The organism is Desulfobacter sp., assembly GCA_028768545.1.
Lineage (GTDB): Bacteria > Desulfobacterota > Desulfobacteria > Desulfobacterales > Desulfobacteraceae > Desulfobacter.
In genome coordinates, this window is the sequence record CP054838.1 from 1890932 (window position 1) to 2121617 (window position 230686).

General features: G+C 47.9%; 209 protein-coding genes, 2 tRNA genes and 9 pseudogenes (2 of these 220 cut by a window edge). 94 read left to right on the forward strand and 126 right to left on the reverse strand.

Going from position 1 to position 230686, the window contains the following annotated elements; translation table 11 throughout:
* The 4 genes from HUN05_09060 to HUN05_09075 form a co-directional block, all read left to right on the forward strand.
* A protein-coding gene (locus HUN05_09060) for a DUF4445 domain-containing protein (GenBank protein ID WDP85266.1) crosses the window boundary here: on the forward strand, positions 1–226 show its end. The gene continues 1859 nt to the left of window position 1, outside the view; only the last 226 of its 2085 coding nucleotides appear in the window; its start codon lies beyond the left edge, outside the window; its stop codon occupies positions 224–226.
* A 70-nt stretch (positions 227–296) separates the two neighbouring features.
* A complete protein-coding gene (locus HUN05_09065; protein ID WDP85267.1) occupies positions 297–1847 on the forward strand; it encodes a universal stress protein in 1551 nt (516 codons plus the stop codon).
* Positions 1848–1887: 40 nt separating this feature from the next.
* Entirely contained in the window at positions 1888–2532 is a 645-nt protein-coding gene (locus HUN05_09070) for a DUF1638 domain-containing protein (GenBank protein WDP85268.1), read from the forward strand.
* Between the two features lie 50 nt (positions 2533–2582).
* Positions 2583–3068: a flavodoxin family protein gene (locus HUN05_09075; GenBank protein WDP85269.1), complete on the forward strand. Its 486-nt coding sequence runs from the start codon at positions 2583–2585 to the stop codon at positions 3066–3068.
* 188 nt (positions 3069–3256) lie between these two features.
* On the opposite strand, the gene HUN05_09080 is transcribed toward HUN05_09075, so the two are convergent.
* From HUN05_09080 to HUN05_09095, 4 genes are all read right to left on the reverse strand, one after another.
* Positions 3257–4081, reverse strand: coding sequence for an alkaline phosphatase family protein (locus HUN05_09080; GenBank protein WDP85270.1), 825 nt, complete (start codon positions 4079–4081; stop codon positions 3257–3259).
* Between the two features lie 35 nt (positions 4082–4116).
* On the reverse strand, positions 4117–4866 hold the full coding sequence (locus HUN05_09085; GenBank protein WDP85271.1) for a sulfite exporter TauE/SafE family protein: 750 nt from the start codon (positions 4864–4866) through the stop codon (positions 4117–4119).
* Positions 4867–4939: 73 nt separating this feature from the next.
* Positions 4940–5314 carry a rhodanese-like domain-containing protein gene (locus HUN05_09090; protein WDP85272.1) on the reverse strand — a complete coding sequence of 125 codons (375 nt, stop codon included), beginning with the start codon at positions 5312–5314 and terminating at the stop codon, positions 4940–4942.
* A 233-nt stretch (positions 5315–5547) separates the two neighbouring features.
* Positions 5548–6072, reverse strand: coding sequence for a Fe-S cluster protein (locus HUN05_09095; GenBank protein WDP85273.1), 525 nt, complete (start codon positions 6070–6072; stop codon positions 5548–5550).
* A gap of 50 nt (positions 6073–6122) precedes the next feature.
* Between HUN05_09095 and HUN05_09100 the strand changes: the two genes are divergently transcribed.
* The 3 genes from HUN05_09100 to HUN05_09110 all read left to right on the forward strand — a co-directional run bounded on the left by HUN05_09100 (position 6123) and on the right by HUN05_09110 (position 7858).
* Entirely contained in the window at positions 6123–6317 is a 195-nt protein-coding gene (locus tag HUN05_09100) for a hypothetical protein (GenBank protein WDP85274.1), read from the forward strand.
* Between the two features lie 141 nt (positions 6318–6458).
* Complete coding sequence (locus HUN05_09105; protein WDP85275.1) at positions 6459–6641, forward strand: hypothetical protein; 183 nt, start codon at positions 6459–6461, stop codon at positions 6639–6641.
* A gap of 56 nt (positions 6642–6697) precedes the next feature.
* Positions 6698–7858: a hypothetical protein gene (locus HUN05_09110; protein ID WDP85276.1), complete on the forward strand. Its 1161-nt coding sequence runs from the start codon at positions 6698–6700 to the stop codon at positions 7856–7858.
* On the opposite strand, the gene HUN05_09115 is transcribed toward HUN05_09110, so the two are convergent.
* The 7 genes from HUN05_09115 to HUN05_09145 all read right to left on the reverse strand — a co-directional run bounded on the left by HUN05_09115 (position 7773) and on the right by HUN05_09145 (position 11093).
* Positions 7773–8339: a cytochrome C biosynthesis protein gene (locus HUN05_09115; GenBank protein ID WDP85277.1), complete on the reverse strand. Its 567-nt coding sequence runs from the start codon at positions 8337–8339 to the stop codon at positions 7773–7775. The genes HUN05_09110 and HUN05_09115 overlap by 86 nt on opposite strands.
* Positions 8340–8357: 18 nt before the next feature.
* Positions 8358–8747 (reverse strand): thioredoxin family protein, encoded by a 390-nt coding sequence (locus tag HUN05_09120; protein WDP85278.1) that lies wholly within the window; start codon positions 8745–8747, stop codon positions 8358–8360.
* A 30-nt stretch (positions 8748–8777) separates the two neighbouring features.
* Positions 8778–9011: a TM0996/MTH895 family glutaredoxin-like protein gene (locus HUN05_09125; GenBank protein ID WDP85279.1), complete on the reverse strand. Its 234-nt coding sequence runs from the start codon at positions 9009–9011 to the stop codon at positions 8778–8780.
* 87 nt (positions 9012–9098) lie between these two features.
* Entirely contained in the window at positions 9099–10109 is a 1011-nt protein-coding gene (locus HUN05_09130) for a permease (protein WDP87994.1), read from the reverse strand.
* A gap of 114 nt (positions 10110–10223) precedes the next feature.
* Entirely contained in the window at positions 10224–10571 is a 348-nt protein-coding gene (locus tag HUN05_09135; protein ID WDP85280.1) for a winged helix-turn-helix transcriptional regulator, read from the reverse strand.
* Positions 10568–10846: a thioredoxin family protein gene (locus HUN05_09140; protein WDP87995.1), complete on the reverse strand. Its 279-nt coding sequence runs from the start codon at positions 10844–10846 to the stop codon at positions 10568–10570. Before HUN05_09140 ends, HUN05_09135 begins: the two co-directional genes overlap by 4 nt.
* Complete coding sequence (locus HUN05_09145; protein WDP83750.1) at positions 10806–11093, reverse strand: hypothetical protein; 288 nt, start codon at positions 11091–11093, stop codon at positions 10806–10808. The genes HUN05_09140 and HUN05_09145 overlap by 41 nt, the downstream gene beginning before the upstream one ends.
* A gap of 128 nt (positions 11094–11221) precedes the next feature.
* Here HUN05_09145 and HUN05_09150 point away from each other — a divergent pair, with 128 nt between their 5' ends.
* From HUN05_09150 to HUN05_09210, 13 genes are all read left to right on the forward strand, one after another.
* Positions 11222–11692, forward strand: a complete 471-nt coding sequence (locus HUN05_09150) for a winged helix-turn-helix transcriptional regulator (protein ID WDP85281.1) — start codon at positions 11222–11224, stop codon at positions 11690–11692.
* A gap of 33 nt (positions 11693–11725) precedes the next feature.
* Positions 11726–12172 (forward strand): arsenate reductase ArsC, encoded by a 447-nt coding sequence (locus tag HUN05_09155; GenBank protein WDP85282.1) that lies wholly within the window; start codon positions 11726–11728, stop codon positions 12170–12172.
* A 44-nt stretch (positions 12173–12216) separates the two neighbouring features.
* The gene (gene arsB, locus HUN05_09160; protein WDP85283.1) at positions 12217–13395 is read left to right on the forward strand and encodes an ACR3 family arsenite efflux transporter; all 1179 of its coding nucleotides are present in this window, start codon (positions 12217–12219) and stop codon (positions 13393–13395) included.
* Positions 13396–13656: 261 nt separating this feature from the next.
* The gene (locus tag HUN05_09165; protein ID WDP85284.1) at positions 13657–13836 is read left to right on the forward strand and encodes a hypothetical protein; all 180 of its coding nucleotides are present in this window, start codon (positions 13657–13659) and stop codon (positions 13834–13836) included.
* A 16-nt stretch (positions 13837–13852) separates the two neighbouring features.
* The gene (locus HUN05_09170; GenBank protein WDP85285.1) at positions 13853–14776 is read left to right on the forward strand and encodes a hypothetical protein; all 924 of its coding nucleotides are present in this window, start codon (positions 13853–13855) and stop codon (positions 14774–14776) included.
* Positions 14777–14778: 2 nt separating this feature from the next.
* Positions 14779–15108, forward strand: coding sequence for a hypothetical protein (locus HUN05_09175; protein WDP85286.1), 330 nt, complete (start codon positions 14779–14781; stop codon positions 15106–15108).
* Between the two features lie 428 nt (positions 15109–15536).
* Complete coding sequence (locus tag HUN05_09180; GenBank protein WDP85287.1) at positions 15537–16151, forward strand: TetR/AcrR family transcriptional regulator; 615 nt, start codon at positions 15537–15539, stop codon at positions 16149–16151.
* Entirely contained in the window at positions 16148–18565 is a 2418-nt protein-coding gene (locus tag HUN05_09185; protein WDP85288.1) for an MMPL family transporter, read from the forward strand. Before HUN05_09180 ends, HUN05_09185 begins: the two co-directional genes overlap by 4 nt.
* Positions 18566–18623: 58 nt before the next feature.
* Positions 18624–19403, forward strand: a complete 780-nt coding sequence (locus HUN05_09190) for an outer membrane lipoprotein-sorting protein (GenBank protein WDP85289.1) — start codon at positions 18624–18626, stop codon at positions 19401–19403.
* A 264-nt stretch (positions 19404–19667) separates the two neighbouring features.
* Positions 19668–20729 (forward strand): hypothetical protein, encoded by a 1062-nt coding sequence (locus HUN05_09195; GenBank protein ID WDP87996.1) that lies wholly within the window; start codon positions 19668–19670, stop codon positions 20727–20729.
* Positions 20730–21262: 533 nt separating this feature from the next.
* Entirely contained in the window at positions 21263–22432 is a 1170-nt protein-coding gene (locus tag HUN05_09200; protein ID WDP87997.1) for an IS4 family transposase, read from the forward strand.
* Positions 22433–22876: 444 nt separating this feature from the next.
* Positions 22877–24796 carry a hypothetical protein gene (locus HUN05_09205; GenBank protein ID WDP85290.1) on the forward strand — a complete coding sequence of 640 codons (1920 nt, stop codon included), beginning with the start codon at positions 22877–22879 and terminating at the stop codon, positions 24794–24796.
* 357 nt (positions 24797–25153) lie between these two features.
* The gene (locus HUN05_09210; protein WDP87998.1) at positions 25154–26029 is read left to right on the forward strand and encodes a methylenetetrahydrofolate reductase; all 876 of its coding nucleotides are present in this window, start codon (positions 25154–25156) and stop codon (positions 26027–26029) included.
* A 147-nt stretch (positions 26030–26176) separates the two neighbouring features.
* Here HUN05_09210 and HUN05_09215 read toward each other — a convergent pair whose 3' ends face one another.
* Entirely contained in the window at positions 26177–27046 is an 870-nt protein-coding gene (locus HUN05_09215) for a LysR family transcriptional regulator (protein WDP85291.1), read from the reverse strand.
* 316 nt (positions 27047–27362) lie between these two features.
* On the opposite strand from HUN05_09215, the gene HUN05_09220 reads away from it, so the two are divergent.
* The 6 genes and pseudogenes from HUN05_09220 (at position 27363) to HUN05_09245 (ending at position 32038) form a co-directional block, all read left to right on the forward strand.
* Entirely contained in the window at positions 27363–28532 is a 1170-nt protein-coding gene (locus HUN05_09220) for an IS4 family transposase (protein ID WDP87999.1), read from the forward strand.
* Between the two features lie 50 nt (positions 28533–28582).
* Positions 28583–28807, forward strand: a complete 225-nt coding sequence (locus tag HUN05_09225; protein WDP85292.1) for an antibiotic biosynthesis monooxygenase — start codon at positions 28583–28585, stop codon at positions 28805–28807.
* A 70-nt stretch (positions 28808–28877) separates the two neighbouring features.
* Positions 28878–29619, forward strand: a pseudogene (locus tag HUN05_09230) (SDR family NAD(P)-dependent oxidoreductase).
* Positions 29620–29640: 21 nt separating this feature from the next.
* Positions 29641–30515: pseudogene (locus HUN05_09235) on the forward strand (B12-binding domain-containing radical SAM protein).
* A 90-nt stretch (positions 30516–30605) separates the two neighbouring features.
* Complete coding sequence (locus HUN05_09240) at positions 30606–31175, forward strand: peroxidase-related enzyme (protein WDP85293.1); 570 nt, start codon at positions 30606–30608, stop codon at positions 31173–31175.
* Positions 31176–31249: 74 nt separating this feature from the next.
* The gene (locus tag HUN05_09245) at positions 31250–32038 is read left to right on the forward strand and encodes a DUF169 domain-containing protein (protein WDP85294.1); all 789 of its coding nucleotides are present in this window, start codon (positions 31250–31252) and stop codon (positions 32036–32038) included.
* Positions 32039–32147: 109 nt separating this feature from the next.
* Here HUN05_09245 and HUN05_09250 read toward each other — a convergent pair whose 3' ends face one another.
* The 3 genes from HUN05_09250 to HUN05_09260 are packed head-to-tail and all read right to left on the reverse strand — an operon-like array spanning position 32148 to position 34452.
* Positions 32148–33440: an OsmC family protein gene (locus HUN05_09250; GenBank protein WDP85295.1), complete on the reverse strand. Its 1293-nt coding sequence runs from the start codon at positions 33438–33440 to the stop codon at positions 32148–32150.
* Between the two features lie 41 nt (positions 33441–33481).
* Positions 33482–33730 (reverse strand): ferredoxin family protein, encoded by a 249-nt coding sequence (locus HUN05_09255; GenBank protein ID WDP85296.1) that lies wholly within the window; start codon positions 33728–33730, stop codon positions 33482–33484.
* Positions 33731–33768: 38 nt separating this feature from the next.
* Positions 33769–34452, reverse strand: a complete 684-nt coding sequence (locus HUN05_09260) for a 4Fe-4S binding protein (protein WDP85297.1) — start codon at positions 34450–34452, stop codon at positions 33769–33771.
* 103 nt (positions 34453–34555) lie between these two features.
* Here HUN05_09260 and HUN05_09265 point away from each other — a divergent pair, with 103 nt between their 5' ends.
* The gene (locus HUN05_09265) at positions 34556–35467 is read left to right on the forward strand and encodes a LysR family transcriptional regulator (protein ID WDP85298.1); all 912 of its coding nucleotides are present in this window, start codon (positions 34556–34558) and stop codon (positions 35465–35467) included.
* Positions 35468–35895: 428 nt separating this feature from the next.
* Positions 35896–36246, forward strand: coding sequence for an alkylphosphonate utilization protein (locus HUN05_09270; protein WDP85299.1), 351 nt, complete (start codon positions 35896–35898; stop codon positions 36244–36246).
* A gap of 59 nt (positions 36247–36305) precedes the next feature.
* On the opposite strand, the gene fdhF (HUN05_09275) is transcribed toward HUN05_09270, so the two are convergent.
* The 18 genes from fdhF (HUN05_09275) to thrS form a co-directional block, all read right to left on the reverse strand.
* Positions 36306–38354, reverse strand: a complete 2049-nt coding sequence (fdhF, locus tag HUN05_09275; protein ID WDP85300.1) for a formate dehydrogenase subunit alpha — start codon at positions 38352–38354, stop codon at positions 36306–36308.
* A 56-nt stretch (positions 38355–38410) separates the two neighbouring features.
* Positions 38411–39238, reverse strand: a complete 828-nt coding sequence (locus HUN05_09280; GenBank protein ID WDP85301.1) for a 4Fe-4S binding protein — start codon at positions 39236–39238, stop codon at positions 38411–38413.
* 1 nt (position 39239) lies between these two features.
* Positions 39240–39632, reverse strand: coding sequence for a hydrogenase iron-sulfur subunit (locus HUN05_09285; protein ID WDP88000.1), 393 nt, complete (start codon positions 39630–39632; stop codon positions 39240–39242).
* A gap of 57 nt (positions 39633–39689) precedes the next feature.
* Positions 39690–42746 (reverse strand): CoB--CoM heterodisulfide reductase iron-sulfur subunit A family protein, encoded by a 3057-nt coding sequence (locus HUN05_09290; GenBank protein WDP85302.1) that lies wholly within the window; start codon positions 42744–42746, stop codon positions 39690–39692.
* A 16-nt stretch (positions 42747–42762) separates the two neighbouring features.
* On the reverse strand, positions 42763–43146 hold the full coding sequence (locus HUN05_09295; GenBank protein ID WDP85303.1) for a response regulator: 384 nt from the start codon (positions 43144–43146) through the stop codon (positions 42763–42765).
* A complete protein-coding gene (locus tag HUN05_09300) occupies positions 43147–44394 on the reverse strand; it encodes a response regulator protein (protein ID WDP85304.1) in 1248 nt (415 codons plus the stop codon).
* A 63-nt stretch (positions 44395–44457) separates the two neighbouring features.
* On the reverse strand, positions 44458–45132 hold the full coding sequence (locus HUN05_09305) for a response regulator (protein ID WDP85305.1): 675 nt from the start codon (positions 45130–45132) through the stop codon (positions 44458–44460).
* 274 nt (positions 45133–45406) lie between these two features.
* Entirely contained in the window at positions 45407–46804 is a 1398-nt protein-coding gene (locus HUN05_09310) for a sigma-54-dependent Fis family transcriptional regulator (protein ID WDP88001.1), read from the reverse strand.
* A gap of 256 nt (positions 46805–47060) precedes the next feature.
* Positions 47061–47801, reverse strand: coding sequence for a ParB N-terminal domain-containing protein (locus tag HUN05_09315; GenBank protein ID WDP85306.1), 741 nt, complete (start codon positions 47799–47801; stop codon positions 47061–47063).
* Positions 47802–47960: 159 nt separating this feature from the next.
* Positions 47961–48701: a cytidylate kinase-like family protein gene (locus tag HUN05_09320; GenBank protein ID WDP85307.1), complete on the reverse strand. Its 741-nt coding sequence runs from the start codon at positions 48699–48701 to the stop codon at positions 47961–47963.
* A 553-nt stretch (positions 48702–49254) separates the two neighbouring features.
* Entirely contained in the window at positions 49255–49860 is a 606-nt protein-coding gene (locus tag HUN05_09325; GenBank protein ID WDP85308.1) for an arylesterase, read from the reverse strand.
* 261 nt (positions 49861–50121) lie between these two features.
* Positions 50122–51333 (reverse strand): IS256 family transposase, encoded by a 1212-nt coding sequence (locus HUN05_09330; GenBank protein WDP85309.1) that lies wholly within the window; start codon positions 51331–51333, stop codon positions 50122–50124.
* Between the two features lie 212 nt (positions 51334–51545).
* Positions 51546–52502, reverse strand: coding sequence for a hypothetical protein (locus HUN05_09335; protein WDP85310.1), 957 nt, complete (start codon positions 52500–52502; stop codon positions 51546–51548).
* A 425-nt stretch (positions 52503–52927) separates the two neighbouring features.
* The gene (locus HUN05_09340; protein WDP85311.1) at positions 52928–53233 is read right to left on the reverse strand and encodes a DUF5320 domain-containing protein; all 306 of its coding nucleotides are present in this window, start codon (positions 53231–53233) and stop codon (positions 52928–52930) included.
* Between the two features lie 29 nt (positions 53234–53262).
* Positions 53263–53595 (reverse strand): DUF134 domain-containing protein, encoded by a 333-nt coding sequence (locus tag HUN05_09345; protein ID WDP85312.1) that lies wholly within the window; start codon positions 53593–53595, stop codon positions 53263–53265.
* A gap of 234 nt (positions 53596–53829) precedes the next feature.
* Positions 53830–54900 (reverse strand): class I SAM-dependent methyltransferase, encoded by a 1071-nt coding sequence (locus tag HUN05_09350; protein WDP85313.1) that lies wholly within the window; start codon positions 54898–54900, stop codon positions 53830–53832.
* Entirely contained in the window at positions 54897–55328 is a 432-nt protein-coding gene (gene vanZ / locus HUN05_09355) for a VanZ family protein (GenBank protein ID WDP85314.1), read from the reverse strand. The genes HUN05_09350 and vanZ overlap by 4 nt, the downstream gene beginning before the upstream one ends.
* Positions 55312–57222: a threonine--tRNA ligase gene (thrS, locus tag HUN05_09360; protein ID WDP85315.1), complete on the reverse strand. Its 1911-nt coding sequence runs from the start codon at positions 57220–57222 to the stop codon at positions 55312–55314. The genes vanZ and thrS overlap by 17 nt, the downstream gene beginning before the upstream one ends.
* 101 nt (positions 57223–57323) lie before the next feature.
* Here thrS and HUN05_09365 point away from each other — a divergent pair, with 101 nt between their 5' ends.
* The 4 genes from HUN05_09365 (at position 57324) to HUN05_09380 (ending at position 60872) form a co-directional block, all read left to right on the forward strand.
* Entirely contained in the window at positions 57324–58454 is a 1131-nt protein-coding gene (locus tag HUN05_09365; GenBank protein WDP85316.1) for a ribonuclease D, read from the forward strand.
* A 32-nt stretch (positions 58455–58486) separates the two neighbouring features.
* Positions 58487–59338, forward strand: a complete 852-nt coding sequence (locus tag HUN05_09370) for a diaminopimelate epimerase (GenBank protein WDP85317.1) — start codon at positions 58487–58489, stop codon at positions 59336–59338.
* A gap of 201 nt (positions 59339–59539) precedes the next feature.
* On the forward strand, positions 59540–60178 hold the full coding sequence (locus HUN05_09375; GenBank protein WDP85318.1) for a hypothetical protein: 639 nt from the start codon (positions 59540–59542) through the stop codon (positions 60176–60178).
* A 175-nt stretch (positions 60179–60353) separates the two neighbouring features.
* Positions 60354–60872, forward strand: coding sequence for a transposase (locus tag HUN05_09380; GenBank protein ID WDP85319.1), 519 nt, complete (start codon positions 60354–60356; stop codon positions 60870–60872).
* A 7-nt stretch (positions 60873–60879) separates the two neighbouring features.
* Here the strand turns inward: HUN05_09380 and HUN05_09385 are convergent, their stop codons facing one another.
* Positions 60880–62091, reverse strand: a complete 1212-nt coding sequence (locus HUN05_09385; protein WDP85320.1) for an IS256 family transposase — start codon at positions 62089–62091, stop codon at positions 60880–60882.
* 72 nt (positions 62092–62163) lie between these two features.
* Here HUN05_09385 and HUN05_09390 point away from each other — a divergent pair.
* Positions 62164–63024, forward strand: a pseudogene (locus HUN05_09390) (IS256 family transposase).
* A gap of 7 nt (positions 63025–63031) precedes the next feature.
* Here the strand turns inward: HUN05_09390 and HUN05_09395 are convergent.
* From HUN05_09395 to HUN05_09405, 3 genes and pseudogenes are all read right to left on the reverse strand, one after another.
* Positions 63032–63931, reverse strand: a pseudogene (locus tag HUN05_09395) (4Fe-4S dicluster domain-containing protein).
* The gene (locus HUN05_09400) at positions 63931–64629 is read right to left on the reverse strand and encodes a hydrogenase iron-sulfur subunit (protein ID WDP85321.1); all 699 of its coding nucleotides are present in this window, start codon (positions 64627–64629) and stop codon (positions 63931–63933) included. Before HUN05_09400 ends, HUN05_09395 begins: the two are co-directional and overlap by 1 nt.
* Positions 64583–65833, reverse strand: coding sequence for a hypothetical protein (locus HUN05_09405; GenBank protein WDP85322.1), 1251 nt, complete (start codon positions 65831–65833; stop codon positions 64583–64585). Before HUN05_09405 ends, HUN05_09400 begins: the two co-directional genes overlap by 47 nt.
* Before the next feature lie 90 nt (positions 65834–65923).
* Between HUN05_09405 and HUN05_09410 the strand changes: the two genes are divergently transcribed.
* Entirely contained in the window at positions 65924–67093 is a 1170-nt protein-coding gene (locus HUN05_09410; GenBank protein ID WDP88002.1) for an IS4 family transposase, read from the forward strand.
* A gap of 200 nt (positions 67094–67293) precedes the next feature.
* A pseudogene (locus HUN05_09415) lies at positions 67294–68508 on the forward strand (ISL3 family transposase).
* Here HUN05_09415 and HUN05_09420 read toward each other — a convergent pair.
* The 3 genes from HUN05_09420 to HUN05_09430 all read right to left on the reverse strand — a co-directional run bounded on the left by HUN05_09420 (position 68456) and on the right by HUN05_09430 (position 71323).
* Positions 68456–69064, reverse strand: coding sequence for an FAD-dependent oxidoreductase (locus HUN05_09420; protein ID WDP85323.1), 609 nt, complete (start codon positions 69062–69064; stop codon positions 68456–68458). The pseudogene HUN05_09415 and the gene HUN05_09420 sit on opposite strands and share 53 nt — an antisense overlap.
* 150 nt (positions 69065–69214) lie before the next feature.
* Complete coding sequence (locus tag HUN05_09425) at positions 69215–70075, reverse strand: rhomboid family intramembrane serine protease (GenBank protein ID WDP85324.1); 861 nt, start codon at positions 70073–70075, stop codon at positions 69215–69217.
* 33 nt (positions 70076–70108) lie between these two features.
* Positions 70109–71323, reverse strand: a complete 1215-nt coding sequence (locus tag HUN05_09430; protein WDP85325.1) for an ISL3 family transposase — start codon at positions 71321–71323, stop codon at positions 70109–70111.
* A 194-nt stretch (positions 71324–71517) separates the two neighbouring features.
* Between HUN05_09430 and HUN05_09435 the strand changes: the two are divergent.
* Positions 71518–72333: pseudogene (locus HUN05_09435) on the forward strand (fumarylacetoacetate hydrolase family protein).
* A gap of 156 nt (positions 72334–72489) precedes the next feature.
* Here HUN05_09435 and HUN05_09440 read toward each other — a convergent pair.
* Positions 72490–72978, reverse strand: a complete 489-nt coding sequence (locus tag HUN05_09440; protein ID WDP85326.1) for a periplasmic heavy metal sensor — start codon at positions 72976–72978, stop codon at positions 72490–72492.
* Between the two features lie 282 nt (positions 72979–73260).
* Here HUN05_09440 and HUN05_09445 point away from each other — a divergent pair, with 282 nt between their 5' ends.
* From HUN05_09445 to HUN05_09480, 8 genes are all read left to right on the forward strand, one after another.
* Complete coding sequence (locus HUN05_09445; protein WDP85327.1) at positions 73261–75048, forward strand: PAS domain-containing protein; 1788 nt, start codon at positions 73261–73263, stop codon at positions 75046–75048.
* On the forward strand, positions 75045–76403 hold the full coding sequence (locus HUN05_09450) for a sigma-54-dependent Fis family transcriptional regulator (GenBank protein ID WDP85328.1): 1359 nt from the start codon (positions 75045–75047) through the stop codon (positions 76401–76403). The genes HUN05_09445 and HUN05_09450 overlap by 4 nt, the downstream gene beginning before the upstream one ends.
* Positions 76400–76582, forward strand: a complete 183-nt coding sequence (locus HUN05_09455; GenBank protein WDP85329.1) for a hypothetical protein — start codon at positions 76400–76402, stop codon at positions 76580–76582. Before HUN05_09450 ends, HUN05_09455 begins: the two co-directional genes overlap by 4 nt.
* 255 nt (positions 76583–76837) lie before the next feature.
* Positions 76838–77827 carry an amino acid ABC transporter substrate-binding protein gene (locus HUN05_09460; protein ID WDP85330.1) on the forward strand — a complete coding sequence of 330 codons (990 nt, stop codon included), beginning with the start codon at positions 76838–76840 and terminating at the stop codon, positions 77825–77827.
* A 128-nt stretch (positions 77828–77955) separates the two neighbouring features.
* Positions 77956–79137, forward strand: a complete 1182-nt coding sequence (locus HUN05_09465; GenBank protein ID WDP85331.1) for an ABC transporter permease subunit — start codon at positions 77956–77958, stop codon at positions 79135–79137.
* Between the two features lie 354 nt (positions 79138–79491).
* Complete coding sequence (locus HUN05_09470) at positions 79492–80565, forward strand: amino acid ABC transporter permease (protein WDP88003.1); 1074 nt, start codon at positions 79492–79494, stop codon at positions 80563–80565.
* Between the two features lie 60 nt (positions 80566–80625).
* Complete coding sequence (locus HUN05_09475; protein ID WDP85332.1) at positions 80626–81375, forward strand: amino acid ABC transporter ATP-binding protein; 750 nt, start codon at positions 80626–80628, stop codon at positions 81373–81375.
* A complete protein-coding gene (locus tag HUN05_09480; GenBank protein ID WDP85333.1) occupies positions 81365–82744 on the forward strand; it encodes an MmgE/PrpD family protein in 1380 nt (459 codons plus the stop codon). The genes HUN05_09475 and HUN05_09480 overlap by 11 nt, the downstream gene beginning before the upstream one ends.
* Before the next feature lie 21 nt (positions 82745–82765).
* On the opposite strand, the gene HUN05_09485 is transcribed toward HUN05_09480, so the two are convergent.
* The 5 genes from HUN05_09485 to HUN05_09505 form a co-directional block, all read right to left on the reverse strand.
* Positions 82766–84082, reverse strand: a complete 1317-nt coding sequence (locus tag HUN05_09485) for a hypothetical protein (GenBank protein ID WDP85334.1) — start codon at positions 84080–84082, stop codon at positions 82766–82768.
* Between the two features lie 426 nt (positions 84083–84508).
* Entirely contained in the window at positions 84509–85678 is a 1170-nt protein-coding gene (locus HUN05_09490) for an IS4 family transposase (protein ID WDP88004.1), read from the reverse strand.
* A 989-nt stretch (positions 85679–86667) separates the two neighbouring features.
* Positions 86668–87879 (reverse strand): IS256 family transposase, encoded by a 1212-nt coding sequence (locus tag HUN05_09495; GenBank protein ID WDP85335.1) that lies wholly within the window; start codon positions 87877–87879, stop codon positions 86668–86670.
* 79 nt (positions 87880–87958) lie between these two features.
* Positions 87959–89119 (reverse strand): hypothetical protein, encoded by a 1161-nt coding sequence (locus tag HUN05_09500; protein WDP85336.1) that lies wholly within the window; start codon positions 89117–89119, stop codon positions 87959–87961.
* A gap of 56 nt (positions 89120–89175) precedes the next feature.
* Positions 89176–89358 carry a hypothetical protein gene (locus HUN05_09505; GenBank protein WDP85337.1) on the reverse strand — a complete coding sequence of 61 codons (183 nt, stop codon included), beginning with the start codon at positions 89356–89358 and terminating at the stop codon, positions 89176–89178.
* A gap of 231 nt (positions 89359–89589) precedes the next feature.
* On the opposite strand from HUN05_09505, the gene HUN05_09510 reads away from it, so the two are divergent.
* The 8 genes from HUN05_09510 to HUN05_09545 all read left to right on the forward strand — a co-directional run bounded on the left by HUN05_09510 (position 89590) and on the right by HUN05_09545 (position 96628).
* Positions 89590–90801 (forward strand): IS256 family transposase, encoded by a 1212-nt coding sequence (locus tag HUN05_09510; protein WDP85338.1) that lies wholly within the window; start codon positions 89590–89592, stop codon positions 90799–90801.
* Positions 90802–91007: 206 nt separating this feature from the next.
* Entirely contained in the window at positions 91008–91841 is an 834-nt protein-coding gene (locus tag HUN05_09515; protein ID WDP88005.1) for an aminotransferase class III-fold pyridoxal phosphate-dependent enzyme, read from the forward strand.
* A gap of 203 nt (positions 91842–92044) precedes the next feature.
* Positions 92045–93163, forward strand: a complete 1119-nt coding sequence (locus tag HUN05_09520) for an ISAs1 family transposase (protein WDP85339.1) — start codon at positions 92045–92047, stop codon at positions 93161–93163.
* 150 nt (positions 93164–93313) lie between these two features.
* On the forward strand, positions 93314–94720 hold the full coding sequence (locus HUN05_09525) for a DEAD/DEAH box helicase (GenBank protein WDP85340.1): 1407 nt from the start codon (positions 93314–93316) through the stop codon (positions 94718–94720).
* A 9-nt stretch (positions 94721–94729) separates the two neighbouring features.
* Positions 94730–95233, forward strand: a complete 504-nt coding sequence (locus HUN05_09530) for a hypothetical protein (protein WDP85341.1) — start codon at positions 94730–94732, stop codon at positions 95231–95233.
* Position 95234: 1 nt separating this feature from the next.
* Positions 95235–95738, forward strand: coding sequence for a DUF1456 family protein (locus HUN05_09535; protein WDP85342.1), 504 nt, complete (start codon positions 95235–95237; stop codon positions 95736–95738).
* A 6-nt stretch (positions 95739–95744) separates the two neighbouring features.
* Positions 95745–96098 (forward strand): TraR/DksA C4-type zinc finger protein, encoded by a 354-nt coding sequence (locus tag HUN05_09540; protein ID WDP85343.1) that lies wholly within the window; start codon positions 95745–95747, stop codon positions 96096–96098.
* Between the two features lie 200 nt (positions 96099–96298).
* A complete protein-coding gene (locus tag HUN05_09545; protein WDP85344.1) occupies positions 96299–96628 on the forward strand; it encodes a TusE/DsrC/DsvC family sulfur relay protein in 330 nt (109 codons plus the stop codon).
* A gap of 573 nt (positions 96629–97201) precedes the next feature.
* Here HUN05_09545 and HUN05_09550 read toward each other — a convergent pair.
* From HUN05_09550 to HUN05_09560, 3 genes are all read right to left on the reverse strand, one after another.
* Entirely contained in the window at positions 97202–98371 is a 1170-nt protein-coding gene (locus HUN05_09550) for an IS4 family transposase (GenBank protein WDP88006.1), read from the reverse strand.
* Between the two features lie 390 nt (positions 98372–98761).
* A complete protein-coding gene (locus HUN05_09555) occupies positions 98762–99079 on the reverse strand; it encodes a hypothetical protein (protein WDP85345.1) in 318 nt (105 codons plus the stop codon).
* Between the two features lie 196 nt (positions 99080–99275).
* Positions 99276–100487: an IS256 family transposase gene (locus HUN05_09560; GenBank protein ID WDP85346.1), complete on the reverse strand. Its 1212-nt coding sequence runs from the start codon at positions 100485–100487 to the stop codon at positions 99276–99278.
* Between the two features lie 463 nt (positions 100488–100950).
* On the opposite strand from HUN05_09560, the gene HUN05_09565 reads away from it, so the two are divergent.
* On the forward strand, positions 100951–101463 hold the full coding sequence (locus tag HUN05_09565) for a hypothetical protein (GenBank protein ID WDP85347.1): 513 nt from the start codon (positions 100951–100953) through the stop codon (positions 101461–101463).
* Between the two features lie 10 nt (positions 101464–101473).
* On the opposite strand, the gene HUN05_09570 is transcribed toward HUN05_09565, so the two are convergent.
* The gene (locus HUN05_09570) at positions 101474–102166 is read right to left on the reverse strand and encodes a DUF2293 domain-containing protein (protein WDP85348.1); all 693 of its coding nucleotides are present in this window, start codon (positions 102164–102166) and stop codon (positions 101474–101476) included.
* Between the two features lie 12 nt (positions 102167–102178).
* Complete coding sequence (gene tyrA / locus HUN05_09575) at positions 102179–103321, reverse strand: bifunctional chorismate mutase/prephenate dehydrogenase (protein WDP85349.1); 1143 nt, start codon at positions 103319–103321, stop codon at positions 102179–102181.
* Positions 103322–103410: 89 nt separating this feature from the next.
* Here tyrA and HUN05_09580 point away from each other — a divergent pair, with 89 nt between their 5' ends.
* Both HUN05_09580 and HUN05_09585 read left to right on the forward strand, forming a co-directional pair.
* Positions 103411–104271, forward strand: coding sequence for a DMT family transporter (locus HUN05_09580; protein ID WDP85350.1), 861 nt, complete (start codon positions 103411–103413; stop codon positions 104269–104271).
* Between the two features lie 160 nt (positions 104272–104431).
* Positions 104432–106819 (forward strand): PAS domain S-box protein, encoded by a 2388-nt coding sequence (locus HUN05_09585; protein WDP85351.1) that lies wholly within the window; start codon positions 104432–104434, stop codon positions 106817–106819.
* Between the two features lie 19 nt (positions 106820–106838).
* Here HUN05_09585 and HUN05_09590 read toward each other — a convergent pair whose 3' ends face one another.
* The 4 genes from HUN05_09590 to HUN05_09605 form a co-directional block, all read right to left on the reverse strand.
* Positions 106839–107735 (reverse strand): MBL fold metallo-hydrolase, encoded by an 897-nt coding sequence (locus tag HUN05_09590; GenBank protein WDP85352.1) that lies wholly within the window; start codon positions 107733–107735, stop codon positions 106839–106841.
* A gap of 3 nt (positions 107736–107738) precedes the next feature.
* Positions 107739–108398: an NAD(P)/FAD-dependent oxidoreductase gene (locus HUN05_09595; GenBank protein WDP85353.1), complete on the reverse strand. Its 660-nt coding sequence runs from the start codon at positions 108396–108398 to the stop codon at positions 107739–107741.
* A 130-nt stretch (positions 108399–108528) separates the two neighbouring features.
* Positions 108529–109080 carry a hypothetical protein gene (locus HUN05_09600; protein ID WDP85354.1) on the reverse strand — a complete coding sequence of 184 codons (552 nt, stop codon included), beginning with the start codon at positions 109078–109080 and terminating at the stop codon, positions 108529–108531.
* Positions 109081–109263: 183 nt separating this feature from the next.
* Positions 109264–110199: a hypothetical protein gene (locus HUN05_09605; GenBank protein ID WDP85355.1), complete on the reverse strand. Its 936-nt coding sequence runs from the start codon at positions 110197–110199 to the stop codon at positions 109264–109266.
* 299 nt (positions 110200–110498) lie between these two features.
* Here HUN05_09605 and HUN05_09610 point away from each other — a divergent pair, with 299 nt between their 5' ends.
* Together HUN05_09610 and HUN05_09615 are read left to right on the forward strand one after the other, a co-directional pair.
* A complete protein-coding gene (locus HUN05_09610) occupies positions 110499–111188 on the forward strand; it encodes an FAD-dependent oxidoreductase (GenBank protein WDP85356.1) in 690 nt (229 codons plus the stop codon).
* Between the two features lie 35 nt (positions 111189–111223).
* The gene (locus HUN05_09615) at positions 111224–112435 is read left to right on the forward strand and encodes an IS256 family transposase (GenBank protein WDP85357.1); all 1212 of its coding nucleotides are present in this window, start codon (positions 111224–111226) and stop codon (positions 112433–112435) included.
* 7 nt (positions 112436–112442) lie between these two features.
* Here HUN05_09615 and HUN05_09620 read toward each other — a convergent pair whose 3' ends face one another.
* Together HUN05_09620 and HUN05_09625 are read right to left on the reverse strand one after the other, a co-directional pair.
* Positions 112443–112970: an extracellular solute-binding protein gene (locus HUN05_09620; protein WDP88007.1), complete on the reverse strand. Its 528-nt coding sequence runs from the start codon at positions 112968–112970 to the stop codon at positions 112443–112445.
* Between the two features lie 77 nt (positions 112971–113047).
* The gene (locus tag HUN05_09625; protein WDP85358.1) at positions 113048–113335 is read right to left on the reverse strand and encodes a hypothetical protein; all 288 of its coding nucleotides are present in this window, start codon (positions 113333–113335) and stop codon (positions 113048–113050) included.
* 153 nt (positions 113336–113488) lie between these two features.
* Between HUN05_09625 and HUN05_09630 the strand changes: the two genes are divergently transcribed.
* Entirely contained in the window at positions 113489–114658 is a 1170-nt protein-coding gene (locus tag HUN05_09630) for an IS4 family transposase (protein ID WDP88008.1), read from the forward strand.
* Positions 114659–115299: 641 nt separating this feature from the next.
* On the opposite strand, the gene HUN05_09635 is transcribed toward HUN05_09630, so the two are convergent.
* The 6 genes from HUN05_09635 to HUN05_09660 form a co-directional block, all read right to left on the reverse strand.
* Positions 115300–115386, reverse strand: a tRNA-Leu gene (locus HUN05_09635).
* Positions 115387–115511: 125 nt separating this feature from the next.
* On the reverse strand, positions 115512–116162 hold the full coding sequence (locus HUN05_09640; GenBank protein WDP85359.1) for a threonylcarbamoyl-AMP synthase: 651 nt from the start codon (positions 116160–116162) through the stop codon (positions 115512–115514).
* 5 nt (positions 116163–116167) lie between these two features.
* Positions 116168–117931 (reverse strand): phosphoribosylamine--glycine ligase, encoded by a 1764-nt coding sequence (purD, locus tag HUN05_09645; protein WDP85360.1) that lies wholly within the window; start codon positions 117929–117931, stop codon positions 116168–116170.
* A complete protein-coding gene (locus tag HUN05_09650) occupies positions 117928–118887 on the reverse strand; it encodes a D-alanine--D-alanine ligase (protein ID WDP85361.1) in 960 nt (319 codons plus the stop codon). Before HUN05_09650 ends, purD begins: the two co-directional genes overlap by 4 nt.
* 33 nt (positions 118888–118920) lie before the next feature.
* Positions 118921–119415 (reverse strand): SHOCT domain-containing protein, encoded by a 495-nt coding sequence (locus HUN05_09655; GenBank protein WDP85362.1) that lies wholly within the window; start codon positions 119413–119415, stop codon positions 118921–118923.
* Complete coding sequence (locus tag HUN05_09660; GenBank protein WDP85363.1) at positions 119412–119783, reverse strand: DUF1992 domain-containing protein; 372 nt, start codon at positions 119781–119783, stop codon at positions 119412–119414. The genes HUN05_09655 and HUN05_09660 overlap by 4 nt, the downstream gene beginning before the upstream one ends.
* Before the next feature lie 203 nt (positions 119784–119986).
* Between HUN05_09660 and HUN05_09665 the strand changes: the two genes are divergently transcribed.
* Together HUN05_09665 and fusA are read left to right on the forward strand one after the other, a co-directional pair.
* A complete protein-coding gene (locus HUN05_09665) occupies positions 119987–120538 on the forward strand; it encodes a GerMN domain-containing protein (GenBank protein ID WDP85364.1) in 552 nt (183 codons plus the stop codon).
* Positions 120539–120549: 11 nt separating this feature from the next.
* Positions 120550–122583, forward strand: a complete 2034-nt coding sequence (gene fusA / locus HUN05_09670; GenBank protein ID WDP85365.1) for an elongation factor G — start codon at positions 120550–120552, stop codon at positions 122581–122583.
* Between the two features lie 335 nt (positions 122584–122918).
* Here the strand turns inward: fusA and HUN05_09675 are convergent, their stop codons facing one another.
* From HUN05_09675 to HUN05_09700, 6 genes are all read right to left on the reverse strand, one after another.
* Positions 122919–124334, reverse strand: a complete 1416-nt coding sequence (locus HUN05_09675) for a M48 family metalloprotease (GenBank protein ID WDP85366.1) — start codon at positions 124332–124334, stop codon at positions 122919–122921.
* 37 nt (positions 124335–124371) lie between these two features.
* A complete protein-coding gene (locus HUN05_09680) occupies positions 124372–124908 on the reverse strand; it encodes a DUF3334 family protein (protein ID WDP85367.1) in 537 nt (178 codons plus the stop codon).
* Positions 124909–125114: 206 nt separating this feature from the next.
* Positions 125115–126044: an ABC transporter permease gene (locus tag HUN05_09685; GenBank protein WDP85368.1), complete on the reverse strand. Its 930-nt coding sequence runs from the start codon at positions 126042–126044 to the stop codon at positions 125115–125117.
* Positions 126038–127129: an ABC transporter permease gene (locus HUN05_09690; GenBank protein ID WDP85369.1), complete on the reverse strand. Its 1092-nt coding sequence runs from the start codon at positions 127127–127129 to the stop codon at positions 126038–126040. Before HUN05_09690 ends, HUN05_09685 begins: the two co-directional genes overlap by 7 nt.
* Positions 127113–128663, reverse strand: a complete 1551-nt coding sequence (locus tag HUN05_09695) for an ABC transporter ATP-binding protein (GenBank protein ID WDP85370.1) — start codon at positions 128661–128663, stop codon at positions 127113–127115. Before HUN05_09695 ends, HUN05_09690 begins: the two co-directional genes overlap by 17 nt.
* Before the next feature lie 213 nt (positions 128664–128876).
* Positions 128877–129983 (reverse strand): BMP family ABC transporter substrate-binding protein, encoded by a 1107-nt coding sequence (locus tag HUN05_09700; GenBank protein ID WDP88009.1) that lies wholly within the window; start codon positions 129981–129983, stop codon positions 128877–128879.
* A gap of 638 nt (positions 129984–130621) precedes the next feature.
* Between HUN05_09700 and HUN05_09705 the strand changes: the two genes are divergently transcribed.
* From HUN05_09705 to HUN05_09715, 3 genes are read left to right on the forward strand one after another with little or no spacing between them, the layout of a single operon-like run.
* Positions 130622–131071: a cyclic nucleotide-binding domain-containing protein gene (locus tag HUN05_09705; GenBank protein ID WDP85371.1), complete on the forward strand. Its 450-nt coding sequence runs from the start codon at positions 130622–130624 to the stop codon at positions 131069–131071.
* Positions 131072–131527, forward strand: a complete 456-nt coding sequence (locus HUN05_09710; protein WDP88010.1) for an OadG family protein — start codon at positions 131072–131074, stop codon at positions 131525–131527.
* A gap of 34 nt (positions 131528–131561) precedes the next feature.
* Positions 131562–132689 (forward strand): sodium ion-translocating decarboxylase subunit beta, encoded by a 1128-nt coding sequence (locus HUN05_09715; protein WDP85372.1) that lies wholly within the window; start codon positions 131562–131564, stop codon positions 132687–132689.
* Between the two features lie 91 nt (positions 132690–132780).
* Here the strand turns inward: HUN05_09715 and HUN05_09720 are convergent, their stop codons facing one another.
* The 7 genes from HUN05_09720 to HUN05_09750 form a co-directional block, all read right to left on the reverse strand.
* On the reverse strand, positions 132781–134100 hold the full coding sequence (locus tag HUN05_09720) for a metallophosphoesterase (protein WDP85373.1): 1320 nt from the start codon (positions 134098–134100) through the stop codon (positions 132781–132783).
* Positions 134101–134588: 488 nt separating this feature from the next.
* Positions 134589–136304, reverse strand: coding sequence for an FAD-dependent oxidoreductase (locus HUN05_09725; GenBank protein WDP85374.1), 1716 nt, complete (start codon positions 136302–136304; stop codon positions 134589–134591).
* An 84-nt stretch (positions 136305–136388) separates the two neighbouring features.
* Entirely contained in the window at positions 136389–136763 is a 375-nt protein-coding gene (locus tag HUN05_09730) for a hypothetical protein (GenBank protein WDP85375.1), read from the reverse strand.
* A gap of 59 nt (positions 136764–136822) precedes the next feature.
* Complete coding sequence (locus tag HUN05_09735) at positions 136823–137773, reverse strand: multidrug resistance efflux transporter family protein (GenBank protein WDP85376.1); 951 nt, start codon at positions 137771–137773, stop codon at positions 136823–136825.
* 24 nt (positions 137774–137797) lie between these two features.
* The gene (locus HUN05_09740) at positions 137798–138784 is read right to left on the reverse strand and encodes a J domain-containing protein (GenBank protein WDP88011.1); all 987 of its coding nucleotides are present in this window, start codon (positions 138782–138784) and stop codon (positions 137798–137800) included.
* A gap of 4 nt (positions 138785–138788) precedes the next feature.
* Positions 138789–139934 (reverse strand): DUF362 domain-containing protein, encoded by a 1146-nt coding sequence (locus HUN05_09745; GenBank protein ID WDP85377.1) that lies wholly within the window; start codon positions 139932–139934, stop codon positions 138789–138791.
* 84 nt (positions 139935–140018) lie between these two features.
* The gene (locus tag HUN05_09750; protein ID WDP85378.1) at positions 140019–141890 is read right to left on the reverse strand and encodes a CBS domain-containing protein; all 1872 of its coding nucleotides are present in this window, start codon (positions 141888–141890) and stop codon (positions 140019–140021) included.
* A 565-nt stretch (positions 141891–142455) separates the two neighbouring features.
* Between HUN05_09750 and HUN05_09755 the strand changes: the two genes are divergently transcribed.
* Positions 142456–144429: a long-chain fatty acid--CoA ligase gene (locus HUN05_09755; protein ID WDP85379.1), complete on the forward strand. Its 1974-nt coding sequence runs from the start codon at positions 142456–142458 to the stop codon at positions 144427–144429.
* A 64-nt stretch (positions 144430–144493) separates the two neighbouring features.
* On the opposite strand, the gene HUN05_09760 is transcribed toward HUN05_09755, so the two are convergent.
* Entirely contained in the window at positions 144494–145051 is a 558-nt protein-coding gene (locus HUN05_09760) for a transposase (protein ID WDP88012.1), read from the reverse strand.
* A 329-nt stretch (positions 145052–145380) separates the two neighbouring features.
* On the opposite strand from HUN05_09760, the gene HUN05_09765 reads away from it, so the two are divergent.
* The 3 genes from HUN05_09765 to HUN05_09775 all read left to right on the forward strand — a co-directional run bounded on the left by HUN05_09765 (position 145381) and on the right by HUN05_09775 (position 149952).
* Positions 145381–147180 (forward strand): sigma 54-interacting transcriptional regulator, encoded by a 1800-nt coding sequence (locus HUN05_09765; protein ID WDP85380.1) that lies wholly within the window; start codon positions 145381–145383, stop codon positions 147178–147180.
* A gap of 213 nt (positions 147181–147393) precedes the next feature.
* Positions 147394–149052: an acyl-CoA synthetase gene (locus HUN05_09770; GenBank protein WDP85381.1), complete on the forward strand. Its 1659-nt coding sequence runs from the start codon at positions 147394–147396 to the stop codon at positions 149050–149052.
* A gap of 210 nt (positions 149053–149262) precedes the next feature.
* Positions 149263–149952: a hypothetical protein gene (locus tag HUN05_09775; protein WDP85382.1), complete on the forward strand. Its 690-nt coding sequence runs from the start codon at positions 149263–149265 to the stop codon at positions 149950–149952.
* A gap of 419 nt (positions 149953–150371) precedes the next feature.
* On the opposite strand, the gene HUN05_09780 is transcribed toward HUN05_09775, so the two are convergent.
* A complete protein-coding gene (locus HUN05_09780; protein ID WDP85383.1) occupies positions 150372–151595 on the reverse strand; it encodes a metallophosphoesterase in 1224 nt (407 codons plus the stop codon).
* A gap of 172 nt (positions 151596–151767) precedes the next feature.
* Here HUN05_09780 and HUN05_09785 point away from each other — a divergent pair, with 172 nt between their 5' ends.
* The 3 genes from HUN05_09785 to HUN05_09795 all read left to right on the forward strand — a co-directional run bounded on the left by HUN05_09785 (position 151768) and on the right by HUN05_09795 (position 154501).
* Positions 151768–152496 carry a hypothetical protein gene (locus HUN05_09785; GenBank protein WDP85384.1) on the forward strand — a complete coding sequence of 243 codons (729 nt, stop codon included), beginning with the start codon at positions 151768–151770 and terminating at the stop codon, positions 152494–152496.
* Positions 152497–152563: 67 nt separating this feature from the next.
* Positions 152564–153247, forward strand: a complete 684-nt coding sequence (locus tag HUN05_09790) for a hypothetical protein (protein WDP85385.1) — start codon at positions 152564–152566, stop codon at positions 153245–153247.
* A 3-nt stretch (positions 153248–153250) separates the two neighbouring features.
* Positions 153251–154501 (forward strand): IMP cyclohydrolase, encoded by a 1251-nt coding sequence (locus HUN05_09795; protein WDP85386.1) that lies wholly within the window; start codon positions 153251–153253, stop codon positions 154499–154501.
* Between the two features lie 188 nt (positions 154502–154689).
* Here the strand turns inward: HUN05_09795 and HUN05_09800 are convergent, their stop codons facing one another.
* Positions 154690–155088, reverse strand: a complete 399-nt coding sequence (locus HUN05_09800) for a hypothetical protein (protein WDP85387.1) — start codon at positions 155086–155088, stop codon at positions 154690–154692.
* 207 nt (positions 155089–155295) lie between these two features.
* Between HUN05_09800 and HUN05_09805 the strand changes: the two genes are divergently transcribed.
* Positions 155296–157527, forward strand: a complete 2232-nt coding sequence (locus tag HUN05_09805; GenBank protein WDP85388.1) for an NADP-dependent isocitrate dehydrogenase — start codon at positions 155296–155298, stop codon at positions 157525–157527.
* A gap of 148 nt (positions 157528–157675) precedes the next feature.
* Here HUN05_09805 and HUN05_09810 read toward each other — a convergent pair whose 3' ends face one another.
* Positions 157676–159658, reverse strand: a complete 1983-nt coding sequence (locus HUN05_09810) for an RNB domain-containing ribonuclease (GenBank protein ID WDP88013.1) — start codon at positions 159656–159658, stop codon at positions 157676–157678.
* A 93-nt stretch (positions 159659–159751) separates the two neighbouring features.
* Between HUN05_09810 and HUN05_09815 the strand changes: the two genes are divergently transcribed.
* Positions 159752–160414 carry a Smr/MutS family protein gene (locus tag HUN05_09815; GenBank protein WDP85389.1) on the forward strand — a complete coding sequence of 221 codons (663 nt, stop codon included), beginning with the start codon at positions 159752–159754 and terminating at the stop codon, positions 160412–160414.
* Here the strand turns inward: HUN05_09815 and mltG are convergent.
* The 10 genes from mltG to HUN05_09865 form a co-directional block, all read right to left on the reverse strand.
* Positions 160404–161402, reverse strand: coding sequence for an endolytic transglycosylase MltG (gene mltG / locus HUN05_09820; GenBank protein WDP88014.1), 999 nt, complete (start codon positions 161400–161402; stop codon positions 160404–160406). The genes HUN05_09815 and mltG overlap by 11 nt on opposite strands.
* A 121-nt stretch (positions 161403–161523) precedes the next feature.
* Positions 161524–163608, reverse strand: coding sequence for an RnfABCDGE type electron transport complex subunit B (locus HUN05_09825; protein WDP85390.1), 2085 nt, complete (start codon positions 163606–163608; stop codon positions 161524–161526).
* Between the two features lie 66 nt (positions 163609–163674).
* A complete protein-coding gene (locus HUN05_09830; protein WDP85391.1) occupies positions 163675–164247 on the reverse strand; it encodes an RnfABCDGE type electron transport complex subunit A in 573 nt (190 codons plus the stop codon).
* A 12-nt stretch (positions 164248–164259) separates the two neighbouring features.
* Complete coding sequence (locus HUN05_09835; GenBank protein WDP85392.1) at positions 164260–164877, reverse strand: electron transport complex subunit E; 618 nt, start codon at positions 164875–164877, stop codon at positions 164260–164262.
* Positions 164878–164894: 17 nt separating this feature from the next.
* On the reverse strand, positions 164895–165479 hold the full coding sequence (locus tag HUN05_09840; GenBank protein WDP85393.1) for an RnfABCDGE type electron transport complex subunit G: 585 nt from the start codon (positions 165477–165479) through the stop codon (positions 164895–164897).
* A complete protein-coding gene (locus HUN05_09845) occupies positions 165472–166437 on the reverse strand; it encodes an RnfABCDGE type electron transport complex subunit D (GenBank protein WDP85394.1) in 966 nt (321 codons plus the stop codon). The genes HUN05_09840 and HUN05_09845 overlap by 8 nt, the downstream gene beginning before the upstream one ends.
* 14 nt (positions 166438–166451) lie before the next feature.
* Complete coding sequence (locus tag HUN05_09850) at positions 166452–167723, reverse strand: 4Fe-4S dicluster domain-containing protein (protein ID WDP85395.1); 1272 nt, start codon at positions 167721–167723, stop codon at positions 166452–166454.
* A 70-nt stretch (positions 167724–167793) separates the two neighbouring features.
* A complete protein-coding gene (locus HUN05_09855) occupies positions 167794–168159 on the reverse strand; it encodes a cytochrome c3 family protein (GenBank protein ID WDP85396.1) in 366 nt (121 codons plus the stop codon).
* Positions 168160–168267: 108 nt separating this feature from the next.
* The gene (locus tag HUN05_09860) at positions 168268–168732 is read right to left on the reverse strand and encodes a SoxR reducing system RseC family protein (GenBank protein WDP85397.1); all 465 of its coding nucleotides are present in this window, start codon (positions 168730–168732) and stop codon (positions 168268–168270) included.
* Positions 168733–168839: 107 nt separating this feature from the next.
* Positions 168840–169103, reverse strand: coding sequence for a hypothetical protein (locus tag HUN05_09865; protein ID WDP85398.1), 264 nt, complete (start codon positions 169101–169103; stop codon positions 168840–168842).
* Positions 169104–169258: 155 nt separating this feature from the next.
* On the opposite strand from HUN05_09865, the gene HUN05_09870 reads away from it, so the two are divergent.
* Together HUN05_09870 and HUN05_09875 are read left to right on the forward strand one after the other, a co-directional pair.
* Positions 169259–169334, forward strand: a tRNA-Asn gene (locus HUN05_09870).
* Between the two features lie 860 nt (positions 169335–170194).
* Positions 170195–171406: an IS256 family transposase gene (locus tag HUN05_09875; GenBank protein WDP85399.1), complete on the forward strand. Its 1212-nt coding sequence runs from the start codon at positions 170195–170197 to the stop codon at positions 171404–171406.
* A 67-nt stretch (positions 171407–171473) separates the two neighbouring features.
* Here HUN05_09875 and HUN05_09880 read toward each other — a convergent pair whose 3' ends face one another.
* Positions 171474–172634: a hypothetical protein gene (locus HUN05_09880; protein WDP85400.1), complete on the reverse strand. Its 1161-nt coding sequence runs from the start codon at positions 172632–172634 to the stop codon at positions 171474–171476.
* A gap of 250 nt (positions 172635–172884) precedes the next feature.
* Between HUN05_09880 and HUN05_09885 the strand changes: the two genes are divergently transcribed.
* Positions 172885–174099 carry an ISL3 family transposase gene (locus HUN05_09885; GenBank protein WDP85401.1) on the forward strand — a complete coding sequence of 405 codons (1215 nt, stop codon included), beginning with the start codon at positions 172885–172887 and terminating at the stop codon, positions 174097–174099.
* Positions 174100–174550: 451 nt separating this feature from the next.
* Here the strand turns inward: HUN05_09885 and HUN05_09890 are convergent, their stop codons facing one another.
* The 4 genes from HUN05_09890 to HUN05_09905 form a co-directional block, all read right to left on the reverse strand.
* Positions 174551–176095, reverse strand: coding sequence for a carboxyl transferase (locus HUN05_09890; GenBank protein ID WDP85402.1), 1545 nt, complete (start codon positions 176093–176095; stop codon positions 174551–174553).
* Between the two features lie 49 nt (positions 176096–176144).
* Entirely contained in the window at positions 176145–176927 is a 783-nt protein-coding gene (locus tag HUN05_09895; protein WDP85403.1) for an AMP-binding protein, read from the reverse strand.
* 129 nt (positions 176928–177056) lie between these two features.
* Positions 177057–178226: an IS4 family transposase gene (locus tag HUN05_09900; GenBank protein WDP88015.1), complete on the reverse strand. Its 1170-nt coding sequence runs from the start codon at positions 178224–178226 to the stop codon at positions 177057–177059.
* 122 nt (positions 178227–178348) lie between these two features.
* Entirely contained in the window at positions 178349–179140 is a 792-nt protein-coding gene (locus HUN05_09905) for an acyl--CoA ligase (GenBank protein WDP85404.1), read from the reverse strand.
* 178 nt (positions 179141–179318) lie between these two features.
* Between HUN05_09905 and HUN05_09910 the strand changes: the two genes are divergently transcribed.
* Positions 179319–179963, forward strand: coding sequence for a TetR/AcrR family transcriptional regulator (locus tag HUN05_09910; protein WDP85405.1), 645 nt, complete (start codon positions 179319–179321; stop codon positions 179961–179963).
* Positions 179964–180077: 114 nt separating this feature from the next.
* Here HUN05_09910 and HUN05_09915 read toward each other — a convergent pair whose 3' ends face one another.
* From HUN05_09915 to HUN05_09935, 5 genes are all read right to left on the reverse strand, one after another.
* Complete coding sequence (locus HUN05_09915; GenBank protein ID WDP85406.1) at positions 180078–181292, reverse strand: ISL3 family transposase; 1215 nt, start codon at positions 181290–181292, stop codon at positions 180078–180080.
* A 117-nt stretch (positions 181293–181409) separates the two neighbouring features.
* Positions 181410–182243 carry a 4Fe-4S binding protein gene (locus HUN05_09920; protein WDP85407.1) on the reverse strand — a complete coding sequence of 278 codons (834 nt, stop codon included), beginning with the start codon at positions 182241–182243 and terminating at the stop codon, positions 181410–181412.
* Positions 182244–182534: 291 nt separating this feature from the next.
* On the reverse strand, positions 182535–182756 hold the full coding sequence (locus HUN05_09925; GenBank protein ID WDP85408.1) for an acetyl-CoA carboxylase biotin carboxyl carrier protein subunit: 222 nt from the start codon (positions 182754–182756) through the stop codon (positions 182535–182537).
* A gap of 232 nt (positions 182757–182988) precedes the next feature.
* Positions 182989–184536, reverse strand: a complete 1548-nt coding sequence (locus tag HUN05_09930; protein ID WDP85409.1) for an acyl--CoA ligase — start codon at positions 184534–184536, stop codon at positions 182989–182991.
* A gap of 52 nt (positions 184537–184588) precedes the next feature.
* Positions 184589–185290: a hypothetical protein gene (locus tag HUN05_09935; protein WDP88016.1), complete on the reverse strand. Its 702-nt coding sequence runs from the start codon at positions 185288–185290 to the stop codon at positions 184589–184591.
* 22 nt (positions 185291–185312) lie between these two features.
* Between HUN05_09935 and HUN05_09940 the strand changes: the two genes are divergently transcribed.
* Positions 185313–185624 carry a hypothetical protein gene (locus tag HUN05_09940; protein ID WDP85410.1) on the forward strand — a complete coding sequence of 104 codons (312 nt, stop codon included), beginning with the start codon at positions 185313–185315 and terminating at the stop codon, positions 185622–185624.
* A gap of 196 nt (positions 185625–185820) precedes the next feature.
* Here HUN05_09940 and HUN05_09945 read toward each other — a convergent pair whose 3' ends face one another.
* Positions 185821–187032: an IS256 family transposase gene (locus HUN05_09945; protein WDP85411.1), complete on the reverse strand. Its 1212-nt coding sequence runs from the start codon at positions 187030–187032 to the stop codon at positions 185821–185823.
* Positions 187033–187104: 72 nt separating this feature from the next.
* On the opposite strand from HUN05_09945, the gene HUN05_09950 reads away from it, so the two are divergent.
* Positions 187105–187512, forward strand: a complete 408-nt coding sequence (locus HUN05_09950; GenBank protein WDP88017.1) for a transposase — start codon at positions 187105–187107, stop codon at positions 187510–187512.
* A 12-nt stretch (positions 187513–187524) separates the two neighbouring features.
* On the opposite strand, the gene HUN05_09955 is transcribed toward HUN05_09950, so the two are convergent.
* The 7 genes from HUN05_09955 to HUN05_09985 all read right to left on the reverse strand — a co-directional run bounded on the left by HUN05_09955 (position 187525) and on the right by HUN05_09985 (position 196243).
* Positions 187525–188349 carry a hypothetical protein gene (locus HUN05_09955; GenBank protein WDP85412.1) on the reverse strand — a complete coding sequence of 275 codons (825 nt, stop codon included), beginning with the start codon at positions 188347–188349 and terminating at the stop codon, positions 187525–187527.
* Between the two features lie 452 nt (positions 188350–188801).
* Positions 188802–189953 (reverse strand): acyl-CoA dehydrogenase family protein, encoded by a 1152-nt coding sequence (locus tag HUN05_09960; GenBank protein ID WDP85413.1) that lies wholly within the window; start codon positions 189951–189953, stop codon positions 188802–188804.
* Between the two features lie 68 nt (positions 189954–190021).
* Positions 190022–191797, reverse strand: coding sequence for a DUF1446 domain-containing protein (locus HUN05_09965; protein WDP85414.1), 1776 nt, complete (start codon positions 191795–191797; stop codon positions 190022–190024).
* A gap of 3 nt (positions 191798–191800) precedes the next feature.
* Positions 191801–192574 carry an enoyl-CoA hydratase/isomerase family protein gene (locus HUN05_09970; protein ID WDP85415.1) on the reverse strand — a complete coding sequence of 258 codons (774 nt, stop codon included), beginning with the start codon at positions 192572–192574 and terminating at the stop codon, positions 191801–191803.
* Positions 192571–193092, reverse strand: coding sequence for a biotin attachment protein (locus HUN05_09975; protein WDP85416.1), 522 nt, complete (start codon positions 193090–193092; stop codon positions 192571–192573). The genes HUN05_09970 and HUN05_09975 overlap by 4 nt, the downstream gene beginning before the upstream one ends.
* A gap of 23 nt (positions 193093–193115) precedes the next feature.
* On the reverse strand, positions 193116–194609 hold the full coding sequence (locus tag HUN05_09980) for an acetyl-CoA carboxylase biotin carboxylase subunit (protein ID WDP85417.1): 1494 nt from the start codon (positions 194607–194609) through the stop codon (positions 193116–193118).
* Positions 194610–194626: 17 nt separating this feature from the next.
* Positions 194627–196243: a methylcrotonoyl-CoA carboxylase gene (locus tag HUN05_09985; GenBank protein WDP85418.1), complete on the reverse strand. Its 1617-nt coding sequence runs from the start codon at positions 196241–196243 to the stop codon at positions 194627–194629.
* A gap of 351 nt (positions 196244–196594) precedes the next feature.
* On the opposite strand from HUN05_09985, the gene HUN05_09990 reads away from it, so the two are divergent.
* A complete protein-coding gene (locus HUN05_09990; protein WDP85419.1) occupies positions 196595–197239 on the forward strand; it encodes a helix-turn-helix transcriptional regulator in 645 nt (214 codons plus the stop codon).
* Positions 197240–197258: 19 nt separating this feature from the next.
* On the opposite strand, the gene HUN05_09995 is transcribed toward HUN05_09990, so the two are convergent.
* The 5 genes and pseudogenes from HUN05_09995 to HUN05_10015 form a co-directional block, all read right to left on the reverse strand.
* The gene (locus tag HUN05_09995; GenBank protein WDP85420.1) at positions 197259–198233 is read right to left on the reverse strand and encodes a nitronate monooxygenase; all 975 of its coding nucleotides are present in this window, start codon (positions 198231–198233) and stop codon (positions 197259–197261) included.
* A 1-nt stretch (position 198234) separates the two neighbouring features.
* The gene (locus tag HUN05_10000) at positions 198235–199140 is read right to left on the reverse strand and encodes an AMP-binding protein (protein ID WDP85421.1); all 906 of its coding nucleotides are present in this window, start codon (positions 199138–199140) and stop codon (positions 198235–198237) included.
* A complete protein-coding gene (locus HUN05_10005) occupies positions 199049–199738 on the reverse strand; it encodes an AMP-binding protein (GenBank protein WDP85422.1) in 690 nt (229 codons plus the stop codon). Before HUN05_10005 ends, HUN05_10000 begins: the two co-directional genes overlap by 92 nt.
* Before the next feature lie 672 nt (positions 199739–200410).
* Positions 200411–201622: an IS256 family transposase gene (locus HUN05_10010; GenBank protein ID WDP85423.1), complete on the reverse strand. Its 1212-nt coding sequence runs from the start codon at positions 201620–201622 to the stop codon at positions 200411–200413.
* Positions 201623–201880: 258 nt separating this feature from the next.
* Positions 201881–202629, reverse strand: a pseudogene (locus HUN05_10015) (hypothetical protein).
* 193 nt (positions 202630–202822) lie between these two features.
* Between HUN05_10015 and ftcD the strand changes: the two are divergent.
* Positions 202823–204446, forward strand: a pseudogene (ftcD, locus tag HUN05_10020) (glutamate formimidoyltransferase).
* A gap of 23 nt (positions 204447–204469) precedes the next feature.
* Here ftcD and HUN05_10025 read toward each other — a convergent pair.
* The 8 genes and pseudogenes from HUN05_10025 to HUN05_10060 form a co-directional block, all read right to left on the reverse strand.
* On the reverse strand, positions 204470–205630 hold the full coding sequence (locus HUN05_10025) for an amidohydrolase family protein (protein WDP85424.1): 1161 nt from the start codon (positions 205628–205630) through the stop codon (positions 204470–204472).
* A gap of 24 nt (positions 205631–205654) precedes the next feature.
* A complete protein-coding gene (locus tag HUN05_10030; protein WDP85425.1) occupies positions 205655–205894 on the reverse strand; it encodes a hypothetical protein in 240 nt (79 codons plus the stop codon).
* 65 nt (positions 205895–205959) lie between these two features.
* Positions 205960–206946, reverse strand: coding sequence for an FAD-dependent oxidoreductase (locus HUN05_10035; GenBank protein ID WDP85426.1), 987 nt, complete (start codon positions 206944–206946; stop codon positions 205960–205962).
* A 30-nt stretch (positions 206947–206976) separates the two neighbouring features.
* Positions 206977–207963 (reverse strand): NADH:flavin oxidoreductase, encoded by a 987-nt coding sequence (locus HUN05_10040; protein WDP85427.1) that lies wholly within the window; start codon positions 207961–207963, stop codon positions 206977–206979.
* Positions 207963–209672, reverse strand: a pseudogene (locus tag HUN05_10045) (long-chain fatty acid--CoA ligase). Before HUN05_10045 ends, HUN05_10040 begins: the two are co-directional and overlap by 1 nt.
* 97 nt (positions 209673–209769) lie before the next feature.
* Positions 209770–210372: a TetR/AcrR family transcriptional regulator gene (locus HUN05_10050; protein ID WDP85428.1), complete on the reverse strand. Its 603-nt coding sequence runs from the start codon at positions 210370–210372 to the stop codon at positions 209770–209772.
* Positions 210373–210555: 183 nt separating this feature from the next.
* Positions 210556–210900, reverse strand: a complete 345-nt coding sequence (locus HUN05_10055; protein ID WDP85429.1) for an antibiotic biosynthesis monooxygenase — start codon at positions 210898–210900, stop codon at positions 210556–210558.
* Positions 210901–211043: 143 nt separating this feature from the next.
* Positions 211044–212213, reverse strand: a complete 1170-nt coding sequence (locus HUN05_10060) for an IS4 family transposase (protein ID WDP88018.1) — start codon at positions 212211–212213, stop codon at positions 211044–211046.
* Between the two features lie 525 nt (positions 212214–212738).
* Between HUN05_10060 and HUN05_10065 the strand changes: the two genes are divergently transcribed.
* On the forward strand, positions 212739–213209 hold the full coding sequence (locus HUN05_10065) for an ATPase P (GenBank protein ID WDP85430.1): 471 nt from the start codon (positions 212739–212741) through the stop codon (positions 213207–213209).
* A 46-nt stretch (positions 213210–213255) separates the two neighbouring features.
* On the opposite strand, the gene HUN05_10070 is transcribed toward HUN05_10065, so the two are convergent.
* The 4 genes from HUN05_10070 to HUN05_10085 all read right to left on the reverse strand — a co-directional run bounded on the left by HUN05_10070 (position 213256) and on the right by HUN05_10085 (position 216827).
* Positions 213256–214035: an RNA methyltransferase gene (locus tag HUN05_10070; protein ID WDP85431.1), complete on the reverse strand. Its 780-nt coding sequence runs from the start codon at positions 214033–214035 to the stop codon at positions 213256–213258.
* A gap of 103 nt (positions 214036–214138) precedes the next feature.
* Complete coding sequence (locus HUN05_10075; GenBank protein WDP85432.1) at positions 214139–214582, reverse strand: D-tyrosyl-tRNA(Tyr) deacylase; 444 nt, start codon at positions 214580–214582, stop codon at positions 214139–214141.
* A gap of 44 nt (positions 214583–214626) precedes the next feature.
* Entirely contained in the window at positions 214627–215475 is an 849-nt protein-coding gene (locus HUN05_10080; GenBank protein ID WDP85433.1) for a histidinol-phosphatase, read from the reverse strand.
* A gap of 56 nt (positions 215476–215531) precedes the next feature.
* A complete protein-coding gene (locus HUN05_10085) occupies positions 215532–216827 on the reverse strand; it encodes a radical SAM domain-containing protein (protein WDP85434.1) in 1296 nt (431 codons plus the stop codon).
* A gap of 363 nt (positions 216828–217190) precedes the next feature.
* Here HUN05_10085 and HUN05_10090 point away from each other — a divergent pair, with 363 nt between their 5' ends.
* Positions 217191–218309, forward strand: a complete 1119-nt coding sequence (locus HUN05_10090; protein WDP85435.1) for a Coenzyme F420 hydrogenase/dehydrogenase, beta subunit C-terminal domain — start codon at positions 217191–217193, stop codon at positions 218307–218309.
* A 127-nt stretch (positions 218310–218436) separates the two neighbouring features.
* On the opposite strand, the gene HUN05_10095 is transcribed toward HUN05_10090, so the two are convergent.
* A complete protein-coding gene (locus HUN05_10095) occupies positions 218437–218640 on the reverse strand; it encodes a cold-shock protein (protein WDP85436.1) in 204 nt (67 codons plus the stop codon).
* A 425-nt stretch (positions 218641–219065) separates the two neighbouring features.
* On the opposite strand from HUN05_10095, the gene HUN05_10100 reads away from it, so the two are divergent.
* The 12 genes from HUN05_10100 to fdhF (HUN05_10155) form a co-directional block, all read left to right on the forward strand.
* Positions 219066–219719 (forward strand): methyltransferase domain-containing protein, encoded by a 654-nt coding sequence (locus tag HUN05_10100; protein WDP85437.1) that lies wholly within the window; start codon positions 219066–219068, stop codon positions 219717–219719.
* Positions 219720–219944: 225 nt separating this feature from the next.
* Positions 219945–221036 (forward strand): DUF3524 domain-containing protein, encoded by a 1092-nt coding sequence (locus HUN05_10105; protein ID WDP85438.1) that lies wholly within the window; start codon positions 219945–219947, stop codon positions 221034–221036.
* Positions 221037–221281: 245 nt separating this feature from the next.
* On the forward strand, positions 221282–222418 hold the full coding sequence (locus tag HUN05_10110; protein ID WDP85439.1) for a (Fe-S)-binding protein: 1137 nt from the start codon (positions 221282–221284) through the stop codon (positions 222416–222418).
* A gap of 41 nt (positions 222419–222459) precedes the next feature.
* Entirely contained in the window at positions 222460–225510 is a 3051-nt protein-coding gene (locus tag HUN05_10115; GenBank protein ID WDP85440.1) for a CoB--CoM heterodisulfide reductase iron-sulfur subunit A family protein, read from the forward strand.
* Between the two features lie 25 nt (positions 225511–225535).
* The gene (locus HUN05_10120; protein ID WDP85441.1) at positions 225536–225733 is read left to right on the forward strand and encodes a hydrogenase iron-sulfur subunit; all 198 of its coding nucleotides are present in this window, start codon (positions 225536–225538) and stop codon (positions 225731–225733) included.
* 3 nt (positions 225734–225736) lie between these two features.
* Positions 225737–225952: a hydrogenase iron-sulfur subunit gene (locus HUN05_10125; GenBank protein ID WDP85442.1), complete on the forward strand. Its 216-nt coding sequence runs from the start codon at positions 225737–225739 to the stop codon at positions 225950–225952.
* A gap of 52 nt (positions 225953–226004) precedes the next feature.
* Positions 226005–226172: an FAD-dependent oxidoreductase gene (locus HUN05_10130; protein WDP85443.1), complete on the forward strand. Its 168-nt coding sequence runs from the start codon at positions 226005–226007 to the stop codon at positions 226170–226172.
* 15 nt (positions 226173–226187) lie between these two features.
* Positions 226188–227528, forward strand: coding sequence for a CoB--CoM heterodisulfide reductase iron-sulfur subunit A family protein (locus tag HUN05_10135; protein WDP85444.1), 1341 nt, complete (start codon positions 226188–226190; stop codon positions 227526–227528).
* Positions 227529–227540: 12 nt separating this feature from the next.
* The gene (locus HUN05_10140; protein ID WDP85445.1) at positions 227541–229229 is read left to right on the forward strand and encodes a CoB--CoM heterodisulfide reductase iron-sulfur subunit A family protein; all 1689 of its coding nucleotides are present in this window, start codon (positions 227541–227543) and stop codon (positions 229227–229229) included.
* 55 nt (positions 229230–229284) lie between these two features.
* The gene (locus tag HUN05_10145; protein WDP85446.1) at positions 229285–229740 is read left to right on the forward strand and encodes a hydrogenase iron-sulfur subunit; all 456 of its coding nucleotides are present in this window, start codon (positions 229285–229287) and stop codon (positions 229738–229740) included.
* A complete protein-coding gene (locus HUN05_10150) occupies positions 229737–230534 on the forward strand; it encodes a 4Fe-4S binding protein (GenBank protein WDP85447.1) in 798 nt (265 codons plus the stop codon). The genes HUN05_10145 and HUN05_10150 overlap by 4 nt, the downstream gene beginning before the upstream one ends.
* Before the next feature lie 73 nt (positions 230535–230607).
* Positions 230608–230686, forward strand: partial view of a formate dehydrogenase subunit alpha gene (gene fdhF / locus HUN05_10155; protein WDP85448.1) — the start only. It continues 1961 nt past the right edge of the window; the window shows 79 of its 2040 coding nt (coding positions 1–79); its start codon is at positions 230608–230610; its stop codon lies beyond the right edge, outside the window.

A 230686-nucleotide genomic window follows, 5' to 3' on the forward strand; every position in this document is an offset into this window, starting at 1 on the left:
GGACAGGGAAAAATTCATTTATATGGGTAACTCTTCCATTGCCGGAGCCTACATGGCGCTGCTTTCCGGCGAACATCGGCGAGAAGCCATCGAGATCTGCAACAAGATGACTTATGTTGATTTTTCAAGCAATTCTAAATTTATGGACAAGTTTACCCGGGCCCAGTTTTTGCCCCATACCGATGCCCATCGTTTTCCCAGCGTTCAAATCCGGCAACCCAATTAACTTAGGAGGCAATATTTCCCAGTGTTCAGCAGCCTGACAAAAAATAACACAAGAGATAATAGGTGGAATAATGATTAAAATACTGACAAAACTGCAACAGAATCTTGTTTATGCCATACCGGTATCCATGCTGATAGGGTTGATCGGCGGCGGATTTCTCTTTGATGCCAAACCATTGAAACAATTTATCATACCGATCACCTTTTTGATGATCTATCCCATGATGACAACATTAAACGTTAAAACCATCTTCAAGGGCAGGGACACCAAACTGCAGGTCACCACCCAATTGATCAACTTTATTTTGATCCCGATCATTGTCTTTGCCTTGGGTAAAATCTTTTTTTCAGGACTGGATCCAAAATATGGGCTCTGGGCTGTTGCCCTGTTTTTGATCGGTGTCCTTCCCGCTTCCGGCATGACCATTTCATGGACCGGATTTGCAAAAGGAAATAAAGAGGCTGCAACAAAAATGCTGATTTTCGGTCTGATCATCGGTTCCATGGCCGCCCCTGTCTACACCAAAGTATTCATGGGCGCAACGGTCGACGTTGATATGGTCCATATGTTCCAGCAAATCTGTATCTTTGTGTTTATCCCTTTAATTGCCGGTTTAACCACCCAGACATATCTTCGCAAAAAACATGGGCAGCAGGCCTGGATGAATGTATATAAACCCAAATTCCCGCCTTTCTCTGCACTGGGGGTTATCATGATCGCTTTTGTTGCCATGTCTTTGAAGGCCAAAAATATCATTGCCAATCCTGCTGATCTGGTGACCATCCTGATACCCTTGACCGTATTTTACCTGATTTCTTACCTTGTATTGTCATTTATTGGGAAAATTATGTTTAAAAGGGAAGATGCCATTGCCATGGTGTATGGGGTGGTGATGCGTGATTTGTCCATAGCGCTTGCCATTGCCATGACCGCATTTGGCAAAGAGGGTTCCACCATCGCCCTTCTCATTGCCATGGCATACGTCATCCAGATTCAGTCTGCTGCCTGGTATGTCAAACTGACCAATAAAATATTCGGACCGCCTGCCAAAACGATTGATTCATCCCAGGCGGATATCTCCCCTGTCCACGTCCAACCGGATGAATCCGGGAAAGAGACCCTGGTGGTTGAAGAAATCAAAAAAATTTTGTTTGCTTCTGATATTTCGAGTACGGCAAAGTTCGCCTCCCGTTATGCATGCGGTATCGGTAATAAATATGATGCCCAGGTCTGGGTCATTCATGTGATTCCGGATGTTCTGGACACGTATTCCAGTGAGGCCGGGTATGATATTTCCGCCCATGTGGATGCAAACCAGAAAAATGAATTTAACAAAGAGGCAATTGAAACCGCCCAGCATCTGGTTCAAAAAAGAATCCGGGAAGAATCCAAAAAAGTGCTGGAACACTTTCCCCACTGTCCGCTTTCCGAAGAACGGGTCATTATCAAGGCCGGTGATCCAGTGGAAAAAATTGTGACTGAGGCTGAAACAGGCGGGTTTGATCTGGTCATCATGGGAACCCATGGTCACAGGGATATTAAAGACCTGTTTGTCGGCAGTACCGCCAGTGGCGTTATCCAGACATCTAAAGTGCCGGTGCTGGTTGCCCGGCCATCATAAACCATATAGACAACTATCCATAGAAAAAGGAAAATTAACCATGAAATCTTTCAGTAATACAGCCATTGTGGCATGCGGAACGATGAGCCCGGAACTCAACCTCCTTAAAGCGGAAGGGTTCCTTGATACCTCGCACCTTTTCTATACAACGCCCGGACTTCACCAGGACATCAAAAAGTTGGAACACCAGTTGACAAAATTCATCGCCAAAGCAAAAGAGAGGGTCAGTGATGTTATTGTCGTGTACGGCGGTAAATACTGCTATGTCAATCCGGACAATCCCACCCGGCTGATGGAGACGATCATTTCTGAGCAGGGGCTTCATGTTAAAAGGGTCAAGGCCACCCATTGCATGGGGATGCTGGCCACCGACGGGGAAATGGAACAGATCAGACAGGAGGTCGCCGGAGGTGAGCCGGTCTGGTTCATGACTCCGGGATGGGTCAAGTACAAAACCGAGGTTTTCAAAGGCTGGGACAAGGGAATCGCCAATGAAAATTTTCCCCGGCATACCGGTGGCGCCGTTGTTCTGGACGGTATTGGATACCTGGACACCTATATGGAAGAAGACCCGGAATCCTTTCTGGACTATTGCGACTGGATGGGTATCCCGATGCAAGCCTATCCCATCACCCTGGACCGGTTCAAAGGCCTTTTGCTCGACGAGCTTCTGCAAATTGAATAACACCATACCATGACCATACTTTTTATTTTTTTTATATATGGAGGCGTAATATGAAATCATTGATCATTTATTCAAGTCAGTCAGGCAATACCCAAAAACTTGCACAGGCAGTTTACGATAATATAAAAGGAGAAAAAAAGATAACGGCCGTTGAACAGGCCTCGCCCAACTGCGAGGGTTATGACCTTGTTGGCGTGGGATTCTGGCTTCAGGCCGGAAAGCCCGATCCCAAAACCTTAAAATTTCTGGACGATTTTAACGGCAGCGGCAAGGTGTTTTTCTTTGCCACCCATGGGGCGGCCCAGGACTCTGACCATGCTAAAAATGCCATGGATCACGCCACTGGATTTCTAAGGGACGACCAGGTTGCCGGCACCTTTTCATGCCAGGGAGAGGTCAATCCCAAGGTGCTTGCAAAGGTGAGGCAAAAGGATACCCCACCGGTATGGATCAATGATGCCGATGATGCTGTTGGCCACCCCGACGATGGGGATATCCAGAAATTGGTTGTCATGGTGAAGGCCATTGGGATGTGACGCTGCCCGCATTCACTATTCAGGCCTGTGCAAAAGCTGCACAGGCCTGATTTTTTTATGACTGCCGGCCCGGCCTTTGAAAGCGGCGGCAGCCTTGCTGCCTTCTTTTGATAATCCTTGGGGGGAATTGGAATAATAGACCGGATCATAGAATAGGTAATGGGCCTAACGGGCGCCTGCCACTGTGCCTATACTCCCAGAATTTTTTTCAGCAAGGATCTAAGATCTGTAACATAAAAAGAAATACCCTGGTAAGGCTCAAGGTCTGCAATATCGGACATCATTACCAAAGGAAGCTTAGCGTCATCCGGGTGGTCACTGCCGTGAATCGTACCGTGCCCGGCATGGTCGCTGATGATGATAATGAGATAACCGGGGTGAGAAATAACCTGTTCAATCAAGGGTCCTAGGCTTTTGTCTATGAAAAATAGTTCTTCCATGTATTCTGGTGACAGCCAGCCGGCTATCGGCCCAACCCGGTCAAGCCCGCTGATATGAAGGAAACAAAATTTTTTTGGGTCAGTGTTTTTAAAAAAAGAATCAGCAAGCTCAACGGTAAAATCCCGATCCAACTGATGGGTATCCACATCCCTGGATACCAGGTAGCCCAGCTTTTGCTTGGCGTAAAAGAAAGCGGTTGTAAATCCCCTGGATTTTGCGTCAGTGAAAATGGTTGGCCCGGTAACGGTCTTTTCCCCCGGCTGCCAGGAGTTATCCATTCTTCCGACCTCTGGCCCTGTGCCTGTGAACATGGCGGCATGGCTTAAAAGGGTCAGGGGAGGAACCGTGCTCTGCCCTTTAAGGGTATACCTCCCTTTTTTCATGAGAGAATAAATATTGGGGGATTGGGTTTGGCTTAAGGCCTCCGGGTGCAGGGCATCAATGGAAACGATGAGTATATAATTCGGCTCTCCCTTATTTTTATTTGTGACAGCAGGGGATTGATCCGGCCTGCACCCCGGACAAGTGATCACAACACAGCAAATCAGCAAGTTGAATAAAAATCGAATCATTTGTCTTGTCTTTCTCCCCATTGAACAAAGGCTGTCTAGGCCATGGTCCATAAAAACTTGATCCCGATAAGTATTAAAACGCAGCATAGCAGCCGCTTAACGCTTTGGGGCGTCATCTTTTTTTGCATGACCCGGGTGCCCATATATCCCCCGGTCCAGGCCGCCAGCCCTGCAAAAACAAGAATTTTAACGGACACCGATCCCATGGCAGCATAGGTTACAAATGCCGAAAACGATGAAAAAGGCACTGAAAATGCTGTGACCATGGCCACTTTCTTTGGGTTGAATCCCTGGATCACCATCAGGGGCGAAATAATGCCGCCCCCGCCAACACCAAGAAGCCCTGAGACAAACCCGGCCAGTACGCCGACACCCAAGGGGCCTGAAACCGGACGGTCTTTTCGGTATTGGTCTGCATATTTTGAACCCTTGAAAAAAATCATCATGGAACCGGAAAAGAATAAAAAACCGATGAAAATTATCAGCAGGGTTTGTGTGGGCAAAAAATGGCCGGCCCAGGCGCCCACGGGTGCCATTACAATGGATGAGGCAATGATGGGAAGGCCCAAGCGTACGTCCAGCTTTTTTTCCCTGAAATTGGACCAGGTGGCCCCGAGCATGCTCACGCAGTTGACAAAGAGCCCTGTGGGCCGGGCCAGGTTAAAGGGAACACCGACCCAGGATAAAGCGGGAATGAGAACAACAGCCGACCCCACACCTCCCAGAGCAAAAAGGAAACTTAAACCGAATGCAAGAAAAACAATAATAAGAATATGAGATTCCATTTTAACTGTCCTTTACCATGGAAAAAATACCGGCAGGCGGTTTCCCCCGTTGCCTGCCGGTATGGATATCAGTTTACATTTTGGCCAGAGGACCGGGCTTGAATGCCAGGGCCATATCCTCGGAAGAGGCCGTCAGTCCCTTTACTTCTTCATATCCGTTGGCCAAAAGATATGTGTAGGCCATGGCCCCCCGGAATACCGAGGAGCAAAAGGTGATGACAAATTTATCCATAGGGACCTCACCCAGCCGGTCCGGCAGTTCATTTAGAGGAATGTTCAGTGCAAAGGGGAAAGAATGATATTTGACCTCCTCGTGGGTTCGGACATCCAGGAAGAGAAAATGATCGTTGCCGAGCACCTTGCGCATCCCTTCGATGCTCATGCCGTGCTCGCCGGACCCGAAAAACTGAAAATCCATTTCCTTAAATACCTGATTCAGATCGTTCATGTCTATTGTCTCCTTTAAGTTATCTATTAGTGATTGTACGTTGATGTAAATGTCTGTGGGCCAGCCAAACAAGGCCGGCCCACTATGCCGGAATAGAAAATAAATTAAAATCGCTTCAATGATTATCCTGATGGTGTGGCGGGTTCATTTTTTTTTAATGTCATTCTATGCTCCCCGGGGTTTTTTGGGGTCTCTATGGTTCATCTTTTCATTTAAAGGCTGGCTTTGTCCTTTTAATAGTCCAGATTGAACTGTTTCATATACCGGGATAATTTATCTCGCTGTGGTGGACTCATCCCAGGGCAATCCTGCCCCCCTTTTGCCCCTTCAGCCACCTTTGTGGCAAAAACCATGCATGTTGGGTCCCCGCAATCTTTGCAGTTGGTTTTGGGCAGTAGCTTTAAAATTTCAATAATACCCGGCTTGGGCATTCCTTGAGTACTGGGCTCGATGTTCTCTTTGTCCTCCCAGGCCGCATTGATTTCATTTTTTAGCCATTCGACAATTTTCCGGGCTTCGATTTCATCTTTTAAGGCATTGACGGCAATTTTATTGCCATGGACGGTAATCAATTTGCCCTGGGCCCGGAAGGTGACTGTCGGCGGGTTTTGCAGGTATTCAAATCCGCCGAGGACGGTGTTAAGGTATGGAAGAACCTTGCTGACATCCTGTTGAAGATGGGCAAAACAATGCACGCCTTTTGCATCGGCCTGGCATTTTGATTTGAATATCTCAAGGCTGTAATTTTTTAAAAGCATCTATCTGTCCTATGGGATCAATAATCGTCATTTAATTCAAAAAAGGGGTGATGATAAAATATCCGCCTAAACAGGCGATGGTTGCTCCGGCAAGTTTTCTGAACCATGTTCCGGCGGAGTTCCATTTGCTGTTTTCCAGCAGTTTTTTCACCGCTGCGGTGGAACTGCCGGCAATGACGATTGGGATACAATGCCCCACAGCAAAAAGGGTGATCAGAATGACGCCCGTGGCGATTTTTTCCTGAACGGTGATGATGGCCAGTATCGGGGCAATAAACCCGAATGGGGCGCATTCCCATTTTCCCGGTTTTAAAAAGGCCTGTCTTTTAGAGCAAAAAGAATGATATCCTCTGTTACGCTAAAATGAACATAAATGGATTGTGCTAATGAAGAAAGCTGAAGATTGTAATACTGTTGATGAAGTCCTTGCATGCCTCAAAGAACTGGAAGAAGATCCAAATCGCTTGGTTCGTAACGCTAACGAATTAGAACAAATGGAGCAGGAAATCCTTGAGTATACAAATCGGATAAGCGCCTTTTTTTTAAAAAAAAGATCCAGGCCTCAGTAGATTCCTCTGAACAGGTCGACCAAGAAAAAGAATTGATGTCCAATTGGCCGGGACGGATGAAAAGCGAAGGGCTTGAGACCGTTTGGATTCAGCTTTGTACAGATAGTTCGGTTGATATTCATGTTCGATACTATCGAAGGTCCTGTGACCGCCGAAAAGGAAAAAGATATAAAGGTGCATACGCTGGCTTAATCCTTCTTGGAATCCATGATCGCTGCTCGCCTGCTTTGGCTTCTATGGTGAGTTCTTGGTCAGCCTTATTAAGTTCTTTTGAAGAAGTCCGTCAAGTGCTTTGTGACCGTGGGATGACGTTGGGTATAAAGGTCATCCGTAAACTGACCTATCGGTACGCAGAGCGGGCTCGAGCCGAACAACAAGCGGGCCGAATCCCATTAAATGATAGAGATTTACTTGAAGGGCGGCGAGTCGTTATCAGCACTGATGGTGGCCGCACTCGGCTCAGAGAGAAGAAAAGGGGACCAAAAACCCAAAAGGATAGAACCCGATTTCGTGGGGCATGGCGAGAACCCAAGCTTTTGATCATTTATGTAGTGGACGCCCATGGAAAACAAGAAAAAAGCTTTTCACCATTTATTGATGGCTGTTTCAATGGACCGGATGGTGTATTCCACTTGTTAAAGGGTTATTTGAACTCCCTTCATATTCAGAACTCAGACAAAATACTGTTTGTTGCAGATGGGGCACATTGGATTTGGAATCGAATCCCCGGACTGCTAAAAGCATTGGGTTTGGCTCCTGAGCGTGTGTATGAACTTCTCGATTTCTACCATGCAGTTGAGCATCTGGGTACAGTAGCAGGCTTAAGGAAGACCTGGTCATCCAAGGAACGCAAACGCTGGGTATCGAAGCAGCGAGGTCTTCTGCTGAAGGGAAAGGCGATTGAGGTGGTACAGGCCGTCCAGAAGCTTTGTAGAGGCAGAAACAGTAAGGCTATCAAGACGGAACGGGATTATTTTGTGCGCAATGAACTGAGGCTTAATTTCTCAACTGTAAAAGCGTTGAACTTACCTATTGGCAGCGGTGCTATTGAAAGTTCGATTCGGAGAGTCGTGAATTTACGTCTTAAAGGTCCATGCATCTTTTGGTATCGGGAGAATGCAGAAAAAATGATTATGCTGCGATCATTTTATAAAGCAGGGCGTTGGAACTGCCTGAAGCAGATGGCAAACATGCACAATCCAGTGCCAGCGGTATAACCGGGAAAATGGGAATGCGCCCCCCGAATGTGCACGACCCGGACAAGACACCATAGGCAAGGCCGAGAACAAAGGCCCCCCATTTTCCCTTGGGATTTAACTTGTACAATACCTCGCCTGACATGGTGCATTTTTCAACGCCGAGCATTCCCAGTGCCACCCAGATCAGGATCATGCCGACCAGGATCTGCCAGTAGCTGCCCACATCCCCCAGCATCCGCCCCAGCAGGGCGCAGGCAATGCCGACCAAAGCAATGGTGATAAAAAGCCCTGTTGTAAATAGAACGGAATAGATGCCTGCCTGTTTGGGCTGCACCATTTTTTCCTGACCGCCCACATATCCGACGATCAAAGGGATGGACGCCAGATGGCAGGGGCTGAACAACACACTGATCACCCCCCACAAAAAGCAGCCTGCGGCAGCAATGGCGGCACCGCCTGTCATCCATTGATTCACCGTTAAAAATATAGAATCCAGCATAAAATTATCCTTATCAATTTACAGGTCGGGTTGATCAACACCCATTTTTGTCATCTGGTTGATAATGGGTTTTTCATCCAAAAAACCGACGTGGCGGTAGACCTCTTCCCCTTTTTTATTGAAAAAAATCTGGGTCGGGATCGTCCAGATCTTAAACCTGGACGCCTGCTCCCGATTTTCCCACACATCGATAAAAATGATGTCGGCCTTTCCGTCATAGGCCTTCTCAAGTTTGACCATAATCGGTGCCATCTTCTTGCAGGGGATACATTTTTTTGCCCCAAGGTCGACCATGGTCACCTTACCTATTTCCGGAATTTTGGAAAAATCCCGGGCAGACGCCATGGGAGCGAGCAGAAAAACCGAAATAGCCGTGAGAAAAATACATTTATTTATATGGTTCAACATGATGCTTTCCTTTGTTTGAAAATGACCTGGTTATTTTTCCAGCCAGGACAATATATCTGCTTTTTTAGGCACTTTTCCCGAACATTTGACCTTACCGTCCACAATGACCGAGGGGGTGCCGAAAACACCGTATGAGGCGATCTGCATCATATCACTGACCTTTTCCACGCTGGCATCCACCCCTGTTTCCTCAACAGCTTCCCGGACCAGTTTTTCAGTCTTGGTGCATTTGGCGCATCCAGGTCCCAATACTTTGATTTCCATGTCTGACTCCTTGTTTCTTTTTTAGTGTACTGCCAAGCCCGGGCTTGACCTATTATCTTATCATTTTGCTTTAATCGGCTGTCCGGATTATAGAAGAATGTTAAACAAATACCCCACAAAAAGAATGCCGCAGGCCACAACACCGACAAATACGGCGATCAATCGGGGTTTAAGCACTTTTCTCAGGATAACCATTTCCGGCAGGGACAGGGCAATTACACTCATCATGAAGGCAAGGACAGAGCCCAGTGCCGCACCTTTGCCCAGAAGCGCCTCAACAACAGGGATAACGCCTGCGGCATTTGAATACATGGGGACACCGATCAGAACAGAGACAGGAACAGACCACCAGGATCCCTTGCCCATGATGGAAGCCATAACGCCTTCAGGAACAAAACCGTGGATACCTGCACCCACAGCAATACCTAAAATAACATAGATCCAGACCCGGCCGATGATCTCTTTTACGGCGTCCCACCCGTAGACAAACCGGTCATTCCAGGTCAGTTTTTCTTCTTCCACCTCAACATCAGCCATATTGGCCTGGATTACCCAGTCTTCGATATGATTTTCAAGCTTGAGCCGGCCAATCACCCACCCGGCTGATATGGCAACAAAAAGACCGGTTCCCATGTAAATGGCGGCAACTTTCCAACCCAGCAGCCCGTATAAAAGCCCCAGGGCAATTTCATTGACCATGGGGGCGGCAATAAGAAAGGAGAAGGTCACGCCCAGAGGAACCCCTGCTGTTACAAAACCGATAAACAAGGGGACTGCAGAGCAGGAGCAAAAGGGGGTTACAATGCCCAGAAGTGCGGCCAGGATATTGCCTGCAAACTCACTTTTGCCGGACAGGAATGCCCGGGTTTTTTCCGGTGTAAAAAAACTTCTGATAATGCCGACGCCAAAAACAACCAGAAAGAGCAGCATCATCACCTTAGGGGTGTCATAAAGAAAAAATTCTATGGAATCACCCAGGTGAGATCCCTGCTGAATTGACAATAGATTATAGGTCAGCCATTGGGATAATCCGGGCAGCTGCCTGTAGATCATCCACCACAGGACAAGGCCTGCTGCCCCCGCGAAAAGGGTCAACATCAACCCTGAATTTGCCTGTTTTTGAATTGCCTTTGTTTGGGCAGTCTTTGAACTCATTTTTAGCCTCTTCTTATGTATGGTCATTTAACGATTTTATGACTTAAAAAATTTCACCTATTCTTTTCCGACAATGTCATTACGATCAATTTGCGGCAAAATTTCATTCAATGTTTTAATTTCAGGTTCATTGTCCAGCCAATGCTTCAGGTTGCCAATCATATTCGCTGCAAAGGGCGAGTCGCTGCCATCAGACAGAGAATAATTGACCCACAATCCATCCTTGAAGCTTCTTACCAGCCCTGCATCCTCAAGGATTTTCAAATGTTTGCTTGTCGTGGATTGGGCAATTCCAAGGGTTTCTTTGATTTCACAGACGCAAAGCGGGCGGTTTTGCAGCATTTTTATCATTTTTACCCGGTTCGAATCGGACAGTGCTTTCATCACTTTTATAAAAATTTTCATGATAATGGGTTCCCTTTTTTTTGTTCATCCAATTGCGCTGCTGCCTCTAATATAAAATCCTCAAGCTTTGACTTTGACGGCACAGATCCCGCAGATTTTATCTTCCGGTTGATCACAAGGGCCGGAGATCCCATCACTCCGTAGCCTGCAATCTCTTTTATGTCTCTGACATGTTCCAGGTTCGCTGTAACCCCCATTTTCTGGATCAAATCCATCAAAGACATTTCAAGTTTGTCACAATTCGCGCACCCGGCTCCCAGCACCTTGATTTCTATCTCTTCCAAAGGCTTTGGGGGTAAGGGCTTTCCCATATGTTTTTTTGTATTCATTGAGAAAGGCTTTTTCGTATTGTTCATATGCCCCGGGGGGGATATAGTTTTTCTTTGACAGCTGCTTGATCATTTCACTGGCAATCTCGTGATCAGTTAGTCTTCCCAGATTTGCCACATTTTTCAGTGTTTTTTCAAAATCGACAATACCGGTCTTGTGTTTACCAATTCTAATCTGTGTTACAGGCGGCATGTTATCTTCCTTTTTAAATCGTTAAAACGGAATATATAGATTTGCAAAGGTGTTGTCAAGCACTATGAAAAAATAATTTCATAGCTCCACCCCCTGTTAACATAGCTAAAATACAAGAATATGAAGGGGTGAGGAATCGTCAGGGTATCAATTTTTATTGTTTCAAAAATAAATATCGGTTATATTTATTAGCCATTTGGCTAATTATAAATTCAATGGGTATTATTTTTATGGAGAAAGCCCTGGCTTTGCTGAAGGCGGTATCAGACAAAAACCGGCTGAGGATATTGAGTGTTCTGTTGGTACACGAGGAATTATGTGCCTGTCAGATCACCGAATTTTTACAGGTTGCAGGGGCAACAGCATCCCGCCTCTTGAGCCAGATGGTCAATTCAGGTGTGCTTCAAAATCGTAAACAGGGAAGATGGGTATATTTCCGGTTAAACCGGGAGGATGCCTTGCTGCCCCCTCTTTTCAAGTGGATTGATCGCAACCTTGAGCACAGCACACAGGTGACACAGGACCTGGAAGCATTGGAAAAAATACAATGTGTTTCTTGTGAGGACTTAAGCCTGAAACAAAGAAATGGCGGTAGTTGAGGCAAATATATAAAAACAAAAAAGAGGCAATCCATGGGCGAAAAACTCAAACTCCTATTTCTTTGCACGGGGAACTCATGCCGAAGTCAGATGGCCGAAGGCTGGACACGGAAATTAAAAGGCGACCGTATTGAGGCGTATTCAGCCGGTGTTGAAACACACGGTCTTAACCCCGATGCCGTAAAGGTGATGGCTGAAGCTGGAGTGGATATCGCAAGCCACAAATCAAAACTGGTAAATGAGTTCAGGGATACTGAGCTGGATGCCGTCATCACAGTATGCGGCCATGCCCATGAAACCTGTCCTTATTTTCCGCCCCGCTGCAAGGTTTACCATGTTGGTTTTGACGATCCGCCCAAAATGGCCCAGGCGCTTGCCGCAAAGGGGGAAAGCAAGGAACGGCAATTGGATTGCTATCGAAAAATCAGAGATGAAATACGGACATTTGTCGAAAAACTGCCTGCAAACATCAGTCAATAAATGATTTAAATCATGGTTGTGTTTAATCAATACAGGAAAATAAAATGAGTATAAACACGAATGAACGCAAAATGACCAGCCTGTTTGAGCGCTATCTGACGGTCTGGGTTGGGTTGTGTATTGTCGGCGGTATTCTTCTGGGCAAAGTTGCTCCCAACCTTGCCAGAACACTGGACGCACTGTCCATCAATGTAAACAATGCTCCGGTTGTGTCCATACCCATTGCGGTCTGCCTGTTTTTCATGATGTATCCCATCATGGTAAAGATTGATTTTTCATCGGTCATCAAAGCCGGTAAAAGCGGGAAACCGGTGTTTTTGACCCTGGTTTTAAACTGGTGTGTCAAACCCTTTACCATGTATGCAATTGCCCTGTTTTTTTTAGGATTTCTTTTGAAATCATTTATAGGGACAGATGCAATGGACCTTGTGAAAATGCCCTTTGGCCTTGATCTGTCCGTTGGGTCCCGGCATGGGGCCGGCCTTGTCGTACTGCAGGACGGTATTAAAATGCTCCAGATTCCCTTGTGGCGAAGCTATTTTGCCGGATGTATTCTTTTGGGGATTGCGCCGTGCACTGCAATGGTTCTTGTATGGGGATATTTGTCAGGGGGCAATGACGGCTTGACCCTGGTCATGGTGGCATTGAATTCTCTTACAATGCTGGTGTTGTATGGTTTGCTCGGCGGCTTCCTGCTTGGCGTGGGCAAACTCCCCATTCCCTGGCAGGCGCTTTTATTGTCTGTGGCCATTTATGTGGCCCTGCCGCTTGTGGCCGGATTTTTATCAAGGAAATGGATCATCCGAGCAAAAGGAGAACCCTGGTTCAAGGAAAAATTTTTAGGGGTCCTGACTCCGGTGACAATCTCTGCCCTTTTATTGACCCTTATTTTATTGTTCAGCTTTAAAGGAGAAGTCATTACGGCAAATCCAATGACCATTCTCTGGATAGCCATTCCCCTTTTCATTCAGACAATATTGATCTTTGCCATTGGGTATGCAGCGGCCAGGGTTTTAAAATTGAAATATGAAGATGCAGCCCCTGCTGCCATGATCGGGGCATCCAATCATTTTGAAGTCGCCATTGCAACTGCCGTTATGCTGTTCGGCCTGTCTTCCGGTGCCGCCCTTGCCACAGTGGTTGGCGTACTGATCGAAGTGCCGGTCATGCTGATGCTGGTCAACTTCTGCAAGAAAACCACCCATTGGTTTGAAAATGAATAAAATGATGCAGAGGGCCGCACAAAGGCCTGGGCGCTTCTCATATCTGAAAAGAAACTGGCGATACGGTTTATCCAATAAAACCAATTAAAGCTGATTCCTTGAAAAAATGTTGGGCGTGGCGTAAAGAGGGACCATTGGCGGAAGCGTTTATATTGGATACAGGCAATTGTGGGAAAGGTGCAGATCCTTGGATACGCCATTTGCAGGGAAAAAAGCAACTCGGATCTGTATAGACTTTGAATTGAAAGCCAGAGGCTGATCATGACATACAATTTTGATCCAGACAAATGGTACGATGATGAACTGTACATTCTTCAATCAAAATTGAAGAACAGGCAGATAAATGATAGCGAATACGATCAGGCAATTGAATCTTTGGACAAAAAATTTGACGAGATGCTGGGCCGCCTGGATGGAACCTACCAGATAGATCAAGGATGAAAGGCAGTGAATCAAAATGGGACCGATTTCTAAAAAAGTCATTGCAGGACTGAAAAAAGCAAAGAACAAAAAAATCATAAATTTTCAAGAATTGAAAGAAGCAAAAACACGGGCTGATAACCTTGAAAAAACAATCATATCAGAAGAGGAACTGTCCAAGCATGATCCGCTCCATGCTGTCTATATTTATGCTCAAAATAAGGTCTCGGTTTTTGTTGAGCAACTATCTGATTTATCGGCTGTTTCAAAATTGAAAACTATATTGGATCGGGCAAATGAGACTTATATGCCTTCCTTTCCACCTCAAAGTCCTGTTACACAATCTTACTTCACATGCTGGGGATTTTTCGATCTTTTTGTGGGTATTAAAAATGAATCCTTTGGAACGATAGTTCTTGATATCCTGAGGATGATAAAAGCAGACCCAGGATTGATCTCAATCATTGAATGCATGCAACATTCCAGAATGGGGGTCTTCATCCACAAAGGACACCTGGATCGATATGTCATTTTAGAAGAGCTGATCACCGGTGAAGAGTATACCGTCGTTGTATCAAGCGGTTACCAGGGGAAAGAAGGTGAAATATGGTATGCCCGGATAATGCATGAGCCTTTTGCGGAGCTGAACTATGGGTACTCTGTTGTTTTCACAACGCCATATATTCTTATCGATTTGGATGGCAAGATTGGATCTTCGGCAAAACGTGAAGACTGGGAAGCCTTTTTTGACCGGAACTTAAAAGTATCACCGGGGAAAGACCGGGTCAAAGCATATGAATCGTTTATGAAAAATGGAAAAAATAAATATTATTGGAACGAATATATCATTGAAGGATATGCGAATTATCAGTCGGATATGATTTTTCTTGCAGGTTTTCCGGACATCCCCTTGAGTATGCCCCTTTCAGCAGAGAGTCAAAAAGAGCGGGGAGAGTTGTGAAAATGATATCCATAAACAGAACGGCAATTACCATCATCCCCAGGCAGCTGTACATTGATTGGGCAAATCGTTTTGAAGATGGCAACAGGTATGACCAAAAACATGCAACAACAATCCTGATACTTGATAAATATGGTGAGTTCGATTATGAAGTCTATCTGAAAAAAATATTCAGGGATGTTTTTGAAGAACAGCTTGAGTCCTGGATGACAGATCCGGGTGACTGGCCACCCAAGAGAACGTATAAGATGTTTAAAGAGTGGTTCGAGGTTATTTGTTCAGATATGACCTGGGACTATGGGGATGGGGATATTGAGCATGATGAGTACTGATGCTGATTCATGAATGCTGAAAGAAAAGTGAATCCTTTAATTTAAAGGCCTTAAAAATTTGGACTTACAGGGAAAGTCTAAAGTGTTCGATCTGTAAAAATTCGGATTTTATCAAGCAAGTAGTCTTCGCCTCAAGACCTCGGTTTCATCAGCCAATTTTCATAAATCAGGCCTCAATAACAAAAGTAGTCAACTTCTCTTCAATAAAGGCTTGGGAGTTCTTATATACCATTAGTGTTGACTTTGGGATTACTCCTTTCCGTTTGAATGTCAACCCCTTAAAAGATTAGTAGTTTAACCACCCGGCAAGTTTCGGCTCCATTCCCTTCAACCCGGAGCTATTATTTTTTTCTTGACAGAATTTGTGATATTAAGTACGGCTTAATTAAACATGTTTAATGAACAAACGCATTTAATGGAATTATATTATGACACGAAGAGATGACTCAAAGGCGGAAACCCGGGAGCTGATCCTAAAAACAGCACGGCTCCTGTTCTGGGAAAAGGGTGTGGAGAAATGCACGATCCGTAAAATTGCAAAGGAGGCGGGCGTCTCTCCGGCTTCTGTTATCGTTCACTTCAAAAACAAGACCGCCCTGCTTGAAGCAACCCTTAACGAGGAAATTGAAACCAACATAGCCAAAACCCTGCCCAATCTGCCCACGGATCAGGATTTATCAGGGATGTTCAGGTATATCGTGTCCAGAATGCTTGCGGTTTATGATAAAAATCGGGATCTTTACCGCATTTTGATACGGGATACCTATTATGAAACTCGCCACGGCAGTTCTTCAATTGCGAGGCTGGATGAGAAATACATTCAATTTATCATGGAAATGATTGAGCGGGAAAAGGGCAAAGGGTATTTCAGGAAAGATCTTGATTCGAATCTTGCGGCCTCGTCCATTCTTTACCTCTATATGGGTGTGCTCAGAAAATTTCTCATCGATCCTGAATTCAGTGTGGCTGATGCCGAATCAACCATTGCCGTAATGTTTCAGCAATTAATCTCAGGGTTTTTATCCCATGGGGAGAAACAATGAAAAACATCAACAACAAATGTGAAACTCTCTTCCGCGGTTTCACGGCGTTTATATATGAAAAGAAGTACCTGGCCCTTACTATCATGCTCGCAGTGACGGTGGCCCTTGCGGGGCAGCTTGACAAAATCACCATTGACACCCGTGACGAAAGCTTCTTTCACGAGGATGATCCGATCCTGGTGGCTTATAATGATTTCAAAGAAAAATTTGGACAGGATGAAATCTTTATCATCGCCATTGAGCCTGACCAGGGGCTAAACAAGGCCTTTTTCAACACCCTGTACCGTCTGCACCATGAGCTCAAGGAAACCGTTCCCTACATTGATGACATCACAAGTCTTGTGAACGCAAGGATTGTCAGGGGAGAAAAGGACACAATTTACGTTGAGGACCTTTTCCAAAGACCCCCACAGACGGAGGATGATGTGGGCAGGATCAAAAAGCTTATCGATCATTTCCCTTTGTATGAGAATTTTCTTGTGTCAGGTGACCGGTCCATGGTCTCCATCATCATCAAGGCCATGGCCATAAAGGGTGCTGCACCCGACACCCTTATGGAAGGGTTTGACCAGGAAGAGGTGCTCCCGGATGCAGACCGCTATTTGGGCAACGCCGAAAGCATGGAGATGACCCGGGCGATCCAGGGTGTTATCGGTAAATATCAGGACCTAGGCCATAAGTTTTATTTTACGGGAACACCGGCTGTGGTCTCGGCACTGCAGACCGGCATTGAAAAAGATCTTGCCGCTATCATGCCCCTTTCCATGCTGCTCATCGTTTTTTTCCTCACTCTTCTTTACAAAAGAGTGTCAGGGGTCATTTTCCCCCTGCTCATTGTCGTGCTCTCTTTATTAGGTACTTTCGGGTTTATGGCAGCTGCTGGTTTCCCCATCACCATGGTCAGCCAGATACTGCCGTCCTTTCTGCTGATTGTCGGCATTGCAGACTCGGTCCACATCCTGACAATTTTCTATAGGAATTACCAAACCTGCCGTGATAAAAAACAGGCCGTCGTTAATGCTGTAGGGCTTGCGGGTATGCCCGTTCTTATGACGAGCATCACAACGGGCTGCGGACTTTTATCCTTTGCCTGGGCCGACGTGGCAACCGTAGCGGAACTGGGGGTTGTCGCCCCTGTCGGGGTATTATTTGCCTTTGTCTATTCCCTCGTTCTTTTGCCGGCCTTTATCGCCATTTTTCCAATCAAACAAAAGAAGGTCTCCGTCAGCAGCAGTAACCTCACGGACGCGGTCTTTATCTGGATCGCCAGAATTACCACCCAGCGTCCCTATGCCGTAACCCTCATTTTCAGCCTTGTCGTGGTGCTTGCCTTCTACAGCGCATTATCCGTCCGGTTTTCCCATAATATTTCCACCATGTTCCCCGGGGATTCAGATATTCGTATCGCCACAGAACGGCTTGATTCGGTGAACGGTGGATCGGTAATGCTGGAGGCATTGGTGAATACCGGCAGGAAAAACGGCCTCCATGATCCTGAGTTTCTTGCCCGTATGGACCAGGCTGTTTCAGCTATCACCAACCTTGAGGTTGCAGGTATTCAGGCCGGGAAGACCTGGGCCCTTCCCGACGTGCTCAAAGAGACAAACAGGGCCCTGAATGAGGATCAAAACAGCGCCTATGCGGTCCCTGAAAACCAGAAGCTCATTGCCCAGGAACTGATCCTTTTTGAGTCCAGCGGCAGTGATGACCTGGAGGATTTCACCGACAGCAACTACCGTGTCGGGCGATTCTCGATAATGGCCCCGTTCTCCGATGCCATCCTGTATGCCGACTACACCAAAAAGCTTACGGAATATCTGACCGGGCAGTTTCCCGACGCCTTGGTGGTGCTGACGGGAAAAATCCAGCTTTTCTCAAGACTCGTCGACAATGCCCTGGGTACCATGGCCAAAAGTTACTGCTTTGCCCTGGTGATCATCACCCTCTTGATGATCGTCATGATCGTCATGATCGTCATGATCGGACATGTCCGGATCTGCCTGATGAGCATGGTGGCCAATGTCGTCCCTCTGATCTGCATCCTCGGGGTGATGGGCGCACGAGGCATCAACATTGATTTGAGCACAATGCTTGTGGGCAGCCTGGTCCTAGGGATCATTGTTGATGATACGATTCATTTTCTCCATCATTTCAAACGGGCCTTTGAGGTTACACAGGATGTGGAACGTGCGGTCCGGGAAACCCTGCTGACCACAGGCCGTGCCCTTTTCATTACAAGCATGGTGCTCTGCGGCGGTTTTTTTATTTATATGGTCGGCTCTCTGGCAAACAATGTCCGGTTCGGGGTAATCAGCGGGACTGCCGTCATCTTTGCCCTGCTGGCCGACTTTTTTTTGGTGCCGGCCCTTCTGAGCATCCTATATCCACGTAAAATTCATGGGGTAATCATATGAAAAAAAAAAGCGGATCAAAGCAGATATTCTCCTTAAAGTACGCCTGGCTGTTTTTGCGATGATTTTGATCATCCTGCCTTCCTATGTCTTCGGCCAACCACATACGGCCCGTAAAATCATGGAGATGGTGGACGAGCGTGATGACGGAGACCGGTCAATTTCAGATATGAAGATGTTGCTCATCGACAGGAACGGCTCCCGGAGGAACCGATCCCTCAGAACTTTCGGCATTGACCAGGGGGACGACCGCTACAGCATTATGTTCTTCCTATCCCCGGGAGATGTACGGGGAACAGGTTTTATGTCCTACGATTACGACAAGGAGGGCAAAGATGATGATCAATGGCTGTTTCTGCCGGCACTCAAAAAGGTAAAGCGGATCGCATTCAGCGACAAAAGCGGCAGTTTCATGGGATCCGACTTCAGCTACGCAGATCTCACCAAGAGATGTCTGGAAGATTACACCTATGCCTTTTACAAAAAAAAGCCGGAAGTGGAGGTTTACGGTAAAAAATGCCGGGTCATTGAAAGCCTTCCCAAAGCCCCTGACGTCATTGACAAAACAGGCTATGTCAAATCCATACTTTTCGTCCGGCAGGACATTCATGTGATTGTGCGGGCCATCCACTACCTGGAGGATAACTCCATAAAATACTATGATATCAAAAGGCTTGCACGGATCGACGGCATCTGGACTGCCCTGGAAATCCATATGACCCGGAAAAAGGGAAAGAAAACCGTTCACCAAACCATTCTCACCCGGGAAAACGTTGCCTATAATAGGGAGTCGGTCAATGCGTCGCTGTTCACGACCCGTTACCTTGAAAAAGGCCTCTAGTGTCCTGACCATAGCCCTTGCCTTTTTCCATGCAACAGCCCTTGCAGAAACCCCAGAGGGTGTTGAAGATCTGTTGACGGGGTTTGAAGAGGGAAAGGTTATGGAAGCACACAGGACGCTATCCCCCAATCCCTATTTTTTTGACCGATTCAGCGGGTATGCAAAGCTGCTCTCCGTTGTGAACACGACACACAATCGACCAAGCGCAGAGGGCAGGGACTTTCAAGCCTTAGGCTTGAAGGCCAGATCGAGGCGGACTTTAGAATGGCTGCCTTCAAGACCTATGTCAGCCTCAAGGGCTTTTATGACTTCTCCTATGGCATCAACGACCGCGGAGACTACAGTGATACTGTTCTGGAAGAATACGAAAAAGAGCTGGAGTTCCAGGAGGCTTATATTCAGGGAAGTCTCACCGACAATATCGATCTGAAGTTCGGCCGGCAGATCGTTGTCTGGGGACGATCCGACAATTTCCGGGTAACGGATGTTTTAAATCCCCTTGATAACAGGGAGCCGGGGCTGGTGGATATCGAAAATCTCCGGCTGCCCGTGTCCATGACAAAGCTGGACCTTTTTTTCGGAGACTGGAATCTGGATTTGATAGCCGTCCACGAACACCGCTATGACAAAAATCCACCGCCCGGCCATTTTTTTAGCCCTTTACCGGGGTCGCTTCCCCATGAGGAAAAGCCTTCCCACAGCCTTGAAAATACGGAGTTCGGTGTCGAACTCAACGGTATTTTCTCAGGTTGGGACCTCTCGTTCTACGGCGCCAGGTTTTTCAATGATCAGGCCAGATTTGCCAAGGGGACGCAACTGAAGCTGATCCATGACAGACTGTCTATGGCCGGCACAAGCCTCAGTGTTGCCAGGGGCAACCTGCTGTATATTGCAGAGCTGGCCCATCTTCGTGGTTTACGCTTCATGAATGATGAGAAGAAGTATAACAGAAGTGATTTTCTCATCGGAATTGAATACAGCGGCTTTACAGATACGACGGTCAGCCTGGATTATGTGACCCGGTATCTGCATGATTATAAGGACATCCTTGATGCTTCCCCTGAGAATCCGTTACGAACAGACAACGCCATTGCCTGCAGGATAACAAGGACGTTCTACCAGGAGATCCTGGAGCTGGAAGCCCTTATTCAGTTAAACGGGGAGCGGGGACAGCGTGGGGCCATGCAGCGGTTCGCAGCTGAATATGATCTTACAGACAACTGGCTCATCAAGGCAGGGGTGCTGTTGTACCAGCCAAGAAACGGTCCGCTGTCAGAAGCAGGCGATATCAATCAGCTCTTTTTTGAACTTCGGCTTGATTTTTGAAAATGCTGAGTGCCCTCTCATAATTCTGATGAATGAGGAATGGTATAATACATTTAATCAGAACTTTGAAGGTAATAAATAAACCTTTGCATTTAAGACATTTTCTGCCCAGAAAAAAAATCTGAGTATTAGTAGAATTTTAAGGAAAAGCCGACCCCACACAATGTCTATACAAGCTCGCCCAAGCCTATCTTAAAGAAGCATTCAATAGCAGAAGCATTGTGGGGGGGAGTCAAATCCTTCACCGAGGACTAAGTCAAAGACGAAATCCCTAATTGCAGGTTTTAAAATCCCAAAACTATTATTAAAAGTCTCCATATTTTTGAATTAAATCCAAACTCTATATATTGTCCTCAGAGAAAATTATATCAGGTCTGCAAAAAATTCAGATAACATATTAAAATCCAGTAGTGTCCGGTTAGGTTGTTGCGTATAAAAAGCATCTAAAATCATTGAAAAAACAGTCTGTTTTGTGTTGACAAATGTGCGTAAAAATTTTTGTGCGCCTTGAAAACTTAACTCAAGGAGCTCAAATGACGCACATCTCAGTCCCTAAAAAACAACTACGGTCCCTGAACTTTGACAATTTCAGGTGCCCTCTGATAAAGTCACTTTCAAAAGCACCGGAATTACAATCTCGAGGAGACCGCCCTTTAAAAATGACATTCGAAGACCAGATAAATGCTTTGGTTTATTTCCATCTTCAGGAGCACAAGTCTGCCCGACATTTAATTCAGGATCTCAAGGAGAATGTTTTTGCTAAAGAAAATATTGCGCCAGACGGTGGTATCAGCCGTAGTAGTTTCTGTGAAGCCATCAATCACAGGGGACTCGAACAACTGCAATTTATCTTTGAGGATCTTTATAAACAGGCTCTTGAGTGTCATCCGGGTGAACACGCCGAGTTAGGAGAGTTGGTTTCCATTGACGGTAGTCTCATAAATGCAGTCCTTTCAATGCACTGGGCGAACTACAGAAAAGGAAGTAAAAAAGCCAAAGTACATTGCGGATTTGACATTAATCACGGAATCCCAAACAAAATCTTTTTGACTGAAGGCAACGGCGCTGAACGCACTTTTGTTCCCAAAATACTTTCCAAGGGGCAAACAGGTGTTATGGATCGTGGATATCAATCCCATAAAGAATTTGACCTGCTTCAGGAGCAAGGCAAACATTTTGTCTGCCGTATAAAAACCAGGACAACAAGAACAATTATTGATAACCACGAGACCCCTTCCGACAGCTACATTTTTTATGATGCACTGGTTAAACTTGGTACTCCGAATCAAAACCAGACGAAAAGGCCTGTTCGGGTTGTTGGCTATAAAATTGCTGGCGTCAAATACTATGTGGCAACTGACAGGCATGATTTAACAGCGGAACAAATAGCAACAATTTATAAACTCCGGTGGACCATTGAGGATTTTTTCAAATGGTGGAAAGAACATCTGAAGGTATATCATCTCATTGCCCGCAGTGAATACGGCCTTATGGTTCAGATTCTTGGCGGCCTTATTACTTACCTGTTACTGGCAATCCATTGCCAAAAACAGTTTAATGAAAAGGTCACGATCAAAAGAGTTCGGCAGCTGCGAACCGCCATTCTAAATGACCTGTTTGGCTGCGAGGAGCAGGGCTCTCATAGTTCAAACAGGGACAATATTGTCAAAGATCAAAAAATTATTGAGCAAGCAAAAACCTAACCGGACATCACTGATTAAAATCTGAATTTTTCAAAGAGCAGATACAAGCGGGATTATAATGTTTTATTTTTATCTCCTGTGCGTGGATGATTTCAAAACCATTTTGATATGATCAACACGATTCCTGTAGACGGTTATCACATGGTCTATGCTCAATTTACCAGTTGCTGCCGTTTTCATGACTTACTTTTTTATAGGAAATTGGAAGGATACGACTACAGTCATCACTTCCTTGGCGGTTATAAGATAGCCTTTCTGGGGTTTTCAATAGCGGATCCATGGGAGAAAATGTATTTCAATGCAAAAATCCCATTGTTTGTTTTGATATCCCTATGTTATTAGAATCTTTGTGATAAAAATTGTATATTGGAATTCTACTATGATATAGAATAAACACTTTATATATGGACAAATTATTTAACAATTAAAAATTGAGGAGAGATCATGGGACTTAAAGAAGAGTTGGAAGAAAAAGCAGAAGAGTGTGATGCACCCGAAGAGTACATTGGCGTTGCCAAAGAGATTGTCGAGGGGCTGGATGACAAGGAATGGGCGGCCGAGCTTCTTGAAGAGGGCGCTGAATGGGCTGAGACCTATGAGGATGCGGTAACCTATGCCACGGCTGCCAAGGAAATCATCGGTGATGATGAGGTGGTTTCCACCTTTCTGGAAAACGGAAAAATGCTCTGCTCCAAACCGGCTGATTTTCTGGCTCTGGGTGCGGCTGCCGGCAAGCTCGGCCTTGAAGATATGGCCAAGGAAATCACCGATGCTGCCATGGGCAAATGCGTAAAGCTGACTGACTTTCTGGAGCTGAGCAATTATCTGGCCACCGAAGCCAATGACGCTGATATGGCCCAAAAGGTTCTGGACAAGGCCTTTGACAAGTGTAAAAAACCTGAAGATTTTGTCTCTTTTGCCAAGTCCATGGTTGAGATGTTCGAGGACAAGGCCAAGGCCAAAGAGGTTTACACCAAGGGGATGGACGCCGCCAAGACCGCTGCGGATTTCAATGCCCTGGCCGCCGGTGCCATCAGCGACCTGGACGACAAAGACCTTGCCCGGGCCATTTTTGAAAAAGCCTTGGGCTCCCTTGAAAAAGGGGACGAACTGCTCAAGTTTGCCCAGATTGTTAAAGAGCAGCTGGATGATAAGGACTTTCTCCTCTCTGTCTACAAAAAAGCAGAAGACCAGTTTTCTGAGTTTTCAGACTATCTGAAACTGGCCAAGGAAGGATACGAAAATACCGAAGACAAGGCCTTTGCCTCAAGTGTATACCAGAAAGCGGCGGCCACCAATCCTGACTGCGGCCAGCTGGTGGCCCTGGCCCTTGCTCTGTCCAAGGATCTTGGGGACACGGACGCTGCCATTCCCGTGCTCAAACAGGCAGAAGGCGCCATTAAAAATAATGATGATTTTATCAAGACGGCAGATGCCATCCTGGAAATTGCCGCCCAGGACAAAGAGTGGGCAGAAGCGGTTGCCTTTCAAAAGGCAAAACGCGAAGAGTTCAAAAAATTGTACAATGACTTCAGCCTCAAAGAATCAGAGTATACCACCTGTTTTCCCATGCGCGGCCTTGCTGCCGAAGTGGTCAAGGAGACAGGAGATACCTATTATGCGGCTAAATTGTACAAACTGGCTGAATCATTTACCCTGCATTTCAGTGATTATATCAAGCTGGCCGCAGCTGTTCACCAGGACCTTGGTGACGAGGCATGGATCAGGGAGATTTATACAAGCCTTGTTGACAAGTGCAAAAGCTTTGGCGACTACAACACCCTGACCTCTGCCATTGCCGATACCCTTAAAGATGATGCATGGGTTAAAGAGATTTATAAAGACCTTGGCAGCAAAGCGGTTGACAATGGCGACCAGGTCAAACTGGCATCGGTTGCAGTTGAAAAATTTGACGACAAAGAATGGGCCAAGACGATCTTGGATGACCTGGAGAAAAAATGCACCAGCCTTTATGACTATACCTTTGCGGCCGGAGCCTTTCTCAATATCTTAGAAGACCGGGATCATGCCCTGAGCCTTTATGAAACCGCTGAAACCCTGTGCGCGGACAAGCAGGAATATGCCCGCCTGGTGGGCATGGTCAGTGCACAGACAACCGATAAGAGCATAATCGCCTATCTTTTGAACCTGGCCCGGAAAAAACTGACCCGGTTCAATGATTTGATTTTCCTGGCTGAAACCTATGCTCTGGCGGCAGGGGATGTGCAGACGGCAACTGCTGTGTATGAAGATGCCGAGAAAAAAGCCATTTCCAACCAGACCCTGTCCCAATTGGCTACCAGCATTTCCAACCGGCTGAATGATGCCAAGTGGACATCCAGGATTCTGGGGAAAATTAACTAGAAAAGACAACCTGACGGCCCTGGTTTTAATTAACCAGAGGCCATCCATGATATCAAAACCAGTTGCTGGGATTTTTCCGGCAGCTGGTTTTGTGTTTTAGGTTGCGATTCAGATGACGTAATTTTGCGACCCGCAATTTTTAAGGTGTCGATTCTGCACTCTTTGAACCCTGTGTTTTTTTTGGGGGCCCTTGGAATAAACCTGGGGTCTGCCTTTAATATATAGCGCTTTGACGATCCGGTTGAAAATTTTGTTTTCGGGTATGTTTTTTGCTCGGTTTTTCTATCCTTAGGTAAAATCATGGAAACCCCATGGCATTTTTAAATGATGGGCTTATGCTTTCAAAGGAGACAGATGATGCGCGTGCCAGCCTTGTACCGGGATAAAAAACCGGTGATTTCGTTTGAGTTCTTTCCGTTCAGAGATTCTAAAACCCAAGAGACATTCAACCGGGTTATTGATGGACTATCCCCCTTGACTCCTGACTATTATTCGGTCACCTTTGGGGCCGGGGGCTCAAACCGTGAGGGCTCCTATGATACGGTAAAGACCCTTATTAAGGACAGGCAATTGCCCACAGTGGCCTATATTGCCGGATACGGGTTAGGCCCTGAGGATATCAGGCAGGTTTTGGACCATTACCAGGACCTTGGGGTTGAAACCATTTTTGTTCTCAGGGGGGACAAACCCAGGGAAGAGGGCTTCACCCCCCATCCGGACAGCTTTGCCAATGCCTCTGATCTGATTGAATTCATTCGGTCCAACTATAGATTTTCCCTGGGATGTGCAGGTTATCCCGAAGGCCATGTTGAGGCCAAGACCCTTGAATCCGATATCCAGTTTTTAAAGCTCAAGCAGGACAAGGGTGCCGAGTATTCAGTGGTCCAGTATTTTTATGACAATGAATTTTATTTTTCCTATGTGGATAAATGCCGTAACGCCGGGATTGAAATTCCCATTATTCCGGGCATCATGCCGGTATATACCTTGAAACTGACAAAAATTTTATCCCGGGTCTGCGGGGCTGCCATTCCCCCGGCGCTTCAAAAAAAGATTGACGGGGTGGATCCGGACAATGCGTCTGCCGTCCTGGACATGGGCATTGAGTATGCCCTGGGTCAATGCCGGGGCCTGCTGGAAAAAGGGGTGCCGGGCCTTCATTTTTACACCATGAACCGGGACCGTTCCACCTGGGAAATTGTTGAGACCTTAAAAAAGGAAAATCTAATTTAATCCAGCCGTCCAAAGATCATAAAAGGATTCAGCTCCAAGGTACTCAGACCCCAAGCGCTATTGTATTGGTGCCAAGCCCCAGGGGATGAATCCTTTTATTACGTTTCCCCCCCCTAACCCAAATTTTCATTTCAGCAAGGTTCCGTATCAAGCCCGCTTTTGATTGCTGATTTCCGCTTCCAGGTAACTGATAAAAACATCTCTGGCGTTGTTTTGTTTATTTTTGTCTGTAAAAACTGCGATGGAGAACATGGGCAGTTCCGGCAGTTCCAGCTTGGAAGGCGCCTTTATCAAGCCTTGCTTTAATGCACCCATCGGTAAAACAGACAACCCCATGCCTGCCTGTACAGCGGTCTGAATGCTTGAAATGGATGTCCCTGTGAAAACTATTTTCCATTTCCGGTTTTCTTGTTCAAGGGTTTGGGTGGCAAGTTTTCTAAAATGGCAGGGAGACGGCAGCACCACAAGAGGCAGGGTGTCATCTATGTCAAATTCCATGCCTTTTCCTATTGTCCAGACTAATGGTTCCTGAACAAGCACCCGGCAGCTGCCCTGGTACATATCCTTTCCGGCAACCACCAGATCCAGATCGCCTTTTTTAAAGGCTGGGATGAGACCTGTGCCCAAATCCATTTGAACTTCAAGATAGATATTGGGATATCGTTTTTTGAACTGGCTGAGGATACCCGGCAATAGTTCGGGCAAAACATAATCTATCAGTCCGACACGGAGAAGGCCGGAGGCTTTGGGGGCGGTTAACTGGCTGACCGCTTCGTCATGGGCTGACAGAATCCGCTGTGCATGGGCCAGCAATGTTTCGCCCACATGGGTCAGGGACAGATTTTTACTTGTCCTGTTGAAAACCTTGGCATCCAAACGTTCTTCGAGCCGGCGGATTTTTGTGCTGACGCCTGCCTGGGTCAGGCCGATATTATTTCCGGCCCGGGTAAAGCTTTTGGTTTCAGCAACCTGCTTAAAACAGCGCAGCATGTTTATGTCCAGATCAATGGGTATCATGGGCGTCATAATAGTTTGTTATGGTTTGTATGACAACTATTAATTTGTATTATTTTTAACCGCTTGTATAATTCAATCCAGTTGGAGATGGCTCTCCAATCTGAATTTGTTAAAAAAATCGGCACCTTAATATCGTGGGAGCAGGTTGGGAAAATGATCACCCAGATTGTCAAATTTAATGTAAAACCCAGTAGTGTCCGGTTAGGTTGTTGCATATAAAAAGCATCTAAAATCATTGAAAAAACAGTCTGTTTTGTGTTGACAAATGTGCGTAAAAATTTTTGTGCGCCTTGAAAATTTAACTCAAGGAGCTCAAATGACGCACATCTCAGTCCCTAAAAAACAACTACGGTCCCTGAACTTTGACAATTTCAGGTGCCCTCTGATAAAGTCACTTTCAAAAGCACCGGAATTACAATCTCGAGGAGACCGCCCTTTAAAAATGACATTCGAAGACCAGATAAATGCTTTGGTTTATTTCCATCTTCAGGAGCACAAGTCTGCCCGACATTTAATTCAGGATCTCAAGGAGAATGTTTTTGCTAAAGAAAATATTGCGCCAGACGGTGGTATCAGCCGTAGTAGTTTCTGTGAAGCCATCAATCACAGGGGACTCGAACAACTGCAATTTATCTTTGAGGATCTTTATAAACAGGCTCTTGAGTGTCATCCGGGTGAACACGCCGAGTTAGGAGAGTTGGTTTCCATTGACGGTAGTCTCATAAATGCAGTCCTTTCAATGCACTGGGCGAACTACAGAAAAGGAAGTAAAAAAGCCAAAGTACATTGCGGATTTGACATTAATCACGGAATCCCAAACAAAATCTTTTTGACTGAAGGCAACGGCGCTGAACGCACTTTTGTTCCCAAAATACTTTCCAAGGGGCAAACAGGTGTTATGGATCGTGGATATCAATCCCATAAAGAATTTGACCTGCTTCAGGAGCAAGGCAAACATTTTGTCTGCCGTATAAAAACCAGGACAACAAGAACAATTATTGATAACCACGAGACCTCTTCCGACAGCTACATTTTTTATGATGCACTGGTTAAACTTGGTACTCCGAATCAAAACCAGACGAAAAGGCCTGTTCGGGTTGTTGGCTATAAAATTGCTGGCGTCAAATACTATGTGGCAACTGACAGGCATGATTTAACAGCGGAACAAATAGCAACAATTTATAAACTCCGGTGGACCATTGAGGATTTTTTCAAATGGTGGAAAGAACATCTGAAGGTATATCATCTCATTGCCCGCAGTGAATACGGCCTTATGGTTCAGATTCTTGGCGGCCTTATCACTTACCTGTTACTGGCAATCCATTGCCAAAAACAGTTTAATGAAAAGGTCACGATCAAAAGAGTTCGGCAGCTGCGAACCGCCATTCTAAATGACCTGTTTGGCTGCGAGGAGCAGGGCTCTCATAGTTCAAACAGGGACAATATTGTCAAAGATCAAAAAATTATTGAGCAAGCAAAAACCTAACCGGACATCACTGTGTAAAACCGGAATATTGCGACGCTTTTAAAAGCGCATTGATCCAAGATAAAAAAAATGCTGAGCAGGAGGCCGGGTATATTCAAATGCTGCTTTTTGCAGATCAAATACAGCCCAATCTTATTTTCTGCTACGAAGTCTGGGAAGACCAGGATGCCCTGGATTACCACCGGGAGCATCCCTATACCGTAAAAATATGTCAACTGGTGGATACGGCCCTTGTATCTCCGGTGGAAATCCTGGCCAGGCCGGCACCCTTTTAAGCGAGGCCTTAGCGGGCAATATGGACCCATGAATTTTGTAACACCAATTGATTGATAGAAGGGGAGAATCATGCAAAAAACCATTATGATCACCGGCGCAACCGACGGCATTGGATTGGAAACCGCCAGAATGCTGGCAAGACAGGGACACAACCTCATAATCCACGGGCGGCAATTTGACAAGTTACCCAGGTGATTTTTCAAACCTCAAGGATGTAAAAGAACTTGGGGCGGCAGTGGCTCAAGACCATACCAGGCTTGATGTATTGATAAATAATGCCGGTGTTTTCAGAGTTCAGAATCCTGCCACCCGGGAGGGGCTTGACCTGAGATTTGCCGTTAATGCCATTGCCCCCTACGTGTTGACCAAAAAGCTGCTGTTCCTGTTCTGTCTATCGGGCCGGATCATCAACCTCTCCTCGGCAGCCCAGGCCCCGGTGGACACGGCAGCCCTGGCAGGCCCTCCACGGCTGCCCGAGGGTGAGGCCTATGCCCAGAGCAAGCTGGCCCTGACCATGTGGTCATGCCATATGGGCCTAACCCTCAAGGAAAAAGGCCCTGCCGTCATTGCGGTGAATCCCGCCTCCTTTTTGGGCAGCAAAATGGTGAAAGAGGCATACGGGATTGACGGCAAAGATCTTGGCATCGGAGCTGACATTCTCTGCCGGGCAGCCCTGTCCCATGAATTTGCCTCAGCCTCTGGGCGTTATTTTGACAATGATTCCAAACGGTTTTCTTCTCCCCACCCCGATGCGCTCAACGATCTAAAATGTAAAACAATCATCCAAACCATTGAGTCGGTGCTGGCATAAAAAAAGACACAGGAGAATAAAATGAACTACCAAGGAAAAATATACCGGCCCTGGATCGAGGCCAACAGTCTGCTCATACAGATCACCCTGGGCTGTACCCATAATAAATGTACATTCTGTGACATGTTCAGGGAAAAAAGATTCGGAATCAGACCGCTTGAAGATATTTTCAAGGATATTGATGAGGCAAGACAGCTTTTTCCTCATGTGGGCGCTATCTTTCTCATTGACGGAAATGTACTGGCCCTAGAGACCGGATTTCTTTTAAAAGTGATTGAAAAGAGCAGGTCCACTTTTGATGAGTGCTCAAAGATTTCCCTCTACGCAGGGTTCAATGATCTTAGACGCAAATCCGTTTCAGAACTTTTTGACCTCAGACAGGCCGGATTGACCATGGCCTATTCCGGGCTGGAATCGGGCCATCCTGAAATCCTTAAACGGGTGAAAAAAGGGCTGACCCCGGAACAGGCCCTGGCCGGGATGGAACATGCAAAAGCTGCCAAAATTGATGTATTGCTCTCCTTTATCTTCGGGCTGGGGGAAAAGAGCATTCCTTTGAGCATATGGTTCAAACCACACGGCTACTCAACCTGATGAAGCCCGAAGAGATTGCCCCCATGGCCCTGGCGGTGCAGTCGGGAACCGAGCTGGCCAAAGAGATTGAGGCCAAAAAATTCATCCAGGCCACCCCCCTGCAGATTCTTGAAGAGGAAAAATATCTTCTTGAAAACCTTAGGGACTTTACCACCTTTTACTGGGGGGACCATGGCAACAATATCGTGTCCTCCAAAGGCAGGCTGCCCGAACTTCAGAAGGACTTTCTTGAAAAAATAGACCAGGCCATTGCCACCCACCCGGCAACCCAACATAAGGTGCTTAAAACATTTGCATGGTAAGTCATGCCGCGGTTGGTGGTTTTGTAAGAGAATATTAAAATCTGCATATCACCCAAGAACAATAATCGTAAATTAAAAGGATTAAATGAGATGAAACAAAACATCAGCCGGTACCCTGTACCTGAATTTGAAGATCTGCCCGAGGACCTCAAGGAAATTTTCCTTGCCGTAAAAGAGAAGATGGGATTTATGCCCAATGTCTTGTTTGCCCTGGCCCACCGGCCGGAGGAACTCCGTGCCTTTCTGGCATACAACGAGGCCCTGATGAACAGGGAAAGCGGGCTGCCCCCTGCCGACAAGGAAATGATCATCATTGCCCATTCCAATTACAATGGGTGCACCTATTGTGTCCAGTCCCATGGTGCGGCCCTTCGCCTTGCCATGAAAAATCCCCGGATCGCCGACCAGGTGTCGGTAAATTATCATGAAGCAGATATCACCCCCCGCCAGAAAGCAAAGATTGATTTTGCAATGAAGATGACAAAGGAGCCCGGAACAATCAATGAAACAGATTTTCAGACCCTTCGGACCCACGGGTTCAGTGACGAAGATATCTGGGATATTGCGGGCATCACAGCCTTTTTTAATATGTCCAACCGGATGATGACCTTTGCTGGGGTCCGCCCGGATGACCAATTTTATATGATGGGCCGCCATTGATCTTTTCATACAAATGCCGGTCCAATCGAGATCATGGGAAAAAAGAATCGTCTTAAATCAGAAAGGAAAACAAAATGACAAACTGGAAAGAACTTAATAAAGACCTGAACGAACTGCTGCAGCTGGACTCCCGGGGTATCGCCGTAAAGAGACTGGAAAAAAAAGAGGGGCTTGGGAATATCCCGGGGATGGAAAGGCCTGAATCTGCATTTACCTTTTGCCAGCTGCCCTACCTTGTCAGAAAACAGGGCAAAACCATCGGTATCACACAGGAGGATGCCAAACCCCTGGCAGATAAAATGCAGTTAAAATACCGCTGTTTGAGAATCCAGGGCCTGGCCCCGGTCGACCAGGAACAGATAGACAGCGAAGCCAAGGGGTTTGCCGGGTTCTGGTTCAATGATTATGAAACGGCAAAACAGGCCGTTGGCAGCTATCCTGTACCATCTCCCATTGAAGCCCTGGCCCTGAGTCCCCTGGATGAGGAACGATTTGAACCGGAATATCTTTTGATTTATGCCAACGGCGGGCAAATGACCCTGCTGATGAACGGACTGCAGTATTATGAATATGAACGGGTGGAATCAAGCTTTTCAGGAGAAGGGTCCTGTACAGACGCTCTGCCCCGGTGCGTGGCCACCGGCAAGCCCTCCCTTTGCCTGCCCTGCCTGGGGGAAAGAAGTTTTGGCCGGGTCAATGACGATGAAATGGTGCTGGCCCTGCCTGCCGACCGGCTGGACCGTACGGTCAAAGGGTTGAAAACCATGAAAGAGACCGGCCTTGCCTATCCTGTGGGCCACCAGGAATCGGGCATGGATGTGACCTCTTTGTTTACCAACTGGTATCCTGTTCAAGATCATTAACCCCCAAGGCGCCTGCTGTATCATAAACAGCAGGCGCTTTCTGGATGATAAAAGCCGCCACAATTTTCAACCCTATACCGACAAAGGGGCCGCCTTGATCTTTTTCAAACTATTTGATGATCCTTCCATTAAGGTAGACATCTGATTTCATCTCTGTCTCATTTTGAATGCCTTCACCCGCAAAACACATTTGAAGGGCTTGTTTTGCATAATGGGTCAATGCCTCTTTTGCTGCGCCACTTTTTACGATAACTCTGGTGGTCACATCATCCAGGTGACCTGCCATGGCGGGGGTCATAAAATGATCCTGCTGGTAGTTAAACTGGTGTTCAACTCTAAAATCATCGATATTGATCCCCTTTTTTTGAAAGTACATTTTATTGGCAGTCAGCTGACTCATCAGACAAAAGGAAGTGCCTATGGTAAAATAGTCCCTTGATGTCGGTGCCTTGTCTATCCCCTCATACCCCCGACTGTCATCGGCATAAAGCGCCCATGTCTGGTAATTTTCAGTCAGGGATTTTGCCCTTATTTTATGCAGGTATGGCCGAGACGCATCCTCTGCCGATTCGGCTATGCAGATTTCAGTAAATATAAATGGGTTGGGGAAATCATGCATATCCAGTGTGAGATCTTTTTCTATTTTTATTGTTTGCAGATCCAGATCCTCTGTTACATTGGTGATGGTGAGACCATTATCCACAGAGATTGGGGATTTTACTTTACCGGGACGAGCTTGCAATCCACCCCAGTCATCGGCATTGATAAGTATCTTCACATCAATTGTTGTTTTATTTGCCAGGCCCTCACCAACCGCCCAGGCCTTCAGTGCTTTTTCTTTTAACGTTTTTATTTTTTCAGGCGATTCACCGCTTTTGATCAGAATATTAGAGATCACCTTATCCGTATACCCGGACCAGTGATCGCTCATCGGATCAGCCCATCTGAAAAAAATTTTTGATTCTACTTTTACATCTTCAACCTTTAAATCCAATAGTTGTATCAACCTTTCAACCTGGGTCAACAAGCTTGAAGAGGCTCCGGCAGCATAATAGGTCAGAGGATTCGGCGCGGTTTGGTGATGTGCTGAACCGCCCTCGTCACTGACAAGTTCCCATGGGCTGAATGAATCTTCGCCAACAGGCTTTACCATCCCTTTTTTAAGAAAAACAGCCTCTTTGCTGACTATGTTTTGGGTGGTGGTTGCAATATTTTCACAAATAGCCCCGTTGACAGGAACGGCTTTTACCGGCGTAAATGTTGTCGGGCGCATATGATTGTCCAGCCGGGTTTCAACCTGATAAACTTTTGGGCGCTGGGATAGATCATCTTGTGCCTGCGCTGCACTCAGTGACATAAGAAGTGCCGCTATGATTGACAATATACTTAATTTTGTTTTCATTTTATGTGTTCCTTGTTCATAATTAATTTATTTTTGATGAATTAAACGAACTGAATCGCTCGTTCATGGCAGTATTTGATGCACAGGCCGCATTCCACACAATTTTCAAAATTCACGGCAAAGGATTTTACTCTTCCTTTGATCTTTGTTTTAAATTTCCCCAATATTTTCAGGGAATCATACTCATCGGTTGTGATTTTTCTAAGTTCAAACACCTGGTTTGGACAGGTATCCAGACACTTTCCATCACCGTCGCACTTGTTCATATTGATCTTAATTGTTCTATTCATCTTTTCTAAGGCGCCTTTAAGACTTTATTATCAGTCGGTTAAATTGTCTTTGACAGTTGAATGGCATCCTGGGGGCAGGCCTGGATACAGCTGCCGCACTCATCACACCGGGAGCCATTGACCGTGTAGGTTTCTTCGCCGGGAACAATGGCTTTGAAGGTACATCTGTCATAACACTCCCCGCATGCAATACATTGATCCGGATCAATATGAGTCCCGGCCGGGTTGACGGTCTCACCGCCAAAGGCGAATCGTTTACGCAGCAGTTTATGATCACGGGTCTCCATCTCGAAATCATAGTCAAACAGCTCTCCTTTTCCTTTAAAGATGCAAAAAAGTTTCATTGCCGGGTAACGGGCAGCCTCTTGCCGAGCATATTCATGGATCTGACTGCCTGCTGTCGCTTTCCTTTTTAATTCGGAGTCTGAAACCTCGCAGGTTTCACCTGTAACCCGTACAAAAAAGCCCGGCGGCCAATATGGCTGCCCATCTTTATTTTGGCCTTCTTTTCTGCCCGATGGATATATGCCGCAGATGGAAATTTGCGGATTGCTTTTAAGCTGGCGATAGAAGGGCTTTACATTCATGGTCAAAAAGTAAATACCCTGATCATCACCGCCGCAGATGCTGATGATCCGACTGTGCATCGTTTTTCCGTCAAGGGTGGTAGCCGATAAACTCCTGGTTTTTGCCAGGGCTGAACAGATTTCTTTTAAGGTCATTTTATTATTCGCCTCTTTTTTAAAAATGAAGGTCTCTGTTGGTTTTAATTTGATTATGCAAATTTTATTGCATCTAAACAACAGATGTGTTCTCATGTTACACATGAAGAAAATCGATTGGTTATCCCTGGATGGAAAAAGTCTGCGTGTATTTATCACCGTAATGGAAGTCGGCACGATCACAGGTGCTGCGGATCGACTCGGCATTACTCAATCTGCTGTCAGCCATACGGTGGAAAAACTACGAAAGATTTTAGGAGACCCCCTTTTTATCCGGGCAGGAAGAACAATTTCCCCGACAGTGTATGCACAACAGATCGTTGAAAAGGTAGAAAAAATTTTAGATCAGCTCCAAGGCCTTGTACAAACTGCCTCATTTTCACCTGCTGAAAGCGAAATAGACCTGGTTATCGCTGCCAATGATTTTCAGAGCAGCCTGCTTATGCCCCTGTTCTATGAGCAGGTCAAAAAAAAACTGAAACGCTTCACGCTCAAGGTGATTTCACCCCATTTGCCCTCGGCCGAACTGCTGCGTGACAAAAAATGCGATTTGGCCATTGTTGGATTCAGTCCCGACGCACCTGACATAATTCAAAGGGCCCTTTTCACCATGAACACGGTCGTTTTTTATGATCCAGCGGTGAGGAAGGCCCCCAAAAATATGAGGGACTACCTAAATTCCAAACATATCGGGCTCTCATTTCTCCAGAATTTTAAGGGCGGGATAGATGATTATTTAATCACCCGGGGGCAACAGCGCCAAGTTGATATTTTTGCCCCCAATTTTTCCAGTGTTGCCACCTATTTAAAGGGAACTGATATGCTTGCGACTCTGCCATCCCTGATGGCACTCACAGAAATGCGTGGTTTTGCCTGTTCTCCTTTGCCTTTTCAATTTTTGTCGGGAAAAATGAATATGATCTGGCATCAATCCTATCAGGAGGATGAACCGCACAAATGGCTGAGAAAGCAGATGGTAAAAGTTGTTAATGCTATTCTTGAAAAAGAATCATAACCCAGGGACAGATTTTTTTTCACAGTGGGGGCGGATGACTGCACTCGAGGAGAGTGGGGTGCACCCATGGGGTATTGAGATTGGGGATTGTCTGAAGTGCAAAAATGATTAAAAAACAGGGTCCCGCCTCCGGGATCTTATAAAAGGTTTGACACTTTGCTAAACAAAACGTAGATTTCTATCCTGAATATTTTACGAATCGATTTTGCTTTAGCTGTATGGCGTCAGGCCGTCAAGCCCTAATGTTTATACTGCAAAAGGCTGCAACGCCGCAGATGAGGTGAAATATTCGGGCGATCCTTATGGATACAATGAATGATGGATACAATGAATGCGTTTTTCATTTGTCCGTATCATGGGTGATACCTGTGTCACTCCATGAAAATAATATTTTAAATTAATTTATACAATGAACCAGGAATTTTGCCATGTCAGACGAACAACATATCTGTCCCAAATGTAATTCACCTTATGCCTATCCCGATGGACTTCTGTGGATATGCCCCGAATGTGCCCATGAGTGGGTACCTGATCAGGCGTCTGATGCACCTGAGCAAGAGGCGTCCCAATTTCTCGATGCCAATGGTACTCCCTTGCAGGATGGAGATACCGTCACCACGATCAAAGACCTCAAGGCCGGGAAGGATACAATGAAGCTGGGTACCAAGGTGAAAAACATCAAACTCCTTGATGACCCTGTAAACGGCCACGATATTTCCTGTAAGATTCCAGGTTTCGGCGGTATGTACCTTAAATGTTCCGTTGTTAAAAAGGCGTAAAACAAGAGACTGAAACAAGGCGGTGTCCTTTAAACCGGACACCGCCTTAAACTTTTCGTCTAGTGAATCAGCCGTTCTAACTTAACGGCCCCGACCTTGAATTCGGGAATTTTGGCCAACGGGTCAAACGCCTTTGAACTGGTCAGGATATTGGTGGGGTTTTCACCAAAATGAATGGGCAAAAACAGGTTTCCGGGTTTCACATCCCGGGTGATCCTGGCCGGCACCTCCATCTGCCCCCGCCGTGAGGTCAGCAGCACAAGATCGTTGACTTTAATCTTGAGGTCTTCGGCATTTTTGGGGTGGATTTCCACATACCCGGTTCTCTGCTCCACGTCCAGATGCTTTGATATCCGTGTCATGGTCCCGGTATGGAAATGGGCAAACATCCGTCCTGTGGTCAGTAAAAAAGGATAGTCTTCACAGGCCAGTTCAGCCGGATCCTTATATTCCACAGCATGGAACTTGCCCTTGCCCCTGGCAAATTGCTCCTTGTGAAGATAAGGGGTGCCGGGATGATCCTCGGCGGGGCAGGGCCATTGCAGACCGTTGATCCCAAGCCGTTCGTAGGTCATTCCCCCATAACTTTTTTCCGTGAGACCGGTCATCTCGTCGAAGATTTCTTCGGCAGACTCATAGGCCATCTCATATCCCATGGCCGTGGAGAGCCGTGAAAAGATTTCCCAGTCCGGCAGGGCGTTGCCCACAGGTTCAACCGCTTTCTGGGTGAGCATGCACCGCCGTTCCGTGTTGGTAAAGGTGCCTTGTCGCTCCCCTAAAGCGGCTGAAGAGAGGACCACGTCAGATACCTGGGCGGTTTCCGAAAGAAAGATATCCTGGGTGACCAGAAAGTCCAGTTTTTTCAAGGCATGGTTGAGGTGGTTCCAGTCCGGGTCACTCAGTTTGGGATTTTCTCCAATCACATACAAGGCCCGTATTTTGCCCGTGTCAATGGCTGATATCATATCGGTGATGGTCATGCCGGGCTTGTCTGAAAGTTCACAATTCCAGGCCTTGGAAAACTTTTTATTGGCCTCAGGATCATTCACAGGCTGGTACCCGGTGAACACGTTGGGCAGTCCGCCCATGTCGCAGGCGCCCTGGACATTGTTCTGGCCCCGTAACGGATTGACGCCCCCGCCTTTTACCCCTACATTTCCGCAGAGCATGGCAAGGTTGCAGCAGGATTTAACATTGTCCACCCCGGTGGTGTGCTGGGTGATACCCATGGCGTAGAGCAGGGCTGCAGGAGAATTCTGGGCGTAAGTCTCAGCCATTTTGATGATATCTTTTTCCGGCACCTGGGTGATTTTAGAGACCCGGGCCGGGGTATAGGCTTCAAGGGTGGCGGCCAGGGCCTCAAAATCCTCGCACCGGGTCTGGATATAGTCTTGGTCATGCCAATTGTTTTTGACAATAACATGCATCATTCCGTTGAGTAGCGCCACATCAGAGCCCAGGCGGTGGTGGACGGTCAGGTCTGCCAGCCGGGCCAGCTGGATATTTCTGGGGTCGGCCACAATGAGCTTGGCCCCGTTTTCCTTTGCCTGGATAATACGGCTGGCAATGAGCGGGTGACAGGCTGTGGTGTTGGAGCCGATCACAAAAATCACCTGGGAATCATGTTCAAACTCGGCAATGGAGTTTGTCATGGCTCCGCTTCCAAAAGCAGCGGCAAGACCTGCCACTGTGGAAGAATGTCACAATCGGGCACAATGATCTATGTTGTTGGTGCCGATGGCGGCCCGGGTGAATTTCTGGGCCAGATAATTTTCTTCATTGGTGATTTTGGCCGAGACCAGCACCCCGATCGCATCCGGGCCGTATGTTTCCTTTACCCTGCCAAGGCCTTGTGCTGCGGTGCTGATCGCCTCTTTCCAGGTGGCTTTTTCAAATTTTCCATCCTCTTTGATCAAAGGGGATTTTAACCGCATATAGCTGTTGATGTATTCATGCAAACTCCATCCCTTGATGCACAATTTGCCCTGGTTTACGGGATGGGATTTCAAGGGCAGGGTGGATTCTATTTTTCTGTCAATGACTTCGAACAAGACCCCGCACCCGGTTCCGCAATATGAACAGACTGATGGTACAAATTTACAGTCCATGGTTATTCTCCTTGTATATAATTGCCTGATCGACAATTTATGTGTTCAACCATTGATTAGGCATCCAATGGTTTGAGCTGGGCTTCAATCTTATCCCCGATGATGCTGAAAGGGGAGTTATCCAAACCGCTTCCCGGCTGGAAGTCAAAAATGTCAGATACAATTTCATTGGCCTCCCGGTAGAGAAGCCGCAAGGGGATATGGGCGGGGCAGGCATCCTCACACAATCCGCAGTCAATACACCGGCCGGCCATATGGGTGGCACGGACCAGATGGAAAATGGGGACTTCAGGAGGAAGCCTCCCCGGTTCGATCAGCCCTTCATGCTCAAGGCTGCACTCTTTGCAAAAACATACCGGACAGATATTTCTGCACCCGTAACATTTGATGCATTTATTAAATTCATACATCCATCTTGAAAACCGGTCCTTGTTTCCCATGGTGTCCAAAATACTCTCTGGTGAGGCGTTATAATCAATTCCATGTTCTTGTTTATATTCACCCGTGGTTTTAGGCGCAAGGTAGGAACAGTCGCCATGGGCTTTGAAAGGGGAGGGACAGCAGTTCACCCCGATGGTTTCAACTTTTTTTGGGTCCAGCTGATTCCAGGTATACAATACGTTCAATGTCCTCTGGTTGCAGTCCCTGGCAATCAGCCCGATCTTAAGATCCGAATCTTTTTTGGCCAGATGAATGGCCACCTTTTCAAGGGGGTATCGGTTCCGGCTGACACACAATCCTTCAAGTTCGTCCAGATTGTCCCGGGTATATCCATGGGGGATTTTATGGCCGCAAAGTTCCCTGTATCCCAGGAAAATATCCACCCGTTCCTGGACAAGCCATTGCCGGGCCTCCTGAATGATTTTTAATTTGGCAGTATCCATTTTATCTCACTTCCTGGGCCATTGCCCTTAAAGGGTTGGGACCCATCTCTCTGATTTTTTCGGTGAACCGGGTCACCACCTCAACATATTTTTGGGCCTCGGCTGATGAGATCCATTCAAGGTGGAGACGTCCTTCAAGTCCCATGAACTTGAGCAGTTCCTGGACAAAGGCCATGCGTTTAATGGTCATATGATTACCTGACAGGTAATGGCAGTCGCCGATATGTCAGCCGCCGACCAGGACACCGTCCGCATTGCTCTGCAGCGCCCTCAGAATATGGTGGGGGGATACGGATGCGGAGCACATCACCCTTACCGGCATGATATTGGCCGGGTATTGGAGGCGTGAGACCCCGGCCAGGTCGGCCGCGCCATAGGCACACCAATTACACATAAAGGCGATGATTTTGGGTTCAAATATGTCTGCTTTCACTGGATAACTCCTTATATTTTAAGCGCTTAATGCGCTTTTAATCTGCACATAGAGCTGTTCATTGTTAAACCCTTCCAGGGTCAGGGCTTCGGAGGGACATGCGGCCGCACAGGCCCCGCATCCCTTGCACAACGCATTGTTGATCTCGACAATGGATTGGTCCTTGTCCATTGTGATGGCCCCGTAGGGACAGACCTTGATGCAGCCCTGGCAGCCCGAACAGAGCTGGGGGTTGACCCTGGATACGATTCCGCCCACAAAGATGGTATCCCGTGCCAGGGTGGTCACGGCTCTTGAGGCTGCGGCCTTGGCCTGGGCAATGCTCTCGTCCATGGGCTTGGGATAGTGGGCCATGCCGCAGAGAAAGAGCCCGTCCGTGGCAAAATCAACGGGCCGCAGTTTTTGGTGGGCCTCTAAAAGCCAGCCGTCAGCGTCGCAGGTGACTTTGAATGCCTGGGCCAGTTCCTGGTTCTCATGGGCCTCAATTCTTGAGGCCAGGCAGAGCAGATCCGCGTCAATACTGAGCCTGCGGTCCAGGACATGGTCGGTGAATTCAACGGTAACGCATTGGTCGCCTGACTCAACAACAGGTTTATGATCGGGCTCGTACTGGAAAAACAAGATGCCCATATCCCTGGCCTGTTTGTAGATCATTTCCCGTTTGCCGTATGTCCTGATATCCCTGTACAGGATGATGACATTGGCATCGGGGTTTTTTTCTTTCACCTGGATGGCCGAATGGATGGAATGGGTGCAGCAGACCTTGGAGCAATAGGGATGGTTTTCATCCCTGGACCCCACGCATTGGATAAACACCACATTGTCCGCCCGGTCAATCCGCGGGTCTTTGTTTTTGAGCAGCCCGTCAAAATCCAGGTGGGTAAACACCCTTTCATCTTTTCCGTAGAGGTACTCCTCAGGCTTGGATTCCCTGGCACCGGTGGCCAGAACCGCCACCCCGTGCGAAATGAGATGGTCTTTTTCATCCGTGGATACACAGGTGTTGAAATTGCCCACAAATCCCTGGACCTCCTTGATTTGAGCTCCCAAAAAAACCGTGATCAGGTCTGAGGCATCTATCTGCTGGATCAATTCTTTGACATGGCCGGCAATATTTTCATTCATATAGGTGGTAAAAAGCTGCCTTGTATTGCCGCCCAGGTATTGGTCCCTTTCCACCAAAGAGACGGCAAATCCCTGGTTGGCCAGGGACAGGGCGCTGGTCATCCCGGCCACCCCGCCGCCCACGACCAGGGCAGACCTTGTCACGGGCAGCTGGGTTTCAAACAGAGGAGACAAAAGAAGGCTTTTTGCCGCTGCCATGCGGACCAGGTCCATGGCCTTTTGGGTGGCCTTTTCAGGGGTCTTGGAATGAACCCAGGAGTCCTGGTTCCGGATATTGGCCATCTCAAGAAGATATCTGTTCAGGCCGGCGTTGATCAAGGTTTCCTGGAACAGGCCTTCATGGGTTTTAGGCGAACAGGCTGCCACAACCACCCGGTTGAGCCCCTGGTCTTGAATCACCTCGGCCATTTTGTCCTGGGTATCCTGGGAGCAGGTAAACAGGTTCTCTTCGGCATAGGTCACCCCGGGAAGCGTTCGGGTATACTCAACCACGGCGGGTACATCAACCACCCCGCCGATATTGGTGCCGCAATTGCATACAAACACCCCTATTTTTGGAAATTCGCCTCCAAGGTCTCTTTCCTTGGGAATGGTTATGGCCCGGGTCAGGGTATGTCTTGCCTGGGAGATCTTTTCCCCTGCTGCTGCCGCGGCAGAGCTGGCCTCCATCACGGACTGGGGAATATCCTTGGGACCGGTGAGCACACCGCAGGCAAAAATTCCCGGAACCGAGGTGGACACGGGATGAAAGTTGTCCGTCTGGATGAAATTATGGGCATCCAGTTCAACACCCATGGTGGCGGCAAGGGCTGCAGAGGCCGCGCTGATCTGAAGACCTGTGGACAGGACAACCATATCAAAGCGTTCATCTTTCATGATCCCTGATCCATTGGCATACCGTAATCGTATGCCGTTTTTGTCCTTTTGGGGTTCCACTGAGTGGACCCTGGACCGGATAAAGCGGACCCCGCCTTTTTTTGCATTTTCCACATACCGGTCAAAATCCTTGCCCTGGGTTCTCATGTCCATGTAGAAGATGGCCCGGTCCAGGGGCGCAGCGCTGTGCTCTCCTGCCATGACCGCTTGTTTTACCGCGTACATGCAGCATACGGATGAGCAATACCCGTTTGAACATCTGTTTTCATCCCTGGACCCCACGCATTGGAGCCAGGCGATTTTTTTGGGGTGGGTCTTATGCTTTTTGTCCGAGGGCAGGCAGAGGTGACCGCCGGTGGGGCCTGTGGCTGACAGCACTCGTTCAAATCCCATGGAGGTTACAATATCCGGATGCTGGGAATAGCTTAAGTAGTCCAGAGAAGAGGGATCAAAGGAATCAAATCCCGTGGACAGGATAATGGACCCCACATGGATGGACAATTCTTTTTGGGTGTCCTGATAATTGATGGCCCCGGACGGGCAGATTTTTTCACACAGCCCGCATTTGTTTTTATTCAAAAACAGGCATTGGGTATCGTCAATGGCGTATTTGAGGGGCACTGCCTGGGAATAGGGCACATAGATGGCCTTTCTTTTGCCCAGGCCCTCATTATACTCGTCATCCACTCGTTTGGGGCATTTTTCAGCACAGAGTCCGCAGGCAATACATTTGTCCGGATCCACATACCGCGGGTGCTGGGTGACTGCAACTTTAAAATTTCCCTGTGACCCTGAAACCCGGGTGATTTGAGCAAGGGTCAAAAGTTCAATATTGACATGCCGGCCGACCTCGACCAGTTTGGGGGAAATAATTCACATGGCACAGTCATTGGTGGGAAAAGTCTTGTCCAGCTGGGCCATTTTTCCGCCAATGGCCGAAGATCGTTCGACCAGGTAAACGTAAAATCCTGAATTGGCCAGGTCCAATGCGGCCTGCATGCCGGAAATACCGCCTCCGACAACCATGGCCGATCCCTGAAGGCCTTCCGGCCTGATATCCTGTAGAGTTTCCATTTGAGTATTCATATCTTTAATTTGTTTGGGTATCTGATTCCTTGAAAGCGTTTCGAACCGCAATGATAATGTCGTCGTCATTAAAGGGTTTTGAAATATAATCGTTGGCCCCAAGCTTCATGGCTTTGACTGCATTTTTAACGGTTGAGTATCCGGTGATCACAACAACATATAATTGGGGCTTGGCTTTTTTGACCTTTTCTAAGATCTCCATCCCGTCTATGTCTTTGAGTTTCATGTCAAGCAAAAGTACATCATAGGGCAGTTCCATAACCGTTTTAAGGCCGTTAACACCCGACAGGGAATGGTCACATGCATATCCCATTTCATCCAAAATCATCTTACAGCCTTTACAGATGACGTTTTCATCATCTATGATCAATACTCTTTTTCGGTTCATTCATCTGCCTTTCGTAATATGTTCACCCTGTTCATTTAAAATGGGAAGTTTTATGGTGATCAAGGTACCGCCGGCCTGCTGGCTCATGATCTCAATATTTCCCTGGTGATTTTTGATAATACCGTAGCTCACGGCCAGTCCAAGCCCCGTTCCTTCGGCCTTGGTGGTATAAAAAGGTTCAAATATTTTTTTAAGTTTATCCTGGGGAATCCCGTATCCGTTATCCTGGATCTTGATGATGGCCATATGGTTTTCCACGTCCATTCCGGACCGGATGCTGATGATCCCTTTTTCGTCCAAGGCCTGGACAGCATTGAGCAGCAGGTTGATGACCACCTGTTCGATCTGGTTGTCGTCCAGTTGAAAGTTGATAAGGTTGGGATCCAGACGCTTTTTGATCTGGATTCGCTTGATTAAAAATTCGTTGTCCATGAGGGCTAAAGACCGTTCGATCACGGTATTGATATTGGCATCCACTTTTTCAGGCTTTTTTTCCCGTGAAAAATCAAGGAGCCCCTGGATGGTTGTTTTACACCTCTGGGTCTCGCTCATAATGATTTCCAGCCCCTCTTTAAAGGGGCCGCCTTCATCGGCTTTTTTATAGAGGTTGGAGCTGTAGAGCAGGATCCCGGTCAGGGGATTGTTGATTTCATGGGCGATCCCGGCAGCCATTCTTCCTAGAGAGGAAAGCCTGTCAATCTTGGTGGCCAGTCGATTATACTTGAGGGTATGAAATTTGATCCGGTCATTATGCTGGATGGCGCATGCCAGCTGTTCGGTCACAGCCTCGATGAAATCCAGTTCTTCCGGGGAAAACTCTTTTTGTTCGCCAAAATAGCCCCGGATACACCCGAACAGGACATTATCAAAAACCAAAGGCACATCCACCATCATCTGGATGCCTTCGTCCCAGGCTTTTTGGGGATATTTAATCCGGGGGGCATTCATGATATCCGTGATAATATGGATATTGGCTTCTCCCTCGGGCCAGGGCATAAAATCTTTGCCCGACATGGGTTCGAGTTCCAGGTATTTTTCATCAATGCCATAGGAGGCCTGGATTTTAAAAATATTGGTTTTCTTATCCAGGATACACAAGACCATCCCTTTGGCATTGAGTCCCCGGGTGGTGCTCGACACAATGAGTTTGAGTACCTCTTTCATGTCGGTTCCGCTCTTTGAATGGACCAGCTTGCTCACTTCTCTGAAAGCACGATAAAATGTTTTAAATTGTGGTAAGTCAGTCATAGTTATCTCTTTGCGTTTAAGAGTTTCAGTCGGATATTTTAGGGTTTCAGCCAGAAAAAAAGGTTACCAGGCTTCCCTTTCCAGGCGTTTGTAAACAAACATCAATTGTTTCTGGGTCAGCTCCCCGATGTTTTCATTGATCCATTTTAAGTCACCTGAGGCAATGGCGGATTTTGCAGGGGAAGAGAGGGCATATTCCGACAGGGCTGCGCTACCCTGTTCCATGAGAGAAAGCCAGAACCCGGGGTCTTCGCTGGTCCTGTTCAGCACCTTTAAGACTTCGCGTTTCTGGATGGACGGATCCTGCGCCATGCCCATGGATGAATCAATTTCCTTCATCCTGTGTTCGGCCAGAGCCTTTCTGATGGAATCCTTGATCTGTTCTTCGGTAAAGGGTTTGGCTATGAAATCATGGGCGCCCAGCTTCATGGCATCAACGGCCAGGGCACTTGTGGCATACCCGGTCATCACGATTACCTGGGTCTCGGGCCGGGTTTCCTTGATCCGCTTTACCACCTGCATGCCATCAATATCGGGCAGCCTCAGATCGGCCATGAGAAGGTCGTAATCATACTGGCCCATGGCGGCCATCGCCCCCCGGCCTGTTCCCTCAAGATCAACCTGATACCCTTGTTCACCCAGTATCATTTTTAATCCCTTGGCCACATTCAGGTCGTCTTCCATCACCAAAATATGGGATTCATCTGTGTTTTTGTTTTTTTCCTTTACGGCAGTCATATCTGCATCCTTTCCTTAGGGTTTGGGTTACAAATCCTAAGTTGCATTTGCCGTGCCGGAATGAGCCAATGAATTTTAAAGTTTTATTTTAGTGTTATTTCAATAAGTTACGCTTTTGGGCGATTGAGAATTACGACCCTGTAGTTTGAAAATTTTAAATTTCGTATAAAAAAATATATGGGAAATGAAAAAAATCAATGGGTTGGGGAGGAAATGCCCAAAAACAGGGGGGTATAAAAAAAAATACGATATATATAAAAATATATGGTTTTAACTATTTTGAATATTTGATCTGGTATTTTTTCATGAGGGTTGAAAAATTTGACCGCTGCATGCCTACATTTTTAGCGGCCCGGGAGATATTCCCGTCGGCATTTGAAAGGGCCTGTTTTAAAAAAGAGACTTCGATTTTTCCAAAATGGTTTTCCAGAAAAGATTTTTTAGCGGCCTTGAGCTCATTTAGGTTTTTGGGTGTTGACAGGTCCGTGAAATCGGTTTGTCTTTTTATTTCCAGGTGTTCGTACAAAAATTTTTGGTTTAACTGGGGCCCGTCAGACATTATCACAAGCCGTTCCACCACATTTTTCAATTGCCTGACATTTCCGGGCCAGTTGAAATTGACAAGGATTTCCAATGCCTGGTCTGAAAATCCCTTGATTTGTTTTCCTGTTTTTCGGCAGAACCGTTTTAAAAAATAATAGGCCAGCCTTGGAATATCATCTTTTCTCTCCCTCAGGGGCGGAATCAAAACAGGAAAGACATTCAACCGGTAAAACAGGTCCTGGCGGAATTTTTTTTTGCCCACCATTTTTTTAAGATCCACATTTGTTGCGGCAATGATCCGGGCATTGGTCTTTTTCATCTGGCTGGATCCCACAGCTTTAAACTCTCCTGTTTCCAGCACCCGGAGCAGTTTACCCTGAATATCCATGTCCAGATTGGAGACCTCGTCCAGAAACAGGGTGCCAGGAGAGGCAATTTCGAAAATCCCGGGGCTGGTTTTGTCTGCCCCGGTATAGGCCCCTTTGACATGGCCGAACAACTCATTTTCCAGCAGGGAGGCGGAAAAGGTGTTGCAGTCCACTGCCAGAAACCGTTCACTGGCCCGTTTGCTCCGGGCGTGGATGGCGTTGGCAAACAACTCCTTGCCCGTGCCGCTCTCTCCGTCCAAAAGCACTGTGGCTTCCATGGGGGCCACCCGTTCTATCTTATGAAAAACATCGACAATCTTTTGGTTTTCTCCGATGATATTATCAAAACTGAATTTATCGTAGAGCTGTTTTTTCAAAGAAAGGTTTTCCTGCACCAGCCGCCTGCTTTCACAGGCCTTGTCAATGGCCTTTAAAATTTCTTTGTCGTCAAAGGGCTTGGTAATATAATCAAAGGCCCCGTTTTTCATGGCATCCACGGCATTCTCCACCGTTCCGTGACCGGTCATGATGATCACATAGGTCCCTGATTTCTCTTTGTTGATTTTTTTTAGGATATCAATGCCGCAGATGTCCGGAAGCCTGATGTCCAAAAGGATAATATCAAAGCAATTGTTCGATATTTTTTCCAGAGCGTCCAGGCCGGATAATGATATGTCAGCCTCATACCCTTCTTCTGAAAGAACCAGCTGGCACCCGTTGCAAATATTGGGTTCATCATCAACAACTAAAATTTTTTCCATATTATTCAGGCTTTCAGAGGTGACATCCAAAATTATTGACCCCTGTCAATGTTTTTGTATCCTTGACCCGTTCCCACCAGATGATCATGCCCTAATCCGGGAGGGGGCGATAGTGTTTATGGCTTTTTTTCAACAGTATAAACCAGGGCAGACAGATCTTCAATATCTGATTGACAGCAGCCTGACCCTTTTTGCAGGTCTTCTCTGCCCTGGTCTGCTCGCCCGTACATCCCATTGAGATTGGGCGAGGTGAACATCAGCTTTCAATAAGTTCGATGATTGATGTCATATCGGCCAGGATTTTTTCTTTGGATACATCTTCATATCCCTCATACTTGATCCGGGTCAGTTCCTTGAGAAACCGGCCCAAAAGCTGGGTGTATTTGGCCGCACCCCCCAAGCCGTCGGTTGCACGACCCTTGATTTCACCACTCTCTCTCCGGAGTTCCTGAATGTCATTAAAGGCCTGATTAATGGACTTTTTACCGGTCTTTACCTGATCCTGGATCTGCTCATCCCCGTGTTCCATTACCTTTCTGGCTTTGTTCACCTTGGCCGGACTGATGCCCAGTTCCTTTGCCCGGTCCTGGTTCAATGCCTTTTGGGTCTTTTGGGGCGCCTCTTGTTTGTCTTCTCCTGAACCGTGGATACTATCTAAAAGGGCCAGGCATTTGAGGATGTTTTCATCGGAGATGTTCCGCCGGTTCCGCTGGATGTGAAAACTGTAGAGCAGGGCATCATCCTCGTTTTCAAATGATTTGAGGACAACCGGAACCTTTTCAAGATCCAGATCCCTTGCCGCGGTAAACCGGGTATGGCCGTCCACCACAATGGATTTTTCCTCCCAGACCACAAGGGGGAATACCGGGTCAAATCCGTTGGCCTCCATATCCTGACGTATGGCGGTCAGGGTCTCCTGTCCAATGGGGAAAAGGGAGTCAAAAGGCTCCCGGGTATTTAATGAACCTGTTTCGACTATCTTGGGGCTTGCATCCATAAGTTTTGTATTTCCTAAATATTGCGACGGTTGCATGGGGTTGTATTCAGGGTGTGGGTTATACCTGAATTCCAATAAATATTCAACGATTTGAATTCCCCTGCCGGCCAATGCCATCCATCCAGGAAACTAAAAAATACCCGGGAGTCAGCCGCCCGATTATTCAGGGTTGAATTTTTGTTCAAACGCACAGGCAATAATTCTGGTGGCTTGGCGTGCGTCCCTGATATGGTCCCGGCTGATGACAAGATCAAAGTCTTTTGGGTCATTGCCCTCTGTATTAAAAACGCTTTTAAAATATTGTTTCTGCTCTTTGTCCAGAACTTTGAGCTGATTTTCAGCCTCAGTGCGGGAAACATTGATAATGCGTGCCAGCCGATCGATCCTGTAGTCTGTACCCGAGACCAGGCTCACGGCCAACACCCTTTTCCGGGGAAGAATCAGGTGGGTGCCCCGGCCCACGAAGATGGTGGGTTCCGTACCGGCCAGGACGGTAACGGTTCTGGCCAGCTGCCTGGCATAATCGCTTTTTAAAAATGTTTTTTCACTGATCAGCATGGAAAATAATTCACTCATTTTCCCTGGATATCGCTCGTCAAAAAAGGCAATGGCCTTTTCAGACAGGTTTTTTTCCTTGGCCATATATTCCAGAATTTCCCGGTCAACCACCCGGTAAGGCAGGGCTTTGGACAGATAATCTGCTATTTTCAGGGCACCGACCCCGATCTGCCTTGAAAAACAGATGCAGGGGAAGATATCTTGATCTTGTTTTACCGGTATGTCAGGGGTTGATCGGTTATCCCACTTTTTGATATTGGCATCTGCCCAGGCCGCCGCACTCAGTCTTTTTTTACCATAGGCGCCGGGTTTATACTTGGTGTTTAATCTGTCATTGGTCATGAGTGGTTTCCTTTTTAATGGGAGATCCTTGGTTTTTTGTCTTTTGTTGACGACAAAGACAAATTAAAAGGAAAATTTAAAGGGAGTTAATTTTTTTTGCCCTTTTATCCTTTTGGCTTATACCCGTAATCATCAATCATCAAGAGCAATAACAATGCCAGGGCAAAGGAGGTCTTTTTTTTAAAAAAAAAACCTGTAAACCCTTTTTATTCAGGGGGAAAAAGGAAAACCGTTGAAAAATCAATTGAGGTTAAAGTTCAGGGGTATGTCCATTTTTCTTTCACCTTGTAAATGATTTTTTACAGCCTTGGCCTGGTTTTTATTTGTGAAAATGAGTTTGGACAAGCCGGGCCAGGCGGGTGAACCTCTGTGGGCCTGAACGGGTGCTTATAGGTCGTGTCCCTATAATTTTTTGCCCGTGGGGTTTTTAACCCCTATCCCGCATATTTCATGACAATTTGTTTCCTTGGGATTATTTTGCCAAGCCATTATAAGTTTTTGTATTTAAAGATATTTTGATCCGGATTTTTTAAATGGTCATGAAATATGCGGCCTATTGGAGATAAGGCCTTAGGGCCTGGTGAAAATGGCGGGCCATGATGGTGTAGCCTTGGCTGTTGGGATGGATGGGGTCACTCATAAGGCCGGGGGTGCCCATGATGCCGTCCAGAACGTTGGGGATTAGAACCGCGCCTGTTCGTTGGGCAAGATCCTGGTAGCCCCGGGCAAAGCCCCGGCCGTAAAAGGGGATGTCTATCCCGCCGAGGATCACCAGTGCTCCGCTCTCCTGGAGGGTGAGGATCAGGGTTTCAAGGTTGTTAAAGGCGGTTGATTTACTGACCCTGTTTTTAAGATCATTCCCTCCCAGGGTGATTATGACGATTTTGGGATCAAGTTCAAGGATTTGATCAATGCGTTCAAGGGCCTGGGCCGTGGTCTCCCCGGGAACTCCCGCGTTGATGATCTCCATCCCTGTTAAAGCAGACAGCTGGGCAGGGTAATCTATGCCCAAAGATGCGCCTGTCCCGTAGGTGAGACTGTCTCCGAAGCAGACAATACTCTCTCCTTTGGGATTCGTGTTTCTGATTTCAGAAGAAGAGGAGAATAAAAATATTAAAAGGACTGTCCCAAGGGCTGCCAAGATTAAAATTTTTTTCATGGTTAAATATTGTGAACATTCACAAGGCATTTGTCAATATGGGGGAGGGGGTGGACTCGGATAAATTATGTATGATTCTTGGGGTCTGGAGGGAATGTTCAGAATTCTGTGTCACGGTTTCGGTTCCCGGATCTGCCTCAGCGCCAGCGGAAGTAAAAGTCAGGTCCGAGAATGGGCCTTCAATCAGCCACGTCGGAGGAGTTGACTTTTGCTGGAGTGGAGTTCCTGGAACCATCTTTTCCATCTGTAAATAAATCCCTATCAAATTCCCAGCTCTTTATCCAGCCGGCCTTCAAAGAAAATTGCCAACTGGGAAATTGTCAGTGACCAATTTTGAATCGGCATTGTCCATTTTTTACTGGCGTTCTGGATCCCCATGTAAAGCAGCTTTAACAGGCTGTCCTGGTTCGGGAATGATCCCTTTGTTTTGGTCAGTTTTCGAAACTGTCGATGCACAGCCTCAATGGTATTTGTGGTGTATATTATCCGTCGAATCTCTTCTGGATATTTAAAGAAATGACTGAGGCGTTCCCAGTTGTTCCGCCAGGATTTTATCACAATCGGGTATTTGTCATTCCATTTATTTTCCAAGATATCCAGTTCTTCTTCGGCCAGATCCTTATTGACCGCTTTATAAACACGTTTTAGATCTGCCATAAATTCCTTTTTATTTTTGGAACCAACGTATTTCAATGAATTTCGGATCTGGTGGACTACGCAGAGTTGAACTTCTGTGTCCGGGAATATGGTCTCAATGGCCTCGGGAAAACCTTTTAGACCATCAACACAGGCAATCAGGATATCTTTTACCCCTCGGTTTGAAAGGTCTGTTAACACCTGCAGCCAGAAGTTCGCACCCTCATTCTCGGATATGTACAGCCCAAGAACCTCTTTACGGCCCTCGATATTCACCCCAAGAATTGTGTAAACGGCTTTGCTGCCGACCTTTCCGTTTTCTCGTACTTTATAATGTATGGCATCAAGCCATACGATTGGGTACACATTTTCCAACGGCCTGGCCTGCCATTCTTTGACGGTATGGATGATTTTATCGGTAATGGTGCTCAGAGTGGCATTTGAAATCTCAAGTCCATAGATTTCCTGTAAATGGGAAGCCATATCATTATAACTCATGCCCAGGCCGTAAAGGGCTATTATCTTTCTTTCAATTTCATCGCTGAGCGTTGTCTGATGTTTTTTGACGATCTGTGGAGAGAAGGTTCCGGCCCTGTCACGCGGGGTTTCCAGCTCAAATTTACCATCCAGGGATTTAATGGTCTTTTTGCTTTTTCCATTACGGCGGTTGGCAGAAACTTCCTGCCCGAGATGGGACTCCAACTCTCCTTCAAGATCAGCTTCAGCAAGATTTTTGATTAATGATGTAAGGACGCCGCCCTTACCTGTGAAGGGTTTACCTTCCTGGATGCCTTTAAGGGCTTTTTGAAAATCAAATTCGGTGTTTTCTTCGGTCATGTCAGTTCTCCTTATTTAGCTGAGTATATCAGCTTTCATTCAACTGACACAGAATTTTGAACGCCCTTGGTCTGGAAATTAGATGCGGGTTGGTGGCCGTTTAGGCCTTTAAAAAAAGGACGGTTTTTCAACCGCCCTTTTTGAGTTTTAGGACTTTGTCATCGTTATGCCCTTTACCCGATTAGAAGTTGATTTGCCATTTGGCGCCAAAATTAGGTGGTGTCTCCTTGTTCTGCTCCCAAATTGTCCTGTTTTTCATCCCGCTTACCAATTTCAGGAACCAGATACACTCCCGGGGCCAGTGTGATCTTGCTCTGGAGATAATAGTGCGCGGCTTCGTCGTCCTGGGATCCGTCCAGTTCTCCTTTGATATAGCCGTAACCTGCTTCAAACTTGAACATATCGTTTAGTTTGTAACCACCCACCAGAACATAACCGATATTATCATTGTCCTGAACACTGCTGCCGGTAATTGTGGGGTCTATGTCCACATTGGTTTTGAATCCATAGGTCCCCAGGTTCTGGCCGGTAAAGGCAGAGGCCTTAAGATAGGCCGGGCCAAAGGAACCTTGGGCACCCACACCCAGAACATAGGCGTCAATATCGTGGGTGTCATCCACCTCATAGGAATTATACCCGCCTAAAATCTTTAAGGACATGTTGTCAAATTTAAAGGTGTAAGAGGCTTCCACTTTAGGGATTGTAACTTCTGTGCTGGTTCCGGTGAGTTTATCCGTTTTAGGTTCAATTGCGGCGATTTTGAAATCCCCAAAAGTCAGCTGGAGCATGGATTTACGGCTGGCCGAAATGGTGTCATACCCTTCGAGGGCAGCGCCGTCGTCAAAAACAGAGGATGAGTATCCCGTGTAAATGGGGGTATAGGTTTGGCCGATCAATAGTTTACCCGGGCCAAAGTTCCCTTCACCCCAGAGCTGCCTGAGGTTGGCGGTACCGTTTTTTGTACCGTATTCAAAACGGGCCTTCAAATCATCGCTGACAGTGACCTTTGCCCCGATTCTGGCATTGGACTGCTGACCCCATACCGTGTTTTTAGTGCTGGTGCCGCTGCCCTTGTCCTCATCAACTGACATTGTTTCAAGCCTTGCGCTGCCGTAGAAATTCCAGCTGCTGGCCTGGGCCGTTGTGACCATGGTCAGTGCTGCTAACACAAGGATTACGCCTTTTACTCATTCATTCATCTTTTTTCTCCTTTGGTTATAAAACGTTTTTCGGCCTTCCACCTTTTATGGAAACGCCGGAGGATTCAGTGGGCATCACATCGTTGTGAATAACCCTCTGGACTCGATGGATATTGGCCTTTTATTGTTTTGATACAATAAGGTTTATGTGTGGGGGGTACATGGATTAAGTTAGACGCGATGAAAATGATTTATACCTGTTCTTATTTTTTGGGGAACGGATATTGTTTTATCAGGATGTGTCTTTTATGAATAGAGGGATACCCGGTAGGAAAATAGATCCCGTGCCGGGCATTTTGGAAGGTTTCTATGAAAGTCTTGGGAAAACCGATATGAACTTTCATTGTTCGTTGTGCGGCAAACCAGAGTGAAAAATCAGATCTGCCACATGGCCGTTATTGGTTTTCAGACATGGCGTTTAACTGGGCTTTAATGGCTTTGAGTTCCTCTTCCAGAGTTTTGGCCCTCGCCTCCAATGAGGTCTCGGCAAACTGAGCCTGGCCCTGACCGAGCCCCGGGCCAAACCCTCTGCCGAGTCCCCGGCCGCAGCCTCTTTTACCCCCTCGACCGCCTTGGAATCCCTGGCCTGCAAATCCGCCTCGGGCAAATCCCTGGCCTGCGCCCTGGTTCTGGCATACGCCCTGGCCCCGTCCGGTCATGGGTCCTTGTCCTTGTGGTCCTCTCTGGTTTAATCCTGGCATGGTATTTCCTCCTTTTTTAGGATGGGTGTTTATTTTCCCCGGCCCCTTCTGCATCTTCCCCGGCCATGGCCCCTGGTTCTGATCTGATAGCTTCCCCCGCTGACCTTGAGGCTGAGTCCTTCTACAATGGCTTTTGCCACCGAGGCTCTTCCCTGTTTGAGTATCCGCCCGACAGTCTGCCGGGAAACACCCATCACTTGGGCGGCGCCACTCTGGTCCATTCCTTGGTAGTCTATGAGGCGGATGGCTTCAAATTCTTCCAGAGAAAGGGTGACTTCTCCGTTGGACCTCTGCTGTTCAGGGCCAAAGGTGTCAACATCCGGTCTTGCCATGATCCGTCTTAATCGTTTGGGTCTGGGCATTGAATCTCCTATTATGATCATTTGACCATAATATAAATATGATAAATCCCGGTGTCAAGAAAATAATGATCAAATGACCAAAATAAAAAGGGAGTTTGCCTGGGATAAAAACAGTCCGGCTTAAATTTTAATCAGAATGCCGGCGGAAAAAGGCCTGGGCCTGATCGTCGGCCAGGCTGCCCAAGCTGGCGGGTCCTGCACAATATCCGGTATGAAAAAAGGGGGGGGCAGGCCTTAAACCCTGCACAGGAAATGGAGGTTAAACGGGTCGTTGGGAATCTCTTCTTGGGTCACCCGGGAGAATCCGGCCCTGGTCAGCAGATCCATGGCCTTTTGCCGGCCCCACATCATGCCAAGCCCCTGGCCCTTGTCGTTAAGTCCTATGGGCATGCAGTGCATCAGGCTGACCGTGTAGAGAAAAGGTGCCATGGGATGGTCTTTATTTTCCTGGATTTCTGACTGGGCCTTGATGTCGATCATGGAAAAGCGTCCCTCCGGCTTGAGCATGTATCGGATTCCGGCCAGGACCTGCAGGGGATGGGACTGGTCATGGACGGCATCAAAGGCGCAGATATAATCAAAATAATGTTCAAGGGATTTGTTTTGATGAACCGTTGCCGCATCCTGGAGGATGAAGCTGGCATTGGAAATGCCAAGGGCGTTGGCAGATTTTTTTGCCTGGTCAATGGCCCTGTCATGGTTGTCAATGCCGACAAATTCAGAGTTTGGAAATGCCTGGGCCATGAGGTTGAGGGCCACGCCCTGGCCGCAGCCAATATCACAGGCCCGTATTCCTGATTCAAGATTTTTGACCAGGCGGCCCTGGTCCACGGAAGGTAAAAAATCCTTGATCAGAACCTGGCCGTGTTTGGCATTGGACAGTTCTGCCATAAAGGATTGAAATCTGGGGTATTTTGAAAATGGCACCCCCTTTCCCACAGCAAAATCTTGTTGAACCTCATCCATGGCAATGGCGGTGAGCAAAGGAATCTCCTGGGTATATACCCCAAGATTGTTGTTGCCGGCCCGCCGGCACAGCAGGTCACCATGGGCTTTGGGCAGAGAAAACAATTGCTCGCCCTGTTTTTTTTCAAGCTCAACAATCTCCCCGCAGACCATGATGGAGAGCCATTCTTTAAGATATCGGCTATGAAGCCCCGAAATTTTGGCAAGTTCATCCAGGGTCAGGGCTTTTTGGGCCCCATCCATGAGATCAAAAATCTTTAAGGCATAGCCCATGCCAAGGGCCAGGTTAAGGGAACCATGGTTGAGGATTTCAACCAGTTTATCTGAAAAAGCTGTCATGACAGATCCGTTTTTAAAGGCCTTGTAAACAGGCCTGCCCCGGCCAGGCTTCCTGTAAAATCTGCTAACCAGTCCCCCACACCTGCAACCCTGCCCGGTACAAAGGCCTGGTGGATCTCGTCAGATAAGCCGAAAAGGGCGCCAAATCCTGCCGCCCAAAGAAAAAGGCTTTTTTTATTTAGCCGTGGCATTTCCGTTTTCAGTGCCCTGGCCGCTAAATAGGCCAGGAGCCCGTAAATCATCAAATGGATGATTTTGTCCTGGTGGTCAAACAAGACCTTTGTTTCAACACTTGGAAAAGAGGACATGAAAAAAATAATAAGGCTCAGGCCCAGGACAGGCAGCCAGTATAAAACCAGCCGCCCGGCAAAAGAGATTTTGGGCCCCCCGAATTTGGGGCATGATCCCGGGTTAGAGGACAATTTCATCTAATTCTCTGTTTCTGATATGGGCGCTGACCGTGGAGAGAAAATCCTCGTGGTCCATGCCCATTTTGACCTTGCCGTCCAGGGTCCTTACAGACAAGACATTCCCCTTTTTTTCCTTGTCCCCGATGGTGATGATCAAGGGGATATAATTGAGCTGGGCTTCCCTGATTTTCTTTTTCAAGGTCTCACTGCGGGCATCCACCTCGCACCGGATTTTGTGGGCCTCAAGCAGGTCTTTTACCTCCTGGGCATATCCTGCCAGATCCTGGTTAATGGGCAGCAGAACCGCCTGTACCGAAGCCAGCCATAGAGGAAATTTACCTGCAAAATGTTCCACTAAAATGCCGAAAAATCGTTCCATGGATCCGTAGATCACCCGGTGAATCATGATGGGCCGGTGTTTTTCATTGTCCTGGCCCTTGTAGCTTAAATCAAAGCGCTCGGGCAGGGCCATGTCCAGCTGGATTGTGCCGCATTGCCAGGTCCTTCCCAGGGCATCCTTGATATGGATATCGATTTTGGGACCGTAAAAGGCCCCGTCTCCCTCATTGATCACATAGTCCTGACCGTACTCTTCCAGGGCGGCTTTAAGTCCGTTGGTGGCCTCTTCCCATTTTTCGTCGCTGCCAATGGATTTTTTAGGCCGGGTGGACAATTCCAGGTGAAAGGTCAAACCGAATCGTTTGTAGATCCGTTCTGCCAGCCGGAGCACCCCTAGTACCTCTTGTCCGATCTGATCCGGGGTCATGAAGATGTGGGCATCATCCTGGTGAAAGGCCCTGACCCTGAACAGGCCTGACAGGGCGCCTGAAAGTTCGTGGCGGTGAACCAGTCCCACTTCTCCTGCCCGTACGGGAAGATCTCTGTAGGAATAGGCCTTGGTCTTGTAGAGAATCATTCCCCCGGGGCAGTTCATGGGTTTGATGGCATATTCTTCATCATCAATCACTGAGGTATACATGTTTTCCCTGTAATTGTCCCAGTGGCCGCTTTGCTCCCAGAGTTTCCGGTTGAGCATGACCGGGGTTTTGGTTTCAACATAACCGTCTTTTTTGTGCTCTTCCCGCCAATAGTCCAAAAGGGTGTTCCACATGTCAATGCCCTTGGCATGGAAAAAGGGCATGCCTGCGGCCTCGTCATGGAAGGAGTATAGATCCAGCCGGGTCCCAAGTTTCCTGTGGTCCCTTTTCTGGGCCTCTTCTATCATGTGCAGGTATTTATTGAGTTTCTTTTTGTCAAAAAAGGAGATGCCGTAAATGCGCTGGAGCTGTTCTCTTTCCTGGTCTGCCCGCCAGTATGCCCCTGAGATCTTCAGCAGTTTCACCCCTTTGATCATTCCGGTGTGGGGGATGTGGGGACCCCGGCACAGATCCACAAATTTACCGTTTTTGTACAGGGAAATCTCCTGGTCAACAAGTTCATTGATTAGCTCAAGCTTAAAGGGATTATCCTTGAACAATTCCAAGGCCTCTTGTTTTGAGACCACGCTCCGTTCAAAGTTTGCCTTGGCCTTGATGATTTTTTTCATCTCCGCTTCAATCTTTCCCAGTTCATCTTCGGAAATAGGGGCCATGTCAATATCATAGTAGAATCCGTCTTCCACCACAGGCCCGATGGTGAGCTTGGCATCGGGATAGAGGTTGAGGACGGCTTCGGCCATGACATGGGCCGAAGAGTGGCGTAAAATATCCAAGCCCTCTTCATCGTTGGCCGTGACAAAGCTGATGGCAGCATCCTTTTCAATGATCTGCCCCAGGTCAAGGAGCTGATCATCAATTTTCATGGCCACGCAGTTTCTTGCAAATCCTTCGGAAATGCTTTTGGCCACATCCAGGCCCGTGAAGGGATTGTCAAAATGTTTTACGGCATTATCCGGAAATGTGATTTGAGTCATTATTTATTTTCCCAATCTTGATTAACCATTGAATTTAGATCTAATTAAATATAAAAATAAGAATTTTAAAAGAAGTGATGTAAACAATCAAGGGAAAACTAGTGGATTATCAGTTTATTACCTCGGATGAGGCGTTAGAATCAATTTGTCGGGACCTGGACCTGGAAAAAATAATTGCCGTGGACCTGGAAGCAGACTCCATGCACAGTTTTACTGAAAAAATTTGTCTGATCCAGATTGCAGCAGGTCCAAGAGCCTTTTTAGTGGACCCTTTTGAGATTTCTGATTTTTCACCCTTTTCCCGGGTTCTTGAAAATCCAAATATTGTCAAGGTCTTTCACGGATCGGATTTTGATGTCCGCAGCCTGGACCGGGAACTGGGCGTTGAAATTAAAAATTTATTTGATACGGAAATTGCCTGCCGCTTTCTCAATGTCAAGGAACGGGGGCTGGGTGCCCTGCTCAAGGATCATTTTAATGTGCATGTGGATAAACGCTTCCAAAAGGTGGACTGGTCCAAAAGGCCTTTAAAAGAGGATATGATTGCCTATTCCGTAGGGGATGTGGCCAACCTGGTTGAACTCCACGACAGGCTCAGATCAAGGCTTGAAGACATGGGAAGACTTGCCTGGGCCCAGGAAGAGTTTGAGGCCCAGGCAAAGGTGTGTTATGAATCCAACCATCAATTGCCCTTGTTCAAACGGTTCAAGGGGGCAGGCAAACTCAACAACAGAACCCTGGCTGTTCTGGAAAATCTGCTTCTGGCCCGCCTGGACATGGCCGGAAAAAAGGATCTGCCTTTGTTTAAAATCATTTCCAGCCAGTCCATCATGACCATGGCCGTTGAACAGCCAAAGGACATCAAAACGATTTTGAACCTCAAGGCCCTGAGCAAAAAGCAGGCATCCATGTACGGGGAGGCCTGTGTTCATGCGATTAAAGAAGGACTTGCCCTTGCCCACAAGGATCTGCCCTCATACCCCAGAACCCCCACGCCCCGAAAAACCCCCAAGGTGATGGAGCGGATCAAGCAGTTGAAAAAAATGCGGGAAAAATATTCTGTTTCCGTGGGCATGGAACCCGGGTTTTTGATCAACAATAATTTAATTACCACCCTGGCCCTGGCCAATCCAGATGAAGAAAAGGATTTGTTTGGGATTGAGGGCATGAGAAAATGGCAGGTTCAGGCCCTGGGAGATGCCATTACCAAGACCCTGAGTCGCTGCCCCTGATGATAAAGATCAATGAAGGAGAGAAAATAGCCATGGAAATTGAGTTTTGGAAAATGGAAGGTCTGGGCAACGACTTTATCATGATGGATGACCGGGATGAGAAGATCATGGGGCAGATATCCTATTCAGATCTGGCCATCCGCCTTTGCGACCGGCATTTCGGCATCGGCGGGGACGGGATTATCCTGGCAAAGCATTCTGATACCCATGATATCCGGTTTGTGATCATCAATTCCGACGGCACCGAACCCCAGATGTGCGGCAACGGCATGCGCTGTTTTGCCAAGTACCTCTATGAAACAGGGATTCTGGTCAAAGAAGAGATCCGGGTTGAGACCCTGGCCGGCACAGTCATACCCAGGGTGAAAATCGATTCTAAAGATCAGGTTGTCTCTGTCCGGGTGGACATGGGAACCCCTGAACTTTCTCCTCTTAAAATTCCCTTTGTCTGTGACAAAAAAAAGGCGGTTGAAGAAAGACTTGAGACCCAAGAGGGGAACGTATCGGTCACCTGCGTGTCCATGGGCAATCCCCATGCCGTGATCTTTGTGGATGATTTAAACCGGATCAATGTTAAAAAACAGGGTATTGCCGTGGAAACCCATGAGCGGTTTCCGGAAAAGACCAATGTTGAATTTATCCAGGTCCTCTCCGACAATGAGCTGGACATGAAGGTTTGGGAGCGGGGGGCCGGCATCACCCTTGCCTGCGGCACCGGGGCCTGCGCCAGCCTTGTCGCGGCCCATCTCACCGGCAGAACCGGGGATCATGCCCTTGTCCACCTGGCCGGAGGGGATCTTGAGATCCATTGGGACAGAAAAACAGGTCATCTTTTTAAGACCGGCCCTGCCTGCCTGGCCTTTGAGGGACGGATCAGGATTTAAGCAGGATTTTTTTGTCTGGGATCCGGTTCGCAAGATGACTCTGATCAGGCCAGAGCCTTCCTGACATTGCAAGTTGTACTTAAGAAGGGGGCAATTCAATCTGATGGAAAAAAGAGATCAAGGCGATGTGTAAAGTGATTTTATAAAGTATCCATCATGGGAAATGACAAGTAAATTATCAACTTCAAAAGGAAAATTATAATGGAATTCACCGGGCGTGAATTGCAAAAATTAAGAACAAGATGCAATAAGCTAGCTGATGGTCCTGATTATCGAGTTGATGATTATGTCTTAAACTTATTAATCACTGTTTTAGATTTTCAAATGAATAGTGATGTTGTTGACGCTGCTATACATTATTTTGAAGATAATCATGGTTTCAAAACACATAAAAAAATGAAACAGATTTTGTCTGGTTTTTCTAACACTAAAAAAGGGAATTTAGCGCTTGCCAATTTTCTTTGGAATAATAGACATTGGACAAGGGCGAAGTTTTTACGAAAATTATTAGCCGCTTTTGAAGAGAGGGGCATAAAAGGACAAAAAAGTTTACAAAGATGGTTTAAAGATGCTGACTTTGAACGTGATGTAAAAGGACAATTCAAAACCAAAGAACACAGTATTGGTCCTGCATTGTTTCATTGGTTAAGGCTTCGTCTTGGTTTTTCCAATACAATTAAAGCTGACGTACACATTATGAACTTTGTTGCGGATGCAATAGGTCGAAAGATATCTCAAAAAGAGGCTTTTGAAGGGTTGTTAAAAGTTGCAGAACAAACCAGGAGAAATGCTGCGCTGCTAGATGCGGCCATTTGGCATTATCAAAAAGAAAACGGTTAACCCGGTATCATCCTCCCCTCAGCAGTGGCCGAAAATAACCTTTAACAGCAAAATCAATGTTGTGGTTTAAAAATTTAAACTTAAAGCGTTTAGGGGCTGTTTTTAAAGAGGGCGTTCAAAATTCTGTGTCAGTTGAATGAAAGCTGATATACTCAGCTAAATAAGGAGAACTGACATGACCGAAGAAAACACCGAATTTGATTTTCAAAAAGCCCTTAAAGGCATCCAGGAAGGTAAACCCTTCACAGGTAAGGGCGGCGTCCTTACATCATTAATCAAAAATCTTGCTGAAGCTGCTCTTGAAGGAGAGTTGGAGTCCCATCTCGGGCAGGAAGTTTCTGCCAACCGCCGTAATGGAAAAAGCAAAAAGACCATTAAATCCCTGGATGGTAAATTTGAGCTAAAAACCCCGCGTGACAGGGCCGGAACCTTCTCTCCACAGACCGTCAAAAAACATCAGACAACGCTCAGCGATGAAATTGAAAGAAAGATAATAGCCCTTTACGGCCTGGGCATGAGTTATAATGATAGGGAATGTTCAGAATTCTGTGTCACGGTTTCGGTTCCCGGATCTGTCTCGGCGCCAGCGGAAGTAAAAGCCAGGTCCGAGAATGGGCCTTCAATCTGCCACGTCGGAGGAGTTGGCTTTTGCTGGAGCGGAGTTCCTGGAACCATCTTTTCCATCTGTAAATAAATCCCTATCAAATTCCCAGCTCTTTATCCAGCCGGCCTTCAAAGAAAATTGCCAACTGGGAAATTGTCAGTGACCAGTTTTGAACCGGCATTGTCCATTTCTTACTGGCGTTCTGGATCCCCATGTAAAGCAGCTTTAACAGGCTGTCCTGGTTAGGAAACGATCCCTTTGTTTTGGTCAGTTTTCGAAACTGTCGATGCACAGCCTCAATGGTATTTGTGGTGTATATTATCCGTCGGATCTCTTCTGGATATTTAAAGAAATGACTGAGGCGCTCCCAGTTGTTCCGCCAGGATTTTATCACAATCGGGTATTTGTCATTCCATTTATTTTCCAAGATATCCAGTTCTTCTTCGGCCAGATCCTTATTGACCGCTTTATAAACACGTTTTAGATCTGCCATAAATTCCTTTTTATTTTTGGAACCAACGTATTTCAATGAATTTCGGATCTGGTGGACTACGCAGAGTTGAACTTCTGTGTCCGGGAATATGGTCTCAATGGCCTCGGGAAAACCTTTTAGACCATCAACACAGGCAATCAGGATATCTTTTACCCCTCGGTTTGAAAGGTCTGTTAACACCTGCAGCCAGAAGTTCGCACCCTCATTCTCGGATATGTACAGCCCAAGAACCTCTTTGCGGCCCTCGATATTCACCCCAAGAATTGTGTAAACGGCTTTGCTGCCGACCTTTCCGTTTTCTCGTACTTTATAATGTATGGCATCAAGCCATACGATTGGGTACACATTTTCCAACGGCCTGGCCTGCCATTCTTTAACGGTATGAATAATTTTATCGGTAATAGCGCTAAGGGTGGCATTTGAAATCTCAAGTCCATAGATTTCCTGTAAATGGGCAGCCATGTCATTATAGCTCATGCCCAGGCCGTAAAGGGCTATTATCTTTCTTTCAATTTCATCGCTGAGCGTTGTTTGGTGTTTTTTGACGATTTGTGGAGAGAAGGTTCCGTTCCGATCACGCGGGGTTTTTAGCTCAAATTTACCATCCAGGGACTTAATGGTCTTTCTGCTTTTTCCATTACGGCGGTTGGCAGAAATTTCCTGTCCGAGATGGGACTCCAACTCTCCTTCAAGAGCAGCTTCCGCAAGATTTTTGATTAATGATGTAAGGACGCCGCCCTTACCTGTGAAGGGTTTACCTTCCTGAATACCTTTAAGAGCTTTTTGAAAATCAAATTCGGTGTTGTCTTCGGTCATGTCAGTTCTCCTTATTTAGCTGAGTATATCAGCTTTGATTCAACTGACACAGAATTTTGAACGCCCTCTAATGATATGGCTTCCCATTTACAGGAAATCTATGGACTTGAGATTTCAAATGCCACTCTGAGCACCATTACCGATAAAATCATCCATACCGTCAAAGAATGGCAGGCCAGGCCGTTGGAAAATGTGTACCCAATCGTATGGCTTGATGCCATACATTATAAAGTACGAGAAAACGGAAAGGTCGGCAGCAAGGCCGTTTACACAATTCTTGGGGTGAATATCGAGGGCCGCAAAGAGGTTCTTGGGCTGTACATATCCGAGAATGAGGGTGCGAACTTCTGGCTGCAGGTGTTAACAGACCTTTCAAACCGAGGGGTAAAAGATATCCTGATTGCCTGTGTTGATGGTCTAAAAGGTTTTCCCGAGGCCATTGAGACCATATTCCCGGACACAGAAGTTCAAGTCTGCGTAGTCCACCAGATCCGAAATTCATTGAAATACGTTGGTTCCAAAAATAAAAAGGAATTTATGGCAGATCTAAAACGTGTTTATAAAGCGGTCAATAAGGATCTGGCCGAAGAAGAACTGGATATCTTGGAAAATAAATGGAATGACAAATACCCGATTGTGATAAAATCCTGGCGGAACAACTGGGAACGCCTCAGTCATTTCTTTAAATATCCAGAAGAGATTCGACGGATAATATACACCACAAATACCATTGAGGCTGTGCATCGACAGTTTCGAAAACTGACCAAAACAAAGGGATCATTCCCGAACCAGGACAGCCTGTTAAAGCTGCTTTACATGGGGATCCAGAACGCCAGTAAAAAATGGACAATGCCGATTCAAAATTGGTCACTGACAATTTCCCAGTTGGCAATTTTCTTTGAAGGCCGGCTGGATAAAGAGCTGGGAATTTGATAGGGATTTATTTACAGATGGAAAAGATGGTTCCAGGAACTCCACTCCAGCAAAAATCAACTCCTCCGACGTGGCTGATTGAAGGCCCATTCTCGGACCTGACTTTTACTTCCGCTGGCGCTGAGGCAGATCCGGGAACCGAAACCGTGACACAGAATTCTGAACATTCCCTGAGCACATGGTACCCATGGCCGCATTCGCTCAGAACCAGGGTTTTTATCCCTAATTTTTCAGCCGGTTCCACCACCATCAAGGCCATGCGGCGGGCAATCTCATCATTGCCAGCAAAATATCCTCAATTGGTTACATCTGTGTGAAAACAGGACATGGTCCAGCTTTCTTTTGTGGCGTAGAACAATTTTGCCATGGCCGTCAAATGGAGCAAATTGATGCCAAGCTCCCTGGGATTGGGCAGGTAAAGAAAGGTGGCCCCTGCTTGATCATAGGGAATCTGGGCTTTTTCATCTTCCATTTCATCTGAAAATTCTTCAGAGACCCATTCAATCGTCTCTATGAATTCCTCCCGGGTCAGGCCGTTGACATCCCCCTTGTCCAGCCTGTTTTGAATGCCCTTTTGAATATCTTCAGGCATGATGCTTTGTGCTGCGGCAAGGCTTCTGGCCTTGCACACCACCACATCCATGTCAATGCCCATGGGGCAGGTTTCAGTGCAGCGGTTACAGACCAGGCAGTCCCAGAGCATCCCGGATTGAATCAATTGCCGGTCAAGGCCCAGACCCGCCATTCGGACCATCTGCCTGGGCATGGGGCCGCCAGGGCCGTCAAACCAGGTGCACCTTGAACTGCAGGCACCGCAGGTCAGGCATTCCGATATATTGCCCCCGATCCTTGGGGGTGAAAAGAGCTGTGCCAGTTCTGAGTTTGTATCGACCTTTAACCGGTTCATCATGGTCTCCTCATCCGTGGGTTTGATTTTTTTGAAAGAATCCGGGCAAAGGTTTGGGGCTCCGTGGCTGAGATGGGCTGCCAGGCCACCTTGTCCTTGGGTATGCCCGGCATGGACAACACAGATTCAACAATTTTGCGGGCAAGATCACTGCCCTGTCCGGACTGGCAGTTGCCCTTGTGGCACCCCATGACCATGACCTTGTCCGCCCCTTTGACCAGGGCTTTGAGAATTAAGTCCTGACTGATCCTGCAGGCACAGGGAATGGGCACAAGGGCGATGTTGCGGGGTAGGGGGCCTGCGGCCAGGACGGCTGAGCGCCTGCAGGCAAAAACAAGGGATTTTCCTTTTGGGGCCGGTGTTGTGAGATCTTCATTGGTCATGCCCGAAGCTGTGATGGCCTGGGCCGGACAATTGGACACGCAGGCCTGGCAGGCAAAACAGGCATGATCCGAGATTCGGGGGGGATGGTCCTGGTTTAGCGCCACAGCCCTGTGGGAGCAGACCCGATAGCAGGTCAGGCATCGGGCATAGGCGGTTTCATCGATAAAGACCCTGTCTTTTGAGGGCCCCAGCGGATTGACAGGGCTGGTTTCCAGGTCTGCCAGTATGGCTTGGATTTCAAAGGCCAGGTCTTCACGATCAATGTCGTCATGGCCGGTGCCTGATATTGGCCTCCTGGAGAAAATTTTCTTCATCCAGGACCAGTTTTAAAAGATCTGCCAGTTCAGGGAAGTCTTGAGAGGCGCAGCGGGTGTCGGGCACCACAAGGGTCTGGGCATAAAGTTCAATTTTAATTCCCGGCAGGGTGGATTCGTTGATAATAAATTTAACGCCCCGGCCCTTGGGCCGTATGTTCAGATCTGTCTGGCGCTTGTAACGGAAAAACCCGATCCCGGCTTTTTTGGCCTGGTCGTAAACCTGCTGGCCTGTGGGGCCGTGGACCCGGATATGGTTCATGAGAATATCCACCTGACAGCCTTGGCTTTGGGCGGTCAATGCCGCAGCAAGCGCCTGTCCTGCCTGGTCTTTTGATTCAGGTCCAAAGTAGTCCAGAAGAATGAGGATTTTGTCAGGGACAGGGAGGGAAGAAGACGGTTCCTTTTTGTTTATCATCCGGATAAAGGTGCCAAGGTCCATGGCCGAGGGAAAATGGGAGGTGTTTGATCTGCTTTCGGCCTGGGCCGCTGCAATGATGGCCCCGCAGGTCAGACGGTTTTTTTTACCCTTAAGATCATAGGAAATAAAAAAATGGCCCAGGCTGCCTTCAATGGAAAAAATCCTGGCCTGGCTCAGGTCCTTTACCCCGGGTGCAGGGCCGGGGCCGTCTGCGAAAAACAAAGCGGGATAGCCATTTTCTTCCAGGGTTTTGGCGATGAGAACTGCCTGGGCGCCCTTGCCCATGACGGCAATATCCATTTTGGGATTTTTTTTAAGGCCCAGGTCTTTGATGATCTTTGCCCCGGCAATTTTCCCCTCCTGAATGGCGGTTGTGATATTTTTGGAGCCCTTGGCACATCCGGCCACATAAATATCCGGGCCCATACCGGCCTGGGGGGTATTGAAAAATCCCCATTTGTTGGGGGTAAGGTCTAAAAGACCGGCAATGTCGGCGGTTTCAGGGGCCGGGATCATGCCCACGGACAAGATTACCATATCAAAACTTTGGGATTGGCATGACCCGGTCTCGGAATTTTCAACGATCATGGTCAGGCCTGAGTCCCTTTCTAAAATTTCACCCGGCACCCCCTGGATGAGGTGAACGTTGCCGGGCAGTCGGGCGGCATTTTTCCGGGCTTCTTTGCCCATGATCTGGAGGTCCATGTAAAACAGGCTGATATCTGCACCGGGAATCAGATGAGCCCAGTAGTGTCCGGTTAGGTTGTTGCATATAAAAAGCATCTAAAATCATTGAAAAAACAGTCTGTTTTGTGTTGACAAATGTGCGTAAAAATTTTTGTGTGCCTTGAAAATTTAACTCAAGGAGCTCAAATGACGCACATCTCAGTCCCTAAAAAACAACTACGGTCCCTGAACTTTGACAATTTCAGGTGCCCTCTGATAAAGTCACTTTCAAAAGCACCGGAATTACAATCTCGAGGAGACCGCCCTTTAAAAATGACATTCGAAGACCAGATAAATGCTTTGGTTTATTTCCATCTTCAGGAGCACAAGTCTGCCCGACATTTAATTCAGGATCTCAAGGAGAATGTTTTTGCTAAAGAAAATATTGCGCCAGACGGTGGTATCAGCCGTAGTAGTTTCTGTGAAGCCATCAATCACAGGGGACTCGAACAACTGCAATTTATCTTTGAGGATCTTTATAAACAGGCTCTTGAGTGTCATCCGGGTGAACACGCCGAGTTAGGAGAGTTGGTTTCCATTGACGGTAGTCTCATAAATGCAGTCCTTTCAATGCACTGGGCGAACTACAGAAAAGGAAGTAAAAAAGCCAAAGTACATTGCGGATTTGACATTAATCACGGAATCCCAAACAAAATCTTTTTGACTGAAGGCAACGGCGCTGAACGCACCTTTGTTCCCAAAATAGTTTCCAAGGGGCAAACAGGTGTTATGGATCGTGGATATCAATCCCATAAAGAATTTGACCTGCTTCAGGAGCAAGGCAAACATTTTGTCTGCCGTATAAAAACCAGGACAACAAGAACAATTATTGATAACCACGAGACCCCTTCCGACAGCTACATTTTTTATGATGCACTGGTTAAACTTGGTACTCCGAATCAAAACCAGACGAAAAGGCCTGTTCGGGTTGTTGGCTATAAAATTGCTGGCGTCAAATACTATGTGGCAACTGACAGGCATGATTTAACAGCGGAACAAATAGCAACAATTTATAAACTCCGGTGGACCATTGAGGATTTTTTCAAATGGTGGAAAGAACATCTGAAGGTATATCATCTCATTGCTCGCAGTGAATACGGCCTTATGGTTCAGATTCTTGGCGGCCTTATCACTTACCTGTTACTGGCAATCCATTGCCAAAAACAGTTTAATGAAAAGGTCACGATCAAAAGAGTTCGGCAGCTGCGAACCGCCATTCTAAATGACCTGTTTGGCTGCGAGGAGCAGGGCTCTCATAGTTCAAACAGGGACAATATTGTCAAAGATCAAAAAATTATTGAGCAAGCAAAAACCTAACCGGACATCACTGAGATGAGCCAGTTTATTTGCCTGGCGCATGGATATTTTGGGTTCATCAGAAAATCGCGTACCTGGACTGAGAAACATCACTGGGAAGGCAATAACACAGTAAGGATTTTTATGCTTGAAATGATGGTGTGAACATGATCATGTTCTAATTTTTTTGTGTTATTTGCACAAAATCGGAGAATGAATTAATGTCCACAAGCTTCATATACCATGCCTTTGGCCTTCGTGACTACTTTTATAAAACAACGCGTTTCATCGGTGGAATAATCACTTTTGAACTCATACCAAAACCGGAGGCGGTAAAATGCCCGGAATGTAATTCCAGGTCCGTCACCAGGAAAGGGATTGTGACAAGAGATCTCAGAACAATACCGGTAGGTTCAAAACCCGTGATTCTCAGGACGGCTATCCAGAGAATTTGGTGTTCGTTCTGTCAATTTGTCCGGCAAATCAAACTATCCTTTGCCCAGGAGGGGAAAAGCTATACCCGGGCTTTTGAACGGTATGTCTTGGAGTTGTCTCAGTTCATGACAATCAAAGATATTGCCATCCATTTAAGGATCAGCTGGGATACGATAAAGCAGATCCAGAAAGAAGACCTGCTGAGGCGTTATCGAAATATCCCCCTTGAGAAAGTCCGGCAGATTGCCATAGATGAAATTTCCATAGGGAAAGGGCATAAATACTTGACCATCGTGATGGATCTGGAATCCGGTAGAATTCTGCACGTGGGAGAAGGAAAAGGTGGTGAAGCTTTGAAATCTTTTTGGACAAAAGTGAAAATATCGAAAGCAAAAATCAAAGCCGTCAGCATCGATATGTCCCCGGCATACTTGAGTGCTGTTATTGAAAATCTTTCTGGTTCAGCAATTGTCTTTGACAGATTTCATGTTGTTAAATTGTTCAATGAGAAACTGTCGGATTTCAGGCGAAAGCTCTACAACCTTCTTGCCAATACCGGGCAACAAAAACTTCTGAAGGGAGTCCGGTGGCTTTTGTTAAAAAATCCCGAAAACCTCAGTGATGACAAGAAGGAGGCCCAACGGTTAGAAGAAGCATTGAAAATAAATCAGCCGCTATTGGTAGTCTACTATATGAAAGAGGAACTCAGGCAAATATGGAATTAAAAGAAAAAAGAAACAGCTGAAAAGATAGTCAGCAATTGGATCAATCTGGCCAATATTTCCAAAATTCCAATGTTGATGAAATTTGCCAAGACCTTGGCTGTGCAAAGGCAAAGAATCCTTTCATACTATGATTACAGGATATCTACAGGTCCTTTAGAAGGGACAAATAACAAGATAAAAACCATGAAACGGAAAGCTTATGGATACAGGGATTCGGAGTTTTTCAGGTTGAAACTTTTGGACCTTCACAATAAAAGGTACGCATTAATCGGATGAACCATATTTTGCAGCAGACCTGGGAGCAATAATCCCGGTTCTCTTGTTTATTTCTGGATCCTACGCATTGGAGAAAGGCAATTTTGGGCGATTTCCCTAGAAGGGTTGTTATTTTTTCTTCTCGAATCAGGGTGTTGAGGCGGGCTGTGGTGACCACATTTTTCTGGGTCTGGGTGTGAAAGGATGAAATACGATCCGGGTCAAAGGGGGAAAATCCTGTGGCGATAAGGGTTTTAACAGGGGTCAGGGTGGTGCCGTTAGAGAGCGTGGCTGTGGTTTTCCTCTTTTTTTGATTGACGGCAACAAGAGCGGTGTTGAGATGCAGGGTGATATTGGGGGTTGTTTTGATTTGGGCTGCCATTTCAGAGGCCAGGCAGGCCCCGCAGTTCTGGCAGGTCTGGGTGGCCAGACAGGCCCAGGAGGCGGCATGACCGCCCAGGTCTTTTTCCTTTTCAACCAGATGGATCCCAAGGTTTTGGTGCTTTAGGGCAAGGGCTGCGGACATGCCGGCAACACCGCCGCCGAGTATCAGAATGTCTGGACAGATCTCTTTCATAGATCTCCTCCATTTGCTGATCGTGGGTTATTGTCTGTTCAGGGCTGATAGGGAGTCGCGTACAAAATTTCTATCATAATATTTAAAGGACGAAAAGAGATTTATAAGGTATTGAAAATAAGGATTTTATCCAGATATAGACAAATTAATCTAAATCCCCTGGCAGACGGCCGCAAAAATAATGATGATTACCAGGGCCAGGCAGATTCTTTCAATCATGGGGCTGGACAGGATATTGAACAAGGGGAAAAACAAGAGGCCAATGACCGTGCCCGATACAAACCCGAAAAAATGGGCAGCCAGATCTGTATTTTCTCCCTGGCTGAACATGGCCATGAGTGTGGCGCCGGCAGCCAGGGGGAAGAGGCCTTTAACGCTTGGCCATTGCCTCTGAGATCTGTTTTTTTTGATGAGCTGCCGGGCGGTGAGCAGTCCTGCCGCTGCCATGACAATGGTGGAGGCCCCGATGGAAAGCCGGGCAGTATCCCCAAAGCCGGCTGAAATCAGGTTCCCGGTGGTGGCTGCCAAGAGAAGCACAAAGGGGCCGGACCCGTACCCGGTCAGCCTGATCAGGGGGCCTGCAAAGATCAAAAGCCCGGCCAGATTTCCCAGAAGGTGTTCAAGGTCGACATGGAGAAAAAGGGCGGTGATGGCCCTGAAGGTTTCTCCCTGACCCAGAAAATAAGAAGAGGCGCCGAATTTGAACACCATAAAATCGTGGATTCCTGCTCTTGTGGTGGCGATGTGGACAAGGGTGATACTTCCCATGATGAAAAAAAGGGTCCGGGAAAAAAAAGAAGGGCTGGGCGGGGGAGGCTCTTTTTTAAACTGGATGGCGTTTTCTCGTTCATACCGGGCCAGGTGGGCCATGGCCTTGGGGTATTGGGATGAGGGCACGTGGATCTGGTATGTTTTGTTTTTTTCAATCCGGGTTTCAATGGACTGGGATGCCAGGATCACCAGGATTAAATCGGCTGTTTTCGGGTCAGTCCCTTGAAAAACACGTTTCATTTTTATCGTTTTTGGTGCATAAATATTTAGGGTTCATCCGATTAATGCGTACCTTTTATTGTGAAGGTCCAAAAGTTTCAACCTGAAAAACTCCGAATCCCTGTATTCATAAGCTTTCCGTTTCATGGTTTTTATCTTGTTATTTGTCCCTTCTAAAGGACCTGTAGATATCCTGTAATCATAGTATGAAAGGATTCTTTGCCTGTGCACAGCCAAGGTCTTGGCAAATTTCATCAACATTGGAATTTTGGAAATATTGGCCAGATTGATCCAATTGCTGACTATCTTTTCAGCTGTTTCTTTTTTCTTTTGATTCCATATTTGCCTGAGTTCCTCTTTCATGTAGTAGACTGCCAATAGCGGCTGATTTATTTTCAATGCTTCTTCTAACCGTTGGGCCTCCTTCTTGTCATCACTGAGGTTTTCGGGATTTTTTAACAAAAGCCACCGGACTCCCTTCAGAAGTTTTTGTTGCCCGGTATTGGCAAGAAGGTTGTAGAGCTTTCGCCTGAAATCCGACAGTTTCTCATTGAACAATTTAACAACATGAAATCTGTCAAAGACAATTGCTGAACCAGAAAGATTTTCAATAACAGCACTCAAGTATGCCGGGGACATATCGATGCTGACGGCTTTGATTTTTGCTTTCGATATTTTCACTTTTGTCCAAAAAGATTTCAAAGCTTCACCACCTTTTCCTTCTCCCACGTGCAGAATTCTACCGGATTCCAGATCCATCACGATGGTCAAGTATTTATGCCCTTTCCCTATGGAAATTTCATCTATGGCAATCTGCCGGACTTTCTCAAGGGGGATATTTCGATAACGCCTCAGCAGGTCTTCTTTCTGGATCTGCTTTATCGTATCCCAGCTGATCCTTAAATGGATGGCAATATCTTTGATTGTCATGAACTGAGACAACTCCAAGACATACCGTTCAAAAGCCCGGGTATAGCTTTTCCCCTCCTGGGCAAAGGATAGTTTGATTTGCCGGACAAATTGACAGAACGGACACCAAATTCTCTGGATAGCCGTCCTGAGAATCACGGGTTTTGAACCTACCGGTATTGTTCTGAGATCTCTTGTCACAATCCCTTTCCTGGTGACGGACCTGGAATTACATTCCGGGCATTTTACCGCCTCCGGTTTTGGTATGAGTTCAAAAGTGATTATTCCACCGATGAAACGCGTTGTTTTATAAAAGTAGTCACGAAGGCCAAAGGCATGGTATATGAAGCTTGTGGACATTAATTCATTCTCCGATTTTGTGCGAATAACACAAAAAAATTAGAACATGATCATGTTCACACCATCATTTCAAGCATAAAAATCCTTACTGTGTTATTGCCTTCCCAGTGATGTTTCTCAGTCCAGGTACGCGATTTTCTGATGAACCATATTTAGAGACTATCCCAAGGATAATAAAAAATAAAGGATACATGATGAAGATTATTCGTTTTCTTGATCCGGATGACAACATTGTCTGGGGAACAGGGTGGGACGGAGAGTCGGCCTCTTTGCTGGAAGGGGATATGTTTCCACGTCCTGTTGACACAGGGGTAAAGTGCATCGTCAAGTAGGTGCTGCCCGTCATATGGCCCTCGGCGGTGATCTGCATCGGCTTGAATTACCGTGCCCATGCCCGGGAGACCGGGCTTGACCTGCCGTCCCATCCGGTGGTGTTCATGAAAAATCCCGGTGCCGTGACCGGACATAAATCACCCATTATCATACCCAAGTGCTGTACTGATCCTCCTGAAGTGGATTTTGAGGCGGAACTCGGGGTGATTATCAAGCACCCGGCCAAAAATGTGACCGCGGAAAAAGCCCTTGACCATGTCATGGGGTACACCTGCGCCAATGATGTCTCTGCCCGGCGATGGCAGAAAAATGCAGGTGCTGGACAATGGGTTAAGGCAAAGAGTTTTGACACTTTTTGTCCCTGCGGGCCTGTGATGGTCACCCCGGATGAGCTTAAAGATCCCCAGACCCTGGACATCCAATGCCGGGTGAATGGAAAGACCATGCAGCAGAGCAATACCAGCGACATGATCTTTTCCGTGGCCCAGATTATTTCCTATCTTTCCCAGTCCTGCACCCTGATGCCCGGCACTTTGATTTTGACGGGCACACCCGAAGGGGTGGGATTTATCCGCAACCCGCCGAGCTATTTAATGCCCAACGACCGGGTTGAAGTGGAGATTGAAGGGATTGGTATCCTGGAAAATAATCTTATTTTAGAAAATACTAGCGAATAGAGTCTTTTTTTAAAAAGGCCCAAGCACCCGGAATCTTTGTCCTGGGTGCTTGGGAAATATTTATTCATTGGGGGGAGTCACCCGGTTAGAATAAAACCTCCCATATCTCTTATATTTTTAATCATATTTTGGAAGATTTTAATTCGACCGTGGGCCTTACTCCTGGACAGGCTGGCCCTGGCCGTTCCCACAGGGCCGATGCCCCTGGCCGCCTTTGCCAAATCCACCCTTGCCGCCTCTGCCGCAGTTTCTAAAGGCGGAAAGATTCAGTTCCGGAGAAATCTTTTTGGCCTTGAGGACAAAGTCAATCTGTTTGTCAGCCAGGGCTTTTTTCATATCCATGATTTCGTCAGAAAGGGTGGTCAGTTTATTTTTGTCAGGGCTGGAGGTTTCCAGAAGCATCCTGACTTGCTGGTGTTTGGCCATCATGGCTGCCCTTGTTTCATAGGTGTCATCAATATACTGCTGGCGCAATTGTTTCAGCTCGGCCTGCTGATCCGCGGTCAGGTTGGATAACATGGCCCGGCCCTGGCCTTTTCCCCTGCACCCATTGTTAAATCCGTTTCCCTGTCCCCAGGCAAAGGCAGAGGCTGCCATAAATCCGACAATTAAAACGGCTGTGAGTGTAATCAATGTTTTTTTCATAATTTAGGTCTCCTTGGGTTTTGTTTGGATCAAAATCGATCTGCCCTGTGTAGAGCAAGGGGTGTGCCAAATTGTCGAAAAAATTATAAGTACTTGAAATTTCAACTTTAAATTTGAAATGTTAATAGGATCAGGATTTGGCTCATTGGGGATGGGTGTGTATTTTATACCCGGATATTTTCCCCATGTGTATACTTTTTACCCGGGTTGGGGTATACTTTTTGACGACAGACCGGGCGTCGTGTGGACCTAAAGGGGCGGTACTGAATTTGCAGAGCAAAAATGATTATGAAATTTTTAAATAAAAAAATATCCATTCCCATGTCTCCTTTGATGATGGCAGGGGTGCTTGGGGTCCTGCTGCCCCTGTTTGTCTTTATGACCCTGGACCGGATGGAAAAGCAGAATGAACATTTCAAGGAACGGTTTATGGTCAAGGGGATTTCCCTGATCCGCACCTTTGAGGCCGGGACAAGGACAGGAATGCTGACCATGGGATGGGGGCTGAAAAGGGTCCAGGCCATGCTGGTGGAAACCGCAAGCCAGCCGGAAATCGCTTATATCATGATCACGGATGCCCATGGCAAAGTTCTTGCCCACAGTGATCCTGAACAAATGGGAACGAGATATGAGACCCTGCCTGATATCCTTGCCCTGGAAAAGCACCAAGTCTTCAGCCGGACCTGCCAAATGGACGGGAAATCTGTTTTTGAAGTCTACAAGCGGTTTGTCCCCTTGAATTCCGGGCGAAGGAGCAAGCATGGACGGCATATGAAAACCAGGGAAATGCATGACATGCAAAGACGTATGGCCCCGGGTCTCGGCCATGATCCTTATTTTTTTGAAACAGGTGAATACTTTATATTTGCCGGCCTGTCCATGGCCAGGGTCGAAGCCCTTCAAAAAAAGATGACACGGTTGATTATCGGCCGGGGTTTCTTCTTTTTTATCCTTGGATGCGCCGGGATCATCGCCTTGTTTGCCTTTCAGGCCTATCAATCTGCCAAAGCCTCGTTAAACCGGGTCCAGGCCTTTTCAGACAATGTGGTCCAGAATATGCCTTCAGGACTGATTACCCTGAACCTGGAGTGTCAGGTCACCTCTGCCAACAGGGCGGCCAGGGATATGCTTGGACAGATCCCTGAGAAAGCCTATCCCCAGATGATTTACCTGGCCCTTGAAATGAACCGGTCCAAGGCTGCTGTCACAAGAGAGGTGGTCCTTGAACATGGATTGCCCGCAAAATTGCGCCTGGACATGACAGCCTCTCCCATTCTGGATCATGATGGACACATTCAAGCCTATATATTGTTGTTCAGGGACATCACCCAGGTTGAACAATTGAAAAAAGAGGTGGAGACCAACCGCCGTCTGGCTGCCATTGGCAAGCTGGCAGGAGGCGTGGCCCACGAGATCAGAAATCCCTTAAGTTCCATCAAGGGATTTGCCACCTATTTTGCCAACCGGTATGAAAATGAACCCGAGGACTTGGACACCGCAAGGATCATGGTTCAAGAGGTGGAACGGATCAACCGGTCCATTACCCAGCTTTTGGAATTTGCCAAACCCATGATCGTGGAGATCAAAGCGGTGGAGGTTGAGTCGTTGATCCGTCATTCGCTTAAACTGGTCTCCCATGATCTTGAGAAAAAAAATATTACCACAAACCTTGAGATTAAAACCTGCTGCAGGGTCATGAAAACCGATCCCGACAGAATAAACCAGGTGCTGCTCAACTTGTACATGAATTCCCTCAATGCCATGGCAGGGCCCGGTATTCTGACCGTGTCGGTGGTGGATGTGGAAAACGGGGTTCAGATCCGGGTGGCAGATACCGGCTGCGGCATTGATCCCAAGGATATGGAAGAGATTTTTGATCCCTATTTTACCACCCGTCCCCAGGGTACAGGGCTTGGACTCTCCATTGTTCACAGGATTGTTGAAAACCTTAAAGGTGAGGTCCGGGTTGAAAGCCAAAAGGGTAAAGGCAGCTGTTTTATCATTGATCTGCCTGTTCTGGATCCGGATTTTGGCGGTGCGCAAGATGATGAAGAAAGGACAAAAATATGAGGGGCAATTCAATTTTGGTTGTGGATGATGATGGGGCTCATGCCCGGATGCTTGCGACCCTGATCCAGGACTGGGGATACAAGATTCATCTGGCCAATGACGGTGATGTGGGCCTGGACATGGTTAAAAAACAATCCTTTCACCTGGTGCTCATGGATATGAAAATGGTGAATATGTCAGGCATGGAGGCCCTGGAGCAGATTCATGCCTTTAATCCTTCCTTGCCCGTGATCATCATGACCGCCTTTTCTTCCGTGGACACGGCTGTAAAGGCATTGAAAATCGGGGCCTATGATTATCTGACAAAACCTTTGGATTTTGACAAGCTCAAGCTGACCATTGAACGGGTGTTTGAACGCCAGGACCTGAAATCCGAAAACAAGGTGTTAAAAGACCGGCTGGAAAAAAAAGGGTTTCAACACAGAATCCTGGGAAAAAGCCCTGCCATGACGGCTCTTTTGGACACCATCCACATGGTGGCACCCACAGACGCCAATGTGCTTGTGACCGGGGCCTCCGGCACGGGAAAAGAGTTGGTTTCCTCGGCCATCCATTACAACAGTCCGCGGAAAAATGCTCCCTATATCCGGATCAATTGCGCAGCCATAACCCAGACTCTGCTCGAGTCTGAACTCTTCGGCCATGAGCGGGGGGCCTTTACAGGGGCGGACAAGAAACGTAAAGGCAAGTTTCTTCTGGCAGACAAGGGCAGCATCCTTTTGGACGAGATCGGGGAAATGAGCCTTGCCATGCAGGCCAAACTGCTCCGGGTGATCCAGGAAAAAGAGATCACCCCTGTGGGATCGGACAAGACCATTGGGGTGGATGTCCGGGTCATTGCCGCCACCAACCGGGATCTTAAGTCCATGGCCGCCAAAAAAGAGTTCAGGGAAGATCTTTACTATCGGTTGAATGTGGTCTGCATAGATATTGTGCCCCTTTGCCGCAGGCCGGAAGATATTCCTGAACTGGCCCTTCATTTTCTGGCGTTGTTCGCCCAAAAAAACAAGCGGGACATCAAAGGGTTTACCCCCAATGCCATGGATACCCTGATCCGGTATCACTGGCCGGGCAATGTCAGGGAATTGATGAATGCCGTGGAGCGGGGAGTGGTCATGGCCAGAACCGATTATTTGAGAAAAAACGATCTTTTTTTTATTTCAGAACAGGCAGTCCAGGATCCGGTACCGGATAGAGGCCTTGAGAATCTCAGCCTGTCAAAGGTCGAGGAAAAAGCGATTTTGTCCACCCTGGCGGCGGCAGAGGGAAATAAAAGTGAAACCGCAAGACGGTTGGGCATTACCCGGAAAACATTGCTCAATAAATTAAAACAATACCAAAAGGACGATCAATGAATCAAACTATTTCCCTGCACCCGGCACTGGTTGCTGCGGTTGTGAAAATTCAAGATTTTATTACCCATACCACGGGGTGCCCGCCCACGCCTGAGGAGTTGGCCCATGCCATGACAAAATATTTTGTGCTCAACGAAATCCTTGGATTTGTTGAAATGTCCAGGGATACTCCCCAATAAAATCCCGGGTTTACAATCTTACCAGGACCTTATCCGTCACGGATAATCCTTTTGGGTTCCGCCAATGATTGGCTGGGGGATTTAGGACTTGACAGCAGCTTGGATACTGTCCTAAACAACAGTGTTATGCCTTGGCAAACTCATGGTGTCGTTGAGGGTTTCCAAGGAAAAAATTTTTGCCCATATGTGGAGAGAATTTTAAACAGAGTATAATTTAAGGAGAACAATGATGTTGAAGAGGAAAATGATAAGTTTTTGCATGGCCTTTTTGCTGCTTGCCGCAGGAGCTGCCTTTGGGTCGACCTTGAGGATGTAAAGAAAAAAGAGTATGTGAATATCGGGGTTTCCGGTAAAGTTGTGGGCTTTTCAGCGCCCAGCGCCACAGGTGTCTGGACCGGTATTGATGTGGATTTCGGTCGCGCCGTGGCCAGCGCCATCTTCAATGATCCCAACAAGGCCAGATTTACCCCGGTGGCATTCAAGGAAGCCTTTACCGCGCTTCAGTCTGGAGAGATTGATATTCTGTCCAGAAACACCACCTGGACATTCCAGCGGGATACCAAGCTGGGTCTTGAGTTTGTGGGAACCATCTTTTACGACGGCCAGGGCTTTCTCGTACCCAAGAAACTGGGGGTGAAAAGTGCTAAAGAACTCGACGGGGCCAGTTTCTGCACCCAGGCCGGCACCACCACCGAGCTGAATTTGACCGATTATTTTGCCAGTCACAAGATGAGTTATAAACCCGTGGTATATGAGAGTGCGGACGAGGCCACCGTGATTTATGATACCGGACGCTGCGACGTATACACCACAGATACTTCAGGGCTTGCCGCCCGGAGAACCACCCTGACCAAACCCGATGATCATATGATCCTTCCTGAAGTCATTTCAAAAGAACCCCTGGGGCCTGCGGTCCGCCAGGGAGACCAGCAGTGGAGCGACATTGTCCGCTGGACCCTCTTTGCCCTGATCAATGCCGAGGAAATGGGCATTACCTCCAAAAATGTTGACCAGATGATGACATCCGATAATCCGGGGGTCCGCCGTTTTCTATGTGTGGATTCCGATTTTGGCCAGCATCTCGGCCTGACCCGGGACTGGGCCTACCGCATCGTCAAGCATGTGGGCAACTATGGTGAATTGTATGACCGGAATGTGGGACCTAAAACTGTTTTGGGCCTTGACCGCGGGGTAAATGCCCTCTGGTCCGACGGTGGTCTGATGTATGCTCCGCCCATCCGCTAAACCCACCCCTTGCATCAGGTGGGATTTTTCGCCTGGTGTAAAATATGCGTTATTGAGATATTCACAGGCCCTTGGTTAAAGGGCCTGTGAATATCTTTTCCAGTTGTTTTAACCAGGAAATAGACGACATGAGATCTTCCAAACCTTTGGCTCGATTGAAAATTCTTTTCAATGACCGACGCTTCCGCTCGTGGTGTATCCAGGCCTTTGTTCTGATCATCCTGGCATGCGGGATCGGATACGGCGTATACAATACCGCCTATAATCTCCAGCGGGCCGGGGTCACCACCGGATTTGAATTCTTAGGATCACGGTCCGGGTTTGACATCAGCCAGACCCTGGTTGAATATTCCGGGAACAGCATTTACAGCCGTGCCTTGCTGGTCGGTATCCTGAATACCCTTCTGGTTTCCGGCCTGGCCATTGTCAGCTCTACGATCCTGGGATTTTCCTTAGGGATTATCCGCCTGTCTCCCAACTGGCTGATGGCCAGGATGGCCGAAGGGTATACGGAGATGATCCGTAATATTCCTTTGCTTCTTCAGATTCTGTTCTGGTACTTGGCCGTGCTTTCTCCTCTGCCCGGTCCCCGCCAGGCCTATGAATGGGGAGATATGTTTTTTTTGTGCAACTGGGGGATGCAGATTCCAAAACTTGCCCAGGGCCAGAACCTGATGCCCTTGGGCATTGCCCTGATTGTTGCGGTCCTTTTTTCCTGGGTATTGATTGCCTGGAACCGGTATAGGCAACGCCAGACCGGGCAGCGGTTTCCTGCCGTGCTCATCAGTCTGGGCCTGATCATCCTGCTTCCCCTTGGGGTTCAAATGGCCACCGGCCGATCCATTCAGTTTGAAATGCCGGTGCTCAGGGGGTTTAACTTTGTGGGGGGCATTACGGTGCTTCCGGAACTCATTGCCCTGTGGCTGGCCCTGACCCTTTATTCGGCCACCTTTATCGGTGAATATGTCCGGTCCGGGATCATGGCGGTGGACTCGGGACAAAAAGAGGCGGCCCATGCCCTGGGCCACCGGGGGTGGACCACCTATTGGCTGATCATCATTCCCCAGGCCATGCGGGCCACAACCCCGCCGTTGATCAGCCAGTATCTGACCCTGGTCAAAAACTCCTCTCTGGCCGTGGTCATCGGGTACCCGGATCTGGTCCATGTCTTTGCCGGAACCGCCCTGAACCAGTCGGGCCAGGCCGTGGAAATCGTCTGCATTACCATGGCGGTCTACCTGATCATCAGCCTGGTGATTTCCCTTTTCATGAACTGGTACAATAAGAAATTTGCCCTCCGGGGTCTTTAGGAGTTCACCATGGGTTTAAATCCCCAAATGCAGAAAAAAACCCTGTTTACAAATATTTCAAAATGGATGCACCAGAATCTGTTTTCCTCGCCGGGCAACACCCTTTTAACCCTGGCGGGCCTATGCTTTTTTGTCTGGGCCATTCCCCCCATTTTTAACTGGGCCATTGTGGATGCAACCTGGCTGGGAGATTCAAGGACCGCCTGTGATGCCAATGCGCAAAGACTGGGTGCCTGCTGGGTATTTATCAAGGTGAGAATGAATCTTTTTATTTACGGATTCTATCCCCAAACCGAGCAATGGCGGATCAATCTGAGTTCTGTTCTCTTTGCCGCGGCTGTGCTGCCCCTGCTCATGCCGGCAACCTTTAAATCCCGGATCAGCCAGGTGATTTTGTTTCTGGCGGCCGGGGCCGGGGTTTTGGCCTGGTGGGGACCTGGTTTTGCCTTATTTGTCCTGGTGTTTTTGTTGGCGCCCCTGGTGTTAGAACGGTTTTCTTTAAGATTTTTGGTGTTCAGATCCGGGATCAAAGCACCTGTTTCCCGGGGGCTGGCCCTGGCCTGTGCAGGGTTATGGGGTGCGGGCGCCTATGGGATCATGATGATGATCAACGCGGGCCAGGCTGCCATGGCCGCAGCATGGGCCGCAGGGCTTGTGGCTTTGCCGATGCTGCTCTTTAAACCGCTTCCTGTCCGGACCTGGCAATATACGCTGATGCTTGTGGTCTATCCGGTCTTTGCCTTTTTCATGTTCACAGGAGAGGTGTTGGGCCTAGCCCACGTGGAAACCCATTTTTGGGGCGGTCTTTACCTCACCCTTGTCATTGCCGTGACAGGCCTTGTGGCCTGCCTGCCCATCGGTATTCTCCTGGCCTTAGGAAGGCAGTCCAAGATGCCGGCCATTAAATTTATCTGTGTGTTTTTCATCGAGATTGTCCGGGGAGTCCCCCTGGTCAGTGTGCTGTTCATGGCCTCGGTCATGTTTCCGCTTTTTCTGCCGCCGGGCGCTCATTTTGATAAGCTGCTCAGGGCTTTGATCGGGGTTTCGTTTTTCTATGCCGTTTATATTGCCGAGGTGATCCGCGGGGGGCTCCAGGCCATTCCCAAGGGGCAGTACGAGGCGGCCCAGGCCCTGGGGTGGGGATACTGGAAAATGATGAGCCTGATCATTATTCCCCAGACCCTGCGTTTGGTGATTCCGGGGCTGGCCAACAATATCCTTTCCCTGTTCAAGGATACCACCCTTGTGGCCGTGATCGGGCTGCTGGATCTTTTGGGGGTGGCCAAGGCTGCCATGGCCGATGCCCAGTGGCTGGGATTTACCAAAGAGGCCTACGTGTTTGCCGGACTGGTGTTCTGGATCCTGTGTTTTTCCATTTCCCGGTACAGCAACCATCTGGAAAAAAAATACCACAGCAGTTACCATTAGGGTGTTGGAAAACAGCCTGTAATCAGATATTCATTCATATATATTGGCGAGAAAAAATCCATGAAAGAAAAACTCATTATCAGTGTTTCCAACCTTAACAAATGGTTTGGGGACTTCGATGTTTTAAAAGATATCGACCTTGTGGTAAAAAAAGGGGAAAAGGTGGTCATCTGCGGGCCCTCCGGCTCAGGGAAAGCCACCTTTATCCGGTGCATCAACCGGCTGGAAGAACACCAGAAGGGACAGATCATCGTGGACGGCATCGAGCTGACCAATGATGTCAAGCACATTGACCAGGTGCGGCGGGAAGTCGGCATGCTCTTCCAGAATTTTAACCTTTTTCCCCATATGACCGTATTGGAAAACCTGACCCTCTCTCCTGTCTGGATACGGAAAATGCCTTTGAAAGAGGCCCGGGAGCTGGCCTTTAATTATCTTGAACGGGTGAAAATCCCTGAGCTGGCCCAAAAATATCCGAACCAGTGTTCCGGCGGTCAGCAGCAGCGGATTGCCATTGCAAGGTGCCTGTGCATGAATTCCAAGGTCATGCTCTTTGACGAGCCCACCTCTGCTTTGGATCCTGAAATGATCAAAGAGGTGCTTGATGTGATGATTGATCTGGCTGAATCCGGTATGACCATGCTCTGTGTAACCCATGAGATGGGGTTTGCCAGGACCGTTGCCAACACGGTTATTTTTATGGACGGGGGTGAAATTGTGGAAAAGGGGAACCCTGAAACCTTTTTCAACCATCTCAAATCCAAACGGACCATTAGTTTTTTAAGCCAGATTATCAGCCATGAGATCTAACCCTTCAGTGTTCGGACTTTCCAGGGATCTTGCCCGGTATGCGGTCTCATTTTCCCTTGACCAGACGCCCTGTGAGGTGATTGATTATGCCCAATACCTGATCCTGGACCTTTTAGGCGCAGCCCTGGCTGGGGTTGCCACTCCCGAGGCCAAAGCCGCTCAAAATGCCGTGCGCATGCTGGCTGGTCAAGGACCCTGCACCCTCTGGGGAACCCCCCACCATACCACAGCCGGGGGCGCTGCCCTGGCCAATGGAATTTGTGCCCATGCCAGGGAATTGGATGATTTCGGGGGGGTGGATCACACCGGCGCCGTGGTGATCCCGGCCCTTGGGGCCCTGGCCCAATTTTTGCTGGGCCTGACAGGCAAGGCGTTTCTTGAATCCATGATTATCGGGTATGAGGTGGGTCGCCGCGTTTTGGATGCCTGCGGGGGATATAGGCCCCACAACCATGAAGACGGGTTTCATTCCACAGGAACCATTGGCAGCTTTGCCGCTGCGGCTGCCGCGGCCCGGGCCATGAACCTGGATGAGGACCAGACGGTCTGGGCCATGGGCCTTGCCGGCAGTTTTACCGGCGGCACCTGGGCCTTTGCCCGGGACGGGGCCATGGGCAAACGCTTCCATGCGGGCTGGGCTGCAGAAACCGGGGTTACCGCAGCCGTTCTCGCCTCCCAGGGGTTTACCGGCCCGGAATTTATATTTGAAGCAGAATGGGGCGGTTTTTTCTCCACCTATGCCAGATCCGCTTCCTGTCCTGAAAAACTGGTTCAAGACCTGGGAACCACCTTTGCCATCATGAGAACTGGCATCAAACCCTATGCTGCCTGCCGGGATATTCATTCCAGCCTTGATGTGGTCCTCAGGGCCCGTGATAAACACAGACTTTTGCCGGAAGATATCCAGGAGATTCTGGTTCGAGCCACCCCTGAAACCTTTCAGATGGTGGGGCAGAACCCTTACCCTGAAACCCGGCCCCAGGCACAGCTGAGCCTTTCTTACAGCCTGGCTGCGGCCATGGTTACAGGCCGCGCCTTTGTTGAAGAATTTGAAGAGGCCATGATTGAAAATTTTGATGTGCAGGAGATGGCCAGGCGGGTGAGGGTGGTGGAAGATAAGGGCCTGCCCTTTGATTCAGAACCCCATATCCGTATCCTTACCCGGGCCGGCCACACCTTTGCCGGTCATGTGGCCCAGGCCTCGGGCAGCCACTTGAATCCTCTGGCCCCGGATAAAATTATTGAAAAATTTGACAGCCTGACCCACCCCCTTTTGCCCGGCCATGCGGGCCGGGCATTGAAGGCGGCTGTATTCTCCATTGACAAGTTGCCAGATGCCGGAAGGCTTTTCAGCCTTCTTGAAATTTAATCTGCCTCAAAAAGAATGGGATCAGGATAAAAATTTTTCCATAAACCGGTAATCTTCAGTGAATTCGCCTTTAAACAAAATCATGGCCCTTTTAAGCTCAGCCGGCAGATCCAGGCGGTTAAAATCCGTGGTATAATCTGCCCGGGCCAGGGCCGGTAAAAAGGGAAACAAGGCACGGGAGAATGTTTCTGAGGCTTCCTTGGGAAATTCACAGGGCAGATTGTCCACGGCCATAATCACGGGGCCAGGGCCCTGGACCCCGTCTGTGACCCTTCCGGTTTCAGGATCATACACATAGACCGGATTGTCCGGCGGTGTTGCCTTGGTGGTGCAGGCAATGGATCCTTCTATGTCACAGGTGATGTCCCCAATGACTTTGAGCCTGGGGGATTTGCCTTTTCCATAGGCCTGTTTAAGATACTGTTTTGTGACCAGTACAGGGTAGGGGGTATCCCAGTAAATGCAATTGACCAGAACGGTGAGGTGGGGCAAAAAGGTTTCAAAGCATCCCGTATACAATTCGGGCCGGGTAAAATAGGTGTTCAGGTCAAAAGACCGGGACGGGTCCAAAGGACAAAACATATCTTGTTCCCGGAAGACAACCTTGTACAATTTGCAAGGGTCAAAGGTCTTGGATGCCGTGAGCTGGGCAAGGTCCCCGGGCAAAACAGTTTCCACAGGAAAGTTGTATAAAATTTCCTGGGCCCCGGCAGAGACATTGCCGTATCCGGCGAACCCCACCACCAGCGGCCCTGTCATACCGGGTATGCCGTTTTGGACAATTTTTTCTCCGATTTGCTTTAAATGGGTTTTACAGGCCCCAAGGTCTTCATACTGGTAGGCAGCCTTGATTTCTCCCAAAGGGGTCTGGGGTATGCCTTCATGGATCATCCGCTGGCCTAAGGCTCTCAGGGTATCCACCATTCCGGCAAGCCCTGCATGGCGGCCGAAAAAAACCAGGCGCCGGCCCTGGTCATCTGCAATGCGCTCATAATCAATGAGCGAACATTTTTTATCCATCAACTGCCGGAGCATATCCATATTATAGGACTGGCCTTTGACGGTATGGGAAAAAAACATATAGGTTGTATTTTTTACCAGCAGGTCCTTGGGGATCTCTTTGACCGCCAGCACCACAGGTGTGGTTTCAAGTTCCCCGGATATTTCGGCCCCGGCCTGTTCAAAGCTCTGATCTGAAAAAATTCGGATGGGCGAGGACTGAACCTTAAATTTGAGGTTTTCTGATTGGGCCAGTTTTTCAAGGTCTGCGGGAACAACAGGCACACGCCGCTCCCATTTGTTTTTATCTTCTTTGCGTATGCCGATTGAATGTGTCATTTTGTACTCCTTGCCGTTGGCTTAAAAAAAATACTGCCTGATCAGGCGCCTTTGTTCTCTTTCATCCCAGGCCCTTTTCAGAAGGTTGAAATTGTCGTTTACACCCCTGCCTTTATTTTTTCAATATTTTTTTATATTATCCCCCAAGGTTGCAAAAAACCGAGCAATTGTGCAGGGGGGATACTGGGACCCGCCATATTAAATTGGCCGGATGATATGCACACCTTTGCCCGAGAGTATTCCCCTTTAATTCAAAATTAAACGTTTAATTTTTCTGGGATGCCCTGGCAAAGAATTTAAATTGATTGCCGCGGTACCGCCCTCAGTCTCAAATAGACCCAGCTTTTTTATACGCCCGGATAATGTTCAATGATTTTTTGGCTTCTTTTTTTTAGAAAGGAAATATAGCAGGCCAGTGATGTCCGGTTAGGTTTTTGCTTGCTCAATAATTTTTTGATCTTTGACAATATTGTCCCTGTTTGAACTATGAGAGCCCTGCTCCTCGCAGCCAAAAAGGTCATTTAGAATGGCGGTTCGCAGCTGCCGAACTCTTTTGATCGTGACCTTTTCATTAAACTGTTTTTGGCAATGGATTGCCAGTAACAGGTAAGTGATAAGGCCGCCAAGAATCTGAACCATAAGGCCGTATTCACTGCGGGCAATGAGATGATATACCTTCAGATGTTCTTTCCACCATTTGAAAAAATCCTCAATGGTCCACCGGAGTTTATAAATTGTTGCTATTTGTTCCGCTGTTAAATCATGCCTGTCAGTTGCCACATAGTATTTGACGCCAGCAATTTTATAGCCAACAACCCGAACAGGCCTTTTCGTCTGGTTTTGATTCGGAGTACCAAGTTTAACCAGTGCATCATAAAAAATGTAGCTGTCGGAAGGGGTCTCGTGGTTATCAATAATTGTTCTTGTTGTCCTGGTTTTTATACGGCAGACAAAATGTTTGCCTTGCTCCTGAAGCAGGTCAAATTCTTTATGGGATTGATATCCACGATCCATAACACCTGTTTGCCCCTTGGAAAGTATTTTGGGAACAAAAGTGCGTTCAGCGCCGTTGCCTTCAGTCAAAAAGATTTTGTTTGGGATTCCGTGATTAATGTCAAATCCGCAATGTACTTTGGCTTTTTTACTTCCTTTTCTGTAGTTCGCCCAGTGCATTGAAAGGACTGCATTTATGAGACTACCGTCAATGGAAACCAACTCTCCTAACTCGGCGTGTTCACCCGGATGACACTCAAGAGCCTGTTTATAAAGATCCTCAAAGATAAATTGCAGTTGTTCGAGTCCCCTGTGATTGATGGCTTCACAGAAACTACTACGGCTGATACCACCGTCTGGCGCAATATTTTCTTTAGCAAAAACATTCTCCTTGAGATCCTGAATTAAATGTCGGGCAGACTTGTGCTCCTGAAGATGGAAATAAACCAAAGCATTTATCTGGTCTTCGAATGTCATTTTTAAAGGGCGGTCTCCTCGAGATTGTAATTCCGGTGCTTTTGAAAGTGACTTTATCAGAGGGCACCTGAAATTGTCAAAGTTCAGGGACCGTAGTTGTTTTTTAGGGACTGAGATGTGCGTCATTTGAGCTCCTTGAGTTAAATTTTCAAGGCGCACAAAAATTTTTACGCACATTTGTCAACACAAAACAGACTGTTTTTTCAATGATTTTAGATGCTTTTTATATGCAACAACCTAACCGGACACTACTGATAGCAGGCATAAAATTGACTGTTGCAATTTTTGACAGAGAGTGCTTAATCTTCAATTGAATTTAAAGGAGTTACGCAAATCGGGATAACATTAAAATTGTCTTGTTATACAGATAGATAATCAATTTTGAATGATACCCAGATCTGCTGATCATCTTGTTAGCTTTCAAAGGAGTTAGTGTGCCGATATTGGGATCCTGTAAGCTATGTGATCAAACTAAAGACCTTCATGTATCCCATGCGGTAGGAGATTCCATATTTAAAAAACTTTTCCAAAAAAATTCTGGTCAAGCAATTGCTATCCCATCGGGGAAAGATCCAATAAAGTATACACAAGACAGCTGGGCCGAGTATCAACTTTGCACAGACTGCGAGCAACTTCTAAATGAAGAATATGAAAAATATTCTCTTGGTATTTTGAGGGGGAAGGGATGTACTGTGTCAACCAATCGTTCAGGAGTGACACTTTCAGGCATAAATCAACATAAATTGATGTTGTATTTTTTATCCATTTACTGGCGAGCTACTAATTCAAGTCATCCATCTTATGAGAAAGTTATAATTCATCAAAGCGACCAAATTTTTCTAAAAAAAGCCATATTAAATAATGAAAGTATTCCTCCATATAGGTTCACCGTGAGGATGCACCGCCTAACTGATCTAACACCTAAAGGAGGATTCTCATTATCCGGGAATGTTCAGAATTCTGTGTCACGGTTTCGGTTCCCGGATCTGCCTCAGCGCCAGCGGAAGTAAAAGTCAGGTCCGAGAATGGGCCTTCAATCAGCCACGTCGGAGGAGTTGACTTTTGCTGGAGTGGAGTTCCTGGAACCATCTTTTCCATCTGTAAATAAATCCCTATCAAATTCCCAGCTCTTTATCCAGCCGGCCTTCAAAGAAAATTGCCAACTGGGAAATTGTCAGTGACCAATTTTGAATCGGCATTGTCCATTTTTTACTGGCGTTCTGGATCCCCATGTAAAGCAGCTTTAACAGGCTGTCCTGGTTCGGGAATGATCCCTTTGTTTTGGTCAGTTTTCGAAACTGTCGATGCACAGCCTCAATGGTATTTGTGGTGTATATTATCCGTCGAATCTCTTCTGGATATTTAAAGAAATGACTGAGGCGTTCCCAGTTGTTCCGCCAGGATTTTATCACAATCGGGTATTTGTCATTCCATTTATTTTCCAAGATATCCAGTTCTTCTTCGGCCAGATCCTTATTGACCGCTTTATAAACACGTTTTAGATCTGCCATAAATTCCTTTTTATTTTTGGAACCAACGTATTTCAATGAATTTCGGATCTGGTGGACTACGCAGAGTTGAACTTCTGTGTCCGGGAATATGGTCTCAATGGCCTCGGGAAAACCTTTTAGACCATCAACACAGGCAATCAGGATATCTTTTACCCCTCGGTTTGAAAGGTCTGTTAACACCTGCAGCCAGAAGTTCGCACCCTCATTCTCGGATATGTACAGCCCAAGAACCTCTTTGCGGCCCTCGATATTCACCCCAAGAATTGTGTAAACGGCTTTGCTGCCGACCTTTCCGTTTTCTCGTACTTTATAATGTATGGCATCAAGCCATACGATTGGGTACACATTTTCCAACGGCCTGGCCTGCCATTCTTTGACGGTATGGATGATTTTATCGGTAATGGTGCTCAGAGTGGCATTTGAAATCTCAAGTCCATAGATTTCCTGTAAATGGGAAGCCATATCATTATAACTCATGCCCAGGCCGTAAAGGGCTATTATCTTTCTTTCAATTTCATCGCTGAGCGTTGTCTGATGTTTTTTGACGATCTGTGGAGAGAAGGTTCCGGCCCTGTCACGCGGGGTTTTTAGCTCAAATTTACCATCCAGGGATTTAATGGTCTTTTTGCTTTTTCCATTACGGCGGTTGGCAGAAACTTCCTGCCCGAGATGGGACTCCAACTCTCCTTCAAGAGCAGCTTCAGCAAGATTTTTGATTAATGATGTAAGGACGCCGCCCTTACCTGTGAAGGGTTTACCTTCCTGGATGCCTTTAAGGGCTTTTTGAAAATCAAATTCGGTGTTTTCTTCGGTCATGTCAGTTCTCCTTATTTAGCTGAGTATATCAGCTTTCATTCAACTGACACAGAATTTTGAACGCCCTCCATTTTCCCGGTTATACCGCTGGCACTGGATTGTGCATGTTTGCCATCTGCTTCAGGCAGTTCCAACGCCCTGCTTTATAAAATGATCGCAGCATAATCATTTTTTCTGCATTCTCCCGATACCAAAAGATGCATGGACCTTTAAGACGTAAATTCACGACTCTCCGAATAGAACTTTCAATAGCACCGCTGCCAATAGGTAAGTTCAACGCTTTTACAGTTGAGAAATTAAGCCTCAGTTCATTGCGCACAAAATAATCCCGTTCCGTCTTAATAGCCTTACTGTTTCTGCCTCTACAAAGTTTCTGGACGGCCTGTACCACCTCAATCGCCTTTCCCTTCAGCAGAAGACCTCGCTGCTTCGATACCCAGCGTTTGCGTTCCTTGGATGACCAGGTCTTCCTTAAGCCTACTACTGTACCCAGATGCTCAACTGCATGGTAGAAATCGAGAAGTTCATACACACGCTCAGGAGCCAAACCCAATGCTTTTAGCAGTCCGGGGATTCGATTCCAAATCCAATGTGCCCCATCTGCAACAAACAGTATTTTGTCTGAGTTCTGAATATGAAGGGAGTTCAAATAACCCTTTAACAAGTGGAATACACCATCCGGTCCATTGAAACAGCCATCAATAAATGGTGAAAAGCTTTTTTCTTGTTTTCCATGGGCGTCCACTACATAAATGATCAAAAGCTTGGGTTCTCGCCATGCCCCACGAAATCGGGTTCTATCCTTTTGGGTTTTTGGTCCCCTTTTCTTCTCTCTGAGCCGAGTGCGGCCACCATCAGTGCTGATAACGACTCGCCGCCCTTCAAGTAAATCTCCATCATTTAATGGGATTCGGCCCGCTTGTTGTTCGGCTCGAGCCCGCTCTGCGTACCGATAGGTCAGTTTACGGATGACCTTTATACCCAACGTCATCCCACGGTCACAAAGCACTTGACGGACTTCTTCAAAAGAACTTAATAAGGCTGACCAAGAACTCACCATAGAAGCCAAAGCAGGCGAGCAGCGATCATGGATTCCAAGAAGGATTAAACCAGCGTATGCACCTTTATATCTTTTTCCTTTTCGGCGGTCACAGGACCTTCGATAGTATCGAACATGAATATCAACCGAACTATCTGTACAAAGCTGAATCCAAACGGTCTCAAGCCCTTCGCTTTTCATCCGTCCCGGCCAATTGGACATCAATTCTTTTTCTTGGTCGACCTGTTCAGAGGAATCTACTGAGGCCTGGATCTTTTTTTTAAAAAAAAGGCGCTTATCCGATTTGTATACTCAAGGATTTCCTGCTCCATCTGTTCTAATTCGTTAGCGTTACGAACCAAGCGATTTGGATCTTCTTCCAGTTCTTTGAGGCATGCAAGGACTTCATCAACAGTATTACAATCTTCAGCTTTCTTCATTAGCACAATCCATTTATGTTCATTTCAGCGTAACAGAGGATATCATTCTTTTTGCTCTAAAAGACAGGCCTTTTTAAAACCGGGAAAATGGGAATGCGCCCGTTAAAAAAGCAAAAAAATACAAAAAGAAGCAGTTGACCTCAGTGATGTCCGGTTAGGTTTTAAGGGCGTTCAAAATTCTGTGTCAGTTGAATGAAAGCTGATATACTCAGCTAAATAAGGAGAACTGACATGACCGAAGAAAACACCGAATTTGATTTTCAAAAAGCCCTTAAAGGCATCCAGGAAGGTAAACCCTTCACAGGTAAGGGCGGCGTCCTTACATCATTAATCAAAAATCTTGCTGAAGCTGCTCTTGAAGGAGAGTTGGAGTCCCATCTCGGGCAGGAAGTTTCTGCCAACCGCCGTAATGGAAAAAGCAAAAAGACCATTAAATCCCTGGATGGTAAATTTGAGCTGGAAACCCCGCGTGACAGGGCCGGAACCTTCTCTCCACAGATCGTCAAAAAACATCAGACAACGCTCAGCGATGAAATTGAAAGAAAGATAATAGCCCTTTACGGCCTGGGCATGAGTTATAATGATATGGCTTCCCATTTACAGGAAATCTATGGACTTGAGATTTCAAATGCCACTCTGAGCACCATTACCGATAAAATCATCTATACCGTCAAAGAATGGCAGGCCAGGCCGTTGGAAAATGTGTACCCAATCATATGGCTTGATGCCATACATTATAAAGTACGAGAAAACGGAAAGGTCGCCAGCAAAGCCGTTTACACAATTCTTGGGGTGAATATCGAGGGCCGCAAAGAGGTTCTTGGGCTGTACATATCCGAGAATGAGGGTGCGAACTTCTGGCTGCAGGTGTTAACAGACCTTTCAAACCGAGGGGTAAAAGATATCCTGATTGCCTGTGTTGATGGTCTAAAAGGTTTTCCCGAGGCCATTGAGACCATATTCCCGGACACAGAAGTTCAACTCTGCGTAGTCCACCAGATCCGAAATTCATTGAAATACGTTGGTTCCAAAAATAAAAAGGAATTTATGGCAGATCTAAAACGTGTTTATAAAGCGGTCAATAAGGATCTGGCCGAAGAAGAACTGGATATCTTGGAAAATAAATGGAATGACAAATACCCGATTGTGATAAAATCCTGGCGGAACAACTGGGAACGCCTCAGTCATTTCTTTAAATATCCAGAAGAGATTCGACGGATAATATACACCACAAATACCATTGAGGCTGTGCATCGACAGTTTCGAAAACTGACCAAAACAAAGGGATCATTCCCGAACCAGGACAGCCTGTTAAAGCTGCTTTACATGGGGATCCAGAACGCCAGTAAAAAATGGACAATGCCGATTCAAAATTGGTCACTGACAATTTCCCAGTTGGCAATTTTTTTTGAAGGCCGGCTGGATAAAGAGCTGGGAATTTGATAGGGATTTATTTACAGATGGAAAAGATGGTTCCAGGAACTTCACTCCAGCAAAAGTCAACTCCTCCGACGTGGCTGATTGAAGGCCCATTCTCGGACCTGACTTTTACTTCCGCTGGCGCTGAGGCAGATCCGGGAACCGAAACCGTGACACAGAATTCTGAACATTCCCATGAATATATCTATAATTGCACGGGCCATGGCCTCATGATTCCCAATATTGTTGATGCACAAGGTGTTTATCAGGTTGATGAAAACGGAAAACAATACATGGATTTAGAATCAGGGGTCTGGTGCACATCCCTCGGGCACAATCATCCTTTGATCAACACGGCCATAAAAAATCAATTGGATGCCATAGTGCATGCCGGGTTTTGCTATTCCAGCAAAATTGTTCAGGAGGCCGCCGCCTTGATCTTATCAATCACAGGGTTTAAAAATGGAAAATCTGTATTCCTATGCTCCGGCAGCGAGGCCATTGAGCTAACAAGGCAGATCGCCAGGCACCTGACCGGGAAAAAAATATCCATGACACTCCATGACTCATATCTTGGGTCCTATAGTTCAGCCACCAACAGAGAACACGGATGGTTTATTTTTAACTGGGAAGACTGCAAATCCTGCCAAAGACAAAACGAGTGTGATACCTCCTGCGCCCTGTTACAGGCTATCCCCAAAGAGATTTCCGAATTTATTTTTGAACCTGGCAGTTCCTCGGGCTTTGTCAGGTTTCCGCCCAAAGCCCTGATACAAAATATTGTCAAAATCGTACAAAAAAATAAGGGCAAAATCATTGCCAATGAAGTCACCACGGGAATCGGACGGACAGGGGAATGGTTCGGGTATAATCATTACGCGATAGAGCCGGATATGGTTGCCATGGGCAAGGGGGTTGGGAATGGATATCCTGTCAGTGTGGCAGCCATGAATGAAAAAACAATAAACGAGCTGGAGAGCACCCCAGGGTCATCGCATGTAACTTTTATTAAGATTCGTCCTTACCCGGCTGGAATAGGTGAGGGGGATTCCGTTAAATCTTAAGCGGTCGTCCTGACCGCTTAAGAAGCGGAAATGATCGGACCTATGCCGTCCTGGCGGGCCGCTCATTTACGCCACTCCACCCCCTTCACCCTATCCCAGTCTGGCTCTCCTGGCTTGCTATAGTATATGAGCATCGAACAAAATTTTCCTAGACATCGCTGCACAGATACGATATATATGGCAATAAACACAAGGAGTTGCCAATGAACGAAAAAAAATCTCTTGAAACTTTTTTTGACAATATTCAGGACCCCAGACACCACAATAAGCTTCATAATTTAATTGATGTCGTCATCATCGCAATTTGTGCGGTAGTTGCTGGCGCAGACACTTATGAGCAAATTGAAAACTTTGGCAAAAAGAGAAAAAGGTGGTTGTCAAAATTTCTAAGCCTTCCCCATGGGATACCCTCCCATGACACCTTTGGCAGAATTTTTGAAAGGATGAACCCGAATGAATTTCAGAGCAGTTTTATGCACTGGGTTCAGTCGGTTGCAAAGATGACCAAAGGTCAAGTCATTGCAATCGACGGCAAAACTCTAAGGCGTTCACACGATACCTCCAATGATAAGAAAGCCATTCATATGATCAGTGCGTGGGCTTCGTCTAATAAAGTGGTTTTAGGGCAATTAAAAACCGAAGAAAAATCAAATGAAATTACGGCCATTCCAAATCTTTTAAAACTTTTAGATATCTCGGGCTGCATTATAACCATTGATGCCATGGGCACTCAAAAGAAAATCGCTGAAACCATAATAAACAAAGGGTGTGACTATGTCCTTGCCCTGAAAGAAAATCATAAAACCTTGCATGATGAAGCGGTACTTTTTTTCAATAAAATGGAAGAAATGAAAAATCAGGGGTACCAGTTTAATGAACAGACCAGTGTTGACGGAGGGCACGGTCGAGTCGAAACGCGCAGGGCTGTGATAACCTCTGATATTGATTGGTTTGAAGATAAAAAAAGTTGGAAAGGTTTGAAAAGTATTGGAATGATTGAATCCACCCGGGAAATGGACGGCCAGATCAGTCATGAAAAGCGATATTATATATCGAGCCTGGATAGCGACCCCAATATTTTTGGTAATGCTGTCAGGAGGCATTGGGGAATTGAAAATTCAGTGCATTGGGTATTGGATATTGCGTTCCGTGAAGACGAAAGCAGAGTCAGAAAGGGGAACTCTCCTGAGAATTTTGCAGCGATTCGGCACATTGCATTAAATTTATTACGGAACAATAAGACATTTAAAGGGAGTGTAAAAACCAAAAGGTTGAATGCTGCTATGGATATCAAATATCTGGAGGAAGTTATGTTTGGATGATACTTGAACCAATCAAAACTATAGGCACTTTACAATATTTACATGCGTGAGCCCTGCCCCCCATGGTGAAATACAAGACATTTGCTCATAAGTGTGGTATAAGCCCCTTGGTATTGATTCGGCAAATTAAGATAAAATTCAGGATATTAAATGTCATTTAATGAACTCGGCCTCAGGGCGGAACTGCTCAAAGCGGTTAAATCAAAGGGGTACAAGGCCCCAACCCCCATCCAGACCCGGGTGATTCCGGTGATATTAAACAACCGGGATGTCCTTGCCCGGGCCCAGACCGGCACCGGAAAAACAGATGCCTTTGCCCTTCCCCTGGTTGACCTGCTCAGCCGGGAACAGGTCAATAAACGGCATCCCAGGGTGCTGGTCCTGGCCCCGACCCGGGAACTGGCCCTGCAGGTGGGAGAGAGTTTTAAAGCCTATGGCAGGCGGGTCTCCATTCGATGCACAGTGGTCTACGGCGGGGTTAACATCGCTCCCCAGATTGACCGGCTCAAACGGGGAATTGATATTCTTGTGGCCACACCGGGACGGCTGCTGGATCTGGCAGAACACCGGTCTCTGGATCTGTCTCACATCGAATTTTTGGTCTTTGACGAGGCTGACAGGATGCTGGACCTAGGATTTAAGGATGAAATTTCCCAGGTACTCCAACAGGTGCCCCAAAAACGAAGAACCATGCTTTTTTCTGCCACCTATACCCAAGAGATCCGGGACCTGGCAAAGATCATGCTGGACAACCCTGAATTTATTGAGGTGGAGTTCAGTCAAAAAACCCCAAAGGCCATTGAGCAACAGGTTCACCTGGTGGAACAGACCAACAAACGGGCCCTGCTCATCCATCTGATTATCCAGGAGGGCTGGACCCAGGCCCTGGTCTTTGTCCGGACCAAACACGGGGCAAACAAGCTCACTGAGAAACTGGCCGCGAAAAAGATTTCAGCCGCAGCCCTCCACGGCAACAAAAGCCAGTCATTCAGGACCCGGACCCTGAAAGAGTTCAAATCCGGAAAAATCCGCATCCTTGTGGCCACGGATGTGGCGGCCAGGGGCCTTGATATCACCCAGCTGCCCCAGGTGGTCAATTATGACATGCCCGGAGCGGCTGAAGATTATATCCACCGCATCGGCCGTACCGGCAGGGCCGGCGTCAGGGGAATGGCCATCTCCCTTGTCAGTCTCAAGGAAAAACCCCAGCTAAAAGCCGTTGAAAAACTGCTGGGCTATAAAATTCCCAGAAAGGCGGTCAGCGGATTTACCCATGGAGAGGCCGTGCCCGATTTTGTTCTTTTGCGCCCCAACGATGAAACCAGCGAAAGAAAGGCGGACAAAAAAATCAAAGCCCTGGTTAAAGAGCGTAATGCCAAAAAAAAATCTCCCGGACCAAAATTGGAAAAGGGCAAGCCCGGAAAATCAAAAAAAATGGGGACGAAAAAACGCCAGACCCAATCCGGGCCCACGTCCACAAGCCCCAAAAAAAAGGATAAGGAATCCAGGTCCAGACGGCCCGCCAAAAAAGGCCGGACCAGAAACCGGCAAAGATAAAAACAGACCATGATTTCAAGGCTTAAAACAATTGAAGACCTTTTCCCTCTGTATTCGGACTATTTAAGGCAGATGAGCCAGTATTATCATATCCAAAATCTGGATAAATGGCTGGAAACCGCCTTGAAAAATTTAAAAAAAAATAAAGATTTGCGCCGCCACCCTGTTTTTATCATCCGAGGGTCCAACGAAGTTAAAGGGTTTGCCATGGTCACCACCCATCTGGGGTTCAATACCCAGGGCCGGGCCATTGCCGAATTTTATATCCCCGAAGCCCATGAAAAAAAAGGATGGGGCAGAGCCTTGGCAGAACATGCATTTGACGGGTTTAAAGGGCCGTGGGAAGTCGGCCTTAGTCTTAAAAACACCAGGGCCATGGGATTCTGGAAACAGGTGATCTTTTCGTATACCTCGGGTGAATTCACAGAGAAAACCCAACCTGACACTGACACCTATGGATTTTTGTTTAATACTAAAAACGGCCAAAATATAAACGGCCTTAAAAAGGATTGATATGACCGACAACGATATTTTACGGCGGATCCGCTACACCTTTGATCTTGGAGATTCTAAAATGATGGCAATTTTCGGCCTGGCAGGGCTTAAAGTCACCCGGGCCCAGGTCAGTGACTGGCTGAAAAAAGAGGATGATCCCGCCTATGTGGAATGCCCGGATAAAACACTGGCCATATTCCTCAACGGCCTGATCATTGACAAGCGGGGCAAAAAAGAGGGTCCCCAGCCTGAACCGGAAACCCGATTAAACAACAATATCATATTCAGGAAATTAAGAATCGCCCTGGATCTCCAGGCCGATGATATTATGGAAATCCTTGCCCGGGCAGGGACAGCGATCAGCAAGCATGAGTTGAGCGCTTTTTTTAGAAAACCGGGGAACCGGCATTTCAGAACCTGTAAAGACCAGGTGCTTCGTAAATTTTTAAAGGGTGTCCAGGATACCTTCCGTCCCAAGGTCTGGTCTGCCCCTGCCGAAGACCGGACAGATTCAAAAGGGTAATCCTTCATGCATCCAGACCAGAAACAAGAAATTCACCAGGCCATGGTTAAAAAGATCAAGGCCCTTAAAAAAAGCATTAAAACCTTTGGGCATTTGTCAAAGCCGGTATCACCGGACAATGCCATTGGCCGGCTGACCCGGATGGAGGCCATCAGCAGCAAAAATATCAATGCCGCCTCCCTTGCAAAATCAAAGCTCACCCTGAAAGCACTTGAAAAGGCCCTTGAATCCATTGAGGATCCTGATTTCGGCCTCTGCCTCAGTTGCCAGGAGCCCATTCCCCATAAACGGCTGATCATCATGCCAGAAACCTCTCTTTGCGTGGGGTGTGCAGAAAAACTCAATTCAGGACAAAAATAAGCCAGGCTGACCATAAATACAACCGGCTTATTGTTTTGTTCTCCTAACATTTACTTTCATTTATTCTGTATTATATTAAGCCTATGGAAAAACAAATCCGTTAGGGTGGCATTCAGCCATCGATCCGCTTTCACTGGCTTCGGCTGCCCCTGCACTGGTTTTTTAAAATATAAAAACAATCCTGTTAAGGAGATAAAAATATGAATTTAAATGCCAACCTGCCCGCCCTGGACCCGGAAGGATTTTTGGTGGATATGAACGAGTGGACCGAAGAGGTGGCCTGTGATTTGGCCGACCGGGAAGGAGTCTCCCACGAGTGCCCTTTGAACAGAGAACAAATGGACATTATACATTTTGTCAGAGATTATTATCAACGGTTTGAAGCCTTTCCCATTATCCGGGCCGTGTGCAAACATGTAGGGCAAGACAAGGCCTGCCAGTACGAACAATTTCCCGACCCCATTACGGCCTGGAAAATCGCAGGACTGCCCAGGCCCACCCCGGAAGTTTTGGCAAAGATAAAGCATTAATAAGGGCTGTTTTTTTGCCCGTGCCAGAAATCAAAAATTTATGTATAAGATGGGTTCGCCTGGTATCAATTTTATCCGGTATCACCCTTTCCCTGGTACACGGTTTAAAGAAGGTCTGTGCCCTAACCCGGCGGGGGCACGGGTGGGTACTTCACCTAAAGCATTCCCGGTCGTCCTGACCGGGAATGCAACGGACGCTCTGATGATTTGCGGTCCTGCAATCATTCAGAGCTCACGCCGGTTCAGCATCCCCCCCGCACCCCCGCCTGATTCCCCTGGTAAACTTTCACGGTTGTAAATTCTCCAAAAAAAATTTAGGACCTCAGACAAAACAAGGGGTTTTAAGAAATGGCCATCAGCAGATTTTAATAAACGGCGTTCGTAAACCGGGGTCTCCAGGCTGTGGCGGGGATGGCTTGCCAGCGGCGTGAGTACAGCCGGATGTCAGGATGACAAATCCGGTTGTACTCACGCTGTGTAGCGGATCAGGACGATCCGCGGAAGTTTAGCTGGAAGCCCTCTTCGTTACGGCCGGGTTCAGGCTAACTTTTACTTTTTTCCAGTGATGTCCGGTTAGGTTTTTGCTTGCTCAATAATTTTTTGATCTTTGACAATATTGTCCCTGTTTGAACTATGAGAGCCCTGCTCCTCGCAGCCAAACAGGTCATTTAGAATGGCGGTTCGCAGCTGCCGAACTCTTTTGATCGTGACCTTTTCATTAAACTGTTTTTGGCAATGGATTGCCAGTAACAGGTAAGTGATAAGGCCGCCAAGAATCTGAACCATAAGGCCGTATTCACTGCGGGCAATGAGATGATATACCTTCAGATGTTCTTTCCACCATTTGAAAAAATCCTCAATGGTCCACCGGAGTTTATAAATTGTTGCTATTTGTTCCGCTGTTAAATCATGCCTGTCAGTTGCCACATAGTATTTGACGCCAGCAATTTTATAGCCAACAACCCGAACAGGCCTTTTCGTCTGGTTTTGATTCGGAGTACCAAGTTTAACCAGTGCATCATAAAAAATGTAGCTGTCGGAAGGGGTCTCGTGGTTATCAATAATTGTTCTTGTTGTCCTGGTTTTTATACGGCAGACAAAATGTTTGCCTTGCTCCTGAAGCAGGTCAAATTCTTTATGGGATTGATATCCACGATCCATAACACCTGTTTGCCCCTTGGAAACTATTTTGGGAACAAAGGTGCGTTCAGCGCCGTTGCCTTCAGTCAAAAAGATTTTGTTTGGGATTCCGTGATTAATGTCAAATCCGCAATGTACTTTGGCTTTTTTACTTCCTTTTCTGTAGTTCGCCCAGTGCATTGAAAGGACTGCATTTATGAGACTACCGTCAATGGAAACCAACTCTCCTAACTCGGCGTGTTCACCCGGATGACACTCAAGAGCCTGTTTATAAAGATCCTCAAAGATAAATTGCAGTTGTTCGAGTCCCCTGTGATTGATGGCTTCACAGAAACTACTACGGCTGATACCACCGTCTGGCGCAATATTTTCTTTAGCAAAAACATTCTCCTTGAGATCCTGAATTAAATGTCGGGCAGACTTGTGCTCCTGAAGATGGAAATAAACCAAAGCATTTATCTGGTCTTCGAATGTCATTTTTAAAGGGCGGTCTCCTCGAGATTGTAATTCCGGTGCTTTTGAAAGTGACTTTATCAGAGGGCACCTGAAATTGTCAAAGTTCAGGGACCGTAGTTGTTTTTTAGGGACTGAGATGTGCGTCATTTGAGCTCCTTGAGTTAAATTTTCAAGGCGCACAAAAATTTTTACGCACATTTGTCAACACAAAACAGACTGTTTTTTCAATGATTTTAGATGCTTTTTATATGCAACAACCTAACCGGACACTACTGACTTTTTTCAAATCTTTTTTGAAAACACTGGCAGAAATCAGCTATTATTCTAAATTCTTTGTTTGCCCAAAATCAGCTTTCTCCGGTATATTCTTGATTTTTCCAGCTCCTCGGACAGGAACGAAAATAACCTTGCTCTTCTGCGGTCGGGTCTTTTTGCGACCCGTAGCAAGAGCATTGTTGGAAACCCATATTAATTCTTAGAATGCTGTTTAAAATTCGAAAATCAAAGTGTAAGCCGCATTCCAACACATTATTTTTGTTATTGGTCCGTATCCAGAAAGTCAAAGCGACCTATTCGTAACAGATTTTCTCTGGCACGTTCTGCATGTTCACGGACCTCGTCATCTATAGAATTAAGGCCTGCCATCAGAATGGGTTTGGCTCTTTCTGTAGATAAAAATATCCTTTTATCTTGATCCATAGAATCTGTGATTTTAACAAAGCATTCAATGACTAATGGTAAATGTTCCGGAAGAAATTTATTTAATGCTCTTAACTCTGAGTAAAGGTTTGAATCTTGTGGAACTCCTAAATCGAGAATTTTCTTAAAAGAGACTAAACGCCATTCAGAATCCAAACATTCGGCTTCCAGCCAAGAGCTGAGGAATGTTCAGAATTCTGTGTCACGGTTTCGGTTCCCGGATCTGCCTCAGCGCCAGCGGAAGTAAAAGTCAGGTCCGAGAATGGGCCTTCAATCAGCCACGTCGGAGGAGTTGACTTTTGCTGGAGTGGAGTTCCTGGAACCATCTTTTCCATCTGTAAATAAATCCCTATCAAATTCCCAGCTCTTTATCCAGCCGGCCTTCAAAGAAAATTGCCAACTGGGAAATTGTCAGTGACCAATTTTGAATCGGCATTGTCCATTTTTTACTGGCGTTCTGGATCCCCATGTAAAGCAGCTTTAACAGGCTGTCCTGGTTCGGGAATGATCCCTTTGTTTTGGTCAGTTTTCGAAACTGTCGATGCACAGCCTCAATGGTATTTGTGGTGTATATTATCCGTCGAATCTCTTCTGGATATTTAAAGAAATGACTGAGGCGTTCCCAGTTGTTCCGCCAGGATTTTATCACAATCGGGTATTTGTCATTCCATTTATTTTCCAAGATATCCAGTTCTTCTTCGGCCAGATCCTTATTGACCGCTTTATAAACACGTTTTAGATCTGCCATAAATTCTTTTTTATTTTTGGAACCAACGTATTTCAATGAATTTCGGATCTGGTGGACTACGCAGAGTTGAACTTCTGTGTCCGGGAATATGGTCTCAATGGCCTCGGGAAAACCTTTTAGACCATCAACACAGGCAATCAGGATATCTTTTACCCCTCGGTTTGAAAGGTCTGTTAACACCTGCAGCCAGAAGTTCGCACCCTCATTCTCGGATATGTACAGCCCAAGAACCTCTTTGCGGCCCTCGATATTCACCCCAAGAATTGTGTAAACGGCTTTGCTGCCGACCTTTCCGTTTTCTCGTACTTTATAATGTATGGCATCAAGCCATATGATTGGGTACACATTTTCCAACGGCCTGGCTTGCCATTCTTTGACGGTATGGATGATTTTATCGGTAATGGTGCTCAGAGTGGCATTTGAAATCTCAAGTCCATAGATTTCCTGTAAATGGGAAGCCATATCATTATAACTCATGCCCAGGCCGTAAAGGGCTATTATCTTTCTTTCAATTTCATCGCTGAGCGTTGTCTGATGTTTTTTGACGATCTGTGGAGAGAAGGTTCCGGCCCTGTCACGCGGGGTTTCCAGCTCAAATTTACCATCCAGGGATTTAATGGTCTTTTTGCTTTTTCCATTACGGCGGTTGGCAGAAACTTCCTGCCCGAGATGGGACTCCAACTCTCCTTCAAGAGCAGCTTCAGCAAGATTTTTGATTAATGATGTAAGGACGCCGCCCTTACCTGTGAAGGGTTTACCTTCCTGGATGCCTTTAAGGGCTTTTTGAAAATCAAATTCGGTGTTTTCTTCGGTCATGTCAGTTCTCCTTATTTAGCTGAGTATATCAGCTTTCATTCAACTGACACAGAATTTTGAACGCCCTCTGATTCATTGGGTTTCCTTTATTGTTTCATCGCGGTGCTGCCGCCGCAAACAGTTGAGTTAAAAACCGCCACTTCCAAAGATCAAATCACTACCACGATGGAAATGGACTGTAAACAATTTCCAAAACCTGATCAAAGGGTCTGTTCAATTGTTTTTCAGCCAAGGCGGATCGTTCGTTCTCGATCCCGGACCTAGGTGGATATAAAAATATTTCTTGTACTCAGAATCAAGGCTCAGAACGCCGGTTTCTTTGCATTTGTGGTGGGCCGGCCAACCTTAGGGCAGGCCTTTTTTTATGGTATTTAACCGTTTACACAGGCCTGGATTTAGGGTATCAACCCCAGAATAGATACGCTTGACGGTTAGCTGCAAACAACCCAAAAGGACAGAAAAAATGCTAAATTTCATGGAAGCCGTCCCCTTATCAGTCTTTCTTGTGTATATCAGATACATTGATGCCAGCATCCCTGGAAATTGGAAACTTCCCTTTATTGTCAGCGGAATTGCCGCCCTTGTTCTTATCTTTGTCTGGTTTTTAAAAAAAAGGGGGATGAATCCTCTTTTTTTGGGAATCAATCTTTACCTGCTCTCCGGGGCCATGGCATTTATCGGCCACCAATGGTGGCTTCCCCGGATATACAATGATCTGGAGGCCTCGGGGATGCTTTTGTGGATAATCGTTGTGGGGATTTTTACCACGCTCCTGAGCCCCGGAGGATTTGTGGGTACCCCCTGTTCTTGTAAAAACCGTATTCGAAAATATTCCGTTTACCTGTTGATGGCTGCCTGTGTCGGGTTTGGCCTTTCCTGGGGGTTTCAAGGAGATAAATTGCTCTCGGAGATCATTCCTTTTGCAGGGCTGTTTTTTATCCAAAACAGGTTAAAATATAGATTGAATACCCTTTGAAAAAAGTCCTTTAGCCCAGGGCTTTTTTCAGGGGGCAGTCTTTTGGGGTGTCCCGGCCCTGGCGGTAATCCTGGAGCAGGGCCAATGAGGCCTGGGCCAGTTTTCTTCGAACCTGACGCCGCTCTCCTTTTATCCGGGCAATGCGCATGGATTCATAGGCGGTGACCTTATGGCGCATCCAGGCAATCACGGCAGCCTGTGCCCTTTTTTCAATGGGGATGCGCTGGGTTCTGGCCACGGTGCCTGACCCCACCGGGGTGGCATGCAAGGTGATTTTTTCGCCCATATCCCGGGCCATGGCCTGGTATTTGGGGTGAAAATTTAAAAATTGGATCACCTGGAAATAAAATTCTTTAACATAGGCGTCGTGTTGCACCTGTTTGCGGGCCAGGGTTTTCTCACGCTGTTTTGCATATTCCGGGGTGGAGCGTTTTTCCAGGATCATGGCTTTGGATTCTTTTATATCCTGGGCACTGGCCCAGATTCCCTTGGATATTTTGCGTCTGCCATGGTTCACCTGAACCTTCCAGCTGGGTCCCCTGGTTTTGACCTGCCGGGTTACGGCGGCATCTCCGGCAGGCAGAAACGCCCAGTCCTTCGGGGGCCTCAGTTCTTCACCAGACTCAGACAAGAGGGTTTGGGGGCGTTTCCCCGGAAAAACAATGAGATGGGGATGGTTTGTTTTTAATGGTTTAGATGTCATGGAATCGTTGATCTATAATCGTTCAATGAGCTTGTCAATAATAAAGGTGCTTTCTCTCATGGCCTGCTCACTAAAGGGGCCGAACCATTGGGCCACCTGGCTGAACTGGCGGATGAATCCTTTTTTGTCGTTTTTGTCCAGCATCTCTATCTGGCGGCTGAAAGAGTCAATAAAATCCTTGAGCAGCTGGCGGCGTTCAGGCGTGGCAAAGATGATTTCAGCATAGAGGTTGGGGTCCTGGGCAAAGAGCCGGCCGACCATGCCCAGCTCCAGCCGGTAAATGGGGCTTGAAAATTCCAGGGTCCGCTCCAGCTGCACATGGCGGTGGTAGAGAAAATCCCCGAAACAAAAGGTGGCAAAGTGGCGGAGGGCCTGGACGATTTCCATGACCTGATCATGTTCCTGGGCCGTGGCCCGGACAATGACAGCGCCCCAGAGGGCCAGCTGTTCTGTGAGCCATTGGCAGGCAGGCTCATCTTTTCCCGGACAGGTCACCATGATCTGTTTGTCCAATGATTCCGACGTCGGGCCGAACAAAGGGTGAAGTCCCATGACAGGCCCCTTGTGGAAACGGCACATGGCATCCAGGGGGCCTTTTTTCACCGAGGTCAGGTCGGCAAGAATGGTGTGGGCGGAAAGGTAGGGGCAGACCGCTTCCACAATAGCGCAGGTGGTTTCAATGGGCACTGAGACCAACACCAGATCAACACCGCTACAAAGCTCTTTGGCTGAATCCCAGTCTTCTTTGTCCAGGGTGCGGACCTTATACCTTGACTGGGAAAAGAGTCTGGCAAAGAATCTGCCCATCTGGCCTTTGCCCCCGATCACCAATACGGATGCATCCGGCCGGATGCCCTTGCGTTCCATTTTCTGGGTCTGTTTGATCCTGGACTGACGGAGGATAATCCGGTACAGGTCTTCCATGAAGTCCGGATCCACACCGGCCCTGTCAGCCTGGGACCTGAGCCGGTAGATGAGATCCTCTTCCCTTGCCGGGTGGTATACGGGCATGTTGTGGTTCTTTTTCAGGGCCACCACCTGCTCAACCTGTTCCTGGCGTTTTTCAATCAAGGAAAGGATTTCAGAGTCAATGCGGTCAATCTCATCCCGCAGGGGCCTGATTTTTTCTAAAAAAATTGTATTGTCTTTTTCCATGGTATATGTTCTTTTTTGACCTTGGTCCTGCAAATGGGTTGCATACCATCAAAACCTATCAATTTCAAGAATGATTGACAATATAAATCATGGAAACCAAAGCAAGATGGGGGTATCTGGCCGTGTTCGGCTCTGCCTTCTTTTTTTACATGTCCACTGTGGTGATGAAATGGTCTGCCATGGCAGGACTTTCTATTGAGGCCTCCATGTTTACTTTGGCCCGGTTTTTGTTCGGGTTCATAACGGTTCTCATTGTCATGGCTGTCCAGCACCGGCCGGTTATCATCGTTAAAAAAAGATACCTTGTGGGCAGGGCCATGGGCAATGCCGCGGCTGTGTTCTGTTTTTTCAAGGCCGTGGAACTGACCTCCGTGGCCCAGGCCAATATATTGAACATGACCTATCCGCTGTTCATCGCCCTTTTTACATGGGTGGCATTCAAGTCCCAGCGGGATATGGCTGTTCTTTTGATCATGGGGGTGGCCTTTGCCGGGGTCTGGCTGATTCTCTCTCCTAAGGATATGGGCTTTAACACGGATTCTCTCTGGGGCCTGGCCTCGGGCATCAGTGCTGCATTTGCCATCATATATCTCAACATGTCACGGCAGGTCCATGACACCCATACCACCCTTTTTGCCATGTTCGGCCTGGGCGGAATTTTGGTGTTCTGCCTTTTTTTCAATCAGATGCGAATGCCATCCCTGGAGGAGCTGACCTACCTTTTTGCCTGTTCTGCCATTGCCATTGCAGGGCAATATTTGCTGACTATTGGGTTTAAATATGTCACCGCCATTGAAGGAAGCATTCTTTCTTCCACCCGGATTCTTTTGGCAGCCGTGCTGGGCCCTTTTATTGCCATGGATCCCTCCCTTCAATTTTCAGGATGGATCGGGGCCGGATTGATTTTTGCGGGCAACGTCTTTCTTGCCTTGAAAAAAGCCAGAGAATGACCTGTTTTTTTATTGGCTTTCTCCGGGGAATGGTGTAAACAAAATTTGTGTCGTGAATCCGGACTTTGTTTCGTGGCTATCTGATCTGAAATCATTGATTTGAACCGTAATCGTTTTTATTGCCGGCAGTTTGTAATTGAGTCAACCCTTAGGATGGTAAATGTCCATAACACCTCCCAGCAAATTATTGTGTGAAAATATCCAGGGTAAAGACGGCCTTGGCAGTCCTTTCTTTCAGATGATGATGGACAATGCACCGGATTTGATCTGGGCCAAGGATATGGATGACAATTATATTTTTGTGAACAAGGCCACCTGCCATATCCTGCTCAAATGCACCTCTGCTTCCAAGGCCCTGGGGCAAAACGATATTTATTTTGCCGCCAGGGAAAACAACCGGGGATATTTGCATACCTTCGGCGAAATCTGTGTGAATTCAGACCAGGTGGTGAAAAAGAGTGGCAAGCCCGGCAGGTTTATTGAAGAGGGCTTTGTACGCGGGGCTTACCTGATTTTGGATGTGAGCAAGGCCCCGTTTTACGATGACCAGGGGCAGATGATCGGAACCGTCGGATCTGCCAGGGATATCACCGCTGAAAGGGAAATTGAAACCAAGCTCAAGATCAGTGAAGAACGGTTCAGGCAGATGGCGGACTTTTTGCCCCTTCCCATTGCTGAATTTGACTTTGAGTTTCATCTTTTTTATGCCAACAGGGCAGGGCTCGACTATTTCGGGTATACCCGGGCGGATTATGAAAGATACCCCAGCATCAGCCATCTCGTTCCCCAGGACAAGCTGGACCTTCTCTCTTCATGGTTCGAAGATATCAAACAGGGCAATGAATGCTTTCCCTTTGAGATGGGGTTTATCAAAAAAGACGGCTCTGCTATTTATGGGGTGGTCAATGCCGCTCCCATCATGGAAGAAGGAAGAGCCATCGCTGTCAGGGTCTGTTTTACCGATCTTTCAGCCAGGCGGGATGCTGAAATCGCACTTCAGGAAAATGAGAACCGGTTTCGAACCCTGTTTAACGTGTTCAATGATCCGGTGTTTGTCCATCCGTTTGCCGAGGAAGGTTTTTTAAATTTTGTCGAGGTCAACGAGGTGGCCTGCCAATGGTATGGGTATACCAGAAAAGAGCTGCTCAATCTGAGTCCCCAGGATTTGATCCTTGATCCGGTTGGAAAGGGTATGGGCAGCGCTGAATCCAGAATAAATTTGATGAATGCAAAAAAAAGAACCATCCAGACCCTGAATAAAAAGAAAAACAATGAGATTTTCCCGGCTGAAATTTCTTCATCTGTTTTTGATTATAAGGGAGAAAAGATGATATTGTCCACGGTCCGGGATATCACGGACCGCCGCCAGAGCGAAAAAGAACGGGCAGATGCCTTAAAATTTGCAGCCGAACAGGAAAAATACGCCCTGGTCGGTCAGGTGGCAGGAAAAATGGCCCATGATTTCAACAATATCCTGGGCGGTATCATGGGAAATGCCGAACTCTCCCTCATGGACTGCAAAGATCCTGAAATAAAAAATACCCTTAGGCTCATCCTGGATCAGACCTTCAGGGGAAAAAATATGACCAAAAATCTGGTGGCCTTTGCCAGGGACCAGGAGCCCAAAGAGGCGTTCTTTAATCTGAACGAGAAATTGGACCTGGTCCTCAGCCTGATGAAAAAAGAGCTGAAACGGGTGAGGGTGGTCAGAAAATTTGCCGTGGACCTGCCCGATTTTTTGGCGGATCCGGGCATGATTGAGCATGCCCTGGTGAATTTGATTCAAAATGCTGTCCATGCCATGGGCAAAAATCCCAATCCCGAGCTGAAAATTTGTACGGCCCACCTGGCCGATTGCCTGGTCATTGAGATCCAGGACAATGGATGCGGCATTCCCGCCCAATACCATGACCAGATTTATGCCCCCTCTTTTACCCTCAAGGGAAGCAAGGATATTTTTGGGCAGTACAGCAAGGAGATCCGGGGCACCGGATACGGGATGTCCAACGTGAAAAAATATATCCAAAAACATCGGGGCAGCATCTGTTTTACCTCTGACCAGCAGACAGGTACCTGTTTTAAGATTGCTATTCCCTTGGTCAATAAGACGCTGACCCAGAAGGAAAAGATCCGCATGGCAAGAAAACAGGTGATTCAAAACAAAAAAATTCTCCTGGTGGAAGATGAGCCTGCCATCTCCGGGGTTCAGAAAAAAATCTTAAGTCAGACCCCCTTCCATCACAAGGTTACCCTTGCCTCCATGGGCCAGGATGCCATTGAAGCCTTTGACAAGGAAAACTTTGATCTTGTCAGCCTGGATTATCTTCTGCCCGGAAGGCTCAACGGCATGGATGTCTATTCCCATATCCGGCGCACCGATACAAAGGTGCCCGTTGTTTTTTTCTCTGGCAATATTGGTTTTTTAGAGTCCATGAAAGAGCTTGGGACAAAAGATCCCATGATGGATCATTTGTCCAAACCCTGTGAAAATATAGTGTTTGCAGACACGGTCAACGAGTGGCTGTTCAAAGCGGGCGCAGGCTTTTGATACCTTGAAATCTCATCTGTTACTCCCTGGCCCGTTTTATCAGCAGCCGGGTGCAGTTGAGGATGTTTTCTTCTGTGTACAGGGTGAATTCATCCTTGTAGGATTCTTCAAACAGGGCCTGTATCAGGTCCGGGTCTTTCATTTTTGTCTGGTTGATCCGTGAGATGGTGCTCAGGGTGAAGGCCCGGGCCTGGTCAATCCCTTTTGCGGCCTCATCGCCTAAAATGGGGCCCTGGTGGGCCGGGCAAAGAATTTTAGGGTTAAAACTGCGGATCAAATCAAGACTGTCTACATAGGCTTTGGCATTGGTAAAAAACAAGGGCCACAAGGCTCTGCCAGGATAGTGAAACCCTAAAGAATCTGAGCAGAACAGGGCCTGGTCACACCGGACCCGTCCCATAAGATTTGCCGGGGAATGGCCGTGTACCGGGATCAGTTCCAAATCAACGCCACCCCCAAGATCCAACAGGGTCGGAGCGGCTATTTCCTGGGCACGGCCCAGATCCGGGATGGATTCAAGGCTGCTGCGCCCGGGGGATATGCCCATTTTAACCAGGCCCTGGGACATGAATTTGTCCTCTTTGATCAGGGCCGGGCCTGCCTTGGGATGGGTGACAAAGGCGTTTGCCCCAATGCCCGCCACGACCCGGGCCTTGGGAAATCTTTTTACAAGGCCGGGCAGGCCGGTAATATGATCTGCATGGGGATGGCTGACGATCAGGTAGTCCGGGGCCACCCCGATGTTTTCCAATTGTCGGATCACGGCATCTGTCACCCCAGAAATTCCTGTTTCAAACAGGGCGGATTCTTGGGTGCCGGTGACCAGGATGAGGTTGAAAAAATAATTGCCCAGCACCCTGATTTTGGGGGTAAGGACAATGGGGAATTCAGCCTCCGGGATGTAATGGTCTTTCAAGTCTTATTCCTGAAGGGCTTGTTTGAATGGCTCCAGATCCACCCTTTCGATCATTTTTCCCAGGCGTTCACCTTTTTTGGCATTCTCTTTATAATAGGTGACGATTTGCTCACAGGCCCTGAGTGCGCTTTCATCGTCAAGGTCTGAAACAAGTTCTTTGGCAATTCTGGGCTGCATGCCCACATTTCCGCCGATGACCATGGTCCACCCTTGGGGGAATCCGATGAGCCCGATATCCCTGACCCAGGATTCAGAGCAGCTTAACTTGCACCCGGACACGGCCATCTTGAATTTGCCGGGCAGCTCATAGGCATGGTATTGTTCATCCAGTTTCATGCCTAGCCCCAAGGCATCCTGTTTGCCCAGTTTGCAGAATGTGGTGCCGGGGCAGGCTCTGATCGACCGGATGCACATGCCCACGGCCGCGCCTTTGTCAAGGCCGAGGTCCTCCCAGGCTGAGTCAATATCTTCTTCTTTTAAGCCCACAATGGCTATGCGGGTGGCACCGGTGAGTTTGATGGCTTTTGCATGGTAATTTTCTGCGACATCTGCAATCTTTCTGAGCAGTTCCGGGGTGATCACCCCGCAGGGTATATGGGGGGCAATGGCATAGGTTTCATTATCGTTCTGGGGGATGGCCCCCTTTTCTCCAAGTTTCAGCATAGAATCTCCGTCTTTGGTTGGTTTGGGTCAATATCCGAGCCTGAAATGGGTATACCAGATGATCAAGCCAAGGTCCAAACGTTTTGCTGCCAGGGCAGTTGAACGCCTGTGGCTTGGTCTGCCAGTCTTCTTAGTTTACGGTGTCCTTATAAACCGATAGGTAAAACAGGGTGGCAAAGGGCTGGAGAACGATAAATCCGATAAAGGAAGAACCGCCAACAGCGGTGAGTACCGTAAAGATGATAAATACGATCAAGTGATCGACCACATTGGTCCGGGTCATCATGGCAATGCTTTTCTTGATGGCGTCCACAATTCCTGATTTCTGGTCCACCATGATGGGGATCATGTAAAAGCAGGTGTACCCGATGGCAAGGGAGAAAATGATTCCCGGGACGATGAGCAGGGTAAACCCTATGAGGGTGATGATAAAGACCAGAAAGGTGAATAGCGCCAGGGGAAGAAAAAGCCGCATCTGTGACAGGACATCCTGGGCTCGAGGTTCCCGTCCGGTATTGAGCAGCTGATAAAGTGACCAGACATAGCCGGCAAAGGCCACGGGTGCCAATATTCCCAGGGTGACCACACTCAGGGCCATGGTCACAAGGGTTAAAATAATGAGCGGAACAATATTGGCAAGGCAAAGATTCCAGGCGACTTCAAAATGATGTTTGATATCCATGTTTTCCCCTTTTATTGAATTGTGAATAAATGATTTCGCATAATATCTGGAAAATATCAGGTTCGTCAATATTCCAAAGATAAATTATTCGGTTTTCAGGCGGGATGATCTTGGAAGATCTGCTTTTTTTTACCGGGTAAAGGTGAGCTGCTTTTTTTGTCGAATCACTCCTGGCAATTTGTTTTATTTTATGCGGATTCCCTCTTGTTTGTTCAGGGTAATGCTTCCTTGCTTGTAGAGGCTGCCCACGGCCCGTTTGAATTCTTTTTTGCTCATGGAAAATGCGGCCTGAATATCGTCGGGGCTGCTTTTGTCATGGCAGGGGCTGAATCCGTTGTTGGCCTCTAACACCGCAAGAATTTTCTGGGCCGAGGTTTTTACCGAGGCATATCCCGGCTGTTTTAAGGTCAGGTCCAGCTTGCGGTCTTGCCGGATCCTCAGGATATATCCCTGGCAACGATCCCCGATGGACAGGTCTTCAAAGGTTTGGTCCTTATAAAGCATGCCCTGGCAGGCCTGGTTGATAAGGGCGGTATACCCCATGGGGCTGATACTGTGGATGATCAGATCCACGGCCTCTCCCCCGGCAAATTCTGGGGGATCATTGGGGCACAGCTGGGTCATGAGGGTGGATCCGTAGACCCTGTGGGAGGATTTGTCCAGACAGATTTTGACCAAATGGGTTTCTCCAGGCTCCATCCGGTCCTGCTGCTGGTTCCGGGGAATCAACAGGTCCTTTTCCAGCCCCCAGTCCATAAAAATGCCGAATGCAGCCGTATCCTTTACTTTGAGGCCAACAATATCCCCGACGACCCCGGCAGGTTTCAGGGTGGTGGCCACGGGCCGGTCTTCTGAATCGGTGTGGACAAAGACATGGACTTTTTCACCCACACCAATGTTTTCAGGTACGTACTTGTTGGGCAAAAGCACCCGGTCCCGGCCAAAACTTAAATAGACCCCGTAATCGGAGAAATTTTCCACGGCAAGGTTGTGGAACTGACCGACCACAGCTTCGGGATCCTGGGCCAGAAAGGGATGGGACTGTCTGGATGAGGATCGTTGCTGATTTTTGTTCAGGTTTTTTTTTGCAAGTTTCCAAGGGCCTGTTATTTCTGACATGGGTTTTCCTTAAGGTTAGATGTACTTTTAGAGCATATCATATCATATCAGAGCCGAGACTGCCATATATCCTTGTTTTTTATACCCTGATGATGGGCCGTTTTTATATGGACAGCCTGTGGGATGGCCCCTTTTATTGTCCGGTATTTGCGATGCACAAAGGCAGGTACCCGCCTTGCCCGGAAACGAGTTGGTGTTTTCAGGTGAAATATATTGATTTTTTAATTTCACAGGCGCATAACGCTTGTGAAAAGGAGCGTAGATTTGATTATTATAAAAAATAAGGGTTTAAAATAAATATGCATACCCAAAAAGTGGATACCATCATCATTGGGGGCGGCCTCAGCGGGGTTTATGCGGCCTATCTGCTGGCGGCAAAGAAAAAATCTTTAACCCTGCTTGAAGCCCGGTCCCGTTTGGGGGGCAGAATTTTAAGCCCGGAGCACCAGGGTTTTTTTGCTGATCTTGGACCTTCCTGGTATTGGCCCGCGATCAACCCCAGGATAAATTCTTTGATAAAGACCCTGGGTCTGAAAGGGTATCCCCAGTTTGACATTGGCCAGGCCCGGTTTCAGACCAAGGACGGTTATGCCCAGACCGTTGACGGATATCCAATGGAGCCGCCCGGATGGCGGCTCAGCCAGGGGATGATTTCTCTTGTGAAAGGACTTTGTGCACAGATTCCAGAACAGGTGATTCAACTTAACCATCCGGTCTGCGAAATTCAACGCCTGGACAATGGGGTTGGCGTCATTGTGGGGCGTCATGACCAGGCGCCCAAGTGCAGGATAGACGCCTCTCAAATGATCCTGGCATTGCCGCCCAGGCTTGCGGCCTGTTCTATTTTGTTTACCCCTGATCTGTCCTACGATCTGACCCAGGCCATGTTAAAGGCCAGCACCTGGATGGCAGGCCATGCCAAATTTTTTGCCCTGTATGAAAAGGCCGATTGGCGGGAGGGCGTTCAAAATTCTGTGTCAGTTGAATGAAAGCTGATATACTCAGCTAAATAAGGAGAACTGACATGACCGAAGAAAACACCGAATTTGATTTTCAAAAAGCCCTTAAAGGCATCCAGGAAGGTAAACCCTTCACAGGTAAGGGCGGCGTCCTTACATCATTAATCAAAAATCTTGCTGAAGCTGCTCTTGAAGGAGAGTTGGAGTCCCATCTCGGGCAGGAAGTTTCTGCCAACCGCCGTAATGGAAAAAGCAAAAAGACCATTAAATCCCTGGATGGTAAATTTGAGCTGGAAACCCCGCGTGACAGGGCCGGAACCTTCTCTCCACAGATCGTCAAAAAACATCAGACAACGCTCAGCGATGAAATTGAAAGAAAGATAATAGCCCTTTACGGCCTGGGCATGAGTTATAATGATATGGCTTCCCATTTACAGGAAATCTATGGACTTGAGATTTCAAATGCCACTCTGAGCACCATTACCGATAAAATCATCTATACCGTCAAAGAATGGCAGGCCAGGCCGTTGGAAAATGTGTACCCAATCATATGGCTTGATGCCATACATTATAAAGTACGAGAAAACGGAAAGGTCGCCAGCAAAGCCGTTTACACAATTCTTGGGGTGAATATCGAGGGCCGCAAAGAGGTTCTTGGGCTGTACATATCCGAGAATGAGGGTGCGAACTTCTGGCTGCAGGTGTTAACAGACCTTTCAAACCGAGGGGTAAAAGATATCCTGATTGCCTGTGTTGATGGTCTAAAAGGTTTTCCCGAGGCCATTGAGACCATATTCCCGGACACAGAAGTTCAACTCTGCGTAGTCCACCAGATCCGAAATTCATTGAAATACGTTGGTTCCAAAAATAAAAAGGAATTTATGGCAGATCTAAAACGTGTTTATAAAGCGGTCAATAAGGATCTGGCCGAAGAAGAACTGGATATCTTGGAAAATAAATGGAATGACAAATACCCGATTGTGATAAAATCCTGGCGGAACAACTGGGAACGCCTCAGTCATTTCTTTAAATATCCAGAAGAGATTCGACGGATAATATACACCACAAATACCATTGAGGCTGTGCATCGACAGTTTCGAAAACTGACCAAAACAAAGGGATCATTCCCGAACCAGGACAGCCTGTTAAAGCTGCTTTACATGGGGATCCAGAACGCCAGTAAAAAATGGACAATGCCGATTCAAAATTGGTCACTGACAATTTCCCAGTTGGCAATTTTCTTTGAAGGCCGGCTGGATAAAGAGCTGGGAATTTGATAGGGATTTATTTACAGATGGAAAAGATGGTTCCAGGAACTCCACTCCAGCAAAAGTCAACTCCTCCGACGTGGCTGATTGAAGGCCCATTCTCGGACCTGACTTTTACTTCCGCTGGCGCTGAGGCAGATCCGGGAACCGAAACCGTGACACAGAATTCTGAACATTCCCTAATATTGGGCATATTGGTCTTTGTGACCATGTCATTCAGCAGGTTGATTGCCTTGACACCGGCCTTGCCATCAAAAGCAACCGTTTTCTCATCCTTTGTCAGCATTGTGCCACCGTTAGAAGAAACAAGGGCCTGCCACAACCAGTTTCCGGTGATGCTCCAATCAAAGTACATCCCGTAAACATTATCACCCAAGGCGTCAATTTTTCTGGCAAGTTTGATGACCCCGTCCCATGTCTTTGGCAAGTTGTCCGGATCGGCCCCGGCTTGTCTTACGAGATCTGCATTAGCGTACATGATAGGTGTCGATACGGCAAAGGCAAGACCATATTGTTTATCATTATGTCGTCCAAGAGAGAGGATACTCGGGCTGTACCCCTGGACTTCCTAATCCTTTTCACCTTGGATAAACCTGTCTAACGGTACCACTATATCACGGTCTACAAGGGTACGAATCGGTTGTGCCCCTGGTAAGACACATCTGGCATAGAATCCGTAATGGCTCCACGTAGAACAATTTGAACGCATTCCTCATAAGCTTTAGCCGGTGCCAGGAACTTAATTTCCACATCAGGATGTTTTTGCATGAATTCATTGGCAATTTGATCGTGAACATCCTTGAACACAAAGGCTTTTTCATGCAGAACAGAAAGAGTAACCTTTTTTGCTTCTGCCGTGCTTGTAAATAGAACAATAGCAACTCCAATCACTATAAGTAAATTTTTCATCTTTTTCCTTTTTTTTTAGTCAAAACCAGTAGTGTCCGGTTAGGTTGTTGCATATAAAAAGCATCTAAAATCATTGAAAAAACAGTCTGTTTTGTGTTGACAAATGTGCTAAAAATTTTTGTGCGCCTTGAAAATTTAACTCAAGGAGCTCAAATGACGCACATCTCAGTCCCTAAAAAACAACTACGGTCCCTGAACTTTGACAATTTCAGGTGCCCTCTGATAAAGTCACTTTCAAAAGCACCGGAATTACAATCTCGAGGAGACCGCCCTTTAAAAATGACATTCGAAGACCAGATAAATGCTTTGGTTTATTTCCATCTTCAGGAGCACAAGTCTGCCCGACATTTAATTCAGGATCTCAAGGAGAATGTTTTTGCTAAAGAAAATATTGCGCCAGACGGTGGTATCAGCCGTAGTAGTTTCTGTGAAGCCATCAATCACAGGGGACTCGAACAACTGCAATTTATCTTTGAGGATCTTTATAAACAGGCTCTTGAGTGTCATCCGGGTGAACACGCCGAGTTAGGAGAGTTGGTTTCCATTGACGGTAGTCTCATAAATGCAGTCCTTTCAATGCACTGGGCGAACTACAGAAAAGGAAGTAAAAAAGCCAAAGTACATTGCGGATTTGACATTAATCACGGAATCCCAAACAAAATCTTTTTGACTGAAGGCAACGGCGCTGAACGCACTTTTGTTCCCAAAATACTTTCCAAGGGGCAAACAGGTGTTATGGATCGTGGATATCAATCCCATAAAGAATTTGACCTGCTTCAGGAGCAAGGCAAACATTTTGTCTGCCGTATAAAAACCAGGACAACAAGAACAATTATTGATAACCACGAGACCCCTTCCGACAGCTACATTTTTTATGATGCACTGGTTAAACTTGGTACTCCGAATCAAAACCAGACGAAAAGGCCTGTTCGGGTTGTTGGCTATAAAATTGCTGGCGTCAAATACTATGTGGCAACTGACAGGCATGATTTAACAGCGGAACAAATAGCAACAATTTATAAACTCCGGTGGACCATTGAGGATTTTTTCAAATGGTGGAAAGAACATCTGAAGGTATATCATCTCATTGCCCGCAGTGAATACGGCCTTATGGTTCAGATTCTTGGCGGCCTTATCACTTACCTGTTACTGGCAATCCATTGCCAAAAACAGTTTAATGAAAAGGTCACGATCAAAAGAGTTCGGCAGCTGCGAACCGCCATTCTAAATGACCTGTTTGGCTGCGAGGAGCAGGGCTCTCATAGTTCAAACAGGGACAATATTGTCAAAGATCAAAAAATTATTGAGCAAGCAAAAACCTAACCGGACATCACTGAGTCAAAACAAAATTAATAGTCATATCGAAAAAATAATCGATTACTTGTAGTATCGGGGTCGATGAATGTAAAATTGATATACTTAATAAATTGCAAATAATATATTTGCCAAATCAATACTAAACGAGTTTTTTCGGCTGGAGTGACGCGCTTCAAATGTTGTAACAGTTTGGTGGTTTGATGCCTCTAATAAGCGCCTATGTTTTCTTATGCGATTTAAAATGTTGGTACCACTACTGACTGCTAACCAGCCCATTTCGGCCCCACGGCCAGTCTCCGCCAATCAACCGTCAGGAGGGCGTGACCGGAACATCGTCGTGGGGTTTCTTATCGCAGCCTGGTTGTATCAGGTAAGCTTTTTCCACACGCCGGACGATAGCTATGCGTCGCTTTTTTCAACATGGGCACAGATCTGGTCCCAGGCCTTTTTTTTGGGGGGGGGGGGCGGATCCAGGCCACCAAAACGTTGGCTCTATTGTAGAAACAGCTGCCTGGAGCAATCCGTTATCGAAACATGAGATTTGAAGAGATAATCAAAAAAAATATTCTGCATGCTATTTGCGTGCTGGGTGCTTTTAGAAAATAAAAAAGGCTTTCACCGAAATCGCTGAAAGCCTTGAATATTCTTGGTACCGGAGGCGAGACTTGAACTCGCAAGAGCATACACCCGGGGGATTTTGAATCCCCTGCGTCTACCAATTCCGCCACTCCGGCATGGGACATTCTTTTTAATGGAAAACACAGGGTTTGTCAATATAATTTCTGACCTGCAAAGGCATGGAATCATAAAATTTATTTTTAGGGGGGTTACGATCCTATGAGAGATCAACGGATTGGTATCAGCCAAGGCAGGCAAGGATCTGTCGGGCAGGGATACTCCCATGGCGGAGAATTTTAACCGGGCCGGCGCTGACATCGACAATGGTGGAGCCTGCACCGCCCTGAAGTCTTCCGGCATCCAGGATCAGGTCGGCGTTGGTTATAATGGAAGGGTCAAGGGCGCAGGTCTGGGTGCACCCAGGCTCTCCTGACAGGTTTGCACTGGTGCCGGTGACAGGAAAATCAACCGCTTCCACCAGGGCCCGGGCCACGGGATGGCCTGGCAGGCGGATGCCGATTTTCCCGGTCTGGGCGGTGAGAAGAGGGCAAATATGGTCTGCCGCCTCAAAAACAATGGTGAGCCTGCCCGGCCAGAAATTTTCCATGAGTCGTTTGGCCGGATCCGGGATGGATTTTACCATTGGGCTTATGCTGTCCAGGTCTTTGACCAATACCAGGAGGGGATTGTTCTTGGGACGCTGTTTGAGCAGGAAGACCCGTTCCACGGCCCTGGGATCCAGGGCATTGGCCGCCACCCCGTAAAGGCAATGGGCCGGAAAAATCACCACTCCGTGTTGAACAAGGCGGTTTTTGGCCTTTTGTATAACAGAATCCTCCGGGCAAAGGATGTTCACCCGGAGGATATTTAAGGGCTGGGGCTGTTCAGACATAAAGATCAGGCAAAGGACTGGGCCTTTTTAACCACTTTTGCGGCCATCTCTTTTTTAAAGGCATCAAGTTTTTCAGCGACCACAGGGTCTGATACCCCGATGATCTGGGCTGCGGTGATGCCTGCGTTATGGGCCCCGGATTTGCCTATGGCCATGGTGGACACTGGAATGCCCGGCGGCATTTGAACCGTTGCCAGCAGGGCATCCATTCCCTGGAGCGCCGAGGAGTCAATGGGCACCCCGAGCACGGGCAGGGTGGTGTGGGCGGCAATGACCCCGGCCAGATGGGCGGCATGTCCTGCCCCGCAGATGATGACTTTGATGCCTTTTTCACGGGCCTCAATGGCCAGTTGGGATGCCTGTTCCGGGGTCCTGTGGGCAGATGCCACGGTCACGTAATAGGGGATATCAAATCGTTTGAGCATGACCAAGGCCTTTTCCATGACAGGAAAGTCGGAATCCGATCCCATGATCACTCCGACCTGGGGGGGAATGGCCATGCGCTTCAGGGCTTTTGCACCGATATCTTTTCTCAGGAAATGATCTTTAAAGGCAATTTTCCCGCAGGCCTCATAGGCCGTGTTAATGGCCTCTTCAACCGTGGTGCCAAGGGAGGTGACACCTAAAACCCTGCCTCCGGCTGAAACCACTTGATCCTTGTCCATGGCGGTTCCGGCGTGGAAAACAACGGTATCTTTGACCTTGTTGGCCTCATCAAGCCCTGTGATTTCATGGCCAATGTCATAGTCTCCTGGGTAACCGCCCGAGGAAATGACCACGCACATGGCTGCCCTGGGATCGATCCGGGTTGTATGGTTGTGCAGGGTGCCGTTGCCGCAGGCTTCCATCAGGGGGACCAGATCGTTTTCAAGGCGCATGAGAATGGGCTGGGTTTCAGGATCTCCAAGGCGGGTGTTAAATTCCAATACCTTGATCTGGTCTTTTTCCACCATAAGGCCTGCATAGAGAACCCCGGTAAAGGGCGTCCCCTCTTTGGCCATGCCCTGAACCGCCGGGATCATGACCTCGTTCATGGCCTTGGTGCGAAGATAATGGTCCAGAACCGGGGCAGGGGAGTATGCGCCCATGCCGCCGGTGTTCGGGCCTTTGTCATTGTCGAAAATCCGTTTGTGATCCTGGGATTCCGGCAGGGGCAGCACGGTTTTTCCATCGGTCAGGCAGATAAAAGAGGCCTCTTCACCCCGAAGGCATTCTTCCACCACAACAATGGCGCCGGCATCTCCAAAGCTGTTTTCCTGGAGCATTCCGTCAATGGCCTCATGGGCCTGTTCAACAGAGGTGCAGACAATAACGCCCTTGCCTGCGGCAAGCCCGTCTGCCTTGACCACGCAGGGTGCTCCCAAGGCATTGGCATAGGTCTTGGCCTTGTCAGGGTCGGTAAAGGCCTTGCCCATGGCACAGGGAATACCGTATTTGAGCATATGGTTTTTGGAAAAGACCTTTGAGCCTTCAAGTTTTGCCCCGGCCTTGGACGGGCCGAAAACCCCCAGGCCCTTTTCTTTGAATACATCCACAATTCCTGCGACAAGAGGGCCTTCGGGCCCGACAACTGTGAGATCAATCTCATTGTCTTTGGCAAAGGCGGCAAGGCGCTCTATATCTTCGGCATTGATGTCCACATTTTCAGCCAGGGTCTGGGTGCCGGCATTGCCCGGGGCACAATAAATTTTGTCCACCATGGGACTTTGAGAAATTTTCCATACCAGGGTATGTTCCCGGCCGCCGCTGCCTACAACAAGGATCTTCATTTTGCTCTCCTTAGGTTAGTCCGTTTATTTTCTTCAATGGCCAGTTCGACAAGCCTGTCCAGCAGGGCTGAAAAACTGTATCCCCCCACATTGGCAGACTGGGGAAAGAGACTGGTGGCAGTCATGCCCGGAATGGTATTGGTTTCAAGGACAAAAAGTTCGCCTTGTCTCAACAGCATGTCCGTACGGGAATACCCCTTGAGAAATAAGGCCTTGTGCGCCTTAATGGCAAGGTCCTGAACCCTGCGGGTGGTCTCTTCATCTATTCGTGCCGGGCAGATTTCTTCGGTCTCCCCTGCCTCGTATTTGGCCTGGTAATCAAAAAAGTCATGGTTGTCCCCGGGAATGATTTCTATCACGGGCAGGGCCTCAAGGTCCTCATTGCCCAGAACCCCGCAGGTCAGTTCAACGCCCTGGATATAGCGTTCCAGAATCAGGGTGTCGTCATGGGTAAACCCTTTGGCTATGGCAGGACCCAACATGTCCGCCTCCCTGACAATGGTCATGCCCACGCTGGAACCGGCACAGGCCGGTTTGACCACGATGGGCAGCCCTAAACTGTCGATCACTTGAGGAATCGAGATTTTTTCATTGGCATTAAAGGCCAGGTATCCCGGGGTGGGGATTTTACACCCGTCATAGAGCTGCTTTGCCGTCAACTTGTTCATGGCCACAGCAGAGCCTAATACCCCTGCGCCCTGGTAGGGGATGTCTAAAAGATCCAGAAGCCCCTGGACCGTGCCGTCTTCCCCGAAAGGGCCGTGGAGGATGATCAGGGCCGCATCAATATCCGGAGCGTCCATGACCAGTTGTTGCAAATTAAGCTTTGGATCATATCGGAGAATCTCATACTTCTCCTTGTCCAAGGCCTCAAATACCTGGTCGCCGCTGTTCAGCGACACTTCCCGTTCCGTTGATACGCCTCCGGCCAACAGGGCCAGCTTGATTTTTTTCATTTGCCTCTCCTTTTGGCTTAAGCGGCCAGAATTTTATCCTTGAATAATATTCTGCCGCGCGGATTCAAACTCATCTTGGGAGATGAGGTTTTTTTCATAAAGGGTGTTAAGCTCGATCATTTTTTGTTCCGTCCGGGTCATAGTGCTTTCAATGAGGCGGACATTGGGCTCGCCCTGGGAATTGTCGGGTGCCATCATCAGGGCCGGGGTTTCCTTGGCCTTTATTTTAAAGGATGCAAGGCCGCCTAAAAGTCTGACCTCCAGGGCACGGTCCGCAAATTCAGGGGCCCCGAGAATTTCACTGAGACTGGACGAGGTTGCCCTCATCCTGCGGTAGATGAACCAGGCAATGGAGAGTACAAGGATGCCGATACCTGCCATGATCCAGGGCAGGTAGTGGTAGACCCCTTTGAACAGCACAACGGTGAGCCCCACCCCTGCCAGGAGAAATACGTGGAGCAGCAGGATAAAATAGGCGACAAATATATTTTTAAACAGTCCTTCTTTGTCTTTTTTTCGAATAGTCATGATATTTTTTTTGCTAGTTTATTTTGATATTGGTCTCTTGCCAGGAAAGCGGTATGGCCTGTGCTCCGGATACTGTCAAGCTTGGCCAGCATGAAGTTGAGCTTTTTGCCAAGTGCTGTCTTTTCTTCTGAATCATCACAGAGCGTACTTAAAAGGTCCCGGGTATGGGAAATTTTTTTTTTGAGTTCGATTTCCGGAGGTAGAAAACCTGAATTTTTCAGGATTTTATGGGCCATGCGCAGGTCCTTGGGCACATTGATATCATCAAATTCCAAGGGTTGTCCCCGGCCGGAAAGGCCCTCAAAGGCCCCTTCTTTTTCGGCTTTTTTTATTCTCTGTTCAACAATGGCTTCAAATCCCGGGATCATACTTGCTTTCCTGACTCCCGGCCCAATGGGCACGGGGTATAATAGCGGCATTTTTTCTTGAGTATGTTTTAGGGCCATATGCCTGGTTTAAGCAATGGATTCTATTAAACTCAGGTGGGTTTTGCAAGCTATTTTCTTGACAGCAAAAGTCCAATACTGTATCAAATAGCATTTTAAATTAAAGAATTAGGACCTTTGTCCCCATGAAAACAAAAGCCGCATTTAAAATTTCACTTGCCTTTTTTTTGGGGATGGCGGCCTGGATGTTCAGTTTAGAGGCTGGTTTGGGAATTGCCTTGGCAGACCCGGGTACTTTGGATTCAAAAAATCCGGCCTTGTTTGATGCCTTTCTTTATTTTGCCGATTCAGGCAGGACCCATTTAAAGGCTGTGCCCAAAACATTTCCGGCAGGACTTGATGATCACACCCTGGGCAAGGCCGTGCTCACCGCCCTGATGGCAGGGCCGCCTGATGGCATGGGCCGGGTTTTTCCGGACGCCACAAGGATCAATGCCCTGTTTATTAAGGATCGAAACGAGGCCTATGTGGACATCGGGATAGACCAGGGCCAGTTGCCTTCAAGTGATACCATAACCGAATATTTAGGCGTGTATTCACTGGTCAATACCCTGACCGTGAACATACCCCGGATCAAGCAGGTAAAAATACTGATAAACGGAACGGACAAGGGCAGCCTTGGCGGGCATCTGAGTCTGGACAATTTTTTTAAAACCAATATGTTGATCGTAAAATAAGTTGCAATGAAATGAGCAAACAAAAGAATATATCAAAGATTAGAAATATCGGTATCATGGCCCATATTGATGCGGGCAAGACAACCGTGACCGAGCGTATCCTCTACTATACGGGTAAATCCCATAAAATAGGAGAGGTCCATGACGGCGAAGCCACCATGGACTGGATGCAGGATGAGCAGGACCGGGGCATTACCATAACCTCGGCTGTGACCTCCTGCCAGTGGAAAGGGGCCATGATTCAGATCATTGATACCCCGGGCCATGTGGATTTTACCGTTGAGGTGGAACGGGCCCTTCGGGTGCTTGACGGCGCCATTGGTGTCTTCTGCGCCGTGGGCGGGGTGGAGCCCCAGTCCGAGACGGTCTGGCGCCAGGCCGACCGGTACGAGGTCCCCAGGATGGCCTTTATCAACAAGATGGACCGGACCGGGGCTGATTTTTTTCTTGCCTGTGATTCCATCAAAGAAAAACTTGGGGCCAATCCCGTGATGCTTCAGGTGCCCATCGGGGCGGAAGATCGGTTCAGAGGGGTAATTGATCTGATCAACATGCAGCAGATTGCCTGGGATGATGAGACCCTGGGAGCAGAATATGCCGCCGGGCCCATTGATGAAAATTATGAAGACCTTGCCCTGGAATACAGAGAAAAACTGCTTGAGGCCATTTCCGAAACCGATGACCAGATCATGGAAAAATACCTGGGTGAAGAAGATATCTTGGTTCCTGAACTAAAGGCTGCCATCCGGCGTGCCACCATTGAAAGGGCGATTGTGCCGGTGCTCTGCGGCTCTGCCCTTAAAAATAAAGGGGTTCAGCCCCTGCTGGATGCCATTGATTTTTATCTGCCAAGTCCCAAGGATATTCCGCCTGTAACAGGGATTCATCCCGAGTCTGAAGAGGTGATGCAGTTTTTGCCGGAAAAAAACGGGCCTTTGGCTGCCCTGATTTTCAAGGTGTCCATGATAGAGGGGCGCAAGCTTTCCTTTGCAAGAATTTATTCGGGCAGGATCGAGGCGGGCAAAGATGTCTACAACCCGGCCCTCAAGCGGAACGAAAAACTTTCCAGGATTCTTAAGATGCACGCCAACAAGCGTGAACGGCTCAACGAAGCCTCTGCCGGTGATATTATCGGGATTGTGGGGCTGAAAGATTCAGGCACCGGGGAAACCTTGTGTGACCGGGATCACCCTGTGTTTCTTGAAAAAATGGAATACGAGGATCCGGTCATCTCTATTGCCATAGAGCCTAAAACCCATGCAGACCAGGAAAAACTGGATACAGTTCTGGAAAAATTCATGATCGAGGATCCCACCCTCAGGGTGAGAAAGGATGAGGAAACCGGGCAGACCATTTTGTCCGGCATGGGCGAGCTTCATCTGGAAATTATCACTTCCAGGATGGTCAAGGAATTCAACACCAATGTAAATGTGGGCAAACCCCAGGTGGTCTACCGGGAGATTATCACGTCACCTGCCAGGGGCCAGGCTGTTTTTGAACGGGATATTCAGGGCAAATCCCATTACGCCAATCTTAGTGTTGAGCTCACCCCCCTGGCCCGGGGAGAAGGGGTGAGTTTTAAATCCCTTGTTACCGATGATCAGGTGCCGCCCCAGTATATTCAAGCCATTGAAAAAGGGTTTCGGGAAAGTCTTGAAGGCGGGTTCCTCAAAGGATATCCCCTGGTGGATGTGGGGATTGTTCTGGTTTCGGGCCGGTGTGAAGAGGGCAAAAGTTCCGAGCTGGGATTTTCCGTGTGCGGCGCCATGGCCTGCAAGGAAGCCTTGAAATCAGCAAATATAGGTCTTTTGGAACCCATTATGGATGTGGAAGTCTTTGTTCCGGATAATCATATGGGAGATGCCATTGCCGATTTAAATGCCAGGGGAGGAAAGGTGGAGTCCATCAATCCCAAGGCAAATATTCAGATTGTTAAGGCGGTGGTTCCTCTGGCCAGAATGTTCGGCTATTCCACAGCCCTCAGGTCTGCCACCCAGGGAAGAGGCACCTTTACCATGCAGTTTAAAAGTTTTGATAAGGTATAGCCGATTTTGCTTCATCTGCGGCGTTGCAGACCGTCCGCAGTAAAGTCACTACGGCTTCACGGCCTGACGGCTTCACGGCCTGACGCCTTGCGGCTATAGCGGTTCCCATAAATCTGTTCCGTTTGAATTATGCGAAAAAGTCAATTTTTATTGATTTTTTGAACCCAATCGGAAATTTAATTTGAGAATCGCTATAAAGCAAAATCGATTCGTGAAATATGCGGGTTAGACCGGCATAGATTGTGGCTTGGGAAAAAGGGCGACAAATTTTTTTATGATTTTTTAAAATTTGGGTCCAAAAAATTTAGGGTCCGGCAAAAGATAGGGCAACATGCCTATGATTTTTGCCGGGCCATTTTTTTTATTTTGCCCCTGACTTCTTGAAGGCGGGCTTGGGCCTCTTGTTTTACCTTTGGATCGTCTAAGGTCTCAATGGCACGAGTCAGGTGGCGGGTTGCATTTTTAAAGTCTTTTGTGGCGGTATAATAGAGCCCCAGGTAGTAGTGAGACATGGGGGAATGCTGCCTTTGGGACATGATATTGGCCATGTGAAAATTGGCCCGGGCAAATTCAGGTTGTTTCAGGTTCAGAATTTGGGTCAACCCTTTTTGGGCCGCATCCAACTGGCCTGTTTTAATCTGGGCCACAGATCGGTAATAAACAGCCAGATTCCCCATAATCTTGTCATGGGTCACCCCCTCTAAAATGGACAAGGCCTTTGAATAATGTTCCGCCCGGATATGGAGCCTTCCCAGTTCCAGAAGAATCATGGGATCAAAGATCTGGGTGGAAAGGGCCTTGTCCAGGTATTTAATGCCCAGGTCCAGTCGGTTGGTCCTGCCGTAGAGAAGGCCTAAGCCATAGTTGAGGGCCGGGCTGTCCGGATTTTTTTCAAGTTTGAGCCTGATTTTGTCAATATAGGCCTTGGGGTCGCTGTAAAGCCCGATAGTCCTGTATTTAACCATCTGGAAATCATAGTTGTCCGGCGGACTGGGTTTGTCTCCAGGCGGAACATAGTTTTCCAGAATACCGGCAAGATGGGCAATCCTTGAGCCTGTGCCCGGATGGGTTTTAAAATAGTCTGGAATTCCTTCAATCCCCTGGTAATCGGCTTCCCTTATTTTAATGAGGGCAGAGAGCAGGCCCTGGGGGGAATATCCTGTTTTTTCAAGGAAGAGAACGGCTTTCTGATCTGCCTCGGTCTCGTTGTCCCGGGTAAAGGAGAGCATGGAAGACTGTCCGGCGGCCATGGCCCCGATGGTCAGGGCCGAACCGGCATCTCCGCTGCTGGAGGAGCCGATGAGCACCCCGGCCAATATGCCTGCCAGGCTGCCGATGGTCACTATCTTGGACCGGTCAATGGACTGGGATACATGGCGGCTGGCAGCATGGGCCACCTCATGGGCCATGATGCCGGCAAGTTCGTCCATGGTATCCAGAGAATTGATCAGACCCCGGTGGATGAAAATATTGGCCGAAGGACCTGCAAAGGCATTAAAGGTATTGTCATTGATCATGTTAAAGTCAAAGTGAAAGGGCTGGGCAGGCAGGATATCAACAATGTGGCGGCCTACGGTGTTGATCATTTTAACCACCACAGGGTCATGAAGGATCAGGTCCTGTTCTTCGATCATTTCCATGAACTGGGTTCCCATTTTTTGTTCATCAGGTATGGAAATGGCAAAGGCCCTGGGGCTGAATATAAAGATCAGGGCCAGGCTTAGACAGGCCATGGGTTTAAGATGGATCATGGATATACCGGGTCAAACTTTCTTCCCCCAGGGGAAATTAAATATTTACAAATTCAGTATGCTCCATGGCAATTTCAATGCGGAAGCTGTAATTGCCGATTTTAAGCGAGAGTCTGCGGTTTTCAGCATAGGAGGCATCAATGACCAGGGTAATGGCCGAATTCAGGGTCAGGGCCTTGGGGTGCCCAATCACGGCATTGAGGTTAAATTGTTCTTCCACATCTTTGATCAGCTGACCTAACAGCTGGTTGGTGATCTCTCCTATGGTGTCTGCAACTTCTGGGTCTGCAATGGAGCTTGCCAGTTCATCTTCCGGCATGCCCATGGTGAGCATGTATTTTTTATAGAGTTCAAAGGCTGCTTCTGCTGTGAAATTTAAAATAACAAGGCCGATATAGTCCCCGTCAAATTGAACAAAACAGGTGAGATCCGGTTTCATGGAGACCTTGGGGATTTTCTGGATGGTTTTCGAATAGGTGATTGTCTGGCCCGTGCTCATCTCCAGGGTGTTTTGAGCCGTGGTCAGAAAAATTTTTGATATGGCATCAATGGATGGAATATTGGATTTGCCCATGTTTCTCCTTATAAATTACAGATGCATACATCCGTTGATTATCAATAATATCCCGCGAAATGTCAAATACTTATCCTTTTTTTATAGGGGGGGATCAGCTCTTGTCTGTTCACTGCGCCTTTGCCAGGAATTCGGGATAGAGAAAAGGCCTTTAATCCGAGTTTAAATGAGTTCATTGGATTTTGTGCATAATTTTTTGTACCCGGTTAGCGTTCTTCTCTGAAGTACGGGTTTCCAAGTTCCGCAGGAGGAGCGTTCTCCTTTGATTCTCTTATTGAGACCAGAATCAGAACCAGGGTGGTAAACACATAGGGAAGCATATCAATGATATATTGGGAAAAATGAATATCAAACTTTTGAAGCCTGAAACCAATGATATCAAGCCCCCCGAAAAGAAAGGCAGCATAAATGGCCCGATAGGGGCTCCATTTGGAAAAGATCACAAGGGCGACCGCGATCCAGCCCCTTCCTGCAGACACATTTTCCTGCCATGAAGGGATATAAACCAGTGAGAGATACGCCCCGCCCAGTCCGCAAAAGGCACCGCCTGCCAGGGTGTGGATGTACTGGTATAAGGAGACCCTGATGCCTGCGGCATCGGCCGCAGCGGTATTTTCCCCCACAGCCAAAAGGTTGAGCCCGGCCCTTGTTCTATACAGGTAGATCCCGGTCAGTATTGCCAGGACATATCCAATATAAACAAAGATTCCCTGCCTGAAAAAGATCTCTCCTATAAACGGGATCTGGCCCAGAATGGGCAGATGAATTTCAACAAAGAATTTTTTCATTGAATCTGAAATGACTTCGCCCATGAGGCCCTGACCCAGAAAGCTTGAAAAACCGGTTCCAAATATGGTCAGGGATAATCCGGCCACAACCTGGTTGGCCCTCAGGGTGATGGTCAGAAAGGCAAAGATTGAGGCCCCAAAGGCACCTGACACCATGGCGGCAATAATGGACAGATAGGGGTTGGCCGTTGCCAGTCCTACTTTAAAACCGATCACAGCACCCATGAGCATCATGCCTTCAACGCCCAGGTTCAGCTTACCTGATTTTTCCGTAATGATCTCTCCTAGGATGGCAAATAAAAGCGGAGTGCCTGCAACAACGGCTGCTGCTAAAAAAAGAGTTAACATAGGTCTTTTCCGTTTTGTCTGTCGGTATGAGTGTTTCTTTTTTTATTAACGATCAGCCGGTATCGGATAAAAAATTCGCTCCCAAGAACAAAGAAGAGTATCATTCCCTGGAGAATTTCCGCGGCGGAATTGGGGATCTGATAGGCCAGCTGAATAAAAGAGCCTCCCTGGACCATGGCGGCAAATAAAAAAGAGACGCCGATGATGATGGGCGCGGATAATCCGGCAAGCCAGGCCGTTATAATGGCCGTGTACCCTACCCCTCCTGAGATTTCAACGGAAAGGGTTCTGCTTACGGCAGAGGCTTCAATCATCCCGGCCATACCGCAGATGCCGCCGCTGATGATCATGGTGACCAAAATGATTTTGCCCACATTCATGCCGGCGTATCTTGCCGTATTTTCACTTTCGCCAATGACACTTATTTCATATCCTTGTTTGGTGTGGTTGATAAAGTACCAGACCAGTGCGGCCATGATCAGGGCAATGACCCAGCCTGTATGGACGCCCCAGAGTTTTGGAAGCACCGCAGCTTCGCTGAAATTGGCAATTTTGGGAAACCCCATGGCATTGGGGTCTTTCCAGGGCCCGTACTGAAGATAGGTAATCCATTTTAAGGCAATATAGTTCATCATCAGGGTAAATATGGTTTCGTTTGTATTAAATCTGGCCCTGAAAAAGGCCGGGATCAAGGCCCAGAATCCTCCGCCGATAAAGCCTGCAACAAACATCATGGGCAAGAGCAGCCCCCTGTTTAAGTTCGGAAAGGTTAAGGCTACCCAACTGGCCATAAAAGCGCCCATGATAATCTGGCCTTCGGCGCCGATATTCCAGAATTTCATTTTAAAGGCCACGGCAATCCCAAGGGAGGTAATGATCAAGGGAATTGATTTGGTGATGGTTTCAATCATTCTGTATTTTGTTCCAAAGGCCCCTTTGACAATGGAAATATAGACATCAATGGGGTTGTGCTCCATGAGCAGGATAAAGAGCGCGGATGTCAGCAAGGCCAGAATCACGGCAATGATTCGTATTGAGACCGCTTTTCTTTTGGAACAATGTCCCCTGTTAACCATTCTGATCATGGGCCGCCCCTTTAAATTCAATTGATTGATCGTAAGATTTGCCGGCCATCATGAGTCCGATCTCCTCTTTAGAGACGGTGTCTGCCTTAACCGTTCCCGTTATTTTTCCATGGCACAATACAATAATTCTGTCACATAACTCCATGAGCACATCCAAGTCTTCACCCACATATAAAATACCCACGCCCATCTGTTTTTGTTCGTTGATAAGATCATATATGAGATGGGAGGAGCCGATATCAAGGCCTCGGGTGGGGTAGGCAGTGATCAGAATGGTGGGGTTTGAATCAATCTCTCGTCCGAGGAGTACTTTCTGGATATTTCCACCGGAAAGAAGCTTGACTGGATGCTTGATGCCCGGTGTATAGATATTTAGCTTTTCAACAAGGCATTCGGCCTTTTGGGCGGCAGGTTTCCGGTTGAGAAAAAAACCGCTCTGCTTATAATAATCTCTTAAGATGGTATTGTTGATAATATCCATGGAAGAAACAAGACCCATGCCAAGGCGGTCTTCGGGGATAAAACTCATGCTGATCCCTTTTTTAAGGATCTGGCGGCAGGTTCTGCCAAGGATATTTTCATTTTTATAGATAATTTTTCCGGACACATCGTGCTCAAGCCCGACAATGGCCTCGCAGAGTTCCTTTTGCCCGCTGCCTGCAACACCGGCCACCCCAAGGATCTCTCCTGAGGCAAGGGTAAAGGAGATCTCTTTTAATTTTTGTACCCCTTCTTTATCAAGGACAGAGAGATTCTCAACTTCCATGAGGGTTTTGTTATCTCTTGTTGCCACCCGGTCGATGGACAGATTGACGGCTTTGCCCACCATTAAATCCGTGAGATGTTTGGGCGAGGTATCCCTGGTTCTTACCGAGCCGACACTCTTTCCCTTTCGCATGACAGAGACCCAGTCGCTTATGGACATGACCTCGTTGAGTTTATGGGTGATGATAATAATGGCGCAGTTTTCTTCTTTCATTTTTCGAAGAATATCAAAGAGCTTGTCAACCTCCTGGGGGGTGAGAACCGCCGTGGGTTCGTCCAGAATCAGGATATCCGCTCCCCTGAACAAAACCTTTAAAATCTCAACATTCTGTTTCTCTCCCACGGACATATTGTAGATCTTTTTGTTGGGATCGACATTCAATCCAAACCGGTCGCTGATCTGTTTTATTTTTTTTCCAAGCTTTTTACGATTTAGAAAAAATGGGACCTCCTGGCCCAGAATGATATTTTCAGCTGCGGTCATCACTTCAACCAGTTTGAAATGCTGATGAATCATCCCTATTTTAGCTTTTATGGCATCTTTGGGAGAATTGAAACCTACCTGTTTTCCCTTAACAAGAATCGAGCCTTTATCAGGCCTGTAAATCCCGGACAGCATATTCATCAGCGTTGATTTCCCGGCCCCGTTTTCACCTAAAAGCGCATAAATATCCCCCTTTTTAACTTCAAAGGAGACATCTTTATTGGCCACGACAGACCCAAAGGTCTTTGTAATGTCAATCATCTTAACGAAAATGTCAGAGTTCATTGAAAATTTCCGGTGTTATTTAATTCTGAATAAAAACTGACCCAGGGTGTATTCCATGGGTCAGTTCAGGGGAAATCAATTTATCGCTGCCGTTGGTCACCCGGGGATAAACCTTAGGTGACGTCCGGATAAAGTATACGGGTGAATCGGTCACCGCCAACAATCTAATGCGGTTGGAGGTGACCGATGGTTCAACTGTTTAGGTTTAAAAGATTATTCTGATTTGATTTTACCGACAACACCTTCAACAAACCAGTCCATTCCAAGCATATCCTTGTCAGACATGGTTGTATTTTCATCAACCTTTACCGTTCCGGCCTGGTTTTTGATCGGACCTGCGAAAACATGGAAGGAACCATCTTTGATTTTTGCAGTATAGGCGTCCACTTCCTTGGCTGCGCCCTCGGGAGCATTGGCTGTGAGATCGGCCAGTTTTACAATTTCATCTTTTAAACCGCCCCAGAAGCTGTGGGTTTTCCAGGTACCGTCCTGGACGGCTTTTACCTGGTCAATGTAATAGGGAGCCCAGTCCCATACCGGTGCTGTCATATAGGCTTTGGGTGCCATATCTTTCATGTCTGAATTATACCCGATTGAAAATACCCCCCGTTCTTCTGCTGCCTGCTGGGGACCTGCGGTATCCTGATGCTGGGCAATAATGTCGCAGCTTTCATCAAGAAGTGCCTTGGCCGCTTCTTTTTCCTTTGCAGGATCATACCAGGTATGGGTCCATCTGACATTGACACTGGCCTCGGGATTAACGGCTTTTACGCCCAGGGTAAAGGCATTGATGCCCCTGATCACTTCGGGGATTTCAAAGGCAGCCACATAGCCGATTTTATTTGTTTCTGTTTTAAGACCTGCCACCAGGCCGGAAAGGAATCTTGGCTCGTACATTCTTCCAAAGTGATTGGCCATGTTTTCCGTTTGTTTGTATCCTGAGCAATGGGAAAATTTGACCTGGGGAAATTCTTTGGAAATTTCTTCAACATAGTCCATGTAACCGAAACTTCCGGCAAAAATCAATTGGGCACCCTGGTCAACCATATTCCTGATGATCTCTTTTACTTCAGGACCTTCAGGGCAGGACTCTTTATAGATTGTTTTTACATTCATGGCCTTTTCAAGTTCAAGACGGCCCTGATCCTGGGCAAAGGTCCAGCCTCCGTCCCCAATGGGACCCACATAGATAAATCCAACGACCAAGGGGTCTTTAGCAGGTGCAACAGCCTCTTTTTGCACCTCTTCTTTTTTAACCTCTTTTTTTTCAGTATCCTCTTGTTGCCCGCATCCTGCAACCATTAAACATAAAATCGCCATAAATGCTAAAAAACTTCTGATTCCTTTTTTCAAAACCTGCCTCCTTTGAATTTATCCATACGCACTTTAACTTATTGGGCTCAAAAATCCCGGAGTAATATTCTATTTAAAATAATACGTTTACCCTGCAAAAATAAATTTAGCTTTAAATTGTATACCGGTCCGGTTAAATTTGCTTTAAATACCATACCCATACAATCAAAAACAGATTCACAATTTTAGGAGAAAAGATACCATTCTGGCATTTTTTTTCAAGCCTTTTTATCATGGCCTCGGCCTGAGATTCAATAAATTCATTCGGGGGAACACGGGGCAGGCAAAAACAGCATCCAAAGGGCAGAGCCTTTTGGATCGGATGGAAATAGGTGTTTGGTTAATAAATCTATGGAAAATTTTTAAGGCCTGACCCATGGCCTGCCGGGTTGGGACATGATTTTGGATGGGACGGGTCCGGGAGCCTTTTCAGGCGGTGGATTGGGGGGGAGGTTTTAAGACCGTAAAAAGGGGAAACCAGGGTATGGTTTTAAATGCGCCCCGGGCAACTGCGTTTTTTTATATCGACAGACATAATAAAATATGCTTGAATAATTTATTCTGGATAAGGGCTTAGTTCAAATCATCATGGAGATGAGAAGATTATGGATAGTCTTGAAGATGTTTTAAAACAGTCAATTGTTTTCAACTCGGTGGCAGATGGTGATCTTGACAGGATCATGCCTTTGTTTATCAAATGGGAGCTTCACACTGGCGATATCCTGGCCACAGCCAGGGACTCGGCCCAGTTCTTTTTTCTTTTGGCAGAGGGAACCTTGCTCATGGCCATGGATGAAGGCCGCGCCGTGGTTCTGGATATGCCGGGAGATTTCGGGGCAATGGAATTGCTTTCCCGTGACGGCATTTATACCACAACGGTCACTGCCCTGGAAAATGGTCTGGCCTGGGCCATCCCAAGGACCGATTTTCTCGGGTTTATTCAGGAAGATACCCCCGGGGCTGCCGGGGTGATGGCCGGGTGGCAGCAGTTTCTTGATACCCGTGCCATGTTTGCCAAGCAGATAACCAAGATTGATGTACCGGTGATGTCTTAAATAAGGAGGTGGACTTTGTACGGACTTGAAGCAATTAGTGCCAATAACGGGTGGGCAGTTTCCGTTGTGGGTATTTCCATCGTTTTTACCGGCCTTGTCATGCTTTCTTTGGTCATATCCCAACTTCACAAGGTGATTGACCTGATTGAAAATCCTGAGAAAATTAAAAAGGTGTTCGGGTCTAAAAAACAAGCGTCAAAGGACAAGGCACAGGCCTTGTCTATTATGGTGATTACAGAGGAGCAAAAAGAAATTGCCAAACAATTTGCCCTTTTGGTCAGAACCATGGAAGATCATTTTCCTTTACCCCGCCTTTTGCGGCTGGCGGTTATTTCCGGAATCAAGGATCCCCATGCCAATTTGAATATCCTGCTCAAAGCCTTTATCATCGTGGCCGATCAGGACGGGTATTTTTCCTGGGATGAGGAGCAGTTCTCCCAAACCATTTCATATTAAGCCGGTTATAACGTTATCAAAGGGAAATAGTTGAATGGATGCTTTATTCTTAGAATTTTTTCAGAACACCGGGTTTTTTCTATGCGATTACCGAAACATTATCATGATATTGATCGGCATGATCTTTATCTATCTTGGCATTGCCAAGGATTATGAGCCCCTGCTTCTAGTCCCCATAGGCTTTGGCATGCTCATGGGAAATATTCCCATTTTCAAGGGTCTGGGCCTTGGCATTTATGAGAGCAACTCGGTGCTCCACTATCTGTACTTTGGCGTGACCCAGGGAATTTATCCCCCCCTGGTATTTTTAGGGATCGGGGCCATGACGGACTTTTCAACCCTGCTGGCCCGCCCTGTGCTCATGCTGCTGGGTGCCGCTGCCCAGGCGGGTATTTTTATCACCTTTCTGGGTGCCCTCGCCCTTGGGTTTGCGCCCAACGAGGCTGCGTCCATCGGTATTATCGGCGGTGCTGACGGACCTACGGCCATATTTTTAACGGCAAAACTTGCCCCTGCCCTTATCGGCCCCATTGCCGTGGCTGCCTATTCCTATATGGCCTTGGTCCCGGTGATCCAGCCGCCCATTATGAAGCTTTTAACCTCGAGAAAAGAGCGGCTGATCCGGATGGAGGAACCCCGCCAGGTTTCCAAACGGGAAAAGATGATTTTCCCCATTGTGGCCTTTCTTCTCTGCTGCTTTATTGCTCCTGCGGCCCTGCCGCTTTTGGGCATGCTCTGCTTTGGAAACGTTCTCAAAGAGGCTGTGGTGACAGAGCGTTTGGCTGTAACCGCCCGTAACGCCATCATTGACACGGCCACCATCCTTTTAGGGGTGACTGTGGGGGCGTCCACCCAGGGGGATGTGTTCTTGACCAAAAGCTCCGTAGGCATTTTTATTCTGGGCGCGGTCTCATTCTGCATTGCCACGGCCTGCGGCCTGCTGTTTGCCAAATTCATGAACCTGTTTTTGAAAAAGAAGATCAATCCTTTGCTCGGGGCTGCCGGCGTCTCTGCCGTGCCTGATTCCGCCCGGGTGGTTCAGGTTGTGGGCCAGCGGGAAGATCCCACCAATTTTCTGCTCATGCATGCCATGGCCCCAAATGTATCCGGGGTGATCGGCTCTGCCATTGCCGCAGGCGTTCTTTGGAGTCTGATGGTTTAAAATAAAATTTTTAAGAAAAAAAGCCTGCATCCCTCTGGGGTGCAGGCTTTTTTTGTGAACCGCCCTCTAAAATGTATCGTTTAAGGATAGATCATACCTTGTTGACCTTGCCCGTATCCATATGGATGACAAGATTATTGTCCTGGGGGGGCAGATCAAACCACCATCCATGGATGAGATCCTTTTGCATCCAGGCAATGAATTTGAGCCAGAGGCCAAATTCCTCCGTGTCCAGGTAGGTTCCAGGCATGATTTCATCCCCTTTTAAATGGGCCATATACGCCTTGGCAATCTGGTGGTTGATCAGATCGCTCTGGTCTTGAGAAACTTTGTACTTTGCCAGGGCTTTATCGGCCAGTTTTTTTGTCCCCTCTGTGACATACTGGTCTGCATGGGCGGCAAACCCTTTGCCCATTGACGGAATGGCCCCGATGGATTGGCTTGTTATCTGAGCCCTGTAGCCCTGGGAAAGCTCAATTTTCCGGTAGGGGCAGGGGGCGGTGACCAAAGAGCCTGTTTCAATGTCAAAGATATACTGATCCTTGACCTGTTTGCGGGTAATATCCTGGGCATGGAAATGACCGGTAAAGACCATGGGAACATGGTAGGCGGCAAAAAGGGCTGCCACAGCCTCATCTTCGTCCACGATATATTCGCCATAAAATTTCTTGTTGGAGGGATAATGCGCCATGATCCCGTGGTGCTGGATAATGATAACGGCTTTGTTTTCTTGTTTGGCCTCAATGAGCTGGGCCTCTATCCAGGCCAGGGTCTGTTTTGAGAATGCCCCTCCTGTAATGGGATGGTGGTCTTTTTTGTTTTCTTTCCACCTGCAGGAATCTAAGGCCAAAAGCCTGAGCCCTTCCACGGGTTCTGCCACATAGCTCAAAGAGTCAGGATCCTCAACCAGGGCCTGACCATATCCGAAATCATGGTAAATCCGCCTGAAGTCTTCAGGGCCTGCGGCCTGGACCGGCTCTTTTTTATCTCCTGAAAATCGGACGGCATCAGCGTTGTTCACATCATGGTTGCCCGGAACCACAAATATTTTTTTTCCTGATTTTTTTAATACCTCTAAATGCTTTGCCATACCCTGGTGGCAGGTCATCTCTCCATCTTTGGTCAGGTCTCCGCAAACCAGAACAAAATCGGCCTGCTCCTTGGCGATCTCTCCCACTGCCGTTGAAATGATTTCATGGCTTAACACCAAAAGTTTTCTGTCATTGTCAAGATATGCCTGGAATGCGGGCCCGCTGGTTCCCAGAGCGGTATCGTAGAGATGGGTATCGGACAGGACAAAAAAACGGGTGTCAGGAAAGGGGATATTTTGTTCTGCCAAAGCCAGAGCATCGGGATCACTCTGGAATAAAAAATGTTGTTTTGCTGTGCAGCCAATGGAGAGAGGGATCATCTTTTTTCCTTATTGAATATGGAGACCATATTGATTAAATAAAAAATTGGATGAAAATCAGTGATTTTTAACAACCTTATCCTAATTTTATGGCCAGCGCAATTTTATCTTTTCCCCGGTTGAAAATCAGCGCCTGATCATAGGGGGTATCGTCTAAAACTTTAGGATTCTGGTTTTAGTTCAGGGCCCGGCAAAATTTTAATTGGAAGAATACTTGAGAGTTTTGAGGCTTAAAATTTTTCTGGAACGAAAAAATTACCCCCAAAGGCCATTGTTAGAGGTGGCCTGATTTACCCTTGAACAAAAGTGCCGCAGATAGAGTACGGGTCTTTGAATGGCAGAATGGGTCTGCCATTCAATAAATGGCTTGGAAGCATCCCCCCGCCTATGTATTCGGATTGGAAGATAAAATTGTTCTTCACAAGATCGGGGAGTATTATCTGAATAGGATTTCCCTCCCGGTATGACCCGGGAGGGAAAAAATAAGGCTATTTTTCCGGAATAAATTCAGGATCGGTCATTTCCAGGGCTGCATAGCCGCCCTGGATGTTTTTGATCCGGTCATATCCCTGGTGGTTGAGAAAGATCTGGGCTTCATAGGATCTGGCCCCTGTGCCGCAGAGCAGGTAAAGGTCTTCGTCCTTTGGCAGTTCTTCAAACCTTGTCCTTAAATCTGCCTGGGGAATACTGATCCAGTTCTGGCCGTATTTTTCAATAAAGGGTTCGGCCTCGGACAATTCCCGAAGATCAACCACCTTGATGGTTTCTCTGTGGAAAAGATCGATAAAGTCCATCAAGTCAATGGGGGTGTTCCGGCCTTCAAGGATATTGTCCAGAACATTACCGGCGTTGTTGATCACGTCCATGGCCGAGGCAAAGGGGGGGGCGTATCCTGTTTCAAGCACGCAGACATCATCCACGTCGATCCCTGTATGGAGCAGGGGGGCAATGGCATCCACCCGGGCCTTGACTGCGTCGGACTGCTCGCCAATGGCTTCCACCCCGAGAATCTTTCTTGTGGCCCGGTCGGCAATGAGCTGGATGAACATGAATTTTGAATCCGGATAAAAATGGGCCCGGTCAAACTGGGCCACCAGGGCATGGACCGGATCAAAGCCTGCCGCTCTTGCTTGGGCAACGGTAAGACCTGCTGTGGCTGCGCCCAGTTCAAAGACCTTGATGCAGAAGGTGCCCACAGTCCCCCTGAACTTGGAGGCCCTGCCGTGGATATTGTTGGCAATGATTCTGCCCTGGCGGTTGGCAAGAGATCCCAAGGGCATGGTGATGTTTTCCCCTGAAACCAGGTTGCGCATCTCAATGCAGTCGCCTCCGGCATAGATGTCCGGATCTGTGGTTCTCAGGTTCCGGTCCACGATGAGGGCGCCGGTCCTGCCCACGGCAAGTCCTGCATCCGAGGCAAATTTGGTGTTGGGGCGGACCCCGGCAGAGAGCACCACAAGTTCGCAGTCAATGATCTTGCCGTTGACTTCAACACCAGTGACCCCGGTATCATCATCCCCTGTGATCCTTGTGACCTGCTGGGACAAGATGACCTTGACCTCGCTTTTTTCAAGCTGGTTTTCCACCATTCTGGCAATATTCTGCCCAATGGCTGCAGGCAGCACCTGGTCTGCCATTTCCACCAATGTGGTTTCCACTCCCCAAAGGTCGGTCAGGGCTTCGGCCATTTCAATGCCAATGGCGCCGGCGCCGATGACCACGGCTTTTCCCACCCCGCCTTTGGCAATCATTTCTTTGATATCCCGGGCCGTATGAAGGTTGGAGACCGTATAGACCTCGGTCAGGTTTGCGCCTGGAATGGGGGGGCGTACCGGGGTAGCACCCGAGGCAATCACCAGTTTGTCGTAAGGCATGGCCGTTTGCGATCCATCGTCCAGGTGGTGGACCAGGATGCTTTTTTCAGACCGGTTAATGGACAATGCCTCTACCCTTGGCAGAATGCAGATGCCCTTACAGGTTTTAAAAAATTCAGGATCCCTGATGGCATGGGAGGTGGTGGAAAAAAGCTCTTCGATATCCGTGATATCCCCGCCGATATAATAGGGAATGCCGCAGCCGCCGTAGGAGATAAGGTTGTCTCTGTCAATGACGGTAATGTCTGCGTCCGGGTCCAGTCTTCTCAGCCGACAGGCCACTTTGGGGCCTAGGGCCACTGCGCCGATAATGATAATTTTTTTTGCCATGATATCCTCATTCTATATGTTTACGCAATTAAATATAAAAAGATTAATCCATACTTTTTGGAGCTTACAAGGGGATTGGGGTTTTCATTGGTTAGGGGCCAGAAAGTCCATTGCCTCATTTATCTGGGTAAAAATTTTATACTCAAAGGGAAGCAACTTGCTCAGGGAAACATATATTTTGGCCATGCCCATGCCCATCATATGCGGCACCAACAGGGCGGATTTGTTGGCAAATCCTTTTTCACGGGTGCTGAGCAATTTGAGCACTCCCACAATTTCCCTCAAGTCTCCCATGGACAATTTCATCTGGGTGCCCCGGGTAAAGTCCCAAAGGCTGTGCTTGTAAGGATACTCCGGGTGAAGGATCAGATCTGCCATGGTTCCTTGTTTTTCCAAAGGTCCGGTAATGACTATCTTAAGAACCCTGGGGTGAGTATTATCCAGTTGGTATTCCATCATCCTCTGTACTATAAATCTTGATTAAATTCCGGGTAAAATACGCCAATCTGGATAAATTCTCAAGGTTTTTTATCTTTAGTTTTCTGGTACTTGATAAAAAAGATCAGTCCAGAAAGGATCATGAGCAGACCGATTATGGCAGTCCTGTCCGGGGCCTGGGTGCCCAGGAAAACGAGCCCCCCTGCCAGGGCAAAGACCACCTCGCTGGACTGGGTGGCATCCACGGCAGCCAACTCATTGGCGTTTGATGCAAGGGTCCGGGCAAAAAGGAAGATACCTGTGGCAAAAATTCCTGAAAACAGGGCCACGGCTCCCGCATTCATCCATTGGGATATTGCCGGTGCCGGGGGGCTGACAACTATGACAAGGACTGCCCACAGGGGAAATGAGCCCAGGGTCATCAGCCATACCTTATTAAAGACATTGTTCAGAAGCCTGGATTTGATTTGGGGAACTTTTTTGTGACTGCCGTTGGCAGCCTCCCAGACCAGCTGGTTGCCGAATGGATAGCAAAAGGCCGCCAAAAGGACAGGCAGGCCGCCCTGGATCAGTCCTTTGAAATGTATGTCCTGGGTCTGGGACAGGTTCACCAGGACAACGTCTGAAAAAATGATCAGAGAAAAAAACCAGACCCGTTTGGGAAAAGAGTTGCCAAATCCCATAAAAACAAAGAGGCTGGCCACCACGGTAAACTGCCAAGTTGCCGCAATCACCCAGCCGGGGCAGCGGTCTGCACTAAAGCAGATCAGGGCGTAAAACCCTCCGAACCCAATGCCCCCGGCAATGATCCAGAAGCGCCAATGGGAAAAAAATAGGGCGATCACCCCTTTTAGCCGGGCTGTACCCCCTTGAAACAGAATAATCAGGGTCAGGAACAAGGACATGAAAAGATACCTTAACGAGGCGGACCAGACCCAATGCCCACCGTCCAGGCTCATTACTTCGTTGAGAATAAAGGTGGTACTGAAAAATGCGCCGGACAATATGCCTAAAAAGATAAGCTTGATCATTGGGTTTTCCTTGGAACCTCGGCTTTAGATTTTTTTGAGTAATGCCTGGTAGGCCTCATTGATTTTAATAAAGGTGTCATCGTCCCCGCCTTTGTCCGGATGATGCTTTCGGGCAAGTTGCCTGAATTTGCGGGTCAAGGTTTTTTTGTCCATGGATTTGAATTCTGTTTTGCCAAGGTTGAACATTTCTCTGGCCCGGGCAAAGGAAACAGACGGTTTGGGCCGGGGAGTAAAAAATCTGTGCCGGAATCTAAAATCCTTTTCCATGTCGTCCAGGAGAACAGTGTCTCCGTAACTATGGTCAAAAAACATGATGGCGTACCGGGCCAGATATTCATGCAAATGGGTGGTCAGGCTGAAAAATTCCTTGTTCAGCTGACAGAGTTCTTTGATAAAAAAGGTTTCAACCTTGTTCTGGTCCATGGCATGGGGCATCTGCTTGGCCAAAAATCCTTTGAAAAACCGCTGGAGATCAAAGATCGTATACACGTAGGATTTAAGATCTTTGGGTTTGATTGCCTTTTCCTGGGCCATGAAGTCTTGTTCAATCTCATCACGGGATTTGTTTTTGAGCCGTTTGAACAGCACCGGGGGCATATTGACCAAAGGCCCCTGGTCCATGTTCCCGAGCTTGAGAAAATGGGCCCGGCGTTTGTCAAAGCGATGGACGGCCCGTGCCAGATTTTCTTTTTCTTTTTTGTCCATGGGGTTGAATTTTGAACTTTCGGCCCGCTGCCTGAAAGCCCGGGTGGCCCTGCGGACTTCGGAACGGACAAAGGGCCAGAACAAATCTTCAATATGGTCGGGATCCGTGTTTGGGGAGATGTCTAAAATTTTTGATTCCAGGTCCGGGCTCAGGTACCAGGCATTTCTTCCCGGATAATCAATCCAGGCACCGGGTCTGGGGCCAAGGTCAACAATATCCCTGAACCCCATGCCTTGTTCCTCTTTTATGGATTCTCTCAGGATATAGGTGAACGTTTTTTCTTTTTTGACCCGGGCAAGATACATGGGTTCAGGAGTGGGGCCCGGGGTTTTTATAGGCCCGGGTCTCAAGTTTGACAAGCTGATAGTCCCGGGTGCCAATGCCGATATCCTGGGCATAGGCCAGCTGGTGTTCCCAGTCCACCCCGGGATACAGCCCTTTGAACTTGTCTTCACCCGGGGCCAGGTTGCAGGTTAAAACAGAGCCTTTCAGGGCCTGCTGCTGATTGACCAGATCTGCACTGGCCTGGTCAATGGCCACAGGGTCTGTGGAGGCCACCACCCCGATATCGCTGCAAATGGGAGATTCGCAATAGGGCAGGCAGTCGCATTTGGGAGAGATGTCTGTGATAAAATTGATGAACAATGATTTTTTTGCCTTGTTTTTTAAAACCCCGGCCGTGTATTCCATCATTTTTTCAAGGAAAATGGGCACATCCTGGTTCCAGTTGATATTGATGGACTGGGTGGGGCAGCGGACAATACATTCGGCACAGCCGATGCAGTCGTCTTTGTTGATATAGGCTCGTTTATCTTCAAGATAGATGGCCTCTCCCGGGCAGTGCGCTGCACACTCACCGCAGCCGATACAGGTTTTTCGTTTGATCTTGGGGCTGACATTGGAGTGCTGGTCAAGCTTGCCACGTCTTGAGGCGCATCCCATGCCCAGATTTTTCAAGGTGCCCCCGAATCCGGAAAGCTCGTGCCCTTTGAAATGGGCAACAGATACCAGGGCATTTGCATTGATAATTTCTGATCCTATATAGACTTGGGTGTTGTGTTTGAGATCTACTTGGACTTGGGTTTCGCTTTTGCCGAACAGGCCGTCTGCAATGATCAAAGGGGCCCCGTCCATGGAGGAATAGGAAAATCCGTTGTTAACGGCGGTTTTAATATGGGATACCGCATCGGATCTTGTCCCGATGTACAGGGTGTTGGCATCGGTGAGAAAGGGGGCAGCCGAGGCCTCTCTGATGGCCCGTATGATTTTGCGGATATAGACAGGGCGGATATAGGCGGTGTTGCCCTGTTCCCCAAAATGGATTTTTACGGCGGTGAGATCTTTGTCGTCAAGAATCTGGTTTATCCCGGCAGTCTTTACCAGCCGGGCAAGTTTTTGGGGCAGATTTTCCCTTGAGGTGGCGGTCATATCCATGAAAAAAACATCAGCACCCATGGTGGTCTCCTTATAATATGGTCTGTTTTTGTCAAAATACGGTATAATTATGGGAATTTCAATCCCTTGCTTTTTTAACGGGCTTTAAATATGGGCCTGGAGCAGACGAAAAAGGCTGCGCCGGGCAAGGATATCTCCTGAGATAACTCCGACCACCCGGTTGTCTTCCACAATGGGCATGGCTGAGATTTCATGGTTTTCAAGCATCCTGATACAATCAATGAGGGTGGCCCCGGGTGTTGTGTGGATGACGTCTGCGGTCATGATTTTGGTCAACGGCGCGTTTACAGGCAGTTTAAGGGCCATGGCCCGGGTAATGTCCCAATGGGTGACAATGCCGATGAGTTTGCCCTTTTGGGAGACCACCGTGACCATTGACCCCTGGGAGGCCAGCAAGAGGTTGGCTGCATCTGCAATGCTCTTGTCCAGGCTGATCCCCGGGACCCTTTCCATGACATCCCTGGCGGTTTTGGATTTTTCTTTTGCAGCGATCCTGTGGACGGAAATTTTTTCGGCAATTTCGCAGGGCAGGCTGTCGGCATCCCGGCAAAGCCCGTCCACCAGTTCTTTCATATTCCTGCGGATCACGGTCTCAAGTTTTTTAACAGCAGCCTTCTGCCGTTTTTCAGCCAGGGTTTTAAACTCATTCTGGTGTGTACTCAAAAAGGCATTAATTTTTTTGGGATCTCCGAGCAGGTCCCCGGGGATATATAAATGGGCCGGGGTGGGAATGATCCGTTCGTGGGCCGCATAGATCACTCCGCCTGAATTTACAAGATAATCCGTGGCAATGACCGTTCCTTTGTCCCTGAATACATGACGTTCCATCCGCCGTCTCTGGGCCTTGTGCAGGGGGGGGGGCGAATAAGTGTTGGCCCCTTCCACAATGATCTGCCAGGTGCCCATTCTGTCACAGGTCATGGCAGGAGCACTGGAGGAATTGATATCCAGGTAATTAAAGATTGGAGAGGCCGGGATCAGGCAGAAGGCAGATTCCGTGAGCAAATTGTCGGCACAATTGGAATAGATCATCTCAAAGGCCTGGGCTTGATTTTCATGAATCATCTGGTCATGGTAATAGGCCCGGGTCACGAGTCCTTTTTTCTGCCACAGCTTGAATAATTTTTGCCAGGGAAGGCCTTGGGACGTGAGCAGATAGCCCTGGGCATCGCTGATCCCCTTGATTCTGGGGCGATTTTCCATGGGGTACTCATTAAATATCCGTGCAACATTGGCCCCCACTGCCCCGAATCCCTGGATGAGCACATCCGGCTGTTTGGGGATCTCCATGTTTCTGAACTGGGGGAGTTCTTTGAGCCTGGGCAGGTTTTCCACAAGGGCTGCATAGGCCACCACCACCCCGGCGGCTGCCCCGCCAAGTTCGTCAATGCGGTTGCCTCCCATGTCCGCCGGTTTAGAGACCACATTGTTGAGCCCGTTTTCAATGGCAAAGGTTTTCATGTCCGCATCATTGGTGCCCACATCCGGGCCGGGGATATAAATGTTCTTGTACCGTCTGAGCAGTTGGCCAAATCCTCTGATCGTTTCGTGCCGGTCGTTTTCGTCCCAGGCACCAGGAGATACAATACCTGATTTGCCTCCCCCAAAGGGCAGATCTGCGGCTGCGTTTTTCAGGGTCATCCCCCGGGCAAGGTTATGGATGATGTCCGGGGTGATCTCCTGGGCCATCCGTGTGCCGCCCATGGAGGGCTGGCCCATGGCCAGGTTGTCCACCACCAGGTATCTTCCGATTTCAAGGGGGCTTTTGTTATGCCACATACAGGAGACCAGTCTCGGGCCCAGCCGGTCCACCCGGATGCCCAGCCGTTGGAGCCGGTCTATATCCTGGGGGCCGAATTCCAGAAAGCAAAAGTTTTTTTCCGTGATCAATCTGTTTTTCCAGACGCTTTTGGGCAGAACCTCTTCCAGGAAAGCCTTCATTTTTGCAGGGATCATGGCAGGACTCCTTGGTATTGCTTTTTTGGGCAAATGGATTTCATTTGTTGAGTCTTGTTCATTCTGCCGTTAATTTGTTTTTAAAATCAAGGGAAATTTATAAAATCAGGGGCAGGATATGGGAACGCATTTTAATCATGAAATATTGCCGGTGCCGGCCACTTTCCAATCTGTTTTTTTAAAAAGTTGGCATGGGATGATTTTCACTATAGCGGTTGCGTTCCCTGTGTCTCATGTCGGCCTTACCCGTTTTGGCAAACAGATCCTGGTGCAGATATTGGAAACGCAAACTTCTTTAATAAACAATGTTCAGTAGCGATTGCCAAAATGAATCAGAACTGGTAACTATTGGCTGTCAATGAAATGCTGAGATAGGAATACCGGTGTTTGAAGGCAGATATCATGAATGATCTCTGCCCGCTTGAGCTTGCCCGTGGTTGAAATAAACTATAGACATGAAATACGGGGCCGGTGCTAAATCACCGTGTGATAGTGCGCGAATCTGTTTCAGGTGTTGCGCATTAAGGCACATTGGTGGAAACGATACAAAAAAATAGAGGTGTTTATGCCGATTAGCGATATCTTGAATTTACCATGGAAGGATCAGTGGGCCTGTGAGAGTGAAGCGCTGAAAAATGTGACGGCACACTTTGTTGATACCACAAAAAATTTCGCCGATGAAGAGGGGCAGCTCTTTAATGAACACCTTTATAACGGGGATAGTCATGGCAGGCTTTTATGGGGCCAGGTCTATGAAAGGGTTGAAAATTACGCCTGCGGGTTGATGAGCATCGGTCTTGGCAAACAGGAAATGGTCGGCATTATGGCGGCCAGCAGTCCTTATTGGACCCATGTGGACATGGCTTTGGCCTGTGTGAATGCCGTGAGTGTCACGATTTATTCCACCCTTTCTTTAAAAGAGGCCTCCTATATTGTAAATGACTCGAAAAGCCGGTTTTTGTTTTTAAGGGGAGATGATGTTTTTGAACGGATTGCGGCCGGTTTTGATGGCATGCCGAAACTGGAAAAAATCATTGTCATGGACCGTGAATACACAAGCTCTGATGAGCGGGTCATGGGCTTAGGTGAATTGGAGGCAAAAGGCCGGGAGTGGAAAAACAAGAGTGAACATTATGCGGAGTATATTGCCAGAAGAGATGGGGTAACCCTTGATGACATCTACACCATACTTTATACATCCGGCACAACGGGGCAGGGAAAGGGCGTTATTCTCACCCACCATAATGCAGCCTCAAGGATGCACGGGGTAAACGAGTTTTTTGACTATTTTGGCATGGGTTTTAAGCAGGAATATACCACCCTGTGTTTTTTACCGCTTTCACACATATTTGACAGGGGTTCATGTCAGTTGGCTGCAATCATTTGCGGCGCAACCATTGCCTATGCAGACAGTCCCGGGACCCTTCTGGATGACTTGCAAAAATACAATCCCCACTGGATCAACTGTGTGCCGAGGCTGTATGAGAAAATTTATATAAAGCTTAACCAGTCAATGGGCGAAAGCGGCCTGAAACGAAAAATGTTTGACTGGGCCCTCAAGGTTGGGCAAGAGGTTTTTGAATATCGCAAAGATCCTGAAACCGGGGCATACAACATGGGACATGGGTTTGATATCATGGGTAAACTTCCCCTGGGACTGAAAATTAAATATACACTTGCAGATAAACTTTTTGCAAAGGTCAGGGCCTTGTTCGGGAAAAATTTTATGCATTCATTTTCCGCAAGTGCCTCAATATCACCGGATCTGCTCAAATTTTTCTATATCATCGGGATACGGGTAAGCGAGGGGTATGGATCCACCGAAAGTTTTAATGCCTGCGCCAATACGCCCTTAACTGCCTGTAAGCCGGGATGTGTGGGGATTGAGTCCAATGGCAGCCGGGTCAGAATGTCAGCCTTTGGTGAACTGGAGATCTCTGGCGCCGGTATTTTTAAGCGCTATCTGAATAAACCCGAAGAGACTGCCGACTCTTTTACCGAGGACGGCTGGTTTAAAACCGGGGATATGGTGGAGATAGATGAGTTTGGCTATATAAAAATTGTGGATCGCATTAAGTCCATTATTTGCCTTTCCAATGGTAAAAATATTGCCCCGGCCAAAATAGAGGCCCTTTTTGCAACCAGTGCCCATATTGAACAATTTTTCAATATTGGAAATGAACGCAGCGTCATATCCGCCCTGATTGTACCCAATTTTACCTACTTTAAAGAATTGTTTGATGCCCAGGGCATTGAGTATGATAAGAGCAAGGTGAAAATTGATGAATCTGCAGGCGCACCCATTGTTTATCAAGTCGGCGAAGACTTTCTTGAGAAGGGCAATTTAAAAGCCGTTATTGCCCAAGAAGTTGAAGAGGCCAACAAAGAGCTTGAACATTTTGAGCGGGTCAAACGGTATACGGTGCTGACTGAAAGATTTACCGAGCAGAATGGAATGTTGACACCGACTCAAAAAACCAAGCAAAAGAGTATTGTTGATGCATATTCCGATCAAATTGAAAAGATGTATGACCGCTAGCTTAAGTTGAAATTATTTTGACCACCTTTAGGTGGTTCACGCTTTTATGACCGCTTTGAGCGGTTCACAATACAAGCCTCCGGCTTTGCCGGAGGTATGTTGACTCTGCTAATGTGGTTACGGCTATGATCATGGATACCTCTGACAACCAGGCCAAGTGTGTTTTATTCCATCTGGTTTTTCCAGAATAAATTGTATTATTGCGAAGCAGGAAGGAATTTAACCGCTGCTTTGCTTTTTTTGCACAAATCCTGGCATCTTCTCTTGCCCTGGTCAAATCACGAATGGCTTCATCTTCTTCATTCGGAACATGTATCTGTGTCAAATCATCAGACCTATGCAGCCGGGCCAGATTCATTGCATCCCGCCGATCTGTTTTTACCCTGTCTCCACTCTTTTTTGGGATTAAAGACGGCGTTATCACAGCGCATTCAATATTTTGAGATTTCAGTTGGCGGTATATTCCATAACCTGTTGGGCCGGCTTCATAGACCACATTTAACTCATGCCCACTGGACTTGAGCTTCCGAATCAACTTATCGATGCTCAAAGGTGTGTTATGGATATTACCGTATGACATAGCCGGGCTTTTTTTTTCTTCCTCTGCTATTGCAGCATGGATCGTATCTTTGTGGACATCACGACCTGCCTCCTTGGGTGTTAAAAGTTCTTATTTGTCTAAAATTTTTATACTTTTTGCCCTCTGCCAGAGCTTTGTACCCAGCAAACGGGTATTTCTCATCCTGTTCAATATTTTTCTATTATTCTTCGGCGCCTAAAATCTGGTACCGCCTGGTGATCAGGAAAAGGGAAAAATTTATTTTAATTTTAAGAAATATAAAATCAGCTGGTGTATTTGGGCTTATCCTTCCCTTTGACAAGCACGGTTCCGGGGGATAAGATAAATAATTCGTTTACTTGAATTTTTCCCTGTTGGTATGGAGGTGTCCCATGTCCTTCCGATCTGCTGACAAGGCATTAATAGACCAGGTGCTCTCTCTGGAAAGAGAATTGAACCGCTATAGGGCTGTTTTTAACAATACCGGGGCCGGGATCATTATTTCCGAAGCTGACATGACCATTTCCCTGGCCAACGAGGAATTCGCCCGGATGAGCGGTTACCCGAGGCAGACGATTGAAGGGGAAATGAAATGGACCCGGGTGGTGGCCTTTCCCCGGGACCGGGATAAAATGGTCCGCTTCCACAAGGCCCGGCGGAAAAACCCGGGAGAGGCCCCCCGGAACTATGAATTCACCCTTATTCAAAAAAACGGGAGTCATAAACATATCCTTGCCCGGGTGGGCATGATTCCGGGAACGGATAAAAGTGTGGGCTCGTTTATCGATATCACCCCCATTGTCAGGGCCCGGGAGGAAATCCGGGAAAATGAATCCAGGCTGAGGGGTATTGTCGAGGCCTTTGAGGGCTTTATCTACATCTGCGGCCCGGACCTGCGGGTCTCCTATGTGAACAAGTCCCTGGCCGCTGCCATCGGTCGTCCGGAACTGGAATTTTCCTGCCATAAAAAATTATTCGACTCGGACGCTCCCTGTGCCTGGTGCTCACTGGACGCTGTTTTTGAGGGGAAAACCATTAAACAGGAAATCCAGTGCCCCAACACCTCCCGATGGTATTATGCGGTGAGCACCCCTATTTACGGGCCGGACCACCAGGTGGTCCAGCAGCAGACCATTCTCATGGATATCCATGAGCGGAAACAGGCTGAAATTCAGATCAAGGCCAGGGAAAATCTTCTTTACAAGGAAAATGAAAAACTGAGGGCCGCCCTTGGAAAAGGATCACAATTCTGCGGCATTGTCGGCCAGAGCCGGGCCATGCTTGAAGTGTACGACCTCATCCTCAGGGCGGCCGCCACCGATGTGAATGTCATTGTCTACGGGGAATCGGGAACGGGAAAAGAATTGGTGGCCCGGGCCGTCCACACCATGAGCGACCGTTGTTCCGGCCGTTTTGTTCCGGTCCATTGCGGGGCCATCCCCCTCAATCTCATGGAAAGCGAATTCTTCGGGGTGAAAAAAGGGGCCTTTACCGGAGCCCACCAGGACCGGTCCGGCCTTTTGGACCTGGCAGACAAGGGCACTTTGTTTATGGATGAGCTGGGCGAAATGGACTTGAGCTTTCAGGTCAAATTTCTCAGGGTGCTTGAAGGGGCCGGGTATATGCTCGTGGGGGGGCGGCAGGTCAGGGCACCGGATATTCGCATCGTGGCCGCCACCAACCAGGACCTGAACCGGCAGGTTAAAACCGGAAAAATGCGGGATGATTTTTTTTACAGGATCCATATCCTCCCCATTTACCTGCCCCCTTTGAGGGAGCGGAAAGAGGATATTCCCCTTCTCATCACCCATTTTTTGAAAAAACATCATGCCCAAAGCCAGGGACTTCCCGACCATCTCATGTCCGTCCTTCTTGCCCATGACTGGCCCGGAAATGTCCGGGAACTTGAAAACACCCTCCAGCGGTACCTCAACCTGGACAACCTGGAGCTGTTAAATACCGGAGCCGGACAACCTGTTCCATTGGCGTCTGCCCGGACCGGCCAGCACCTGAAGCCGGCATTGAACCGGTTTGAAAAAGCCCATATAAAAAATATCCTGGACCAATATCACTGGAACAGAAAGGCCACGGCCAAGGCATTGGGCATCGGCAGAAAGACCCTGTATTCAAAGATGAAATTGCTGGGCATCATCCGGATCGATATTGACCCGCCGGGTCATTTTACCCCCTGAGACGTAAAACCCATTCACAACAAGGCATTTATTCATCCTTTCTTTTCCGAAGGAAGGGAAATACCGCCAGAAGGGTCAAAACCGACCCGTTTTTTCCTCCCCATTCTTTTGGTTTCCTGCCTTTTGCTGCTGTAAAGCAGACCATTCAGGCCCTGGCACGCTTTGTGGATTATTATCGGGCATCTCTTAACCCCTATCCATTGAGGAGGAACCATGCCGGAAACATCGGCCGCCCTTTCATCAGAGGAAAAATCCCGTTTTTCAACCCTGAACCGGGAAAACCTTGATTTTCTTATGAACCGCTACAATAGGGTCAACCGCTGGGTCATCGGGGATATGATCCGGAGAAGCGCCTACCACCACCCCGATAAAATCGCCCTGGTATTCAAGGATAGATCCCTGACCTATGCCCAGCTGGAAAAGGAGAGCAACAGAGTGGCCAACGGCCTGGCCGATCTCGGGGTGAAAAAATACGACAGGGTGGCCATCCTGGCCCACAACACCATTGACCATGTCCTGACCTGGCTGGGCTGTTGTAAGATCGGGGCTGTATACCTTGCCATCAACTATCTGCTCAAGGGCAAAGATGTCTCCTATTGCATCGACCACTCCGAAAGCCGGGTATTTATTGTTGAAGATGCCCTGTACGAGCTGGTTGAAGATGTGGTGGAGGATATGGGCACGGTCCAGTCGTTTATCTGGTCCGACGACATGGGGGGGCAGGCACCGCCCACGGACCGGTTCATGGATTTTAAAACCTGGTACCGGGCCTATCCCGACACCGAGCCCGACACCATCCTCCGTATTGAGGACCCCTGCCAGATGACCTATACCAGCGGCACCGAGTCCCTTCCCAAGGGAGTGATCATCTCCAACCAGGCCCTCATGGCCCAATACATGGGTGCCATCGTGGACGGAAACTACGGGTCCGATGACATCAATGTCAATGCCCTGCCCATTTACCACTGCGCCCAGCGGGATGTGTTCATGAACCCCATGTTCTGGCTGGGGGGGACCAATATTCTGGTCACTCCGGAAATCGATACCATCCTTAAAACCATCGACAGCCAACGGGCCACCGTGTTTTTCACCCCGCCCACGGTATGGATCGGCCTCCTCCGCCACCCGGATTTTGATAAGTACGACCTTTCCTGCCTGAAAAAATGTTATTACGGGGCCTCCATTATGCCCGTGGAAGTACTCAAAGAAATCCTGGAGCGGCTGCCCGGGGCAGGGGTGTACAATTATTACGGACAGACGGAACTTGCTCCCTACCACACCATTCTCAAGGCAGAAGACGCTATGGACAAGATGGGCTCGGCCGGCATGGCCGGACTCAACATGGAAACCCGGCTGGAGGTTGAAACCGGCGTTCCCCTATCCACCCCCGGACAGCCCGGTGAAATATGCGGCAAAGGCCCCCATGCCATGATCATGTACTTTAAGGAGCCGGATAAGACGGAAGAGGCCATGGCAGGGGGATGGTTTCATTCCGGAGACATCGGTATTGAGGACGAAGACCGGTACATCTCGGTGGTGGACCGGAAAAAAGATATGATAAAGACCGGAGGGGAGAATGTCTCCACTCGGGAGGTGGAAGAGGCCATCTACCTGGACAAACGGGTGGAGGAGACCGCTGTCATCGGCCTTTCCCATGCAAAATGGGTGGAGGCAGTGGCTGCGGTTGTGGTTCCCAGGCAGGGAGAAAAAATCCTTGAGCAGGAAATCATCGACCTGTGCAGGGAACAGCTGGCTCTGTTCAAGGTCCCCAAAAAAGTGATCATTGCTGACGCCCTGCCCAAAACACCCACTGGCAAAATCCTGAAACGGAATATGAGGGAGGAATACAAACACCTGTTCTCGGAAACCTAGTGACAGGTCCTTAGCTGTTTAAGCCGTCGCCCCCGGGGCGGCGGCTGTGTAGCAGGGAGGAGCAAACGCAGGCAACAAAGAAGATGGTATTTTGATGATGGATTAGGGTTTCATCATGGCTTGAACCTTCCTGGATTCTGGTCTATGATAAAATATCTTAGGTTCATGAAAAAATAACCTCTAATGAATATGATACTCTTTGGAAAAACGATGGTCGCTAAAATTCTGACACTTATCTGCACGGTTATGATCATCCTTGTTTCTCCTGTACGTGCCGAGATGGTCATCACCTACCGGGCCCAGGAGAGTTCTACAGACAAACGGTATGACTATGATACGGCCCTGTTGGAACTGGCCATGGAAAAAACAAGGCCCACCCATGGTCCATACAGTCTAAGGCCCAGTCCGGAGATGAATTTTCCCAGGGCCAAATCCGTGATCAGGAACAATCATTACGGAAATTTTTTTGCAAAACTCAGTTATGAAGATAAGTACAAAGAAACCATGGATATGGATTTTGTAAAATTTCCGGTTGACCTGGGTATTGTCGGATATCGAATCTTTTTTGTCAGTGAACAGACCCGAAAAAAACTGTCCGCCGTGACCACCCTGGATATGCTCAAAACCTTTACCATGGGCCAGGGGGCCGGCTGGACAGATGTGGGAATTCTCAGGGCCGGGGGATTCAAGGTTGTAGCGGTTCCCACCTATGAAAGCCTTTTTAGAATGGTGGCCTGGAATCGGTTTGACCTGCTGCCCAGGGGGGCCAATGAAATCTTAGATGAATATGAATCCCATAAACAGATTAAAGATTTCACCTATGACACAAGTCTCTGCCTGGCCTATCCCCTCGGTTCTTTTATACCCACCCGTCCAACCAAAGGGCCATTGAGAGGGTGACCGCAGGATTAATGCGGGGATATGAAGATGGATCCGTACAAAAATTATGGCAGACCCATTATCAAAAGAGTATTGAGTTTGTGAAACTCCATAACCGGAAAATGATCAGGATTCCAAATCCTCGTATCAAAAATATTGGATTTGATTTTCAGCGGTTCTTTTTTACTCCGGATCATTAAAATCAGTTGAGAATTCTTAGGCTCCCGTTCAGAATACAACCTCCCAGATCTCTAATCTTTTGAATCATTTTCGTCGTTGGGTGGCTGGGCACATATGCTCCCCGCCACCCGACTTGAATACGATTAAAAATCCTAAGCCATATTTTGTAATATTTTAATTCAACCGTGACTTAATTTAAGGCCGGTTTTAAATGGTTTGCAATGCCCTTGTGTCTTTTTTTAGATCGATATTTTTGGCGGTTAGGCTTTTTTTTGTACCAGTGTGAATACGGTGATTTCAGAGGGCGCGCCAATCCTTAAAGGGGGGCCCCAATAACCGGTTCCCCGGCTGACATAAATCTGTGTATGGCCATGGGTGTGAAGGCCTTTGACATAGGGCTGATCCAGGGGGACCAGGTAGTTCCAGGGGATATACTGCCCGCCGTGGGTATGGCCGGTGATCAGCAGGTCCGCGCCTGCCGCCTCGGCCTGAAAAATGCTTTTGGGCTGGTGGGCCAGCATGATTTTGGTTAAATTTTCAGGTACGGAGGCCAGGGCGGCTTTGGGGCTGGAGGCGTGAAGGGGAACAATCTGCCCGGCCCTGTAATCGGTAACCCCGGACAGGGAAATTTGAGCCCCGTTACGGTGGATCATCCGGTTTTCGTTGAGCAATGACGTAAATCCCAAAGCGTTTATTTCTGCCAGCCAGGATTCAACCCCGGAATAGTACTCATGGTTGCCGGTAACAAAAAATTTGCCAAACCCTGCTTTAAGGGCGGCCAGGGGCGCTGTCTCAGAGCGTAAATCCTTTACATGTCCGTCTGCCAGATCGCCTGTCAATACGATCATGTCAGCGTTTTGATCGTTGGCTTTATCCACAACCGCTTTCACATAATCGCGCCTGATGGTCATGCTCACATGGATATCCGTGAGCTGAAGGATTTTAAACCCTTCAAATTCAGGGGGCAGACTGTCCAGAACAACTTGGATATCCACAACCCTGGGGATTTGTCTTGCATGGCCAACACCATAACCGGTTAGGGATCCTGTGGCCCCTAAGAGGGCAAGATTGGTGGTGTTGACCAGGAACAGGCGTTTGGATGAATCCTTTGGGGCAAGATTTTTTACACGGGTAAAAGAGGGGGGCAGGGCAGATGAAAACTTCAAGGCCGATAATTGTTTGATACTCGTTGTAATACTTTTGAAGATAAAAAACAGGCTGTCCCTCAACAGGATGGCCGCAAAGGTCAGGGTGAAAAATCCGAATGAGACATATGCGAACCAGGACAAGGGGATGGAGACAGGGCTGTCAGGGGTATTGAAACGGAAAAAGACGGCAATGGGAAGGGCCAGATAGCAAATGGATAGAAGAGCCCAGAGCAGGGCCTTCAGCCTGGGATTCACCCGGGCAGGCCTGATGACCCTTATCCCGAACAGCCCGTATATCAATGTTAATGCCAGGATGGCAGCTATAAAAAAATACATAATCATCTTATTGTTTAGTTGTTGTTTTTACTATTATAGAGGTTTAATGGTCTGTCTACAATACCCCGGAGTTATTCCAACGAACTGATCAAAACATTTAACAGGGTCCCGGGTGGTTGACTGGCCCTTGAAATTATAATAGATGAAAAGGGCAATAGGAGGATGAACACGAATGGATGCAAAAAATTTAATCAAGATTCTTGACCGGATGTACAAGATATTTGAACGGGCCATGGCGGGGTTTTCCCTGGACTGCCGAAAGGGATGTTCAGACTGCTGTACCTGTAACGTGACGGCCACCCGTCTGGAAACCGCATATTTTTTTTCCCGATTGACCCGGGATGAGGCTGAAACGGTAAGGGCCCGATTGGGAAAAGGGCTGCCGTCCAAAAGATATCGTCCCCGGCTGACAACCAACGGGTTTGCCTCAGCCTGTGTTCTTGGAAAAGAGGTTGAGAAGGAACAAAATGATCCAGACTGGGGAAGATGTCCCCTGATCGAAGACCGGCAGTGTACGGTATATGATGCAAGGCCCTTTGGCTGCCGGAGCATGGTCTCTGAAATTGCCTGCACAAAAAATGGATATGCCAGCATGCCGCCTTTGGCCCTGACCATCAGCAATATCTTTCTCCAGTATATTGAGCACCTGGATGCATCTTGGTTTTCAGGCAATTTCTTTGATATGCTCGAATTTTATCTGGATGGGGAAAACAAAGGGGCGGCAATGGATGATTTTTCCGGGTATTTGTCCCTTGAAAATATACAAGGGTATGATAATACAGGGGTATTCATCAAACATTGCAAAATTCCGGCTTTGATGATTCCCCCTGGGCACAGGAAAAAAATGGCTCCCATTCTTCAGGAGATCACAGCTCTGATGCCAGGGGAGGCCTTGACTTGAACCCCTTTGATAGTTTAAGTTTCAGCCCCATAAAAATTGACAACCCCCATTAATATAAGGATAGATCATGGGAAAGAATGTGGTAGATAAAATTGACAATAAGGTAAAAATAAACACCATGCTGGTGAGTGTCTCAGACAAAACCGGTCTTGAGACCTTTATTCCGGGGATGCTTGAAAAGAATCCCGATCTTCTGATCCTGTCCACCGGAGGCACCTATGCACGGCTAAAGGAGATCTTAACGGAAAAGGCTAAGACCTGTCTTAAACAGGTGTCCGAATATACAGGCCAGCCCGAAACCCAGGGGGGACTCGTGAAAACCCTTGATTTCAAAATTTACCTGGGCCTGCTCACCGAGACCTATAATCCGGCCCACCAGGATGATTTGAAGCGGACCCAGGCAAAAGCCATTGACATGGTGGTGGTGAATCTTTATCCCTTCAGCCAGACCATTGCCCAGGAGGGCGTGAGTGTTGAAAATGCCCGGGGCAATATTGATATTGGCGGACCCACCATGATCCGGGCCTCTGCCAAGAATTTCATCCGGGTGGCCTCGGTGGTGGATCCCTCTTCCTACCAGGGTATCCTGGACAAGGTCAGCGACCAGGACGGGGCGCTTACCCTTTCAGACCGGTATGAATTGTCCCAAAAAGCATTTGAGCATACTGCCCTTTACGACAGGACCATTGCCGACTACCTGGGCAGTCAGACCATGTCCCGGGTCCAATCATCTTATTCAACAGGAGAATAAACGATGTCCAAAGATTTAAAGCAGATGTATAAAACCATTATGGATGACCATTTTACCCCGGCAATGGAAATTTCCTTTGTGGACGGGGACAACCGCCAGACCTTGTTTTATGAAAAAGTCTCCTGGGTCATTGAAGGGGTTAAAAAGGGGTTGCGCTACGGAGAAAATCCGGGCCAGGAAGCAGCCCTTTACAGATTGGTCAACGGCAATCTGGCCCTGGGAGATGCAAAGACCATCACGCCGGGCAAATATCTGGTCTCAGACATTGAACTGCTTCAGTCAGGCAAGCATCCGGGCAAGACCAACCTTATGGATGCGGACAATTCCCTGAATATTCTCAGGTATTTTACCGACACCTCCTGCGCCGTGATCGTAAAACATAATAACCCCTGTGGTGCTGCCCGGGCAGATAGCCTGGAACAGGCCTATGCCAATGCATACATGGCAGACCGTGTGGCGGCCTTTGGGGGATGCATTGCCCTGAACAAGGCCGTGGACAAGGCCACCGCCGAAGCCATTGCCACCCAGTACGCAGAAGTTGTGGTGGCCCCGGAATTTGAAGACGGGGTGATCGATATCCTGGGGGCAAGGAAAAATTTAAGGGTGATCCGGATCAATGCCATGGACAAGCTTCAGTCCTTTATCGGAGACCGGGTGGTTGATTTTAAAAGCCTCATGGACGGCGGACTTGTGGCCCAATGGTCATTTGTTCCCTCAACCCTCAAAAAAGAGGATCTCGCCCTGGCCGCCACCGAGTACAAAGGGGAGCAGTTCAAGGTAAAACGCGCCCCCACCGCACAGGAGTATGAGGACATGCTCTTTGGCTGGCTGGTGGAATCAGGGATTACCTCCAATTCGGTGATCTATGTCAAAGACAATTGCACCGTGGGCATCGGCACAGGGGAGCAGGACCGGGTTGGCGTGGCGGAAATCGCCGTGGACAAGGCCTATAGAAAGTTGTGCGACCGGTATTGCTTTGAGCGCCACGGAATCGGCTTTGCCGAGATGACAGACCAGGACAAGCGGTCCGAGATCGAGGCGGATGTGGCCGAGGTCAAGGGCGGTCTGATCGGGTCCGCCATGGTCTCTGATGCCTTTTTCCCCTTTAGGGACGGCATTGATGTGGGATTGGAACAAGGCGTAAAGGCCGTGATTCAGCCGGGCGGCTCTTTGAACGACTATCAGTCCATTGAGGCCTGTAACCAAAATGATGCCACCATGGTGTATACGGGGCAGAGAAGCTTCAAACATTGATTGCCCGATGAATCATTGACGAAATGCCGGGGCCGGTTAACGGTTCCGGCATTTTTTGTTTTGACAAAAAAACTGATCGGCACAGGCCTTTTGTCAGGGATCAATCATTCGCCCGCATATTTTACGAAATGACTATCCAGCCTCCTCAAATCCGCAGCTTCTGACCTTCAGGTTATGAAATATTTTGCTTAGTGGTCAGCGTATCCAAAAGAGATGAGCCATGTCTTTGCATGGTCCAAAGAGTCAAAGATCCTGGCCTCATATGCACGGATGTCTTTAAATACTTTTTCAGCCTGCCATTTTTGAATCTCAGAGGCCCCGGTCACATAGGCATGGTGGGTCAGGTGGTTTTTCCTTGGGGTGTTGAGCAGTTTGCCGATCATTTTTTCGACTTCCGGGGTGCCCAGCTGCCAGGCCCGCGCGTCATGGAGAATTGCCCAGGGTTTATTTTGATAATGCTCTAAAATGATCTGTTTTGCGTCTGTTGCAAAATCAAGGGCCACCCGGCCATCCCAGGAAAGGAAGGATTCCACATATAAGAGGGTATCATAGGGGGTAAACGTATAAAAATTGGTTTTTATTTTCATACCCTTATTTTTACCATTGAATGCTGAGGGGTGCAACCTTGGGGTGAATATTGCCCGGGTGACCCTGTTTTTTTATGGGAGGTCTGGCAAATCCCTTGGGTTTTATGCTAACCTGTTTTTTCCCATAAAAAGGAGTGTTCAAGTAAAATTGGACCGACAGGATCGGCTGCTGGCCTGTTGATTTTATTAAAAGAAAAGGAATTATACATGTCAATACCTTCCATTGTTTACACCGTCACGGATGAAGCCCCGGCACTGGCCACCCGTTCTTTTCTGCCCATTGTAAAATCTTTTACCGCCCCAGCCGGTATTGTGGTGGAGACCCGGGATATTTCTCTTGCCAGCCGTATCCTGGCCAATTTTTCCCATTGCCTTGAACCCGACCGGAGAATGGAAGACCATCTGACATATCTTGGAGAACTGGCAGGACAGCCCCATGCCAATATCATCAAATTGCCCAATATTTCAGCCTCAGTTCCCCAGCTCAAAGCCGCCATTATCGAACTGAAATCCCAGGGGTATGATCTGCCTGATTATCCTGAAACGCCTGAAACAGACCAAGAAAAAAAAATCCAGGCCCAATATGGGAAGGTCCTTGGGTCTGCGGTCAATCCGGTACTCAGGGAGGGGAATTCAGACCGCCGGGTGGCAGCGGCGGTCAAGGCCTTTGCCAGAGAAAACCCCCATGCCATGGGGCCATGGTCAAAATCGTCTAAATCCCATGTGGCCCATATGGACGCAGGGGATTTTTACGGCTCGGAAAGTTCTGCTGTCATGGAAGAGGCCGGCCCGGTTAAGATCACCTTTGTGGATGATCAGAAAAATAAGACCCTGCTTCGGGACTCGCTTGACCTTGAAAAAGGCGAGGTTATTGACGGGGCGGTGATGAACCTCAGGGCATTGAAACAATTTTTTGAAACCCAGATTTCAGATGCCAAGGACCAGGATCTGCTTCTTTCGCTTCATTTGAAAGCCACCATGATGAAGGTCTCAGATCCCTATATATTCGGCCAGGCTGTTCAGGTGTATTACAAGGAGCTGTTTGAAAAGCATCAGGGGCTGTTTGAAAAAATCGGTGTGGACCCGGCCAACGGACTCGGGGACGTATATACAAAGATTCAAACCCTTGATTCTCAAACACGGCAGACCGTTGAAGATGATATCAAGGCTGTGTACAAGACTCGTCCGGCCCTGGCCATGGTGGATTCTGATAAGGGCATTACCAATCTCCATGTGCCAAGTGATGTGATCGTTGATGCGTCCATGCCGGCCTGCCTGAGATCTTCGGGCAGGATGTGGGGACCCAGAGGAGAACTTGAGGATACCAAGGCCATGATTCCAGACCGGTCCTATGCCGGTATTTATGACCAGGTGTTTGAGTCTTGCAGAACCCACGGCGCCTTTGATGTCACCACCATGGGCAATGTGGCAAATGTGGGGCTGATGGCCAAAAAAGCCGAAGAATACGGGTCCCATGATAAAACTTTTATCATGGACAAGGCCGGGGTTGTTCAGGTGACCAACAGCGCGGGAATGCTTGTGTTTGAGCATCCCGTGGAAAAAGGGGATATCTGGCGCATGTGCCAGACCCAGGATGTGGCCATCAGGGACTGGGTCAGATTGGGCGTGAGCCGGGTTCGGGCCACAGGATCTGCCGGGGTGTTCTGGCTGGACAAGAACAGGGCCCATGACCTGTGTCTCATTGAAAAGGTCAAAGCGTATCTCAAAGACCATGATACCCGGGATCTTGATATCCAGATCCTTTCACCCTCCAATGCCATGGCCTTTACCCTGGATCGGATCCGGGCGGGTCAGGATACCATATCCATCACCGGGAATGTGCTCAGGGATTATCTGACGGACCTTTTTCCCATTTTAGAGCTTGGCACCTCTGCCAAGATGCTATCCATTGTGCCCTTGCTTGCCGGTGGCGGTCTTTTTGAGACAGGTGCGGGCGGCTCCGCACCCAAGCATGTCCGGCAGTTCATCGATGAAAATCATCTGCGCTGGGATTCTCTGGGTGAGTTTTTGGCCCTGGCAGCCTCCCTTGAGGACCTGGGCAATAAAGAGGGGTGTTCCGGGGCCTTGGTATTGGCCAGAGCACTGGATCAGGCCAATACCCAATTTTTGATGAACAAACGCTCTCCGTCCAGAAAGGTGAACGAACTGGATAACCGGGGGGCGCATTTTTATCTGGCCCTTTACTGGGCACAGGCCTTGGCAGACCAGGAAAAAGACCGGAATCTTAAACAGATTTTTACGCCTGTGGCCCTGGCATTATCGGAAAATAAAGAAAAAATTCTCAAAGAGTTGTTGTCAGTTCAGGGAAAACCCGTGGATTTGGGCGGATATTATCACCCCGATGAAAAGATTTTGGACTCAGTGATGCGGCCGTCCAATACCCTGAATCGAATTGTGGATCAATTGACGGGCTGTTAATTTTGTTTTTGCAAATCCGAGGTCCGGCCCCATGGCCTGTAAAGGCGTTCATGATTTATCAATTGGTCATCCCATAAATTTTTTTGCGTTTACGGGTCCAAGGCGATCTTCACTGCCCGGATGGGGTAACACTTCTGGTTGCAAAAATTTAAACGGTGAACAGGGTGAGTTGATTGCGGCGGGCATCTGCATGCTGGATGGTGATCTGGATCAGATCTCCATGCTTGAGTTTAAATCCTGACGAGGGAAGTTTTGCTTCCAGCATGAATTCTTTGATCAGCACATTGTAGTGGTCCCTGTGGCAGTCAAGGACCAGTCCTTCAAAATTTTGCCCCTTCATTTTTTCCAGATACTTGATCAGCCAGTACCGTTTACGGGCCGCCTGGAGCCGGCCTGTATTGGCCATTGAGATGGAGATGGACTGGAGAATATCGTCAAGCTCCTGCGCAGAATATGGATTGCCAATCCTTAAGAGTGCTTTGATCTGACGTTGGGTCAGCAGATCATGGTATCTTCGGATCGGGGAGGTGGCCGTCACATAGGCCTTGACCCCCAGTCCTGCATGGGGGTCGGCATGGGTGTTGATCATGGCCCGGCTCAATTGTTTGCGCTGCATGAAATTGGGCATGAGTGCGGTTTCAATGCCTTTGAATATCCGTTGCTTGGGCTGGGCCTGGGACCTGAAAACCGCCGGCATTCCGTTGGTTGAGAGAAATTCGGCCATCAAGGAGTTGGCCAGGATCATCATTTCAGAGACCAGCATCCTCGAGGGATTTTCCCGGTCGACCTTGGCGTATCTGATCTCTTGATGATCTTCCAGCCAGACATTGACCTCGGGCAGGGTGATCTGGATGGCACCGGCTTTAAGCCGTTTTTCCCTTAACAGGGTGGCCATCTTGTAAAGACTGGTGATGGGGTCGTTTTTTCCGTTGAGCAGATTGGCTTCTGAATAGCTCATCTGCTGGTGGACCTTGATGATGCTGGGAACGATTTCATAGTCCAGAACCTTGAAAAAACGGTTCATATGAACAAGGGTGGAAATTCCCGGGCGGATCTGGCCTTCCTTGAGGCTGCACAGATCTTCGGACAAAGAAGAGGGAATCATGGGCAGCTTGTCATCGGGCATATAGATGGATGAGGCCCTGAACCGGGCCGCCATATCAATAAAATCCCCGTTTTTGATATAGGCGCCCACATCAATGATGTGAATTCCTAAGCGGTATCCGTTTTCCGTTGTCTCGAGGCTGATGGCATCGTCATAGTCCTGGGTGGACTGACCGTCAATGGTAATCAGAGGAACTTTGGTGAGATCTTTTCGTTTGGGATCATCAAACACCCTGGCCGCGGTCTTGGACAGTCGGGCTGCCGCATCCATCACCCTTGGAGAAAATGAAGTCGGAATCTGCATGGTCAGAAGATCAATGTTCTGGTCAACCTCCCAGAGTCCTGCCTTGACAAAAAGTTTGAATAGTTGATCCACCAGGGTTAATCCTGATTTTTTGATCATTTGTTTGGCTGTGGCGGCCATGTCTGCGTCATTGCCAAAAAGGTAGTAATTCTTTAGGATGTCAACGATTTTAGGATCAGGCTGGGATTCAGGCGGTTTGTCCTGTTTTTGAAGCTGGTTAAGCCATGAGGCGCCTTTGATGATCAGTTCTTCTCTCCGTTTGGCCTCTTTTACCTGCCGTTTCCTGGCATTAACCTGTTCCTCTGTATAGGGCAAAAAAATGGATTTGTTGAATTTAAAATAAAGGCGGTCATAGAAAAAGGCCCGGATAACCGCGGCTTCATGGTCCGGAGTCAAGGGCGGGTCAAAACAAAACAAGGTCATGGCGGAAATATCTATTTCCTCGGGGTCGTCATGGAGAATTTCCCACAGATCCCGTATATTGATAGACTCAGATAAACGTCTGCGGGTCTCTGTGGCCTGTTTCAGGTGACTGACCAGAGTACTTTTGGCCAGATCCGTATTCAGCCGGGCCTGGGAGATATGAGACAGCCGTTTTTCGGAAAAATTGACTTCTCGGCTGTTTTCATTGAGCAATCTGAGCTTGCCTTTTTTCTCACTTAGGATGATCGCAGATATTATTTTTTGCTGATCTATATATTCTACAATGCTGCCAATATTCATGAAATGGACAATAGCAGGAAGGATAGCCAAAGTCAAATACCCAGGCCGTTATCCTGCCTTGAAAATTGGCCCTGTATAAGATAGAATAGGGCTATGGGTAAACAAGAAAAATTAAAAAAAAACCAGAAAAAAACAAAGAAAAAAAACAACTTGCCTGTTCTGGAATCGGACCGGGATTTTTTGACTGCATTTTTGTGCGAAAATAAATCTCCAAAAACTAGAAATAAAGAAAAGAGGTCAGCGCCTGGATCCAGGGTGAACAAACACGGGCTTCCTTTTATCGAAAATTATGAGAGTCGCTTTTTACACGATCCGGAAAATGAGACCCCAGAAACCAGGGCAGAAGATCAAGAAACCCAAGAGACTTTAAAAGAAAACTTTGCCTTGCTTTTGGACGAGTCCTTGAAAAAAAAGAAAATTTCGGCCAGGCCGCCCAAGCCTGTTCCCCTGAAAAAAAGGCTCAAACGGTATCCCCCGCCTGAGATGGATCTGGATCTCCACGGATCTACGGCCTTGGGTGCTGAGATCAAGACCAAATCCTTTATCCACGGGGCCATGCACCAGGGTTTTTTTACCCTTCGCATCATTGTGGGCCGGGGCGTACATTCCCAGGAAGGCCCGGTGCTGCCCCAGGTGGTTGAAGATATTCTCAAGGCCATGAAAAAAGAGAAGCTGATCCTCTCCTATGCGTGGGAGCAGCGGAAAAAGAACAAAAGCGGGGCCTTGATTGTCTACCTCAATCAGTTTAACGATTAAGCTGGTATCGTTTCACTGCCCGGTTATGATCTTTCAGAGTTTTTGAAAATTGATGGGTGGTATCGTTTTTGGAAACAAAGAACAGATAATCACTCTTGGCGGGATACAAGGCTGCTTCAAGGGCCAGGGCACCGGGATTTGCAATGGGACCCAAAGGAAGGCCTTTGATCTGATAGGTATTGTAGGGGGTCACCCGCCGCAGGTGGCGGTATCGTATCCTGCCGTGATAATCGTCTACCCCGTAAATCACTGTGGGGTCACTTTCAAGACGCATTCTTTTTTTTAACCGGTTATGAAAGACCGACGCGATCAAAGGCCGTTCTGCAGCATTTCCTGTCTCCTTTTCAATGATCGAGGCCAGGGTCACGATTTCATGAACGGTGAATCCCGTCTGCCGGGCCCTTGTTTCCCATTGGGGGGTAAATACCCGGGTAAAGGTCTGGGTCATTTTTTTGATCACCTTTTGACAGGGGGTGTTTTTGGGAAAAAAATAGGTGTCCGGATAAAGATAGCCTTCAAGGGTATGGGCGGTCGGGCTCATTGCTTTGACAAGGTTTGGATTCCGGCACAAGGCTAAAAACCGTTGCTCTGAACATAGCCCTGCTTTTTGTGCAAGCCTTGCTGTCTCGTCCATGTTCAGACCTTCGGGCACGGTAAACCGATAGAGCCTGACCCGGCCGGAGGTCAGGGCTGCCATGATCTGATGGGGGGACATGGCAGACGAGAGCTGATATTCGCCTGCCTTGATCCGGGTGGCCGCCTTTTTATACCGGGCATAGAGTTTGAACTTCAGGGCATTGGTAATCACCTGGTCTTTTTCCAGGTTCCTGGCTATGGTGGCCAGGGTCTGGCCCTGGGGGATGGTGAATTCGATTGTTTGACCCTTGGGATTGGCCGGACGGTCCACAAAGGTTTTGATCTGGAAAAAAGCGGTAACCGCGGCAATTGCACAGACCACTGCCGTTCCAGCCAGAATGGCTGTAAAAATTTTTAGCCCTTTGGAAAGGGAGGGGTGTGAACTCAAAATGAATCGCCGTTTTTTTTATGGTGTAAACAATAAGGTCTGCACATTTTATGTGCAGACCTTATTGTTTATGCACTATATTAAATTATTTGGCAATGGGGAAATTGGGATCCGGGTCGTAGCATATCCTGCAACAGTTAAGACATCGTGCCGCTTCCCTTTGGGCCTCTTCTTCGGGCAGGACCAGGTCCACCTCAACAAAGGAATCCAATCGCTGGTCCATGGGGAGTTCCGGCATTTTGGCCCGTTTGATCCGGCCCACCCCGTCCACAGAACTGAAAATAGACTCGTGGATCCGTTTTTGCTGAAGAGAATCCACCGGGGGTTTAACAGGCTCTCCTTTGAGGAAAAGATCTATGGACCGGGCCGCCCGACGGCCGGAACCGATGGCGTCCACCACAAGCGCAGGTCCTGTGGCTGCATCCCCTGCCGTATAGATATAGGGAACCGAGGCCTGGAGAGTGGCAGGATCATTGTCCACGGTGTTCCACCTTGTCAGTTCCAGTTCGGTCATTCTCAGGTGGGGATCCTGCTCCTTGAAAGAGGTGTCAGGAGACTGGCCAATGGCTGAGATGACCATGTCCACATCCAAAAGGGTTTCAGAGCCTTCAATGGGTTCGGGCCTCCGCCGGCCTGAGGCATCAGGTTCTCCCAGCTGCATTTTCAGGTATTCAAGGGATGAACAGCGGCCCTCTTCATTGGCTTTGACCCGTGTGGGGGCAGCCAGAAAGACAAAGTGGATCCCCTCTTCTTCCGAGGCCACAATTTCCACTTCATTGGCCGGCATTTCTTTCCGGGTCCGTCGATAGACCATGTACACTTTGTCAAGGCCCAGCCTAAGCAAGGTCCTGGCACAGTCCACTGCAGTGTTTCCGCCGCCCACAATGGCAGCGGTTCTGCCCAGTTCAATCTTTTCTCCCGAGGAAATTCTCTGGAGAAAGTCAATGCCGGTAAAGCATCCGGGCAGATCCTCTCCTTCGATCCCCAGTTCATAATCTTTCCAGGCTCCGACACCCAGGCAGACCGCGTTGTATCCGGCGGCCATAAGAGACCCCAGACCGAAATCCACACCGAATTTCAAATGGCAGAATGAATTGATGCCCAGATCCAGAATACCCTGGATCTCCCAGTCCAATACTTTTTTGGGCAGCCGGTATTCAGGGATGCCGTATCTGAGCATGCCGCCCAGCTTGGGCATGGCCTCAAAAATATTGACCTGGTGTCCGATGCGCCGCAGAAAAAAGGCACAGGAAAGCCCTGCCGGCCCTCCGCCGATAACAGCAATTTTTTTGCCCGTGTCCGGGGCACAGGTAATGGGAATCCTGGAACCTGAATTCATCTCATAATCTGCAACAAAGCGTTTGAGCTGGTTGATCGAAACCGGTTCGTCCTTAACGCCCCTGCGGCATTCGTTTTCACAAGGATGGGGGCAGACTCGGCCGCAGGCAAGCGGCAGGGGATTGCGCATCCGGATGGTCTGAACCGCCTCTTTGTATTGACCGTTTTTCAGCTGGTTGATGTACCTGGGAATATTGATTTCAGCCGGACATGTCTGGGCGCAGGGGGCCAGAGGGTCATGTTTCTGGTTGAACTTCATGAGTTTTTCAGACAGGGTCTTGACCTCAATGATGTCCTTGGGACAGGCTTTCTGACAGGCCCCGCACCCCACGCATTTTTCTTCTCTGACCACAGGATGTCCGTCCGGCCCCATGTATACGGCGCCAAACTGGCAGGCCTTTACACAGTCGCCAAGGCCGATGCAGCCCACACCGCAGACCCGTTTGCCGCCGAAGATCACGGCCATGGCCTTGCACGAGGAGATTCCCATGTAAATATATTTATCCGCGGCCCGGTTGCCGCCTTCGCACATATTATAGGACATGGGACTTTCTGCCGAACCCGCCTCAACTCCCATGATTTTAGAGACTGCCTCAACTCCCTCTTTTGAATTGATAATGCACAAAGAGGGGTCTTCCCGTCCGGATACAATGGCATCTGCCGCAGCAGAGCATCCTGCATATCCGCAGCCGCCGCAATTGGCACCGGCCAGGTTGTTTTCCACCTGGGCAATTCTCGGGTCCTCATAAACGTAAAATATTTTAGAGGCAAAGCTCAGCACGATACCGCAAACCGCTCCGATACCTAACATGAACAGTAAAGCTGGAAGCATAAAATCACCTTTTGATAATTAGTGCGTTAACACGGTTCATCTTTAAAGCAAAACCACGTGGACCGCTTAGACCATGCCTTTGAAGGCCGTAAAGGTCAGGGCGATCATTCCAGCGGTCACAAGGCCGATGGAGGTGTCCTGCAACGGTTTGGGCACCCGCGCCAGGTTGATTCTTTCCCTGAGACCTGCAAAGAGGATCAGGGCAAGGCCGAATCCCACGGCATAGAAAAAAGAAGCTGCCGTGGCCTGGACAAAGGTGTATTCCTTGGAAATATTGATCAGACAGGCCCCCATGACCGCGCAATTGGTGGTGATCAGGGGCAGGAAAATTCCAAGTCCCGCATAGAGCCCCGGGATACTCTTTTTTAAAAACATTTCAACAAACTGGACCAGAGAGGCAATGACCAGGATAAAGGATACGGTTCTTAAATATTCAACACCAAGCCCTTTGAGCAGGTAGGTATCCACCATCCAGGTGATAATGCCTGCCATGACCAGGACAAAGACAACAGCCATGGCCATGCCCACTGCGGTTTCCATTTTTTTGGATGTGCCTAGGAATGGGCAGTTGCCGAGAAACTGGGCCAGGAGAATATTGTTGATGAAGATACATCCGATGGCAAGTTCAAAATATTCCATTGATCGTCTCCTTTATTTACTTGGGATAAGATTCATGATTGCCAGCATCAGCCCCAAGCCCACAAAAGCGCCGGGTGCCTCCACCATAAAGGTAAAGGGCTGAAATCCGGCAAACACAGTTGTGATGTCAAATGCAGGGGTTCCCCCCCAGATGGTGAGGGTGCCGGCACCGATAAATTCGCGCACCGCACCTAAAGCTGCAAGAGAGAGGGTAAAACCGATACCGATGCCCAGTCCGTCCGCAATGGACATGATGGGATTGTTTTTACTGGCAAAGGCTTCAGCTCTTCCCAGTACAATACAGTTGACAACGATCAGGGGAATGAATATCCCAAGTTTCAGGAATAAAGGATAGGTAAAGGCCTGCATCACCAGCTCAACAATGGTGACAAAGGTGGCAATGATAACGATGTAACAGGCGATTCTGACCTTGGTGGGGATGATATTTCTGAGCATGGATATCAAAAGGTTTGAAAATACCAGAACAAAAGTGGTGGCCATGCCCATGCCGATTCCGTTTTCAACGGTCTTTGTGACCGCAAGAACCGGGCATAAGCCCAGCACTATTCTGAAAGGAGGTATTTCAGCCCATAGTCCTTTTGTAAATTCTTTTGCCAAGGATTGTGCCATTTTATCTGACCTCCCTCTTATTTAATCTGTTTTACGATTTCAGGTTTGAGTTTTTTGTACAGATCCTGTGCCTGTATGGCGGCCAGGGTCACGGCCCGTGAGGTAATGGTGGCTCCGGACATGGCGTCAATGGACCCGTTGTCATTTTTCAGGGCCAGATTTTCGGACAATGATTTGTCTGAAAACTGGGATACAAACGAGGGATCATCCTTGGCCCGGGCGCCGAGCCCCGGGGTTTCCGAATGGGTGGTGACTCGGGCGGCAATGATTTGATCTGTTTCCAGGCTGATACCGATCATCAGTCCCACATCTCCGCCGTAACCGCCTTTGCCTTTGGTTTCAAAGGCAACCGCCTTGGAGCCGTCTTCCATTATTGCCGGGAAAACCTGGATTGATATACCCTCTGCAGATACAGGGAAGCGTTCCTTGAGGGGATCGTTTGTCACATCAACGAAGATCTCTGCAATGGCCGGGGCTTTTTGAAATTTAAGGACCTGTTCTTCAATCCGCAGTTTTGTGCCCGATTCAACTGCGGCCAAAAGACCTCCGGATACTGCGGTGAGTACGGTTAATACAATGATCATGCTCATCATTTCACGCATTGTTCACTCCCTTCCCCAGGGCTTTGGGTCTTATGGCGTCAATCAGGGGGTTCACAAGGTTGATCAAAAGAATGGCAAGGACGGTTCCGTCGGCATACACACCGATATTTCTCATGAGAATGATCATGAATCCCCCCAAAAAACCGTAAATCAGCATGGGAATTTTGTTGACCGGAGAAGAAGAATTCTCCGTGGCCAGGAAAAATGCCCCCAGCAGGGTGTATCCTGAGAAAAGATGGAAAAAGGGGCTGGCATATGCCTCTTTGTTGACCAGGTAAAAAAGGCCTGCCGTTACAAGGATACCCGCAATAAAGGAGACCACGATCTCCCACCGGGTATAGCCCCTGAGCATGAGATAAATCCCGCCGATGATAAGGCCGAGACCAAAGGTGGCTCCTATGCCGCCCACCTCTTTGCCCATAAAAAGGTCTGCCAGGGGAAACAGTTCAACCACCGAGGGACCCTGGGCTTTTAAGGCCACTAAAGGGGCAAGGGCGGTATAGTCAAATTGATAAGAGACATAGGCGGTGTCAAAATCCAGGAACATGGGCCAGGACATGGTCAGAATGGCAATGGCGATGAGGCTTGGATGGAAGGGGTTGGCACCGATCCCTCCGAAAATGAATTTTCCGATGACCACGGCCACAAAGGTGCCTGCCACCACGAGCCACCAGGGAGCCATGGCCGGCAGCATCAGGCCGAAGAGCAGGCCGATCACTGCGGATTCCATGTTGCCGATGGAGATAGCCTGTCTTGAGATAAGCGTCATGACAAGTTCCCAGAGCATTGCAGAAGATATCGACAACGCGATGACGCCAAGGGCCGGGGCACCAAACTGAATGATGCCGAAAACGGCAGCAGGCAGCAGGGCCAGGATATAATTCAGGTTTAATTGGAATAAAGAGTCTCCGTCATGCCAGAACGGGGCATGGGAAACGATTAGTTTTGCATCATTCATTGGCAGCCTCCATTTTAAGCTTCTGCTCTTAGGGTCAAAAGCTCATGTTTGCCGAGCCGGATATATTGGTAAAGGGGTATCCTTGCCTTGCACACATAGGCGCAGAGACCGCATTCAATACAGGATTCCAGATCAAATTTATCTGCAGCCTCTTCATATTCATCCGCTTCAAGATAACGGACAAGCAGATTTACCGGCACATTGGCAGGGCAGACCCTGATACACTCTCCGCAGTTGACACAGGGGGTGTCTGAGAGTTCCGGGATAATCTCTTTGTCCTGGATGATGACCATGTCCATTTCCGCAATCACCGGGCGGTGGGGGGTATAGGTGGTAAATCCCCTCATGGGACCGCCAATGATGATCCTGTCCTTTTCATTGAGCTGGATATTGAACCGGCTGAATATTTTGCTCAAGGGCGTACCTATGGTGGCGGTGAGCCTATGTTTTTTTCCGGCCTTATCCATCAGGGTGATCATCTTTTCAAAGACAAATTGTTTGGTCTGAAACACCCTGGCAAGGGAGACCAAGGCCTCTGCCCGGATAAAACATACCCCGAGATCCTCAGGGGTTTTACCCGGCGGCAGGATCAGGCCCAGATGGTCTTTCATGACCATGGCCGGCAGGGTAGCCGGATAGACTTCCGAGGTTTTTAAAACCTGGATGGTGCCGAAGTTGGCACGGGTATAAAGTTTTTCCGGCAGGGTGATGCAGAATTTGGGGATCTGTGTCAGTCGTTTGAGTATCCGGGTGCCTTCCACCATTTCATCTGTGAAATGGGTGCATATAAACTGGCTGGTGTCAGAAAGGATATCTGTGTCCGCCCCTGTGATCACAATGGTTTTTATTTTTTTGGTTTCATCTGCCAGAATATCAAAGGGCAGGGCGCCGGGCAGCTGCTTGAGAAAGGCATCTGCAAAATCAATATCCTCAACCGGGTTCAGATCCACGTTGTCCTTGTTTCCGTTTTTGGATGGATCTGATTTGATCAGGATATAAGTGGCTTCATTTCCAAAATCACCGAAATAGGGCTCAAAACCCCTGACGATACCGGCAACAGGACATAAAACATAGGCGTCACTGTCTTCATAGAGTTTTAGTTTTTCCCCTTTTTTGACAGCATCTCCTTGTTTGAGCAAGGCCTTTTTACTGCTGTCAATGGCTTCGGGCAGCAGCAGGGTAAGACTGCCGGGAACAGGGATGGCCTCAGGCGCCTTAAGCTTTGTATCAAGCAGGTCATAGGTCAGCCTGGGTCTGGATAGAGCAAAAAAAGATCGTTTAATCATAATTTGTCCTTATCTTGTAAAAAGCGTAAGTCAGGCAAAAAAAAAGGATGATTAAAAAATCATCCTTAAATTACAACGCATGACATGAATTACATTCTATCGGACCTGAACCATAATCTTCATGGCATCCTTTACATTGGGCGTGAAACGCATCCGCCCTTGACGGCATGTCTTCATCACCTGTGTCTTCATGGCATTCACTGCAGTTGTAGGTGTCATCATCTTCAATGTTATGATGGCAGTCCAGACACTCCAAACTATAGGTGTCTGTGTGCATGAGATGGGTGAACAATACTTTGCCGGCCTGATTTTGGAACATGAGCCTTACTGGATTTTCCGGAACAGGGGGTGAAAAAGATGCATAGCAGATAATACCTGTGACCAAAAGAACGACCATGATCAATACAGCTATTTTAAGATCTCGTTGTGATGTCATAATTCTTCTCTCAATGATTAAGGGTTAGAGTTTAACGACGAACCCACAACTGGCGCGTTTATATTATATTGGCGCTGGATTTACAAGAGAAAAATAGCAGTAATTTATTTATAAATTGGGACAGGAATCAGTGATTGAACGGGATTTTTTCCTTACGAGAAAGGGTTTGTATTCCTCTTTTTCGGACATGGATGCCTGCTTTTTTCGAACAATAAAAAAAGCTGCTGAAAAGCATGAAAATCCAATGATCATGGCTAAAAGGGATTTGTTCATTTGAAGGGTGGGTGCCAGGCTGTCACCAATAACAGCGCCGATCACCAATAATAGGATGGGAAAGACATAGAGCAGAAAACTTAAGTAGAGCATGGGGCCTGATTCAATACCGATGACAACGGTATCATCTTTTTCAACCCCAAGGGTGTTTTTGACAATCACGGTCATTTCCTTGGCCCCGTGGTGCCCGGAACCGCAACTGTCTTTTGAGGAACAGCTTTCACATGCTGCAGATCTTATGGTTTTAACCCATACCCTGTCAGAGGTTGCCCGGGTAACAATGCCGTTTTCAGTAATCATGATTGAGTTTCCAGTTCAGTTTACGCTGGTGAGAATGAAATTATGTTTGGGTTTATCCATTATTATCTGCCGCTAAAACAGCGGCCCCATAATAATAAGGGGTAAGATCAGGCCACAGTATCAATAATCTGGCTGACCCGCTGCTGGGCAGGGGGCTGATCTGGCGTTTCTGGCATGGGCTGGGTTTCTTGGGCCTGCTGATTCCTGGCCTCTTGGGTGATATTGACTTGAAAGGCCTGATTTGCCGCCTGAACGTTTTGGGGGTTCAGATCGGTTTTAAGGGCTTCCCGGTTCTGTTGTACCAAAGAGTCTTCGGCTGCGGGGCGGTTGTTTGCGTAAGGATTGGGACCTTGTATACTGGTAACGTCCATGAAATTTTCCTTTCTTATTCTAAGTCATCAATCTTGCTAAAGAATAAACATATGCCTGGATAATGTCAAATTTTTTAGCCAAAAGTCTTATGATTTTCCTTGACAAAGATTTTCCCCTGATATATAAACTCCGAGTCTTGTTTAAAGACACATGCTCCCCAGTAGCTCAGTTGGCAGAGCAATTGGCTGTTAACCAATGGGTCCGCGGTTCAAGTCCGTGCTGGGGAGCCAACCCAATCAAAACACCCCAAGAATTTCGGTTCTTGGGGTTTTTTATTTCGGATAAGTTAATGTGGTTTCTTGTTTTTAAGTCCCATTTCTTGTGATTTGGCAAACCGATCACTCTCGATGCTCTGTTGGGTCATGATAAGGTAATACAGAGTTCATATATCATCCCTAAAATAATATAGACCCGAATCTTTCTGACAATGAGATCAATGAATCATTTTCTTCATTTAGGAATAAGGTGGCTGACAATTTGGGTGGGAAAATTGGAAAAACACTTAGATTTCTTATCCCGACAGGCATGGGGTGCCTTGATGGAGGTCTTATTATAGGGCCGACATTCTCTGGAATAGACCACTTTGTGGTTCAGAAACTATTTCCATCAAAGGGACCTACTTTATTTCTTAATAAATTATATCCATCAATTTTTAAAAAAATGAAATGACCGAATAAAACGTTCTCAATTGAGTTTTCATTTACGCACAAAATAGCTATGGCCTCCATGGCTATAAAAAACTTAATCGTTTTTTAAGCAAAACTTTAGAGACGCTGCAAACAAACTGATCTGATCGATGCAGTCTATCAACTGTGAATGAACCATGGGTCCCAATATGAGCAATTTTACTTCGGATCTTGTACAGCTCATCTACCGCGGTGGATAGGTCATTTTTGTGGGGGGGATCACTGGGTAAGGCGTCAACAACAAGAGTTTTATTTATACAAATAAAATCCTTAAGGGCTTCCTTAATTGACTGTTTTTTAAAATTGTCCAAGATGGAAACAATTGTATGAATTGCCAAGGGCGTTCAAAATTCTGTGTCAGTTGAATGAAAGCTGATATACTCAGCTAAATAAGGAGAACTGACATGACCGAAGAAAACACCGAATTTGATTTTCAAAAAGCCCTTAAAGGCATCCAGGAAGGTAAACCCTTCACAGGTAAGGGCGGCGTCCTTACATCATTAATCAAAAATCTTGCTGAAGCTGCTCTTGAAGGAGAGTTGGAGTCCCATCTCGGGCAGGAAGTTTCTGCCAACCGCCGTAATGGAAAAAGCAAAAAGACCATTAAATCCCTGGATGGTAAATTTGAGCTAAAAACCCCGCGTGACAGGGCCGGAACCTTCTCTCCACAGATCGTCAAAAAACATCAGACAACGCTCAGCGATGAAATTGAAAGAAAGATAATAGCCCTTTACGGCCTGGGCATGAGTTATAATGATATGGCTTCCCATTTACAGGAAATCTATGGACTTGAGATTTCAAATGCCACTCTGAGCACCATTACCGATAAAATCATCCATACCGTCAAAGAATGGCAGGCCAGGCCGTTGGAAAATGTGTACCCAATCGTATGGCTTGATGCCATACATTATAAAGTACGAGAAAACGGAAAGGTCGGCAGCAAAGCCGTTTACACAATTCTTGGGGTGAATATCGAGGGCCGCAAAGAGGTTCTTGGGCTGTACATATCCGAGAATGAGGGTGCGAACTTCTGGCTGCAGGTGTTAACAGACCTTTCAAACCGAGGGGTAAAAGATATCCTGATTGCCTGTGTTGATGGTCTAAAAGGTTTTCCCGAGGCCATTGAGACCATATTCCCGGACACAGAAGTTCAACTCTGCGTAGTCCACCAGATCCGAAATTCATTGAAATACGTTGGTTCCAAAAATAAAAAGGAATTTATGGCAGATCTAAAACGTGTTTATAAAGCGGTCAATAAGGATCTGGCCGAAGAAGAACTGGATATCTTGGAAAATAAATGGAATGACAAATACCCGATTGTGATAAAATCCTGGCGGAACAACTGGGAACGCCTCAGTCATTTCTTTAAATATCCAGAAGAGATTCGACGGATAATATACACCACAAATACCATTGAGGCTGTGCATCGACAGTTTCGAAAACTGACCAAAACAAAGGGATCATTCCCGAACCAGGACAGCCTGTTAAAGCTGCTTTACATGGGGATCCAGAACGCCAGTAAAAAATGGACAATGCCGATTCAAAATTGGTCACTGACAATTTCCCAGTTGGCAATTTTCTTTGAAGGCCGGCTGGATAAAGAGCTGGGAATTTGATAGGGATTTATTTACAGATGGAAAAGATGGTTCCAGGAACTCCACGGGCGCATTCCCATTTTCCCGGTTATACCGCTGGCACTGGATTGTGCATGTTTGCCATCTGCTTCAGGCAGTTCCAACGCCCTGCTTTATAAAATGATCGCAGCATAATCATTTTTTCTGCATTCTCCCGATACCAAAAGATGCATGGACCTTTAAGACGTAAATTCACGACTCTCCGAATCGAACTTTCAATAGCACCGCTGCCAATAGGTAAGTTCAACGCTTTTACAGTTGAGAAATTAAGCCTCAGTTCATTGCGCACAAAATAATCCCGTTCCGTCTTGATAGCCTTACTGTTTCTGCCTCTACAAAGCTTCTGGACGGCCTGTACCACCTCAATCGCCTTTCCCTTCAGCAGAAGACCTCGCTGCTTCGATACCCAGCGTTTGCGTTCCTTGGATGACCAGGTCTTCCTTAAGCCTGCTACTGTACCCAGATGCTCAACTGCATGGTAGAAATCGAGAAGTTCATACACACGCTCAGGAGCCAAACCCAATGCTTTTAGCAGTCCGGGGATTCGATTCCAAATCCAATGTGCCCCATCTGCAACAAACAGTATTTTGTCTGAGTTCTGAATATGAAGGGAGTTCAAATAACCCTTTAACAAGTGGAATACACCATCCGGTCCATTGAAACAGCCATCAATAAATGGTGAAAAGCTTTTTTCTTGTTTTCCATGGGCGTCCACTACATAAATGATCAAAAGCTTGGGTTCTCGCCATGCCCCACGAAATCGGGTTCTATCCTTTTGGGTTTTTGGTCCCCTTTTCTTCTCTCTGAGCCGAGTGCGGCCACCATCAGTGCTGATAACGACTCGCCGCCCTTCAAGTAAATCTCTATCATTTAATGGGATTCGGCCCGCTTGTTGTTCGGCTCGAGCCCGCTCTGCGTACCGATAGGTCAGTTTACGGATGACCTTTATACCCAACGTCATCCCACGGTCACAAAGCACTTGACGGACTTCTTCAAAAGAACTTAATAAGGCTGACCAAGAACTCACCATAGAAGCCAAAGCAGGCGAGCAGCGATCATGGATTCCAAGAAGGATTAAGCCAGCGTATGCACCTTTATATCTTTTTCCTTTTCGGCGGTCACAGGACCTTCGATAGTATCGAACATGAATATCAACCGAACTATCTGTACAAAGCTGAATCCAAACGGTCTCAAGCCCTTCGCTTTTCATCCGTCCCGGCCAATTGGACATCAATTCTTTTTCTTGGTCGACCTGTTCAGAGGAATCTACTGAGGCCTGGATCTTTTTTTTAAAAAAAAGGCGCTTATCCGAGGTTCATCAGAAAATCGCGTACCTGGACTGAGAAACATCACTGGGAAGGCAATAACACAGTAAGGATTTTTATGCTTGAAATGATGGTGTGAACATGATCATGTTCTAATTTTTTTGTGTTATTCGCACAAAATCGGAGAATGAATTAATGTCCACAAGCTTCATATACCATGCCTTTGGCCTTCGTGACTACTTTTATAAAACAACGCGTTTCATCGGTGGAATAATCACTTTTGAACTCATACCAAAACCGGAGGCGGTAAAATGCCCGGAATTTAATTCCAGGTCCGTCACCAGGAAAGGGATTGTGACAAGAGATCTCAGAACAATACCGGTAGGTTCAAAACCCGTGATTCTCAGGACGGCTATCCAGAGAGTTTGGTGTTCGTTCTGTCAATTTGTCCGGCAAATCAAACTATCCTTTGCCCAGGAGGGGAAAAGCTATACCCGGGCTTTTGAACGGTATGTCTTGGAGTTGTCTCAGTTCATGACAATCAAAGATATTGCCATCCATTTAAGGATCAGCTGGGATACGATAAAGCAGATCCAGAAAGAAGACCTGCTGAGGCGTTATCGAAATATCCCCCTTGAGAAAGTCCGGCAGATTGCCATAGATGAAATTTCCATAGGGAAAGGGCATAAATACTTGACCATCGTGATGGATCTGGAATCCGGTAGAATTCTGCACGTGGGAGAAGGAAAAGGTGGTGAAGCTTTGAAATCTTTTTGGACAAAAGTGAAAATATCGAAAGCAAAAATCAAAGCCGTCAGCATCGATATGTCCCCGGCATACTTGAGTGCTGTTATTGAAAATCTTTCTGGTTCAGCAATTGTCTTTGACAGATTTCATGTTGTTAAATTGTTCAATGAGAAACTGTCGGATTTCAGGCGAAAGCTCTACAACCTTCTTGCCAATACCGGGCAACAAAAACTTCTGAAGGGAGTCCGGTGGCTTTTGTTAAAAAATCCCGAAAACCTCAGTGATGACAAGAAGGAGGCCCAACGGTTAGAAGAAGCATTGAAAATAAATCAGCCGCTATTGGTAGTCTACTACATGAAAGAGGAACTCAGGCAAATATGGAATCAAAAGAAAAAAGAAACAGCTGAAAAGATAGTCAGCAATTGGATCAATCTGGCCAATATTTCCAAAATTCCAATGTTGATGAAATTTGCCAAGACCTTGGCTGTGCACAGGCAAAGAATCCTTTCATACTATGATTACAGGATATCTACAGGTCCTTTAGAAGGGACAAATAACAAGATAAAAACCATGAAACGGAAAGCTTATGGATACAGGGATTCGGAGTTTTTCAGGTTGAAACTTTTGGACCTTCACAATAAAAGGTACGCATTAATCGGATGAACCTTATCCGATTTGTATACTCAAGGATTTCCTGCTCCATCTGTTCTAATTCGTTAGCGTTACGAACCAAGCGATTTGGATCTTCTTCCAGTTCTTTGAGGCATGCAAGGACTTCATCAACAGTATTACAATCTTCAGCTTTCTTCATTAGCACAATCCATTTATGTTCATTTCAGCGTAACAGAGGATATCATTCTTTTTGCTCTAAAAGACAGGCCTTTTTAAAACCGGGAAAATAGGAATGCGCCCAACTCCACTCCAGCAAAAGTCAACTCCTCCGACGTGGCTGATTGAAGGCCCATTCTCGGACCTGACTTTTACTTCCGCTGGCGCTGAGGCAGATCCGGGAACCGAAACCGTGACACAGAATTCTGAACATTCCTTCATTTCCAACCCCGTACCGCCGTGACAAGGCAGGGAATTTGTTTTAACCCCCCTGCGCCTCTGTTCGTCAGAACTTGGTCGGCCAGTTTGACAGCCGGTGCTCACCCACGCCCCGGCCATGTGAATCCCGGATAACGGACAAGACCTGGGTCAGGTATGACCGGGTCTGTCTGGGGTCTATAATATCCTGAATAAAATAGTCCTGGGCTGCGGGATAGGGAGACAAATCACTGATCATATGATCGAGCATCTGCTGCCGTTCCTCTTCGGGCAGGCCCCCGAATACGACATCCGCCGCAATGGTCGGCTCCATGAACCCGAGTTCCCCGGTGGGCCAGGAGACAAAATAATCCGGACCGATTCCCGGGCCGCACATGTTGACAGCAGCCTGGCCATAGGACTTGCGGATGACAATCACAATCTTGAGCACCGTGACCTGGCACAGGGCCTGGAGATTGTTCACCACCTTGGCCCCCACCCTTTTTTCTTCGGCCTCCTTTCCAACCATGTGGCCGGGAGTGTCATGGAGAAAAATAATGGGAATATTAAATGAATCACACAGGCATAGAAAACTGGTATGTTTTTCAAGCCCGTCCGTGTCCATGGCACCCACATTGTAAAAGGGATTGTTGGCAATAAATCCCACCACTTCACCGTCTATTCTGGCCAGGCAGGTGATCAGCATTTTACCGAAATTGGGTTTGATTTCAAAAATTTTTCCACCGTCAACCATACATTCGATCAGAGAATGCATATCATAGGTCCGGGTTCTTTTTTCGGGCATGAAATCAAGAATGGTTTCCATTTTACTGCCCGAGCCTTCAGGAACCGGAATCCGGGGAGGCCGCTCCTGATTATTGGAGGGCATATACCCTAAAAAGGTCTTGATCAATTCAAAACAATGGGATTCATCTTCAGCCACCTTGTCCGCAATGCCTGTAATACTTTCATGGATTTTCCATCCGCCCATCTCTTCCCCGGTAAAGGTCTGGCCAATGGCCCTGTTCAATGCCCTGGGCCCTGAAATGGACAGCACACTGCCTTTCTCCTGGATGACACAGTCTGCCAGCATGGCTTCAAAATCAGGAACCCCGTAACACTCTCCCATGGCCGCCATAACAAAGGGCATTTCCCTGAAATGGGTATATTCGCTAAAAAGGGTATGGGTTCCTCCCCCGCCCAGGGTACAAATATTTTTGGCCCCCTGGCAGTCAGGCATCCTTGCACCGCCGGCTTCCCCCAGCCAGATCAAAGGAACCTTATTTTTTTTAACCTGGGCCTTGAACTGAAGCATTTTTTTCAAATTAATCCGTGCATTGGTTGATGCCAGAACCGTAAAATCATTGGCAACCACCCCAATTCGCCGTCCCTCGATCAATCCGTACCCGCAGATCAGGCCGTCGGCCGGTGTTTTATTTTCCATTCCCGGCATATCGGATGTGGCCAAAAGACCAAATTCCATAAAAGAATCTTTATCCAAAAGCTTTGCGATCCGTTCCCTTGCGGTAAACCTTCCCTTGGCATGCTGTTTTTCAACCTTGGCAGCCCCTCCCATCTGCAATGCAGTATTTTTTTTTCCGGCCAGCTGGCTGAGAACTTCTTCAAACGCCATTGTCCTGCTCTCCTTTTTACTTTTTTTCAAATATCATGGGGTATAATTGTCAACACCCCTCTCTGCGAAGCGCTTCCATATCCCTCAGTTCTTTTCTCAACACTTTCTGAATGGGAGATTTGGGCAGCTCATCAATAAATTCAACAAGTCTCGGATATTTATACGCCGCCATATTGGCTTTGCCGTACTCAAGGATCTCTTCCTGGCTGATCTTCCCTTTGGCATCTTCTTCCAGCACCACAAAGGCCTTGACCGTTTCCCCCCGGTATTCGTCAGGCACGCCGATAACAGCCACCTCCTGAATCTTTTCATGCTTCATGAGTACGGCCTCCACTTCGGCCGGTGCAATATTATAGGCAGAGGCAATGATCAAATCCTTTTCCCGGTCAAGGAAAAACACAAATCCCTGTTCATCCATGGTCCCGATGTCATCGGTATGCAGCCATCCGTCAACAAAGGTTTTGGCGGTCTTTTCAGGCTGATTCCAATACCCTTTTGCCACCTGCTGCCCCTTAAAAAGGATTTCCCCCCGCTCACCCAAAGGAACGCTGTTTCCCTGGTCATCAACAATTTTAACCTCTCCGCCCATGGGCACCCCGATGGCGTCATGGTTGAACTTATTGGGCAAAGAGACAATGGCCCCGGCAGTGGTTTCAGTCAGACCGTAGCCGTTGAGCAGGTCCAAACCGGTCTTTGCCCGCCACTTTGCCTGGATGGCCGGAGGTACAGGTGCGCCTGATGCGCCGCCGACCTTAAGGCTGGAAAGATCGTATTGGTCAAAATCCGGCAGATTAAAAAAAGCAATATATACGGTGGGGGGCGCAAAAAACACGCTGACCTTGTATTTATGCAGAATTTTTATATAACGGCCGCATCAAACCGGGGCTCGAGAATGGTGGTGCCGCCCCCGTAAAACATGCAAATGGTGGCCAAAAGATAGCCTGAAATCAGTGATGTCCGGTTAGGTTTTTGCTTGCTCAATAATTTTTTGATCTTTGACAATATTGTCCCTGTTTGAACTATGAGAGCCCTGCTCCTCGCAGCCAAAAAGGTCATTTAGAATGGCGGTTCGCAGCTGCCGAACTCTTTTGATCGTGACCTTTTCATTAAACTGTTTTTGGCAATGGATTGCCAGTAACAGGTAAGTGATAAGGCCGCCAAGAATCTGAACCATAAGGCCGTATTCACTGCGGGCAATGAGATGATATACCTTCAGATGTTCTTTCCACCATTTGAAAAAATCCTCAATGGTCCACCGGAGTTTATAAATTGTTGCTATTTGTTCCGCTGTTAAATCATGCCTGTCAGTTGCCACATAGTATTTGACGCCAGCAATTTTATAGCCAACAACCCGAACAGGCCTTTTCGTCTGGTTTTGATTCGGAGTACCAAGTTTAACCAGTGCATCATAAAAAATGTAGCTGTCGGAAGGGGTCTCGTGGTTATCAATAATTGTTCTTGTTGTCCTGGTTTTTATACGGCAGACAAAATGTTTGCCTTGCTCCTGAAGCAGGTCAAATTCTTTATGGGATTGATATCCACGATCCATAACACCTGTTTGCCCCTTGGAAAGTATTTTGGGAACAAAAGTGCGTTCAGCGCCGTTGCCTTCAGTCAAAAAGATTTTGTTTGGGATTCCGTGATTAATGTCAAATCCGCAATGTACTTTGGCTTTTTTACTTCCTTTTCTGTAGTTCGCCCAGTGCATTGAAAGGACTGCATTTATGAGACTACCGTCAATGGAAACCAACTCTCCTAACTCGGCGTGTTCACCCGGATGACACTCAAGAGCCTGTTTATAAAGATCCTCAAAGATAAATTGCAGTTGTTCGAGTCCCCTGTGATTGATGGCTTCACAGAAACTACTACGGCTGATACCACCGTCTGGCGCAATATTTTCTTTAGCAAAAACATTCTCCTTGAGATCCTGAATTAAATGTCGGGCAGACTTGTGCTCCTGAAGATGGAAATAAACCAAAGCATTTATCTGGTCTTCGAATGTCATTTTTAAAGGGCGGTCTCCTCGAGATTGTAATTCCGGTGCTTTTGAAAGTGACTTTATCAGAGGGCACCTGAAATTGTCAAAGTTCAGGGACCGTAGTTGTTTTTTAGGGACTGAGATGTGCGTCATTTGAGCTCCTTGAGTTAAATTTTCAAGGCGCACAAAAATTTTTACGCACATTTGTCAACACAAAACCGACTGTTTTTTCAATGATTTTAGATGCTTTTTATATGCAACAACCTAACCGGACACTACTGGCCTGAAATATGAAACATGGGAAAAAGAACCAGGTTCACATTACCGCTTGTCATATCAAAATTTTCAGCCTGGTTGCCGGCATTGTAAACAAAATTTCGATGGGTCAGCATGACCCCCTTGCTCTTGCCCGTGGTGCCGGCGGTATACAAAATCAGCATGGTATCGTCAAAATCAATATCAGGACGCTTCGAAAATGAGCCCCCGGTTTTCAATAAATTCATAAAAGATAAGGTATGCTCTCCATAGCCCACCTTGACCCTTGTCCCGTCAAAACGGGTTTTCAGCCGATAGAGCATTGATTTGGGAAAGGCCAGAAAATCATCAATCCCGGTGACAATCACCTTTTGGACGTCCGTGCCCTCCATCACGGAACAAAGATTCTCATAAAACAGGTCCAGGGTAATGACAAGTTTCATTCCCGAATCCGTTAAAATATGTTTGAGTTCCTCCCCCTCGTACATGACGTTGGCAGGGACATGAATCGCCCCAAGCCTGTTGGCTGCAAGAAATGCTATCACATGCTGGGGGCAATTGGGCAAAAGCGCCCCCACCCGGTCACCCTTTTTTATCCCCAGCTTGAACAGGGCTGAGGCAAATCTGTCCACCAGGGTATCCAGCTGTGAATATGAAATCTTATTATCCAGAAAAATAAGGGCCGGCTTTGACGGATATAAAAGCGCATTTTTATGAAACATCTCATAGGTGGTCATGGGCTCGGCTTCCAGAGTCGGCCGTATACCCCATGAAGGGTCATACGCTATTTCAGATAAAATCTTTTCTTGCATAACAGGCCTCCATATGGTTTAAATAAATCTATCGGTTTGTTCTAAATAACGAACACTGTTCTGTGTGTCAAGTCTAAAAACCGTGAAACGCATATCTTAAGACGCAGATGCTTGATTTTTTGCCCTGTGCAATGGTATGGTTCAGGACAGATAAAGACATAAAACAAATAGGAATCAGATGGAAAAAATAAGCACCCTTACAAAATTAAAACAGGAGGACAGGGAACTCCGGAAAAACCTCATCATTGATGCGGCCCAAAAAATTTTTGGCAGCAAAACCTATGACCGTGCCAGCATGAGGGAGATTGCAAAGGAAGCTGGAATGGCCGTCTCCTCAATCTACACCTATTTTGAAAACCAGGAGACCCTGTTTGTCCAGGCCATTTTAAGAGAGACCAACCAGCTTCTCGATGAAATGGACATCATGGTTTCCGAAGAAATTGATATTGACATTGAAAAATTGATGAACCGTTATCTTGATTTTTATATTGACCATGAAAATCACTGGCGGATGATCACCCACTTTTTTCTATTCGGTAATATCAGCCCGGAGGCATCAAAAAGCCTTAACAACGTTGCAAGACGAATATTAAATATTTTTGATATTATTTTTACAAAAATGAACTATGAGGGCGATGTACGGCTTCTGTCCCATGCTTTTTTTTCCTGCCTCAGCGGAATTTTAATTTCATTCAGAAAATATCCCGGAAGAACAGATGATGAAATCAGGGCCCATATGAAACGTGTCGGCGGCATTATCCGGGGCATGCTTTTGCCTTATATCCAGACCGGGATATCAACACCAGAAGCCCATCAATCATAAAAACAAGCCATTACACCCCAATTTTTCAGCAAGACTGCCCTGAAAAACAATACCCATGACACGCCCCTCCGGTAAAACCGTGGAGCGTGTCATTCTGGGTTAAATAAATATGGTTCATCCGATTAATGCGTACCTTTTATTGTGAAGGTCCAAAAGTTTCAACCTGAAAAACTCCGAATCCCTGTATCCATAAGCTTTCCGTTTCATGGTTTTTATCTTGTTATTTGTCCCTTCTAAAGGACCTGTAGATATCCTGTAATCATAGTATGAAAGGATTCTTTGCCTGTGCACAGCCAAGGTCTTGGCAAATTTCATCAACATTGAAATTTTGGAAATATTGGCCAGATTGATCCAATTGCTGACTATCTTTTCAGCTGTTTCTTTTTTCTTTTGATTCCATATTTGCCTGAGTTCCTCTTTCATGTAGTAGACTACCAATAGCGGCTGATTTATTTTCAATGCTTCTTCTAACCGTTGGGCCTCCTTCTTGTCATCACTGAGGTTTTCGGGATTTTTTAACAAAAGCCACCGGACTCCCTTCAGAAGTTTTTGTTGCCCGGTATTGGCAAGAAGGTTGTAGAGCTTTCGCCTGAAATCCGACAGTTTCTCATTGAACAATTTAACAACATGAAATCTGTCAAAGACAATTGCTGAACCAGAAAGATTTTCAATAACAGCACTCAAGTATGCCGGGGACATATCGATGCTGACGGCTTTGATTTTTGCTTTCGATATTTTCACTTTTGTCCAAAAAGATTTCAAAGCTTCACCACCTTTTCCTTCTCCCACGTGCAGAATTCTACCGGATTCCAGATCCATCACGATGGTCAAGTATTTATGCCCTTTCCCTATGGAAATTTCATCTATGGCAATCTGCCGGACTTTCTCAAGGGGGATATTTCGATAACGCCTCAGCAGGTCTTCTTTCTGGATCTGCTTTATCGTATCCCAGCTGATCCTTAAATGGATGGCAATATCTTTGATTGTCATGAACTGAGACAACTCCAAGACATACCGTTCAAAAGCCCGGGTATAGCTTTTCCCCTCCTGGGCAAAGGATAGTTTGATTTGCCGGACAAATTGACAGAACGAACACCAAATTCTCTGGATAGCCGTCCTGAGAATCACGGGTTTTGAACCTACCGGTATTGTTCTGAGATCTCTTGTCACAATCCCTTTCCTGGTGACGGACCTGGAATTACATTCCGGGCATTTTACCGCCTCCGGTTTTGGTATGAGTTCAAAAGTGATTATTCCACCGATGAAACGTGTTGTTTTATAAAAGTAGTCACGAAGGCCAAAGGCATGGTATATGAAGCTTGTGGACATTAATTCATTCTCCGATTTTGTGCGAATAACACAAAAAAATTAGAACATGATCATGTTCACACCATCATTTCAAGCATAAAAATCCTTACTGTGTTATTGCCTTCCCAGTGATGTTTCTCAGTCCAGGTACGCGATTTTCTGATGAACCATAAATATTTCAGGTTCTCTTCTGTCTTGGAAATTTTTACTGACCCAGCTGACCACTTTATTGATCATGGGATCTGCCACAACCCTTGCCCCTGCAGGGCAGTTTTTAACACAGGCGTTGCAGAGAATACAGGCCAGGCTGTCTGTCTTAACGGTCTGCTCAATGGTGATGGCGCCTACCGGACAAAGCGGTTCACATTCACCACACAGGGTACAGTCTTCATCAATGGTGGAGGCGGCTTTATCCTCCATTCCCCGCCTGTCATGTTCAACATAGGGGGTATTTCCGGGAGGCGTGATCAAAGCGGCCTTGTCCACAGAGTCCAGCGCCTTTATCTTTTCACGTATCTTTGATCCAAACGCCATAGCCGCCTTGATATCTTGGGCATCAGGCCGTCCATTGGCCATGGGCCTGTCTTCCCTTGCAAACGAGTGTTCCCCGATAAAGGCCCCCCCGGCAACAGGTAAAAAGGAAAGTTCCAGGGCAAGGTCGTTTAATTCAAGAAGGGCATCCTCAAAATCTCTGTTGCCGTACATGACCACAACAACGGCAGGAGTATTTTTTGCCGTAAGCTGTTTTAATCTCGGGATGGCGGTCTTGGACACTCGTCCCTCATAGACCGGAACCCCCAAAATCATTAATTCTTCTTGATTTTCCTTTTTCCTTTGAATATCAGCTGCCGGTAATGTCAAATCAATTTGCTCAACCTGTTTTGCCCCATACCCCTTGGCAATGGCCCTAAGTATTTTTTGGATTGTTCCTGTGGGTAAAAAATAGGCAAGACTTACATTCTCAAGATTCATAATTGTCTTCCTTGTTTGATGGTCACCATTAGCCCGAATATTTCATAACCTGAAGGTCAGAAACTGACAATTTGAGGAAACCGGATATTAATTTCTTTAAATACAACAAGTTATAATTACTTACCAAACCAATTCCAAGGGTAGTCACCCTTCGGGCGAACCGATTTTACCTCATCTGCGTCGTTGCAGACCGTTCGCAGTAACTCACTACGGCTTCACGGCCTGGCGCCTTGCAGCTAAAGCAAAATCGATTCGTGAAATATGCGGGTTAAAATCTGGCCATTGAATTTTTTATTCTTCTTCTATGACCACAAGCACCTGTTTGGTGGCAACCATGTCCCCCTCTTTCACCAAGACCTCTTTTACAACACCCTTACCGGTTGCAATAATGGGATTTTCCATTTTCATGGCTTCCAAAAGCAGCAGTTCCTGGCCTTCAACAACAGGATCGCCAGGACCGACATTTACCTGGCAGATGGTTCCGGGCATGGGACTCAATATTTCAATACTCATGTTTTTCTCTCCTTGATTTTAATCTATTAAATTGATTTGCAGGGTCAGTCCCAAGGGTCAACTGTCTCACCCACCCCCTTGAACCAGAAGAATCGGATCTTTCCATCCTTCTGCCGCAAAGCAAGGCTTTTCTCTCCTGGGTTATGAGATCTTAGCAGATACCCCCCTGAGAGCCTTAAAGCTGGGTTCCTGACCTTTAGATTAACCCTTACTGATGTTTGCAACCCCGGGGCTAATCAAGATAATTGTTTATGGTTTTGCGCAATTCATTTTTGACTATTTTCCCGATGAGCGACCGGGGCACATCCTGGGTAATGATTATCTTTTTAGGCACCTTATAATCGACCATGCCCTTTTTACAATATGCCAGCAGTTCTTCAGGATTAAGTTCAACCCCTGGCTCGGGAATCACAAAGGCCACACCGGTTTCACCCCATAAAGGATCGGGGATTTCCAGCACAGCAGAGGTATTCACCCCCTTATAAGCGTTGAGATAAGATTCTATTTCCATGGGATATATATTATACCCGCCGCTGATATACATCTCTTTGATCCGGCCCATAAAGTGCAGGTACCCCTTCTCATCAAGAGCGCCAAGGTCTCCGGTACTCATCCAGCCGCCCACAAAAACACCGATATCGTCTTCCGGATCCATATACCCTGAAATTACGCTCTCCCCCCGGACCCACATTTCACCGATTTCTCCTGTGGGCACAGGTCGATTCTGGGTATCCAGTATTTTCATTTCCAATCCAGTGCCGGGTTTGCCTTCTGTTTCTTCCACAATTTGCGCCCCGTCATCCAGGCCGGTAAAGGTAAAAAAGCCCCCGGTTTCGCTCATGCCCCAAGAGGCCACTATTTTTGCCTCTGGAAAGGATCTTGCGATTTCCTGGACCAGTTCAGCAGAGGAGGGTTCTCCAGAGGTGATCGCACATTTAATAGAAGAAAGATCCACCGAGGAAAAATCAGCATTCTTGAATATTAACCGGTACATGGTGGGCACACCGCCCATAAAGGTCAATTTTTCCTTGGAAATAATATCCAGGGTTTCCTGGGGATCAAATTTGGGTACCAATACCCCGGTTGCCCCGGCATAAAATTGGGTGGCCAGCATGTCGTGGGTTCCGGCCACATGGCTTGTGGGCATATTGCATAAAAATTTATCCGACGCGGCTAAATTCCAAGCTTCTGTTGTTGCCTTGGCCATTCCCCAGGTATTTTTGTGGCTGAGCACAGCCCCCTTAGGCCGACCCGTGGTTCCGCTGGTAAAGATGATAATATAGGGATCATCTCCTTTGGGGTGAAACTTTTCAGGAACAGGTTTAGCCTCTCCTTCCAGCAAAGTCTCATAGGGTTTGGCTTTGGGGTAATCCAAATTTCCAAAATATGAAAAAACAGCCTCAAAAGAAAAAGCGTCCACCAGCTGTTCAACCTCCCTCTTGATCTCTTCGGGAAAGGCCAGGGTCACTAAAATCTTGGGCGAGGTCCGGTGGCACAGGGCAGCCATCTCTCCGACCTTGAACCGGGGATCAAGGGGGACAACCACCATGCCGATCCTGCCGGCAGCCATAAAAACCGTTGAAAAGGCAGGTGACTGGGGCAAAAGGGTGGCAATCCGGTCCCCCGGTCTCATACCCATCTCCAAAAAGGATCCTGCCACGATATCTATCTGCCGGTTAAACTCACCATAGGTTACGGGCTGATCAAAAAAAGAATAGGCAATATGGTCGGGTTGATTCTTTGCATGTGTCTCTATAACACTTGGGAATGGTTTGATCATTTTTTTCTCCTTTTGCAGTCGCTTTGGTTAAAAAACAATATAACTTAATTGACTAACACCTCATCCCTCTTTTCTTGATGCCCAAATTTGTTTTTTCATGGTCAAAGATTGTTTCAACCCAGTCGCATAATAAAGGCCTGGTTTCCCTTGGATCTATGATATCCTCAATCCCGAAATGCTCTGCCGCCCTGAACGGCTGGGCAAACCCCCTGTAGTATTCCTGAAGTTTATCATGAAGGGCCATGGGGTCTTCTGCAGATTCAATTTCAGACCGGTGGGCCGCATACACCCCTCCCTCTATGGGAATATTTCCCCAATAGGATGACGGCCAGGCATATCGCCAATTTAATTTCGCCGGATCGGACTGGGCCCCGCCGGCCACGCCGAAACATTTTCTCACATAAATGGATGCCCAGGGAACCGTTGCCTGTATGACCGAAAAACTTGCCCGAACGCCCTTTCTGATGGTGCCGTAATTTTCTGACTCCACACCGATAAAAAAACCGGGCTGGTCTATGAGATTGACAACCGGCAGATGAAAGGTATCGCACATATCCACAAACCGCTGATATTTTTCAGCAACATCCCATGCAAAGGAACCGGCCTTAAACCGTGTATCATTTGCCAGGACACCGACCGGATACCCATTCAAGCGTGCAAGTGATGTAATCTGTGACTGGCCATGATATTTTCCAATCTCAAATATGGAGTCCTTGTCAAATATAGCAGAGCAAACAATTACTTGAACAAGGATTTATACAACTTATATTTTCCCCATGAGATATTCATCAGATTTACGCAAACGCGTTATAGATTTTGTAGAAAATGGAGGAAGCAAGACGGAAGCTGCCAGTCAGTTTAATGTATCCCGTGGAAGTGTTCACAACTGGACGTCTGCCGAAGATGGTTTGTCATACAAGAAACCCGGTCCAAAAGGACCACGAAGTTTGGATCTGGAAGCTTTGCGCCTCCATGTGGAGACAAATGATGACATGACACAATCGGAAAGGGCGCAGCATTTCGGAGTATCCCGTGCCTGTATCTGGTATAATATGAAACAACTCGGAATCACTCGAAAAAAAAGATGACGGGATACAGGGAGCGAAGCGACAGAGGAATGTTCAGAATTCTGTGTCACGGTTTCGGTTCCCGGATCTGCCTCAGCGCCAGCGGAAGTAAAAGTCAGGTCCGAGAATGGGCCTTCAATCAGCCACGTCGGAGGAGTTGACTTTTGCTGGAGTGGAGTTCCTGGAACCATCTTTTCCATCTGTAAATAAATCCCTATCAAATTCCCAGCTCTTTATCCAGCCGGCCTTCAAAAAAAATTGCCAACTGGGAAATTGTCAGTGACCAATTTTGAATCGGCATTGTCCATTTTTTACTGGCGTTCTGGATCCCCATGTAAAGCAGCTTTAACAGGCTGTCCTGGTTCGGGAATGATCCCTTTGTTTTGGTCAGTTTTCGAAACTGTCGATGCACAGCCTCAATGGTATTTGTGGTGTATATTATCCGTCGAATCTCTTCTGGATATTTAAAGAAATGACTGAGGCGTTCCCAGTTGTTCCGCCAGGATTTTATCACAATCGGGTATTTGTCATTCCATTTATTTTCCAAGATATCCAGTTCTTCTTCGGCCAGATCCTTATTGACCGCTTTATAAACACGTTTTAGATCTGCCATAAATTCCTTTTTATTTTTGGAACCAACGTATTTCAATGAATTTCGGATCTGGTGGACTACGCAGAGTTGAACTTCTGTGTCCGGGAATATGGTCTCAATGGCCTCGGGAAAACCTTTTAGACCATCAACACAGGCAATCAGGATATCTTTTACCCCTCGGTTTGAAAGGTCTGTTAACACCTGCAGCCAGAAGTTCGCACCCTCATTCTCGGATATGTACAGCCCAAGAACCTCTTTGCGGCCCTCGATATTCACCCCAAGAATTGTGTAAACGGCTTTGCTGCCGACCTTTCCGTTTTCTCGTACTTTATAATGTATGGCATCAAGCCATACGATTGGGTACACATTTTCCAACGGCCTGGCCTGCCATTCTTTGACGGTATGGATGATTTTATCGGTAATGGTGCTCAGAGTGGCATTTGAAATCTCAAGTCCATAGATTTCCTGTAAATGGGAAGCCATATCATTATAACTCATGCCCAGGCCGTAAAGGGCTATTATCTTTCTTTCAATTTCATCGCTGAGCGTTGTCTGATGTTTTTTGACGATCTGTGGAGAGAAGGTTCCGGCCCTGTCACGCGGGGTTTCCAGCTCAAATTTACCATCCAGGGATTTAATGGTCTTTTTGCTTTTTCCATTACGGCGGTTGGCAGAAACTTCCTGCCCGAGATGGGACGCCAACTCTCCTTCAAGAGCAGCTTCAGCAAGATTTTTGATTAATGATGTAAGGACGCCGCCCTTACCTGTGAAGGGTTTACCTTCCTGGATGCCTTTAAGGGCTTTTTGAAAATCAAATTCGGTGTTGTCTTCGGTCATGTCAGTTCTCCTTATTTAGCTGAGTATATCAGCTTTCATTCAACTGACACAGAATTTTGAACGCCCTCTCTTATTACAACCCGTCGCTATGGATATGCTCTCAAAGGGCAGCGTGTTCATGGTTTGATTGCAGGAACAAAGCACCCTCGAACGTCTTTGATTGCTGCCCGCATCGAATATAGTTTTGAAGAACCATTTTTGTTTCAGGGAACATGCAATGCGGATATCTTTAATGCTTGGATCGAACACCAGTTGAGTCCACATCTGAACGATAATCATGTCGTTGTGATGGATAACGCATCCTTCCACAAGGGCGAAGAAACCAAATATTTGATAGAAAGAACTGGTGCAGCTCTTTTGTTTTTGCCCCCGTATTCACCGGATCTCAATCCGATTGAACACGATTTTGCGGCCCTAAAAACCATCCGTGAATACAATGAAAACGAAACGATTGATGAAATTATCAGGATGTATAAATAATTATCGGCATTGCTATATACATTCCAATATTCGCCTCATGTCATATGTTTTTTTCCCATTCTTGGGAATAATGGACAAAAGCTCTTCTTCCCGGCGTTCCGGGTCATCCTTGTCCTGATATTTTCTTTCGGGCATCTCCCACACATTGGACGGCAGGTAATCCAAAAATTGTTTGGCCTGTTCAATGGCGTCCTCTTCACTCTCCGCCTCATTATCAATGACACCGCTGCCTCTGGTGTGTATCCGATAACCGCCAAGCTCTTCTTTGGAGACCTTCTGACCCTGGGCCCACTGGACCAGAGGCGGTCCTCCCACAAACACCTGGCTTTTCTCTTTGACCATGATGGAAAAATGGGATTCAACTGCCAAAAGCGCACCAATTCCGGAGACCGGTCCAAGGGCAACGGAAACCATTGGGATTTCAGACATCAAATCCGCCAGCATTCCCATGGCCACGTCATTGACCACCGGAAGCTCAAGATATCCGATATCGGCCACTTCACGAATGGTCCCGCCGGCACCGTCCAGAAGCCTGACCAGGGGCAGTCTCATCTCATGGGCCATTTTACCGTTGTATGCAAGTTTGGCCTTGAACAGCCGTCCCACAGAAGCCCCCCGGATGGTAAAATCATCCCCCTGGACAATCACTTTTTGTCCGTTGATTTTCCCCCTGCCGATGACAACCGGACAGGGGGTGATCTCTTCTAAGTCCTGATTGTTGTTCGTATAGGTTGCCACACCCGCCATGACCCCGGTTTCTTTAAAGGTGCCCGAATCAATCAGCAGATCTATTCTCTCTCTGACCGTCATTTTGCCTTGGCCATGCTGCCGTTCCACCCCTTTTTCACCCCCGAGTTCGTAGGCTATTTTTTTCTTTTTTCGATTTCTTCAACTTCTTTTTTCCACATAGAGCTAAATCTCCTTTTCAATCAAACGCCTTGTGGCAGTATCGCCCAGCCATTTCATCCAACGGAAATATAAAATTTTATGATCCTAAAAATACAAAGAGGGGATGTTTTTTAACCCTCATTAAGGAACTGCCGCTGGTGCCCGGGCAAATTTTCCATAAAAAAGCCTCACAGTCGACCTGTATTTTCAGGCAAGAAAATTTTGTCGTTCTAAGTAACGAACAATGTTCGGTGTGTCAAGCAAAAAAAAACAGACCTCCGCCCCCTTTGATTGTTGTTTAAACGGTTTAAATTCCCGTGAGATACCCGGCGGATCCTGCCAACGCTTCAGCATTGGCAGGATCCTGGGACCAGGAAATTTCATTTTAAAAAATCCGGGTTTTAAAACCCATAGGTTTTGGTAATGATTTCACTCATGACTTCACTGGCGCCGGCGCCAATGGAAATCAGGCGGGAATCCCTGAACCGCCTTGAGATCCGCATCTCATTCATGAACCCCATGCCGCCGAACATCTGAAGGCAGCCGGCAGTCACCTCGTTGAGAAGGTTGCCGCTCAAAAGCTTACCCATTGAAATTTCCCGGGTGGCATCCTGGCCGTTCATTTTCATGCGCACAATATGATAGGTCAGCTGCTGCACCGTTTCAATCTCGGCCAGCCAGTGGGCCAGACGATGACGCAGCACCTGCTTTTTGATCAAAGGCTTGCCAAAGACCACCCTGCCCTTTAGGTATTCAATGGTTTCCTTGATGGTTTCCTGGGCCATGATATAGGCCAGGGGCAGAACGGAAAACCGCTCGTGCTGAAACTGCTGCATCTGCTGAATAAACCCTTCGCCTTCAACACCGATGAGATTTTCCGCCGGTATTTTCATGTTGTCAAAAAAGAGCTCTGCTGTGTCTGAGCTACGCATGCCCAGCTTGTCCAGTTTTTTGGATACGGAAAACCCCTTGATATCCGTGGGCACTACAAAAAGCCCAAAACTGTGGTAGCCGGGTTCATCCGAAGTTCTGGCCAAAAGGGTTAGAAAATCAGCCTGAAGCCCATTGGTGATATAGGTCTTGGATCCATTGAGGATATAATGGTCCCCTTCCCTTACCGCCGTGGATTTCAAAGAGGCCACATCAGACCCGGCATCGGGCTCTGTCACGGCAATGGCCGCCACCATATCTCCCTTTAATGCGGGCTTAAGATAGGTCTGCTTGATATAGTCCGACCCAAACTGATCCAGGGCCGGGGTGGCCATATTTGACTGAACGGCAATGGCCATGGGGATACCGCCGCAATGAATCCTTGCACACTCTTCAAGCACAATGGTTTCATACCAGTAATCCAGCCCTTCTCCGCCGTATTTTTCATCAAACCGGGTGCCGATGAAGCCCAAATCTCCCATTTTTTTAAAAATCTGGTGAAGGGGGGTAAACCCCTCCTCCTCCCATTGGTCCACATAGGGATTGATCTCTTTGTTTACAAAATCCCGAACAGCCTTGCGCACCAGATCATGTTCCTTGTTAAAATAGATATCACTTCCCATGAATTTTCCTTTACCAATAAAAATTAAAATGTCTCAAAAGGGCCAATTGCCCTTACCGCTGACGTTTCCTATAAAATTGAAACCGGAACCTCGATCATTTTCGCCCTTAAATACTCTCCCAGGGTTTTGGCCTGGGGGTCGCTTCTCATGGATGCCGCCACCCCATGACCCAATATTCCCTTGATATAAAAGTTAATCGCCTTGAGATTGGGCAGGTCATACCGCTGTATCTCAAAGGAGGCAGCATCCGGAAGCAGCTGCCTGAGGCGATCACAGGTCAGGTATTGGGATAAAAAAACATGGGACCTGTCATCTTTTGCCCATACCCCTAAATTGGCATTCCCTCCCTTGTCCCCGGATCGGGTGGCAAAAAGCCGGCCCAAAGGCATGGTCCGGGTTTTTTCACCCTCAAAAAAACCGGTCGGCACAGAGGGTAAAGATTCAGCCCGACCTTTTGGGCTAGGCTCGCCAACAACAATTTTCTGGGGCACCTCAACCACCTTGCTGCCCATACTCACAGATTGAATAATCTTTTCCGAGTCCACAAGAGTGGGCCAATGGCGGATGGCCGGACTGCCAGAAGAAGGCGGACCTGTCAGGGTAAATCCCGAGATGCTGGCCAGGGCCATTTCAACCACCTTGGAAGAAAAGAATTTGCCTGCCTTTTGGGCATCCGGATCCATGACCGTAATCCTCAGGCGAGCAAAGGCAAGATCGTTGTGATCCGGATCTTCTTTGTCCGATCTGATGAGCTGGACACAGGTTTCGGCAAACTGGTCTTTGCCGCCCAAAAGATCAAAGAGCGCCTCTTCCACAATGGCCGCCTTTTTTTCTATATCCAGACCCGTGAGCAACACGGTCATGGTATTTCTCTGGCCCCAGAAGGTATTGATGCAGACCTTGGTGGTCTCCGGCGGAGGCGTGCCACGGGTACCGCTTACCCTGACCCTATCCTCTCCTTCCTGTTCCAGTTTGAGGGTGTCAAAATGGGCGGTCACGTCAGGGGTCTTGTACCCGGGTGTCTGAATTTCATAGAGCAGCTGGGCCGTGACCGTCCCTGTGGATACCCTGCCACCGGTTCCTTCATGTTTGGTGATCACAAAAGAGCCGTCCGGATTTACCTCTGCAATGGGAAAACCCATATTCTTAAACGAGGGGATCTCCTCCATAAACGAATAATTACCCCCTGTGGCCTGGGTTCCGCATTCAATGATATGGCCTGCGGCATAGGCCCCGGCCAGGCAGTCCCAGTCATTGGGCTGCCAGTTGAACTTCCAGGCGCAGGGTCCGGAGACCAGCGCGGCATCGGCAATACGCCCGCCCACCACAATATCCGCCCCCTCTTTAAGCGCCCTTGTAATGCCCCAGCCGCCCAGATAGGCATTGGCCGTAAGGGGTGCTCCCTGGGCATCTGATAATTTCTCCCCTGAATCCAGATGAACAAAGGCCTGGTTTTCCGCCTGAAGTTCAGGCAGCCGGGAAAGGATATCATCCCCGGAAATTGAGGCCACCTTCGGGTGGAGCCCCAGCTGAGCTGCCACATCTTCCAAAGCCGTTGCCAGGCCCAGAGGATTGAGCCCGCCGGCATTGGCAACCACCTTGATGCCCTTGTCCAGACATGGCCCCATCACAGCTTCCATCTGTTTTAAGAAAGAAACCGCATACCCCTTTTCAGGGGCTTTCATTTTCATGCGAAAGAGCAGGGCCATGGTCAACTCGGCCAGATAATCCCCGGTGAGCACATCAATGGGGCCGCCTTCCACCATTTCTCTGGCAGCCGACATCCGGTCTCCTAAAAAACCGCTGCAATTGGCAATGATCAATGGTCGGTCAGAATCTTTCATCTTTTATTCCCCCGTAAATACAGGCGTGCGTTTTTCCATAAATGCGGTGATACCTTCCACCGCATCCTTTGTTCCGGCCACGGCCTCCAGCCCCTGGGCCAGGCGAGACAGGGCAGGTTCAAGTGCCAGTCCTTCACAGGCATTAAAGGCCTCCTTTCCCAGGCGAAGGCCCAGAGGACTCTTGGCGGCCAGAGTTCCCAGAATCTTATCCACCTGGTCATCAAAAATATCTTTGGGATAAACCCTTGTAACCATGCCCATGTCCAAGGCCTGGGAAGCCGGCATTTTTTCCCCCAGCAAGATCATTTCCATGGCTTTTTTCCTGAGCACGTTCCTGAAAATCAAGGCGCCGATCATCATGGGAAACAGCCCCACATTGACTTCAGGGGTGCCGAATTTGGCATCTTCACGGGCAATGACAATATCGCAGGCCAGCATAAATCCCGTACCCCCGGCCAGGCAATGGCCGTTGACCTTTGCCAGGGTGAGTTTGGGAAACTGGGAAATCCGCGCCAGAAGCCCGGCATAGGCATTGAACATCTTGCGCTTTTGTTCGGGGGCCGCCTGCATGGCGCCGCCCAAATCCGCACCGGAACAAAAAATCCGGTCGCCCTCTGCTGTCAGGCAGACGACCCGGACATCCGGATCTTCCTGGGCCTGGTCCAAAAATTTGAGAAAAAAATCAATGGCCACAGGGCTGATGGTATTTCCCTGGTCAGGCCGGTTGATTGAAATCCACCCGATATACCCTTCTTTTTTATAATTTAAATCGCTCATGCCGTTTCCTCGTCTGTGATTTTGTCAATATCTGCCAGGATATCTCCGGGCATGACCTTGTCCCCTTCTGCCACGCTGATGCGACTTATTTTTCCGCTGTAGGGGGCCTTAAGTGCCGTTTCCATTTTCATGGCAGAAACCACCACCACGATATCCCCCTTTTTGACCAGATCACCCGGGGATACCGGCACCTGGATTACAATGGCAGGCATGGGCGGGGTCACGGTGGTGGGTTCCTGGCCGGTTGTTAATTTCTTTGACCGGGCCTGGTCCTGGGAATCCTTATCTATGATAAAATAATGCCGGCCCTTGAACATCACGGATTTACCCTGATCCGTATTTTCCACCCAGGCGTTAAATTGGGACCCATTCACACTAAAATGAATTTTCCGGTCTGAAATCCGCTGGAACTCCAGGTCATAGTCCTCTTGGCCGATCCTGATAAGGGCCGTGTTTTCCGACCGGGATTGTAAATCCAAATCTATAATTTTATTGTTCACGTCCAAATGATATTCCATTATTTTCTCCTAGGGTCCGGTGGTTATAGTTTCCAATGGCCAAGGGTTAAAAAAGGTGTAGAAACCTTTGCTGAATCTTTTTGGGCAGCCCCCCCGGACGATAGCTTTCCTGGGCATAACTCATCTGCAATATAGGCCAGACAGGCCAAATCTGCATCATCTGCCCCAGGTGACCAGTCAGAAAAATGGGTGTCGATAAAATCCGTGAACACCTCGCCTTTTCTAAATGAATCACAGTCCAGAACATCGGCAAGAAAATCCACAGGGGTCCGCACGCCAATGACCACATAGGCGGCCAAAGACTTGATCATCTTGGCAATGGCCTGGTCCCGGGTTTCGGCATGGACCGTAAGCTTGGACAGAATCGGATCGTACTCCACAGGGACCATGGCCCCGGAATAGACCCCGGCATCATTCCGGATGCCCGGCCCTGAAGGGGCTTCATACCAGTCAATTTTACCGGGGCTGGGGAAAAACCCGTTTTCAGGATCTTCGGCATAAATCCGGCATTCAATGGCATGGCCCCGGCAAGCGATATCAGACTGAGACAACTCTAACGGCGTTCCGGCGGCCACAAGGATCTGCTGACGGACAAGATCAATGCCCGTGACAAACTCGGTAATGGGATGTTCCACCTGGAGCCGGGTATTCATTTCCAGAAAATAGTATCGGCCCTGGTGGTCCAGAAGAAACTCAACGGTTCCGGCATTGACATATCCGGCAGCCCTGGCCGCATCACAGGCTGTTTTTCCCATGCGCTGTCTTAAGTCAGGATCCACGGCCATGGAAGGGGTTTCTTCAATAATTTTCTGGTGCCGGCGCTGGATGGAACATTCCCTCTCCAGCAGATGAACGGTGTTGCCCTGGCTGTCCGCCAGAATCTGAAACTCGATATGCCGGGCCTGGGTGAAAAATTTTTCCAGATACACCCGGCCGTCGCCAAATGCATTGATCGCTTCACGGGATGCCACTGCCACGGCCTCTTCCATCTCTTCTGCCCGGTTTACAATGCGGATGCCTTTGCCTCCGCCTCCGGCACTGGCCTTGATCAATACCGGGAATCCCATCTCCTCTGCCTTTTCCAGCATATCCGCAGGACTAGCGTCACTGCCGGAGAGCCCAGGGACCACAGGCACACCCGCGGCCTTCATTATTTTCCGGGCCGTAAGTTTATCTCCCATCTCCCGGATGACCCTGGCCGAAGGCCCGATAAACACAAGTTCTGCCTGGGCACATTTTTCGGCAAACCCATGATTTTCAGACAAAAACCCATATCCGGGATGAATGGCCTGGGCCCCTGTTTTGTGGGCGGCATCAATAATTTTATCCATATTCAGGTAGCTGATCCCCGGATCTGAAGGACCAATGCACACGGCCTCGTCTGCTTCAAGGCGATGAAGGGCTGATGCATCAGCCTCGGAATAGACCGCCACGGTCTTAATGCCCATATCCTTACAGGTCTGGATGACCCGGACCGCAATCTCTCCCCGGTTTGCAATAAGTATTTTTTCAAACATAATCATTTCCTTTTGGCCTACATTCTAAAAACACCATACCCGTATTCTTCATCCCTGAGGGGTGCATTCAGGGAGGCTGAAATACACAAGCCCAGCACGTCCCTGGATTTTGCAGGATCAATGATCCCGTCGTCCCAGAGCTGGGAAGTGGAATAATAGGCATTGCCTTCTTTAAAGGCATTGGCCAACACCGGGTTGCGTATGGCTGCCACCTCGTCTTTGGTCATCTCGTCCTGTTCCATTCGCCGGCGCTGATCATTGGTGATGGAAATCAGCACATCCGCTGCCTGGGCACCGCCCATGACACCGATCTGGGCATTGGGCCACATCCAGAGCATCCTTGGGGAATAGGCCCTGCCGCACATGGCATAATTGCCCGCCCCAAAAGAGGCGCCCACAACCATGGTGAATTTAGGCACCGTGCAATTGGATACGGCATTGACCATTTTATGGCCGTCCTTGGTAATCCCGCCCTTTTCATAGGCCTTGCCCACAATAAACCCGTTGATATTCTGGATAAACACCAAAGGAATCTTTCGTTTGTCACACAGCTGAATAAACTGGGTCCCTTTCTGGGCGCTTTCGGAAAATAAAATACCATTATTGGCCAGAATGCCCACGGGATACCCGTGAATATGGGCCCAGCCTGTGACCAGGGTGGGACCGTACATCTCCTTGAACTCCAAAAATTCACTGCCGTCCACCACCCGGGCAATGACCTCCCTGATATCGTATGGCTTGGCAAGATCCGGGCTGACAATACCGTAAAGCTCTTTTGGATCATAAAGGGGGGGGGTAGCTGCCTTGACAGACAATTGGGATTTAATATTTTCCGGCAGGTTCTTCACAATCTTCCGGATCATGGCTATGGCCTGGGGATCATCTTCGGCAAAATAGTCAGAAACGCCTGATTCCTGGCAATGGACAGAGGGACCGCCCAGTTCGTCGGCCGTGACCTCATCGCCGGTGGCCGCCTTGACCAGGGGCGGACCGCCCAAAAAAATAGCCCCGTGATCCTTGACATGGACAATCTCGTCACACATGGCAACCCCGTAGGCCCCGCCAGCCGTACACAGGCCCATGACCCCCACAATCTGGGGAATTCCCATCTTGGACATCCGGGCCTGGTTGTAAAACACCCGTCCCCCGTCATCTATGTCAGGAAAAATCTCTGACTGCAGGGGCAAAAATGCCCCGGCAGAATCCATTAGATTAATAAAGGGCAATCGATTTTCCATGGCAATGGTCTGACATCGTAAAATTTTTTTCACGGACAGAGGATACATGGACCCGCCCTTGATGGTGGCATCACTCATGTTCACCATGCACTCTTTACCCCCGACCATACCAATACCGGCAACGATCCCTGCCTTGTGAATTTTGCCGTCATACAATCCTTTGGCAGCCAAAGGGGCAATTTCGAGAAAGGGGGTGTTCCGGTCTAAGAGCAGTTCGAGTTTTTTTTCGGCCGGGATCTTGCCTGATTCCCTGTGCCGGGCCAGGGCCTTTTCAGAGCGCTGGTTCATGGAGATATCCAATTCCCGGTTCAAATCTTCCACCAGGGAGCTCATCTCTTTGTAATTGGTCTGATAATTTTCTGAATTGACGTCTATCCGGGTTTCGATCACATCCATACCAAAAAATCCTTAATAGTAAATTAAACTGCATTGATATGAAACCAATCTGCCTTAAAACCAAGAGTCTCATATTATTTCAACGTAAAATAATGATGCCTTTCTTATTTCCATAGAAAATTATAGCATGACTATTTTATTGTCAATAAAAAAAGTGTTTAACTTTTATTTTTCAGGATCATATTAGGGTGTGACTTTTATATTTAGGATTTTCCCCACGACTTATCCCTGGTGTCTCTTTTTGCATCGGCATATCCCCCGGTTGCCGGTGTTGACAATAATTTGAAAAATTGCCTATAGTGAGACATGAATTCTTTGACAGAAGGCCCTCAAAAGAGGAAGACAGACCCCATGACAAAAACGTTGTCCAGGTCCGAACTCAGACGGGCAAGGGAACGGGAGTACCGTTACCGGACCATTCTGGATGCGGCAGAATCCCTTTTTGCCCACCGAGGGTTTCTTGAGACCAGTGTGGAACAAATTGCGGACAAGGCAGAAGTCTCCGTTGGAACGGTATATTTTTATTTTAAAAACAAAGAAGCCCTTTTAGATCAATTGTTTGATGAGTCGCTGTTTCTGCTCCGGTCTATCCTTGGAAAAAAATTTGAAAAGGCCGACACCCCGGAACAGGGAATAGAAATGGCCGGCCAGGCGTTTTTTGATGAATTCTGTCTTGAGCATACCCACAAGGCCCTTATTCTGTTCAGGGAAGCCACAAGCCATGGGAAAAAAATGGAAAACCGCCGGAAAAAAATGTCCGAAACCATCTCTGCCGATTTGAGCAAAGCCACAGACCGATTAGGCAGGGAAGCCGGCTATACCTTTCGAAGTCCGGAGTCCCCAGAAATATTTGCCAACTGCATTCTGGGTGTCTATGAAAAAATGGCACTTCACTTTCTCATAGACGACCACAAACCGGGCCAGCAAAAAGCCATGGCCCGGGATGCCGTCGAATTCACCATAGGCGGCCTGGCAAGGGTCACCACCCACCCCTGAAAAAGATCTTTATAGGTCTTTAATTTACAACACAGCCCGTTGTGCGGGCAAATATCTCTGCCGTCTCTTCCATGATCCGGTCAAACAATGTTTTGATGTTGGGAATATCCTCAACCAAGCCAATCCCCTGGCCACAGGCAATAATCCCTTCCCGGAGATCACCTTTATCATACATGGATTTGGCCTTTAACCCCGAGACCACTTCCAGGATCTGCTTGAAATCCACACTCTGGGCTTCCAGTTCCAGGCAGCGTTCCGCCGCCGGGTTGGCCAACACCCTGTGGGTGGCATTGATGGACCTCATTACCAGACGGGTATCGATTTCCGTTGTATTCAAAAGCACCTGTTTAATATTATCATGGATGGGGCATTCTTTGGTGGCCAAAAGCCGTGTCCCCATAATGACCCCGCAGGCCCCAAGGCAGAGGGCAGGGGCAGTCCCGCGGCCGTCAACAATCCCGCCCCCGCCGATCACAGGAATGTTTACCGCATCCTTGACCACCGGAATCAGAACCATGGTGGAAATATCAAAATTCCCCGTGGCCCCTCCGTTTTCATACCCCACCACCGTGACCAGGTCCGCGCCCAGGCCTTCCACTTTTTTGGCGTATCTGGGGCCCACACACTTATGAATCCAGGTCATGCCCATTTCCTTGAAGCGTTTGCTCAACTCCACAGGCGCGGAATGGCCGGAAGTCTCAACAATTTTAAGGCCTCTGCCTTCCATGATATCCAGGTAAAGGTCATTGTCCACACCCTGGATGGCTGGAAACAGGCTTAAATTGACGGCAAAAGGTTTGTCCGTAAGTGCGCAGGTCTGATCCAGCGCAGCCTCAAACGCTTCACCTGTCTTATAAATAGTGGAGGCCAATATGCCCATGCCCCCGGCATTTGAGGCGGCAGCCACAAATTCAGGGGTGGAAATGGACATCATGGCACCGCCGATCAGGGGATATTTAATCCCCAGACGGCGGGTCAGTTCGGTTTCGATCATTTTATTTTCCCTTTTCACGAAGTATGTTCTTCCTGACCTTGCCGGTTGAGGTCAACGGAAGACTGTCTGTGATAATAACCTGTTTGGGCACCTCAAATTTGCCCAGTTCCTTTCTGCAATGGGCAATCACCTCTTCAGGTGTCAGACGGCTGTCTTTTACCGGCACCACAAATGCAGTCACCGCCTCTGTCCACCGTTCATCCGGCAGACCCACCACAGCGACCTGCTCTACCCGGCTGTCCTCTAAAATAGCTCTTTCCACCTTGATCGAGGCCACATTTTTTCCCCCGGTCTTGATCATATCTTTTTTACGGTCCACAAACAAAAGCTGACCATCCGCATCAAAGGAGCCCAGATCTCCGGAATGCTGCCAGCCAAACTCACGGCTGGCAGCAGTTGCCTCATCATCCTTATAATACCCTTCCATGACCAAAGGCCCCCGCCAGACAATCTCTCCCACCTCACCCGGCCCGAGCAGATTCCCTTTAAAATCCATCACCCCGGTATCCAGAACCAGGTTGGATTTACCCCAATAATTTCCCTGCTTATCCAGATTACGGCTGGCATGGAAAATATTGGTGGGGGGGAAACACTCGGTCTGGCCGGTTGCCAGAGGAAATTCAGCCTTGAAAACGTTAATGCAGGCTTCCAGGGTTGCCTGATCCATGGGAGCCATGGCAAACAAGCCGGTTTTTAAATTGTCCCAATTGTGATCATGGACCGCTGGATGACCGACCAGGGCCCGATACATAATGGGCAGACCAAAAACAAGGTTCAGCCGGTCTTTTTCAATAATATCCATGACCTGTCCGGGCTCAAACTGCCGAATCACGGAAACAGCCCCGCCCACATTCAAAGTCGCCAGGGTCAGCGCCTGCTGGGCACAATGAAAAATAGGCAGCATCATGGTGGATGAAAACCCCTTTGGGTTTCCCTGTGGTACCGCTGGTATAAAGGATCTCAAAGATATCCCGGTCCTCAATGATGACATCTGCGGGTTCAAGGTCAGATTCCTGACCAATAAAATCACTGAACAGGATATAATCCGAGGAGACCGCCTCCTCCCCTGTTGGAATGCAGATCATGGTGGTAATTCCAGAAAGGGCGGGTTTAATCTTATCCACCAGGGGAACCAGAAGACTGTCTGTGACAATGGCAGATGCCTCTGAATGCTTGAGCACATAGACCACATCTTCAGGTGCAATTCCCGGATTGATGGGCACGGCTGTAAGACCTGCCTTGGCACAGCCGTAAAGGGCAATAACATACTCAAAAGAATTCAGGCCGAGCAGGGCCACACGATCCCCCTTTGCAAGCCCTCTTTTTTGTGCGGCATTGGCAAATTGATTCATGGCCCGGTTCAATTCCAGAAAAGAAAACTGTACTTTTTCTCCACTTTTATAGTCCCGGAGGGCAACCTGGTCCGGGGAGTTGGCAGCACGCCGTCTAAAGATATCCCCCACAGCCACTCTTTGAATTAAATTCTTTTCCAGTGCAAGATCCATTTTCCCTCCTTAGCATAAATAATGTAATACCGCTTATCATCGTGGTTCAGGCAGGATCCAAAGCAGACCCGCCTGAAATTATCTTTTAAGGACGTAAAAAACAGGTGACTCAATCAAACAAATGAACTTTATTCATTATTATAATCAAACTCAATAATATAATTAAATTCGAAATGTCAAGGCTTTTTCTTTTTCCGTTTAAAAACCCGGGATGGTTCGGCTGCCAATTTTCTGGGAAGGGATTAGAAGATGCTTTCCTGGAATCCACTTTGGGTGAAGTCCTGGATTTTCAAATTTTCATCACAGTGTTTTGTACATTCAAATAGTTGCATCATTTTTCTTAAATTTTTATGCATTGTTGGGGTTTACTCTTTGTCTTGTAACAACTGGCCATAAACTTGCACCTGATTGCGACCGTTCTCCTTGGAACGATAGAGAGCCTTGTCTGATTCATAGAGAAGGGATTCCAATGCCTTTTTACAATCCATCTTAGCGTTAGAAGGGAATGTTCAGAATTCTGTGTCACGGTTTCGGTTCCCGGATCTGCCTCAGCGTCAGCGGAAGTAAAAGTCAGGTCCGAGAATGGGCCTTCAATCAGCCACGTCGGAGGAGTTGACTTTTGCTGGAGTGGAGTTCCTGGAACCATCTTTTCCATCTGTAAATAAATCCCTATCAAATTCCCAGCTCTTTATCCAGCCGGCCTTCAAAGAAAATTGCCAACTGGGAAATTGTCAGTGACCAATTTTGAATCGGCATTGTCCATTTTTTACTGGCGTTCTGGATCCCCATGTAAAGCAGCTTTAACAGGCTGTCCTGGTTCGGGAATGATCCCTTTGTTTTGGTCAGTTTTCGAAACTGTCGATGCACAGCCTCAATGGTATTTGTGGTGTATATTATCCGTCGAATCTCTTCTGGATATTTAAAGAAATGACTGAGGCGTTCCCAGTTGTTCCGCCAGGATTTTATCACAATCGGGTATTTGTCATTCCATTTATTTTCCAAGATATCCAGTTCTTCTTCGGCCAGATCCTTATTGACCGCTTTATAAACACGTTTTAGATCTGCCATAAATTCCTTTTTATTTTTGGAACCAACGTATTTCAATGAATTTCGGATCTGGTGGACTACGCAGAGTTGAACTTCTGTGTCCGGGAATATGGTCTCAATGGCCTCGGGAAAACCTTTTAGACCATCAACACAGGCAATCAGGATATCTTTTACCCCTCGGTTTGAAAGGTCTGTTAACACCTGCAGCCAGAAGTTCGCACCCTCATTCTCGGATATGTACAGCCCAAGAACCTCTTTGCGGCCCTCGATATTCACCCCAAGAATTGTGTAAACGGCTTTGCTGCCGACCTTTCCGTTTTCTCGTACTTTATAATGTATGGCATCAAGCCATACGATTGGGTACACATTTTCCAACGGCCTGGCCTGCCATTCTTTGACGGTATGGATGATTTTATCGGTAATGGTGCTCAGAGTGGCATTTGAAATCTCAAGTCCATAGATTTCCTGTAAATGGGAAGCCATATCATTATAACTCATGCCCAGGCCGTAAAGGGCTATTATCTTTCTTTCAATTTCATCGCTGAGCGTTGTCTGATGTTTTTTGACGATCTGTGGAGAGAAGGTTCCGGCCCTGTCACGCGGGGTTTTTAGCTCAAATTTACCATCCAGGGATTTAATGGTCTTTTTGCTTTTTCCATTACGGCGGTTGGCAGAAACTTCCTGCCCGAGATGGGACTCCAACTCTCCTTCAAGAGCAGCTTCAGCAAGATTTTTGATTAATGATGTAAGGACGCCGCCCTTACCTGTGAAGGGTTTACCTTCCTGGATGCCTTTAAGGGCTTTTTGAAAATCAAATTCGGTGTTTTCTTCGGTCATGTCAGTTCTCCTTATTTAGCTGAGTATATCAGCTTTCATTCAACTGACACAGAATTTTGAACGCCCTTGGAAATGACGGTAAAAACAGGGCCGAGGGGGTAGGCCCGGATCATGGTCGTTTTGATTATTTTTCCCATTTTCTCAGACGGTGATAGTCTGCATGAGGGTGTTGATCTCTTTTTCAGTGATTTGGGTGCGGCTGTCTTCCAAAGGCTTGAAAAATGCCTTGGGCAGGGTTTCATCCCTTTTGTTCATTCCTTATCTCAGGTTGAATGACCGGGCTTTGGCAAGGATGTTGGCGGCAATGCGAGACAGATTTTTGGACGACCCGTCAATTCCCGTGGCCGCAGATATTATCTTCCCTAAAAGCTCCCAGGGATAAAGATCCCTGTAAAATTTACAGAGAATCATGGCGTCAAACAGGGTGAGGCGGTCTTCAAAATCCACAAACAAGGCTGCCTTGCCTTTGATCTGGTCAGGCAGGATCATTCCGGCAAGCTCGGGCTTGTAAAAGGTGGCCCGAAGATGGTAGGCCCCCCGGTCCGAGGATGCATAGGCAAGGCCCATGCCCTTGAGTACCCTGGGATCGTAACCTGCCGGCTCCATACCTTTGACATGGACGGCCTGGTCTTCAAGGTCCCAGAATTTTGCGGCATATTTGATGCCCCGGGCAAGGATATCCCCTATGCCCTGGTGTCAGCCATGAGGTGGAGCAGGCTTTCGATTTTTTCGGCCTCCCTGAATGTGATTGGGTAATCGCTTTTTTTCTTTTCATAGGCATACAGGATTTCATATTCCGGTCCCTCTATTCTAAGGCCTTTGTGCCGTCCTTTTAGTATTGTTGTCATTCTTCCGCAACTAAGAAAGCATTTGGCACAGGCATGGGCATGGACCTCGCATTGGCTGTGCAGGGCATTGGCAGAAATCTTTTCCCAATGGTCTGCCCTTCCTCGTGTCCAGTACCGGTTGGGAAAGGCCCCTGCCCCGTACAGGCCTGCCAAATTAATTTAAGACGGGATAGATCATCCTTTATGATTTCAACTGCCTTGTCAAAGGATTCCGGGCAAGATTCGACCTTTTATCTATATCAAGTTTGTATGGATATTAAAAATGAGTATACATGTATATACAAGTAGATTCCTTTATGGTAATACAATGAATAAACCATATCCATATCAACCATAGAGGAAAGGGCGGATTATGAAAAAAATAGTGGAGTGCGTCCCCAATTTTTCAGAAGGACGAAACAAAGAAACCATTGATGCCATTGCCCGGGCCATAGAAAAGACTTCGGGATGCAGTCTTTTGGATGTGGATCCTGGAAAATCCACCAACAGGACCGTGTATACCTTTGTCGGGGATCCTGAGGCCGTTGTGGAAGGGGCCCTGGCCTCGGCCCGGGTGGCCAGGGAAAAGATAGATATGCGCGGCCACACAGGAGAACACCACCGCATGGGGGCCATGGATGTCTGTCCCTTTATTCCCGTGGCCAATGTGACCATGGAAGAATGTGTGCAAATTTCCAAAACCTTTGGTCAAAGGGCTGCCCAGGAACTGGGCATTCCCATTTATCTTTACGAGGAATCTGGGGATCAGGACTATCGCAGCAAACTGCCCCAGATCCGAAAGGGCCAGTATGAGGGCATTTCAGACCGGATTGGCCTTGCTGAATGGAAACCCGATTTCGGTCCTGCCGAATTTATTCCCCAGTGGGGAGCCACGGTCACAGGGGCTCGGTTTTTTCTCATTGCCTATAATGTGAATCTCTTGTCCACTCCCAACCAGGCCCACCGCATTGCCTTAAACCTTCGGGAAGCCGGAAGAGGCCCGGATGCACCCGGACGGTTAAAAGAGGTCAAGGGTATGGGCTGGTATGTGGATGACTATAACCTGGCCCAGGTCACGGTGAACCTTAACAATTATCTTGTGACCCCGCCCCACATCCTTTTTGAGGCGGTCAAAGAGGAGGCGGCCAAGCTTAAAATCGGAGTGGCCGGATCTGAAATTGTGGGTGTGGTTCCTTTGGAAGCCATACTCATGGCCGCAGACTATTATATTGAAAAGGAAGGCCTCTTTATTCTGGACCAGGACCAGAAGGTCCGCCTGGCCATAGAACGCTTGGGGTTAAGCGCTGTGGCCCCCTTTGATCCAAAAGAGAAAATTATCGAATATATCATTGCCCAGGAACCTGATGAGCCCCTTGCCGCCTTGAGTGTCCGGGGATTTATTCAGGAGGTGGCCAACCGGAGTTCAGCCTCGGGGGGCGGCTCTGCCTCTGCGGCCATTGCAGCCATGGGCGCAGGGCTTGGCGCCATGGCAGCCAAGCTTACCCTGGGGGTGAGAAAATTTGAAGATGTGGATGACACCATGCGAAAGTGGATTCCCCTCCCTTCACGAGGCCGCCCATGAACTCATTCCTATGATCGATGCCGATACCAATGCATTCTCTGATTATGTGGCCGCCTTGGGTCTTCCCAAAGCCAGTGAGGCGGAAAAAGCCCATCGATCCGAACAGCTCCAGCTGGGTTTGAAAAAGGCCATTGAGATTCCTTTGTCCACCATGACTCTTGGGGACAAGGCATGGGATGCCATGATCCAGGTGGTAAAATACTCCAATATTGCATCCCAGTCCGATGTGGAGGTCGGGGCCCGCGCCCTTGAAATGGGGATATGGGGGGCCTATAAAAATGTGGTCATCAATATGAAGGGGATCAAAGACCTGGTTTACAAAGAAAAGACCATGGCCCGGGCCAAAGAGATCAAAGAAAGGGCCAAAAAGAACTGCCAGACGGTTCTGGATATCCTTGACGCCCGGTCTGTCTGATCCGGTCTTTAGGCATCACGGGGTCAAAGCAGGTTATGTTTCATCATTTGAGCATTGGCCTCGTTTATTTTTTTAAAATTTTTTGTTCCCCTGGACCCCAGACCGGCGGCGTATTGGTTTGCCCTGCCAAGGGTGTGGGGCAGATCCAGGGTCAGGTAGCACCCTTTATCGTATAAGATCTTACCGTTTACGGCCAGGGTTGAGACCTCATGCCCCCTGGCAGAGTATACCAGGTTGGGCACCAGGTTTCGCATGGGCTGGGTATATACAGGGGCCATGGTCGGCGTTGACAAATTTACCAGGATGAAATCCGCCTGTTTGCCCGGCTCAAGGGAACCGATTTCCCTGTCCAGGCCCAGGGCCTTGGCCCCGTCAATGGTGGCCATTTTCAATACCTGAGATGCCGGCATCACCTTAGGGTCCTGGAATCTGATTTTATTGAACAGGGCTGTCAGCTTCATCTCGTTGAACATATTATGACAGTTGTTACCCGGTGCCTGGTCAGAGCCTAAGGCCACCTTTCCGCCGGCATCACAAAATGCTTTGGCCGGCGGCACAATCCCGTCAATGATCCCGATGGAACCTGAGCATAGGATCATGGACACCCCCTGACTTGCGGCCAGAACGGCCTCATCCGCCCTGGCATCGGTCAGGTGGACGGCAATGAGGTGGCGGTCCAGATAGCCTATTTCGTCCAGAAATGCAATGGGGCGCAGGTTATATCGTTTGAGGGTCTGGTAGGTTTCCCTGTCTCCCTGCTGGACATGCATGTGGATTTTTGTGTTCCGTTCCAGGGCCTTTTCTTTGATTTTTATCAGCATTTTTTTACTGACAAAATCAGGCCCCTGGGGACCCAGTAAAATACTGATCCGTCCCTGGCCTGACCCCTGCCATCGATCAAAGGCATCAAGGCTGTTTTCAAGATCCTTTTCTGCCTGGGCCGGATCAAAGGTATATATTTCTCCGGGCTCATATATCCGTTCTTGGGCCTCCCGGATGCGGAGGGTCATCTGGCATCTGACCCCGGCTTTTTCCATGAATTTTAAAATGTCCGGATTATAGTCGCTGAACTCTTCAAAGCAGGTGGTGCCTGATGCCATGGCTTCGGCCACGGCCAGCTCAACCCCTATAGCCTGGCCGTGTTGATCCATTTCCATCTGAAAGGGGCTGATTCCGTGCATCATCCAATGGTCCGTATCCTGGGCCAGTCACCGCATGAGGGCGTCAACCATATGCATATGGGCATCGATAAATCCGGGCAGAACCAGGTGGCAGGGCCGTTCCAGGATTTGCTCGCTTTGATATGCTTTCAATATTTGTGTTGACGGCCCAATGGCCTTTATTTTCCCTGAGTCCACGGCCATGGCCCCATCGGCCAGGTACCCCAGGCCCTGGCCGGCCATGGTGTAAAAATGGGGGGCCTTTACCATTAAATCTATTTTTTCCATATTTGCCTTGCGGGTCATTTTGTATGAAAATTAGTCATCGTTCAGGCTGTGCCACGGATCGGTTTTTATACCTCTGCCCCGGCTAAAAAACCGCCGTGAATTGCATGGTTGATTTTTCCGGGGGCTTTGCTGTCACCTATGACAGAACAGGGGATGCCCAATTTGTCTGCCACCTGTTCAAGGGTGTTCACGGATTTTGAGCCCAGGGCCAGGATGATGCTATCAAAGGATTGGGTATCGATCTGTCCTTTAAGATCAAAGGTCAGGGTGTCTTGATTGATGGACAAAACCTTTGCCTGGGTGAGAATTTCTACCTTGTGGCGTTTGAGATTGCCCATGAGGATCCACCGGGTGGATTTGCCCAGGTCCAGGCCTGGTTTTTCCAGCATTTCAAAGACGGTAACCTTTGAGGTGCCCTGGAACATATACTGCCTGAGCCGGTTGGAATCAATGGCCTTATAGGTCATGAGAAAGTGAAGCATTTCAGGGGTGAGACAGCCCTTTGAGGCAACAAAATGGGCGGTTTCAAGACCTACGGCACCTCCCCCGATCACCGCCACATTTTTACCCAGAGGCGGGTCCTGGGCCAGCACATCCCAGGCGGATTTAACCCTTGGGCTGTCAATCCCCTGGATGGGAGGTATAAGAGGGGCCGCACCCTGGGCAATGATCAAATGATCCGGTGTCTCTTTTTGAATCAATTCTTCGGTGACCTGGGTATTGAGAAATACCTGGATATCATACTTGGCCAGCATGGCCCGGTAATACCGTAGATACTCCATGAGTTCGCCTTTATGGGGCGGGGCTGCGGCAATGGGGATCTGGCCGCCGATATCTTCTTGTTTTTCATAGAGGCTGACCTTGTGGCCTCTGCCTGCGGCAGTCACAGCGGCTTCAAGACCGGTAACACCTGCGCCTGCAACCATGATGTGTTTGGCCTGTTTGGCCGGAAAAAGGTTTCGCTCGGTTTCAAAACCGGCCCTGGCATTGCCGATGCAGGAGACCTGCCTGCCGTTGAACAATTCATCTGTACAGCCTTGGGAGCAGGCCACGCAGGGCCGGATCTCCTCTGGCCTTCCCTGTTATGCCTTTTGGGGCCAGAAGGGATCTGCAATGAGGACCCGGCCCAGGTTGACCATATCGGCCTGGCCGTCCACAAGGATTTTTTCAGCATGGCCCGGGGTGGTGATCCGGTTGGAGGCCATCACCGGTATGGACACGGCCTGCTTGATGTTCATGGCCAGGAATGAAAACCCGGACCTGGGCAGTTCCATGGGCAATTGGGGAATGTTCGACTCATGCCAGCCGCCGGTGACATTGAGGATGTCGGCGCCTGCAGCTTCATAAACCCGGGCAATTTTCGGGGTGGTTTCATCTGTGGTCGAGCCCTGGACAAAATCATTGCCTGCCATTCTCACGCCGATGGGGAAATTGGGCCCAACCTTTTCCCGGATCATTTTAACAATCTCTTTGGGAAACCGGGTCCTGTTTTCAAAGCTGCCCCCGTACTCGTCCTTGCGCAGGTTTTTCAAAGGAGATAAAAACTGGGTGATAAGATATCCGGCCGACCCGATGATTTCCACCCCCTCAAACCCGGCTTTCTGGGCCCGGACCGCTGCATCGGCAAAGGCGGTCTGCACTCCGTGGATATCTTTGATGCTCATCTGCCTGGGGGTGGTTTTGGCGTATTTTGAGAACACGGCAGACGGGGCCATGGGGGTCTCATTGTTGATGAGAAACGGATGGGTGTATGCCCCGCCGTGAAAGAGCTGGATCCAGGGACTGGCCCCCTGTTTTTTGATCAGGGCGCAGGCCTTGGAAAAGTCGTCTATGGCCTCGTTCTGTGCCAGGGACAGGGGAACAAATCCGGCCCCGATAAAATCCACCCCCACAGGTCCGACCGTGACAATGCCGGCACCCCCTTGGGCGATTTCTTCAAAAAAACGATAATATTTTTCATTGAGTTTTGAATCATAGGAAAAAAGCAGGCCCAGGGAGGGGTAGGCAATTCTGTTGCGCAGGGTCAGACCATTGACAGAAATGGGACTTAAAAGTGTGGGAAACATCATTATCCTTTCCTTTTAGCGGCTTCTATGGCTCGCAGACCCTTGCGAAGCACCTTGCCCACATTGGTTTTGGGTAACTCGTCAATGAATTCAACGCTGGTGGGCAGCTTGTATTTGGCCAGTTTTTCAGCACAATAGGCAATGAGTTCTTCTGAACTGGAGCTCTGTCCCGGGGCCAGGACAATAAAGGCCTTGATCTGTTCTCCCCGGGTGGGGTGGGGAATGCCTACGGCGCCGGCCTCCATGACTTTTGGGTGGGAAAAGAGCACCTCGTCTATTTCCCTGGGATAGACATTATACCCGCCTGAGAGGATCATGTCTTTTTTACGGTCCACAATAAAAAAATACCCCTGCTCGTCCATCAGGGCAATGTCCCCGGTGAACAGCCAGCCATTGATAATGGTACTCTCGGTTTCCTTGGCCATATTCCGGTACCCCTGCATCACCTGGGGGCCTTTGATGATCATTTCTCCGGGTTCTCCCACGGGCATTTCCCGGTCAGGGTCGTCAATGTCCACAATCTTGCAGAGGGTTTAAGGCAGGGGAATACCGATACTTCCCACCTTCCGTTTACCCTGGCTAAAGGGGTTGACATGGGTGGCCGGAGAGGATTCGGTCATGCCAAAGGCTTCGATGATCACGGAACCTGTTTTTTTCTCAAACCCCCGGATGACGTCCAGGGGAAGGGGGGCGGACCCGGAGACACAGGCCTTGATGGAACTTAAGTCTGCCCGGGCGGTTCTGGGATGGTTGAGTATTCCGATGAACATGGTGGGAACCAAAGGGGCAATGGTGGGCCTGAATTTTTCCATGGCCTCCAGCAGGGGATCTGGCTGGGGTTTTGGCACCAGAACATTGGCCCATCCCTTGGTAATGGCAAAATTCATGGACACGGTAAGGCCCATGACATGGAAAAAGGGAAGGGCGCCCATCATGATTTCTTGGGTGTTGTCTTTAAAGGTGGGCAGCCAGGCATTGATCTGCTGGGTCTGCTTGCTCAGGTTGCCATGGGTGAGAACCGCACCCTTTGAGACCCCTGTGGTGCCGCCGGTATACTGATACATGGCAACATCGTTAAATTTTAACCCCTTGGGTACTGCCCCGGGTGTTGATCCCAGGTGCTGGCGGATTACTTTTTTCCACTGATAGACTTCTTTGGCCGGCTTGACCTTTGCGCTGAGTTTTTTTTGTCTGCTGACCAGGGGAAACAGAATGTTTTTAGAAAATGGCAGATAATCCCCAATGGATGTGACCACAATGCTTTTAATCGAGGTTTTGGGGCGAAGGTCAATCATACGGTTGGCCAAAAGATCCAGGGTGATCAAATGGGTGGATTTGGAGTCATTGAACTGGTGGAGCAGTTCCGGGTCTGCATAGAGCGGGTTGTTCATCACCGCCACGGCCCCGAGTTTCATGATGGCGTAAAAGGCGATTGGGCAGGGGATGACATTGGGCAGGAGAATGGCCACAGCATCCCCTTTTTTAACGCCAAGTGTCTGGAGGAAGGCGGCGAATGCATCTGCCATCTCGTTGAATTCCTTAAAGGAAAGGGTGTATCCTTGGAAGATCAGGGCTGGGTTGTTTGGAATTTTTTGACTGTTTGCCTCCAGATATTCATGGAGAAGGGTGTTCTCAAACTCAAGGGATTCGGGTACGCCTGTATCATAAAAATTCAGCCAGGGTTTTTGATCATACCGCAGATTTTCGTTCATTTTTTCCTCCTTAGAATTGGGGGTTTGTCCAAAGATCTGTTTGGGTCGGGGGCAAGTCAGGCTTTTAATAAAAGGTAGGAAATCTGTCTGCCAAGGATCAGGCTTCTTTTGTCCGGATTTCAATGCCGGCCAGAAGAATGTCGATCAAAGGGTCGACAAATTGAACCAAACTTTCCGGATGGCCGGTCATTACCCAGTTGGTGACCAGGTGCTCGATGGTGCCCAGAACCATGGCCCTTGCCAGGTATGGGTCTAATTCTGATTTGAATTCCTTGGATTCAATGCCCGCTTCGATCACCCGGGAGATTTGCTTGATTCCGTCTTTGAGAACCTGGTGGCCTTCTGTGTTTAAAAATTTTTTGTTGTGTTTGAGAAAGAGCATGAGCACGGCGGCAAATTCAGGGCTGGACTGGTATGAGTCCAGGAGCAGGTAGACAATGGCCCTCAGCTTGTTGCCTGCGCCTCGGATGAGTTTCAGGTGAAAGGCCATGGTTTCGAACATTTCCCGGGTGGACTGGCCGGGAATGGAAAATAAAAGTCCTTCTTTGGTGGAAAAGTACTCATAAATTGAGGCCTCTGACACCTTGGCCGCTTTGGCAATCTCCGTGATGGTGGCTTCCTGGAATCCCTTTTGGGCGAAGACTTTTGTGGCGGTTTCCAGGATGAGTATTTTTCTAAGTTCGGTTTTGGGGGGTGCCATGACAATCCTTTTTCAAAATAGTAATTTAATAAAGATATAGAGTTCCACTGTTATTTTGTCAAATAAAAAATTGTTCCACTATTATTTTGACGCAGGTGTCGGATGCTATTGGTGAAAATTGCTTGAATTAATGGGGTTGCCAGGATAGGGGCGGCCTGGGAAGAAGGCCGCCCTTGTCCTGGATCATAGTTTGATTTTCTGCAGGGGGGGAGGGAATTCAAGGGCTGCTGCTGCCTTGAATTTGCTGAATACATAGGGTTCATACACGGCCGGGCTTTTTTGGAGTTTTGTCAGGGCCTGGTCCATTTTTTCCCGCCGATTGTCTGCTTTCCAGTCTTTCCATTCTTCTATGGAGGACCATTTGCTGATGATGAGTACCTTGCGGGTATCATCGGCGCAGATCAGGGTTTCCCCGGAGATATATCCGGGCTGTTGAAGGGCGTTAAACCTTAATTGCCTGAGCAGGTCAAAAAAATCCTGCTCTTTTCCGGGTGTTACCTCTCTTTGGATGATGACTTTTACGATCATATCTCCCCCTTTGTTGAGTGATTTAAGGCCAATCCGATTAAAGGGCTGGGTTGGAAAATCGTTTTTTGGCTCAATTCTTTGGTTACAGGCTAATTTGAATTCTTGAAATAGGCTGTATATTTCTTTGGTTCAGTGATGTCCGGTTAGGTTTTTGCTTGCTCAATAATTTTTTGATCTTTGACAATATTGTCCCTGTTTGAACTATGAGAGCCCTGCTCCTCGCAGCCAAACAGGTCATTTAGAATGGCGGTTCGCAGCTGCCGAACTCTTTTGATCGTGACCTTTTCATTAAACTGTTTTTGGCAATGGATTGCCAGTAACAGGTAAGTGATAAGGCCGCCAAGAATCTGAACCATAAGGCCGTATTCACTGCGGGCAATGAGATGATATACCTTCAGATGTTCTTTCCACCATTTGAAAAAATCCTCAATGGTCCACCGGAGTTTATAAATTGTTGCTATTTGTTCCGCTGTTAAATCATGCCTGTCAGTTGCCACATAGTATTTGACGCCAGCAATTTTATAGCCAACAACCCGAACAGGCCTTTTCGTCTGGTTTTGATTCGGAGTACCAAGTTTAACCAGTGCATCATAAAAAATGTAGCTGTCGGAAGGGGTCTCGTGGTTATCAATAATTGTTCTTGTTGTCCTGGTTTTTATACGGCAGACAAAATGTTTGCCTTGCTCCTGAAGCAGGTCAAATTCTTTATGGGATTGATATCCACGATCCATAACACCTGTTTGCCCCTTGGAAAGTATTTTGGGAACAAAAGTGCGTTCAGCGCCGTTGCCTTCAGTCAAAAAGATTTTGTTTGGGATTCCGTGATTAATGTCAAATCCGCAATGTACTTTGGCTTTTTTACTTCCTTTTCTGTAGTTCGCCCAGTGCATTGAAAGGACTGCATTTATGAGACTACCGTCAATGGAAACCAACTCTCCTAACTCGGCGTGTTCACCCGGATGACACTCAAGAGCCTGTTTATAAAGATCCTCAAAGATAAATTGCAGTTGTTCGAGTCCCCTGTGATTGATGGCTTCACAGAAACTACTACGGCTGATACCACCGTTTGGCGCAATATTTTCTTTAGCAAAAACATTCTCCTTGAGATCCTGAATTAAATGTCGGGCAGACTTGTGCTCCTGAAGATGGAAATAAACTAAAGCATTTATCTGGTCTTCGAATGTCATTTTTAAAGGGCGGTCTCCTCGAGATTGTAATTCCGGTGCTTTTGAAAGTGACTTTATCAGAGGGCACCTGAAATTGTCAAAGTTCAGGGACCGTAGTTGTTTTTTAGGGACTGAGATGTGCGTCATTTGAGCTCCTTGAATTAAATTTTCAAGGCGCACAAAAATTTTTACGCACATTTGTCAACACAAAACCGACTGTTTTTTCAATGATTTTAGATGCTTTTTATATGCAACAACCTAACCGGACACTACTGTCTTTGGTTAAAATTTGCCTGGCTTTTAACCCTAAGTTGAGCCTTGAACTCAACCTAAAATTATGAATGTTTTGAGTGACCTAAAACCAAGTGAGAAACAGATGTTAATGCAATGACAGCGAAACGTTAAATCAAAGGTGATGCAAACCTGTTCGTAAAATTTAACATCCGCCATGGGGAAACTCAAGGGGTTTTCGTCGTGAACGGCACAATGCGAACAATACAGATCCTTAACACATGAGTGATGGTCTTCTTTATTTTATCCCTTGCCATCAACGGATGGGTTCCTGTAAATAATAGGCCAGCAACAAGGGGGCTCTGGTCGGACCGGTTTTGCCTGGACGATATCATCAGGATCAGAGATTCCCACAACCCTTTCAGAAATAAAGGAAAACCAATGCCCATATTTGAGATTCCCGGGGCCCGCACCATTGAGATCAGCCATATCCTTCTTGATTATAACGGGACCCTGGCCGTGGATGGCCAGCCCATTGCCGGGGTAAGAAAAAAGATTCAGGCCCTGTCTTCAGCGTTTGATTTCCATGTGATCACGGCAGATACATTCGGGTCAGTAACCCAGGCCCTTGACGGAGTGAATTGTTCTGTTGTGACCATCCCTGACTGGGACCAGGCAAGGGCCAAGGCTGATTATCTGGAAACGTTGGGACCCTCTTGCACCATTGCCTGCGGCAACGGGGTCAACGACGAACTCATGTTGAAAAATGCCGCCCTGGGTGTGGCTGTCCTCCATGAAGAGGGACTGGCACGGCAGAGTTTGATGGCCGCAGATATTCTGATCCATCATATTTTGGATCTGTTTGGCTATCTTGAACACCCGGGCCGGTTGATTGCCTGTCTGAGGAAATAATAGCCTTGTTGGGCTGTCAATTTATAACAAGGGATAAGAAAAGGCCCTATCCGTTGTTTGGGTTTTCGGGCATGTTTTTTCTTCGTTCCGATTCTGTCCAGTCAATGCGGCTCATCAGCCCACGGATGATCCTGACGTCCCTGGAAGAGAGGCCTGCACTGCCGAAAATGCGCCGAAAGGCCCGAAGCAGATGATCCGGGTTCTGGGGATCTAAATAATCAATGTCCAAAAGGGTGGTTTTCATGTGGGCGAACATGGATTCCATTTCAAGGCCGGTGGCCGGGTGTTTGACCTTGGGATCATAAAACTGCCTGCCGGAATCTGACTTTAATGAAATTTCGTAGAGCAGGACAGAGAGGGAATGGCTCAGGTTCATGGAAGGGTAGCCTTCATGGGTGGGGATGGTGATAAAATGCTGGCAAAGCTCCAGGTCACAGGTCTCAAGACCCGTGTCCTCCGGCCCCATGACCAGGGCATGTTTTATGGAATCGTTTGATTCTTTATCCTGTTGATCGGCTGTAATCTGCTTTGCTGCCGTGGCAGGGGTTAAAAAGTTTTTTCTGTACTTGCCAAACCGTCGTGTGGTGCCAAAGGCCTGGTGAACATCTGCGAGGGCCTGGTCCAGGGTGTCGAAAACAGGGGCGTTTTCAAGCAGATGAAAGGCGGTCATGGCCATCTTTTTAGCGTCCAGTGATAGATATTCTTTGCAGGGGCTGACAAGCCTCAGCTGGGTAAACCCGAAATTCATCATGGCCCGGCAGACCGAACCGATATTGATGGGTCCCTGGGGTTTGACAAGGATGACATAAAAATTGTCTGGATTCATGATTTGTTAAATCCCAATGCTGTATTTAAAGTTGGACAAGATCTTAAGCGTTCCGGAATCAAAAAGGGGCCTTGGCAGATCCTGGGGAATACTCTTTTTTTTGTCATGGCCTGGATTCCAGGATCAGGGTCACCGGACCCTGCTTGAACAGGGATACGTCCATATTGGCCTGGAATTGCCCGGTTTTTACCACCACGCCGGCATCTGCGGCCTTGGCTGTAAAATAGGTATAGAGCCGGTTGGCCTCCTCCGGCCGGGCTGCCTTGATGAATGACGGGCGGCGGTCTTTTTTACAATCCCCCATAAGGGTGAACTGGGAGACCACCAAAAGCTCACCTTTGACATCCTTGAGAGAGAGATTCATTTTACCCTGGTCATCTTCAAACACCCTCAGGTGAATAATTTTATCCACCAGGTAGTCGGCCTCTTTTTCACTGTCTTTGTCGGCCACGCCTAAAAGGACCATCAAGCCCTTTGTAATGCGGGAAATAATGGTGTTGTCTACGGTGACCTGGGCATTTTTGACCCGTTGTACAATTGCTTTCATAGGGATGCTTTCATCGGGGTGATTTCATGGGTTTCAGGTGAGTTTCAGGGCTTGATTTCAGGCGCTGGCCAACAGGTGGAAAATCCCTTTGCCTCAATTTTTTGGATGGCTTCTGCCACAAATGCGCCGGCCTGTTCTGCGCTGTGGGCGTCGTCCCCGGGAACCACCCGAATGCCTAAATTTTTTGCCTGGTCCAGAATATGGGTTCCAGGGTAGGGAAGATCTTCCCCCCGGGACAGGGGGCGAAGATTGTAATCCAGGACCAGGTCCAGGGCTTTGATCCGCTCAAGGTTGCGCCTGATTTTTTTCTTTATCCCAGGGGTGTTAATCCGGGTTTCAAAATCCTTGTCAAAGATGCGGATCAAATCAAAATGTCCGACCACAAAAGGACGAAGGGCTTCTATCATTTCAAGCTGGGCATCAAAATAGGCCAGGTACATGGCCTCAACAGAGCCAAGCGTCTTGGCAATCGCTTCATATCCCTCACGGGAATAGTCAAAACAGATATCATTGACATGGTGGACAGAGCCGACAATATAATCCGGATTGAATTGTTGGATCAGCTCTTTTATAAAATCAAATCCTGTGCTCAGGGTCTCGGTTTCAAATCCCTTGTAAATGAGGATTTTGTCTTTGTATTTGATTTTAAGCCGGTCAAGCTCTTTAAAATACCGGGCAAACCGGTCGATCAGATCCCTGGCGTTAAGGCCTATGCGGATTTCGTCAGGGTATAAAAATTGGTCTGTTGGCGGGGGCATGTGCTCGCTGATGCCCACCTGTTTAAATCCTTTTTGAATATAGGCTTGGATCAGGTCTTCAAGACAATCTTTGGCATGGGAGCAGAACTGGCCGGAATGTCCGCCGTGCAAAGATATGAGTGCTGGATAGGTCATGGCCGGAATTTACCAGCAAAGGGGTGAAAAATCAAGTCGGCCCGGACACCTTTGAATTACAGCCGCTGGATGATATAGAGAAACATGGGCAGCCGGCTTTGGGTTTTCAGGTGGTAAAAGTCAAAGAGGACTTCTCTGGAGGGCTTTCCAAATTGCAGGGGGGAAAGGTATACACTGCCCTTGGGCCGGGTGAATTTGAATTTTTCCCGGACCAGCGCTATCATGGCAGGGGGGTGCCCCGGGGGCAGGTTTTCATCCATGATAAAATTACATGTCATTTCAATGCGGTCAAAACGCTTGTTGATGGCCTGCATCCGGTCAAATGCAAGACCCACCTTTTTGGGGGTGACAGGCTTGCCAATGCGTTCTAAAGTGGCCTGGTCAAAGGATTCAAGCCCGATGTTGATATGGGTGTGAAATGGGGATTTGTTCAATCGGGTAAAAAGTGATTCCCGGGCATTGAGCAGGGCATCCACTGAACCGAAAATATAAAGCCTCGGGTTTTTCATGTAGGCGTTGCCGAGATTCAAGACCTTGTGGGCTTTGGCTGCTGAGTATAAAATCAGGTCCGCCGGCGCGTTCAGCGCATCGTGCTCCCCTAAAAAAAGGCTGTTGTAATTTATGAGATCATTGGCGTACAAGTCTTTGAACGCATCCAACTGATCATCAATGTTTTTTTGGGATCTTGGGGAGAATGGTTTTTTATTTTTTACCTTGCAGAACCGACACTTGTAAAGACAGCCGTCAGCAATGGTCAAGGGGATAACGTCATAATCCGAATGCCGGGCGTCCGGAGGCAGAACCGTGGTCCGGGCACCCGGGATTTTAAACAGTCGATCTGCTTTATCTGCAAGGTCTGCAGGCGTTTTTGATTTGATCTTATCCACCCAGGACCTTATGGGGCCGGGCATTTTTTTTTCTTTGATTTGGATCTCGGCCAGGGTCTGGTGCCAGCGCTTTGACAGCCTTGCCACCTCTGGTTCCTCAAAGGGCTTTCCCCCTAAAAGGGAATTGGTGGTGTAGACAAGGTTGGGTAAATAATATTCGCCAATGGATTCAAATACACCTGCATATCCCCCTGTGGAATAGTAGATCCAGTCGTTACCCTTGGTCCGTTTGAGCCATTCCTGGGGATGGGACCATTGGTCTGTTTTGGAACGGGCATGCCTGATTTCGTTGTTCAGATCAAATTCAAGGATGATGTTTTGGGTTTCCAGTCTTGAAAAGATGCCGTATTTTATTGGAAAGGAAATTTTTTCATAGGTGTTGCTGCCCTGGCAGTTGAGTTCTATGGAAAGGGACTCATCCCTATATTTTGTCCTTGGGTAGACTGTAAAATTGTTTGTCTCCATTTGCCTTTTGTTTGTCTCCATCTTCACATTATCAGGGCAGATTCTCTTTACAACTGGATTGTGGGATTTGCAATCTTTTTCTGGGTAAATCTGTTTAAGGTTTAATCAGGGTCATGGGTTAAAAGGGCGAAAGAATCCTGCCTGATCCCAGGGTTGTGAACAGCATTCGTTTGAAGAAACATTTCCAAATGTTCATCAATTTTTTTTGCGGTTGTCTTTGACAAAGACAGGGGATCTGATCTAAGATGGTGAATATAAAATAGGTTTCACATCTCTATGAATTTGTTTGATGCATCCTAAAGAAGATATACGGTAAGACAAAACCATATAAGGCAAAAACTCTTAACTGATACAGGAGGGCGTATGAACAAAACCTTTTTTAATCTGATTCAGGACGTTCAGAAAAATGGGAAATGTCATCATTGCGGCGGTTGCGTCACATTCTGCTCAGCGATTAATTACGGGGCTTTGGATTTGGACGAGACGGGCAAGCCGCGTTTTGGTGAGATCGAGAAATGTATCGAGTGCGGGCTCTGCTATTCCATTTGTCCGGAGACAGAAGAACTTGATCTGGAGATCAAGAAGAATTTAGGCTGGGAAGCACCCTACGGAAAGATGATCGGCACCTCTGTTTCCCGGGCCAGGGATGAAGAACTCAGATCGAGGGGAACTGACGGGGGGATTGTCACGGCTATTTTGACCCATCTTTTTGACAATGGTCGGATCAACGGTGCCATCGTTTCCAAGAATACCGAAGACGGACGAATCCCTTTTTTGGCAACCACCCGGGAGGAATTGATGGATTCGGCAGGCTCTTGTTTTCATCATTCCCACGGCATGACCCGTTTGGCAAAGGCCTATAATACCTTTTCTCCTTCCATTGCAGCATTGGGGCGGTTTCGCACAGGAATTCCAGACCGGCTTGCCTTTGTGGGAACGCCCTGTCAGATCAATACCATGCGCAAAATGCAGGCCATGGGAATCGTTCCTGCGGATGCGGTATCCTATTGTTTTGGTCTTTTTTGTTCTGGCAATTTTCTCTTTGATGCCGAGGCGTTCAGGCATATTGAAAACCGGTATCAATTCAGATATGCAGATGTTGAAAAGATTAATATCAAAGAAGATTTTATTTTTACCCTTTACTCGGGAGCTAGTATTCAGGTTCCGGTTGACGAGCTTGATGATGTGAAGCGGGAGGCTTGCCAGTTCTGCAGTGATTTTTCAGCTGAATACGCAGATATCTCCTTTGGTGGTTTAGGCGCGGAATCCGGATGGACAACCGCCATGACCCGGACCCGGCTTGGAAAAGAGGTGATGGCCGAGGCCATGAAAAAAGTGCTTGAGCCCTGGGCCCATAAAGAAGGGGTAAAGGCGATTACATTTGCGGAAAATAAGGTAAAGAATGCCTGTGATGTGAAAAAACAGCGGGCTGACGCGTATATTGAATCCGTGTCAGCACCCAAGGTCAAGATTGTGTCTTAATATCAGGATTTAGAGTATGTCCTTTTTTGCAGCAAAGAGGAGGGCATAGAAGCAAAGGCCTGTAAACACAAAAAAGCTCCGGACGTCAAAGCGTCCGGAGCTTTTTATAAGCAAATAAAATGGCTGACTAAAGCACGGTTACATTTGTCGCCGCAGGGCCTTTTTGTCCTTCTTCAATATCAAAGGATACGCGATCCCCTTCATTGAGGGATTTGAAACCCATTGCGTTAATTCCTGAATGATGAACAAATACATCTTTTCCACCATCTTCTAATTCGATAAAACCAAAACCTTTTGAGTCGTTAAACCATTTTACGATACCATTTGTCATGTTGGCATGCTCCTGTAATAAAAAATAAAAAAAATCGCTTCTAACTTTGGGGGAGTAGACCACTTTTGAATATTGGGGATACACACCTTAAATAGGAAACTTCAGTGCTTCTTTATGCACAATTCGATAAGCATACAGACAAAAACGTGGAAAGTCAACCATTAAAAAGTTTATTGAATTCCAGGCATTTGTTCAACAAAGGGTTTATTCGATTGCCTTGCCTCTGATACCGTGTATGCTGAATACAGATATGCGAAGATTCTTGTTGAATCCAGACCGCTGATCAAATTCGGTCCATTCCAATTGAGTTTCATCAGATTTGAAAAATTTCCGGGCGGGCCCCGGGCTGGGAAGCGGTGGCGTCGATTCATTAAAAAACAATCAAAGAGACGGCCGTCGATCAACCGTTTCAAGCTGGAGTTGCCATGCCGCCATTTAGAATTTGTTATAAAACCATTGAAGTCGGTTCTATTGATATCCATGTCCGGACCCTTCGGGATATCATGCAATTCAGCGATATAGACAGGGTTGCTGAAAAGTTGGGGATTTCCTCTGCGGCATGGCCCATGTTTGGCGTTGTCTGGCCCTCCGGAGAAATACTTGCCAATTTTATGCTTGATTATAATGTAAAGGGAAAGCGGATATTGGAGGTGGGCTGCGGCATTGGTCTGGCCAGCCTGGTCCTGAACCATCGCCTGGCAGACATCTGGGCAACGGATTACCATCCTGAAGCAGGGTCATTTTTGGCTGAAAATGTGATACTCAACAAGGGGAAAAAAATTCCTTTTGTCCGTACGGGCTGGGCCGGGGATGAGAATGATTTGGGTCGGTTTGATCTCATTATTGGAAGTGACCTTTTGTATGAAAGGGATCATGTCGGGTTGTTGTCCGCCTTTATTGATGATCATGCAAAAAAACAATGTGCCGTTGTGATTGTGGATCCGGGGCGGGGGAATCATGCCTCTTTTAGCAAGCAAATGAAGGTCTTGGGATATTCCCATGCCCAGAGAAAACCTGCCAACAGTGAATACCTGGACAAACCCTTTAAAGGTCAGATACTTATGTATTCCCGGTCGTAAGCTTAAATTAACCAGACGGGCCTCGGTCAAGGGAGCCGGAATATAGACCAGGTCTTTTTGACACCTTGGTCATTGTATGGCAGATAATGACGGCCCAAAACTTGGGACTTACACATATTTATGATGCATTTTTAATCTAAAAAAATTTTCAGGGCTTGAACGGTGAGGTCTCGGGTTGAGCCTCTTTCCGGTTTGACGCACAGGATTGTTTGGAGGACATGTTTAGTGAAAGTTTTGTTTTTGGAACCGTTTTACGGGGGGTCCCACAAGGACGTGGCAAAGGGGTTTGCCCGGTTTTCCTCCCACGAGGTCTCGGTGATTACCCTGCCGCCAAGATTTTGGAAATGGCGGATGCGGGGAGCCGCCCTTTATTTTATCCGGGAAATCAAGGATCTTTCAGCCTATGATCTCATTTTTGCCACGGATATGATGGATCTGACTGATTTCAAAGGGCTGGCAGGGCCGGATTGTCCTCCCATAGCGCTTTATTTCCATGAGAATCAGCTTTCCTACCCGTTGGGACCCCATGAAAAAAGGGATTTTCATCTGGGGTTCACCAATATTGTCTCGGCCCTGGCCTGTGACGGTCTGTTTTTTAATTCCAGGTTTCATCTGGATGATTTTTTAACGGCGGCAAGGCAATTGATCAAGCAGATGCCTGATACAAGGCCATTGTGGATGATGGATGAACTTAAAGAAAAAGCCCAGGTGCTTTATCCGGGCTACCGGGTTAAGGGGGCCGGTCTGAACCTGGGCCGCAATGACCAGACTCCCCCTCTGGTGATTTGGAACCATCGCTGGGAGTATGATAAAAATCCTGACCTGTTTTTCAAGGTGCTCGGACAATTAAAGTCCAAAGGGGTGAAATTTCAACTGGCCCTCATGGGCGAGCAGTACGAGATTATTCCCAAGGTCTTTGAGCAGGCTCAAAAAGACTTTCAGGCCGAGCTTCTGGTCTATGGGTTCCAGGCCGTGGAAGAAACATACTGGGACTGGCTTTCAAAGGGAACTGTGGTGGTGAGCACGGCCATTCAGGAAAATTTTGGGATCTCGGTAATGGAGGCGGTTGCCCATGGCTGTTTCCCACTGCTGCCCAACCGACTCTCCTATCTGGAACTTATCCCAAAAGATTTGAAAAAAGAGGTGATCTATTCCTCTGAGTCAGGCCTTTTAAATCGCCTTGAACAGGTCCTTACCCTTTCTGAACAATATTTACCTGCCCGCAAGGTTTTATCCGAGCATGCCATTGGGTTTTCATGGGAAATATTGGCACGGCGCTGGGACATGATGTTGGAAAAGATTAGAAAGATTCCTTGACAAATAAGGTGTTTAGATTTAAACTAAAATTTTTACCTAAATAAATATGATGGGTAAAAAATATTCTTTTACAGTGAAATTTGTGCAGGACAGCGATTGTTTTTAAAAAAAATTAAACCACTATGGAGATTTTTTCCCTGGACGTTTTAGGGGATATAAAATACTGAGCAGGCCGGCCGTATATATATTGCCGGCCTGTCCTGGTTTGAATCTGGTTTTTTGATTTAATTTTGGGGATAAAATATATGCAGCTTTCACAACAGCAAATTGATTATTGTATGGAGTGCGGTGTGTGCACGGGATCTTGCCCTGTTGCCATGGCATTGGAAGGCTTTTCCCCCAGGCAGATGATCAAGCGGGCCATGGCCGACCCCCATGGCAATATTCTGGAGAGCCCTGATCTTTGGGCCTGTCTCTCCTGTTCAAGGTGTTCGGACCGGTGTCCTGTGGAGATTGATTTCCCCGGGTTTATCCGACGCTTTCGCAGCCGTGCACGGGACCGGGGCAACTTGCCCAGACTCAGCCATCACGGCATGTTCCAGACCATGACCCAGATCCAGGCGGCCCAGATTAAGAACAATCAGGGTGCGGTTGGAAAGAACAGGGTCGCCTGGGCCAGAGAATCGGGGAAAATTTTAGAAACGGGCGATTATTTTTATTTTTCCGGGTGTATTGCCCAATATGATGTGGCCTTTCAATACCTGGATCTTGAAATGATAAACACGGCCAAGAATAATTTAACTCTGCTCAATAAACTGGGTATTGAACCGGTTGTCTCTGAACAGGAGTGCTGCTGCGGCCATGATGCTTATTGGAACGGGGACGATGACATCGTTGAGATCCTGGCCAAAAAAAATATTGAGGCCATCCGTGCCTCGGGCGTGAAAACGGTGATTTTCGGATGCCCTGAAGGGTATTCCATGTTCCGGGAAGTCTATGCTGAAAAATTCGGCCCCCTGGAATTTGATCTGGTTCATATTACCGAATTCCTGGCCCGGCAGCTGCCAAAATTAGACCTTTGCTTTAAGGCAAAAACCCTTGACCGGGTTACCTTTCAGGATCCCTGCCGTCTGGGTCGGCGATCGGGTATTTACGAGGCGCCAAGAGAGTTGATACGCCAGGTGCAGGGGGTTGAACTGGCCGAGATGGAACATCATCGGGAAAATGCCATCTGCTGCGGCACCACCGGCTGGATGGAATGTTCGTCATGTTCCAAACTCATGCAGGTCCAGCGGCTTAAAGAAGCTCAGAACGCCGGGGCAAAGGCCATTGTAACGGCCTGTCCCAAGTGTCAGATTCATCTGACCTGTGCAACGAAAAATACAGACCATGACGTTGAGATTATCGATCTTGCCTCTTTTTTAACAGATCATCTGGCATAAACCTGAGGGGCAGGACATCTATATGAATCAGGAGTGAATGAATGGGAAATACAAAAAATATTCACGGGTCGGTAATGGTTGTGGGATCAGGGATTGCCGGAATGCAGGCCGCCCTTGATCTGGCAGATTCCGGATACCAGGTCCATCTGGTGGAAAAAAAGGCCTCCATTGGTGGGGTTATGGCCCAGCTGGACAAGACATTTCCAACCAATGACTGTGCCATGTGAGTGATCTCACCCAAACTGGTCGAGGTCGGCCGGCACCTGAACATCGAGCTTCACACCCTTTCAACGGTTCAATCCATTGAGGGTGAACAGGGCAATTTCCAGATTACCCTGAAACAGGCCCCCCGTTATGTGGACGTGGACAAATGTATTGCCTGCGGGGAGTGTACTCAAAAATGTCCGAGAAAAGTTGGGGATGAATTCAACGAAGGCCTGGTCAAGCGCAAGGCCATTTACGTGGATTATCCCCAGGCAGTTCCCTTGAAATATGCCATTGATCCTGAGTATTGTCTTAAGCTGCTCAAGGATAAATGCGGGACCTGTGCAAAGGTCTGTCCCACGGGCGCAGTCAATTACGAAGACACAGAAAAGATTTTGAATCTCAACGTGGGTTCTGTCATCCTGGCCCCGGGATTCAAGCCCTTTGATCCTTCAGGGCTGGACAATTACCAGTACAATGCATTTGCCAATGTGGTCACCTCCATTGAATATGAGCGGATTCTTTCCGCAGGCGGCCCCACCGGCGGCCATATTGAATGTGCCCCGGACCAGCGGGCGCCCAAAAAAATTGCCTGGCTTCAATGCATCGGCTCCCGGGACCAGAATAAATGCGGCAATGGGTACTGCTCTTCTGTCTGCTGCATGTATGCGGTAAAAGAGGCTATGATGACAGCCGACCATGTGGACGGTGATTTCCAGGCCTCCATTTTTCTCATGGACATGAGAACCTATGGCAAGGATTTTGAAAAATATTACGAGCGGGCCAAGGATGAAGGGGTGAGATTTGTCCGGTCCAGAATTCATACGGTGAACGAGAATTCGGATAAAACCCTGGACTGCACCTATGTGGCCGAAGAGGGCGTCAATGTTGTTGAAACCTTTGACATGGTGGTCTTGTCCATGGGCATGGAAACCCCCAAAGACCTGGCTGATCAGGTCAAGAAAATGGGCATTACCCTGGATTCCGACCGTTTTGTTGAAACCTCAAGTTTTGCCCCGGTATCCACAAATCGAGCGGGTATCTATGTGTGTGGCGCGCTTCAGGAACCCAAGGACATTCCTGTTTCCGTCATGGAAGCCTCTGCTGCGGCCTGCGATGCCGGCACCTGCCTGGCAAAGGCCAGGGGGAGTTTGACCCGGATTAAAACCTATCCCCAGGAAAAGGCGGTTGAAGCGCAAACGCCCCGCATCGGGGTCTTTGTCTGCAATTGCGGCACTAATATCGGCGGGGTGGTGGATGTCCCTTCTGTGGCAGCCTACGCCCGGACCCTTGACCATGTAACCTATGTGGAAGAAAATCTGTTTACCTGCTCCCAGGATACCCAGGACAAGCTTAAACAGGTGGTCGAACAGCAAAACCTGAACCGGGTGGTCATTGCCGCCTGTACCCCGAGAACCCATGAAGCCCTTTTCCAGGAGACCCTCAAAGATGCGGGCCTGAACAAATATCTGGTGGAAATGGCCAATATACGCAACCAGTGTTCCTGGGTTCACTCCAAGGCGCCGGAACTTGCCACTCAAAAATCCAAGGACCTGGTGAGAATTGCCGTGGCCAAGGCTGCCCTGATGAAACCATTGACACAGCCTGAGGTGGGGGTGACCCAGAAAAGCCTTGTCATCGGCGGAGGGGTTGCTGGAATGACAGCGGCCCTGGGGCTGGCCGACCAGGGGTTTTATACCTATCTTCTTGAGCAGAAAGATGATCTGGGGGGCTATGCCCTGAACCTGGATCATACCTGGAGAGGAGAGCCCATCCGTGAAAATATCGAAAAGATGATGGATAGGGTTCGTTCCTACACGTCCATTGAGGTGCTGACCCGGGCCAGTATTATCGAGACCAAAGGGTTTGTGGGAAATTTTGAGACCCGGGTTCAATCCTGCGGCCTTGATGGCGACACCGGCAAGGAGCGGGTTCTGGACCACGGGGCCGTGATTGTTGCCACGGGTGCGGTTGCGTCCACCCCGGATGAATATTTTTACAAAGAGGATGACCGGGTGCTCACCCATGTGGACCTGGACGCTGAACTGGAAAAGAATCCCGCCCGTCTGGAAGCTGCGTCTTCGGTTGTTTTCATCCAATGTGTCGGGTCCAGGGATCCCAGCCATCCCTATTGTTCAAAGGTCTGCTGCACCCATTCCATTAAAAAGGCGGTTCTGTTCAAAGACAAGAACCCTGACATGGATGTCTATATTCTGTACCGGGATATCAGGACCTATGGACAAAGGGAGCGGCTCTACAGGGAAGCCAGGGAAAAAGGAATTATTTTTATCCGGTATACCCTGGATGAAAAACCCGTGGTCGCCCCGGGCAGGGAGAGTCTTGCAATCCGGGTAAAAGACCGGATTCTCGGCATGACCCTTTGTATTGAGGCTGATTTTCTGGTCCTGGCCTCAGCCATTGAGGCTAAAAACAATGAGGATCTTGCCCAAAAGTTCAAACTCACCCTGAATGACGATCAGTTTTTCATGGAAGCCCATGCCAAGCTTCGTCCGGTGGATTTTGCCACGGACGGGATATTTCTCTGCGGCACGGCCCATTATCCCAAACCCATTGAAGAGTGCATTTGTCAGGCCAAGGCCGCCGCCTCAAGGGCTACGGTGGTGCTGTCCAAAGATAGTGTGACCGTGGACGGGGTGGTTTCCCATGTCAATGAGGCCCTCTGCCGGGGCTGCGCTGCCTGTGAAGATGCCTGTGCCTTTGGGGCCATTGAAGTCTTTGAAAATGAACACAAGGTAAAACTGGCAAGGGTCCAGCAGGCCCTGTGCAAGGGATGTGCGGCCTGTGCTTCTGCCTGCCCCACAGGCGCTGCTGGGGTGTATCACTATGACAATGAGGTGCTGGCTATGGTTGAGGCAGCACTGGATTAAACGTGTTTGAAATAAGGATGGCATAATGAGTTTTGATCCTAAAATTATTACCTTTGCCTGTAATTGGTGCTCTTATTCCGCAGCAGACCTGGCCGGTGTGAGCCGGTTCCAGTATCCGCCCAATATGCGGATTATCCGGGTCATGTGTTCCGGGGGCATTAACCCCAACTATATTCTCAAGGCCTTTGAAAAGGGGGCTGACGGGGTGCTGGTCTCGGGGTGACACATGGGGGACTGCCATTACCTGGACGGTAATGTAAAAGCGACCAAGACCTTTGAGATGACCAAACAATTGATGGCAGTTTTGGGCATTGATACGGACCGGATAAGGCTGGAATGGATTTCATCGGCCGAAGGCAATAAATTTGCCGATGTGGCAAACCAGTTTACAAAAGAGATTGAACGTCTGGGGCCTGCAAATATAAAGGGCCAGGCGGCATAGATACAAGAAAAACCGTGTGCTTATGAATGGCCCGCGGCTTGAGGAGGTTGATTTGACAACTGATATACTTGTTCTTGGAGGCGGTATTGCCGGGATTCAGTCTTCCCTGGATTTGGCGGAAATGGGGTTCAAGGTCCACCTGGTGGAGCGGCTGCCCTCAATCGGGGGGAAAATGGCCCAGCTGGACAAGACCTTTCCCACCAACGATTGCGCCATCTGAATTCTCTCGCCTAAGATGCTGGATGTCGGTCGACATCCCAACATAGAGTTGATGGCCTATTGCGAACTTGAATCCCTTGCAGGAGAGGCCGGGGATTTTAAAGCCAAAATTTTAAAAAAGGCAAGGTACGTGGATGCGGACAAGTGCACGGGCTGCGGTGCTTGTGCCGAAGCCTGCCCCACCCCTGTGTTGGATCTTTACAATGAGGGCCATGCCCATCGAAAGGCGGTCTATTCCTGGTTTGCCCAGGGAATTCCCTCCACCCATGCCATTGATCCGGATCACTGCCGGGTGCTGACCGGGAAGAAATGCGGGATCTGCGCTAAAAAATGCCAGGCCGGGGCCATTGACTTTGACCAGAAAGACCAGCGGGTTGAACTGAATGTGGGCGCGGTGGTGGTGGCCACAGGCTATGATATATTTGATCCTGATAAACTGCCTGAATACCGGTATAAAGCGCTTGATAATGTGATCACGGCCATGGAGTTTGAGCGGTTTTTGTCTGCTTCCGGCCCCACTGAAGGCCATATCTACAGACCCAGTGACCGGCGGATCAAGGCCCAGAAAGCGGCGGTCCTCAAAAAACACGCCAAATCAGCCAAAGGCCTTGCCCGGTTTGAGAAAAAATATGGGATGGATTCCCAGGCCTTTGTCCAAGGTCTGGAAGTCTCCCATGACCTGGCCAAGGATAAGGATAAATGGGCAGCCAAGGCCAAAAATCATGGCCGGCTGGCAGAGCAGCTCAAGATACTTGAAGAAAAGGTATCCAAAATTACGACTGCCAAAAAACTTGCCTTTATCCAATGTGTGGGCTCCAGGGACCTGCGGTTTTATCCTTTTTGTTCGGGGTATTGCTGCATGCATTCCATCAAAGAGGCCATCATTGCCCATGAGCATGACAATGATACCCGGTCTGTGATTTTCGGCATGGATATCCGGGCAGTGGGCAAGGGGTTTGAAGAGTATAAGGTCCGGGGGGGCAAGGGATCAGAAATTACATACAAGCGGTCCCGGGTGGCTGAGATTACCAAAGGTGACAACCAGTCCCCGGTACTGATCTACGAAGATACAACGGTACAAAAGGTGGTAAAACAAGAGTTTGACCTGGTGATTCTGGCCACGGCCTGTGCACCGGTTAAAAATGCACCTGAGGTGGCAAAGATCCTGGGTATTGATCTGGATCCCTATGGGTTTTTCAAGACCGATCCGGCCAATCCTCTGGATACCACAAGAGAGGGGGTTTTTGTCTGCGGCTGTGCCCACAGCCCCATGGACATTCCTGAATCCGTGGCCCAGGCAAGCTCTGCCGCTGCCAGGGCGGTCCAGACCGTGATCAAGGCCCAGAAGGCATCATAAAGGGGGGATAAGATGAGTAACAAGAATATAAAAACCAATGAAGCCCCCCGGATCGGGGTGTTTGTCTGTGACTGCGGATCTAATATCGCAGGTCATCTGGACTGTTCGGATGTGGCTGAATATGCCAAGACCCTGCCCCATGTGGTCTATGTCAAAGAAAATCTTTACACCTGTTCGGAATCCGGGATTGTTGAGATTAAAAAGGCCATTACCCAGGAAAATCTCAACCGGGTATTGGTGGCATCCTGTTCTCCAAGGACCCATCAGCCCTTATTCTCCAGCTCCTGTGCAGAAGCAGGCCTGAATCCTTATCTCTTTGAAATGGTGAATATCAGGGACCAGTGCTCCTGGGTTCACATGGGCAAAAGGGATGAGGCCACATCCAAGGCCAAAGATTTGATCAAGATGGGCGTGGCCAAGGCCGCAGGCCTTGAACCCCAGGAGGAAATCCAGTCTTCCTTGATCCGGAAAATTTTGGTCATTGGGGGCGGTATTGCAGGGCTGTCTGCTGCCCAGGCCCTGTCGGACATGGATTTGGATGTTATTCTGGTGGAAAAAACAAATCATTTTGGCGGGCTTCTCCAGTCGGTCAATACCCTGGATACCGGAGAAACTGCCAAAGATTTTTTAAGCCGGGTGATCGCAGATGTTGAATCCCGGGCCAATATTACCTGCCATCCCGGGGCCCAGGTCAAGGAGACCGGGGGATATATCGGCAATTATGAGGTTAAGATCCAGACCCAAGAGGGTGAGGTCACAGAACAGGTCGGTGCCATGGTCGTGGCCACGGGAGCGCTTCCGCTGACTCCCCGCGGTATTTTCGGATACGGGCACCCCGGGGTGATCACCCTCATGGACCTGGAGCGAAAGCTTTCGACCGATACCCTTGAAGATTCAGGGTTTGCCGGAAAACGGGCGATTTTTATCCAGTGCGCCGGTGCCAGGACCAAAGAGAGAGCGTATTGCTCACGGATCTGCTGCATGATTGGCGTAAAAAGTGCCATGGCCGTAAAGAAAAAATATCCTTTGGCAGATGTCCGGGTGCTTTACCGGGATATGCAGATGTACGGAACTCACAAGGAACAGATGCTCTGGGATGCCCGGGGCCTTGGGATCCGTTTTGATGTTTATTCCCCTGAAAATCCCCCAAAGGTTGAGCCGGGGAAAATCTCATACTTTCAGACCGTCACAGGAGAGGATATTGAGTTGGAAACGGATCTGGTGGTATTGTCCACGCCTTTGACGGCCCGCAAAGAGACCGGGGCACTGGCCAATATGCTCAGGGTGCCCACGGACCAGAACGGATTTTTTTTAGAGGCCCATGCCAAGCTGCGGCCGTTGGATTTTGCAGCGGACGGCATTTTTCTGGCAGGTTCGGGAAGATACCCTGCAACGGCGGTTGAGGCAAGGACCCAGGGGATCGGGGTGGCCGCCAGGGTGGCGGCTATTTTGTTCAAGGACAAGCTGGTCAAAAGCGCCATTGTGGCCGAGATTGATCCTGCATCCTGCGTGGGCTGTCTGGCCTGTTTGTCCATGTGCCCCTATGAGGCCATTGACTATAACCGGGAAAAACGCATCTGCCAGATCAATGAGATTTTATGCAAGGGGTGCGGCAATTGCGCGGCCACCTGCCCGTCACATTCGGCCCAACTCAGGGGATTTAAGCCAAAGCAGCTTTTGGCACAGATCGGGGCCGTTTAAAGCCTGTGGCAAGCGCAAAGAGTTTCCATAATCAAACTGACTTAGGAATAAAACAATGAATGACCATAATTTTGAACCCAACATTATTTGCTTTTTGTGTACCTGGTGAGCATATGCCGCTGCTGACCTGGCTGGGGTCAGTCGTATGCAGTATCCGGCAAATATTCGTATTATCCGGGTCATGTGTTTGGGAAGCGTTTCCCCCCATCATGTGCTCAGATCATTTCAACAGGGGGTTGACGGGGTTTTTGTGGGGGGCTGACATCTGTCTGAATGCAATTACCTGTACGGTAATTATTCCACGGAAAAAAGGGTAAAGGTTCTCTCCCAGATGCTGGACTTTACCGGGATTGACCGCAACCGCCTCAGGGCGCGCTGGGTCTCTTCTGCTGAAGCGCCTGAGTTTGTGGAAGAGATAAATTCCTTTATTGATACATTGAAACAGCTGGGACCCTCGCCTTTGAAAACATCTGACCGGCAAGGGGCGGCTTTAGAGGCACAGACGAGATGATAGACAAGATAAAAGCACATGTGGCTCAGCTTTTGAGCGAAGAAAAGATCAAAGGGTTTGTGGGGCTGATAGAAAAAAACGGCCATGTGGCTCCCCATTTATTCCAGGACAAGGATGATCTTGAAGGACTTAGTCTGGGAGATTGTGAAAATGCTGGAGATGCGCGCTACCCTTTGAATAAAACCCTGGGTGTCATTGCCAGGGCCTATCCGGATGAGACCTTTGGCGTTCTGGTCCGGGGCTGTGATGAGCGGGGGCTTTACGGGTTATTTCGTTTAAATCAGCTCTTTGAAGACAGGGTGGTTTTGGTGGGGTTTTCCTGCCCAAAGGATCTGGCAGAAGCCTGTGAATGTAAAAAACCCTATCCCGATGCCATGGTGGCAGGGGAGCGTCTTGAGCCGCCGGACGCACTGCAGGTTGCAAATATGGACGGCAAAGGCCTGGAAGAACGGTTTGAATTCTGGCAGGCCCAGTTTCTCAAATGCATCAAATGTTACGGGTGCAGGGATGTCTGTCCCATGTGTTTTTGCAGGGAGTGCAGCCTGGAATGCGAAGATCTGGTCTCAAAAGGGGCCTTGCCAGTTGAGATCCCGGTCTTCCATTTGACCCGTGCCATGCACATGGCAGACCGGTGCGTGGACTGCGGACTCTGCGAAGAGGCTTGTCCCTCTGATATCCCCTTGCGGCTGCTCTATAAAAAGACAGCCCAGATCATGGATGCGGAATTTGGATTTTCATCCGGGATAAACAAGAACGAGAAATCCCCTTTGACGATGATGGGTCCGTCCAAATAGGGGCGCACCCCAAAGGAAAGGCTGAAAGCCGGGCAAGGGCCTGCCTGGGTTTCATATAAAAAGAGGAATTATCATGGAGTACCAGACAACGCTTACCACCTGCACCTATTGCGGATGCGGGTGCCATTTTTTTCTTGAAACCCTTGACGGAA

Bases quoted from the DNA above. Each gene is read 5' to 3' on its own strand.
- HUN05_09065 (WDP85267.1), top strand. From the start codon at position 297: ATGATTAAAATACTGACAAAACTGCAACAGAATCTTGTTTATGCCATA.
- HUN05_09070 (WDP85268.1), top strand. From the start codon at position 1,888: ATGAAATCTTTCAGTAATACAGCCATTGTGGCATGCGGAACGATGAGC.
- HUN05_09075 (WDP85269.1), top strand. From the start codon at position 2,583: ATGAAATCATTGATCATTTATTCAAGTCAGTCAGGCAATACCCAAAAA.
- HUN05_09080 (WDP85270.1), bottom strand. From the start codon at position 4,081: ATGATTCGATTTTTATTCAACTTGCTGATTTGCTGTGTTGTGATCACT.
- HUN05_09085 (WDP85271.1), bottom strand. From the start codon at position 4,866: ATGGAATCTCATATTCTTATTATTGTTTTTCTTGCATTCGGTTTAAGT.
- HUN05_09090 (WDP85272.1), bottom strand. From the start codon at position 5,314: ATGAACGATCTGAATCAGGTATTTAAGGAAATGGATTTTCAGTTTTTC.
- HUN05_09095 (WDP85273.1), bottom strand. From the start codon at position 6,072: ATGCTTTTAAAAAATTACAGCCTTGAGATATTCAAATCAAAATGCCAG.
- HUN05_09100 (WDP85274.1), top strand. From the start codon at position 6,123: ATGATAAAATATCCGCCTAAACAGGCGATGGTTGCTCCGGCAAGTTTT.
- HUN05_09105 (WDP85275.1), top strand. From the start codon at position 6,459: ATGAAGAAAGCTGAAGATTGTAATACTGTTGATGAAGTCCTTGCATGC.
- HUN05_09110 (WDP85276.1), top strand. From the start codon at position 6,698: ATGAAAAGCGAAGGGCTTGAGACCGTTTGGATTCAGCTTTGTACAGAT.
- HUN05_09115 (WDP85277.1), bottom strand. From the start codon at position 8,339: ATGCTGGATTCTATATTTTTAACGGTGAATCAATGGATGACAGGCGGT.
- HUN05_09120 (WDP85278.1), bottom strand. From the start codon at position 8,747: ATGTTGAACCATATAAATAAATGTATTTTTCTCACGGCTATTTCGGTT.
- HUN05_09125 (WDP85279.1), bottom strand. From the start codon at position 9,011: ATGGAAATCAAAGTATTGGGACCTGGATGCGCCAAATGCACCAAGACT.
- HUN05_09130 (WDP87994.1), bottom strand. From the start codon at position 10,109: ATGTTGACCCTTTTCGCGGGGGCAGCAGGCCTTGTCCTGTGGTGGATG.
- HUN05_09135 (WDP85280.1), bottom strand. From the start codon at position 10,571: ATGAAAATTTTTATAAAAGTGATGAAAGCACTGTCCGATTCGAACCGG.
- HUN05_09145 (WDP83750.1), bottom strand. From the start codon at position 11,093: ATGCCGCCTGTAACACAGATTAGAATTGGTAAACACAAGACCGGTATT.
- HUN05_09155 (WDP85282.1), top strand. From the start codon at position 11,726: ATGGGCGAAAAACTCAAACTCCTATTTCTTTGCACGGGGAACTCATGC.
- arsB (WDP85283.1), top strand. From the start codon at position 12,217: ATGAGTATAAACACGAATGAACGCAAAATGACCAGCCTGTTTGAGCGC.
- HUN05_09165 (WDP85284.1), top strand. From the start codon at position 13,657: ATGACATACAATTTTGATCCAGACAAATGGTACGATGATGAACTGTAC.
- HUN05_09170 (WDP85285.1), top strand. From the start codon at position 13,853: ATGGGACCGATTTCTAAAAAAGTCATTGCAGGACTGAAAAAAGCAAAG.
- HUN05_09175 (WDP85286.1), top strand. From the start codon at position 14,779: ATGATATCCATAAACAGAACGGCAATTACCATCATCCCCAGGCAGCTG.
- HUN05_09180 (WDP85287.1), top strand. From the start codon at position 15,537: ATGACACGAAGAGATGACTCAAAGGCGGAAACCCGGGAGCTGATCCTA.
- HUN05_09185 (WDP85288.1), top strand. From the start codon at position 16,148: ATGAAAAACATCAACAACAAATGTGAAACTCTCTTCCGCGGTTTCACG.
- HUN05_09190 (WDP85289.1), top strand. From the start codon at position 18,624: ATGATTTTGATCATCCTGCCTTCCTATGTCTTCGGCCAACCACATACG.
- HUN05_09195 (WDP87996.1), top strand. From the start codon at position 19,668: ATGGCTGCCTTCAAGACCTATGTCAGCCTCAAGGGCTTTTATGACTTC.
- HUN05_09200 (WDP87997.1), top strand. From the start codon at position 21,263: ATGACGCACATCTCAGTCCCTAAAAAACAACTACGGTCCCTGAACTTT.
- HUN05_09205 (WDP85290.1), top strand. From the start codon at position 22,877: ATGGGACTTAAAGAAGAGTTGGAAGAAAAAGCAGAAGAGTGTGATGCA.
- HUN05_09210 (WDP87998.1), top strand. From the start codon at position 25,154: ATGCGCGTGCCAGCCTTGTACCGGGATAAAAAACCGGTGATTTCGTTT.
- HUN05_09215 (WDP85291.1), bottom strand. From the start codon at position 27,046: ATGATACCCATTGATCTGGACATAAACATGCTGCGCTGTTTTAAGCAG.
- HUN05_09220 (WDP87999.1), top strand. From the start codon at position 27,363: ATGACGCACATCTCAGTCCCTAAAAAACAACTACGGTCCCTGAACTTT.
- HUN05_09240 (WDP85293.1), top strand. From the start codon at position 30,606: ATGAAACAAAACATCAGCCGGTACCCTGTACCTGAATTTGAAGATCTG.
- HUN05_09245 (WDP85294.1), top strand. From the start codon at position 31,250: ATGACAAACTGGAAAGAACTTAATAAAGACCTGAACGAACTGCTGCAG.
- HUN05_09250 (WDP85295.1), bottom strand. From the start codon at position 33,440: ATGAAAACAAAATTAAGTATATTGTCAATCATAGCGGCACTTCTTATG.
- HUN05_09255 (WDP85296.1), bottom strand. From the start codon at position 33,730: ATGAATAGAACAATTAAGATCAATATGAACAAGTGCGACGGTGATGGA.
- HUN05_09260 (WDP85297.1), bottom strand. From the start codon at position 34,452: ATGACCTTAAAAGAAATCTGTTCAGCCCTGGCAAAAACCAGGAGTTTA.
- HUN05_09265 (WDP85298.1), top strand. From the start codon at position 34,556: ATGAAGAAAATCGATTGGTTATCCCTGGATGGAAAAAGTCTGCGTGTA.
- HUN05_09270 (WDP85299.1), top strand. From the start codon at position 35,896: ATGTCAGACGAACAACATATCTGTCCCAAATGTAATTCACCTTATGCC.
- HUN05_09280 (WDP85301.1), bottom strand. From the start codon at position 39,238: ATGGATACTGCCAAATTAAAAATCATTCAGGAGGCCCGGCAATGGCTT.
- HUN05_09295 (WDP85303.1), bottom strand. From the start codon at position 43,146: ATGAACCGAAAAAGAGTATTGATCATAGATGATGAAAACGTCATCTGT.
- HUN05_09300 (WDP85304.1), bottom strand. From the start codon at position 44,394: ATGACTGACTTACCACAATTTAAAACATTTTATCGTGCTTTCAGAGAA.
- HUN05_09305 (WDP85305.1), bottom strand. From the start codon at position 45,132: ATGACTGCCGTAAAGGAAAAAAACAAAAACACAGATGAATCCCATATT.
- HUN05_09310 (WDP88001.1), bottom strand. From the start codon at position 46,804: ATGGAAAAAATTTTAGTTGTTGATGATGAACCCAATATTTGCAACGGG.
- HUN05_09315 (WDP85306.1), bottom strand. From the start codon at position 47,801: ATGGATGCAAGCCCCAAGATAGTCGAAACAGGTTCATTAAATACCCGG.
- HUN05_09320 (WDP85307.1), bottom strand. From the start codon at position 48,701: ATGACCAATGACAGATTAAACACCAAGTATAAACCCGGCGCCTATGGT.
- HUN05_09325 (WDP85308.1), bottom strand. From the start codon at position 49,860: ATGAAAAAAATTTTAATCTTGGCAGCCCTTGGGACAGTCCTTTTAATA.
- HUN05_09330 (WDP85309.1), bottom strand. From the start codon at position 51,333: ATGACCGAAGAAAACACCGAATTTGATTTTCAAAAAGCCCTTAAAGGC.
- HUN05_09340 (WDP85311.1), bottom strand. From the start codon at position 53,233: ATGCCAGGATTAAACCAGAGAGGACCACAAGGACAAGGACCCATGACC.
- HUN05_09345 (WDP85312.1), bottom strand. From the start codon at position 53,595: ATGCCCAGACCCAAACGATTAAGACGGATCATGGCAAGACCGGATGTT.
- HUN05_09350 (WDP85313.1), bottom strand. From the start codon at position 54,900: ATGACAGCTTTTTCAGATAAACTGGTTGAAATCCTCAACCATGGTTCC.
- vanZ (WDP85314.1), bottom strand. From the start codon at position 55,328: ATGAAATTGTCCTCTAACCCGGGATCATGCCCCAAATTCGGGGGGCCC.
- thrS (WDP85315.1), bottom strand. From the start codon at position 57,222: ATGACTCAAATCACATTTCCGGATAATGCCGTAAAACATTTTGACAAT.
- HUN05_09370 (WDP85317.1), top strand. From the start codon at position 58,487: ATGGAAATTGAGTTTTGGAAAATGGAAGGTCTGGGCAACGACTTTATC.
- HUN05_09375 (WDP85318.1), top strand. From the start codon at position 59,540: ATGGAATTCACCGGGCGTGAATTGCAAAAATTAAGAACAAGATGCAAT.
- HUN05_09380 (WDP85319.1), top strand. From the start codon at position 60,354: ATGACCGAAGAAAACACCGAATTTGATTTTCAAAAAGCCCTTAAAGGC.
- HUN05_09385 (WDP85320.1), bottom strand. From the start codon at position 62,091: ATGACCGAAGACAACACCGAATTTGATTTTCAAAAAGCTCTTAAAGGT.
- HUN05_09400 (WDP85321.1), bottom strand. From the start codon at position 64,629: ATGAAGAAAATTTTCTCCAGGAGGCCAATATCAGGCACCGGCCATGAC.
- HUN05_09405 (WDP85322.1), bottom strand. From the start codon at position 65,833: ATGCTTTTTATATGCAACAACCTAACCGGACACTACTGGGCTCATCTG.
- HUN05_09410 (WDP88002.1), top strand. From the start codon at position 65,924: ATGACGCACATCTCAGTCCCTAAAAAACAACTACGGTCCCTGAACTTT.
- HUN05_09420 (WDP85323.1), bottom strand. From the start codon at position 69,064: ATGAAAGAGATCTGTCCAGACATTCTGATACTCGGCGGCGGTGTTGCC.
- HUN05_09425 (WDP85324.1), bottom strand. From the start codon at position 70,075: ATGAAACGTGTTTTTCAAGGGACTGACCCGAAAACAGCCGATTTAATC.
- HUN05_09430 (WDP85325.1), bottom strand. From the start codon at position 71,323: ATGTCCACAAGCTTCATATACCATGCCTTTGGCCTTCGTGACTACTTT.
- HUN05_09440 (WDP85326.1), bottom strand. From the start codon at position 72,978: ATGAAAAAAACATTGATTACACTCACAGCCGTTTTAATTGTCGGATTT.
- HUN05_09445 (WDP85327.1), top strand. From the start codon at position 73,261: ATGATTATGAAATTTTTAAATAAAAAAATATCCATTCCCATGTCTCCT.
- HUN05_09450 (WDP85328.1), top strand. From the start codon at position 75,045: ATGAGGGGCAATTCAATTTTGGTTGTGGATGATGATGGGGCTCATGCC.
- HUN05_09455 (WDP85329.1), top strand. From the start codon at position 76,400: ATGAATCAAACTATTTCCCTGCACCCGGCACTGGTTGCTGCGGTTGTG.
- HUN05_09465 (WDP85331.1), top strand. From the start codon at position 77,956: ATGAGATCTTCCAAACCTTTGGCTCGATTGAAAATTCTTTTCAATGAC.
- HUN05_09470 (WDP88003.1), top strand. From the start codon at position 79,492: ATGCCGGCAACCTTTAAATCCCGGATCAGCCAGGTGATTTTGTTTCTG.
- HUN05_09475 (WDP85332.1), top strand. From the start codon at position 80,626: ATGAAAGAAAAACTCATTATCAGTGTTTCCAACCTTAACAAATGGTTT.
- HUN05_09480 (WDP85333.1), top strand. From the start codon at position 81,365: ATGAGATCTAACCCTTCAGTGTTCGGACTTTCCAGGGATCTTGCCCGG.
- HUN05_09485 (WDP85334.1), bottom strand. From the start codon at position 84,082: ATGACACATTCAATCGGCATACGCAAAGAAGATAAAAACAAATGGGAG.
- HUN05_09490 (WDP88004.1), bottom strand. From the start codon at position 85,678: ATGACGCACATCTCAGTCCCTAAAAAACAACTACGGTCCCTGAACTTT.
- HUN05_09495 (WDP85335.1), bottom strand. From the start codon at position 87,879: ATGACCGAAGAAAACACCGAATTTGATTTTCAAAAAGCCCTTAAAGGC.
- HUN05_09500 (WDP85336.1), bottom strand. From the start codon at position 89,119: ATGAAAAGCGAAGGGCTTGAGACCGTTTGGATTCAGCTTTGTACAGAT.
- HUN05_09505 (WDP85337.1), bottom strand. From the start codon at position 89,358: ATGAAGAAAGCTGAAGATTGTAATACTGTTGATGAAGTCCTTGCATGC.
- HUN05_09510 (WDP85338.1), top strand. From the start codon at position 89,590: ATGACCGAAGAAAACACCGAATTTGATTTTCAAAAAGCCCTTAAAGGC.
- HUN05_09515 (WDP88005.1), top strand. From the start codon at position 91,008: ATGATTCCCAATATTGTTGATGCACAAGGTGTTTATCAGGTTGATGAA.
- HUN05_09520 (WDP85339.1), top strand. From the start codon at position 92,045: ATGAACGAAAAAAAATCTCTTGAAACTTTTTTTGACAATATTCAGGAC.
- HUN05_09525 (WDP85340.1), top strand. From the start codon at position 93,314: ATGTCATTTAATGAACTCGGCCTCAGGGCGGAACTGCTCAAAGCGGTT.
- HUN05_09530 (WDP85341.1), top strand. From the start codon at position 94,730: ATGATTTCAAGGCTTAAAACAATTGAAGACCTTTTCCCTCTGTATTCG.
- HUN05_09535 (WDP85342.1), top strand. From the start codon at position 95,235: ATGACCGACAACGATATTTTACGGCGGATCCGCTACACCTTTGATCTT.
- HUN05_09540 (WDP85343.1), top strand. From the start codon at position 95,745: ATGCATCCAGACCAGAAACAAGAAATTCACCAGGCCATGGTTAAAAAG.
- HUN05_09545 (WDP85344.1), top strand. From the start codon at position 96,299: ATGAATTTAAATGCCAACCTGCCCGCCCTGGACCCGGAAGGATTTTTG.
- HUN05_09550 (WDP88006.1), bottom strand. From the start codon at position 98,371: ATGACGCACATCTCAGTCCCTAAAAAACAACTACGGTCCCTGAACTTT.
- HUN05_09560 (WDP85346.1), bottom strand. From the start codon at position 100,487: ATGACCGAAGAAAACACCGAATTTGATTTTCAAAAAGCCCTTAAAGGC.
- HUN05_09565 (WDP85347.1), top strand. From the start codon at position 100,951: ATGCTAAATTTCATGGAAGCCGTCCCCTTATCAGTCTTTCTTGTGTAT.
- HUN05_09570 (WDP85348.1), bottom strand. From the start codon at position 102,166: ATGACATCTAAACCATTAAAAACAAACCATCCCCATCTCATTGTTTTT.
- tyrA (WDP85349.1), bottom strand. From the start codon at position 103,321: ATGGAAAAAGACAATACAATTTTTTTAGAAAAAATCAGGCCCCTGCGG.
- HUN05_09580 (WDP85350.1), top strand. From the start codon at position 103,411: ATGGAAACCAAAGCAAGATGGGGGTATCTGGCCGTGTTCGGCTCTGCC.
- HUN05_09585 (WDP85351.1), top strand. From the start codon at position 104,432: ATGTCCATAACACCTCCCAGCAAATTATTGTGTGAAAATATCCAGGGT.
- HUN05_09595 (WDP85353.1), bottom strand. From the start codon at position 108,398: ATGCTGAAACTTGGAGAAAAGGGGGCCATCCCCCAGAACGATAATGAA.
- HUN05_09600 (WDP85354.1), bottom strand. From the start codon at position 109,080: ATGGATATCAAACATCATTTTGAAGTCGCCTGGAATCTTTGCCTTGCC.
- HUN05_09605 (WDP85355.1), bottom strand. From the start codon at position 110,199: ATGTCAGAAATAACAGGCCCTTGGAAACTTGCAAAAAAAAACCTGAAC.
- HUN05_09610 (WDP85356.1), top strand. From the start codon at position 110,499: ATGCATACCCAAAAAGTGGATACCATCATCATTGGGGGCGGCCTCAGC.
- HUN05_09615 (WDP85357.1), top strand. From the start codon at position 111,224: ATGACCGAAGAAAACACCGAATTTGATTTTCAAAAAGCCCTTAAAGGC.
- HUN05_09625 (WDP85358.1), bottom strand. From the start codon at position 113,335: ATGAAAAATTTACTTATAGTGATTGGAGTTGCTATTGTTCTATTTACA.
- HUN05_09630 (WDP88008.1), top strand. From the start codon at position 113,489: ATGACGCACATCTCAGTCCCTAAAAAACAACTACGGTCCCTGAACTTT.
- HUN05_09640 (WDP85359.1), bottom strand. From the start codon at position 116,162: ATGTCTGAACAGCCCCAGCCCTTAAATATCCTCCGGGTGAACATCCTT.
- purD (WDP85360.1), bottom strand. From the start codon at position 117,931: ATGAAGATCCTTGTTGTAGGCAGCGGCGGCCGGGAACATACCCTGGTA.
- HUN05_09650 (WDP85361.1), bottom strand. From the start codon at position 118,887: ATGAAAAAAATCAAGCTGGCCCTGTTGGCCGGAGGCGTATCAACGGAA.
- HUN05_09655 (WDP85362.1), bottom strand. From the start codon at position 119,415: ATGACTATTCGAAAAAAAGACAAAGAAGGACTGTTTAAAAATATATTT.
- HUN05_09660 (WDP85363.1), bottom strand. From the start codon at position 119,783: ATGATCCCGGGATTTGAAGCCATTGTTGAACAGAGAATAAAAAAAGCC.
- HUN05_09665 (WDP85364.1), top strand. From the start codon at position 119,987: ATGAAAACAAAAGCCGCATTTAAAATTTCACTTGCCTTTTTTTTGGGG.
- fusA (WDP85365.1), top strand. From the start codon at position 120,550: ATGAGCAAACAAAAGAATATATCAAAGATTAGAAATATCGGTATCATG.
- HUN05_09675 (WDP85366.1), bottom strand. From the start codon at position 124,334: ATGATCCATCTTAAACCCATGGCCTGTCTAAGCCTGGCCCTGATCTTT.
- HUN05_09680 (WDP85367.1), bottom strand. From the start codon at position 124,908: ATGGGCAAATCCAATATTCCATCCATTGATGCCATATCAAAAATTTTT.
- HUN05_09685 (WDP85368.1), bottom strand. From the start codon at position 126,044: ATGTTAACTCTTTTTTTAGCAGCAGCCGTTGTTGCAGGCACTCCGCTT.
- HUN05_09690 (WDP85369.1), bottom strand. From the start codon at position 127,129: ATGATCAGAATGGTTAACAGGGGACATTGTTCCAAAAGAAAAGCGGTC.
- HUN05_09695 (WDP85370.1), bottom strand. From the start codon at position 128,663: ATGAACTCTGACATTTTCGTTAAGATGATTGACATTACAAAGACCTTT.
- HUN05_09700 (WDP88009.1), bottom strand. From the start codon at position 129,983: ATGGCGATTTTATGTTTAATGGTTGCAGGATGCGGGCAACAAGAGGAT.
- HUN05_09705 (WDP85371.1), top strand. From the start codon at position 130,622: ATGGATAGTCTTGAAGATGTTTTAAAACAGTCAATTGTTTTCAACTCG.
- HUN05_09715 (WDP85372.1), top strand. From the start codon at position 131,562: ATGGATGCTTTATTCTTAGAATTTTTTCAGAACACCGGGTTTTTTCTA.
- HUN05_09720 (WDP85373.1), bottom strand. From the start codon at position 134,100: ATGATCCCTCTCTCCATTGGCTGCACAGCAAAACAACATTTTTTATTC.
- HUN05_09725 (WDP85374.1), bottom strand. From the start codon at position 136,304: ATGGCAAAAAAAATTATCATTATCGGCGCAGTGGCCCTAGGCCCCAAA.
- HUN05_09730 (WDP85375.1), bottom strand. From the start codon at position 136,763: ATGATGGAATACCAACTGGATAATACTCACCCCAGGGTTCTTAAGATA.
- HUN05_09735 (WDP85376.1), bottom strand. From the start codon at position 137,773: ATGATCAAGCTTATCTTTTTAGGCATATTGTCCGGCGCATTTTTCAGT.
- HUN05_09740 (WDP88011.1), bottom strand. From the start codon at position 138,784: ATGTATCTTGCCCGGGTCAAAAAAGAAAAAACGTTCACCTATATCCTG.
- HUN05_09745 (WDP85377.1), bottom strand. From the start codon at position 139,934: ATGGGTGCTGATGTTTTTTTCATGGATATGACCGCCACCTCAAGGGAA.
- HUN05_09750 (WDP85378.1), bottom strand. From the start codon at position 141,890: ATGATCCCTGCAAAAATGAAGGCTTTCCTGGAAGAGGTTCTGCCCAAA.
- HUN05_09755 (WDP85379.1), top strand. From the start codon at position 142,456: ATGCCGATTAGCGATATCTTGAATTTACCATGGAAGGATCAGTGGGCC.
- HUN05_09765 (WDP85380.1), top strand. From the start codon at position 145,381: ATGTCCTTCCGATCTGCTGACAAGGCATTAATAGACCAGGTGCTCTCT.
- HUN05_09770 (WDP85381.1), top strand. From the start codon at position 147,394: ATGCCGGAAACATCGGCCGCCCTTTCATCAGAGGAAAAATCCCGTTTT.
- HUN05_09775 (WDP85382.1), top strand. From the start codon at position 149,263: ATGGTCGCTAAAATTCTGACACTTATCTGCACGGTTATGATCATCCTT.
- HUN05_09780 (WDP85383.1), bottom strand. From the start codon at position 151,595: ATGTATTTTTTTATAGCTGCCATCCTGGCATTAACATTGATATACGGG.
- HUN05_09785 (WDP85384.1), top strand. From the start codon at position 151,768: ATGGATGCAAAAAATTTAATCAAGATTCTTGACCGGATGTACAAGATA.
- HUN05_09790 (WDP85385.1), top strand. From the start codon at position 152,564: ATGGGAAAGAATGTGGTAGATAAAATTGACAATAAGGTAAAAATAAAC.
- HUN05_09795 (WDP85386.1), top strand. From the start codon at position 153,251: ATGTCCAAAGATTTAAAGCAGATGTATAAAACCATTATGGATGACCAT.
- HUN05_09800 (WDP85387.1), bottom strand. From the start codon at position 155,088: ATGAAAATAAAAACCAATTTTTATACGTTTACCCCCTATGATACCCTC.
- HUN05_09805 (WDP85388.1), top strand. From the start codon at position 155,296: ATGTCAATACCTTCCATTGTTTACACCGTCACGGATGAAGCCCCGGCA.
- HUN05_09810 (WDP88013.1), bottom strand. From the start codon at position 159,658: ATGAATATTGGCAGCATTGTAGAATATATAGATCAGCAAAAAATAATA.
- HUN05_09815 (WDP85389.1), top strand. From the start codon at position 159,752: ATGGGTAAACAAGAAAAATTAAAAAAAAACCAGAAAAAAACAAAGAAA.
- HUN05_09825 (WDP85390.1), bottom strand. From the start codon at position 163,608: ATGCTTCCAGCTTTACTGTTCATGTTAGGTATCGGAGCGGTTTGCGGT.
- HUN05_09830 (WDP85391.1), bottom strand. From the start codon at position 164,247: ATGGAATATTTTGAACTTGCCATCGGATGTATCTTCATCAACAATATT.
- HUN05_09835 (WDP85392.1), bottom strand. From the start codon at position 164,877: ATGGCACAATCCTTGGCAAAAGAATTTACAAAAGGACTATGGGCTGAA.
- HUN05_09840 (WDP85393.1), bottom strand. From the start codon at position 165,479: ATGCGTGAAATGATGAGCATGATCATTGTATTAACCGTACTCACCGCA.
- HUN05_09845 (WDP85394.1), bottom strand. From the start codon at position 166,437: ATGAATGATGCAAAACTAATCGTTTCCCATGCCCCGTTCTGGCATGAC.
- HUN05_09850 (WDP85395.1), bottom strand. From the start codon at position 167,723: ATGATTAAACGATCTTTTTTTGCTCTATCCAGACCCAGGCTGACCTAT.
- HUN05_09855 (WDP85396.1), bottom strand. From the start codon at position 168,159: ATGACATCACAACGAGATCTTAAAATAGCTGTATTGATCATGGTCGTT.
- HUN05_09860 (WDP85397.1), bottom strand. From the start codon at position 168,732: ATGATTACTGAAAACGGCATTGTTACCCGGGCAACCTCTGACAGGGTA.
- HUN05_09865 (WDP85398.1), bottom strand. From the start codon at position 169,103: ATGGACGTTACCAGTATACAAGGTCCCAATCCTTACGCAAACAACCGC.
- HUN05_09875 (WDP85399.1), top strand. From the start codon at position 170,195: ATGACCGAAGAAAACACCGAATTTGATTTTCAAAAAGCCCTTAAAGGC.
- HUN05_09880 (WDP85400.1), bottom strand. From the start codon at position 172,634: ATGAAAAGCGAAGGGCTTGAGACCGTTTGGATTCAGCTTTGTACAGAT.
- HUN05_09885 (WDP85401.1), top strand. From the start codon at position 172,885: ATGTCCACAAGCTTCATATACCATGCCTTTGGCCTTCGTGACTACTTT.
- HUN05_09890 (WDP85402.1), bottom strand. From the start codon at position 176,095: ATGGCGTTTGAAGAAGTTCTCAGCCAGCTGGCCGGAAAAAAAAATACT.
- HUN05_09900 (WDP88015.1), bottom strand. From the start codon at position 178,226: ATGACGCACATCTCAGTCCCTAAAAAACAACTACGGTCCCTGAACTTT.
- HUN05_09905 (WDP85404.1), bottom strand. From the start codon at position 179,140: ATGCAAGAAAAGATTTTATCTGAAATAGCGTATGACCCTTCATGGGGT.
- HUN05_09910 (WDP85405.1), top strand. From the start codon at position 179,319: ATGGAAAAAATAAGCACCCTTACAAAATTAAAACAGGAGGACAGGGAA.
- HUN05_09915 (WDP85406.1), bottom strand. From the start codon at position 181,292: ATGTCCACAAGCTTCATATACCATGCCTTTGGCCTTCGTGACTACTTT.
- HUN05_09920 (WDP85407.1), bottom strand. From the start codon at position 182,243: ATGAATCTTGAGAATGTAAGTCTTGCCTATTTTTTACCCACAGGAACA.
- HUN05_09925 (WDP85408.1), bottom strand. From the start codon at position 182,756: ATGAGTATTGAAATATTGAGTCCCATGCCCGGAACCATCTGCCAGGTA.
- HUN05_09930 (WDP85409.1), bottom strand. From the start codon at position 184,536: ATGATCAAACCATTCCCAAGTGTTATAGAGACACATGCAAAGAATCAA.
- HUN05_09940 (WDP85410.1), top strand. From the start codon at position 185,313: ATGAGATATTCATCAGATTTACGCAAACGCGTTATAGATTTTGTAGAA.
- HUN05_09945 (WDP85411.1), bottom strand. From the start codon at position 187,032: ATGACCGAAGACAACACCGAATTTGATTTTCAAAAAGCCCTTAAAGGC.
- HUN05_09960 (WDP85413.1), bottom strand. From the start codon at position 189,953: ATGGGAAGTGATATCTATTTTAACAAGGAACATGATCTGGTGCGCAAG.
- HUN05_09965 (WDP85414.1), bottom strand. From the start codon at position 191,797: ATGAAAGATTCTGACCGACCATTGATCATTGCCAATTGCAGCGGTTTT.
- HUN05_09970 (WDP85415.1), bottom strand. From the start codon at position 192,574: ATGAGCGATTTAAATTATAAAAAAGAAGGGTATATCGGGTGGATTTCA.
- HUN05_09975 (WDP85416.1), bottom strand. From the start codon at position 193,092: ATGGAATATCATTTGGACGTGAACAATAAAATTATAGATTTGGATTTA.
- HUN05_09980 (WDP85417.1), bottom strand. From the start codon at position 194,609: ATGTTTGAAAAAATACTTATTGCAAACCGGGGAGAGATTGCGGTCCGG.
- HUN05_09985 (WDP85418.1), bottom strand. From the start codon at position 196,243: ATGGATGTGATCGAAACCCGGATAGACGTCAATTCAGAAAATTATCAG.
- HUN05_09990 (WDP85419.1), top strand. From the start codon at position 196,595: ATGACAAAAACGTTGTCCAGGTCCGAACTCAGACGGGCAAGGGAACGG.
- HUN05_09995 (WDP85420.1), bottom strand. From the start codon at position 198,233: ATGATCGAAACCGAACTGACCCGCCGTCTGGGGATTAAATATCCCCTG.
- HUN05_10000 (WDP85421.1), bottom strand. From the start codon at position 199,140: ATGATGCTGCCTATTTTTCATTGTGCCCAGCAGGCGCTGACCCTGGCG.
- HUN05_10005 (WDP85422.1), bottom strand. From the start codon at position 199,738: ATGGATCTTGCACTGGAAAAGAATTTAATTCAAAGAGTGGCTGTGGGG.
- HUN05_10010 (WDP85423.1), bottom strand. From the start codon at position 201,622: ATGACCGAAGAAAACACCGAATTTGATTTTCAAAAAGCCCTTAAAGGC.
- HUN05_10025 (WDP85424.1), bottom strand. From the start codon at position 205,630: ATGATGCACGGAATCAGCCCCTTTCAGATGGAAATGGATCAACACGGC.
- HUN05_10030 (WDP85425.1), bottom strand. From the start codon at position 205,894: ATGGAAAAAATAGATTTAATGGTAAAGGCCCCCCATTTTTACACCATG.
- HUN05_10040 (WDP85427.1), bottom strand. From the start codon at position 207,963: ATGATGTTTCCCACACTTTTAAGTCCCATTTCTGTCAATGGTCTGACC.
- HUN05_10050 (WDP85428.1), bottom strand. From the start codon at position 210,372: ATGGCACCCCCCAAAACCGAACTTAGAAAAATACTCATCCTGGAAACC.
- HUN05_10055 (WDP85429.1), bottom strand. From the start codon at position 210,900: ATGATCGTAAAAGTCATCATCCAAAGAGAGGTAACACCCGGAAAAGAG.
- HUN05_10060 (WDP88018.1), bottom strand. From the start codon at position 212,213: ATGACGCACATCTCAGTCCCTAAAAAACAACTACGGTCCCTGAACTTT.
- HUN05_10065 (WDP85430.1), top strand. From the start codon at position 212,739: ATGCCCATATTTGAGATTCCCGGGGCCCGCACCATTGAGATCAGCCAT.
- HUN05_10070 (WDP85431.1), bottom strand. From the start codon at position 214,035: ATGAATCCAGACAATTTTTATGTCATCCTTGTCAAACCCCAGGGACCC.
- HUN05_10075 (WDP85432.1), bottom strand. From the start codon at position 214,582: ATGAAAGCAATTGTACAACGGGTCAAAAATGCCCAGGTCACCGTAGAC.
- HUN05_10080 (WDP85433.1), bottom strand. From the start codon at position 215,475: ATGACCTATCCAGCACTCATATCTTTGCACGGCGGACATTCCGGCCAG.
- HUN05_10085 (WDP85434.1), bottom strand. From the start codon at position 216,827: ATGGAGACAAACAATTTTACAGTCTACCCAAGGACAAAATATAGGGAT.
- HUN05_10090 (WDP85435.1), top strand. From the start codon at position 217,191: ATGAACAAAACCTTTTTTAATCTGATTCAGGACGTTCAGAAAAATGGG.
- HUN05_10095 (WDP85436.1), bottom strand. From the start codon at position 218,640: ATGACAAATGGTATCGTAAAATGGTTTAACGACTCAAAAGGTTTTGGT.
- HUN05_10100 (WDP85437.1), top strand. From the start codon at position 219,066: ATGCCGCCATTTAGAATTTGTTATAAAACCATTGAAGTCGGTTCTATT.
- HUN05_10110 (WDP85439.1), top strand. From the start codon at position 221,282: ATGCAGCTTTCACAACAGCAAATTGATTATTGTATGGAGTGCGGTGTG.
- HUN05_10120 (WDP85441.1), top strand. From the start codon at position 225,536: ATGAGTTTTGATCCTAAAATTATTACCTTTGCCTGTAATTGGTGCTCT.
- HUN05_10125 (WDP85442.1), top strand. From the start codon at position 225,737: ATGGGGGACTGCCATTACCTGGACGGTAATGTAAAAGCGACCAAGACC.
- HUN05_10135 (WDP85444.1), top strand. From the start codon at position 226,188: ATGCTGGATGTCGGTCGACATCCCAACATAGAGTTGATGGCCTATTGC.
- HUN05_10140 (WDP85445.1), top strand. From the start codon at position 227,541: ATGAGTAACAAGAATATAAAAACCAATGAAGCCCCCCGGATCGGGGTG.
- HUN05_10150 (WDP85447.1), top strand. From the start codon at position 229,737: ATGATAGACAAGATAAAAGCACATGTGGCTCAGCTTTTGAGCGAAGAA.